Annotated in this window: 235 protein-coding genes, 4 tRNA genes, 1 other RNA gene and 1 pseudogene (2 of these 241 only partly in view); 126 read left to right on the top strand and 115 right to left on the bottom strand. The window is 65.1% G+C overall.

The window, feature by feature from the left end; all coding sequences use genetic code 11:
• The 9 genes from OZN62_RS05890 to tatC all read left to right on the top strand — a co-directional run.
• Positions 1–232, top strand: partial view of a hypothetical protein gene (locus OZN62_RS05890; RefSeq protein WP_269101852.1) — the 3' end only. The gene continues 419 nt to the left of window position 1, outside the view; 232 of the gene's 651 nt are visible here — the last part of the coding sequence; its start codon lies off the left edge, out of view; it ends in the stop codon at positions 230–232.
• An 86-nt stretch (positions 233–318) separates the two neighbouring features.
• Entirely contained in the window at positions 319–2058 is a 1740-nt protein-coding gene (argS, locus tag OZN62_RS05885; RefSeq protein WP_269101851.1) for an arginine--tRNA ligase, read from the top strand.
• A 3-nt stretch (positions 2059–2061) separates the two neighbouring features.
• On the top strand, positions 2062–2754 hold the full coding sequence (locus OZN62_RS05880) for an SPOR domain-containing protein (RefSeq protein WP_269101849.1): 693 nt from the start codon (positions 2062–2064) through the stop codon (positions 2752–2754).
• Positions 2755–2827: 73 nt separating this feature from the next.
• A complete protein-coding gene (gene nagZ, locus OZN62_RS05875) occupies positions 2828–3847 on the top strand; it encodes a beta-N-acetylhexosaminidase (RefSeq protein WP_269101847.1) in 1020 nt (339 codons plus the stop codon).
• On the top strand, positions 3844–4710 hold the full coding sequence (locus OZN62_RS05870; RefSeq protein WP_269101846.1) for a segregation and condensation protein A: 867 nt from the start codon (positions 3844–3846) through the stop codon (positions 4708–4710). The genes nagZ and OZN62_RS05870 overlap by 4 nt, the downstream gene beginning before the upstream one ends.
• Positions 4703–5407 (top strand): SMC-Scp complex subunit ScpB, encoded by a 705-nt coding sequence (gene scpB / locus OZN62_RS05865; RefSeq protein WP_269101845.1) that lies wholly within the window; start codon positions 4703–4705, stop codon positions 5405–5407. The genes OZN62_RS05870 and scpB overlap by 8 nt, the downstream gene beginning before the upstream one ends.
• Before the next feature lie 30 nt (positions 5408–5437).
• A complete protein-coding gene (tatA, locus tag OZN62_RS05860) occupies positions 5438–5692 on the top strand; it encodes a twin-arginine translocase TatA/TatE family subunit (RefSeq protein WP_269101844.1) in 255 nt (84 codons plus the stop codon).
• A gap of 22 nt (positions 5693–5714) precedes the next feature.
• Entirely contained in the window at positions 5715–6161 is a 447-nt protein-coding gene (gene tatB, locus OZN62_RS05855; RefSeq protein WP_269101843.1) for a Sec-independent protein translocase protein TatB, read from the top strand.
• A gap of 3 nt (positions 6162–6164) precedes the next feature.
• Positions 6165–6980, top strand: coding sequence for a twin-arginine translocase subunit TatC (tatC, locus tag OZN62_RS05850; protein ID WP_269101842.1), 816 nt, complete (start codon positions 6165–6167; stop codon positions 6978–6980).
• A 78-nt stretch (positions 6981–7058) separates the two neighbouring features.
• On the opposite strand, the gene OZN62_RS05845 is transcribed toward tatC, so the two are convergent.
• From OZN62_RS05845 to OZN62_RS05835, 3 genes are all read right to left on the bottom strand, one after another.
• Positions 7059–7292 carry a hypothetical protein gene (locus OZN62_RS05845; protein WP_269101841.1) on the bottom strand — a complete coding sequence of 78 codons (234 nt, stop codon included), beginning with the start codon at positions 7290–7292 and terminating at the stop codon, positions 7059–7061.
• 109 nt (positions 7293–7401) lie between these two features.
• Entirely contained in the window at positions 7402–9072 is a 1671-nt protein-coding gene (locus OZN62_RS05840) for an amidohydrolase (protein ID WP_269101840.1), read from the bottom strand.
• A 1-nt stretch (position 9073) separates the two neighbouring features.
• The gene (locus OZN62_RS05835) at positions 9074–9961 is read right to left on the bottom strand and encodes an NAD(P)-dependent oxidoreductase (RefSeq protein ID WP_269101839.1); all 888 of its coding nucleotides are present in this window, start codon (positions 9959–9961) and stop codon (positions 9074–9076) included.
• A gap of 114 nt (positions 9962–10075) precedes the next feature.
• On the opposite strand from OZN62_RS05835, the gene OZN62_RS05830 reads away from it, so the two are divergent.
• The 4 genes from OZN62_RS05830 (at position 10076) to OZN62_RS05815 (ending at position 18673) form a co-directional block, all read left to right on the top strand.
• Entirely contained in the window at positions 10076–11314 is a 1239-nt protein-coding gene (locus OZN62_RS05830) for a threonine ammonia-lyase (RefSeq protein ID WP_269101838.1), read from the top strand.
• A gap of 171 nt (positions 11315–11485) precedes the next feature.
• Positions 11486–12337, top strand: coding sequence for an arginyltransferase (locus OZN62_RS05825; protein ID WP_269101837.1), 852 nt, complete (start codon positions 11486–11488; stop codon positions 12335–12337).
• A 100-nt stretch (positions 12338–12437) separates the two neighbouring features.
• Positions 12438–14480 carry an autotransporter assembly complex protein TamA gene (locus tag OZN62_RS05820; protein WP_269101836.1) on the top strand — a complete coding sequence of 681 codons (2043 nt, stop codon included), beginning with the start codon at positions 12438–12440 and terminating at the stop codon, positions 14478–14480.
• The gene (locus OZN62_RS05815; protein WP_269101835.1) at positions 14480–18673 is read left to right on the top strand and encodes a translocation/assembly module TamB domain-containing protein; all 4194 of its coding nucleotides are present in this window, start codon (positions 14480–14482) and stop codon (positions 18671–18673) included. The genes OZN62_RS05820 and OZN62_RS05815 overlap by 1 nt, the downstream gene beginning before the upstream one ends.
• Here OZN62_RS05815 and OZN62_RS05810 read toward each other — a convergent pair.
• From OZN62_RS05810 to OZN62_RS05800, 3 genes are all read right to left on the bottom strand, one after another.
• On the bottom strand, positions 18667–19221 hold the full coding sequence (locus tag OZN62_RS05810; protein ID WP_269101834.1) for a fasciclin domain-containing protein: 555 nt from the start codon (positions 19219–19221) through the stop codon (positions 18667–18669). The two genes, OZN62_RS05815 and OZN62_RS05810, sit on opposite strands and share 7 nt — an antisense overlap.
• An 11-nt stretch (positions 19222–19232) precedes the next feature.
• Positions 19233–20234 (bottom strand): hypothetical protein, encoded by a 1002-nt coding sequence (locus OZN62_RS05805; protein WP_269101833.1) that lies wholly within the window; start codon positions 20232–20234, stop codon positions 19233–19235.
• 70 nt (positions 20235–20304) lie between these two features.
• On the bottom strand, positions 20305–20907 hold the full coding sequence (locus OZN62_RS05800; RefSeq protein ID WP_269101832.1) for a lysozyme: 603 nt from the start codon (positions 20905–20907) through the stop codon (positions 20305–20307).
• A 139-nt stretch (positions 20908–21046) separates the two neighbouring features.
• Here OZN62_RS05800 and OZN62_RS05795 point away from each other — a divergent pair, with 139 nt between their 5' ends.
• Positions 21047–21256: a helix-turn-helix transcriptional regulator gene (locus OZN62_RS05795; protein WP_269101831.1), complete on the top strand. Its 210-nt coding sequence runs from the start codon at positions 21047–21049 to the stop codon at positions 21254–21256.
• Positions 21257–21261: 5 nt separating this feature from the next.
• Positions 21262–21903, top strand: a complete 642-nt coding sequence (locus OZN62_RS05790; protein ID WP_269101829.1) for a hypothetical protein — start codon at positions 21262–21264, stop codon at positions 21901–21903.
• An 87-nt stretch (positions 21904–21990) separates the two neighbouring features.
• On the opposite strand, the gene glnA is transcribed toward OZN62_RS05790, so the two are convergent.
• The 5 genes from glnA to OZN62_RS05765 form a co-directional block, all read right to left on the bottom strand.
• A complete protein-coding gene (glnA, locus tag OZN62_RS05785) occupies positions 21991–23400 on the bottom strand; it encodes a type I glutamate--ammonia ligase (protein WP_269101828.1) in 1410 nt (469 codons plus the stop codon).
• Between the two features lie 71 nt (positions 23401–23471).
• Positions 23472–23810: a P-II family nitrogen regulator gene (locus OZN62_RS05780; protein ID WP_269101827.1), complete on the bottom strand. Its 339-nt coding sequence runs from the start codon at positions 23808–23810 to the stop codon at positions 23472–23474.
• 251 nt (positions 23811–24061) lie between these two features.
• Positions 24062–24991 (bottom strand): N-acetyl-gamma-glutamyl-phosphate reductase, encoded by a 930-nt coding sequence (argC, locus tag OZN62_RS05775; protein ID WP_269101826.1) that lies wholly within the window; start codon positions 24989–24991, stop codon positions 24062–24064.
• Positions 24992–24994: 3 nt separating this feature from the next.
• A complete protein-coding gene (locus tag OZN62_RS05770) occupies positions 24995–25333 on the bottom strand; it encodes a hypothetical protein (RefSeq protein WP_269101825.1) in 339 nt (112 codons plus the stop codon).
• A gap of 109 nt (positions 25334–25442) precedes the next feature.
• Positions 25443–26825: a leucyl aminopeptidase family protein gene (locus OZN62_RS05765; RefSeq protein ID WP_269101824.1), complete on the bottom strand. Its 1383-nt coding sequence runs from the start codon at positions 26823–26825 to the stop codon at positions 25443–25445.
• A gap of 48 nt (positions 26826–26873) precedes the next feature.
• Between OZN62_RS05765 and OZN62_RS05760 the strand changes: the two genes are divergently transcribed.
• From OZN62_RS05760 to OZN62_RS05750, 3 genes are read left to right on the top strand one after another with little or no spacing between them, the layout of a single operon-like run.
• Positions 26874–27695: a DUF4163 domain-containing protein gene (locus OZN62_RS05760; protein WP_269101822.1), complete on the top strand. Its 822-nt coding sequence runs from the start codon at positions 26874–26876 to the stop codon at positions 27693–27695.
• Between the two features lie 42 nt (positions 27696–27737).
• Complete coding sequence (gene map / locus OZN62_RS05755; RefSeq protein ID WP_269101821.1) at positions 27738–28574, top strand: type I methionyl aminopeptidase; 837 nt, start codon at positions 27738–27740, stop codon at positions 28572–28574.
• Positions 28571–28918, top strand: a complete 348-nt coding sequence (locus tag OZN62_RS05750) for a c-type cytochrome (RefSeq protein ID WP_269101820.1) — start codon at positions 28571–28573, stop codon at positions 28916–28918. The genes map and OZN62_RS05750 overlap by 4 nt, the downstream gene beginning before the upstream one ends.
• Here the strand turns inward: OZN62_RS05750 and OZN62_RS05745 are convergent.
• The 4 genes from OZN62_RS05745 to ccmA form a co-directional block, all read right to left on the bottom strand.
• Entirely contained in the window at positions 28881–29324 is a 444-nt protein-coding gene (locus OZN62_RS05745) for a GIY-YIG nuclease family protein (protein ID WP_269101819.1), read from the bottom strand. The two genes, OZN62_RS05750 and OZN62_RS05745, sit on opposite strands and share 38 nt — an antisense overlap.
• Positions 29321–30334, bottom strand: a complete 1014-nt coding sequence (locus OZN62_RS05740; RefSeq protein WP_269101817.1) for a hypothetical protein — start codon at positions 30332–30334, stop codon at positions 29321–29323. The genes OZN62_RS05745 and OZN62_RS05740 overlap by 4 nt, the downstream gene beginning before the upstream one ends.
• 140 nt (positions 30335–30474) lie before the next feature.
• Positions 30475–31137, bottom strand: a complete 663-nt coding sequence (locus OZN62_RS05735; RefSeq protein WP_269101816.1) for a heme exporter protein CcmB — start codon at positions 31135–31137, stop codon at positions 30475–30477.
• Complete coding sequence (ccmA, locus tag OZN62_RS05730) at positions 31134–31727, bottom strand: heme ABC exporter ATP-binding protein CcmA (RefSeq protein WP_269101814.1); 594 nt, start codon at positions 31725–31727, stop codon at positions 31134–31136. Before ccmA ends, OZN62_RS05735 begins: the two co-directional genes overlap by 4 nt.
• A 53-nt stretch (positions 31728–31780) precedes the next feature.
• Here ccmA and OZN62_RS05725 point away from each other — a divergent pair, with 53 nt between their 5' ends.
• Together OZN62_RS05725 and OZN62_RS05720 are read left to right on the top strand one after the other, a co-directional pair.
• Positions 31781–32068: a 4a-hydroxytetrahydrobiopterin dehydratase gene (locus tag OZN62_RS05725; protein WP_269101813.1), complete on the top strand. Its 288-nt coding sequence runs from the start codon at positions 31781–31783 to the stop codon at positions 32066–32068.
• Entirely contained in the window at positions 32065–32571 is a 507-nt protein-coding gene (locus OZN62_RS05720; protein WP_269101812.1) for a DUF1697 domain-containing protein, read from the top strand. Before OZN62_RS05725 ends, OZN62_RS05720 begins: the two co-directional genes overlap by 4 nt.
• Here the strand turns inward: OZN62_RS05720 and OZN62_RS05715 are convergent.
• The 5 genes from OZN62_RS05715 to OZN62_RS05695 all read right to left on the bottom strand — a co-directional run bounded on the left by OZN62_RS05715 (position 32568) and on the right by OZN62_RS05695 (position 37286).
• Positions 32568–33392: an SDR family oxidoreductase gene (locus OZN62_RS05715; RefSeq protein WP_269101810.1), complete on the bottom strand. Its 825-nt coding sequence runs from the start codon at positions 33390–33392 to the stop codon at positions 32568–32570. The genes OZN62_RS05720 and OZN62_RS05715 overlap by 4 nt on opposite strands.
• Positions 33393–33447: 55 nt before the next feature.
• Positions 33448–34263: an SDR family oxidoreductase gene (locus OZN62_RS05710; protein ID WP_269101809.1), complete on the bottom strand. Its 816-nt coding sequence runs from the start codon at positions 34261–34263 to the stop codon at positions 33448–33450.
• Between the two features lie 63 nt (positions 34264–34326).
• Positions 34327–36294, bottom strand: a complete 1968-nt coding sequence (locus OZN62_RS05705; protein ID WP_269101808.1) for a S9 family peptidase — start codon at positions 36292–36294, stop codon at positions 34327–34329.
• Positions 36295–36392: 98 nt separating this feature from the next.
• Positions 36393–36659, bottom strand: coding sequence for a hypothetical protein (locus OZN62_RS05700; protein WP_269101807.1), 267 nt, complete (start codon positions 36657–36659; stop codon positions 36393–36395).
• 9 nt (positions 36660–36668) lie between these two features.
• Positions 36669–37286, bottom strand: a complete 618-nt coding sequence (locus tag OZN62_RS05695) for a DNA-3-methyladenine glycosylase family protein (protein ID WP_269101806.1) — start codon at positions 37284–37286, stop codon at positions 36669–36671.
• Positions 37287–37362: 76 nt separating this feature from the next.
• Here OZN62_RS05695 and OZN62_RS05690 point away from each other — a divergent pair, with 76 nt between their 5' ends.
• The 31 genes from OZN62_RS05690 (at position 37363) to OZN62_RS05540 (ending at position 69548) form a co-directional block, all read left to right on the top strand.
• Positions 37363–37680 (top strand): 2Fe-2S iron-sulfur cluster-binding protein, encoded by a 318-nt coding sequence (locus OZN62_RS05690; RefSeq protein ID WP_269101804.1) that lies wholly within the window; start codon positions 37363–37365, stop codon positions 37678–37680.
• A gap of 62 nt (positions 37681–37742) precedes the next feature.
• Positions 37743–38765, top strand: coding sequence for a cysteine synthase A (locus OZN62_RS05685; RefSeq protein ID WP_269101802.1), 1023 nt, complete (start codon positions 37743–37745; stop codon positions 38763–38765).
• A gap of 10 nt (positions 38766–38775) precedes the next feature.
• Positions 38776–39144: a hypothetical protein gene (locus OZN62_RS05680; RefSeq protein ID WP_269101801.1), complete on the top strand. Its 369-nt coding sequence runs from the start codon at positions 38776–38778 to the stop codon at positions 39142–39144.
• Positions 39128–39970: an ABC transporter gene (locus tag OZN62_RS05675; protein WP_269101800.1), complete on the top strand. Its 843-nt coding sequence runs from the start codon at positions 39128–39130 to the stop codon at positions 39968–39970. The genes OZN62_RS05680 and OZN62_RS05675 overlap by 17 nt, the downstream gene beginning before the upstream one ends.
• Before the next feature lie 216 nt (positions 39971–40186).
• A complete protein-coding gene (locus tag OZN62_RS05670; RefSeq protein ID WP_269101799.1) occupies positions 40187–40696 on the top strand; it encodes a division/cell wall cluster transcriptional repressor MraZ in 510 nt (169 codons plus the stop codon).
• Positions 40693–41643 (top strand): 16S rRNA (cytosine(1402)-N(4))-methyltransferase RsmH, encoded by a 951-nt coding sequence (gene rsmH / locus OZN62_RS05665; RefSeq protein ID WP_269101798.1) that lies wholly within the window; start codon positions 40693–40695, stop codon positions 41641–41643. Before OZN62_RS05670 ends, rsmH begins: the two co-directional genes overlap by 4 nt.
• Entirely contained in the window at positions 41640–42167 is a 528-nt protein-coding gene (locus tag OZN62_RS05660) for a hypothetical protein (protein ID WP_269101796.1), read from the top strand. Before rsmH ends, OZN62_RS05660 begins: the two co-directional genes overlap by 4 nt.
• Positions 42164–43927: a peptidoglycan D,D-transpeptidase FtsI family protein gene (locus OZN62_RS05655; protein ID WP_269101793.1), complete on the top strand. Its 1764-nt coding sequence runs from the start codon at positions 42164–42166 to the stop codon at positions 43925–43927. The genes OZN62_RS05660 and OZN62_RS05655 overlap by 4 nt, the downstream gene beginning before the upstream one ends.
• Positions 43927–45402 (top strand): UDP-N-acetylmuramoyl-L-alanyl-D-glutamate--2,6-diaminopimelate ligase, encoded by a 1476-nt coding sequence (locus OZN62_RS05650; RefSeq protein WP_269101792.1) that lies wholly within the window; start codon positions 43927–43929, stop codon positions 45400–45402. Before OZN62_RS05655 ends, OZN62_RS05650 begins: the two co-directional genes overlap by 1 nt.
• A 17-nt stretch (positions 45403–45419) precedes the next feature.
• Positions 45420–46856 carry a UDP-N-acetylmuramoyl-tripeptide--D-alanyl-D-alanine ligase gene (locus tag OZN62_RS05645; protein WP_269102115.1) on the top strand — a complete coding sequence of 479 codons (1437 nt, stop codon included), beginning with the start codon at positions 45420–45422 and terminating at the stop codon, positions 46854–46856.
• 11 nt (positions 46857–46867) lie between these two features.
• Complete coding sequence (gene mraY, locus OZN62_RS05640; protein WP_269101791.1) at positions 46868–47941, top strand: phospho-N-acetylmuramoyl-pentapeptide-transferase; 1074 nt, start codon at positions 46868–46870, stop codon at positions 47939–47941.
• On the top strand, positions 47938–49299 hold the full coding sequence (gene murD, locus OZN62_RS05635) for a UDP-N-acetylmuramoyl-L-alanine--D-glutamate ligase (RefSeq protein WP_269101790.1): 1362 nt from the start codon (positions 47938–47940) through the stop codon (positions 49297–49299). Before mraY ends, murD begins: the two co-directional genes overlap by 4 nt.
• Entirely contained in the window at positions 49296–50519 is a 1224-nt protein-coding gene (locus tag OZN62_RS05630; RefSeq protein WP_269101789.1) for an FtsW/RodA/SpoVE family cell cycle protein, read from the top strand. Before murD ends, OZN62_RS05630 begins: the two co-directional genes overlap by 4 nt.
• Complete coding sequence (murG, locus tag OZN62_RS05625) at positions 50516–51715, top strand: undecaprenyldiphospho-muramoylpentapeptide beta-N-acetylglucosaminyltransferase (protein ID WP_269101788.1); 1200 nt, start codon at positions 50516–50518, stop codon at positions 51713–51715. Before OZN62_RS05630 ends, murG begins: the two co-directional genes overlap by 4 nt.
• Entirely contained in the window at positions 51712–53133 is a 1422-nt protein-coding gene (gene murC / locus OZN62_RS05620) for a UDP-N-acetylmuramate--L-alanine ligase (protein ID WP_269101787.1), read from the top strand. The genes murG and murC overlap by 4 nt, the downstream gene beginning before the upstream one ends.
• A gap of 125 nt (positions 53134–53258) precedes the next feature.
• Positions 53259–54089, top strand: coding sequence for a UDP-N-acetylmuramate dehydrogenase (gene murB, locus OZN62_RS05615; protein ID WP_269102114.1), 831 nt, complete (start codon positions 53259–53261; stop codon positions 54087–54089).
• 3 nt (positions 54090–54092) lie between these two features.
• On the top strand, positions 54093–55052 hold the full coding sequence (locus OZN62_RS05610; RefSeq protein ID WP_269101785.1) for a D-alanine--D-alanine ligase: 960 nt from the start codon (positions 54093–54095) through the stop codon (positions 55050–55052).
• The gene (locus OZN62_RS05605; RefSeq protein WP_269101783.1) at positions 55052–56017 is read left to right on the top strand and encodes a cell division protein FtsQ/DivIB; all 966 of its coding nucleotides are present in this window, start codon (positions 55052–55054) and stop codon (positions 56015–56017) included. Before OZN62_RS05610 ends, OZN62_RS05605 begins: the two co-directional genes overlap by 1 nt.
• Positions 56017–57303: a cell division protein FtsA gene (ftsA, locus tag OZN62_RS05600; RefSeq protein WP_269101781.1), complete on the top strand. Its 1287-nt coding sequence runs from the start codon at positions 56017–56019 to the stop codon at positions 57301–57303. Before OZN62_RS05605 ends, ftsA begins: the two co-directional genes overlap by 1 nt.
• A gap of 95 nt (positions 57304–57398) precedes the next feature.
• Positions 57399–59141: a cell division protein FtsZ gene (gene ftsZ, locus OZN62_RS05595; RefSeq protein WP_269101780.1), complete on the top strand. Its 1743-nt coding sequence runs from the start codon at positions 57399–57401 to the stop codon at positions 59139–59141.
• Positions 59142–59204: 63 nt separating this feature from the next.
• Positions 59205–60767: a tetratricopeptide repeat protein gene (locus OZN62_RS05590; protein WP_269101779.1), complete on the top strand. Its 1563-nt coding sequence runs from the start codon at positions 59205–59207 to the stop codon at positions 60765–60767.
• Between the two features lie 161 nt (positions 60768–60928).
• Positions 60929–61435: a YbjN domain-containing protein gene (locus OZN62_RS05585; protein WP_269101778.1), complete on the top strand. Its 507-nt coding sequence runs from the start codon at positions 60929–60931 to the stop codon at positions 61433–61435.
• Positions 61436–61466: 31 nt separating this feature from the next.
• Entirely contained in the window at positions 61467–62267 is an 801-nt protein-coding gene (gene proC, locus OZN62_RS05580; RefSeq protein ID WP_269101777.1) for a pyrroline-5-carboxylate reductase, read from the top strand.
• Positions 62268–62396: 129 nt separating this feature from the next.
• Positions 62397–63173: a Bax inhibitor-1/YccA family protein gene (locus OZN62_RS05575; protein ID WP_269101776.1), complete on the top strand. Its 777-nt coding sequence runs from the start codon at positions 62397–62399 to the stop codon at positions 63171–63173.
• A 149-nt stretch (positions 63174–63322) separates the two neighbouring features.
• Positions 63323–64252, top strand: a complete 930-nt coding sequence (locus tag OZN62_RS05570) for a hypothetical protein (protein ID WP_269101775.1) — start codon at positions 63323–63325, stop codon at positions 64250–64252.
• Positions 64253–64351: 99 nt separating this feature from the next.
• Positions 64352–64427 (top strand) — tRNA-Ala (locus tag OZN62_RS05565).
• Between the two features lie 156 nt (positions 64428–64583).
• Entirely contained in the window at positions 64584–65654 is a 1071-nt protein-coding gene (obgE, locus tag OZN62_RS05560; RefSeq protein WP_269101774.1) for a GTPase ObgE, read from the top strand.
• Positions 65655–65693: 39 nt separating this feature from the next.
• Entirely contained in the window at positions 65694–66827 is a 1134-nt protein-coding gene (gene proB / locus OZN62_RS05555) for a glutamate 5-kinase (protein ID WP_269101773.1), read from the top strand.
• Positions 66824–67732, top strand: a complete 909-nt coding sequence (locus OZN62_RS05550; RefSeq protein ID WP_269101772.1) for an NAD-dependent epimerase/dehydratase family protein — start codon at positions 66824–66826, stop codon at positions 67730–67732. The genes proB and OZN62_RS05550 overlap by 4 nt, the downstream gene beginning before the upstream one ends.
• A 108-nt stretch (positions 67733–67840) precedes the next feature.
• Positions 67841–68284 carry a hypothetical protein gene (locus tag OZN62_RS05545; RefSeq protein ID WP_269101771.1) on the top strand — a complete coding sequence of 148 codons (444 nt, stop codon included), beginning with the start codon at positions 67841–67843 and terminating at the stop codon, positions 68282–68284.
• A gap of 67 nt (positions 68285–68351) precedes the next feature.
• Positions 68352–69548 (top strand): cupin domain-containing protein, encoded by a 1197-nt coding sequence (locus OZN62_RS05540; protein ID WP_269101770.1) that lies wholly within the window; start codon positions 68352–68354, stop codon positions 69546–69548.
• A 9-nt stretch (positions 69549–69557) separates the two neighbouring features.
• On the opposite strand, the gene OZN62_RS05535 is transcribed toward OZN62_RS05540, so the two are convergent.
• The 9 genes from OZN62_RS05535 to OZN62_RS05495 all read right to left on the bottom strand — a co-directional run bounded on the left by OZN62_RS05535 (position 69558) and on the right by OZN62_RS05495 (position 77515).
• Positions 69558–70346: a phosphoadenylyl-sulfate reductase gene (locus OZN62_RS05535; RefSeq protein WP_269101769.1), complete on the bottom strand. Its 789-nt coding sequence runs from the start codon at positions 70344–70346 to the stop codon at positions 69558–69560.
• Positions 70339–70803 carry a DUF934 domain-containing protein gene (locus OZN62_RS05530; protein ID WP_269101767.1) on the bottom strand — a complete coding sequence of 155 codons (465 nt, stop codon included), beginning with the start codon at positions 70801–70803 and terminating at the stop codon, positions 70339–70341. The genes OZN62_RS05535 and OZN62_RS05530 overlap by 8 nt, the downstream gene beginning before the upstream one ends.
• Positions 70796–72430 (bottom strand): nitrite/sulfite reductase, encoded by a 1635-nt coding sequence (locus OZN62_RS05525; protein WP_269101765.1) that lies wholly within the window; start codon positions 72428–72430, stop codon positions 70796–70798. Before OZN62_RS05525 ends, OZN62_RS05530 begins: the two co-directional genes overlap by 8 nt.
• A gap of 1 nt (position 72431) precedes the next feature.
• Positions 72432–72728, bottom strand: coding sequence for a DUF2849 domain-containing protein (locus OZN62_RS05520; protein WP_269101764.1), 297 nt, complete (start codon positions 72726–72728; stop codon positions 72432–72434).
• A complete protein-coding gene (cobA, locus tag OZN62_RS05515; RefSeq protein ID WP_269101763.1) occupies positions 72725–73480 on the bottom strand; it encodes a uroporphyrinogen-III C-methyltransferase in 756 nt (251 codons plus the stop codon). The genes OZN62_RS05520 and cobA overlap by 4 nt, the downstream gene beginning before the upstream one ends.
• 81 nt (positions 73481–73561) lie before the next feature.
• The gene (locus OZN62_RS05510) at positions 73562–74293 is read right to left on the bottom strand and encodes a hypothetical protein (RefSeq protein ID WP_269101762.1); all 732 of its coding nucleotides are present in this window, start codon (positions 74291–74293) and stop codon (positions 73562–73564) included.
• Between the two features lie 68 nt (positions 74294–74361).
• Complete coding sequence (locus tag OZN62_RS05505) at positions 74362–75465, bottom strand: mechanosensitive ion channel family protein (protein WP_269101760.1); 1104 nt, start codon at positions 75463–75465, stop codon at positions 74362–74364.
• Positions 75462–76679, bottom strand: a complete 1218-nt coding sequence (metC, locus tag OZN62_RS05500) for a cystathionine beta-lyase (protein WP_269101759.1) — start codon at positions 76677–76679, stop codon at positions 75462–75464. Before metC ends, OZN62_RS05505 begins: the two co-directional genes overlap by 4 nt.
• A complete protein-coding gene (locus OZN62_RS05495) occupies positions 76676–77515 on the bottom strand; it encodes a sulfurtransferase (protein WP_269101757.1) in 840 nt (279 codons plus the stop codon). The genes metC and OZN62_RS05495 overlap by 4 nt, the downstream gene beginning before the upstream one ends.
• Before the next feature lie 85 nt (positions 77516–77600).
• Here OZN62_RS05495 and queF point away from each other — a divergent pair, with 85 nt between their 5' ends.
• Both queF and OZN62_RS05485 read left to right on the top strand, forming a co-directional pair.
• Entirely contained in the window at positions 77601–78053 is a 453-nt protein-coding gene (gene queF / locus OZN62_RS05490) for a preQ(1) synthase (RefSeq protein WP_269101756.1), read from the top strand.
• Between the two features lie 94 nt (positions 78054–78147).
• Positions 78148–79452 carry a UDP-glucose dehydrogenase family protein gene (locus OZN62_RS05485; RefSeq protein ID WP_269101754.1) on the top strand — a complete coding sequence of 435 codons (1305 nt, stop codon included), beginning with the start codon at positions 78148–78150 and terminating at the stop codon, positions 79450–79452.
• 40 nt (positions 79453–79492) lie between these two features.
• On the opposite strand, the gene OZN62_RS05480 is transcribed toward OZN62_RS05485, so the two are convergent.
• A tRNA-Thr gene (locus tag OZN62_RS05480) sits at positions 79493–79568 on the bottom strand.
• 135 nt (positions 79569–79703) lie between these two features.
• Between OZN62_RS05480 and OZN62_RS05475 the strand changes: the two genes are divergently transcribed.
• Complete coding sequence (locus tag OZN62_RS05475) at positions 79704–80075, top strand: TM2 domain-containing protein (protein ID WP_269101751.1); 372 nt, start codon at positions 79704–79706, stop codon at positions 80073–80075.
• Here OZN62_RS05475 and OZN62_RS05470 read toward each other — a convergent pair.
• Both OZN62_RS05470 and OZN62_RS05465 read right to left on the bottom strand, forming a co-directional pair.
• Entirely contained in the window at positions 80072–80953 is an 882-nt protein-coding gene (locus tag OZN62_RS05470; protein WP_269101749.1) for a hypothetical protein, read from the bottom strand. The genes OZN62_RS05475 and OZN62_RS05470 overlap by 4 nt on opposite strands.
• Positions 80946–82262 (bottom strand): replication-associated recombination protein A, encoded by a 1317-nt coding sequence (locus tag OZN62_RS05465; RefSeq protein ID WP_269101748.1) that lies wholly within the window; start codon positions 82260–82262, stop codon positions 80946–80948. The genes OZN62_RS05470 and OZN62_RS05465 overlap by 8 nt, the downstream gene beginning before the upstream one ends.
• 104 nt (positions 82263–82366) lie before the next feature.
• Here OZN62_RS05465 and OZN62_RS05460 point away from each other — a divergent pair, with 104 nt between their 5' ends.
• Together OZN62_RS05460 and OZN62_RS05455 are read left to right on the top strand one after the other, a co-directional pair.
• Entirely contained in the window at positions 82367–83236 is an 870-nt protein-coding gene (locus OZN62_RS05460; RefSeq protein ID WP_269101747.1) for a PadR family transcriptional regulator, read from the top strand.
• 75 nt (positions 83237–83311) lie between these two features.
• The gene (locus tag OZN62_RS05455; RefSeq protein WP_269101745.1) at positions 83312–83761 is read left to right on the top strand and encodes a hypothetical protein; all 450 of its coding nucleotides are present in this window, start codon (positions 83312–83314) and stop codon (positions 83759–83761) included.
• Here OZN62_RS05455 and OZN62_RS05450 read toward each other — a convergent pair.
• Complete coding sequence (locus OZN62_RS05450) at positions 83753–84919, bottom strand: glycosyltransferase family 4 protein (RefSeq protein WP_269101744.1); 1167 nt, start codon at positions 84917–84919, stop codon at positions 83753–83755. The genes OZN62_RS05455 and OZN62_RS05450 overlap by 9 nt on opposite strands.
• A gap of 186 nt (positions 84920–85105) precedes the next feature.
• Here OZN62_RS05450 and OZN62_RS05445 point away from each other — a divergent pair, with 186 nt between their 5' ends.
• Positions 85106–85492 carry a hypothetical protein gene (locus tag OZN62_RS05445; protein ID WP_269101743.1) on the top strand — a complete coding sequence of 129 codons (387 nt, stop codon included), beginning with the start codon at positions 85106–85108 and terminating at the stop codon, positions 85490–85492.
• Positions 85493–85512: 20 nt separating this feature from the next.
• Here OZN62_RS05445 and typA read toward each other — a convergent pair whose 3' ends face one another.
• A complete protein-coding gene (typA, locus tag OZN62_RS05440) occupies positions 85513–87357 on the bottom strand; it encodes a translational GTPase TypA (protein ID WP_269101742.1) in 1845 nt (614 codons plus the stop codon).
• Between the two features lie 304 nt (positions 87358–87661).
• On the opposite strand from typA, the gene OZN62_RS05435 reads away from it, so the two are divergent.
• Positions 87662–90361 (top strand): TonB-dependent receptor, encoded by a 2700-nt coding sequence (locus tag OZN62_RS05435; RefSeq protein WP_269101741.1) that lies wholly within the window; start codon positions 87662–87664, stop codon positions 90359–90361.
• A gap of 115 nt (positions 90362–90476) precedes the next feature.
• On the top strand, positions 90477–90956 hold the full coding sequence (locus OZN62_RS05430; RefSeq protein ID WP_269101739.1) for an RDD family protein: 480 nt from the start codon (positions 90477–90479) through the stop codon (positions 90954–90956).
• Positions 90957–90978: 22 nt separating this feature from the next.
• Here OZN62_RS05430 and OZN62_RS05425 read toward each other — a convergent pair whose 3' ends face one another.
• Both OZN62_RS05425 and OZN62_RS05420 read right to left on the bottom strand, forming a co-directional pair.
• The gene (locus tag OZN62_RS05425; protein WP_269101738.1) at positions 90979–93489 is read right to left on the bottom strand and encodes an ABC transporter permease; all 2511 of its coding nucleotides are present in this window, start codon (positions 93487–93489) and stop codon (positions 90979–90981) included.
• A gap of 3 nt (positions 93490–93492) precedes the next feature.
• Complete coding sequence (locus tag OZN62_RS05420; protein WP_269101737.1) at positions 93493–94206, bottom strand: ABC transporter ATP-binding protein; 714 nt, start codon at positions 94204–94206, stop codon at positions 93493–93495.
• 27 nt (positions 94207–94233) lie between these two features.
• On the opposite strand from OZN62_RS05420, the gene OZN62_RS05415 reads away from it, so the two are divergent.
• Positions 94234–94974 carry an arylesterase gene (locus OZN62_RS05415; RefSeq protein WP_269101736.1) on the top strand — a complete coding sequence of 247 codons (741 nt, stop codon included), beginning with the start codon at positions 94234–94236 and terminating at the stop codon, positions 94972–94974.
• Here the strand turns inward: OZN62_RS05415 and recF are convergent.
• Positions 94971–96056 (bottom strand): DNA replication/repair protein RecF, encoded by a 1086-nt coding sequence (gene recF, locus OZN62_RS05410; protein ID WP_269102113.1) that lies wholly within the window; start codon positions 96054–96056, stop codon positions 94971–94973. The two genes, OZN62_RS05415 and recF, sit on opposite strands and share 4 nt — an antisense overlap.
• A gap of 224 nt (positions 96057–96280) precedes the next feature.
• On the opposite strand from recF, the gene OZN62_RS05405 reads away from it, so the two are divergent.
• The 3 genes from OZN62_RS05405 to OZN62_RS05395 are packed head-to-tail and all read left to right on the top strand — an operon-like array spanning position 96281 to position 96787.
• Entirely contained in the window at positions 96281–96409 is a 129-nt protein-coding gene (locus tag OZN62_RS05405; RefSeq protein WP_269101734.1) for a hypothetical protein, read from the top strand.
• A 31-nt stretch (positions 96410–96440) separates the two neighbouring features.
• Positions 96441–96569 carry a hypothetical protein gene (locus tag OZN62_RS05400; protein ID WP_269101733.1) on the top strand — a complete coding sequence of 43 codons (129 nt, stop codon included), beginning with the start codon at positions 96441–96443 and terminating at the stop codon, positions 96567–96569.
• Positions 96566–96787, top strand: a complete 222-nt coding sequence (locus tag OZN62_RS05395; protein ID WP_269101732.1) for a PspC domain-containing protein — start codon at positions 96566–96568, stop codon at positions 96785–96787. Before OZN62_RS05400 ends, OZN62_RS05395 begins: the two co-directional genes overlap by 4 nt.
• Before the next feature lie 22 nt (positions 96788–96809).
• Here OZN62_RS05395 and OZN62_RS05390 read toward each other — a convergent pair whose 3' ends face one another.
• Positions 96810–97532 carry a queuosine precursor transporter gene (locus tag OZN62_RS05390; protein ID WP_269101731.1) on the bottom strand — a complete coding sequence of 241 codons (723 nt, stop codon included), beginning with the start codon at positions 97530–97532 and terminating at the stop codon, positions 96810–96812.
• A gap of 57 nt (positions 97533–97589) precedes the next feature.
• On the opposite strand from OZN62_RS05390, the gene OZN62_RS05385 reads away from it, so the two are divergent.
• Positions 97590–97666: transfer RNA gene (locus OZN62_RS05385), tRNA-Arg, on the top strand.
• Between the two features lie 582 nt (positions 97667–98248).
• Here the strand turns inward: OZN62_RS05385 and OZN62_RS05380 are convergent.
• The 9 genes from OZN62_RS05380 to leuC form a co-directional block, all read right to left on the bottom strand.
• Positions 98249–98866, bottom strand: a complete 618-nt coding sequence (locus OZN62_RS05380) for an SOS response-associated peptidase (RefSeq protein ID WP_269101729.1) — start codon at positions 98864–98866, stop codon at positions 98249–98251.
• 13 nt (positions 98867–98879) lie between these two features.
• Positions 98880–99758, bottom strand: coding sequence for a hypothetical protein (locus OZN62_RS05375; RefSeq protein WP_269101727.1), 879 nt, complete (start codon positions 99756–99758; stop codon positions 98880–98882).
• A 105-nt stretch (positions 99759–99863) separates the two neighbouring features.
• Complete coding sequence (gene grxD, locus OZN62_RS05370) at positions 99864–100193, bottom strand: Grx4 family monothiol glutaredoxin (protein WP_269101726.1); 330 nt, start codon at positions 100191–100193, stop codon at positions 99864–99866.
• A gap of 32 nt (positions 100194–100225) precedes the next feature.
• Positions 100226–100459, bottom strand: a complete 234-nt coding sequence (locus tag OZN62_RS05365; protein WP_269101725.1) for a BolA/IbaG family iron-sulfur metabolism protein — start codon at positions 100457–100459, stop codon at positions 100226–100228.
• 5 nt (positions 100460–100464) lie between these two features.
• The gene (locus tag OZN62_RS05360; protein ID WP_269101723.1) at positions 100465–100788 is read right to left on the bottom strand and encodes a DUF1476 domain-containing protein; all 324 of its coding nucleotides are present in this window, start codon (positions 100786–100788) and stop codon (positions 100465–100467) included.
• 51 nt (positions 100789–100839) lie between these two features.
• Positions 100840–101457, bottom strand: a complete 618-nt coding sequence (gene leuD / locus OZN62_RS05355) for a 3-isopropylmalate dehydratase small subunit (RefSeq protein ID WP_442864392.1) — start codon at positions 101455–101457, stop codon at positions 100840–100842.
• Positions 101457–101615, bottom strand: coding sequence for an isopropylmalate isomerase (locus OZN62_RS05350; protein ID WP_269101722.1), 159 nt, complete (start codon positions 101613–101615; stop codon positions 101457–101459). Before OZN62_RS05350 ends, leuD begins: the two co-directional genes overlap by 1 nt.
• Positions 101616–101621: 6 nt before the next feature.
• A complete protein-coding gene (locus tag OZN62_RS05345) occupies positions 101622–102137 on the bottom strand; it encodes a DNA-deoxyinosine glycosylase (protein WP_269101719.1) in 516 nt (171 codons plus the stop codon).
• Positions 102124–103566 carry a 3-isopropylmalate dehydratase large subunit gene (gene leuC / locus OZN62_RS05340; RefSeq protein ID WP_269101718.1) on the bottom strand — a complete coding sequence of 481 codons (1443 nt, stop codon included), beginning with the start codon at positions 103564–103566 and terminating at the stop codon, positions 102124–102126. The genes OZN62_RS05345 and leuC overlap by 14 nt, the downstream gene beginning before the upstream one ends.
• Before the next feature lie 99 nt (positions 103567–103665).
• On the opposite strand from leuC, the gene OZN62_RS05335 reads away from it, so the two are divergent.
• The gene (locus tag OZN62_RS05335; protein WP_269101716.1) at positions 103666–104091 is read left to right on the top strand and encodes an acyl-CoA thioesterase; all 426 of its coding nucleotides are present in this window, start codon (positions 103666–103668) and stop codon (positions 104089–104091) included.
• Positions 104092–104131: 40 nt separating this feature from the next.
• Entirely contained in the window at positions 104132–104653 is a 522-nt protein-coding gene (locus OZN62_RS05330; protein ID WP_269101715.1) for a sterol desaturase family protein, read from the top strand.
• A 69-nt stretch (positions 104654–104722) separates the two neighbouring features.
• Here OZN62_RS05330 and OZN62_RS05325 read toward each other — a convergent pair whose 3' ends face one another.
• The 14 genes from OZN62_RS05325 to OZN62_RS05260 form a co-directional block, all read right to left on the bottom strand.
• A complete protein-coding gene (locus OZN62_RS05325) occupies positions 104723–104881 on the bottom strand; it encodes a YqaE/Pmp3 family membrane protein (protein WP_269101714.1) in 159 nt (52 codons plus the stop codon).
• A gap of 86 nt (positions 104882–104967) precedes the next feature.
• A complete protein-coding gene (locus tag OZN62_RS05320; protein WP_269101712.1) occupies positions 104968–105318 on the bottom strand; it encodes a YbaN family protein in 351 nt (116 codons plus the stop codon).
• 3 nt (positions 105319–105321) lie between these two features.
• Complete coding sequence (locus OZN62_RS05315; RefSeq protein ID WP_269101710.1) at positions 105322–105729, bottom strand: SufE family protein; 408 nt, start codon at positions 105727–105729, stop codon at positions 105322–105324.
• A gap of 23 nt (positions 105730–105752) precedes the next feature.
• Positions 105753–105992: a hypothetical protein gene (locus OZN62_RS05310; RefSeq protein WP_269101709.1), complete on the bottom strand. Its 240-nt coding sequence runs from the start codon at positions 105990–105992 to the stop codon at positions 105753–105755.
• Between the two features lie 37 nt (positions 105993–106029).
• Positions 106030–106293: a hypothetical protein gene (locus OZN62_RS05305; protein ID WP_269101707.1), complete on the bottom strand. Its 264-nt coding sequence runs from the start codon at positions 106291–106293 to the stop codon at positions 106030–106032.
• On the bottom strand, positions 106290–106571 hold the full coding sequence (locus OZN62_RS05300; protein WP_269101706.1) for a hypothetical protein: 282 nt from the start codon (positions 106569–106571) through the stop codon (positions 106290–106292). The genes OZN62_RS05305 and OZN62_RS05300 overlap by 4 nt, the downstream gene beginning before the upstream one ends.
• Positions 106571–106888: a hypothetical protein gene (locus OZN62_RS05295; RefSeq protein WP_269101705.1), complete on the bottom strand. Its 318-nt coding sequence runs from the start codon at positions 106886–106888 to the stop codon at positions 106571–106573. The genes OZN62_RS05300 and OZN62_RS05295 overlap by 1 nt, the downstream gene beginning before the upstream one ends.
• Positions 106888–107244, bottom strand: coding sequence for a hypothetical protein (locus tag OZN62_RS05290; protein WP_269101703.1), 357 nt, complete (start codon positions 107242–107244; stop codon positions 106888–106890). The genes OZN62_RS05295 and OZN62_RS05290 overlap by 1 nt, the downstream gene beginning before the upstream one ends.
• Entirely contained in the window at positions 107245–107556 is a 312-nt protein-coding gene (locus tag OZN62_RS05285) for a hypothetical protein (RefSeq protein ID WP_269101702.1), read from the bottom strand.
• A gap of 34 nt (positions 107557–107590) precedes the next feature.
• Positions 107591–107968: an envelope stress response membrane protein PspC gene (gene pspC / locus OZN62_RS05280; RefSeq protein ID WP_269101701.1), complete on the bottom strand. Its 378-nt coding sequence runs from the start codon at positions 107966–107968 to the stop codon at positions 107591–107593.
• Positions 107965–108261 carry an envelope stress response membrane protein PspB gene (gene pspB / locus OZN62_RS05275; protein WP_269101700.1) on the bottom strand — a complete coding sequence of 99 codons (297 nt, stop codon included), beginning with the start codon at positions 108259–108261 and terminating at the stop codon, positions 107965–107967. The genes pspC and pspB overlap by 4 nt, the downstream gene beginning before the upstream one ends.
• Before the next feature lie 3 nt (positions 108262–108264).
• Positions 108265–109023, bottom strand: a complete 759-nt coding sequence (gene pspA / locus OZN62_RS05270) for a phage shock protein PspA (RefSeq protein WP_442864397.1) — start codon at positions 109021–109023, stop codon at positions 108265–108267.
• Between the two features lie 74 nt (positions 109024–109097).
• On the bottom strand, positions 109098–109250 hold the full coding sequence (locus tag OZN62_RS05265; RefSeq protein ID WP_269101699.1) for a hypothetical protein: 153 nt from the start codon (positions 109248–109250) through the stop codon (positions 109098–109100).
• Positions 109251–109394: 144 nt separating this feature from the next.
• Positions 109395–110231 carry a sterol desaturase family protein gene (locus OZN62_RS05260; RefSeq protein WP_269101697.1) on the bottom strand — a complete coding sequence of 279 codons (837 nt, stop codon included), beginning with the start codon at positions 110229–110231 and terminating at the stop codon, positions 109395–109397.
• A gap of 90 nt (positions 110232–110321) precedes the next feature.
• Between OZN62_RS05260 and OZN62_RS05255 the strand changes: the two genes are divergently transcribed.
• From OZN62_RS05255 to OZN62_RS05200, 12 genes are all read left to right on the top strand, one after another.
• Positions 110322–110489, top strand: a complete 168-nt coding sequence (locus OZN62_RS05255) for a hypothetical protein (protein WP_269101696.1) — start codon at positions 110322–110324, stop codon at positions 110487–110489.
• Positions 110490–110549: 60 nt separating this feature from the next.
• The gene (locus OZN62_RS05250) at positions 110550–111377 is read left to right on the top strand and encodes a hypothetical protein (protein WP_269101695.1); all 828 of its coding nucleotides are present in this window, start codon (positions 110550–110552) and stop codon (positions 111375–111377) included.
• A complete protein-coding gene (locus OZN62_RS05245) occupies positions 111367–111840 on the top strand; it encodes a hypothetical protein (RefSeq protein ID WP_269101693.1) in 474 nt (157 codons plus the stop codon). Before OZN62_RS05250 ends, OZN62_RS05245 begins: the two co-directional genes overlap by 11 nt.
• A gap of 50 nt (positions 111841–111890) precedes the next feature.
• Positions 111891–112913: a phage shock protein operon transcriptional activator gene (gene pspF, locus OZN62_RS05240; protein ID WP_269101692.1), complete on the top strand. Its 1023-nt coding sequence runs from the start codon at positions 111891–111893 to the stop codon at positions 112911–112913.
• 198 nt (positions 112914–113111) lie between these two features.
• Positions 113112–113483, top strand: a complete 372-nt coding sequence (locus tag OZN62_RS05235; protein WP_269101690.1) for a hypothetical protein — start codon at positions 113112–113114, stop codon at positions 113481–113483.
• 213 nt (positions 113484–113696) lie between these two features.
• Positions 113697–114257 (top strand): ribosome maturation protein RimP, encoded by a 561-nt coding sequence (gene rimP, locus OZN62_RS05230; RefSeq protein WP_269101689.1) that lies wholly within the window; start codon positions 113697–113699, stop codon positions 114255–114257.
• Positions 114257–115915, top strand: coding sequence for a transcription termination factor NusA (gene nusA, locus OZN62_RS05225; RefSeq protein WP_269101687.1), 1659 nt, complete (start codon positions 114257–114259; stop codon positions 115913–115915). The genes rimP and nusA overlap by 1 nt, the downstream gene beginning before the upstream one ends.
• Positions 115896–116618 (top strand): DUF448 domain-containing protein, encoded by a 723-nt coding sequence (locus OZN62_RS05220; protein ID WP_269101686.1) that lies wholly within the window; start codon positions 115896–115898, stop codon positions 116616–116618. The genes nusA and OZN62_RS05220 overlap by 20 nt, the downstream gene beginning before the upstream one ends.
• A 55-nt stretch (positions 116619–116673) precedes the next feature.
• Entirely contained in the window at positions 116674–119184 is a 2511-nt protein-coding gene (infB, locus tag OZN62_RS05215; RefSeq protein ID WP_269101685.1) for a translation initiation factor IF-2, read from the top strand.
• A 138-nt stretch (positions 119185–119322) separates the two neighbouring features.
• On the top strand, positions 119323–119748 hold the full coding sequence (locus tag OZN62_RS05210) for a PaaI family thioesterase (RefSeq protein WP_269101684.1): 426 nt from the start codon (positions 119323–119325) through the stop codon (positions 119746–119748).
• A complete protein-coding gene (gene rbfA / locus OZN62_RS05205; protein WP_269101683.1) occupies positions 119748–120140 on the top strand; it encodes a 30S ribosome-binding factor RbfA in 393 nt (130 codons plus the stop codon). The genes OZN62_RS05210 and rbfA overlap by 1 nt, the downstream gene beginning before the upstream one ends.
• Positions 120141–120202: 62 nt before the next feature.
• Positions 120203–120784 (top strand): thymidine kinase, encoded by a 582-nt coding sequence (locus tag OZN62_RS05200; RefSeq protein WP_269101682.1) that lies wholly within the window; start codon positions 120203–120205, stop codon positions 120782–120784.
• Between the two features lie 4 nt (positions 120785–120788).
• On the opposite strand, the gene OZN62_RS05195 is transcribed toward OZN62_RS05200, so the two are convergent.
• Both OZN62_RS05195 and OZN62_RS05190 read right to left on the bottom strand, forming a co-directional pair.
• Complete coding sequence (locus OZN62_RS05195) at positions 120789–121280, bottom strand: flavodoxin family protein (protein ID WP_269101681.1); 492 nt, start codon at positions 121278–121280, stop codon at positions 120789–120791.
• Positions 121277–122857, bottom strand: a complete 1581-nt coding sequence (locus tag OZN62_RS05190; RefSeq protein ID WP_269101680.1) for an AbgT family transporter — start codon at positions 122855–122857, stop codon at positions 121277–121279. The genes OZN62_RS05195 and OZN62_RS05190 overlap by 4 nt, the downstream gene beginning before the upstream one ends.
• An 86-nt stretch (positions 122858–122943) precedes the next feature.
• On the opposite strand from OZN62_RS05190, the gene truB reads away from it, so the two are divergent.
• The 4 genes from truB (at position 122944) to OZN62_RS05170 (ending at position 127899) form a co-directional block, all read left to right on the top strand.
• Positions 122944–123924, top strand: a complete 981-nt coding sequence (truB, locus tag OZN62_RS05185) for a tRNA pseudouridine(55) synthase TruB (protein WP_269101679.1) — start codon at positions 122944–122946, stop codon at positions 123922–123924.
• Between the two features lie 25 nt (positions 123925–123949).
• The gene (gene rpsO / locus OZN62_RS05180; RefSeq protein WP_269101678.1) at positions 123950–124219 is read left to right on the top strand and encodes a 30S ribosomal protein S15; all 270 of its coding nucleotides are present in this window, start codon (positions 123950–123952) and stop codon (positions 124217–124219) included.
• 202 nt (positions 124220–124421) lie between these two features.
• The gene (gene pnp, locus OZN62_RS05175) at positions 124422–126710 is read left to right on the top strand and encodes a polyribonucleotide nucleotidyltransferase (protein ID WP_269101677.1); all 2289 of its coding nucleotides are present in this window, start codon (positions 124422–124424) and stop codon (positions 126708–126710) included.
• Between the two features lie 124 nt (positions 126711–126834).
• On the top strand, positions 126835–127899 hold the full coding sequence (locus OZN62_RS05170; protein ID WP_269101676.1) for a methyltransferase domain-containing protein: 1065 nt from the start codon (positions 126835–126837) through the stop codon (positions 127897–127899).
• Positions 127900–127987: 88 nt separating this feature from the next.
• On the opposite strand, the gene OZN62_RS05165 is transcribed toward OZN62_RS05170, so the two are convergent.
• Positions 127988–128506 (bottom strand): DUF1993 domain-containing protein, encoded by a 519-nt coding sequence (locus OZN62_RS05165; RefSeq protein WP_269101675.1) that lies wholly within the window; start codon positions 128504–128506, stop codon positions 127988–127990.
• A gap of 148 nt (positions 128507–128654) precedes the next feature.
• Here OZN62_RS05165 and OZN62_RS05160 point away from each other — a divergent pair, with 148 nt between their 5' ends.
• Positions 128655–129548 carry an SDR family oxidoreductase gene (locus tag OZN62_RS05160; RefSeq protein ID WP_269101674.1) on the top strand — a complete coding sequence of 298 codons (894 nt, stop codon included), beginning with the start codon at positions 128655–128657 and terminating at the stop codon, positions 129546–129548.
• Positions 129545–130891 (top strand): MFS transporter, encoded by a 1347-nt coding sequence (locus OZN62_RS05155; protein WP_269101673.1) that lies wholly within the window; start codon positions 129545–129547, stop codon positions 130889–130891. The genes OZN62_RS05160 and OZN62_RS05155 overlap by 4 nt, the downstream gene beginning before the upstream one ends.
• A 63-nt stretch (positions 130892–130954) precedes the next feature.
• Here the strand turns inward: OZN62_RS05155 and OZN62_RS05150 are convergent, their stop codons facing one another.
• Entirely contained in the window at positions 130955–131638 is a 684-nt protein-coding gene (locus OZN62_RS05150; RefSeq protein WP_269101672.1) for a GcrA family cell cycle regulator, read from the bottom strand.
• Between the two features lie 81 nt (positions 131639–131719).
• Between OZN62_RS05150 and OZN62_RS05145 the strand changes: the two genes are divergently transcribed.
• Complete coding sequence (locus tag OZN62_RS05145) at positions 131720–132610, top strand: ABC transporter permease (protein ID WP_269101671.1); 891 nt, start codon at positions 131720–131722, stop codon at positions 132608–132610.
• A 33-nt stretch (positions 132611–132643) separates the two neighbouring features.
• On the opposite strand, the gene hspQ is transcribed toward OZN62_RS05145, so the two are convergent.
• A complete protein-coding gene (hspQ, locus tag OZN62_RS05140) occupies positions 132644–133024 on the bottom strand; it encodes a heat shock protein HspQ (protein ID WP_269101670.1) in 381 nt (126 codons plus the stop codon).
• A gap of 161 nt (positions 133025–133185) precedes the next feature.
• Here hspQ and OZN62_RS05135 point away from each other — a divergent pair.
• Positions 133186–133275 (top strand) — tRNA-Ser (locus OZN62_RS05135).
• 42 nt (positions 133276–133317) lie between these two features.
• On the opposite strand, the gene bktB is transcribed toward OZN62_RS05135, so the two are convergent.
• Together bktB and OZN62_RS05125 are read right to left on the bottom strand one after the other, a co-directional pair.
• Positions 133318–134499: a beta-ketothiolase BktB gene (gene bktB, locus OZN62_RS05130; RefSeq protein ID WP_442864391.1), complete on the bottom strand. Its 1182-nt coding sequence runs from the start codon at positions 134497–134499 to the stop codon at positions 133318–133320.
• A gap of 224 nt (positions 134500–134723) precedes the next feature.
• Positions 134724–134924 carry a hypothetical protein gene (locus OZN62_RS05125; RefSeq protein ID WP_269102222.1) on the bottom strand — a complete coding sequence of 67 codons (201 nt, stop codon included), beginning with the start codon at positions 134922–134924 and terminating at the stop codon, positions 134724–134726.
• On the opposite strand from OZN62_RS05125, the gene OZN62_RS05120 reads away from it, so the two are divergent.
• From OZN62_RS05120 to OZN62_RS05090, 7 genes are all read left to right on the top strand, one after another.
• Entirely contained in the window at positions 134878–135627 is a 750-nt protein-coding gene (locus tag OZN62_RS05120) for an SDR family NAD(P)-dependent oxidoreductase (protein WP_330848768.1), read from the top strand. The two genes, OZN62_RS05125 and OZN62_RS05120, sit on opposite strands and share 47 nt — an antisense overlap.
• Entirely contained in the window at positions 135628–136857 is a 1230-nt protein-coding gene (locus tag OZN62_RS05115; RefSeq protein ID WP_269101669.1) for a Gfo/Idh/MocA family protein, read from the top strand.
• A gap of 62 nt (positions 136858–136919) precedes the next feature.
• Positions 136920–137786, top strand: a complete 867-nt coding sequence (locus tag OZN62_RS05110; RefSeq protein WP_269101668.1) for an SMP-30/gluconolactonase/LRE family protein — start codon at positions 136920–136922, stop codon at positions 137784–137786.
• 8 nt (positions 137787–137794) lie between these two features.
• Positions 137795–138652, top strand: a complete 858-nt coding sequence (locus OZN62_RS05105) for a sulfotransferase family protein (protein WP_269101667.1) — start codon at positions 137795–137797, stop codon at positions 138650–138652.
• 107 nt (positions 138653–138759) lie between these two features.
• The gene (locus OZN62_RS05100; protein ID WP_269101665.1) at positions 138760–139026 is read left to right on the top strand and encodes a phosphopantetheine-binding protein; all 267 of its coding nucleotides are present in this window, start codon (positions 138760–138762) and stop codon (positions 139024–139026) included.
• 1 nt (position 139027) lies between these two features.
• Positions 139028–140275 carry an NAD(P)/FAD-dependent oxidoreductase gene (locus OZN62_RS05095; RefSeq protein WP_269101664.1) on the top strand — a complete coding sequence of 416 codons (1248 nt, stop codon included), beginning with the start codon at positions 139028–139030 and terminating at the stop codon, positions 140273–140275.
• Complete coding sequence (locus OZN62_RS05090; RefSeq protein ID WP_269101662.1) at positions 140272–141267, top strand: hypothetical protein; 996 nt, start codon at positions 140272–140274, stop codon at positions 141265–141267. The genes OZN62_RS05095 and OZN62_RS05090 overlap by 4 nt, the downstream gene beginning before the upstream one ends.
• A 2-nt stretch (positions 141268–141269) precedes the next feature.
• Here the strand turns inward: OZN62_RS05090 and OZN62_RS05085 are convergent, their stop codons facing one another.
• Together OZN62_RS05085 and OZN62_RS05080 are read right to left on the bottom strand one after the other, a co-directional pair.
• Positions 141270–142217, bottom strand: a complete 948-nt coding sequence (locus OZN62_RS05085; protein WP_269101661.1) for a sulfotransferase — start codon at positions 142215–142217, stop codon at positions 141270–141272.
• Positions 142214–143350 (bottom strand): glycosyltransferase family 4 protein, encoded by a 1137-nt coding sequence (locus tag OZN62_RS05080; protein WP_269102108.1) that lies wholly within the window; start codon positions 143348–143350, stop codon positions 142214–142216. Before OZN62_RS05080 ends, OZN62_RS05085 begins: the two co-directional genes overlap by 4 nt.
• A 124-nt stretch (positions 143351–143474) precedes the next feature.
• Here OZN62_RS05080 and OZN62_RS05075 point away from each other — a divergent pair, with 124 nt between their 5' ends.
• The 14 genes from OZN62_RS05075 to OZN62_RS05010 all read left to right on the top strand — a co-directional run bounded on the left by OZN62_RS05075 (position 143475) and on the right by OZN62_RS05010 (position 155041).
• Positions 143475–144338, top strand: a complete 864-nt coding sequence (locus OZN62_RS05075; protein WP_269101660.1) for a sulfotransferase family protein — start codon at positions 143475–143477, stop codon at positions 144336–144338.
• 39 nt (positions 144339–144377) lie between these two features.
• Positions 144378–144788, top strand: a complete 411-nt coding sequence (locus OZN62_RS05070) for a PqqD family peptide modification chaperone (RefSeq protein WP_269101659.1) — start codon at positions 144378–144380, stop codon at positions 144786–144788.
• Entirely contained in the window at positions 144772–145539 is a 768-nt protein-coding gene (locus tag OZN62_RS05065) for a hypothetical protein (RefSeq protein ID WP_269101658.1), read from the top strand. The genes OZN62_RS05070 and OZN62_RS05065 overlap by 17 nt, the downstream gene beginning before the upstream one ends.
• Complete coding sequence (locus OZN62_RS05060; protein ID WP_269101657.1) at positions 145512–145814, top strand: hypothetical protein; 303 nt, start codon at positions 145512–145514, stop codon at positions 145812–145814. Before OZN62_RS05065 ends, OZN62_RS05060 begins: the two co-directional genes overlap by 28 nt.
• Positions 145811–146503 (top strand): glycosyltransferase family 2 protein, encoded by a 693-nt coding sequence (locus OZN62_RS05055; RefSeq protein WP_330848767.1) that lies wholly within the window; start codon positions 145811–145813, stop codon positions 146501–146503. The genes OZN62_RS05060 and OZN62_RS05055 overlap by 4 nt, the downstream gene beginning before the upstream one ends.
• 5 nt (positions 146504–146508) lie before the next feature.
• Positions 146509–147627, top strand: coding sequence for a glycosyltransferase family 4 protein (locus tag OZN62_RS05050; protein WP_269101656.1), 1119 nt, complete (start codon positions 146509–146511; stop codon positions 147625–147627).
• Positions 147627–148298, top strand: coding sequence for a glycosyltransferase family A protein (locus OZN62_RS05045; RefSeq protein ID WP_269101655.1), 672 nt, complete (start codon positions 147627–147629; stop codon positions 148296–148298). The genes OZN62_RS05050 and OZN62_RS05045 overlap by 1 nt, the downstream gene beginning before the upstream one ends.
• A complete protein-coding gene (locus OZN62_RS05040) occupies positions 148291–149079 on the top strand; it encodes a hypothetical protein (protein WP_269101654.1) in 789 nt (262 codons plus the stop codon). Before OZN62_RS05045 ends, OZN62_RS05040 begins: the two co-directional genes overlap by 8 nt.
• A 4-nt stretch (positions 149080–149083) precedes the next feature.
• The gene (locus tag OZN62_RS05035) at positions 149084–149965 is read left to right on the top strand and encodes a hypothetical protein (RefSeq protein ID WP_269101653.1); all 882 of its coding nucleotides are present in this window, start codon (positions 149084–149086) and stop codon (positions 149963–149965) included.
• A 1-nt stretch (position 149966) separates the two neighbouring features.
• Entirely contained in the window at positions 149967–151112 is a 1146-nt protein-coding gene (locus OZN62_RS05030; protein WP_269101652.1) for an acyl-CoA dehydrogenase family protein, read from the top strand.
• A gap of 52 nt (positions 151113–151164) precedes the next feature.
• Positions 151165–151812: a class I SAM-dependent methyltransferase gene (locus OZN62_RS05025; RefSeq protein WP_269101651.1), complete on the top strand. Its 648-nt coding sequence runs from the start codon at positions 151165–151167 to the stop codon at positions 151810–151812.
• A 143-nt stretch (positions 151813–151955) separates the two neighbouring features.
• Entirely contained in the window at positions 151956–153476 is a 1521-nt protein-coding gene (locus OZN62_RS05020; protein WP_269101650.1) for an amino acid adenylation domain-containing protein, read from the top strand.
• Positions 153476–154696, top strand: coding sequence for a nucleotidyltransferase domain-containing protein (locus OZN62_RS05015; protein ID WP_269101649.1), 1221 nt, complete (start codon positions 153476–153478; stop codon positions 154694–154696). Before OZN62_RS05020 ends, OZN62_RS05015 begins: the two co-directional genes overlap by 1 nt.
• Positions 154697–154819: 123 nt before the next feature.
• The gene (locus OZN62_RS05010) at positions 154820–155041 is read left to right on the top strand and encodes a hypothetical protein (RefSeq protein ID WP_269101648.1); all 222 of its coding nucleotides are present in this window, start codon (positions 154820–154822) and stop codon (positions 155039–155041) included.
• A gap of 28 nt (positions 155042–155069) precedes the next feature.
• Here OZN62_RS05010 and OZN62_RS05005 read toward each other — a convergent pair whose 3' ends face one another.
• Both OZN62_RS05005 and OZN62_RS05000 read right to left on the bottom strand, forming a co-directional pair.
• Positions 155070–155510, bottom strand: coding sequence for a host attachment family protein (locus OZN62_RS05005; protein ID WP_269101647.1), 441 nt, complete (start codon positions 155508–155510; stop codon positions 155070–155072).
• 90 nt (positions 155511–155600) lie between these two features.
• On the bottom strand, positions 155601–156653 hold the full coding sequence (locus tag OZN62_RS05000; RefSeq protein WP_442864390.1) for a L,D-transpeptidase family protein: 1053 nt from the start codon (positions 156651–156653) through the stop codon (positions 155601–155603).
• 224 nt (positions 156654–156877) lie between these two features.
• On the opposite strand from OZN62_RS05000, the gene OZN62_RS04995 reads away from it, so the two are divergent.
• A complete protein-coding gene (locus tag OZN62_RS04995; RefSeq protein ID WP_269101645.1) occupies positions 156878–157537 on the top strand; it encodes a murein L,D-transpeptidase catalytic domain family protein in 660 nt (219 codons plus the stop codon).
• Positions 157538–157565: 28 nt separating this feature from the next.
• Here OZN62_RS04995 and OZN62_RS04990 read toward each other — a convergent pair whose 3' ends face one another.
• Positions 157566–158555: a zinc-dependent alcohol dehydrogenase family protein gene (locus tag OZN62_RS04990; RefSeq protein WP_269101644.1), complete on the bottom strand. Its 990-nt coding sequence runs from the start codon at positions 158553–158555 to the stop codon at positions 157566–157568.
• Positions 158556–158761: 206 nt separating this feature from the next.
• Here OZN62_RS04990 and OZN62_RS04985 point away from each other — a divergent pair, with 206 nt between their 5' ends.
• Positions 158762–160303: an MBL fold metallo-hydrolase gene (locus OZN62_RS04985; RefSeq protein ID WP_269101643.1), complete on the top strand. Its 1542-nt coding sequence runs from the start codon at positions 158762–158764 to the stop codon at positions 160301–160303.
• Positions 160304–160312: 9 nt separating this feature from the next.
• On the opposite strand, the gene OZN62_RS04980 is transcribed toward OZN62_RS04985, so the two are convergent.
• From OZN62_RS04980 to OZN62_RS04965, 4 genes are read right to left on the bottom strand one after another with little or no spacing between them, the layout of a single operon-like run.
• On the bottom strand, positions 160313–161251 hold the full coding sequence (locus OZN62_RS04980; RefSeq protein WP_269101642.1) for an endonuclease/exonuclease/phosphatase family protein: 939 nt from the start codon (positions 161249–161251) through the stop codon (positions 160313–160315).
• A 12-nt stretch (positions 161252–161263) separates the two neighbouring features.
• Positions 161264–162064: a formate/nitrite transporter family protein gene (locus OZN62_RS04975; RefSeq protein WP_269101641.1), complete on the bottom strand. Its 801-nt coding sequence runs from the start codon at positions 162062–162064 to the stop codon at positions 161264–161266.
• 27 nt (positions 162065–162091) lie between these two features.
• Positions 162092–163102 carry a sodium:calcium antiporter gene (locus OZN62_RS04970; protein WP_269101640.1) on the bottom strand — a complete coding sequence of 337 codons (1011 nt, stop codon included), beginning with the start codon at positions 163100–163102 and terminating at the stop codon, positions 162092–162094.
• Complete coding sequence (locus OZN62_RS04965) at positions 163099–165756, bottom strand: cation-translocating P-type ATPase (RefSeq protein WP_269101639.1); 2658 nt, start codon at positions 165754–165756, stop codon at positions 163099–163101. The genes OZN62_RS04970 and OZN62_RS04965 overlap by 4 nt, the downstream gene beginning before the upstream one ends.
• A gap of 207 nt (positions 165757–165963) precedes the next feature.
• Between OZN62_RS04965 and OZN62_RS04960 the strand changes: the two genes are divergently transcribed.
• Positions 165964–166371 (top strand): potassium channel family protein, encoded by a 408-nt coding sequence (locus OZN62_RS04960; RefSeq protein ID WP_269101638.1) that lies wholly within the window; start codon positions 165964–165966, stop codon positions 166369–166371.
• A gap of 7 nt (positions 166372–166378) precedes the next feature.
• Here the strand turns inward: OZN62_RS04960 and OZN62_RS04955 are convergent, their stop codons facing one another.
• Complete coding sequence (locus tag OZN62_RS04955) at positions 166379–167980, bottom strand: phytoene desaturase family protein (RefSeq protein ID WP_269101637.1); 1602 nt, start codon at positions 167978–167980, stop codon at positions 166379–166381.
• Complete coding sequence (locus tag OZN62_RS04950; RefSeq protein WP_269101635.1) at positions 167977–169152, bottom strand: aromatic ring-hydroxylating oxygenase subunit alpha; 1176 nt, start codon at positions 169150–169152, stop codon at positions 167977–167979. Before OZN62_RS04950 ends, OZN62_RS04955 begins: the two co-directional genes overlap by 4 nt.
• A 60-nt stretch (positions 169153–169212) precedes the next feature.
• On the opposite strand from OZN62_RS04950, the gene OZN62_RS04945 reads away from it, so the two are divergent.
• Positions 169213–171507, top strand: a complete 2295-nt coding sequence (locus tag OZN62_RS04945; RefSeq protein ID WP_269101634.1) for a CHASE2 domain-containing protein — start codon at positions 169213–169215, stop codon at positions 171505–171507.
• Positions 171508–171517: 10 nt separating this feature from the next.
• Here the strand turns inward: OZN62_RS04945 and OZN62_RS04940 are convergent, their stop codons facing one another.
• Together OZN62_RS04940 and OZN62_RS04935 are read right to left on the bottom strand one after the other, a co-directional pair.
• Positions 171518–172450 carry a FecR family protein gene (locus tag OZN62_RS04940; protein WP_269101632.1) on the bottom strand — a complete coding sequence of 311 codons (933 nt, stop codon included), beginning with the start codon at positions 172448–172450 and terminating at the stop codon, positions 171518–171520.
• A gap of 4 nt (positions 172451–172454) precedes the next feature.
• The gene (locus tag OZN62_RS04935) at positions 172455–172964 is read right to left on the bottom strand and encodes a hypothetical protein (RefSeq protein ID WP_269101631.1); all 510 of its coding nucleotides are present in this window, start codon (positions 172962–172964) and stop codon (positions 172455–172457) included.
• A gap of 657 nt (positions 172965–173621) precedes the next feature.
• Between OZN62_RS04935 and OZN62_RS04930 the strand changes: the two genes are divergently transcribed.
• From OZN62_RS04930 to OZN62_RS13950, 3 genes and pseudogenes are all read left to right on the top strand, one after another.
• On the top strand, positions 173622–175412 hold the full coding sequence (locus tag OZN62_RS04930; RefSeq protein WP_269101630.1) for an ATP-binding cassette domain-containing protein: 1791 nt from the start codon (positions 173622–173624) through the stop codon (positions 175410–175412).
• Positions 175413–175458: 46 nt separating this feature from the next.
• Positions 175459–175758 (top strand): annotated as a pseudogene (locus OZN62_RS13955) (PAS domain-containing protein); the annotation flags it as partial.
• Positions 175759–175818: 60 nt separating this feature from the next.
• A complete protein-coding gene (locus OZN62_RS13950; protein ID WP_442864396.1) occupies positions 175819–176073 on the top strand; it encodes a response regulator transcription factor in 255 nt (84 codons plus the stop codon).
• 178 nt (positions 176074–176251) lie between these two features.
• Here OZN62_RS13950 and OZN62_RS04920 read toward each other — a convergent pair whose 3' ends face one another.
• The 4 genes from OZN62_RS04920 to OZN62_RS04905 all read right to left on the bottom strand — a co-directional run bounded on the left by OZN62_RS04920 (position 176252) and on the right by OZN62_RS04905 (position 180923).
• Positions 176252–177439 (bottom strand): esterase, encoded by a 1188-nt coding sequence (locus tag OZN62_RS04920; protein ID WP_269101628.1) that lies wholly within the window; start codon positions 177437–177439, stop codon positions 176252–176254.
• Positions 177440–177588: 149 nt separating this feature from the next.
• A complete protein-coding gene (locus OZN62_RS04915; protein ID WP_269101627.1) occupies positions 177589–178014 on the bottom strand; it encodes a DUF6152 family protein in 426 nt (141 codons plus the stop codon).
• Positions 178015–178101: 87 nt separating this feature from the next.
• A complete protein-coding gene (locus OZN62_RS04910; protein ID WP_269101626.1) occupies positions 178102–178917 on the bottom strand; it encodes a hypothetical protein in 816 nt (271 codons plus the stop codon).
• 68 nt (positions 178918–178985) lie between these two features.
• The gene (locus OZN62_RS04905; RefSeq protein ID WP_269101625.1) at positions 178986–180923 is read right to left on the bottom strand and encodes an outer membrane protein assembly factor BamB family protein; all 1938 of its coding nucleotides are present in this window, start codon (positions 180921–180923) and stop codon (positions 178986–178988) included.
• Between the two features lie 372 nt (positions 180924–181295).
• Between OZN62_RS04905 and OZN62_RS04900 the strand changes: the two genes are divergently transcribed.
• Entirely contained in the window at positions 181296–181832 is a 537-nt protein-coding gene (locus OZN62_RS04900) for a DUF6644 family protein (protein WP_269101624.1), read from the top strand.
• A gap of 13 nt (positions 181833–181845) precedes the next feature.
• Positions 181846–182436 carry a DUF6644 family protein gene (locus OZN62_RS04895; RefSeq protein ID WP_269101623.1) on the top strand — a complete coding sequence of 197 codons (591 nt, stop codon included), beginning with the start codon at positions 181846–181848 and terminating at the stop codon, positions 182434–182436.
• 60 nt (positions 182437–182496) lie between these two features.
• Here OZN62_RS04895 and OZN62_RS04890 read toward each other — a convergent pair whose 3' ends face one another.
• The 10 genes from OZN62_RS04890 to OZN62_RS04845 all read right to left on the bottom strand — a co-directional run bounded on the left by OZN62_RS04890 (position 182497) and on the right by OZN62_RS04845 (position 193900).
• Positions 182497–184578 carry a pyrroloquinoline quinone-dependent dehydrogenase gene (locus tag OZN62_RS04890; protein WP_269101622.1) on the bottom strand — a complete coding sequence of 694 codons (2082 nt, stop codon included), beginning with the start codon at positions 184576–184578 and terminating at the stop codon, positions 182497–182499.
• A gap of 39 nt (positions 184579–184617) precedes the next feature.
• Positions 184618–186285 carry a carboxylesterase/lipase family protein gene (locus OZN62_RS04885; protein ID WP_269101621.1) on the bottom strand — a complete coding sequence of 556 codons (1668 nt, stop codon included), beginning with the start codon at positions 186283–186285 and terminating at the stop codon, positions 184618–184620.
• Between the two features lie 3 nt (positions 186286–186288).
• On the bottom strand, positions 186289–187404 hold the full coding sequence (locus tag OZN62_RS04880; protein ID WP_269101620.1) for a hypothetical protein: 1116 nt from the start codon (positions 187402–187404) through the stop codon (positions 186289–186291).
• On the bottom strand, positions 187401–188519 hold the full coding sequence (locus OZN62_RS04875) for a hypothetical protein (protein WP_269101619.1): 1119 nt from the start codon (positions 188517–188519) through the stop codon (positions 187401–187403). The genes OZN62_RS04880 and OZN62_RS04875 overlap by 4 nt, the downstream gene beginning before the upstream one ends.
• Complete coding sequence (locus tag OZN62_RS04870) at positions 188519–189544, bottom strand: hypothetical protein (RefSeq protein WP_269101618.1); 1026 nt, start codon at positions 189542–189544, stop codon at positions 188519–188521. The genes OZN62_RS04875 and OZN62_RS04870 overlap by 1 nt, the downstream gene beginning before the upstream one ends.
• Entirely contained in the window at positions 189544–191526 is a 1983-nt protein-coding gene (locus tag OZN62_RS04865; RefSeq protein ID WP_269101617.1) for an outer membrane protein assembly factor BamB family protein, read from the bottom strand. The genes OZN62_RS04870 and OZN62_RS04865 overlap by 1 nt, the downstream gene beginning before the upstream one ends.
• Positions 191527–191665: 139 nt before the next feature.
• The gene (locus OZN62_RS04860; protein WP_269101616.1) at positions 191666–192319 is read right to left on the bottom strand and encodes a hypothetical protein; all 654 of its coding nucleotides are present in this window, start codon (positions 192317–192319) and stop codon (positions 191666–191668) included.
• Positions 192316–193005, bottom strand: a complete 690-nt coding sequence (locus tag OZN62_RS04855) for a HupE/UreJ family protein (protein WP_269101615.1) — start codon at positions 193003–193005, stop codon at positions 192316–192318. Before OZN62_RS04855 ends, OZN62_RS04860 begins: the two co-directional genes overlap by 4 nt.
• A complete protein-coding gene (locus OZN62_RS04850; protein ID WP_269101614.1) occupies positions 193002–193352 on the bottom strand; it encodes a DUF3147 family protein in 351 nt (116 codons plus the stop codon). Before OZN62_RS04850 ends, OZN62_RS04855 begins: the two co-directional genes overlap by 4 nt.
• The gene (locus OZN62_RS04845; protein WP_269101613.1) at positions 193352–193900 is read right to left on the bottom strand and encodes a hypothetical protein; all 549 of its coding nucleotides are present in this window, start codon (positions 193898–193900) and stop codon (positions 193352–193354) included. The genes OZN62_RS04850 and OZN62_RS04845 overlap by 1 nt, the downstream gene beginning before the upstream one ends.
• A 276-nt stretch (positions 193901–194176) precedes the next feature.
• Between OZN62_RS04845 and OZN62_RS04840 the strand changes: the two genes are divergently transcribed.
• Positions 194177–194521: a c-type cytochrome gene (locus OZN62_RS04840; RefSeq protein WP_269101612.1), complete on the top strand. Its 345-nt coding sequence runs from the start codon at positions 194177–194179 to the stop codon at positions 194519–194521.
• A 60-nt stretch (positions 194522–194581) separates the two neighbouring features.
• Here OZN62_RS04840 and OZN62_RS04835 read toward each other — a convergent pair whose 3' ends face one another.
• Genes OZN62_RS04835 through OZN62_RS04785 form a run of 11 tightly spaced genes read right to left on the bottom strand, consistent with a single transcriptional unit; the run spans position 194582 to position 206004 of the window.
• Positions 194582–195571, bottom strand: coding sequence for a VOC family protein (locus OZN62_RS04835; RefSeq protein WP_269101611.1), 990 nt, complete (start codon positions 195569–195571; stop codon positions 194582–194584).
• A gap of 5 nt (positions 195572–195576) precedes the next feature.
• Entirely contained in the window at positions 195577–197505 is a 1929-nt protein-coding gene (locus tag OZN62_RS04830) for an outer membrane protein assembly factor BamB family protein (RefSeq protein ID WP_269101610.1), read from the bottom strand.
• Entirely contained in the window at positions 197502–199619 is a 2118-nt protein-coding gene (locus tag OZN62_RS04825; RefSeq protein WP_269101609.1) for a PQQ-dependent dehydrogenase, methanol/ethanol family, read from the bottom strand. The genes OZN62_RS04830 and OZN62_RS04825 overlap by 4 nt, the downstream gene beginning before the upstream one ends.
• Before the next feature lie 60 nt (positions 199620–199679).
• Complete coding sequence (locus OZN62_RS04820; protein ID WP_269101608.1) at positions 199680–200528, bottom strand: P-loop NTPase fold protein; 849 nt, start codon at positions 200526–200528, stop codon at positions 199680–199682.
• Positions 200525–201487: a 2-hydroxyacid dehydrogenase gene (locus tag OZN62_RS04815; RefSeq protein WP_269101607.1), complete on the bottom strand. Its 963-nt coding sequence runs from the start codon at positions 201485–201487 to the stop codon at positions 200525–200527. Before OZN62_RS04815 ends, OZN62_RS04820 begins: the two co-directional genes overlap by 4 nt.
• Positions 201487–202320, bottom strand: a complete 834-nt coding sequence (locus OZN62_RS04810; RefSeq protein WP_269101606.1) for a beta-etherase — start codon at positions 202318–202320, stop codon at positions 201487–201489. Before OZN62_RS04810 ends, OZN62_RS04815 begins: the two co-directional genes overlap by 1 nt.
• A gap of 51 nt (positions 202321–202371) precedes the next feature.
• Complete coding sequence (locus OZN62_RS04805) at positions 202372–203301, bottom strand: ketopantoate reductase family protein (RefSeq protein ID WP_269101605.1); 930 nt, start codon at positions 203299–203301, stop codon at positions 202372–202374.
• Positions 203298–203843, bottom strand: coding sequence for an NUDIX hydrolase (locus OZN62_RS04800; RefSeq protein ID WP_269101604.1), 546 nt, complete (start codon positions 203841–203843; stop codon positions 203298–203300). The genes OZN62_RS04805 and OZN62_RS04800 overlap by 4 nt, the downstream gene beginning before the upstream one ends.
• A 22-nt stretch (positions 203844–203865) precedes the next feature.
• On the bottom strand, positions 203866–204543 hold the full coding sequence (locus OZN62_RS04795) for a TPM domain-containing protein (RefSeq protein WP_269101603.1): 678 nt from the start codon (positions 204541–204543) through the stop codon (positions 203866–203868).
• 1 nt (position 204544) lies between these two features.
• Positions 204545–205402, bottom strand: coding sequence for a TPM domain-containing protein (locus tag OZN62_RS04790; protein WP_269101602.1), 858 nt, complete (start codon positions 205400–205402; stop codon positions 204545–204547).
• Entirely contained in the window at positions 205399–206004 is a 606-nt protein-coding gene (locus OZN62_RS04785) for a LemA family protein (protein WP_269101601.1), read from the bottom strand. The genes OZN62_RS04790 and OZN62_RS04785 overlap by 4 nt, the downstream gene beginning before the upstream one ends.
• Before the next feature lie 161 nt (positions 206005–206165).
• Between OZN62_RS04785 and mscL the strand changes: the two genes are divergently transcribed.
• Together mscL and ssrA are read left to right on the top strand one after the other, a co-directional pair.
• A complete protein-coding gene (gene mscL / locus OZN62_RS04780; RefSeq protein ID WP_269101600.1) occupies positions 206166–206594 on the top strand; it encodes a large conductance mechanosensitive channel protein MscL in 429 nt (142 codons plus the stop codon).
• Between the two features lie 20 nt (positions 206595–206614).
• Positions 206615–206960: a transfer-messenger RNA gene (gene ssrA / locus OZN62_RS04775) on the top strand.
• Between the two features lie 49 nt (positions 206961–207009).
• Here the strand turns inward: ssrA and OZN62_RS04770 are convergent.
• From OZN62_RS04770 to OZN62_RS04755, 4 genes are all read right to left on the bottom strand, one after another.
• The gene (locus OZN62_RS04770; protein WP_269101599.1) at positions 207010–207261 is read right to left on the bottom strand and encodes a hypothetical protein; all 252 of its coding nucleotides are present in this window, start codon (positions 207259–207261) and stop codon (positions 207010–207012) included.
• 127 nt (positions 207262–207388) lie between these two features.
• A complete protein-coding gene (locus OZN62_RS04765; protein ID WP_269101598.1) occupies positions 207389–208642 on the bottom strand; it encodes an N-succinylarginine dihydrolase in 1254 nt (417 codons plus the stop codon).
• Positions 208639–209652, bottom strand: coding sequence for an arginine N-succinyltransferase (locus OZN62_RS04760; protein ID WP_269101597.1), 1014 nt, complete (start codon positions 209650–209652; stop codon positions 208639–208641). Before OZN62_RS04760 ends, OZN62_RS04765 begins: the two co-directional genes overlap by 4 nt.
• Entirely contained in the window at positions 209649–210860 is a 1212-nt protein-coding gene (locus tag OZN62_RS04755; RefSeq protein ID WP_269101596.1) for a hydrolase, read from the bottom strand. The genes OZN62_RS04760 and OZN62_RS04755 overlap by 4 nt, the downstream gene beginning before the upstream one ends.
• Positions 210861–210985: 125 nt before the next feature.
• On the opposite strand from OZN62_RS04755, the gene OZN62_RS04750 reads away from it, so the two are divergent.
• On the top strand, positions 210986–211396 hold the full coding sequence (locus OZN62_RS04750) for a PilZ domain-containing protein (RefSeq protein ID WP_269101595.1): 411 nt from the start codon (positions 210986–210988) through the stop codon (positions 211394–211396).
• Here OZN62_RS04750 and rsmA read toward each other — a convergent pair.
• The 4 genes from rsmA to OZN62_RS04730 form a co-directional block, all read right to left on the bottom strand.
• Positions 211393–212211 (bottom strand): 16S rRNA (adenine(1518)-N(6)/adenine(1519)-N(6))-dimethyltransferase RsmA, encoded by an 819-nt coding sequence (gene rsmA / locus OZN62_RS04745; RefSeq protein WP_269101594.1) that lies wholly within the window; start codon positions 212209–212211, stop codon positions 211393–211395. The genes OZN62_RS04750 and rsmA overlap by 4 nt on opposite strands.
• Positions 212208–213101: a 4-hydroxythreonine-4-phosphate dehydrogenase PdxA gene (gene pdxA, locus OZN62_RS04740; protein ID WP_269101593.1), complete on the bottom strand. Its 894-nt coding sequence runs from the start codon at positions 213099–213101 to the stop codon at positions 212208–212210. The genes rsmA and pdxA overlap by 4 nt, the downstream gene beginning before the upstream one ends.
• Before the next feature lie 4 nt (positions 213102–213105).
• A complete protein-coding gene (locus tag OZN62_RS04735; protein WP_442864395.1) occupies positions 213106–214461 on the bottom strand; it encodes a peptidylprolyl isomerase in 1356 nt (451 codons plus the stop codon).
• A gap of 151 nt (positions 214462–214612) precedes the next feature.
• Positions 214613–216877, bottom strand: coding sequence for an LPS-assembly protein LptD (locus tag OZN62_RS04730; protein WP_442864389.1), 2265 nt, complete (start codon positions 216875–216877; stop codon positions 214613–214615).
• 100 nt (positions 216878–216977) lie between these two features.
• Here OZN62_RS04730 and OZN62_RS04725 point away from each other — a divergent pair, with 100 nt between their 5' ends.
• The 6 genes from OZN62_RS04725 to OZN62_RS04700 all read left to right on the top strand — a co-directional run bounded on the left by OZN62_RS04725 (position 216978) and on the right by OZN62_RS04700 (position 220683).
• A complete protein-coding gene (locus tag OZN62_RS04725) occupies positions 216978–218441 on the top strand; it encodes a leucyl aminopeptidase (protein ID WP_269101590.1) in 1464 nt (487 codons plus the stop codon).
• An 18-nt stretch (positions 218442–218459) separates the two neighbouring features.
• On the top strand, positions 218460–218597 hold the full coding sequence (locus OZN62_RS04720) for a DUF2256 domain-containing protein (protein WP_269101589.1): 138 nt from the start codon (positions 218460–218462) through the stop codon (positions 218595–218597).
• Between the two features lie 37 nt (positions 218598–218634).
• Positions 218635–219072 (top strand): DNA polymerase III subunit chi, encoded by a 438-nt coding sequence (locus OZN62_RS04715; RefSeq protein WP_269101588.1) that lies wholly within the window; start codon positions 218635–218637, stop codon positions 219070–219072.
• 59 nt (positions 219073–219131) lie between these two features.
• A complete protein-coding gene (locus OZN62_RS04710) occupies positions 219132–219626 on the top strand; it encodes a hypothetical protein (protein ID WP_269101587.1) in 495 nt (164 codons plus the stop codon).
• Between the two features lie 101 nt (positions 219627–219727).
• On the top strand, positions 219728–220150 hold the full coding sequence (gene ndk, locus OZN62_RS04705; protein WP_269101586.1) for a nucleoside-diphosphate kinase: 423 nt from the start codon (positions 219728–219730) through the stop codon (positions 220148–220150).
• Between the two features lie 146 nt (positions 220151–220296).
• Complete coding sequence (locus OZN62_RS04700; protein ID WP_269101585.1) at positions 220297–220683, top strand: nuclear transport factor 2 family protein; 387 nt, start codon at positions 220297–220299, stop codon at positions 220681–220683.
• 17 nt (positions 220684–220700) lie between these two features.
• Here OZN62_RS04700 and OZN62_RS04695 read toward each other — a convergent pair whose 3' ends face one another.
• A protein-coding gene (locus OZN62_RS04695) for a sulfotransferase family protein (RefSeq protein ID WP_269101584.1) crosses the window boundary here: on the bottom strand, positions 220701–220970 show its 3' end. Its footprint extends 879 nt past the window's final position; only the last 270 of its 1149 coding nucleotides appear in the window; its start codon lies off the right edge, out of view; the stop codon is at positions 220701–220703.

Here is a 220970-nt window from a genome sequence, read left to right as displayed (position 1 = left end):
GCGCGCGCAGGCCAGCGGCACTGCGGGTGCCTATGTCGACCGCGCCGAAGCGACGCTGCCGCCCGAGATTCGCGAACGGATCACGCGACGACGCCGCGCGGGTGACCAGTCGGCCGCCATCGACCCGCTCACCGAGCCCGATGTTCGCGCCGCCATCGCCCGCGCCACTTTCGAGCTGCTGGTCGGCTTCCAGCTGACCGAGGACCAGCTCGCCTACAACGCCACGCGCTGATTGCGCCCTTGAAAAATTGCTGAGTCCCCGCAAAGGCGGGGCCCTGTTGCAGGGAGGCTCCCGCCTGTTCGGGGGCTGATAGTTATATGACCGATACGCTGTACGCCGCCTATGCGGCCAAGATCGATGCCGTGCTCGCCGCGATGGAGGCGGAAGGCAAGCTGCCGCCCGGAACCAGCCGCGCCAATGTGAGCGTGGAGCCGCCGCGCGACCCTTCGCACGGTGATCTGGCGACCAATGCCGCCATGGTGCTGGCGAAGGCCGCCAAGACCAACCCGCGCGCGCTGGCCGAAGCCATCGTGGAGCACCTGCAGCGCGATCCCGCCATCACCTCGGCAGAGATTGCCGGGCCAGGCTTCATCAACCTGCGGCTCGCCCCGCAGAGCTGGACGGACGAGCTTTCCGCCATCGCCGCCATGGGCGACGACTATGGCAAGTCCAGCATGGGCGCTGGCACGCGGGTGAACGTGGAATATGTTTCCGCCAACCCCACCGGGCCGATGCACATGGGCCACTGCCGCGGCGCGGTCGTGGGCGACGCGCTGTCCAGCCTGCTGGAACATGCCGGCCACAAGGTCATCCGCGAATACTACGTCAACGACGCTGGTGGGCAGGTGGATACGCTCGCCCGGTCGGCGCACCTGCGCTATTGCGAGGCGCTGGGTGAGGACATCGGCGAGATTCCCGAAGGCTTCTACCCCGGCGACTACCTCGTTCCGGTAGGCAAGGCTGCCGCCGAGGAATTCGGCGACCGGTTCCAGAACGAGCCGGAACAGGAATGGCTGCCGCTGTTCCGCGCCTTCGCGGTCGAGCGGATGATGGAAGTCATCAAGTCCGACCTCGCGCTGCTGGGCATCGAGCATGACGTCTTCGCTTCCGAGGCGGCCCTGCAGGCGGCGAAGAAGCCCGAAGCCGCCGAAGCCTGGCTGCGTGAGCACGACCTCGTCTACGATGGCGTGCTGGAAAAGCCCAAGGGCAAGACCATCGACGACTGGGAGCCGGTCGAGCTGCCGCTGTTTCGCAGCACGAAGTTTGGCGACGATCAGGATCGCCCGATCAAGAAGTCTGACGGCAAGTGGACCTATTTCGGTGCCGACCTCGCCTATCACATGCAGAAGGCCGAGAACGCCGATGCGCTGATCGATATCTGGGGCGCGGACCATGCCGGTACGGTGAAGCGCATCAAGGCTGCCGTGGCCGCGCTTTCGGAAGGGCAGGGCAAGCCGATCCCCTTCGACGTGAAGCTGGTGCAGATGGTGCAGCTGCTGCGCGATGGCGAACCGGCCAAGATGTCCAAGCGGAGCGGCAACTTCGTCACCATCGCCGACATGGTGGAGGAAGTGGGCAAGGACGTGGTGCGGTTCACCATGCTCACCCGCAAGCCCGAAGCGCAGATGGATTTTGACTTCGCCAAGGTGGTCGAGGCGTCGAAGGACAATCCAGTTTTCTACGTCCAGTATGCCCATGCCCGGATCTGCTCGATCCTGCGCAAGGCGAAGGACGAGGGGCTGGCCCCGGCCGCCGACAAGCTGGACCTGCTGGGCGAGGACGAACTGACCCTGATCAAGGCCGCCGCGCAGTTCCCGCGCGAGGTGGAAGCCGCCGCGCGCGCCCGCGAACCGCACCGCATCGCCTTCTACCTGTATGATCTGGCCGCCGCCTTCCACGCCTTCTGGAACCTCGGCAACGACGACCCGGAAAAGCGCATCATCGTGGCACAGCAGCCTGAACTCTCCGCTGCCCGGCTTTTCCTCGCCACGCAAATAGGGCAGGTAATCCGCAACGGGCTCGGCATATTGGGTGTCGAGGCAGTGGAGGAACTGTAGGCCATGACCTATCCGGCTGGGGATCCGGAGGACGAGAACGGCGAGGCTTTCGAGGCTGCTGAACAGCTTGCGCTGGACGATGGCGACGACGACCTGCCGTGGCTCGAGGACGATGGCTATTACGAAGACGAAGGCGGTTTCGACGCGCGGCTGATCTGGATCGCGCTGATCGGCCTGCTGGTGATCGCGGCGGTCCTGTTCGCGGGCTGGTGGCTGAGCCAGGAAAGTGACGATCCCGAACTGGTTGCCGATGGCAGCACCATCGAAGCGCCCGACGGTCCCTACAAGCAGCGTCCGGAAGATCCCGGCGGCCGCGAGGTCGAGGGGACCGGCGACACCGCTTACCAGGTGGCCGAAGGCGAATCGCAGCGCGGCCGCCTGGCGGATGCCGGCGAGGAAGACCCGCAGCCGAGCATCGACCGCAGTCAGGGCGAAGCGGCCACCCCGGCGGCCCCTGCGGGCACGACCTATGTCCAGATCGGGGCCTTCACCAGCCGCGGCGATGCCAATGCCGCCTGGGTGAGCGCCAGCAACCGCTATGCGGATGCGCTTGCGCGCATGGACTACCGCGTGCTGGAGGCGCAGGTGAACGGCGCGACCGTCTACCGTTTGCAGGCGGTGGCACCCAACCAGGCAGCTGGCGAAGCGGCCTGCCGCGCCATCCGTAACGCAGGCGGGGACTGCTACATCCGCTAAGGCGGGCGTTTTCCCCGATGGGTAGCGCCATCGCACTTGCACCTTGGCAAGCTTTTCGGCCTATTCTGAGCGGATGACGCCCGCGATCTTCAGCCTCTCCGGCCCGGTTCTGACGGCGGACGAGCGCGCCCTGTTCAAACAGGCGCAACCGGCGGGCTACATCCTGTTCGGGCGCAACGTCGAAAACCGCGAGCAACTGCGCGCGCTGACCGATTCCCTGCGCGACCTGCATGGCAGCGAGAACCTGCTGATCAGCATCGACCAGGAAGGCGGTCGCGTCGCGCGGATGAAGCCGCCCGAGTGGGACGCCTATCCCGCACCCGGCCTCTTCGCCAAGCTGTACGACCTCGCGCCGGCCAGCGCGATCCAGGCTATCCGCGCCAATGCGCAACTGCTGGCGGCGGACCTTGCCGAGGTCGGTATCACGGTGGACTACCATCCGGTGCTCGATATCCCGGTGGAGGGCGCGCACGACGTGATCGGCGACCGCGCGCTGGGGCGTGAGCCGATGCAGGTGGCGGCGCTGGGTCGCGCCACGCTGGACGGGCTAGCGCGCGGCGGCGTGGTGGGGTGCATCAAGCACATGCCGGGCCATGGCCGCGCCATGGTCGACAGCCACAAGGACCTGCCCACCGTCACCGCCAGCGAGGAAGAGCTGGCCACCGACATCGCGCCGTTCCGCAAGCTGGCCGACGCACCGATGGCGATGACCGCGCATATCCGCTTCACCGCCTGGGATGCGCAGAACCCCGCGACCCAGTCAGAATTCGTGATCTCCGAGATCATCCGCAAGCGGATCGGTTTTGCCGGACTGCTGTTGTCCGACGATATCGACATGGAGGCACTCGAGGGCAGCATTCCGGAACGCTCCGAACGTGCCATCGCGGCGGGCTGCGATCTGGTGCTCAATTGCTGGGGCAAGCTGGACGACATGGCAGCCACGGCGGAGCGCCTGCCCGATGCTTCCGAAGATACCTTGCAGCGGCTGGAGCGCGCCATGGCCGGTGCCGGCACGGTCAGCGACGACACGCCGCGTGCCGAACTGCTCGCCGCGCGTGACAGCCTGCTCGAACTGATGGCGGAGCGGGCATGACCGAAGACGGCAACAACCTCGTCCCGCACAACGAAACGGGTGACCTGCTGGAAGGCGGCACCCTGCCCAGGGATAATGCGCCAGAGCAGCACGAGGACGAATGGCAGGGCATCGCCGCGCCCGGCACGTCGGACAAGAACGCGCTCTACCTGGAACTGGACGGCTGGGAAGGCCCGCTCGACATGCTGCTGGACCTGGCGCGGCGGCAGAAGGTCGATCTCAAGTCGATCTCCATCCTTGCGCTGGTCGACCAGTACATCGCCTATATCGAGCGCGCCGAGGCGCTGAAGCTGGAAATTGCAGCCGATTACCTGGTGATGGCGGCGTGGCTGGCTTACCTGAAGTCCGCCCTGCTGCTGCCCAAGGACGAGCAGGAAGATCCCTCGCCGGAAGAACTGGCACTCAAGCTGCAGCTACGGCTGCAACGGCTGGGCGCGATGCGCGAGGCTGGCGCCCGGCTGATGGCGCGCGACCGGCTGGGCCGCGACGTCTTTGCGCGCGGCGCGCCGGAAGGGCTGAAGATCCTCAAGAAGAACCACTGGCAGTGCGACTGGTACAGCCTGGTGCATGCCTATGGGCAGGTGAAGCTGCGCAGCGAGCCGGTGGTGCACATGGTTGCCAATCGCCCGGTGATGACGCTCGAATCGGCGCTGGACCGGGTCTCGGCCATGCTCGGCGTTTCGCTCGACTGGATGGAGATCCGCACCTTCCTGCCGGGCGATGCCGGACCGCGCCTGAAGCGTTCGGCGCTCGCCTCCAGCTTTGTTGCCGCGCTGGAACTGGCGCGGCTGGGCAAGGCGGAAATCCGGCAGGAAGAAACCTTCGGGCCGCTGCACCTGCGGCGGGTGAAAGCCAATGCCTGAAGCCGAGACCGAGGCGATGTCCGATGAACAGCGGGTCGAGGCGGACGATCTGGTCCGGGCGGTGGAGGCCTGCCTCTTCGCCTCGGAAGAGCCGCTGACGCGCGAGCAGATCAGCGCGCACCTTGGCGGAGCGGAGGTGAAGGACGCGCTGGCCACCCTGGCAGAGCACTATTCGGAGCGCGGCATCCACCTCGTCGAGCGTGGCAAGCGCTGGCATTTCGAGACCGCGCCCGACCTGGCGCACCTGCTGCGGCGGGAAAAGGAACAGCTGCGCCGCCTGAGTCGCGCCGCGACCGAGGTCCTGGCGATCATCGCCTATCACGAGCCGGTCAGCCGCGCCGAGATCGAGGCGATCCGCGGCGTGCAGACCAGCGGTGGCACGCTGGACGTGCTGATGGAGGCGGGCTGGGTGCGGATTGCCGGACGGCGCGAGGTGCCCGGTCGCCCGGTGATTTACGCGACGACTCCCGAATTCCTCACCCACTTCGGGCTTTCCAGCCGCAAGGACCTGCCCGGATTGGCAGAACTCAAGGCATCCGGCCTGCTCGACCCGGTCGAGGATGCCTACGACGACATGATGGCCGAGCGTTCCGAGGAGCAGGATTCCGGAGACGACGAGCCGGAAGAGGCCGAATATGCGCCCGAAGACGAGGGCGATCCTGAGGATACGCTGGAAAACCCCGGCGAAAGCGCCTAACTTGGTCTCCAACACATTCGGAGATAATTCGTGGGTAGCATTGGACCAGTACAGCTTCTGATCATCGCGCTGGTGATCCTCGTGCTCTTCGGGCGCGGTCGGATCAGCGAGATGATGGGTGATTTCGGCAAGGGCGTGAAGAGCTTCCGCCAGGGCATGAGCGACGAGGCCAAGGGCGAATCCGAAGCCAAGCCTGCTGCCAAGATCGAAGGCCCGGCGCAGGAAGCTGCGCCGGCTGCCGAAACGGCCGAGAATGCCCCGGCGGGCGACAAGACCGCTTCCTGACAACTCCTGACGGGCGCCATTGATGTTCGATATCGGCGCGACCGAATTGCTGCTTATCGTTGTGGTGGCGATCCTGGTGATCGGCCCCAAGGATATGCCGCTGGCCATGCGCACTGCTGGCCGGTGGATCGGCAAGGTACGCAAGATGTCCGGCCACTTCCGCGCCGGTCTCGACGCCATGGTGCGCGAGGCCGAGCTGGAGGACATGGAGAAGAAGTGGAAAGCGCAGAACGAGAAGATCATGCGCGAACATCCCGAAGGGGCGCCGGCAGAAATGGAACCGACCGGTGCCTATCCGCCGGAAAAGGCCGCCGAGCTGAAGCGGCTGGCCAAGGAACAGGCCGCCGCCAACGAGGCGCTGGCGAAGGCGCAGGCAGAGGCGGACGCCGAAGTGGCGGCCAAGGGCAGTTCGGCCGAGGCAGCCGCTCCCAAGGCAGAGCCGTCCGCGCCCAAGCAGGCGGATAGCTGAGCCATGGCCTTCAAGATCAAGGATCTCGACGACACCCAGGCCCCGCTGATGGATCACCTGATCGAGCTGCGCGGGCGGTTGGTGAGGGCGGTCATGGCCCTCGTGGTGGCCTTCGTCGTCTGCTTCTACTTCGCTGACGAGATTTTCGGCCTGCTGGTGCGCCCGCTTACCGCCGCCTTCCCGGAGGGCGAGGGGCGGCTGGTCTACACCCAGCTCTACGGTGCCTTTTTCGTGGAGATCAAGGTGGCGCTGTTCGCCGCTTTCCTGCTGGCCTTCCCGATTATCGCCAACCAGATCTGGGCCTTCATTGCGCCCGGCCTCTACGCGCGCGAAAAGCGGGCTTTCCTGCCGTTCCTGATCGCCACGCCGCTGCTCTTCGCGGCAGGTGCAAGCCTGGCCTATTTCGTGGTGATGCCGCTGGCCTTCCCGTGGTTCCTTGGTTTCCAGGGCGAGCTGGGCGGCCTGCCGGCGGAAGCCTTGCCCGAGATGGGGCAATACCTCGACCTGGTGATGCGCTTCATCCTGGCCTTCGGTGCCAGCTTCCTGCTGCCGGTATTGCTGATGCTGCTGAACCGCGCAGGCCTGGTCTCGCGCAGCCAGCTGGTGTCGGCGCGAAAGTACGTGATCGTGCTGGTCTTCGCACTTGCCGCGATCATCACCCCGCCGGACGTGATCTCGCAGCTGGTGCTGGCTGCGCCGCTGATCCTGCTGTTCGAAGGCTCGCTGATGCTGATGCTGATGACCGAGCGCCGCGATGCCAAGCTGGCTGCGAATGGCGAGGATGCTTCAGCCGAACCGGAAACGGAAAAGCCCGACTAGGGCGATCCCGGAGAATTACCGCAGATATGAAAACGGGGCCACGCGGGCCCCGTCTTGCGATCAGTCTGTAAGGCTAGCTTACGGGCTGGTCGGCAGCGTGTCGTCGTCACCACCCAGGGCAACGGCAATGCCGGCTGCAATCGCGATAGCGGCGAGGATCGCCAGGATCGTACCTTCATCGGTACCGCCACCGCCCTGTTCAGCCTGTTCGACCGGCGCGGCGTCACGCTCTGCAGCAGCACCCTGCGCGAGGACCGGCGTCGCGATCAGAGCGACGGACGCAGCAACGGTGGTGAAAAGCTTCTTCGTCATGAACTCAGTACCCTTTTGCATTCCAACCTTGATAATGCCTCTAAACCATCCTTGTTGCAATGGCGAGACACAAAAATATGGCAATTGCACTTAATATTGGTGTGTAGCCTTAACGACGCTCTAATTCAAAATCGTAAACACGTTGTCCGGCAATCCACGTCTCCAGCACCTGGATATTCCTTAACTCTTGCGGATTTGCCATCAGCGGATCGGCGCTGAGCATCACGAAATCGGCGCGTTCCCCTTCGGCAAGGCGGCCGAATCGCCCTTCGGCAAAGCCGGCGAAAGCGGCGCCGGCGGTATAGGCGGCCAGCGCCTGTTCGCGGCTGATCGTCTCTTCCGCTCGCCAGCCACCGAACGGTTCACCCTCGGCATTGGTGCGGCTGATGGCGACGGCCAGCCCGGCCAGCGGGTCGACCGGCTCGACCGGGGCATCGGTACCGAAGGCCAGCGCGCCGCCGGTTTCCAGAATCGAACGCCAGGCATAGGCGCCGCCCAGCCGATCCGGGCCGAGGCGGGATTCGGCCATGAACATGTCGCTGGTCTGGTGGACCGGCTGCATCGAGGCGATGATGCCGTGCTGGCCGAACCGCGCCAGGTCTGCCGGATCGACGATCTGCGCATGTTCGATGCGCCAGCGCCGATCACCGCCGTAATCCTGCGACAGCTCCTCGATGGCGTAGAGCGCCTCGCGATTGGCGGCATCGCCGATGGCGTGCACGGCCACCTGGAAATTATCGAGTGCGGCGCGGCTCATCAGGTTGCGCAGCTGGGTGCCCGAGAGCAGCGGCAAGCCGCGATTCCCGTGATCGTCCTCGTAATCGGCGTTGAGCAGCGCGCCGCGCGAGCCGAGCGCGCCGTCGAGATAGAGCTTCACCCCGTTGAGGCGCAGCCGGTCATCGTACAACCATTGCGTCGGCGCAGGGCCGCCGATCAGCAGCATGGTGTCCACGCTGTCGGCATAGGACATGACGCGCAGTTGCAGCCTGCCTGCATCGCCGGCGCGGCGGAAGGTCATCCAGTCCTCGATGCTGGTGCCCATGTCGGCAATGGCAGTGATGCCGTTGCTCAGCAGCAGGCGCTGGGCATTGTGCAGGGCCAGGTCGCGGTCTTCGGGCAGCGGCGGCGGGACCGCCGCGTTGACCAGCGCGGCCGCCGCATCGACCAGCACGCCCGCAGGCTGGCGTGACCCGGCGATGCGTTCAATCCGCCCGCCTGCGGGATCGGGCGTGGCGGCGGTGACATTGCCTGCCTGCAGGGCAAGCGAGTTGCCCCAGCTGGCATGACCGTCGACACGCTCCAGCCACACGGGACGATCCGATACCACGGCGTCCAGCTCGGCGGCGGTGGGGAAGCGGCCGAGGCCCCAGCGTTCCTGGTTCCAGCCGCGACCGATAATCCACGGCCGGTCCGGATAGGCAGCGGCATAGGCGGCGATGCGCGACAGCGCTTCGTCCAGCGAGTTGGTCATCGACAGGTCCAGCACCAGCGTGCCGAGACCGATGCCCATCAGGTGCAGGTGTCCGTCGACGAAGCCGGGAACGACCACGCGACCTTCGCCATCGACGCGATACTCGATTTCGCGCGTGGGTCGGTCGCCGAAGTCGAGCAGTTCGGAAATGCGGCCATCCTCGTCGATCACCATGCCGGTGAAGCGGTCGATGGTGCCGTCGCGGCCGACCGAGATGCCGTCGATGTTGTCGACCAGCGTGTCGGCCAGCGCAGGGGCGGGCAGGGCGAGCGAAAGGGCTGCGGCAGAAGCCGCGATACGCAGGTTCATCTTACTTCGTCTCCGGCAAATGGCGGATCAGCGCGCTGGTGTCCTGCCGCGCGCCGCCTTGCGATTGGACCTGGGCATAGAACTGGTCGACCAGTGCGGTGACCGGCAGCGACAGGCCGGCGTCCTTCGCCTCGGAAAGGGCAATGGCCAGGTCCTTGCGCATCCAGTCGATGGCGAAACCGAAATCGAATTCGCCCTTCACCATGGTCTGCCAGCGGTTTTCCATCTGCCAGCTTTGCGCCGCGCCGCCGCTGATGGCTTCGAGCACCTTGTCGGTATCCACCCCGGTCGCCTGCGCCAGCCGCACGCCTTCGGAAAGGCCCGCCAGCACGCCCGCGATGCAGACCTGGTTCACCGCCTTGCACGCCTGTCCGGCACCGGCCTTGCCGATATGGACGATGCGCGCGGCATAGGCCTGCATGATCGGGGTCGCCAGCTCCATCGCCTGCGCGGTGCCGCCGCACATGATGGCCAGCTTGCCGTTCTCGGCCCCGGCCTGTCCGCCGGATACCGGCGCGTCGACGAAATCGATGTTCCGTTGCAGTGCCGCGTCGGCCAGTTCCTCTGCCAACGCCGGGGAAACCGTGGTGTGATCGATGAACAGGGCCGGTTCGTCCATGGCCGCCAGAGCGCCGTCATCGCCCAGCATCACGCCGGCCACATCGGCGTCGTTGCCGAGGCAGGCGAGCACGACATCGCAGCCGGTCACGGCCTCGGCCGCCGTGGGCGCCGTGGCGACCTTCACGCCTTCGTCGGCCAGCCGCGCCTGCCATTCGGCGGCCCGGCTGGCGGTGCGGTTGTAGCCGGTGACGTCATGCCCGGCGCGGGCGAGGTGTCCGGCCATCGGTCCGCCCATCACGCCCAGGCCCAGAAATGCAATTTTGCTCATGGCGCGTGCGATGCCCAATCTGGTGCGGCATTACAATCACCACGGGCAATCTTTGTGCAGCGAAAGCGCGCTGCCTATTTGCACGGGCGCGCAGTTGCTCTAGGCGCACCATCCATGATGGGAACCGAGACCAGCCTGAGCCCCACGCTGACCGTGGATGACGTGCGTGCTGCCGCCGAGCGCATCAAGGGCGCCGTCGTGCGCACGCCGACCATGCATTCGCAGACGCTGTCGAAGATTACCGGGGCGGAAATCTGGCTGAAGTTCGAGAACCTGCAGTTCACCGCCGCCTACAAGGAACGCGGCGCGCTCAACGCGCTGCTGCAGCTGACCGACGAGCAGCGCCAGCGCGGCGTGATCGCGGCTTCGGCGGGCAACCACTCGCAGGGTCTGTCCTACCATGGCACCCGGCTGGGCGTACCCGTCACCATCGTGATGCCGCGCACCACGCCCACGGTGAAGGTGATGCAGACCGAGGCGGTCGGCGGCAAGGTGGTGCTGGAGGGCGAGACTTTCGACGAGGCCTATGCCCATGCCCGCAAGCTGGAGCAGGAACTGGGCCTCACCTTCGTCCATCCCTTCGACGATCCGCAGGTGGCTGCGGGGCAGGGCACCGTGGCGCTGGAATTGTTCGAGGATGCGCCCGAACTCGATTGCATCGTCGTGCCGATCGGCGGCGGCGGCCTGATCTCGGGCATGGCGACCGTGGCCAAGGCGCAGGAACCGCCGGTTACCGTGATCGGGGCCGAGGCGCGGCTCTATCCCTCGTCCTACAATGCCTGGCACGGCACGCACATGCCCTGCGGCGGCGATACGCTGGCCGAAGGCATCGCGGTGAAGGAGCCGGGCAAGTTTACCCAGGGCATCATCGAGGAACTGGTCGACGACATCCTGCTGGTGGACGAGCCGCACCTGGAAGAAGCGGTTTCGCTGCTGTTGCAGATCGAGAAGACCGTGGTCGAGGGTGCCGGTGCGGCCGGCCTCGCCGCCGTGCTGGCGCATCGTGACCGCTTCGCCGGCAAGAAGGTCGGCCTGGTGCTGTGCGGCGGCAATATCGACACCCGCCTGCTGGCCAACGTGCTGCTGCGCGACCTAGCCCGTTCGGGCCGCCTGGCGCGCCTGCAGATCACCCTGCAGGATCGCCCCGGGGCGCTGTTCAAGGTGATGCGCGAGTTCGACAAGCACAACGTCAACATCATCGAGATTTACCACCAGCGCATCTTCACCAACCTGCCGGCCAAGGGCCTGGTGACCGATATCGAGTGCGAAGCGCGCGATCGCGAGCAGTTGGAGGCGCTGGTCAAGTCGCTCACCAACAAGGGCTATCACGTTACGCAGGTGGAATTGAACTGACCCCTTTTGGGCCGTTAACCGAGCCACAAAAGCAATTTGTGGAAATTAATGGTCAGTTGCGCGCCTTTTATGGTTAATATGGTTCAACGTCGCGAATCCCTGTGGTCATAAGGCTGCACGGTAAAGCGGCGATATGCGTCGCAACCGAGCCATAAGGACCTGTACAGCCCCGTGACGGCCCCCGTTCGCTTTCCCCGCTTTTTCGTGACCAGCCCCGCGCCGTGTCCGTATCTGCCGGGCAGGACGGAACGCAAGGTGTTCACGGAACTGAAGGGCCCGCATGCCGAACAGCTGAACGATGCGCTGGGCCGGATCGGCTTCCGCCGTAGCCAGACCGTGGCCTATCGTCCCAGCTGCGAGGGTTGCCGTGCCTGCGTTTCGGTGCGGGTGGCGGCCCTGGATTTCAAGCCGTCCAAGGCGCAGCGCCGGACGCTCAATCGCAACGCCGATCTGATCGTCACCGAATGTCGTCCGTGGGCGACCAGCGAGCAGTTCGCCCTGCTGCAACGCTATCTCGAACATCGCCACCCCGGCGGCGGCATGGCTGCCATGGACGAGGTGGATTATGCCGACATGGTGGAACACACCAGCGTTTCCAGCTTTGTAATCGAGTACAGAGAACCTTCTGCCGATGGCGGGCCGGGACGACTTGTCGCCGCGTGCCTGACAGACCGGCAGGGGGACGGGTTGTCGATGATCTACAGCTTCTACGACCCGGAGCTTGAGGACCGTAGCGGGCTTGGCAACTTCGTCATTCTCGATCACATCAGCCGTGCGGCGGAGGCAGGCCTGCCTTTCGTTTACCTCGGCTATTGGGTCGAAGGATCGCAGCGCATGCAGTACAAGGTGCGCTTCCGCCCGCTCGAAGTACTTGGTCCCGAAGGCTGGCGCAGGCTTGGCGATGATGAGCAGAAACGCCTTATCGAGAACGTGGCGCAGTCTGCTGGCAGTTGCGAACCGGCCGCCGATGGCGGTGGCAAGGACAACACCCCTGGCCTGCAGCGCGAATTCAAGCTGGCCTGAGCCTATCCGAAATTCCCGTGTCTCTTCCACCGCGCTGGCCGCGGCGCTTGCGGTTCTGGCCCAGCCGGTCGCCGCGCAGAACCTGCAGGATTCGCAGCAGGTGGAAGACCTGATCCCCGACGAGGCCGTGCTCAATCCGGAGGACTGGGCCGCCGAGGGCGTGCCGCCGCAGGACGAGGCCGGGGCAGAAGCACAACCGCAGCTCGACGTGGATTCGCCGCTGGCGGAAATGCCGCTGGTCACGGTGCCCTGGCCCGAGGCCGTCGAACTGCCGCAACTCGCGCCGCTGGAAAGCGATGGTGAGGAGATCGAGTTCGCCACGTTCGAGGACCAGATCGCGCCGCTTCCGCTCGGCAGCGAGGAGAAACTCTCGGACGAGCTGGTGCTGGTCTTCCCCAGCGACCGCGCGCTGTTCCCGGAACGCGACGAATTCCTCGACCGGTTCAGGAGCCTTTCGACCGTCGAGGAATACGACGATGACGGAAACATCGCCCGCCTCGCCGCGCAGGCGCGGGTGGACGAGGAACTGCTGAACCGGCTGCTCAACGTCTACGGCTATTTCGATGCGCAGGTGATCCGCACCGTGGGCGCGGTCGATGCCAGCACCGAGTCCGACCTGAACGGTGCTGCCGTTCGCTTCGATATCATTCCCGGCCGGCGCTATGCCGTAGGCGCCATCGATCTTGGCAACCTTGCCGCGACCGGCCCCAATTACGACAAGCTGCGCGCGGAATACCAGATCTGGCCGGGCTACCCGATTTCGCTCGACGCGATCGAAACCGAGCAGTTCGATCTCGACACCGCGCTCGGCGAGCAGGGCTATCCCTTTGCGGCCGTCGATGCGCCCAGCCTGCTGGTCGACCACGATCGCAGCGAAGGCGACATTACGATGCCGGTGGAGCCGGGCGGGCGCTACACACTCCGCGGGGTCACGTCCAACCTGCCGGACTACCTCTCCAGCCGCCACCTCACCCGCATCGCGCGCTGGGACGAGGGCGACATCTATCGCCGCTCCGACCAGTTCGACTTGCGCCGCGCGATCCTGGCGACCGGCCTGGTGGGCTCGGTCGACCTGACCCCGGTGGTGGTGCAGGAACCACAGGGCGATACGCCCGGCGTCGTCGATATCCAGGCCGAACTGACCGAAGCGCCGCAACGCACGATCGCGGCCAATATCGGCTACGGTACCGAGGAAGGCGTGCGGGTGGAGGCGAGCTGGGAGCACCGCAACCTGTTCCCGCCCGAGGGCATGTTGCGGGTGCGCGGCATCGCCGGTACGCAGGAGCAGCTGGCCGGTATCACCTTCCGCAAGAACAACTTCTACGGTCGCGACCGCATCCTGACGGTGGATGCCTATGCCAGCACGGTCGACTACGACGCCTACGACGCACGCAGCATTGCGATTGTCGGCGGTTACGAGCGCGTTTCGACCCTGCTGTTCCAGAAGGACTTCAGCTGGTCGGCCGGGATCGAACTGGTCGCCACGGAGGAAAGCGAACGCGCGGCGGACGGTACCCTGCTGGCGCGCGAGACGTTCTACGTCGCCGCCCTGCCGTTGTTCGCGCAGCTCGATTCATCCGACGACCTGCTCGATCCCTCCAAGGGCTGGCGCCTGTCCGGCCGCCTCTCGCCCGAAGCATCCGAAAACGACGGGGTGCAGAGCTTCTACCTGCGCAGCCAGCTGGATGCGTCGTATTACCAGAGCGTGGGCGAAAACACCGTGCTGGCGGGCCGCGTGCGGGTGGCGAGCATTCCGGGCGCGCCGCTGGCGGCCATCGCCCCGTCGCGGCGGCTCTATGCCGGCGGCGGCGGTTCGGTGCGCGGTTACGGCTATCGCGAAATCGGACCGCTCAACGACACGGGCGATCCGCTGGGTGGCCGCAGCCTGGTCGAAGCTTCGGTTGAGGCGCGTATCCGCACGGGGCTGATGGACGGCCTGATCAGCGTGGTGCCGTTCTTCGATGCGGGTACGGTGGGGCTGGACCCGACCCCGGATTTCGAGACGATCAAGTACGGCGCAGGCCTTGGTGTGCGTTACGACACCGGTTTCGGCCCGCTGCGGCTGGACGTCGCCTTCCCGCTCAATCCAGGCCCCAATGACAACTGGATCGCGGTCTATGTCGCGCTGGGGCAGGCGTTCTGATGGTCGCGGTGGAGGAACAGCACGTGGACCAGCCGCGCCGCAGCCTGCCGCTGCGGATCCTGCGCTGGATCGGCCTCGCCATTGGCGCGGTGTTCCTGCTGCTGCTGCTTGTTATCGCTTTCCTGCACACGCCGCCGGGGCGCCAGTTCATCGTCGACCAGATCGCCAAGGTCGCGCCCGCCTCCGGCCTGCAAATCGAGGTGGGCAGCATCGATGGTTCGGTACTCTGGAGCTCCACGCTCAACGACGTGAAGTTCTATGATGCCAACGACACGCTGTTCCTTGAGGTGCCGACGGTCGATCTCAACTGGCGGCCCTATCGCTGGTTCACCAGCGGGCTCGACGTCCGCCATCTCGTCCTCACCGACGGCACGCTCTACGCTGCACCTGAACTGTTGCCCGGCGACCCCGACGCGCCGATCCTGCCCGATTTCGATATCCGGGTGGACCGTTTCGTCATCGACAACCTGACCGTGGCCGAGGGGCTGCTGGGCGAGCAGCGCACGATCGACTTCGCCGCCGTGGCTAACATCCGCGACGGGCTGGTACATCTCGATGTCGACGGAGAGTTCGGGGGCGGCGACGAATTCGCGGCCCTGATCGACGTGCAGCCGGATGGCGACCGCTTCGACCTCGATCTCGACTGGCGCGCGCCGGCGGGCGGGTTTCTCGCCACCATGGTGGGCGCGGAGGAAGACCTCTCGGTCAGCCTCGCAGGCGACGGCAGCTGGACCTATTGGGAAGGCGACCTGCTGGCCACGCAGGGGGGTGACGAACTGCTCGATTTCGACATCTACAACGAGGCTGGCCAGTATCGCATCGTCGGCCGGGCGCGGCCCGAAGGCTATTTCACCGGTATTCCCGGCCGGGCGCTGGGCGACCTCGTCACGCTGACCGCATCGGGCACGCTGGAGGATAGCGTGCTGGAAGGCGATTTCGTGCTGCGCGGGCGCGGCGTGAATGCCGATGGCGAAGGCGCGGTGGATCTCGCGAACAACGCTTTCGACAGCCTGGCGCTCAACGTGCAGCTGCTCGACGCCACGCTGCTATCTTCTGACGTGACGCTGGATGGCGCGGTGCTTGAAGGCACGCTGGATGGTGCCTTCCGCGACCTGACCATGCCGCACACGCTGCGTGTTGCGCAGATCAATGCCGGCGGCATCCTCGTCAACGGGTTGCAGCAGGAGGGGACGCTCGTCTTCGACGGTACGCGGGTCACCGTGCCGCTGTCGGCCAGCATCGCCCGGATCATCAGCAACGTCGAACTGTTCGATCCGCGCCTTCGCAACGGCGTGCTGGAAGGCACGCTGGTCTATGCCGGTGACGAGATCCTCTCCGAAGACCTCGAACTGCGCTTCCCGGGCATGAGTGCCCGGTTGGGGCTGAACGCCAATCTTGCCAGCGGACTGACGCAGGTGAACGGTCCCGTCCGCGTGGCCGATCTCGAATTCTTCGAGCTTGGCCGCCTTGATGCGGCGGCGGATATCCGCTTCCGCATCGGTGGCGGATCGCCATGGGCTCTGCGCACCGAAGTGCGGGGGCGGATGGACGAGGTGACCAATCCCCTGCTCGCCAACATTGCCGGGCCGCAGATCGGTTTCGACGGCGGGGTAGTCCTCGGTTCGGGCGTGCCGCTGGTGTTCCAGTCGTTCGACCTGGATGCCGAGAATCTGACCGCCACCCTCGACGGCCAGGTCGACGAAGCGGGCACCAGCATCGCCGGTGCCGGCCAGCATGTCGACTACGGGCCGTTCACGGTGGAAGCGCTGTTGGCCGAAGACGGCCCCTACGCGACCCTGATGCTTCCCGATCCGCTACCCGCCGCAGGCCTTACCGATGTGCGCGTGGTGCTGGCGCCGACCGAAGAGGGCTTCATGATCGAAACCGAGGGCGGCTCCATGCTGGGTGCGTTCGACGGCTCGCTCAACCTGGTCACCGCCGAGAATGGCGATACCGCGATCCGCGTAAACCGCCTCGACGTGGCCGAGACGCGTGTTGCGGGCACGCTCAACCTGGTCGAGGGCGGCGTGGCGGGCGCGCTCGGCGTCAACCGGGGCGGGATGAACGGCACGATCGACCTTGCGGTTCGCGATGGTGGCCAAGGGTTCGATGTCGATCTGGAAGCGCGCAATGCCCGCTTCGACGGCCCCGTCTCGCTCGCCATCAATCGCGGTACGATCAATGCCGGCGGCCTGATTGCCGAAGGCAACACTACGGTGACGGGCAATGCCAACCTGCAGGGAGTCAGCTTCGGCACGCTGTTCATCGGTCGCCTCGCCGCTGAAGCCGAAGTGCACAATGGTGCGGGCCATTTCGATGCTGCGATGACCGGGCGGCGCGGCAGCCGGTTCGAACTGCTGGTGAATGGCGATGTCGCCCCGGACCGGATCGCGGTGGCAGTCGACGGTTCCTATGCCGAGAACGAGATCGGCATGCCGCGCCGCGCGGTCGTGCTGCGGACCGAAGATGGCGGCTGGGAACTGCAGCGCTCGCAGGTCAGCTATGGCGACGGCTTCGTGATCGCCAGCGGCCGTTTCGGCGGCGAGGCGCCGGTGGAAGCACGGCTGGCCATGAACGATCTCTCGCTCGACTGGCTCGGCGCGATCAGCGGCGACCTGGGGCTGGGTGGCAAGGTATCCGGGGTGCTGGAACTGGGCGCAGGCGAGAATGACCGGCCCGTGGGCGAGGCCCGCGTGATGGTGGAGGGGCTGACCCGTTCCAGCCTGCTGCTCACTTCGTCACCGCTCGATATCGCGCTCGTGGCGGACCTTTCGGAAACGCTGCTGCAGGCGCGCGCGGTCATGTCCGACGGGACGGGAGCGGAGGGCCGCCTGCAGGCCCGTGTAAGCAATCTCGCGCAGTCCGGCAGCCTGCCCGAACGGCTCTATGCGGGCGACCTCTCCGGCCAGTTCCGCTTTACCGGTTCCGCCGCCGCGCTGTGGCGTCTGGCCGCAATCGACCTGCTCGACGTGACCGGCGATATCGGTATTGCCGCCAACGTGGACGGGACCCTGCTGGAGCCGCAGGTGCGCGGATCGCTGTCGGGTGACGACCTGCGCGTGCGCAGCGCGCTGACCGGTACCGACATCAGCGGCGTTTCGGCACGCGGGCGGTTTACCGGTTCGCGCCTCGCGCTCACCAGCTTCTCCGGTACGGCGCCCAATGGCGGGCGCATCTCCGGCAGCGGCATCGTCGACCTGTCGAACATCTCTGGCGGGCGCGGTCCGCAGATCGACTTGCGGATGGCGGCGCGCAATGCCGAGGTCCTCGACCTCGAGAACATGGGCGCGACCGTCACCGGGCCGATGCGCATCGTCTCCAACGGTGTGGGCGGTACCATCGCGGGCCGCCTGACCGTCAGCAGCGCCAACTGGCGACTGGGGCAGGCGGAAGCCATTGCCGAGTTGCCCAATGTCGCGGTGACCGAGATCAACCTGCCCGCCGATGCCGCGCCGATTGCCGCACGCAGCCAGCCATGGCGCTACCTGATCGATGTCAGCGCGCCGGGCGGGATCGAGGTCGACGGCATGGGACTCGACAGCGAATGGCGCACCGACAACCTGCTGCTGCGCGGCACCACCGACGATCCGCGCCTTGGCGGTTCGGTCTCCATCGTGCCGCGGCAGGGCTTCTATTCCTTCGCCGGGACGCGTTTCGAAATCACCCGCGGCGAGATCGACTTCGACCGGAGCGTGCCCATCGATCCGCGGATCGACCTGCTGGCCGAGACCGAGGTCAACGACCTGTCCGTCCAGGTGACCGTGCGCGGCAATGCCAGCCAGCCGGATATCGCCTTCTCCAGCGTGCCCGCCCTGCCGGAAGAGGAACTGCTTGCGCGGCTGCTGTTCGGCGGTTCGATCACCGACCTGTCCGCCACCGATGCGCTGCAACTGGGCGCGGCGGTGGCCAGCCTGCGCGGCGGGGGCGGGGTTGATCCGATCAACCGCCTGCGCACCGCCGTGGGGCTGGACCGCCTGCGGATCGTGCCGGCCGACCCGGCGCTGGATCGCGGTACGGCGGTCGCGCTGGGCAAGAATTTCGGACGGCGCTTCTACGTGGAAATCGTGACCGACGGGGCGGGCTACAATGCCACCGACCTGGAGTTCCGCATCACCAGCTGGCTCAACCTGCTGGCAACGGTCAGCACCGTGGGACGGCACCAGGCCGCGGCGGAATACCGCCGCGATTACTGATCGACCGGTTCAAGATCTTTCAGCAGCGCATCGATCGGGAAGATCGTACCGTTGACGCCGCTTTCCGCGGGGCCGACCAGGTGGGCTTCGGCCCCATCGGAAGAGGTCACCAGCAGGCCATCGACTTCGCGGCGGATGGTCAGCGTGTTGGTACCCATGGTCTGCAGCTCGACCGAGCCTTCCGCGCCATCGATGGCAGTCTCGATGTCTTGCAAGGTCAGGAAGCCGGGCACGATATGCTCGCGGATCATCGCCACGCGCGCGGCGCGCATCTCGTCGCCGTCCAATTGCAGGTCCAGCGCCGCGAACACCTCGTCGGTCGGGGCGAAGATCGTGTAGGGGGCATTGCCATCGAACACGCTTTGCAGGCCGACATCGCCCAGCACATCGGACACCTGCGACAGGTTCTCCGCCTCGCCCAGCAGCGAGGCGACCGTCGCCGAGCTTACCTCGCCCTCCGACGACTGTTCTTCGTTTCCACCCGTCCCGCATCCTGTCAGCAGCAGGGCGAGGGCGGCCATGGCGGCAAGCCTGTTATCGAATGTCATCGCGATTCCCGTCAGATCAGCAGTTCGATGGCCGCGACCACGAGCATGGTCTCGGGGTCGATCTCGTAAACGTAGCCATTGTTGTAGCGATAGCGTGCGCCCGGCCGGTCGTAATACCGGTCACGATAGCTATAGGGCACGTTGTAGATGTCGTAGCCGTCCGGCGCGCGCTGGCCGACGACGAACTCGTCGCCCGTCAGCATGGCGGCGATGGAGGTGATGGCGGCGGTTTCGGGGTCCAGCCGGTACACGACGTTGTCGGCGTAGCGGTAATATTCGGGCCGACCGAGGCCGTAGTAGCTCTCGTAATACGACGGCAGCCGGGCATAGCGGTAGTCGGCCGGCCAAGGATTGCCGATCGACAGCGCGCCGCCCAGAAGCGGGATGTAGCCCGATATTTGCCCGTCGAGGCCAAGGCGGAGCAGGTAGCCATCGTCGTAGAAGTAGCTGCCGCGCACGTCGCGCAGCAGGCTGCCCAGACCCCACCAGTCGGGAGCGTAGCGACGATAGCGGTCGCCGTCCTGTTGCCGGGCGAGGCCGGGCGGACGGCAGCCATTGTACTTGCGCGCAAGGCCGGGCGGACAACCATCTGCCACGCCATTGGCGCGGAGGCGGAACTCGATTGTCGGGGCCGGGGCGTAGGTGATCCTTGCGATGTCGGAAGCGCCATTGCCCCCACGATTGCCCCCGGCATTGCCTGCGCCATTGCCGCGTGCTGGTTGCGCTTCGCGGCCCCCGCCGTTGCCCCGGACGGTATCGGGTCCGCGACCCGCGTTGCTTTCCGGAGCTGGTCCGGCGCGATTGCCGCGCGCCTCCGCCGGACCGTTCCCGCGTGCGCCGCGATCGGCATTGGCGCTGGCACCGCGGTTGTCATTAGCCTGGCCGTTCCCGCGTTCCGCCGCAGCGGAAGGTCCGACATTGCCACCTTGCCCGTTGCCCCTGCCATTACCCTGCGCCAGCGCGGGCACCACGGCCAGGGCGACGGCGGAAATTCCTGCAACCCAGAGTTTCATTGCATGCTCCTCTGCAACCCGAACGGGGCAATGACCCAACCGGTTCCAGACTGGTGTCGAATTGCGCCACTCAGGAACCTAGACGGTAGAGCCTGGCCTCGGCTTCGCGGCGGCGGGCGAGGCCTTTCAGTTTCCGGCCACCGGCATAACACCAGCGCGCGAACTCGCTGGCCGCGCCGTCATGGTCGCCCGCCTTGTGCAGCCGGGTGAGGGTGGCCGTGGCGATGGCGCCGGTGTTGTAGTGGAAGCTGACCAACGCATCGAACTGCTGCTGGCTGGTCGCGGCACCGTCCAGCTCGTCGGCGACTTCTGCGGCATAGCGCGCCAGGTCCGCCTCCAGCCGGGCGTCGCAGGCCTCTCTGGTCCAGACGGTGCCGCGAGCGATTCCGGGGCCGGTAGCGCCCCAGCCGATGGTCCACGGCTCTGCCCCGGTGCCGGGATCGGGATAGGCTTCCACCATGCCGTCGGCGCGGATTTTCGCGCAGCCTTCGAACCGCTTGATCAGGGCAATGCCATCAGGGCCGACGGCGCGCGGCGAGGGGTAATGTGGAACACAGGGAACACTGTCCTGGGACAGATAGTCGGCAGCCCTGTCGAGCTCTTCCACCTCGGCCCGGGTGAAGCCCCGGCCAAGCATGCGGCGGAGCGTGTCGAAGAGAGGTTTGCGGTTCATTGGCGGTGCCTTTCCTGCAGCGATTCGGGCCTGTCCGCTAGGCGCGTGGCAATCAGGTAGGAAAGCGGATTGTAAAGAGCTCTTGACTGACAAGAACTCTTTACAGTAAAGAGCTCTTTACAGGCAGGAGATCGATTCGGTGCAGAACCGCTTGAAGGAATTTCGCGAAGCGAAGGGCTGGAGCCAGGGCGAACTGGCGCGCCGGCTGGGCGTCTCGCGCCAGACCATCAATGCGGTCGAGACCGACAAGTACGATCCCTCGCTGCCACTGGCACTGCGCATGGCGAAGCTGTTCGCGGTGAGCGTGCCGGACCTGTTTATCGACGATTGGGAACCGGAGGCGGAGTAATGGACATGGCGGAACAGGCGAAGCTGAACAGCAAATGGCGCAAGGCCGCCATCGCGACCGGGGCGGGGGCCGTATTCGGCTTTGTCGCGGCCAGCGCGTTCATGCGGATGGCAGACCTGCCGTCCGTCGATCTCGGGTCTTCGGCGGAAGTGGCCGGACTGGTCGGCATCATCTACCTGCTGACGGCGCTGATGGTGGCCGTGGGCGTGGTGCACCCCGGCTTCGGTGCGCGGTTCCTCAATGTCGAGGATGCCCTCGAACTGCAGGAGCAGCGTCGTCTGCTCGCCTTCAGCGCCTCGTCGATCACCTGCATGGGCGCGGCCCTGCTGCTGGCCGCGCTGTCTGGCCCTGCGGGTCCGATCACGCCGTATGTCGGCCTCATCGCCCTGCCGTTGATCCTGCTCGGGATCGTCCTCGGCCTTGCCCAATGGCGCTATGCGGACGAGCTGATGAAGATGGTCTCGCGCGAAAGCGCGACTGCCGCCTTCTACTTGCTGTTCGCCTTTGGCGGCGGCTGGGCCCTGCTGGCACAGCTGGGGTACGCGGCGGCTCCGGCACCGCTCGACTGGTTGTCGATGATCTATGCGGCGGGGCTCGTCGGCTCGTTCATCGCGAGCGGCCGCCGGGGCATGCTGAACCCGCGCTAGCTCGGGCAACCACCCAGACCGTCGGAAAGCAAAAGGGCCGCCCGGTCTCCCGGGCGGCCCTTCCTGTTTCGGTATCCCGAACCCGTCTTACGACGAGTAGTACATGTCGAATTCGACCGGCGACGGGGTGGTTTCGAAGCGCAGCACTTCTTCCCACTTGAGGTCGCAGTAGGCTTCGATCTGGTCGGTGGTGAACACGCCGCCCTTGAGCAGGAAGTCATGGTCGTCGCGCAGCGCCAGCAGGGCTTCACGCAGCGAACCGCAGACGGTCGGCACGTCGGCCAGTTCGGCCGGCGGCAGATCGTACAGGTTCTTGTCCATGGCATCGCCCGGGTGGATCTTGTTCTCGATCCCGTCGAGGCCGGCCATCAGCAGCGCCGAGAAGGCGAGGTACGGGTTGGCCAGGGCATCGGGGAAGCGGAATTCCACGCGCTTGGCCTTTTCGCCCGAGCCGTAGGGAATACGGCAGGAGGCCGAACGGTTGCGCGCCGAGTAGGCCAGCAGCACCGGAGCCTCGAAGCCCGGCACCAGACGCTTGTACGAGTTGGTCGTGGCGTTGGTGAAGGCGTTGATGGCCTTGGCGTGCTTGATCACACCGCCGATGTAGTGGAGGCAGGTTTCCGACAGGCCGGCATATTCGTTGCCCGCGAAGGTCGGCTTGCCATCCTTCCAGATCGACATGTGGGTGTGCATGCCGCTGCCGTTATCTTCCTTGATCGGCTTGGGCATGAAGGTCGCGGTCTTGCCATAGGCGTGGGCGACCTGCTGCACGACGTACTTGTACACCTGCACGCGGTCGGCGGTTTCGGTCAGCGTGCCGAAGGTGATGCCGAGCTCGTGCTGGGCAGCCGCCACTTCGTGGTGGTGCTTGTCCATCGGCAGGCCCATTTCCATCATCGTGCTGACCATTTCGGCACGGATGTCCATGGCGCTGTCGACCGGCGCGACGGGGAAGTAGCCGCCCTTGGCGCGCGGACGGTGGCCCATGTTGCCCATTTCCATGTCGGCGCCGGTGTTGGTCGGCAGCTCGACATCGTCGATCTGGTAGCCCGAGCCGGCATAGCCGTCTTCGAAGCGAACGTCGTCGAACATGAAGAATTCGGGTTCCGGACCGACGAACACGGTGTCGCCGATGCCGGTGCTCTTCAGGTAGGCTTCGGCGCGCTTGGCGGTCGAACGCGGATCACGCTCGTAGAGTTCGCCGTTGGACGGCTCCACGATGTCGCAGTTGATGGCGAGCATCGGCGTGGCGCTGAACGGATCGACCCAGCTGGCCGAGCAGTCCGGCTTCAGGATCATGTCGGATTCGTTGATGGTCTTCCAGCCTTCGATCGACGAACCGTCGAACATCAGGCCTTCTTCGAGGGCGTCTTCATCGATGACGCTGGCGCACATCGAGAGGTGCTGCCACTTGCCCTTCGGGTCAGTGAAGCGAAGGTCGACCCATTCGATCTCCTCTTCCTTGATGCGCTTCACGATATCCTTTGCACTGGCCATGTCGGTATTTCCTTGTCTTTGAACGTATGAGTGTTTGTTCTGGCGGGAATGCCTGGAATGCGATCCCTGGTTTAGAGGGCAGCTTCGTCCTGTTCTCCGGTACGGATCCGGATGGCCGTTCCGATATCGGAGACGAAGATCTTGCCGTCGCCGATGCGCCCTGTCTTGGCGGCACCGGCGATCGCTTCGACCACTTGCTCTGCCATGGAGTCGGCAACGATTACCTCGAGCTTCACCTTGGGCAGGAAGTCGACGACATATTCTGCGCCGCGGTAGAGTTCGGTGTGGCCCTTCTGGCGGCCGAAGCCCTTGGCTTCGGTGACGGTGATGCCGGACACGCCCACTTCGTGCAGTGCGTCCTTCACCTCGTCGAGCTTGAAGGGTTTGATGATGGCTTCGATCTTTTTCACGTTGTCCCTGTTCGGTTACCCGTTTTGGCGGGCCTTTCTCCCAATGAGCAGTTCCCGCTCGCGTGGTTTACAAGAATCATGCCAGAGCGGCTGCACGCGTGGGTAGACAATCGCACGGCCTAGCGAAAGGGCGGATTCGCAACATTTGCGCCGCAGTTCGCGTAACCGAAGCAATCAAATTGCGTTGGGGGTGTGCCGCGCTTGACGAATTTGCATGCAGGTGTGCCCAAATTATGGGCAGCGTGTGCCGCTCAGAGACGCAGTCCGGCCAGCGGATCGATTCCCGCCATCAGGTTCAGCGATTGTACCGCCGCGCCGCTGGCGCCCTTGCCGAGGTTGTCGAGCACCGCCACCAGCCGGGCGGTCTCGCCCTTGCTGTCGGCGAACACGTGCAGGTCCACCCGGTCGGAGGGCGCGGCATCCGTGTGCAGCAGCACTTCGCTCACCGGCTCCTGGTGCACGGTGATCAGCGGAGCGTCCTCGTAGTAGCGGGTGAGTTCGGCGCGCAGCTCGTCGGGCGGGGAGGCGCTGCGCATCGCCCGGATCGGCAGCGGCACTTCCACCACCATGCCCCGGAAGCCCGGCACCACGGCCGGTGCGAAGACCGGCGGATTGGCGAGGCCGGACTTCTGCTGCATTTCCGGCAGGTGCTTGTGATCCAGCGTCAGGCCATAGTCCATGAAGGCGATGTTGCTGCCATCGCCCCGGAAGCGTTCGATCAGGCTCTTGCCGCCGCCCGAATAGCCGGAGACGGCGTTGACGGTGTAGGGCCAGTCGCGCGGCAGCAGCTTGGCGCGCACCAGCGGCGCCATCAGCGCCAGGAAACCGGTAGGATAGCAGCCGGGATTGGACACCCGGTCCGCCCCGGCAACCACGCTGGGGCCGACCAGTTCGGGGAAGCCGTAGATCCAGCCGGGCGCGGTGCGGTGCGCGGTGGAAGCGTCGATCACCCGCGTGCCTGACGCCTTGTCGAGCATGGCCACGGCATCGCGCGCGGCGTCGTCGGGCAGGCAGAGGATGACGAAATCGGCGAAGTTGAGCGCGGTGCGACGGCAGTCGGGATCCTTGCGCTCGTCATCGTTGAGCTTGATCAGCTCGAATTCCTTGCGGCCCTTCAGCCGGTCGGCGATCTCCAGCCCGGTCGTGCCGGCGCCGCCGTCGATGAAGACGGTGTGAGCCATGGCTCAGGCGCTGACCGGTTCGAGCCGGTCGAGGTGGACATAGCCCACCGGCCCTTCCAGCGAGAGGCAGCCCCAGGCCCATTCCCGCGTGACGTCGAGCACTTCGAAGCTGTCGCCTTCGATCAGCACGCACAGCTCTTCCGCGCCTTCCTCGGGCGCAGCCAGCAGCGGTGCGCCGCCGGGCAGCACGCCGCGCGGCTGGGGCACGGCATAGTGCGGCACGAAGTGCTTCCCCGCGAGACCGATATGCGCAAGGTCGCCGCGGATCGGTTCGACCCGCGGATCGGGACGCGCCACGGGGCCGGACAGGGCGAAAGGCCCCTGGGTCCCCTTGTCGGTCATGCTGTTCTGGTCCTGGCTCAAGCGCCGTTTACCCGTATCTTCGTTGTGCAGGATGCCCCTGTGTGCAGGCGCGCTTAGACGCGTGCGGGCGCTGCTGCAACCTCGCCCGTCAGCCGTATCGCCCGCGCAGCGCGTGGAAGGCGGCGCGCAGGCCCAGCGCGGCGCCGCCCTTCGGGCGACCGGGCTTGGCGGCAGGACGCCAGGCGAAGGTGTCGAAATGCGCCCAGTCGATATCCTCGCCCACGAACTTGTCGAGGAAGCTCGCCGCCACGCTCGCCCCGGCGAAGCCGTTGTTGTGCGTGTTGTTCGTGTCGGCAATGTCGGACTTCAGCCATTCGGCATAGGGATCGTGCAGGGGCAGGCGCCAGGGCGCGTCGTCGTGCGCCTTGCCGGCCTCGAGCAACTGCTCGGCGGTCTGGTCGCGGCGGGTGAACAGCGCGGGCAGGTCCGGCCCCACGGCAACGCGCGCCGCGCCGGTCAGGGTGGCAAAATCGATGATCAGCTCCGGCTCGTGCTCGCTCGCCAGGGTCAGCGCATCGCCCAGGATCAGCCGACCCTCGGCATCGGTATTGCCGATTTCCACGGTCAGCCCCTTGCGGCTGGAAAGCACGTCGCCGGGGCGGAAGGAATTGGAACTGATGGCGTTCTCCACCGCCGGCACCACGCAGTGCAGCCGCACCTTGAGGTTCGCCTTCATCACCAGTTCGGCCAGCGCCAGCGCATGCGCCGCGCCGCCCATGTCCTTCTTCATCAACAGCATGCCGCGCGCATTCTTGATGTCGAGGCCGCCCGAATCGAAGCACACGCCCTTGCCGATGATGGCGACGCGCGGGTGATCGTCCTTGCCCCAGTTGAGCTGGATCAGGCGCGGTGCATGCTTGCGCTCCGCCGCCCGGCCCACGGCGTGAACCATGGGGAAGCCCTTTTCCAGCGCATCGCCGCGGGTGATTTCGATCGAGGCGTCGCATTCCTTGGAAATGCGCTCCGCCTCCGCCTCCAGCGCGGCGGGGCCCATGTCCTCCGCCGGGGTGTTGACCAGATCAGCCACCAGCGAAGCCGCCTGCGCTTCCAGCGCGACGAGGTCGATCTTGGCGACGTCCTCGGTCAGCAGCACGCGCGGCCCTTCAGCCTTCTCGTCCTTGGTGTAGCGTTCGAAGCGGTATTGCGCGGTCTGCCAGCCGAACAGCGCCGGGCCGGGCTTGTGCTCGGCAAGGCGATAGGTCCCCTCCGGCAGGACCTCGGCCAGCTTGGCCAGGCACCAGCTGGAAAGCTCTTCCGGATCGGCGACGCCGCCAACCGCGAACCAGCTTTCACCATCGGGCACGATGCCCACCTGGTAGCCGCCGCCGGTGAACTTCTGCGCCGCCAGCGCGGCACGCTGCGGGCCGCTCAACCCGCTGGCGAAACCGTCGAACGTTTCGCTGTTGACGAGGTGGATCGCGATGGCCTCTTGCCCGCGGTCCGGCTGGATCAGGTCTGCTGTGATAGTCATGCAATTCCGCTTGCCGTTTTCATCGCCATTTGGAAAGGCTGGAGAGTGATGTTCCGACGAATCTCCTGTGTCTTTGGTCCCTTGCTGCTGGCGGCATGCGTTCCGGCAGACGAGATCGACGACCCGTCGGCTACTGCTTCGCAGACTCCGGAGGCACCCCTGCCGCCCGGTGCCACCAGCGAATCGCTGCCGGTGGGCGGGGCCAGGCAGGTGTCGGAAGAGACCGACCTGTTCATCTTCGAGTATTCCTATCCGCAGGCCGCCGGCGAGATCGTGCCGCTGGCGCGCTGGCTGGACGTGCGGCTGGACCGCGAACGCAACGCGCTGGCCACGCGGGCGACTCAGGGCCAGGAGGAAGCGCGCGACAACGGCTTCCCGTTCAACACCTACTCGGACAGCACCAGGTGGGAAGTGGTGGCCAACCTGCCCGACTGGCTGAGCCTGTCGGCGGACCTGTCCAGCTATACCGGGGGTGCGCATCCCAATTACGGCTTCGACACCATCGTGTGGGACAAGCAGCGCAATATCGCGCTTGAACCGATCGCCTTCTTCACCTCGCCCGCTGCGCTGGACCGCGCGCTGGGAGAACAGCTGTGCGAAGCGCTCAACCGGGAGAGGGAACGTCGCCGGGGCCGCCCGGTGGAGGAGCATTCGAACGATCCTTTCGATTCCTGCGTGAAGCCGGACGAGACGAACCTGCTGCTCGGCTCGACCGACGGGGCGCTATTCAACCGCATCGGCATCCAGATCGCGCCATACCTGGCGGGGCCTTATGCGGAAGGCAGCTACGAGTTCACCTTCCCGGTGACGGCAGAACTGTTGCAGACCGTGCGCGAGGAATATCGCGGTGCCTTTGCCGCGCGGAACTAAGCGCATCTCGCAATTTGGTGCGAATGTGCCTACATGCGGCGCATGACCGAATACCAGCACGTAACCGAAGACATGTCCGTCTATCGCGACGGCACCATCAAGCTGCACGGGCCGGAAGGCTACGAAGGGATGCGCAAGGCCGGCCGCCTGGCCGCCGAGATCCTCGACGAGCTGACCGAGCGCGTGGTGCCGGGTGTCACCACGGCAGAGCTTGACCGTGTGGTGCGCGAGATGACGCTGGACGCCGGCGCTGTGCCGGCGACCATGGGCTATCGCGGTTTCGCCCATTCGTGCTGCACCAGCATCAACCATGTGGTCTGCCACGGCATCCCGGCGGACAAGCGGCTGAAGGACGGCGACATCGTCAATATCGACGTCACCCCGCTGCTCGACGGCTGGCACGGCGACACCAGCCGCATGTTCATGGTCGGCGACGTGCCGCTGAAGGCGAAGAAGCTGGTCGAGGTGACCTACGAATGCCTGATGATCGGCATTGCCGAGGCGCGCCCCGGTGCGCGGCTGGGCGATATCGGCGCGGCCATCCAGCAGCATGCCGAACGCCAGCGTTACGGCGTGGTGCGGGAATTCTGCGGCCACGGCCTTGGCCGCCTGTTCCACGATGCGCCCGAAGTGGTCCACGCTGCCCGCGCCGGAACGGGTCCGGTGCTGAAGCCGGGCATGTTCATGACCATCGAACCGATGATCAACCTTGGCCGCCCGCACGTGAAGCTGCTCAACGACGGCTGGACCGCGGTGACCCGCGACAAGAGCCTGTCGGCGCAGTTCGAGCACTCGATCGGCATTACCGAGGACGGCTGCGAGATCTTCACCAAGAGCCCGAAGGGGCTGGACAAACCACCTTACGGAGCCGCCGCATGATGCGCATCGCCGCCGGTGTTGGAGCCATGGCCCTGCTGGCGGCCTGCCAGACCGCGCAGCCCGGGGTCGCCGAAGTCGATCCCGAGGGCCACGCGCTGGCTCAGGCGGCCTGCGCCGGATGCCATTCGGTGGAGCCTTACGGCCTCTCGCCCAACCCGGACGCGCCCGAATGGCCGGTCATTGCCAATACGCCCGGCCTCACGCGCGAAACGCTGACCACCTGGCTGGTGGAAGCGCACAATTATCCGGAGCAGATGGATTTCTACCTCGAGGAAGACGAGGTGGAGCTGCTGGTGAACTACATGCTCACCCTGCGGCGTGAGGATTTCCACCCGCCGTACTGACCAGCCGCGCGAGGTGCGCCTCGCACGACCGGCAATCGCTGCTACCGAAGCCCTTGATGGCTATTTGCGCGAGGCCGCTCTCCAGCAGCCGTTGCATCAGCTCGCATTCGCTGCCGCCGGGAAAGGCGAGCGCGGTGACCTTGGAGGCCGTCACGGTCAGCGCATCGACGTGCCAGTGCGGCTGCTTGTCGCGCCGCATGTGCCGCGCCACCCGTGCCGCGATGCCACCGGGGCCATTGGCGCTGCCGGCATAGAGATATTCGCCAGCCTCCAGTCCGTAGGGCGTGCCGCGCAATGTACCCGACACCGGTGCGTCGAGCGTTATCGACAGCAGGTAGGCACCGCTGACGCGCGGCATTTCGCCGTCGTGGCCGTCCGGAAGGATCGCCTTGAGGCTAGCGTTCACCCACCTGAACCCGTGTCCTCGGGAGCAGGCGCCGCAGCAGCGGCTTCGGCATCCAGTCGCCGTTGCGCCCGCGACGAATTGATCATGTCGCGCACCTGCACGTTACCCTCGTGGCAAGCGAATTCGTAGAATTCGTAGTCGTCGTCGCGGGTCCAGTCGTACCGCGCCGTCCAGGGGGCCGTGTAGACCAGCGGATCGCTATAGGTGATCTCGTAGATGATGCGCTCCGGACTCACCATGGTCAGGCGCTCCACGACGCGAGCTTCCGGACTGGTGGGATAGGTCGTATCCCAGGCGTTTGGCGAAGCCGCCCGTCGATGGATTTCCGGGTCGGCGGCGTCGCCATGGATGATGTTGGTGGTCTCGATCACCAGCGTGTTGCCATCCCAATGGCCGATCGGCTGACCCATGTAGGTCCGGACATCGTCCGACCATCGCTCGGTTGCACCCAGCGGCACGATCCGCGTCGACATCATCTCGTGATGGATCACCACCAAGCCCGGCGCCTGGAAGATGCGAATGCCGTTGTTGTAGGGAAAGGGGAACATGCTGGCGGGAAAGCCGCGGGTCACGCAGCGATCGTAGATGTCGAGATCGGTGATCCAGTCGCGCGCCTGCCCGCTAACCCAGCTTGAGCGTCCGGCGGCCTGAAGCGGTTGCGCTTCCTCCGTAAGCGGAGGGAAGCGACCGTTCGGCGGATCGATCAGCATCGAATTGCGACGTCCGAAATCGGTCGACTCGAGCCAGTCGGCCAAGCCCTGCGTCCCGCCGCTCCTCAACTCGTTCACGAAGCTGTCGTCGCTCGCGCGCGCCTCCGCCAGCCGCTCTGCATATTCCTCGTCCGTCAGCCAGGCGCGATTCCCGAATTCTTCGGGCCGCTCGATGCGCATGCCCATCTGGTCAAGATTCTCGATCGGCCAGGTGCCGCGCAGGTCGGGGTCGCCCCACGGGGTTCGCGGCGGCTCGTAGTCCGTGGTGATAGGCGGGATTGTGGTCAGGTCGTCAGGCACGCTTTGCCCGATTGCGGGCGTGGCCAAGGCAAGCAGCGCCAGTGCTGCGACAGTGCAATTTCGCATCGAGTTCCCCCCAGAACATGCTGCGACCGGGGGTGAGAATACAGGAAAACCAGCCGTGAACCAGTGCTGCGTGCTCAGGCCTCGCGGCTGGCGCGGATGGCCGCACCGCCGGCGAAGGGAGCCATGGCGACTAGCACCAGGCTGATGGCGGCAGTGAGCGCGATGCCGCTCTCGCCGCCGGTCGACAGGCTGCCCGCGCCGAAGATCAGCAGCGGCACCGCCAGCGGGATGACCAGCAGGCCCGACAGCGCCGCTCCGCCGCCGCGCAGGCCCACGGTGACGGCGGCAATGATGATACCGATGGCAGCAAGGCCGGGCGTCCCCGCCAGCAGCCCCAGTTCGACCGTGTGCAGCGTCTGTGCATCTATTCCCAGCAGCGCGCTGGCGGGCAGGGCGGCGAGCATCAGGAACGGTCCGAAGCTGAGCCAGTGCGCGAGTAGGCGAACGGCCACGACCGTTTCCTCCGATATGCCGCGCAGCGCCCACTGGTCGAAGAAGCCGTTCTCCAGGTCGGGTGCCAGCAGGCGGTCGAGCGGAAGGATGGCGGCGAGCAGCGCTGCCATCCAGATAACCCCGCCGCCGGTCGCGGCCAGCAGGTTGGGATTGGGGCCGATTGCGAAGGGATAGAGCATGGCCACGGCGAGGAAGAACAGCAGCGGCAGCAGCGTGTTGCCGCGCTGCGCGCCGGGCAGCAGCATGGCGAGATCGCGCCGCAGCAGGGGGCCGAGCGCGCTCATGCCGGTTCCTCGGCGGGGATGAAGTCGGGCAGGTGCAGAACGGTCATGTCCGGCACCGCAATCGGCTGGTGGCTGGCGACCAGCGCAATGCCTCCGCCAGCGCAGTGTTCGGCCACCAGCGCCTCGACCAGGCTCACCGCCTCGCGGTCCAGCCCGTTGAGCGGCTCGTCGAGCAGCCACACCTGCGCCTGCTGGCCCAGCAGCCGGGCGAGGGCGGCGCGCTTGCGCTGGCCGGTCGAGAGATAGCGCACCGGCACGTCGAGCAGGTCGGCAAGGCCAAGGCGGTCGGTGACGTCCGACGCCGGCGCGTCGAGCTTGCCCCAGAAGCCCAGCGCGCGGCCCAGTGGCAGGTGTTCGTCAAGCGCCAGCGTCTGGTCGAGCAGGGCGGTGCTGCCATGGCGCTCCAGCGTCCCGTGATAGGGACGCAGCAGTCCGGCGAGGATGCGGATCAGGCTGGACTTGCCCGTGCCGTTCGGCCCGGTGACGTGGCAGGCCTCGCCGCTCGCCAGCTCCAGCCCGAGGCCGACGAACAGCAGCCGCTCGCCGCGGCGGCAGGCAAGATCACTCGCGGCAAGGCGTGGCACTTCCATCGGCGCAAGCGTTAGGGCAGGGAGGCCACAACACGCAAGCGAGGGAGCACCACATGGCGGTCGAGAAACTGACACAGAGCGCGGCAGAAGAGGCACTGAAGGGCCTCGACGGCTGGGAATTCGACCGCGACGGGGACGCTATCCGCAAGCTTTTCACCTTTGCCGACTTCAGCGAGGCATGGGGCTTCATGAACCGCGTGGCGCTGATCGCGGAAAAGGCCGACCACCATCCCGAATGGTCCAACGTCTACAACCGCGTCGACATCACGCTGACCACGCATGACGCCGATGGCCTGTCCGAACGCGACCTAAGGATGGCGCACGCGATCGAGGCGCTGTGACGGCCTGGATCGCCCTGCTGCGGGCGGTGAATGTCGGCGGCACAGGCAAGATCGAGATGGCGCGGCTGCGCGCTGCTGCCGAAGGGGCCGGGCTGGGCGGGGTGCGCAGCTATATCGCCAGCGGCAATCTCGTCTTCTCCGGTCCGGATGACGTGGAGCAGGTGCGGGCCCTGCTGACCAAGGCAATCGCGCAGGAATTCGGCGCCAGTCCGGAGATCATCCTGCGCACGGGTGCACAAATGGCAGCAGTCGCAGCGCGCAACCCCTTTCCCGCTGCGCCGGGCAACAAGGTGATCGTGATCTTCACCGGCGGCGAGGTTTCGACAGCTGGCCTGCGTCACCAGGCGGACGAGGAAGTCCGCGCCGGCGAGGACGAGCTCTTCGTCCACTACCCGTCGGGGCAGGGGCAGTCGAAGCTGGTCGTCCCCGCCGCGAAGGAGGGGACGGGGCGCAACATGAACACGGTGGCTAAGTTGGCCGCGATGGCCGCCGAAATCGCCTAGCCCTTGGCCGGGCGACCCTCGGCGCGCTCGTGTGCCTCGGCCAGCGCGATGGCGCGGCGGCGCAGGTAGCCGGGGAACCACTTCGCGGCGCGCTTCATCTTCTTCGCGGTCTTGCCGATTATCTTGTGCGTGTCGTTTCCGTGGACGGCGTTCCACGCTTCCCGGGCAACCTCTTCCACCGGAGTGAATTCGAAGCCGGCCTTCACCACCGCCTCGCGGATGGTGGTGTTGCGGCTGCGGTTGGGCGGGTTCTGCAGCAGCGGGGTGTCGATGAAGCTGGGCATGATCGAGCGCACCTTGATGCCGTGCACGGCCCACTCGGCCTCGAGGCTTTCGGTCATCGAGCGCACGCCCGCCTTGGTCGCGCCGTAGACGCTCTGGTTGGCGACGCCGTAGATCGCGGCCGCGCTGGCGGTGTTGAGCAGGCAGGCGTCGGGCGCGGCGGCCTTCAGGTGCTCGAACGCGGCCTTGGCGCCGTAGAATACCGCGCGCAGGTTCACGTCGAGCAGCAGGTCCAGCTCTTCGTGGGTAATCTCGGTCAGCGGGCCGCCGCTGGGCAGCCCGGCATTGTTGGCCAGCACGTTGATCCTGCCGCCTGCCTTGCCCGCGAAATCGCCCAGCGCCGCTTCCCAGCCGGCGCGGTCGGTCACGTCGAAGGTGTAGGTGTGGCACTGGCCCTCGGGCAGCAGGCCCTTGGTCTCTTCCAGCCCTTGCGCATTGCGGTCGGCAATGCCCACCAGCCAGCCTTCGCGGGCGAAGTGCTGCGCGATGGCGCGGCCGATGCCCGAGGCGCCGCCGGTGATGAAAATGCTTTTCTGCATGGGCTTGTTCTCTCCTCTCCCAAGGGGGTGCCTATCCGGCGGTTATCCGGCCCCGTCAACCCATCGGCCGGAGGCCGGCGGCCAGCATCTTGCGCGCGCGGTAACGGATGTAGGACGGTGTCCAGCGCGAGGCGCGGGCCAGCGTATGCGCGATCTTGCCGACGGGGTTGTGCATCTTCCCGCCGTGAACCGCGCGCCAGAAGGTTTCGGCGACTTCCTCCACCGGCGTGAATTCCAGCCCGGTCGCCACCACGCGCTCGCGCACCGAGACATTGCTGGCAGCATGGCTGGTGTGGGCCAGCAGCGGCGTGTCGATGAAGCCGGGCATCACGTCGCAGACGCGGATGCCGTCGCGCGACCATTCGATGTCGAGGCTTTCGGTAATCGCCCGCACGCCGAACTTGCTGGCGCAGTAGATCGTCATGCCCGCCTGTCCGTGGAAGGCGGCGGAGCTGCTCGTGTTGATCAGGCAGGCATCGGGCGCGGCGGCCTTGAGGTAGGGATAGGCGGCCCGCGCACCGTAGATCACGCCATTGAGGTTGATCGCCAGCGTGCGGTCGATTTCCTCGCGGGTGAGATCGTGCAGCGAACCGCCCAGCGGCACGCCGGCATTGTTGGCGAGAACGTTGATCCGCCCCCCGGCAGCCTCGGCAAAGGCGGCTAGCGCGGTATCCCAGCCTTCGGGTTCGCGCACGTCGAAGCGGTGGATGAAACTGGCGCCTTCGGGCAGCAAGGATGCGGTTTCCTCCATCCCCGCCTGGTCGATGTCGCCCAGGCCAACGAACCAGCCCTCGCGGGCAAAGCGCTGCGCCACGGCGCGGCCGATGCCGCTGCCGCCGCCGGTTATGAAGATGCTCTTGCGCAAGGTCATGCGATCGCTCTCCCGGATGGATCGAGCGACAGTTCTACTGACATGCGTGTCAATGGCAATCGCCTAGAGCGCGGAGAGCCCCTTCACGTGCTCGCGGCCGGTGGGGATCTGCGCGGTCGAGGCGTTGAGCACGTCGTGCACCGGCTCCGCCCGGCCGCCGATACATTCCGCCAGGAAATTCTCGGCGATGGCGTTGAAGGCGATGTTGTTCTCCGGGCGGTGGAAGCCGTGGCCCTCGTCGGGGAAGAGCACATAGGTGACCGGTACGTCGTGCCGCTCCATCGCCTCCACGATCTGGTCGCTTTCCGCCTGCTTCACGCGCGGATCGTTGGCGCCCTGGCCGATCAGCAGCGGCTTGGTGATGTCCTTCGCCTTGTACAGCGGGCTGATCGACTGGAGGAATTCCTTGCCTTCCGGCATGGAGGGATCGCCCATGCGTTCGTGGAACTGCTTCACCATCGGCTCCCAGTAGGGCGGAATGGTTTCCAGCAGCGTCTCGAGGTTGGACGGGCCGACGATGTCGACGCCGCAGGCAAAGACCTCCGGCGTGAAGGTGAGGCCCACCAGCGTGGCATAGCCGCCATAGCTGCCGCCCATGATGGCCACCTTGTCGCGTTCGGCGATACCTTCGGAAATGGCCCATTCGACTGCGTCGATCAGGTCGTCATGCATCTTGCCCGCCCACTGCTTGTCGCCGGCGCTGATGAAGTTCTTGCCGAAGCCGGTCGAGCCACGGAAGTTGACCGACAACACGGCATAGCCGCGATTGGCCAGCCACTGGTGGGTGCGGTTGTAGCCATAGGCATCGCGCGCCCAGGGGCCGCCGTGGACCACCAGCACCATCGGCACCGGGGCATCGGGCACGCCGTCGCTATCAGGATCGCTCTGCGGCGGCAGGGTGAGGTAGCTGGGCAGTGTCAGGCCGTCGCGCGAGGTGATCTCGCGCGGGTGCATCGGTTGCAGCGGCGCGCCTTCGAGCTGCGGCCAGGTGGTGTAGAATTTCGTCAGCGACATCGCGTCGCGATCGAACAGGTAACAGGCTGTGGGCGTGGTTAGCGGGTCGTTCCACACCAGCCAGCGGCGATCGTCATCGGTGCGCGACATGACGCCGAAATCGCCGTCCAGCCGCTCGCGCAGCCAGTCCAGCGCGGCGCCGATATCCGGGTCGATGGCATGGTGCTCGGTGCGCAGGTAAGTCGCGGTCCAGGCCTGCACCACGCCGGTGTCGCGGTGCATCAGCGTGCCGCCGATGTCCGCCTTGTCGTGCTCTGCAATCAGCGTGCGCTCGCCGGTCTTGGTGTCCTCGGCAAACAGCGCGCCGGTGTTCCGCCCGCGGCTGTCGATCCAGTAGAGGATCGAGCCATCAGTGGTGTAGCCGCCGATGCCGGTGGTCAGCGCATCGTCCAGCCCGGTGCGCTCGCGCGGTTCTTCGGCCACCTTGCCGTCGACGATCTCGTGCATGTCGGTGCCGCCTTCGGCATTCTGCCGCACGGCCCACCGCAAGGTCAGGCTGTCGTCCGCCTCGAACCCGGCCCATTCGTTGTTCTCGAACACCAGCTCCAACTCGCCCGTGGCCAGGTGCAGCAGGTAGATATCGTGGAAGCGCGCATCACGGTTGTTGATGCCCAGCAGCAGCTTGTCCTTGATGGTGCGCGAAAAGCCGACGACCTGCGCGCGGGTTTCCTCGAACGGCGTGAGGCACTTTTCCTCTGCTCCCTCGGCCACGCCGACCTGGTAGAGCAGGTAGTTCTCGTCGCCTTCCTTGTCGCGTACGTAGAGCAGGCTCTGGCTGTCGGGCGCCCAGCTGTAGCCGGGGATCGGGCGATCCTTGGCGCTGGTCATGCGGCGCGGGTTGTCGGGATCGTCGGCCGGGGCCATCCACACGTTCATCACGCCTTCCCACGGCGCCATCCAGCTGACCCACTTGCCATCCGGGCTGACCTTGCCCTGCGAGCGGGCGGGATTGCCGAACAGGTGATCGCGCGGGATCAGCGGGGTGTCGGCTACGCGGGTGGCGGCGGTATCGGTCATGGTGTCTCCCTGGTCTGAGGGTGACAGCTAGGAAGCTGTAGGCGTGTTGCCAACCTAAAGCGCCCGAATATTCCGGCTGGCGCACGAATGGCGCGCTGTCACGTCGAAAGCATGGACATGAGGGAGAAGAGGAACACGGCAAGGGCGATTGGCGCTAGGGCAAGCAGCGCCGCGATGACGGGCGTCCAGCGGCCGGGCAGGATGGCAAGGACAAGCGCCGCCGCCGCCATTGCCATCAGTTCCCATACGAAGAGATCGATTTCCGGGGGCCAGGCGGAGCCCTCGCCCTCGTCCGCGAGAATGGCAGCCAGCACGATCATCTCCACCACCGCGACAGCACCGATACCCAGGCGAACGAACGACACCGATACTCCCTAGAGCGCCGGATTGTTGTAGCAATGCCAGGTGAAGATCGCTGTCGCGCCGCGGTGCGGGCGCCAGTCTTCGGCGAGGGCGCGGGTGGCCTTTTCGTCGGGGCGTTCTTCCATGCCGAGGATCTTGCCGATGCCGGCCATTACGGCGAGGTCGCCTGCCGGCCAGATGTCGGGGCGACCCTCGGCGAACAGCAGGTAGATTTCGGCTGACCAGCGGCCGATGCCCTTGATCTTGGTCAGCTCGGAGATGGCTTCTTCGTCGTCTTCGGGCAGGTTGTCGAAGTCCACTTCGCCCGCCGCCACCAGCTCGCACAGGGACCGGGCATAGCCCTGCTTCTGGCGCGAAAGGCCGCAGGCGCGCAGCGTGTCGAAATCGCGTTCGAGCAGGCAGGTCGGCTTGAAATCCGCGCCCAGCTCGGCCTCCAGCTTGTTCCACATGCTGCTGGCTGCCGCCACGCTTACCTGCTGGCCGACGATGGTGCGCAGCAGGGTCTTGTATCCGGTCGGGCGGATGCGCGGTTCCGGGTAGCCCGCCTTCTCCAGCGCGGCGGCGATCTTCGCCTCGCGGCTGGCCACCGCATCAAGGCTGTATTGTATCTGCTGCGCGCTAAGGCCCATGTGCCCAATCCTTGCCATCCATGCCGCGATTGCCTAGCAGCCGCGCTTCAAGTCACCAGAGGAAATCTGCAAAGCCATGCCCAAGCTGACCGTCGTCACCCGCTCCGGCGAGGAATCCACCATCGAGGTCGACAACGGCCTGACCGTGATGGAAGCCATCCGCGACAACGGCTTTGACGAGCTGCTGGCGCTGTGTGGCGGCTGCTGTTCCTGCGCCACCTGCCACGTGCACGTGGACCCGGCCTTCAAGGACAAGCTGCCGGAAATGAGCGTGGACGAAGACGACCTGCTCGATTCCAGCGACCACCGCGACGAGAACTCGCGCCTGTCGTGCCAGATCCCCTTCACGCCCGAGCTCGACGGCATGAAGGTGACCATCGCCGAAGAAGATTGAGTTTTTAGGGGCCAAGCCCATTCGCGTTGCGCGATGGGCCGTGTGCCCCTAATTCAGCAGGCATGACCCAGTTGCCTGTTCGCCAAACGACGCTCGACCTTATCGGCAAGACCCCGCTCGTGCTGCTCAAGGGGCCCAGCGAGGCCGCCGGCTGCGAGATCTGGGGCAAGTGCGAGTTCGCCAATCCCGGCGCGTCCGTAAAGGATCGCGCGGCCCTGTGGATCATCCGCGATGCCGAGGCGCGCGGAGAGCTGAAGCCGGGCGGCACGGTGGTCGAGGGCACGGCCGGCAACACCGGCATCGGCATCGCGCTGGTGGCCAATGCGCTTGGCTACAAGTGCGTGATCGTGATGCCGGACAACCAGTCCAAGGAAAAGATGGACACGTTGCGCGCGCTAGGCGCGGAGCTGGTGACGGTGCCGCCGACCAAGTTCGCCGATCCCAACCACTTCGTCCACACCAGCCGCCGCATCGCCGAGGAAACCGAGAACGCGGTCTGGGCCAACCAGTTCGACAATATCGCCAACCGCCGCGCCCATATCGAGGGCACCGCGCCGGAAATCTGGGAGCAGATGGACGGCCGGGTGGATGGCTTTACCTGCGCCGTGGGCACCGGCGGCACGCTGGCCGGCGTCGCCATGGGGCTGAAGGAAAAGGACGAGAACGTTCGTATCGCGCTGACCGATCCCTACGGTGCGGCGCTGTTCAACTACTATGCCTGTGGCGAGCTGAAGGCCGAAGGCTCCTCGGTGGCCGAGGGCATCGGGCAAGGGCGCATCACCGCCAACCTGGAGGGCGCGCCGATCGATACCCAGTTCCGCATGTCGGACGAGGAAGGCATGGAATGGGTCGCCCGGCTGCTGCGCGAGGAAGGGCTGTGCCTGGGCCTGTCCAGCGGCATCAACGTGGCCGGTGCCGTGGCGCTGGGCCGCCAGCTGGTGGCCGAAGGCGTGGAGAACCCGCGCATTGCCACCATCCTGTGCGACACCGGCTTCCGTTACCTATCCACGCTCTACAACGCCGATTGGCTGCGCGAGAAGGGCCTGCCGGTGTTCGACTGGTTAGGTTCAGATTCGCAGGACTAGAACGGTCCGCATGGCTTTCGATCCACGAGACATGCTGCGCCCACGGGCTCCCGAAGGGGAGCCGGCCCCGCTGGCCGGAACGCGGGCGGAGCGCGTGCAGCGCCTGCAGATCGGCGTATCGCTGATCGCCGGCCTCGCCTTGCTGGTGGGGCTGGCCGACGCGATTACCAGCCGCGCCCAGCGCACCGAGGCGAATGCCGTGCCCGAAGCTGCCCCCACCGTCGTTGCCAGCGAGACCTCTGCCCCGCGTGACCCGCTGGCCGATGCGGGCGTGGTGCCGGAACTGCCGGCGGCCTCCAACCCCACGCCGACACCCACGCCCACCGCGACCGGTGCCCGTGACGATGTGCCGCCGCCGAGCAATGCCCCGCGCCAGTAAGCTGCCGCGCCTGCTGGCAGGGCTGGCGGCAATGCTGCTCGCCGCCACGTCAGCCCATGCCGACGATGTCGCCGAAGCGCCTGCGCGCGACAGCCTGGCGCTGATGGGCACCGTGCCGATCTACTGGGGCGAAGCCGGTGGCCTCGATGAACTGATTTCCGGCGACGGGCAGACGCACTGGGCGCGCGAGGTAATCGCGCAGCATGGCGAGCCAGTACCGCTGGACTACCTCTCGCAAGAGGCGCTCGCGCAGCATCGCAACCTGCTGATGGCGCAGCCGCGCGGCCTTTCGCCCGAAGAGAACGTCGCGCTCGACGCCTGGGTGCGAGGCGGCGGCCGGCTGCTGCTGTTCGCGGACCCGATGATGACCGGCGAATCCCGCTTCCATATCGGCGATCGTCGCCGTCCGCAGGACGTGGCGCTGCTGTCGCCGATCCTCGCCCATTGGGGCCTGGAGCTCAGCTTTGACCCGGCGCAGGCCGCGGGGCTGCAGCTGGCGGACCATTTCGGCGACCCGCTGCCGGTGAACATGCGCGGCGAATGGCGCTATGTCGAAGCCGAGGCCGACCAGCCGTGCAACATCCCCGGCGATGGCCTGCTGGCGCATTGCCGCCTCGGGGCAGGGCAGGCGTTGCTGGTGGCCGATGCCGCCATGCTGGATATCGCCGGTCCCTACGACCACGCGGAAAACGCGCTCGCCTGGCTGATCGGGCACGCATTGGGGATGGCGCGGGAAAATCCGCGTGCAATTGGCGATTCCATGCGGGATAGGCCGGGAAATGAGACAATTAGCAGCGAAATGTCGCAAGAAAGCGCGAGGGACTAGGCAGATTCAGACATAATAAAATCAACGGTTTATACCGTTCTCCCACAATTTCCCGTAATTTCCCCTTTCATCCCGCGTTCGCCCGCGTTATTCCCTGATTCCATCGGACACAAAGCCCGTGTTGCACCTCGCCTGGCGAGGTGAGCCGGCTGCGCCTGCGCGCGGCACGGTGCGGGGAGGGCGCGTCCGTAAGGGAAGGCAATCGAGGGACGGTTCGTGGCGCAGCGGCCAACAGGATACAGGGGGCAGGGCTTTTCGCTTCGCGGCGAAAAGGATCGCTTCGTCCTGCCGCCGCTGTTCCGCAAGGTCTTCGCCGAGCTGGGTGACGATGGCGTGCTGTGCGTTGCCAAGCACCACAAGTATCCCTGCCTAAACGCCTTCGGCCTTTCGCGCACCGACAGTTTCGAGGACATCCTCGACAAGGAAGAGGAAAACGCGGTGCGCCGCGACCTCGATTTCGACCGCGACCTGCGCTCCACCCAGATGTGGACCTTCACCGAAGTCCCCTTCGACAAGAGCGGCCGCTTCATCCTTCCGGAGCGGTTCTGCAAGGTCGGCAACATCACCGACAACATCTGTTTCCTCGGCGGCGGCCAGTTCATCACCATGTGGGACCTCGACCACCTCGGCCAGATGGGCGGCGGCTGGGACGACCAGTACCAGCTGTGTCTCGCCAATGCCGAGGAAGTGCGCGCCAAGGCTGCATCGAAGGGGAAGGGCAAGTGACCGCTTCCGCCCCGCATGTTCCCGTCCTGCTGGATGAAGTGATCGAGGCGCTCGATCCGCAGCCGGGCGACGTCATCATCGACGCCACCTTCGGTGCCGGCGGCTATACCCGCGCCATCCTGGAGCGCGGGGCGACCGTGCACGCCTTCGACCGCGATCCCGATGCCATTGCTGCCGGGCGCGAGTGGAGCGAGACCCGCGAAGACCCGCCACGGCTGGTGCTGCACCAGCGCCGCTTCTCGGAAATGGTCGACGCCATGGCCGAGGCCGGCGTGGCGCAGGTGGACGGCATTGCCATGGATATCGGCGTGTCCTCGATGCAGCTCGACCAGGCCGAGCGCGGCTTTGCCTTTTCCGCCGACGGCCCGCTCGACATGACCATGAGCCAGTCCGGCCCGACCGCTGCCGACTTCGTGAACGAGGCAGCTGAAAAGGACATTGCCGACGTGCTCTACAAGTATGGCGAGGAGCGCCAGTCGCGCCGCGTCGCTCGCGCCATCGTGGCGGCACGCCCGCTGACGACCACCGGCGAACTCGCCGCTGTGGTGCGCAAGGCGCTGGGCTATCGCGCCGGCGCGCCGAAGGATCCTGCCACCCGCAGCTTCCAGGCCATCCGTATCCACGTGAATGGCGAGCTGGACGAGCTCGAAGCGGGCCTTGCCGCCGCGGAGGAGCTGCTCAAGGAAGGCGGTCGACTGGCGGTGGTCAGCTTCCACTCGCTGGAAGACCGCATCGTCAAGAAATTCCTGCGTGATGCCGCGAATGCGAACCCCCGTGGCTCACGCTACCTGCCCGAAGCGCAAACCCTTCCCCCCGCGCGCTTCGGGCAATTGTCCAAGGCGATCCGGCCGTCTGCTGCCGAGATCGACCGCAACCCGCGCGCGCGTTCCGCCACGCTGCGCGCCGCCATCCGCACTGCCGCACCTGCCCGAAAGGACGCCGCATGACCCCGCACGCCCGGATCCGCCGCATTGGCTGGCTCGCCGCCCTTGGCACCTGCATCGCGCTCTACGCGTTGCTGCATGTGAAGGTGAACGCCGTCCATGCGGATGTCGTGCGGGCCGAACGCGAAATCGTGCGGCTGGAGAACCAGAACCTGCTGCTGGAAACCGAATTCCTGACGCGCTCCAACCAGGTGCAACTGGCAGCATGGAACCGGGTCGACTTCGGCTTCGAGGCGCCGCGCGCCGAACAGTTCCTCGACAGCCCGCTGCAGTTGGCCAGCTTCGGCAGCCCGCGCAGCGCCGATGCGCCGCAGCCGATCATGCTGGCCGGGATGACCGGCGAGCAGGACGTCCCCGAATTCCCCGAGCTGGTCTCTCCGCTGACGGGCCGGCCGGTGGACGAGAAGGTGCTGGCGGGTGACCGTCCGAACGGCGGACACCTGGCCGTGGCCATGGCGCCCGGGCCGCTGCGCGTGCCCATCGCCAACGTTACCGTCTCTGCCGGAATGGGGTCTGCCACCCGGTGACCGCCTACGCCGCCCCGCGCACGATCATTACTGGCCCGAAGGGGCTTGTCGACCATCGGCGCCGGACGTTGCTGGTCGCTCGCCTGCGCTTGCTGCTGATCGCCGCGGTATTTGTGCTGGTGGCGGCGGCGGCGCTGGTGCGCATCGCCTGGATCGGCACGGTCGAACCTGCGCCCACCACGCGCAGCATGGCCGCGGCCCTGCTGCCTCCGCGCGGGGAGATTACCGACCGCAACGGGGTGCCGCTGGCGCGCGCTTTCCCGGCCTATGCCCTGTGGTTCAACCCCAGTGCCATGACCGAGGGCGGCGACGGTGGCCCGCCGCTGGTGAAGTCGCCCGAGCAGGTGGCGGCCGAACTGAAAGAGATCTTCCCCGACCTCGATGTCTACGAGGTCACCCAGAAGCTGCGCTCCGGACGGCCGGGTTACCTGCGCCGCCGGATTCTGCCCGAGGACGCCAATCGCGTGATCGCCATCGGCGAACTGGCGCTGGAACTGCCGCGCGAGACCGACCGCCACTATCCGCAAGGATCGCTGGCCGCTCACGTGCTCGGCTATGTGGCTGCCGATGGGCACGGCCGCGTCGGCATGGAAGCCGTGCTGGACGAGCAGCTGCTCGACCCCAACCGGCGCGGCGAAAGCGTGGCATTGTCCATCGACATGCGTGTCCAGGGCGCGCTGGAAGACGAATTGCGCAGCGGCATGCGCGCGGTGAATGCCGTGGGCGCGGCGGGCATCGTGCTCGATGTCGACACCGGCGAGGTGCTGGCAATGGCCTCGCTTCCTGAATTCGATCCCAACGACGTGCAGACCTCCGATGTGCGGGTGACGCAGGAACAGCACGATCGCGGCATCACCGCCCCGGCCTTCAATCGCGTCACCAACCAGGTCTACGAGCTGGGCAGCACCTTCAAGCCGCTGGCGGTGGCCGCAGCCATCGATAGCGGTTCGATTACCGATCTCTCGCGTCGCTACGGGGCGACCCCCTATGAAGCGCAAGGGCGCATGATCCGCGACTCCCACCCGTTGGGCGAAACGCTGAACACGCCCGAGATGCTGATCCATTCGTCCAACATCGTGACCGGCCATATCGTCGACGAAATGGGCGCGGCGACGCTGCGCAACTACATGGTCGAGCTGGGCATGAACGAGCGGCCCTATATCGAACTGCCCGCGCGCGGTTTCCCGATCTGGCAATCGGGCGAGTGGTCCCGTATCCGCGCGATTACAGTGGGTTATGGCCACGGTATCGCCGTCACGCCGCTGCACCTCGCATCCGCCTATGCCGCCATGGTGAACGGCGGCATCTGGCGTCCGGCCACGCTGCAGCGGGTCGAGCCGGGGCAGGCCCCGCGCGGTCGCCGCGTGTTCAAGGCCAGCACCAGCGCCCGCATGAACCAGCTGCTGCGCATGATCGCCGTCTACGGTACGGGCCGCAACGCCAACGCGCCCGGCTTCCGTGTCGGCGGCAAGACCGGCAGCGCCGAAAAGCCCGGTGCGGGCGGCTATCGCCGGTCCTCGCTGGTCTCCACCTTCGCCGCGGCCTTCCCGATGGACCGTCCGCGTTACGTGGTCATCGCCATGCTTGACGAGCCGCAGGGCACGATCGCCAGTTCCTACCAGCGTACCGCCGCCTGGAACGCCGCGCCGATCGTGGGCCGCCTGGTGCCGCGCATCGGCCCGCAGCTGGGCGTGCTGCCCGATGCCGACCGCGATATCGACCTGACCGACCTGCGCCCGCTTGTGGGGGATGTGGACTGATGCGCCTTGCCGATCTTGCAGCAACTTTCGGCGTCGATGCCGGCGACGCGGGGGAAACCCGGATCACCGGCTTCGCCATCGACCATCGCAAGGTGGCGCCGGGCAACGTCTTCGGCGCCTTCCAGGGCACGGCGGTGAATGGCGAGGACTTCATTCCCGATGCCGTGGCCAATGGTGCCGTGGCGGTTGTCGCGCGAGCCGAAGCCGCGGTGGAGGGCGCGCTGCACCTGGCCGATGCCACACCGCGCAAGGCCTTCGCCGAGGCGGCCGCGAAATTCTATCGTCCGACGCCGGAGACCGTGGTCGCGGTCACCGGCACCAACGGCAAGACGTCCACGGTCGAGATGACTCGCCAGATCTGGCGCATGTGCGGCGAGCGCGCGGCCAGCATCGGCACGCTGGGCGTCACCACGCCGGACGAAAGCGTCTCCACTGGGTTGACCACGCCCGACATCGTCACCTTCCTGTCCAACATGACCGGCCTCGCCCGCGAGGGCGTGACCCATGTGGCCTACGAGGCCTCCAGCCATGGCCTGTCGCAGTTCCGCAACGAGGGGCTGGCGGTGCACGCCGGGGCCTTCACCAACCTCAGCCGCGACCACCTCGACTATCACAAGGACATGGAGGACTATTTCGCCGCCAAGATGCGCCTGTTTTCCGAAGTGGTGCAGGATGGCGGCACGGCGGTTATCTGGGCCGACGACGAGTGGTCCGACCGCGCGATTGCCGTCGCCAGGGAACGCGGCCTGAACCTCTTTACCGTCGGTGAGAAGGGCAAGGGCATCAACTTGATCGCCCGCACGCCGAGCCCGCTGGGACAAGAGCTGAAATTCGTCCATGGCGGCAAGGCCTATTCGATCCGCCTGCCGCTGATCGGGGCCTACCAGGTCGCCAACGCGCTGACCGCCGCCGGACTGGCGCTGGCGACGGGGTCTGACGCGGCGCAGGTGTTCGACGCGGTTGCCCGCTTGCAGCCAGTGCGCGGTCGCCTGGAGCGTGCCGTCATCACCAAGAGCGGCGCGCCTGTCTATATCGACTACGCCCACACGCCCGACGCGCTGACTGCCGCCATCGCCGCGCTGCGTCCGCACGTGCAGGGTCGCCTGATCACCGTGTTCGGCGCCGGTGGGGACCGCGACACGGGCAAGCGCGCGCCGATGGGGGCAGCCGCCACCAAGGGTAGCGATCTCGTCATCGTTACCGACGACAATCCGCGCGGCGAGGATGCCGCCAAAATCCGCGATGCGGTGCTGGCCGGGGCCGGCGCTGCTGCTCGCAACATCGGCGGACGGCGGCAGGCGATCGCTGCCGCCATCGCCGAGGCCAAGGCCGACGACATCGTACTGGTCGCGGGCAAGGGTCACGAACAGGGTCAGATCGTGGGATCGGGAGAAAACATGCAGGTCTTGCCATTCGACGACGTTACCGTCGCCAGGGAATGCGCCGCGGAATTCGCTGCCGGAGGTGGCCGGTGAGCGCGCTGCTCAAGACCATGCGCTGGCCGCGCACCGCCGGCGACGCGCCGCGCCTCGCCCTGTGGACCTCTGCCGAAATCGCCGCCGCTACAGGCGGGACCGCTTATGGTGAATTTCAGGTTAGCGGCGTCGAAATGGACAGCCGCGACGTTGTCGGCGGAGACCTGTTCGTCGCGCTGAAGGGCGAGGCGATGGACGGGCATCGTTTCATCGACAAGGCCTTCGCCAACGGCGCTGCCGCTGCTCTGGTGGACCGCGAGGTCGATTACCCGCACGTCCGTGTCGCCGACACGACCGAGGCGCTGAAGGCGCTGGCCCGCGTCGCGCGCGAGCGCGTGAATGCGAAGATCGTCGGCGTCACCGGCTCGGTCGGCAAGACCGGGGTCAAGGAAGCCATCTTCACCGCGCTCGAACGCTCCAGCCGCGGCGCCGCGCACCGCAGCGTGCGCAGCTACAACAACCACGTCGGCGTGCCGCTGAGCCTGTCGCGCATGCCTGCGCGCAGCCGTTTCGGCGTGTTCGAAATGGGCATGAACCATGCGAACGAGATTACCGGGCTGACCACGCAGGTGCGTCCGCACGTCGCCGTCATCACCACCATCGCCCCGGCGCATATCGAGAACCTCGGCAGCATGGAGGCGATTGCCGACGCCAAGGCCGAGATCTTCGACGGACTGGTGGAGGGCGGCACGGCCGTGATCCCTGCCGACAGCGACTGGGCCGACCAGCTGCGCAGCGCTGCGGAGAAGCAGGGCGCGAAGGTCGTCTCCTTCGGCCGCTCGCCCGATGCCGACATGCGCCTGCTCGATGCCGTGCCCGATGGCACCGGCGGCTCGCTGGTGACGGCGGCGATGGGCGACATGCGGCTGTGCTTCACCGTGGCGGAGCCGGGCGAACACTGGATCGACAATGCATTGTGCGTGATGGCCGCTGTCCATGCCGTGGGCGGCGACATCGGCGCTGCCGGGCTGGCGCTGGCGGAAATGGGCGGCCTGAAGGGTCGCGGTGCCCGACTGCGTGCCAAGGTGCCCGGCGGCCACGCGCTGATCATCGACGAAAGCTACAACGCCAATCCCGCTTCCATGCGCGCCACGCTGGCGCAGCTGGGGCAGACGCCTGCCACGCGCCGCATCGCGGTGCTCGGCAGCATGAAGGAACTGGGCGATTTCGCCGAGCGCTTCCACGCGCAGCTGCTTGGTCCGATCACCGATGCCGGTATCGACCACGCGGTGCTGGTGGGCGACGAGATGTCCGCCCTCGCGCGGGAAATGGGGAAATTTGCCGCCGGACCGCTTGGCAAGGCCCCCTCCTTTGCCCATTGCAGCAATGCGGGCGAGGCAATTGCAGCTTTGCAGGAGTTCGGGCTGGCAGGCGGTGACGCCGTGCTGGTGAAGGGTTCCAATTCGGTAGGACTGGCCCGCGTGGTGGATCATTTCACGGCCAGGGAAGGCTGACGCGCGCGCCCATGTTCTATTTTCTCGCAGAATGGCTTGAATTCGAAGGAATTTTCAACCTCGTCAGGTACCAGACATTCCGCGCCGGCGCGGCCATGATGACCGCGCTGCTGATCGGCCTGATCATCGGCCCGCGCTTCATCAGCATGCTGCGCGTGCGGCAAGGCAAGGGCCAGCCGATCCGCGCCGACGGTCCGGAGTCGCACCAGAAGAAGGTTGGCACCCCCACCATGGGCGGGCTGATGATCCTTACGGCGCTGACCGTGTCGATGCTGCTGTGGATGGACCTTTCCAACCCGTTCCTGTGGGCCTGTCTCGCCGTGACGTTGGGCTTTGGCGCGATCGGCTTCCTCGACGATTTCGACAAGGTCACCAAGCGCAGCCACAAGGGCGTGCCGGGCAAGGTGCGCCTGCTGGGCGAATTCATCGTCGCCGGTATCGCCACCTGGATCATCGTGCAGGAAGTGGGTTCGACCGAGCTGTACCTGCCCTTCGTCTTCGGCGGCGGGGTGGAACTGGGCTGGGCCTTCTACCCGTTTGCCGCGATCGTGATCGTGGGCGCGGGCAATGCCGTGAACCTGACCGACGGGCTGGATGGCCTTGCCACCATGCCGGTGGTGATCGCCGCCGGTGCCTTCGCGCTGATCTGCTACCTCGTCGGCCGCGCCGACTTCTCCGAATACCTCGGCATCCCGCACGTGCTCAGCGCGGGCGAGATGGCCATCATGTGCACCGCCATCATGGGCGCCGGCCTTGCCTTCCTGTGGTACAACGCCCCGCCGGCCGCGGTCTTCATGGGCGACACCGGCTCGCTGGCCCTTGGTGGCGCGCTGGGCGCCATCGCCGTGGCCAGCCATCACGAGATCGTGCTCGCCATCATTGGCGGCCTGTTCGTGCTGGAGGCGGTCAGCGTGATCGTGCAGGTCTTCTGGTTCAAGCGCACCGGCCGGCGGATCTTCCGCATGGCTCCCATCCACCACCATTTCGAACAGCTCGGCTGGAGCGAAAGCAAGGTGGTGATCCGCTTCTGGATCATTGCCATCGTGCTCGCCGTGATCGGGCTCGCCACGTTGAAGCTCAGGTGATCACGGCAAAGGTCTTTTCCGGCAAGAAATACTGCGTGCTCGGGCTCGCCCGTTCCGGGATGGCCACGGTGGAAACGCTGCTGGCCAGCGGCGCCGAGGTGACGGCCTGGGACCGGCGCGAGGAACCGCGCGAGGAACTGGCAGGTCGCGCTGAGTTGGCGGACCCGCTGGAGATCAAACTGGTCGGGTTCGACGGGATTGTCGTCTCGCCCGGAGTGCCGCTCAACACCCATCCGATTGCCGCGCGCGCCGCCGCTGCCGGCGTGCCCGTGATCGGCGACATCGAGCTGTTCGCGCTTGCCCGGCCGGAACTGCCCGCGCACCGGGTGATCGGCATCACCGGCACCAACGGCAAGTCGACCACCACCGCCTTGACGCATCACCTGCTGGATCAGGCGGGCGTGCCTGCGCGCCTGGGCGGCAACATCGGCCTGCCCGTGCTGGGGCAGCAGCCGCTGGAAGCGGGCGGCGTCTACGTGTTCGAGCTGTCCAGCTACCAGATCGACCTCACGCGCTCGCTGGCCTGCGACGCGGCGGCGCTGATCAACATCACCCCCGACCACCTCGATCGCTATGACGATTTTGCCGCCTATGCTTTTGCCAAGGGGCGGCTGTTCGCGATGCAGGGTGTCGACCAGTTCGCCGTGTTCGGCTGCGAGGACGCGCCGACCAGCGCGGTGCAACAGGCCGAGGCGGCCCGGCGTCCGGAAGGCAATGCCGTCTGCGTCGATGCCTGGGCATGGGAGCCCCACCAGCAGGACTGGCCGAGCCTGCAAGGCCCGCACAACCTGCAGAACGCCGCCATCGCCGCCGCGCTGGCGCAGCGCATGGGCCTCACCCGCGAACAGGTGCTCCAGGGCCTCGCCAGCTTTGGCGGCCTGCCGCACCGGATGGAGCGGATGGGTAGCTGCAACGGCGTCCTCTTCGTCAACGACAGCAAGGCGACCAACCCGGCCTCCACCGCCCCGGCGCTGGCGGCCTATCCGCCCGAAGGCGCGGGGCCGCGCATCCACTGGATCTGCGGCGGACTGGCGAAAGAGCCGACACTGAACGACTGCAAGCCGCATTTCGGCAATGTCGCCTGCGCCTACACCATCGGCGAGGCCGGTCCGATGTTCGCCGACCTGCTGGAGCCGCACGTGCGGGTCGAACGCTGCGAGCTGATGGCCGAGGCGGTTCGCCGCGCAGTGGCCGCGGCCGACTGCGGGGACGTCATCCTGCTCAGCCCGGCTTGCGCCAGCTTCGACCAGTTCCGCGACTACGAGGCGCGCGGCGAGACCTTCCGCGAACTGGCCGCGCAGATCGGCTGCAACGCGACCCCCGTCGAATGCGGCTTCGATGCGAGGTCGGCGGCATGAGCACTTCGCAGCTCTATATCCCGCGCGCCGGAGACAAGCCCAAGCGCCCGCCGAACCTGCCGCAGGATCGCAAGCGCGAACTGCGCATCTGGTGGCGCGAGATCGACCGCTGGCTGCTGTTCTTCGTGCTGCTGCTGATGGCGGTCGGCACGCTGTCCGTGGCGGCGGCCTCGCCGGCCAGTGCGCATCGCCTGTCGACGGCGGAGGAAACGCTGCCCGACCTGTATTTCTTCTGGGCGCATATCCGCTGGCAGGCTCTCGGCCTGCTGGTGCTGGTCGGCACCTCGCTGGTGCCGCGCGAACTGCTGCGGCGGGGCACGATCGTTTTCGCCGGGGCGATGCTGGTGCTGCTGATGCTGGTGCCCTTCATCGGCTACGAGGTGAACGGCGCGAAACGCTGGATCCGCTTCGGCCTGGGCGTGCAGCCGAGCGAGTTCCTGAAGCCCGCCTTCGCCGTGACCATGGCCTGGATCCTGTCGTGGAAACTGCGCGACCCCAAGCTGCCGGTGATCGGCATTTCCGCCGGGCTGGTGGGCTTCATCACCGTGCTGATGCTGGCGCAGCCCAACCTGGGCGGGGCGATCCTGTTCATCGGCGCATGGCTGGTGATGGTGATGCTGGCGGGCCTGCCGTTGCAGCGCATCGGCATGCTGATGGGCGCGGGGATAGCCGGCATGCTGCTGGCCTATCTCACCTACGACAACGCCCGGAACCGCATCGATTCCTTCTTCGGCGGACCCTCTGCCTACGATCACGTCGACCTTGCCAACCGCACGCTGACCGGCGGCGGCTGGACCGGCAGCGGCTTCTGGCTGGGCGAGAACAAGATGCGCCTGCCCGAAGCGCACACCGACTACATCTTCTCCGTCATCGGGGAAGAGCTGGGCCTGATCGTCTGCGCCATCGTGGTGATGCTCTACCTCGCGATCATCCTGCGCGTACTGATCCGGCTGGTGGACGAGGACCGGCTGTTCATCATCCTGGCCGCCAGCGGGCTGATCGCGCTGTTCGGCGGGCAGGCGTTCATCAATATTCTCGTCAACCTGCAGCTTTTCCCCAGCAAGGGCATGACTCTGCCGCTGGTGAGCTATGGTGGCTCCTCGACAATTGCGCAGTGTTTCACCATGGGGCTGCTGCTCGCGGTAACGCGGCGCAACCCCTTCCTCGCGCGCGAACCGTTCGACGTGCGCGATGCGCTGGAAAAGGAGGACGGGCAATGACGGCGGCATCGTCTCGCCATTTCGTGCTGGCTGCCGGAGGCACCGGTGGTCACCTGACCCCTGCGTTCGCGCTGGCGCATGAGTTGGAGCGGCGTGGCCACCACGTCGCGCTGATCACCGACGAGCGCGGGGCGGCCATTCCCGGCAAGCCCGATTTCCTCCCCGCCCATGTCCTGCCCGCAGGGCGCTTCGGCAAGAACCCGCTGCGCTGGCCGGGCGCGATCAAGTCGGTGATGGAAGGCCGGCGCATGTCGCGCCAGCTGTACGAGAGCTTCGAGCCGAGCGCGGTGGTTGGTTTCGGCGGCTATCCCGCGCTGCCCGCGCTGCTAGGCGCGAAGGCGATGGATATTCCCACCGTCATCCACGAACAGAACGCCGTGCTGGGCCGGGTGAACCGCCTGCTGGCGGGCCGCGTCAACGCGATCGCCACGTCCTACCCCGATGTCGATCGGCTGAAGCCCAAGCACCTCGCGAAGACGCACTTGGTCGGCAACCCGGTGCGCCCCGGCGTGCTGAGCCTGCGCGACGAACCGTTCCCGGCTTTTACCGAGGATGGCCTGTTCCGCGTGCTGGTGACCGGTGGCAGCCAGGGTGCGCGGGTGCTTTCCGAAGTGGTGCCCGATGGCCTCTCGATGCTCGCGCCTGCCCTGCGTGCGCGCCTGCAGGTAACGCAGCAGTGCCGCCCGGAAGACCTTGACGCCGTGCGCGCGCGCTACGCCAATCACGACATTCCCGCCGAACTGGCCACCTATTTCGAGGACATGGCCGCGCGGCTCGCCGATGCGCACCTGTTCATCGGCCGTGCGGGAGCCTCGACCATTGCCGAACTGACGGCGGTCGGCCGTCCGGCGATCCTCGTACCGCTGCCGATTGCCACCGACGATCACCAGGCGGCTAATGTTCGCGAAGTGGTGAAGGCCGGCGGTGCGCGCTCGATCCGCCAACATGGCTTCACGGCCAAGGAACTGGCCAAGCAGATCAACGCCATGGCGCAGCGCCCGGAAACGCTGGCCAATGCGGCCCACGCGGCATGGAATTGCGGCCGCCCCGATGCGGCGAAGGACCTTGCCGACCTGGTCGAGAGCTTTGGCGGGGCGGACATGATGGACGTCATCCGCGTCGGCTCGAACAATGCCCGCGGTGCGACGCAGGACGTCGAAGCGGGGCAGGGCGCCGCGCGGGAGCGTTCCGAATGAAGGCCATCGGTACCGATATCGGCACCATCCATTTCGTCGGCATCGGCGGCATCGGCATGTCCGGCATTGCCGAAGTCATGGCCAACCTCGGCTACACGGTGCAGGGCAGCGACATGGCCGAGAACGCGCGTGTTCAGGCCTTGCGCGACAGCGGCATCAAGGTGACCATCGGCCACGACGCGGCCAACCTTGGTGATGCCGCCGTGGTTGTTACCTCGACAGCGGTGAAGCGGAGCAATCCCGAAGTCGCCGCCGCACTAGAAGCGCGCATCCCCGTGGTGCGCCGCGCGGAAATGCTGGCCGAACTCATGCGCCTGAAGCGCACGGTTGCCGTCGCCGGCACCCATGGCAAGACGACCACCACCAGCATGGTCGCCGCGCTGCTGGACGCGGGCGGGGTGGACCCGACCGTGATCAACGGCGGCATCATCGAAAGCTATGGTTCCAACGCGCGGCTGGGTGACAGCGAGTGGATGGTGGTGGAGGCCGACGAAAGCGACGGCTCCTTCCTCCGGCTCGACGGCACCATCGCGGTGGTCACCAATATCGATCCCGAACACCTCGATCACTACGGCGATTTCGAAGCGGTGAAGGACGCCTTCGTTCAGTTCATCGAAAACGTGCCTTTCTATGGTGCGGCGGTGCTGTGCATCGACCACCCGGAAGTCCAGAATGTCATCGCCAAGGTCCGCGACCGGCGCGTGATCACCTATGGCTTCAGCCCCCATGCCGACGTGCGGGCGGAAAACATCGCGCCTGACGGCGGCACCACGCGCTTCGACGCGGTGCAGACCAATCGCGACGGCAGCGAGCTGCGCATCGAGAATATCGCCCTGCCCATGCCCGGCCGCCACAACGTGCAGAATGCCTGCGCGGCAATTGCCGTGGCGCTGGAGATGGGTTGCGAACCCGACACGATCCGCGAGGGTTTCTCGCGCTTCGGCGGAGTGCGGCGGCGATTCACCCACGTCGGCACGATCGAGCCGGACATTCGCGTGATCGACGATTACGCGCACCACCCGGTCGAAATCCGCGCCGTGCTGTCCGCTGCGCGCGACGCCGCCAAGGGGCGCGTGATCGCCGTCGTGCAGCCGCACCGCTTCACCCGCCTTCGCGACCTGCTGGAGGAGTTTCAGGGCGCTTTCAGTGACGCTGACCTGGTTTACGCCGCCCCGGTCTATACTGCCGGTGAAGACCCGATCGAGGGCGTGGACGAACACGCGCTGGTCGCCGGACTGAAGGCACGCGGCCATCGCCATGCCATGCCGGTAACCGGCCCGGACGACCTTGCGCAGCGGCTAGCCGAGGAATTGGCACCCGGCGATATCGTCGTCTGCCTTGGTGCAGGCGATATCACCAAGTGGGCCGCGGGACTGGCCGACGAAGTTGCCAAATACCGTGCGGGAGACAGCGCATGACGCGGCAGCCCGGTGAAAACCTGTGGGTCAGTGGCGCGCCCGGTTCGGCCGAGGGCGCCGGCGGCAGCGGCTTCGTGCCGCGCGACGTGCGCGGCACGCTGACGGCGGACGCCTCGCTGGCCAAGATGGTCTGGTTCAAGAGCGGCGGCAAGGCCGACTGGCTGTTCGAACCTGCCGACCTCGACGATCTCGTTTCCTTCATGTCGAAGCTGGAGCCCGGCACGCCGGTGATGGCGCTGGGTCTCGGCTCCAACCTCATCATCCGCGATGGCGGGGTTCCCGGCGTGGTCGTGCGGCTGGGCAAGCCGTTCTCCTGCGTCGAGGTGAAGCGCGATTGCGTGCTCGAATGCGGTGGCGGTGCGCCCGGCATCCTCGTCGCCTCGCAAGCGCGCGATGCGGGGATCGCGGGGATGGAATTCCTGCGCGGCATTCCCGGCACGGTCGGCGGCTTCGTGCGCATGAACGGCGGGGCCTATGGCCGCGAGGTGGCCGACATCCTGGTCGATTGCGACGTGGTCCTGCCCGGCGGCAACCTTGTTACCCTGCCGGTGGAAGACCTCGAATATTCCTATCGCCACTCGCGCCTGCCCGATGGCGCCATCGTGGTCGCCGCACGCTTCAAGGGCGTGCCCGGCGACCCGGCGGCAATCGGCGCGGAAATGGACCGGATCGCCGAAGAGCGCGAGAAATCGCAGCCGCTGCGTACCAAGACGGGCGGCTCCACGTTCAAGAATCCCGAAGGCGCAAAGGCCTGGCAACTGGTCGACGAGGCTGGGTGCCGCGGCCTGAAGATGGGCGGTGCGCAAGTGAGCGAGAAGCACACCAATTTCCTGATCAACACCGGCGATGCCACCAGCGCCGATATCGAGGGGCTGGGCGAAGAAGTTCGCCGCCGCGTGGCGGAGAAGACCGGTGTGACGCTGGAATGGGAAATCCAGCGCGTGGGGAGGCCGTAAGTCATGCCGCGTCTGGGATCCCCCCACATCCTCGTCCTGATGGGCGGCTGGGCCAATGAGCGCGAAGTCTCGCTCATGTCGGGCAAGGGCGTGGCCGATGCGCTGGAAAGCCTTGGCTACCGCGTGACGCGGCTCGACATGGACCGCGACGTGGCCGCGAAGATCCGCGAGGCCGCGCCGGACGTCGTGTTCAACGCGCTGCATGGCGCGCCGGGTGAGGATGGCACGGTGCAGGGCATGCTCGACCTGATGGGCATTCCCTATACCCACGCCGGGCTCGCCACCTCGGTCATCGCCATCGACAAGGAACTGACCAAGCACGCGCTGGTGCCGCACGGCATCCCTATGCCCGGTGGCCGCGTAGTGAAGTCGGAAGAACTCTACGAAGGCGATCCGGTCGCGCGGCCCTATGTGCTCAAGCCCGTGAACGAGGGCAGCAGCGTGGGCGTGGCCATCGTCACCGATGACAGCGATTGCGGCAATCCTATCAGCCGCGATGCCAAGGGGCCGTGGCAGGACTTCAAGCAGTTGCTCGCCGAACCCTTCATTCGCGGGCGTGAACTGACCACGGCGGTGATCGACACCGGTGAGGGGCCGCGCGCGCTCGGGGTGACCGAGCTGATCGTCGCCAGCGGGTTCTACGATTACGAGAACAAGTACACCGAGGGCCGGACGCAGCACATCTTCCCGGCGGACCTGCCGCCGGAGATCGAGCGGTTGTGCCTCGAATATGCCTTGCAGGCGCACCAGCGGCTGGGCTGCGAGGGCGTTTCGCGGTCGGACTATCGCTGGGATGACGAACGCGGCGAAGCAGGCCTGTTCCTGCTCGAAACCAACACCCAGCCGGGCATGACCCCGCTCAGCCTGGTGCCCGAACAGGCCAAGGCCTGCGGCATCGAATACCCGCAGCTGTGCGAGCTGATCGTCGAGGACGCGCTACGGCGCGCGGGGAAGCTGGGCTGATGGCCAGGAAGAACACCCGCAAGACGCAGGGCGTACGGCGGCAGGCGCGCAAGGCCGGCACCACGCGGAAGGTCCGCTCGGCGCGCAACAAGGGCCAGTCGCTGCTGGGCCGTGCGTTGGCGCTGCTACCGTTTACCACCGAGCAGGTGCAGCGAGCCTTCACCGTGCTGATCCTGGGCGGGGCCGTGGCGCTGGCGGTATTCGTCGCGCAGGTTTCCGGCGCGACGACGGTCGCGGCCAATCAGGTGGCGCACATGGCCAGCAATGCCGGCTTCAAGCTACGCCACGTCGAACCGCAGGGCGTCGAGCGGATGAACGTCAACACCATCTACGAGATGGCGTTCGGCCAGCAGAATCTCGCCATGACGCGCGTCGATACCGAAGGACTGCGTGAAGACCTGCTGACCCTGCCGTGGGTGAAGGATGCCCGCGTCTCACGCCAGCTGCCCGACGTGCTGGTGGTCAACATCATCGAGCGCGAACCGCACGCCGTGCTGCGCCGCGCCGACCGGCTGGTGCTGATCGATCCTTCGGGCGTGGAGCTGGAACCGATCTCGACCAGCGATGCCGCCGAGTACCTGCTGATCGAGGGGCCGGGCGCACAATCGCAGGTGGAGGCACTGGAGCGCCTGCTCGACGCCGCGCCTGCCCTGAAGGGCCGCGTTACCGGCGCCGAATGGGTCGGCAACCGGCGCTGGAACCTGACCTTCGAGACGGACCAGCGGCTGGCGCTGCCCGAAGGGTCGGACCGGGCCGCCGCCGCGCTGATCAGTTTCGCTCAGGCCGATGGCGTGCACCGCCTGATCGGCGGCGAGGTGGTCAGCTTCGACATGCGCAACCCGCCGCGCATGTACATGCGCGTGCCGGGACGGGCCGAACAACAGGAGCTGCAGCTGCAACAACAGGATGAACCGGCGGAAGAGGCTGAAGAAGCCGAAGAAGCCGAAGAGGAAGGGGAAGCCTGATGGCGACGGGACAACAGCGCATCGCCCGCGTATTCGGCGCGGTGAACATCGGTTCCTTCCGCGTGTCCGCGATCATCGCCGCGCTGACCGAAGGTGGCGAGATGCAGGTGCTGGGCAGTGGTCATCGCGCCAGCCAGGGCATCAAGCGCGGCTATGTGGTCGACATGGCCGCCGCCACCTATGCCGTGCGCGACGCGCTGGAGCGGGCCGAGAAGCTGGCCGGCACCAGTGTCGATTCCGTGTGGATCGGCTGTTCGGGCGCGGGCCTCGCCAGCGAAATCCGCCCGGTCGAGATCGGCATCGGCGGTCGCCGGATCGAGGAAGAGGACATCGAGGCGCTGCTGGTCGCCGCGCGCGAAAGCCTGGAGCCGGATGGCCGCACGGTGCTGCACGCGCAGCCGGCCTGTTATTTCCTCGATGGCGCGCACGGCGTCTCCAACCCCAAGGGCCTGCACGCGGACCGGCTGGGCGTGGACGTGCACGTGATGCTCGCCGACGGCGCACCGGTGCGAAACCTCACCGAGGCGGTGCAGAATGCCCACCTCGACGTCGAAGGCGTCGTCGCCTCTCCGCTCGCCACCGGGTATGCCTGCCTCACGGTCGAAGAACGCGATCTTGGTGTGGCGCTGGTGGAACTGGGCGGCGAAGTCACCAATGTTTCGGTCTATGCCGGTGGTATGCTGGTAGGGCTGACTGCCATCCCGCGCGGTTCGGGCGACATCACCGATGCCATCGCCTCGGCCTTTTCCGTCCGGCGCTTCCAGGCCGAGCGGCTGAAATGCGTTTCCGGATCGGCCATCGCCAGCCCGACGGACCATCGCGAGATGATTCCGGTCGCCAACCCCAGCGAGGACGGCGCCGCGCCTACGGGTACGCCGCGTCAGGTGCCGCGGGCCGAGCTGATCAGTGTCATCACCGGCGAGCTCGACATGCTGATGAGCGACGTTGCCAAGGCCCTGGATGCAATGGGCTTTACCGGCAGCGCACCGGGCTCCAGCGCGCGGCAGGTGGTCATTACCGGCGGCGGCGCGGAACTGGCGGGCCTGGCCGACTATGCGCAAGGCGTGCTCGGCGTGCCTGCCCGCATCGGCAAGCCGGCGGCGCTGCGCGGCTTGCCCGAAGCGCACACGACGCCCGGTTTCGCCACCCTGACGGGCCTCGTGCTTTATGCCGCCGAGGACCCGATCGACATCCGCGCCATCGGATCCCGGTTCACGCGTACGTCCAGCTATGGGCCGTTAACCACGCTGGTCCGTATCTGGGGCGCGATGCGCGAGTATTTCTAGCTGTGGATAGTGAGATACCTCTTATCCTTTACTTTCAGCCTTTATGGCAAAGATACGATTGGCAGAATTCCTAGGCCTGCCGAGGAGAAGACGAGATGAGCATCAATATTGGCCCGCCTTCGGTGGAGGAGCTGCGCCCGCGGATTACCGTGATCGGCGTGGGCGGTGCCGGTGGCAACGCCATTGCCAACATGATCGAGGCCGAGATCGAGGGTGTCGACTTCATCGTCGCCAATACCGATGCGCAGGCGCTCAACAGCTCGGCCGCCGAACATCGCATCCAGCTGGGCCCGGATATCACCCAGGGCCTCGGTGCCGGCTCGCGCCCCGAAGTCGGCCGCGCCGCGGCTGAGGAAACGGTCGAGGATATCGAGCGCGCGCTGGAAGGCGTGAACATGGTATTCATCGCCGCCGGCATGGGCGGCGGCACCGGCACGGGCGCCGCGCCCGTCATCGCCAAGATCGCCCGCGACAAGGGCATCCTGACGGTCGGCGTGGTGACCAAGCCGTTCCTGTTCGAAGGCACGCGACGCATGCGCTCTGCCGAAAGCGGCATCGAGGAGCTGCAGAAGCACGTCGATACGCTGATCGTCATCCCCAACCAGAACCTGTTCCTGGTGGCGAAGGCGGAAACCACCTTCAAGGAAGCCTTCATGCTGGCAGACGAAGTGCTGCAGCAGGGCGTCCGCTCGATCACCGACCTGATGGTGATGCCGGGCCTGATCAACCTCGACTTTGCCGACGTACGTTCGGTGATGGGCGAGATGGGCAAGGCCATGATGGGCACCGGCGAGGGCGAAGGCGACAATCGCGCGCTGGAAGCCGCCGAGCATGCCATCGCCAACCCGCTGCTCGATGGCGTTTCGATGCAGGGCGCCAAGGGCGTGATCATCTCGATCATCGGCGGCGAGGACATGAAGCTGCTGGAAGTCGACGAAGCCGCCAACCACATTCGCGAGCTGGTCGATCCCGAAGCCAACATCATCTGGGGTTCGGCCTTCAATCCCGAACTGGACGGCAAGATCCGCGTCAGCGTGGTTGCCACCGGTATCGAGCAGACCGGCCAGCTGCCGCAGGAAGAATCCCGCCCGCTGGACCTGTCGGCCTCGCGCGGGCCGCGTACGCCAGGCCTCGCCATTCCGGTGGACGACACCGCCGTCGAGGATGACGGACAGGATGATTTCTCCGCCACCGATGACGACGATACGCTGGACCTCGGTTCGGTCGAGGAAGCGGTCGAAGAGGAAGCTGCACCTGCTCCCGTACCCGAAGCTTTCGGCGACGAGGGCGACGCTGAGGAGCTGGTCGAGCCGGCTGACGACAGCCACTACGGCAGCGACGAGAGCGATGGCTACGGCGAACCGGAAGAGGCTCCGGAAGAGCCGACCGGTTATGGTGCCGAACCGGAGGAGGCACCGGATTCGACCTTCGAACTGACCGACGAGGCCGCTTACGAGGAGCCTGTCGAAGAGGCCCCGGCAGAGGAACCCGTTGCCGAGGATACGCCCGACCAGGACGAACTGCTGCTGGATGCCAGCCGCCTTGCCGAGGCGGACGAGCCGGTCCAGCCGCAGGGCGGTCGCCGTGCGCGCATGCTGGGTGCGGCAGGCGTCTCGGAAGACCAGGGCGCTGGCGAAGAGGCTCCGGCAAGTGGCGGTGGTGCTCCGGCTGGCGGTTCGGGCGGCGGTGGCGGTGCCCCGCCAAGCGGCAGCACACTGTTCGAACGGATGGCCAACCTGTCACGTCAGGCACCTGCCGCTGACGACGACGAGGACGACGACGATGATGGCGGTTCGGTGCGCATCCCGCGTTTCCTCGGACGACAGAACAACCAGTAGCCGCGACAAGTTGCAGCAAAGCATTCTCGCCTCGTTCAGCGAGGCCGGTATAGTGCGCGAAAGATGAATCGATCGCGTCTGCAATTCCTTGCCCTGCTTGCCAGCGGTGTCGCGGCAGGCCTGCTGCCTGTCGGGTCGGTGCCTGCCGGTGCGCAGGAAATCGTCCAGCAATTGCCTGATCCGGCGACGGAAACGCTGAACGACGCCCTGCGCCGCCTCTCGCGCAATCCGGAAAGCGTTCCCGCGCTGGTGGCGGCTGGCCGGGCATCGCTGGACCTCGACGATGTGGAGGCCGCGCGGGGATTCTTCACCAGGGCGCAGAATGTCGCCCCGGAGGACGGCCGCGTCCTCGTGGGGCTGGCGCTGGTCGCCGTGCGTCGCGGGGAGCCGGTGACGGCGCTCCAGCTGTTCGAGAATGCCGACGCGGCGGGAGAGCCGATGGCGCCCTATGCTGCCGAGCGTGGCCTCGCCTACGATCTGGTGGGGCGCAACGACCGCGCGCAGCGGCTCTATCGCCTGGCCCTATCCCAGCGGGAAACGCCCGAGGTGCTGCGGCGGCTGGCGCTGTCCTATGCCATCGGCGGCAATGCCGACGCGGCCGAGGCCACGTTGCTGCCGCTGCTGCAGCGGCAGGATCGCGCTGCCTATCGCACCCGTGCCTTCGCGCTCGCCATCCAGGGGCGCGAGGAGGAGGCCATTGCGATCACCGAGACGATGCTGCCGCAGCGCCTTGCCATGCGGCTTGCTCCCTACCTGCGATACATGCCCAACCTCACCCGCGCGCAGCAGGCCGCGGCCGCCAACCTCGGCCGCTTTCCCGCTGCCAACGAAGTTGGCCGCGACACGCCGGCGATTGCCGCGCTGGCACAGAGCACCGAACAGACCGCACCGGCGCCGCAACGGCGCAGCGCCGTCGAACGCCTGCGCCCAAGCGGGGAGCCTTTGGGACCGGCTGCCGGTTCTGGCGAATTGCCGCCGCTGAACCAGCCAGCCACGTCCGTGGCCCAGGTCCCTGCGCCGCAGCCCGTGGCCGAACCAGAGATGCAATCCACGACGCAACCGGAAGAAGTTGCCGCGGCACCTGCCGGAGAAGGTGAACTGCCACCAGTGGCAGCCGCGGAGCCGTCGTTCTCGCTGCTCGACCTCCCCAATTCGCAGGTCAGTTCCGCGCCCGCCGAAGCGGAGATCGTGCAGCCCGCGCCGGAGCCGGAACCCGAAGTTGTCGATCTGGCCGAGGCCTTTGCCGACTTCTCGCTGGACAATGCGCAGATACCCTCGGCTGCCGGGGCCGTGGACATCACCACGATCGAGCCGCCGCGCGAATCGCCCGCGCCCGCCGAACCGCCGCCTCCGGCACATCCGGCGCGCCATTGGGTGCAGGTGGCGACCGGGCAGGACACTTCCGCTTTCCGGTTCGACTGGCGCCGCATCGTGCGCAATGCGGACGGGTTGCTCGACGGAGCGGAGCCCTTTGTGGCCCGCTGGGGGCAGACCAACCGCTTGCTCACCGGTCCCTATGCCAGCGCCCGCGAAGCGCAGGAAAAGGTCAGCGCGCTGGCCGCCGCCGGCGTCGATACCTTCCGCTTCAGCAGTCAGGAAGGCGAGGAAGTTCAATCGCTTGATTGATTTTTCCGCAGGCTTGCCCCCAAGCTATCCAGAGGCTTGTTCACATCTTGCCAACAGGCAAAATCACTTTTGCCCGACCAATTGGGGGTAGGCGATTGCACGGATCATGGTTGCCAACGCATTAAGTGCGACATGACAAATGCCCCTGGTCAGCAGCAATCATGAACACCGGACGCGATACCATCGAGGCGACCGAGGATGCCGCCCCGGTCGAGATGCTCACTGCCATGTTCGAAGCCCATGGCTGGGCCTGCGAACAGGTTGGCGACGACGAGGTGACGGGCGAGGTTCCGGGCAGCTGGACGACATACCAGGTGCGCGGCATCTGGCGGTCGGAGGACAAGGTCCTGCAACTGCTCTGCCTCCCCGAAATCCGCGTTCCCGACGCCAAGAAGCGCGTGGCCTATGAATTGTTGGCACTGGTCAACGAACAGCTCTGGCTGGGCCATTTCGACATCTGGTCGCAGGGCGGGGTCATGCTTTACCGCCACGGCCTGATGCTGGGCGACGATGGCTTGCTGAGCCTCGACATGGCCTCCATGGCCATCGAATCGGCGATATCGGAGTGCGACCGCTTCTATCCCGCCTTCCAGTTCGTGCTGTGGGGCGACAAGTCCCCGCGCGAGGCGCTGGACGCGGCATTGGTGGACGCCGCCGGAGAAGCTTGATTTCGCGCACAGGCGTGCCAAGTCCTGCTGCATGACATTCGCAAAGATCCTGATCGTCGGCTGCGGCAACATGACCGGAGCCATGCTCGAAGGCTGGCTTGCGGCCGGCACGCCGCGCGAGGCCTTCACCGTCGTTACCCCGTCACGTGAAAGCGTGCCGGGGGATGTGGAACTGCTGCGCGAAGTGCCGGAAGGGCGGCAATTCGATGCCGTCCTGCTGGGATTCAAGCCGTACATGCTGGCGGATATCGCCCCGACGCTGCAGGGCGTAGCCGGAGCGGGTGCGACGGTGCTGTCCGTCCTCGCCGGGGTCGAGCTCGAATCGCTGCGCCGCCACTTTCCCGCTGCCGGGGCGGTGGTGCGGGTGATGCCGAACCTCGCGTGCGCCATGGGCAAGTCGCCGGTGGCGCTGGCCGAAACCGGGCTGGACGAAACGCAGCGCGAAGCGCTGTTCGGCCTCATGCAGCAGCTCGGCACGCCCGAATGGGTGGGGGAGGACCGCTACGACCTCGTTACCGCGCTGGCAGGCAGCGGACCGGCCTTCGTCTACCGCTTCATCGATGCGCTGGGCACGGCCGCCGTGCGCCTCGGCCTGCCGGAAGAGCAGGCGCGCACGCTGGCGGTTGCCATGACCGAAGGCGCCGCGACGCTGGCGCAGCAATCCGAACATTCGCCGGGCAAGCTGGCCGACATGGTCGCCTCGCCGGGCGGCGTGACCCGCAAGGGCATGGACGTGCTGGACGACGGCGAAGCGCTGACCCAGCTGATGACGAAATGCTTGCGCGCGGCACGCGATCGCAGCGCCGAAATGGCCCGCGAAGCGCGGGATTAGGGGCTTTTTTCGGTTAACGCCAAGAGCCTGCAAAGGGCTCCGGTTTCGCTTGAAATTGACTGGCTAAATGCCAATATTGTGCGCAATCCGGTCCGCTTTGTGAGGCCGGGCAATGGAGTTTTGGAAAACATGGCAAATTGGAACGACAACCAGCAGACCCGGCAGGGTTTCGGGGTGTCGCCGAGCCAGACGGGTGATGTCGCTGGCCGCACGACTTTCGACGCGGGGCTGCGTAAACACATGCTCTCGATTTACAACTACATGGCCTCGGGCGTGTTGCTGACGGGCATTGTCGCCCTGCTGACCGCGCGCTCCGGCCTGGCGATCCAGTTCGCCCAGGGCCCGCTGATGTGGCTCGTGGCGCTGTCGCCGCTGGCCATCGTCTTCGCGATGAGCTTCGGCCGCGATCGTTTCTCCACCACCACGCTGCAGGCGATGTTCTGGGGCTTCGCGGTGCTGATGGGCCTGTCGCTGTCGACGATCTTCCTCGTCTACACGGGCGCTTCAATCGCCGCGACTTTCTTCGCCACGGCGGGTGCCTTCGCGGGCCTCAGCCTGTGGGGCTACACCACCAAGAAGGACATCTCGAGCTGGGGTAGCTTCCTGATCATGGGCGTGATCGGCCTGATCATCGCTTCGGTGATCAACATCTTCCTGCAGTCGGCTGCCCTGATGTGGGCCGTCAGCTTCATCGGTGTGCTGATTTTCGCGGGCCTCACCGCCTACGACACCCAGCGCCTGAAGCAGGAATACCTGTACGTGCAGCAGATCAAGATGAGCAATCCGACCGCTGCGGCCGCCTTCCCGATGGGCAAGATGGTCGTGATGGGCGCGCTCAGCCTCTATCTCGACTTCATCAACATGTTCCTGTTCCTGCTGCGTTTCATGGGCGCTGCCCGCGAATAACGCCGGATCGAATCGGAAATGCGATGCCCGGAGTGCAAATATGCGCTCCGGGCATTTTCTTTGTCTTTTCGGACCGCTATCCCGCTTTCGTGTTAACCATCGGTCAGGCGTGATACATGATCGGTGTGACAAGGACTTGAGCGGAAGCCATGACGAAACCACCACTGATCATCCGCGCAATCACGGCGGCCATAGGTGTCGCCATGCTGGCGGCATGCGCCACGCCTCCGCCGCCGCCGCCGCCACCACCTCCACCGCCACCCCCGCCGCCGCCGGCGGTGGTCGAGGCGATCCCCTATCGGCCGGTCCCGCCGCCGCAGGCCGCCTACCAGATGAACATCCCGCGCAAGAACGCCATGGGCGTGCGCGAAACGATCAACACCGCCCTGGGTGAGAGCGAGGCAATCTGGCATTTCCGCTCGGGCTGGAACGTCGCCGCGCTCAACTGCATGCGGCCGGAGCACGAGCCGATCCTGAACGGCTATGCCCAGATGCTGCAGTTGGAGAACGATACGCTGTCAGCGGCCAACAACTCGCTGGAGAGCCGCTTCCGCGAGGTCGCCCGTGACGAGTTGGCAAACGACGGCTTGCCGACCACGCGCAACGACGTGCGCCGCGCCGCCATCGTGCTGCGCGAGGCGCATTCGACCAGCATCTACAACTATTTCGCGACGCCACCGGCGCGGCGCCATTTCTGCAATGCCGCGTTGGCCGTGGCGACCGAGTACCTCACGGCGCCGCCGACGAACTTCACCAACTTCGCCGTCAGCGGGCTGCAACGCTACGAACAGGCGTTCGAGCAGTTTTTCTCCACCTATGAGGAATACGAGGTTGCCTCCAGCGAGTGGGATGCCCGCTATGGCTCGCGTTATGGCGCTTCGCAGCCGGGCTGGGTGGCGCTCTACGGCACCCAGGACCAACAACGGTCGATGGGCGTGCTGGTAAGCCAGGTCATCCCTGACGATCCCGTGGCGGTGCCGGACGAAACCGGTGTCCTGGTGCCGGTCATCCCGGTGGACGAGACGACCGCCAGCACACCTGTGGTGCAGCCCGTGCCCACCAATGTGACCGAACGCTAGCAGCGGCAATTTCCCTCTTTGCAAGCCTGCCGGAGTCCCGCTAAAGGGCCTCTCCCTGCCGTGCCGACGCTGTCCGGCAGGGCGAAAACAGACTGGAACGGGGCCGTAGCTCAGTTGGGAGAGCGCGTCGTTCGCAATGACGAGGTCAGCGGTTCGATCCCGCTCGGCTCCACCAGTTTTCTTCCTGTTTGAGACCCTCAAACGCCGGGCGGGTCGCATTCGCGGCTGCAGCGGGCACAGCTTGCTGAGCATCTAGGGAGGACGCACCTGCGGATGCAGGTGCGAAAAACAAAAGATGATTCCCACCCTGAAAAACGTCTAAGGCACTTCCATGCATTTTCTCGACCAGGCCAAGATCTTTCTGAAATCCGGCGCGGGCGGACCGGGCGCGGTTTCGTTCCGGCGCGAGAAGTACATCGAGTTCGGTGGCCCGGACGGCGGCAACGGCGGCAAGGGCGGCGACATCGTTCTGCGCGCGGTGCCCGGCCTCAATACCCTGATCGACTTCCGCTATGCGCAGCACTTCAAGGCCAAGCGCGGCGGCCATGGCATGGGCCGGGACCGCACCGGAGCCGGCGCGGACGACCTGGTGATCGAGGTGCCGGTGGGCACGCAGGTGCTGGACGAGGATCGCGAGACGGTGCTCGCCGACTTCACCCAGGAAGGGCAGGAAATCGTGCTGCTGAAGGGCGGCATGGGCGGTCGCGGCAATGCCAGTTACAAGACCGCCACCAACCGCGCCCCGCGCCAGCACCAGCCGGGCGAACCGGGCGAGGAAATGTGGGTGTGGCTGCGGCTGAAGCTGCTGGCCGACGTGGGCCTGGTCGGCCTGCCGAATGCCGGCAAGTCGACCTTCATCAACGCGGTTTCCAATGCCCGCGCCAAGGTGGGCGACTATGCCTTCACCACGCTGATCCCGAAGCTGGGCGTGGTGCGCCACAAGGGTCGCGAATTCGTGCTGGCGGACATTCCGGGCCTGATCGAGGGCGCGGCGGACGGCGCGGGCATCGGCGATCGTTTCCTCGGCCATATCGAGCGCTGCCGCGTGCTGATCCACCTGATCGACATTTCCGGCGAGGATCCGGTGGCGGCCATGCGCATCGTCGAGGGCGAGCTGGAAGCCTATGGCGCGGGTCTGGAAGAGAAGCCGCGACTGGTGGCGCTCAACAAGGTCGACCTGGCCGATGCCGAACTGGCCGCAGGCTTTGCCGACGAACTGATCGAGGCGGGCGCAACCGAAGTCTTCCCGATTTCGGGCGCCACCGGCGAGGGCATAAACGAGCTTCTGGATGCGGTGCTCGGCTACCTGCCGGACCGCACGATGACCGAGAATCCCGGCCAGGCTCTCGTGGAGGATGGCGATGGCGAGGAGTCCGAAGAAAAGCCGTGGTCGCCAATCTAACCTAGCATCGGCTGCGGCACTCACTATCTGGCACGCGCAATGATTATAGAAAAACTCGACGACTTTCGCGATCCCGAGAAATGCAAGCGGCTGGTCATCAAGATCGGCAGCGCCCTGCTGGTCGACAGTTCCGGCCAGGTCCGGGTCGAATGGCTACGCACCATCGTCAACGAAATCCGCACTGCGCGCGACCGCGGGCAGGAAGTGGTGGTTGTCAGCTCCGGTGCGATCGCCATCGGCGCGAAGCTGCTTGAATTCTCGCACGGTGGCCGGCGGACGCTGGCGGAAGCACAGGCTTCGGCTTCGGTCGGGCAGATTGCGCTGGCATCGACCTGGTCGACCTTGCTGGCCGAACGCGACCTGGTGGCCGCGCAGATGCTGCTGACGCTCGACGATTTCGAGCACCGCCGCCGCTACCTCAACATTTCCGCCACCCTGGGCCGCCTGCTGAAATCGGGCGTGGTGCCGGTGGTGAACGAAAACGACACCATCGCCACCGGCGAAATCCGCTTCGGCGACAACGACCGGCTGGCTGCCCGCGTCGCGCAGGCCTGCGATGCCGACGGCGTGATGCTGCTGACCGATGTCGACGGCCTGTACGACAAGCATCCCAGCCACCCCGACGCCAACCGGCTGGACGAGGTGCGCGGCGTGACCGAGGAAATTCACGCCATGGCCGATGGCGGCTCCGGCTCCGGACTTGGCTCGGGCGGTATGACCGCAAAGCTGCTGGCGGCGGAGATCGCCGAACGCGCGGGCATCGCGCTGGCGATTATCGACGGGCAGAAGGACATGCCGATGGCCCGCGCGCTGGCCGGCCAGACCGGCACGCTGTTCCTGCCCAAGCGCGACGACAGCGGTCGCCGGGCCTGGATCGGCGGACGCATGCGCTTCAACGGCTCGATCACGATCGACGACGGCTGCGTGGAAGCGCTGGGGAAGGGCAAGAGCCTGCTTGCCGCCGGTATCACCAAGGTCGACGGCGACTTCGAACGCGGCGATATCATCCCGGTGTTCGACGAGACCAAGCGCATGATCGCGAAGGGGCTCGTCGAATATGACTGGTCCGATGTCGAGGCGATCAAGGGCCATCCCAGCGAGGAGCAGGAGGACATCCTCGGCCATACGCCGCGCTCGGCGGTGATCCATCGGGATCACCTGGTCCTGCTGTGACCATCGCCATCACCGGCGGCACCGGCTTTGTTGGCCAGGCGGTGCTCGACGAGGCGTTGCGGCAGGGCGTGCAGGTGCGCGCGCTGACGCGCCGCGAGCAGCCCGAACGCGAAGGCGTGACCTGGGTGCGCGGCGACCTGCATGCGGAAACCGCACTGGAGGAACTGGCCGCCGGCGCCAAGGCCATGCTGCACATAGCCGGCGTGGTGAATGCTCCAGATGCGGAGGGCTTTCGCGCGGGCAATATCGTGGGCACCGAGAACGTCGTGAGTGCGGCGAGGAGCGCGGGTGCCGCGCGGTTCATCCACGTCTCCTCGCTTGCCGCGCGCGAGCCGGGGCTGTCGCAATATGGCCATTCGAAGCGCCTTTCCGAAGAGGCGGTGCAGACCAGCGGCCTCGACTGGACCATCGTCCGTCCCCCGGCGATCTATGGTCCGCGGGACACCGAGATTTTCGAACTGTTCAAGTCGGCGCGCTGGGGCATGGTGCCGATGCCGCCCGCCGGACGCGCCTCGATCATCCACGTCACTGACCTGGCGAGGCTGCTGCTGAAACTGTCGCAGCCGCTGTCCGAAACCAGCAATCGCATCTTCGAGCCGGATGACGGGCAGGAAGGTGGCTGGACCCATGGCGAGCTGGCGCAGGCCATTGGTGAAGCGGTGGGCAGGAAGGTCTGGGCACCGCACGTGCCGCGCGGCCTGCTGTTCTCGGCGGCGCGTCTCGACCGTCTCCTGCGCGGCGACAAGGCGAAATTGACGCCGGATCGGGCCAGCTACATGGCCCATCCCGACTGGACCAGCGCGCCTGGCCAGCAAGTGCCGGCAGACTTGTGGCAGCCAGAAATCCCAACGAAACAGGGGCTTGCAGCCACTGCGCAATGGTATCGCCAGCAAGGCTGGCTGTGATCGCGTAATTTCTTAACAGCCTCCCTTGCCATTACTGGCACTATTGTTAGTCTTTTCCCCTCAATGTGGACGTCTCCGAGGGGTCGGAGGCGGTGTGGGGGAAATATCATGGCAAAAAGGGTGAAACCGGTATCGCGGCGTTCCTTCGTGGCGCTGGTGAGTGGCGGTGTGGCAGCGACGATGATCAGCTCGCCGGCACAGGCCCAGCGCACGGGGCGCACGGACAGCGACCCCAATGACGCCGTCGGCTATGGCCGTACCGGCTATTCGGACAGCGACCCGAACGATCGCGCCGGGCACGGCCGCACCGGGGTTACCGATGCCGATGCCAATGACCGCGCCCAGTACGGCCGCGGCGGTGGCAGCCGCAATTCCGGCATTACCGATTCCGATGGCGGCCTCAATTCCGACGCTGCCGGTCGTGGCCGTGGGAGCGGCACGGGCTATACCGACAGCGATCCCAACGACCGCGCCGGCTATGGCCGTAGCGGCCTGACCGACTCCGACGATTCCGACCGGGCCGGCTATGGTCGCGGTCGCGGCACGGGCTAGGCCAAGCCGAAAATTTCGTGATTGAGTGGGGCCGGGCAATCCGGCCCCCTTGCATTGGGCAGGACAGATGCAGACGAATTCCCCTTCCGCCAGCGAAACGATGCAGATGCTGACGGCCCCGCTTTCGCCGGAAGAATTCTTCCGCGACTATTACGAGCGCAAGTATTTCCACGGGACGGTACAGCACGCTGCGATTGGCGAATTGCTGAGCATCGACCGCATCGACGAGATCATTGCCGACAGCGAATTGCCGCCCACCTCCATCAGCATGGCCAAGTCCGGCCAGTCCATCGACCCCGCCGAATTCACCTTTGCCAATGGCGTGGTTGATCGCGGCGCGGTGCTCGACGGATTTCGCGACGGCGCCACCATCATCCTGCCGCAGCTGCACTTCGCCGATGGCAAGCTCTACGAATTCTGCCTGTCGCTGGAACGCGCATTCGGGGCCCGCACCCAGACCAACATCTACATGACGCCGCCGGGCGAGCACGGCTTCGGCGTGCACTACGACGATCACGATGTCTTCGTGCTGCAAGTGGCCGGCGCGAAGGACTGGGAAATCTACGGCGACCGGGAAAGCCTGCCTTATCGCGGCGAGGGCTTCCGCAAGGACCGCGACGACGTGGGTCAGCTGAAGGATCAGTTCGTGCTGGAGCCGGGGCAGTGCCTCTACGTGCCGCGCGGCACCGCGCACCGTGCCCTGACGCATGGCGACGAGCCGAGCCTGCACATCACCGTCGGGATCCTGGTGCAGACCTGGGCGGACTTCATGCTGGAGGCCGTGGCCGAAGCCAGCTTGCGCATCCCCGAACTGCGCCATTCGCTGCCGCGCGACCTGTTCTTCGACGAAGGCAACCGCGCGGCGCACAAGGCCGAATTCGAGCGGCTGGCACAGGCAATCGCCGACAAGGCGAGCTTCGATGCGACCCTGGCGGTGTTCTCGGGCAATTTCGTCCGCCAGCAGGGCTCTCGCGTGCGCGGCGGACTGAACGCCCTGTGCAGCCCCATCGGGCCGGACGACCGCTTCAGTGTGCGCAAGCACATCCTCTATTCCTTCGAGGATGCGACCGAGGATGGCGAGGACGGCAAGCAAGTGGTGCTGGCGGGAGCCAGTCTGCCGTTGTCAGACGCGTTGGCGGCGCAACTGCAGGCGCGTATTGCCGCCGGTTCGGTCGCCAAGTCCGACTTCTCCGTGGAGGACGAAGAGGAACTGGACGACGTGATCGGATCGCTGGTCGCTTACGGCCTGCTGGTCCGCGACTAGTTCGCCAAGCTAGAAAACCGGTTCGTAGCCCGGCGGCAGGTCGCCGTCCTTGTTGTCCGGGTTGTTGGGCGAGTGGATGCCGCACTCGGTCTTGTCCCAGCCGCGCCAGCGTCCCGCACGCGGATCTTCACCCGGCAGCACGGTGCTGGTGCAGGGCGAGCAGCCGACCGACGGGTAGCCCTTGGCCTCCAGCGGGTGGCGCGGCAGGTCGTGCTCCTCGAAATAGGCTTCGAGGTCGTCCTTGGTCCAGTCGCCCAGCGGGTTGAGCTTCATCCGTCCTTCCTCGATTTCGAAGCGGGGCAGGTTCTGCCGGGTATGCGACTGGAACGCCTTGCGGCCCGAAATCCAGCTGTCCAGCCCTGCCTTGGCGCGCTGCATCGGCTCGACCTTGCGGATTTCGCAGCAGCCGTCGGGATCGTAGGACCAGCGCATGCCGGTCTCGTCCTTCTGCACCAGCAGGTCCGGGTTCGGCTGGACGACGCTGGCATTGGTGAAGCCGAGCAGTTCGATCACCTCCTCGCGATAGGCGAGGGTTTCCTCGAACATCTTCAGCGTATCGACAAAGATGATCGGCACGCTCTTGTCCGCCCGGGCGACCAGGTGCAGCAGCACGACCGCTTCGGTGCCGAAGCTGGAGACCACGCCCACGCGGCCGAGGGTCTCCTCCGCGAACAGTGTGCGCAGCATTTCGGGCACCGGAACCCCGGCGAAACGCGCGTTCAGGGCATCGGCGTCGGCCTGGGTGAAGGCCGGTCCGCTATCGATCCTGTCCACCTTGCGGGCAGCGGATTCAGCCATGCCTGAGATTCCAGATCGGTGATTTCGCATCTGCGGCAGATTGATAAACTTCCGGGAAAATTTCCAGTGCAGCGGCGGCGCTGGCCTCGTTGAGCGGGCGTTCCGGCGCAAAGGCATCGAAACCGCAACGGCGCATATAGGCCAACTGGTCGACCAGCACATCGCCGACAGCACGTAGTTCGCCGGTATAGCCGTGTTCACGCAGCAAGCGCGCCGCCGAGTATCCGCGGCCATCGGTGAAGCTGGGGAAGTTCACTTCCACCAGGTGCAGGCGAGCGAGATGCGGCAGCAGGTCGCGCGCGTCGTCGCCGGGCTCGATCCGCACGGCGTCGGCATCGGCCTGATCGAGGAAGGAATCCACGGTCACCGCTGCAACGTCGGCCTGCTCGTCATCGCGGAAACGGAACTGCACGCCATCGCTGCCGGTGCCGAGGTCGTGGGTCTGCGTATCAGCCATAGAGCGCCTCCTTGAAGGCATCCATGCCAAGCCGGCGGTAGGTATCGAGGAAGCGTTCGCCGTCCTCGCGCTTGGCGAGATAGAGGTCGGCCACGGTTTCCACTGCATCGACGATGCCGGCCTCGTCGAAGCCGGGGCCGGTGATCTTGGCCAGCGAGACGTCCTCCGCCTCGCTGCCGCCGAGCAGCAGCTGGTAGTTCTCGACTCCCTTACGGTCGACGCCGAGGATGCCGATGTGGCCGGCGTGGTGATGCCCGCAGGCATTGATGCAGCCGGATATCTTCAGCTTCAGCTCGCCCAGTGCATCACCCTTGCCATTAGCGGCGAAGCGTTCGGAAATCTTCTGCGCCACGGGGATCGAGCGGGCATTGGCGAGGCTGCAATAGTCGAGGCCGGGGCAGGCGATGATGTCGCCCACCTGGTCCAGGTTCGGGGTGCCGAGGCCGGCTTCGTCCAGCTTCTGCCACAGCTCGTACAGGCGGCCGATCTCGACATGCGGCAGGATGATGTTCTGCGTGTGGGTGACGCGGCATTCGTCGAAGCTGTATTCCTTCGCCAGCTCCGCCATCAGGTGCATCTGCGCCGCGGTGGCATCGCCGGGGATGCCGCCCACCGGCTTCAGGCTGATGGCGACGGAGGTATAGCCGGGCACCTTGTGGGCCACGCAGTTGCGGTCCATCCAGACGGCGAAATCGGGGTCGGACCGGTCGGCTTCATCGGGCAGGCCGTATCCGAATTCAGGCGGCTGGAAGAAGCTGCGGATGCGTTCCAGCTCGGCCATGGGCGGCTCGATGCCCTGCTGCAGCAGGTGCGCGAATTCCTCTTCCACCTGCCGGGTGAATTCCTCCACGCCGGTCTCGTGCACCAGGATCTTGATGCGCGCCTTGTACTTGTTGTCGCGGCGACCGTGGCGGTTGTAGACGCGCAGGATCGCCTCCGAATAGGTCACCAGCTGGTCCAGCGGCACGAAGTCGCGGATCAGCGGGGCGATCATCGGAGTGCGGCCCATGCCGCCACCGACGTAGAAGGCCGCGCCCAGGTGGCCGTCGGCGTCCTTGACGATGTTGATGCCGATATCGTGCAGCCGCATCGCCGCGCGATCCTTCTCCGACGCAATCACGGCGATCTTGAACTTGCGCGGCAGGAAGGCAAATTCCGGGTGGAAGCTGGACCACTGGCGCAGCAGCTCGGCATAGGGGCGGGGGTCCACCACCTCGTCTGCCGCGGCACCCGCATAGTGATCCGAGCTGATGTTGCGGATGCAGTTGCCGCTGGTCTGGATGGCGTGCATCTCCACCTTGGCGAGGTCCGCCAGCAGGTCTGCCGCCTCTTCCAGCTTGATCCAGTTGTACTGGATGTTCTGGCGGGTGGTGAAGTGGCCGTAGCCGCGATCGTACTTGTCGGCGATGTCCGCCAGCGCGTGCATCTGCGTGCTGTTGAGCGTGCCATAGGGAATGGCGACGCGCAGCATGTAGGCGTGCAATTGCAGGTAGAGGCCGTTCTGCAGCCGGTGCGGGCGGAACTGTTCCTCGCTCATCTTGCCTTCGAGGCGGCGGCGGGCCTGGTCGCGGAACTGTTCCACGCGCGCGTCGACCATGGCCTGGTCGTATTGGTCGTACTTGTACATGTCAGATCACCCAGTCCCAGCCGAGCGTCTCGGCTGTCGGTACGGCAAGGTCGGGTCGCACGGTCGGGCCAAGGGCGCGCACGCGGTCCTTGATATGGGCCGGGCGCGGGCCGTCGGCGGTCTGCTCCGCCTCGATGGCATAGGCCGAATTCACGCGCCGTGCGGCGCTTTCGGTGGCGATGATGTCTTCCGCGTCGTCGCCCGCGTCCACGGCCTCGCCGATATGGATCGACCAGCGTTCGCCGGTCCACCAGACCACTGCGCCGGTCCGCAGGTCGTTGCCGGTCAGGATCCTCATGCTGCGGCCTCCTCCACGATGCGGGCGAGTGCGACATCCTCGCGTGCCGTCACATCGCCGATCACGATCAGGGCAGGGCTTTTCACTTGCTCCAGTTCGACCAGGTCGGGCAGGCTGGCGAGCGGACCACGCAGCACGCGCATATCCGCGCGGCAGGCGTTCTCGATCACTGCCAAAGGCATGTCTGGGGCAAGGCCGTCGGTCATCAGCTTCTCGGCAATCTGCGGTGCAGTCTTGACGCCCATGTAGATGACCAGCGTGCGACCCTTGCCCGCCAGACCCGCCCAATCCTGGTCGGAAAGTCCCTTGCACTGACCCGCCACGAAAGAGACGATGCTGGCGTCCTCGCGGTGGGTCAGGGCGATACCGGATGCGGCGGCCGCGCCATTGGCGGCGGTAATGCCGGGGACGACTTCCACCGGCACGCCGGCGGCCCGGGCGGCTTCCATTTCCTCGCCACCGCGTCCGAAAATGAACGGGTCGCCACCCTTCAGGCGGACGACGTCGCGGCCCGCGCGCGCCTCACGCACCAGCAGCGCGTTGATGTCATCCTGCGGCAGCGTGTGCTTGGAGCGGCTCTTGGCCACCGAGACCAGTCGCGCGTCGGGGCGGGCCATCGCCAGAATGGCGGGATCGACCAGGCCATCGTGCACGATCAGCATCGCGCGCTCCAGCAGCCGCGCGGCGCGCAGCGTGAGCAAGTCGGGATCGCCGGGGCCAGCGCCCACGAGATAGATCGTGCCAGTTTTCATGGCGGCTAAAATGCAGGTGGCACCGAAAACCCGCCAGCGAGAATGCTTTGCCGGGGCCCTAGATCAACTTTAGGCCGGTTTTCAGGACGGAGTGAGGGGAGCGAGCGCCAGCACGAGGTGCGGCGGCAAGAACCACAGCACATTGCGCGTCACCAGCACCGCCGACACGGTGCCCGCCACTACGGCGGTATTGGCCAATGCCGCGAGGATGCCGCCCATGTCCACGCCATCGGCGAACATGATGGGCAGGTGGATGACCGCAAAGACCGCGATCGCCGCGACGAGAGCCGTCCGGCGCGACCAGCCATCGGCGATCAGCGCGAGCAGGGCGGCAATGGTCAGGTCCTGCAAGCCGAGCGCCAATGCCGGCGCGACAGTTTCGGTGGTGAACAGCGCATCCACGGCATGGGGCAGCTCGCCCCAGTCGTTGCGCACCGAGAAATAGGCAAGTGCGGCCACCACGGCGAGCACGACCCCGGTCGCCAGCGAGGGCAGTGCTCCCTTGGCCGGGACGAAGGCCGCCGCAAGGCTGCGTTGCACGGCGAGGTAGGCGATGATCGGCAGGTATTGCAGCACCTGGTTGAAGGTGGCGGACAGCACGCCGGTTTCCGGGAGCAACCAGCCCCGGTCGTGCAACATGCGCAGCGCCACGACAGCGAGGATCGCGAGCGCGAACTGGCCTGCGGCAAGCCATCGCCGATCGAGCGCCCGGGCTGCCGCGGGGGGAATGAAAGCGGGCTGGAGCAAGGCTGCCAGCCAAGCCAGCACCGCCACGGCCGAATAGGCTGTAATGATTGCAAGATAATGCGTCATTGACCCTCAGTTCGCCTGAGGATTAACACGTGTGTGTTACCAATGTAAAACGGCCTCGTCGGACGAGATCAGCCTTTGGTGGATTTGTCTTCCAGCCTTTGGCCGATCGCCGCGACCAGTTGGGCGAACTCTTCGTTGCTGCGCAGGTTGATGTCGCGCTGCGGGAACGGGATTTCGATATCGTTCTCGTGGAACAGGTCCCACAGCTTCTTCAGGACTTCCGACCGGACATTGCCGACGCCGTCCTCCGGATCGACGATCCAGCAGTGGATGACGAAGTTCACCGAGCTGTCGCCATATTCGGCGAGCCATACCGAGGGGGACGGGTTGTCCAGCACCCGCTTGCTGGCCTTGGCGGCCTCCAGCATCAGCCGTTCGGCCACTTTCAGGTCGCAATGGTAGGAAACGCCCACCGGCACCTGCATGCGCACCTGGCGGCTGGAATAGGACCAGTTCTCCACCTGGTTGATCATCAGGTTCTCGTTCGGGATCAGGTATTCCTTCTCGTCGCGCGTCACGATGGAAACTGCGCGTACGCCGATCTTGCGGATCTGTCCGAAGGTCTCGTTCCCGGCGGTATCCGCCACCGCGATCACGTCGCCCGGCTTGATGGAGCGATCCATCAGCAGGATGATCCCGGCGATCAGGTTACCGAAGGTCTTCTGCAGGCCGAAACCGATGGCGAGGCCGAAAGCGCCGGAAAACACCGCGAGTGCAGTCAGGTCGATATTGAGCAGGTCGATGCCGATGAAGAAGGCCAGTGCCCAGACCGCGATCGTCGCCAGCTTTTCGGCCAGCAGGCGCTGCGCCATGTCGAGGCTGGTAAAGCGCCGGAAGCCGGACTTGGCCAGCGCGGTGCCGATACGGGCGAAGATGATCACCCCGATGATCACCATCAGCACCACCAGGGCCGACCACAGCGAGAAGCGCGTATCGGCGATGGTGAAGCCCCAGGCGTCGAGCTTCTCCACCAGTCCGGCCACGGTCGGGGTGGTGTCGGCCATCACTTCCTTCAGCGCGTCGGCACTGGCGACGGCATCGGCCGTGGCCGACGCATCGGTAGCCGGTGAACTGTCGGTCACCGCGCCGGCATCGGCGGTATCGACGACGTCGGCAGTGTCGACGGCATCGGCAGTTGCGTCATCGGTCGGCAGTTCGGCAGTGGCGGTCATACAGCTCCCATCGCATCGAGCCCTTTGGCGAGGTCTTCCTTGAGGTCGGTCACATCCTCTAACCCGATAGACAGCCGCACTCCAAGCCCGCTGCCGCTGTCTATGCCCGGAGGCCAGGGGCGCAGCGTGTGGACGGGGGCCGGATCGAAGGGAATTGCCAGGCTCTCGTAACCGCCCCAGCTGAACCCGATGCCGAACAATTCCAGGGTATCGAGCAGGCGGGCGCGGGCATCGGCATCATAGCCCTTTGCCAGGATGAAACTGAACAGGCCGCAGCCACCGGTGAAGTCGCGTTGCCACAGCTCGTGGTCACGCGTGCCGGGCAGCATCGGGCAGAGCACCGCTGCCACCTCATCGCGCGTGGCCAGCCACTCGGCGATTTCCAGCGCGCTGCGGGCCGAGCGTTCCAGCCGCAGGGCCATCGTCCGCAACCCGCGCAGGGCGAGGGCGGCATCGTCGGGCGAAACCACCTGGCCCATGAACTGCGCCTGCCGCCGGATGCGATTGATGACCGGCTTGGCCGCGCTTGCGCTGCCCATCATCACGTCCGAGTGGCCGCCGACATGCTTGGTGAGGCTCATCACGGAAATATCGCAGCCGCGTTCGAGCGCCGGGAAACCGAGCGGCGTCGCCCAGGTATTGTCGATGATCGACAGCACCCCGCGCTCGCGGGCGATTTCCGCGATGGCGGGCACGTCGCTGATCTCCATCGTGAGGCTGCCGGGGTTCTCCACCAGCACGGCCTTGGTCTTCTCGCCGATCATCGCGGCCAAGCCATCCAGATCGAGCGGGTCGAAGGGGCGCGCAGTGATGTCGAACTGCTTGAGCATGGCCAGCGCGATGCTGCGCGTCGGCTCATAGGCGTTGTCGGTCACGAGCAATTCGTCGCCCGGACGCAGCACGGCGAGCAGCGTGCAAGCGATGGCGGCGACGCCGCTAGGGAACAGTTCGGTGCCGTCGGCTCCCGGTTCCAGCTCGGTCAGTGCCTCGGCCAGTGCCCACTGGGTCGGCCCGCCGCGGCGCCCGTAGTAGAAATGCCCGTCGGCATTGGGACGGCCGCCGGCCAGGTCCTCCGCATCGTCGTAAAGGTGCGTGCTGGCGCGCCAGACCGGCGGGTTGACCACGCCGCCCGGCTGGCCGGGAATGCCGGTCCATTCCGGCTTGCGCCCGGCTTCGACCACGTGGGTCGCCGGCTTGCGCTTCCTGTCGCTCACGCGCCCAGTTCCTTCGGCGTCGATGGGTCGGCGCCCCAGTCGCTCCAGCTGCCGTCGTAGAGCGCGCCGTGGCCGTGCCCCAGCAGGTAATGGGCGAACAGCACGACCGAGGCGGTCACCCCGCTGCCGCAGCTGGCGACCAGCGGTTGGGCCGGGTCGATGCCTGCCTTTTCGAAAGCGGCGAGCAATTCCTCGCGCGGGCGGAAAGTGGTGTCCTCGCGCAGCAGGTCGCCGAAGAACAGGTTCCTCGCGCCGGGGATATGGCCACCCGGCAGGCCGTGGACGGTATCTTCCACTGCGCCGGTAAATCGGCCCGCGTCGCGGGCATCGGCCACCTGCTCGGCGCGGCTGTCGACGTTGGCGAGCATTTCCGCCTTGCAGCGCACTTCGCCATTGCCCCCTTCGGAGGTGAACTTGGTGGCTTCGAACTGCTCCGCACCGGTAGCAGTATCGCGCCCTTCGGCCTGCCACTTCTGCAATCCGCCGTCGAGCACGGCGACATCGTCCATCCCGTAGAGCCGGAAGATGAACCAGGCCCGCGCCGAGGTGCGCATGGGGCTGTTGTCGTAGAGCACCACGAAGCTGTCGTTGCCGACGCCCAGCGCTCCCAGCCGCGCCTCGAACTGCGCGCGGGTCGGCAGGCAGGCGGACACCGATCCCTCCGGGTCGATCAGCGTCTTCAGGTCGAGGAAGCGTGCGCCGGGGATGTGCGCCTCGGCATATTCCGCCGCCGCATCGCGCCCGGCATTGGGCAGGTGAGCGGAGGCATCGAGCACGACGAGATCGGCGGAGCCAAGCTCCCCGGCCAGCCAGTCGGTAGTCACAAGTGGTGTCATGCGACGGAGGCGTAACCGCTGCGCTGGCGCTCGTAAATGCCGCTCGCGCTTGCGCTTGTAACGAAGGCAGGCCATTTGGGCCGCCATGAGCGATACTCCCCTGCACCTGGGCCAGCAGAGCGCCCTGCCGGCATCCCCCGAAGAGGCGGTGCTCGACTACGTGCCCAATCCACGTCCCGGCCAGCTGTACCTGGTGCGCTTTGCCGCGCCCGAGTTCACCTCGCTGTGCCCGGTTACCGGAGCGCCCGATTTCGCGCACCTCGTGATCGACTATGCCCCCGGCGAGACGATCGTCGAGAGCAAGAGCCTGAAGCTGTTTCTCGGCTCGTTCCGCAATCACAACGGTTTCCACGAAGACGTGACCGTCGGTATCGGCCAGCGCCTGTTCGAGGAAATGCGCCCCAAGTGGCTGCGGATCGGCGGCTACTGGTACCCGCGCGGCGGCATTCCCATCGACGTGTTCTGGCAGAGCGGCGCCCCGCCCGAAGGCCTGTGGCTGCCCGACCAGGGAGTCGCATCCTATCGCGGTCGGGGTTGACCCTTGCCTGTGACGAGCAGGTTCGACTAGGACGCCGCAAAGTTTCTTCGCGGTTGCAGCATTTGCCATCCGCCCGGTTCAAGGAATTGCTCCAATGCGTATCGTAATGATCGGCACCGGCTACGTGGGCCTCGTTTCCGGCGCCTGCTTTGCCGATTTCGGCCATGACGTGGTGTGTGTCGACAAGGACCAGTCCAAGATCGATGCGCTGCTGAATGGGGAAATCCCGATCTTCGAGCCGGGACTGGACGAATTGGTGGCGCGCAACGTGGAAGCGGGCCGGCTGTCGTTCACGCTGGACCTTGCCGAGGCGCTGCCGGGCACCGACGCGGTGTTCATCGCCGTGGGCACGCCCAGCCGCCGTGGCGATGGCCATGCGGACCTGTCCTACGTCTATGCCGCCGCCAAGGAGATGGCCCCGCTGCTGCCCGAAGGCGTGGTTGTGGTCGACAAGTCGACCGTGCCGGTGGGTACGGGCGACGAGGTGGAGCGGATCATCCGCGAAACCGCACCCGAGCTGGAGTTCTCGGTCGCTTCCAACCCGGAATTCCTGCGCGAAGGCGCTGCCATCGACGACTTCAAGCGGCCTGATCGCGTGGTGATCGGCGTGAACGACGAACATGCCGAGAAGGTGCTGGCGGAAATCTACCGCCCGCTGACCCGCAACGAGAGCCCGCTGATCTGCATGAGCCGACGCGGTGCGGAACTGACGAAATATGCCGCCAACGCCTTCCTCGCCACCAAGATCGGCTTCATCAACGAGATCGCCGACCTGTGCGAAAAGGTGGGCGCCGACGTGCGCGACGTGGCCAAGGGCATCGGCCTCGACAGCCGTATCGGCAACCGCTTCCTGATGCCGGGTCCGGGCTATGGCGGCAGCTGTTTCCCCAAGGATACGCTGGCCCTGCTGAAGACCGGGCAGGACTACGAAGCCCCGCTGCGCATTGTCGAAAGCGTGGTGGCCAGCAACGACCAGCGCAAGCGTTCGATGGGCCGCAAGGTGATCCAGGCGCTGGGCGGCGGCGAGCAGCATGGCAAGACGGTCGCGGTGCTGGGGCTTACCTTCAAGGCGAATACCGACGACATGCGCGACAGCCCCGCGATCAGCATCGTGCAGGCGCTGCAGGATGCCGGGATCAAGGTGAAGGCCTACGATCCCGAAGGCATGGAGCAAGCCGCCAAGGTGTTGAGCAATGTCGCCTATTGTGGCGATGCCTATGAGGCGCTGGATGGCGCCGACGCCGCTGTGATCGTCACTGAATGGGACGCCTTCCGCGCGCTCGACCTCGACCGCATGAAGGGCCTGCTCAAGTCACCTGTGCTGGTGGACCTGCGCAACCTCTACAGCCGCCACGACGTGGAAGACCACGGCTTCACCTACGTCGCCGTAGGCAGGTAAAAGGAGGACGTTCACGCAGAGCCGTGAACGAAAAGAAAAATGGTGCCGGTTAGAGGATTCGAACCCCTGGCCTGATGATTACAAATCAACTGCTCTACCAACTGAGCTAAACCGGCCCATGCGCTGTCGCGGGTTGCCCCTTTGGTCGAAAGTCCCGGTGAAGACAAGTGGGCGAAAATCGAGAGGCAAACGCGGTAGGAATCTGGTGCCTGATGTGCTTCAATGCAATCGGGACGCAAGGGAAGGGTGACATGGATCCCAGCACACGCGATCAACTTATCTACGAAGCCCACCGCAAGTCGACGGGCGTGGCTTACCTGCTGTGGTTCTTCCTGGGCTTCTTCGGCGCACACCGATTCTACATCGGCCGCACCGGTTCGGGCGTGGCGCAACTGCTGATGTGCCTGTCGGTGATCGGCATCATCCCGCTGGCGTTCTGGTGGCTCATCGACGCCTTCCGCATTCCCGACATGGTGCGGGAAGAGAATCTCGACACGATCCGTCAGCTGGGCGGACACATGCCGCAGAACGACAACGCGCGACTCGGCCCTCCCGATCCGGAGGCGCCGCGCCGTTCGCTCGACCCGCGCGTCGAGGAAATCCGCGAGATGCGCCGCCGCTAGGGCACGCCGAAAGTCCACCCCTCCGTCCGCGCGATGTCGCGTGTCATTCCGGCTGGCTGCCACAGTTCCGCCCGCCGTGCGTTGCCGCGCATCCAGGCAGCGGTGATCAGCGCATCGGAGGAGTGATCGTCGATCGGCCCGGACCCGCCGACTGGTGGGCTGCCGAGCGCAACCAGCGCTGCGTCCAGCTCCTCGCGCGACTTGATCTTGGCCTTGGCAGCGGTGCGGCCGGCCGCGAGCGCGGCAATAGAGGTGTAGATTTCCGCGATGACCGAGCCGGTATGCGGCAGCGGATCGATCGGCCAGACGGCCAGCCTGTCTTGCAGCGCATGCAGCACGCGCATGCCGGTGAGGCTGGACTTGCCCACCTGCGACGCGCCGACCAGCTTGAAATTGCTCGTCGGGCGCAGGCCTACGGCGGCTTGCGCATGCTCGGCCACGCGCAGCCGGCCGTTCTTGTGCGCGGCGCCATCGCAGCCGAAGTGTTCGCCCTTGCGATGACCGTGGTGGAAATATTCGCCGAGCTCGGGGTGGGAGACGAAGCTGCCCGCGGAGAGATGCTCGTCCGCCGCGCAAATCCGGTCGATCAAGGCCCAGAGCTCGCGCGCATCGCTTGGGCTGTTGGCGTAGCCGGGGAAGAAGTCGCCGCAATCGCAGAAGGGGAGGGACACGCCGAGGTCGACCCCGACGAAGCTGTCGTCGGGCAGTTCGTCGCGCAGCACGGCCAGGATTTCCTCGCGCGACCAGCCGCGTTCGCGTTCGACCAGCACGGGCGGTCCGCCATCGGCATGGGCAATGGCCATGGCGATGGACTTGTGATGCGATCCCTTGGCGCCGGACCAGTCGATGCTGATGTAATGCGAGAACTGCCTAGGCATTTCGCTCCCGGCGCAGCTTGTCCCAATAGTCCAGCCGCTTGGCGATCTCGCGCTCGAACCCGCGTTCGACCGGCTCGTAGAAGCTTTGCGGCTGCATCTCGTCGGGCCAGTAATTGTCGCCGGAGAAACCCTCTTCCGCATCATGATCGTAGGCATAGCCCGCGCCGTAGCCGGCATCTTTCATCAGCTTGGTGGGCGCGTTGACGATGTTCATCGGCGGCATCAGGCTGCCGGTTTCCTGCGCGCTGGCAAAGGCGGCCTTCTGCGCCTTGTAGGCGGCGTTCGACTTGGGCGCGGTGGCGAGATAGATGCAGGCCTGCACCAGTGCCAGTTCGCCTTCGGGAGAACCGAGGAACTGGTAGGCCTCCTTGGCGGCGATGCACTGCTGCAGCGCCTGCGGATCGGCGAGGCCGATATCCTCCACTGCCATGCGCACCAGCCGCCGGGCCACGAACAGCGGCTCTTCGCCCGCCACCAGCATCCGCGCCATGTAATAGAGCGCCGCCTGCGGGTCCGACCCGCGCACGGCCTTATGCAGCGCGGAGATGAGGTTGTAGTGCCCTTCGCGGTCCTTGTCGTAGACTGCCAACCGGCGCTGCAGGAACTTGCCGAGCGCGGCGGGATCGAGCTGCTCGGTGATGCCTGCCGCATAGAGCGTTTCGGCCTGGTTGAGCAGGAAGCGCCCGTCACCGTCGGCGCTGGCGATCAGCGCGTCGCGTGCCGCTTCGGTCAGGGGCAAGGGGCCTTCCAACTCCTCCGCGCGGTCCAGCAGCTTGCCCAGTGCCTCGGCATCCAGCCGGTGCAGGATCAGTACCTGTGCGCGGCTGAGCAGGGCGGCGTTGAGTTCGAACGAGGGGTTTTCCGTGGTCGCGCCGACCAGCGTGACGAGGCCGCGTTCGACGAAGGGCAGGAAGCCGTCCTGCTGCGCGCGGTTGAAGCGGTGGATCTCGTCCACGAACAGCAGCGTGCGCTGGCCCGCCTTCTGCGCCTGCTCGGCGGCGGCGAAAGCCTTCTTGAGGTCGGCAACGCCGCTGAACACGGCGCTGACGGCCTCGTAGCGCATGCCCACCTCGTCGGCGAGCAGGCGGGCGATGCTGGTCTTGCCGGTGCCCGGCGGCCCCCACAGCACCATGCTGGAGAGCTTGCCCGCAGCGACCATGCGCCCGATCGCGCCGTCCGGCCCGGTCAGGTGTTCCTGTCCGATCACCTCCGCCAGCGAGCGTGGGCGCAGCCGATCCGCCAGCGGGGCATCCTCGCTGGGTTCGTCGGGCGCACGTTGCACGGGATCGTCGGCGAAGAGATCGGCCATGGCCCGCTATGTAGCGCGGCAAGGCGAAATTGCATCAGGAGTCTTGCAACGGCATTCTCAAGATATATCTTAGCAATATCGTGGGACGCAATTGGAGCTATGCAATGAGCAAGCGAAACGACAAGAAGCCGGGCGGGGCTAAGCCGTCCAAGCCCTCCAAACCGCGCAAGCCGCGCAAGGCCGCGAAGCCAGCCAACAACGACGAGGACATCGAGGAAGCCGAAGTCGAGGAATTGCCCGAGGGCGACGACCGTCCCGAGAGCGAGGACATCCATGTCGAGGTCGAAATCGACGTCGATGTCGATGACGAGACTTCCGACCGCGATGGTCCCTTCGGCAAGGACGGCCCCTTCGGCCCGGACGGTCCGTTCGGTCCGGGTGGCCCCTTTGGCGCCGGTGGCCCGTTCGGTCCCGACGGCATTTTCGGTCCGCAGGGCCTGTTCGGCCAGGGCGGCAAGCGCCGTCACCGCCATCGTCACCGCCACCATGGCGGACCGCGGGGCGCGCGTCGGCGCGGCCGGATGTTCGGTCCCGGCGAACTGCGGCTGGTGCTGCTGGCGCTGATCGCGGAAGAGCCGCGCCACGGCTATGACTGCATCAAGGCGCTGGAAGAGGCGACCGGCGGTGCCTACGCCCCCAGCCCGGGGGTGGTCTATCCGACGCTGCAGCTGCTGCTGGATGAAGGCCTGATCGTCGAGCAGGAGAGCGAGGACAGCCGCAAGGTCTACGAAGCGACCGATGCCGGCCGTGCAGCGCTGGAAGAGAGCAAGGACGAGATCGAGGAACTGCTCGAACGCCTTGGCCGCCGCGCCAAGCGCGCCAGTGCGGCCCGCTCGTCCGACATGATGCGCGCCATGGGCAATCTTGCCTCGGTGCTCGCCAATGCGGCTGCGCAAGGCAAGCTGGCCGGCGAGAACAAGCACAGGATTGTCGACCTGATCGACGAACTGGCGCGCAAGATCGAAAGGCTCTGATTTCCCGTCGCTTCCCTAGTTGCCGCGGGATATGCTATTCTCGTGGCGACAGGGGAGGGACAGCATATGGGAATCATGGAACGGCCAGCCACGCCTTGGCACTTGTGGCTCATCGCCATCCTGGCGGTGCTGTTCACGCTGTTCGGCTGTTACGACTATTACATGTCCCAGATCGGCGACCGCGAATATATCGAGGCTGCCGTGGGCGGGATGGGCATCGATGTCGATGCCGCGGTCGTCTATTTCGCCAATTTCCCCCTGTGGATGGACCTCGTCTGGGCCATCGGCGTCTGGGGCGGCCTGGCCGGTGCCGCGCTGTTGCTGCTACGCAGCCGCTTCGCCTACCCGGTCTGGGCCGTGTCGCTACTCGCCCTAATCGTGTCGAACATCTACGGCTTCATCGAGCCGATCCCCGGCATTACCGATCCGCGCCCGACCTACATGGCAATTGCCATGGTTTTCATCATCATGCTGCTGCTGACGCTCTATGCCCGCGCAATGGCGAAGAAGGGCGTGCTACGCTGAGGGCTTGGCGCCCCCGCGCCGCGCTTCGATGATCCGCAGGTAGGTGTCGGCCACCGCGCCGTTGATCGTATCCCAGTCGAACGCATCGGCGCGCCTTGCGCCGGCCTTGCCATGCGCGCGGCGCAGGTCCGGATCTTCGGCATAGGCGGTCAGCCGGTCGGCATAGGCGGCAACGTCGCGCGGCGGGACGAGGTGTCCGGTCTCGCCTTCCATCACCAGACTGGAAGCGCCCGTCGCATTGGCGGCCACTACCGGCACGCCGCAGGCCATCGCCTCCAGCGTGACATTGCCGAAAGTCTCGGTGACGGAGGGATTGAGCAGCACGTCCATGCTCGCCACCGCGCGGCCCAGGTCGGCACCCTGCTGGAAGCCGACGAAGCTGGCTTCGGGAACCTTGTCGGCGAAGAAAGCCTTGGCCGGACCGTCGCCGATCACCAGCACCTTGTGCGGCACCCCGCGGCGGCGCAGTTCGACCATGGTCTCGGCGAAGATGTCGATGCCCTTCTCCAACACTAGCCGGCCGAGGAAACCGATCGCCATCTCGTCGTCCGCGATGCCGTGCGAGCGACGCCATGCAAGGTCACGTTTCTCCGGACTGAAGATCGAACGGTCCACCCCGCGCGACCAGGTGCCGATATCGTGGTGCATGCCCTGTTCGCGCAGCTCCTCGATCATGCTGGCCGACGGCGCGACGATGGCGTCGCAGCGCTGGTAGAACCGCCGCAGGATGGCGACGAAGGCAGGTTCCACGAAGCCTAGCCCGTAGTAGCGGGGATAGGTTTCAAACCGGGTGTGCACGCTGGCGAGCACCGGGATGTCATGCTTGCGCGCCCAGGTCAGTGCCCGGTGCCCGGCCACGTCGGGGCTGGAGATGTGCACCACGTGCGGGTCGAACTCGGCCAGGTTGGCCTTGATCGCGGACCCGAGGTGGGTGGAGAACTGGTACTCGCCGCGACCCGGGATGGGCACGGAAGGCAGGCTGATCAGCTCACCCGCAGGCTCGAAGGCGGGGGTGTCGGTGGTGGGCGAATAGACGCGCACCTGCGCACCCTGCCGCAGCAGGTAATCGACCAGGCGGTTCAGCGCCTGGTTAGCGCCATCGCGGACATAGTTGTAGTTACCGCTAAACAGCGCAACGCGAAGATCGGTCACATCCATTACCAAGGCCCTTAGGCGAGCCTTCGACGCTTGGCGAGGGGGTGCCGTGCCGCGGGCTGGACATCGCGGCCCGTCCGACTATTAGGCACCACCGCACAACCGGTGCACCAAATCCAATTTCGTCAACTCCGCTGTCGCTCGCTGAGCGGTCACGAACCTGCAGAGCTTTCCTAGCAATCGGCCGAAATGATTCGTCACTCCGCCATTGGATATGTAGCCGTCCTCGCCGTCGCCCTGTTCAGTGGCAGCGCGATGCAGAACCAAGTCGACGCGGCATCGCCGGATGTACGCAGCAGCCACGTGATTCCCGTCAACTTTCGCGGCATCTGGGCGGAAAGCCCGGCCGCCTGCCTGTCGCACAACGATCGGCGCTACGAGATCAGCGCGATCCATTTCGGCTCGGCCAGTATCGACGCGAAGGTCCGCTCGGTACAGATTGAGGGCGACACGGCCCTGGCCAAGGCGCAGATGGAGGCCGGCGACTTCACGCTGGCGATGACGCTGGTGGACGGCAACGAGATGCGCGCCCGCATCGGCGAGCGCGACCCCGTAGACCTGATGATGTGCCGGTGACGCGCTGAGGCGCGCCGGCCTTACGCCGCCTCGTTCGCGCGGCGCTTGGCCTTCTTGCGCTCGTGCGGGTCGAGGATGGCCTTGCGCAGGCGGATCGACTGCGGGGTGACCTCCACGATCTCGTCATCGCCGATATAGGCAATCGCCTGTTCCAGCGTCATCTTGCGCGGCGGGGTGAGGCGGATGCCTTCGTCCTTGCCGCTGGCGCGGAAGTTGGTGAGCTGCTTCGACTTGAGCGGGTTCACCTCGAGGTCTTCCGGCTTGGCGTTCTCGCCGATGATCATGCCTTCGTACAGCTTGTCGCCCGGCTTGATGAACAGCTCGCCGCGATCTTCCAGAGCGTTCAGCGCATAGGCCACGGCCTCACCCTGTTCCATCGAGATCAGCACGCCGTTCTGGCGACCGGCGATCGGGCCCTTGTAGGGGCCGTAGCTGTCGAACAGGCGGTTCATGATGCCCGTGCCGCGCGTATCGGACAGGAATTCGCCGTGATAGCCGATCAGGCCGCGGCTGGGTGCGGTGAAGGTCAGGCGCGTCTTGCCGCCGCCGCTCGGGCGCATATCGGTCATCTCGGCCTTGCGCATGGCCATCTTTTCGACAACCGTGCCGGAGAATTCGTCGTCCACGTCGACGACGACGGTCTCGTACGGCTCCAGCCGCTGGCCGTTCTCTTCGCGATAGAGCACGCGCGGACGGCTGATCGACAGTTCGAAGCCTTCGCGGCGCATGGTCTCGATCAGCACGCCCAACTGCAATTCGCCGCGACCGGCGACTTCGAAGGCGTCCTTACCGGCGGCTTCGGTGATGCGGATGGCGACATTGCCTTCGGCTTCACGCTCCAGCCGGTCGCGGATCACGCGGCTCTGCACCTTGTCGCCTTCGCGCCCGGCATAGGGGCTGTCGTTGACGGCGAAGGTCATCGATAGGGTCGGCGGGTCGATCGGGCGGGCGTGCAGCGGCGCGGAAACGGCCGGGTCGCATAGCGTGTTCGACACGGTGGCCTCGGTCAGGCCGGCGATGGCGACGATATCGCCCGCCTTGGCATGCAGCACCGGCTCGCGGTCGAGGCCATTGTAGGCGAAGACCTTGGTGGCGCGGCCGCTCTCGACCACCTTGCCGTTCACGTCCAGCGCCTTGATCGGCATGCCCACTTCCAGGCGGCCGCTCTCGATACGACCGGTCAGGATACGGCCGAGGAAGGCGTCGCGGTCCAGCAGGGTCGCCAGCATGGCGAAATCGCCATCAGGATCGAGATCGGGTTCGGGAACGTGGTTCACGATCATCTCGAACAGCGGCAGCAGGTCGCCTTCGCGCGCTTCCGGATCGGCGCTGGCATAGCCCGAACGGCCCGAGGCGTAGAGCACGGGGAAATCGAGCTGGTCGTCGTTCGCGTCGAGGTTGACGAACAGGTCGAACACCTCGTCGAGCACTTCGGATGCGCGGGCGTCGCTGCGGTCGATCTTGTTGACCACCACGATCGGGCGCAGGCCCAGGCCCAGCGCCTTGCCGGTGACGAACTTGGTCTGCGGCATCGGCCCTTCGGCGGCGTCGACCAGCAGGATCACGCCGTCGACCATGCTCAGGATGCGTTCCACCTCGGCACCGAAGTCGGCGTGGCCGGGCGTGTCGACGATGTTGATGCGATAGGGCTGGCTGCCGCCCGGCGGCTGCCACTCGATGCTGGTCGGCTTGGCGAGAATGGTGATCCCGCGTTCCTTCTCCAACTCGTTCGAGTCCATCGCCCGCTCCTCGACGCGCTGGTTTTCGCGGAAGGTGCCGGACTGGCGGAAGAGCTGGTCGACCAGCGTGGTCTTGCCGTGGTCGACGTGGGCGATGATCGCCACGTTGCGAAGGGGGGCGGACATGTCGTTTGGTTCCTGAATACGGGCAGGGCGCTTCATGCTGCACCTGCGAATTGGCGCGCCGATAGCCTAAGCGCAGGTATGCCGCAAGCCAATGCGAGCATGGGGGCCTTACCTATACGTAAGGTACCTCTCTGTTGCGCCAATGTAACACAGGCCGTTTCTTCCGTAATCATTCGCCAACAGTGCGATTGTGCTAACCTTCTCAGCCGAGTATCTGGAAAGGCCCTAACAAGGTCGCTTGCGGCCCGCATAAGCAGTCAAAAATAGACGCCGGGCGGTTCGCGAGGGAGAGATGGAGAAATCAATGACCAGCAAATTTGCCGGCACTGCCGGTATTTCGCGCAAGTTCCTGTGCGGCGCAGCCGCCATTGCGCTTCTCGCTCCGGCTGCCGCCTTTGCGCAGGACGCCGATACCGCTGACGATTCCGCGGTCGAAGAGGAAAGCAACCAGGGCAACAACATCGTTGTTACCGCCACCAAGCGCGAACAGACGCTGCAGGAAGTTCCTGTCGCCGTCTCCGTGACCAGCGCCGAAACGCTCGAGCGCGACCAGATCCGCGACATCCGCGACCTGCAGACGGTGGTTCCCTCGCTGACCGTCGGCCAGCGCCAGTCCTCCGCCAACACCGGCTTCTTCATTCGCGGTTTCGGCAACGGCGCGAACAACGCCGGCATCGAACCTTCGGTCGGCGTGTTCATCGACGGCGTCTACCGCAGCCGCACCGCTTCCTCGATCTCCGACCTGCCCAACGTGCAGCGCATCGAAGTGCTGCGCGGCCCGCAGTCGACCCTGTTCGGCAAGAACGCTTCGGCCGGTGTGATCTCGGTCACCACGGAAGAACCGCAGTTCGACTTCGGCGGCACTGCCGAGCTGACCTATGGCAACTACGACGCGCTCGTCGCACGCGGCTACGTCACCGGCCCGCTGTCGGACATGGTCGCCGTCAGCGTCGGCGCCGGCATCAACAGCCGTGACGGTTTCTTCGACGATCTCGGCACCGGCAGCGAAGTCAGCAACCGCGACCGCTGGTACACTCGCGGCCAGGTGCTGATCGACAACGGCACGGACATCAAGTTCCGCGTTATCGCCGACTACGACAGCATCGACGAAATCTGCTGCGGCGTGGTCAACGTCCAGAACGGCCCGTCGACCGGTGCGATCCTCGCCGTTGGTGGCGCTGTCACCGACCCGAACGATCCCTTCGCCGACGTTGTCATCAACAACTTCGATTCCACCAACCAGATCGAGAACTGGGGTATCTCTGGCCAGCTGGACTGGGACATCGGTGACTTCACCTTCACCTCGATCACGGCCAGCCGCACCACCAACGCGGTGACCTTCCAGGATTCGGACTTCTCCAGCGCCGACCTGATCTACCCGAACGCTCAGGACCTCGAGATCGATACCTTCACCCAGGAATTCCGCATCGCGGGTTCGATCGGTGACCGTCTCGATGTGCTGCTGGGCCTGTTCTACATCAACGAAGATGTGGACCAGACGAACCAGCTGCTGTGGGGCTCCGATGCGCGCAACTACGCCAACGTGATCGTCCAGGCGCGTTCGGGCGGTGTGTTCACCATCCCGCTGCTCGAGCAGATCTTCAGCCAGGCTTTCAGCACCAACTACATCAACACCTTCTTCATCCAGGGCCAGGGCTTCAACGAAGCCTACACGCTGGATTCGGAAGCCTTCTCGATCTTCGGTCAGCTCGACTACGAGATCGTCGATGGCCTGGTGCTGACGCTGGGCGGTAACTACACCGACGACAGCAAGACCTTCACCCAGTCGGCCATTTCGAGCGACGTGTTCTCGTCGATCGACTTCGACGCTCCGCAGCTTGCGCCGTTCCGCGGCCAGCTGCTGACGCAGGGCGCCGTTGCCACGGCAGTGGGTGATGCGCTGGGCCTGGGTCGCCTGGCGACCGAAGCCGAAATCATCGGTTTCGCTACCAACCCGGCAACCGCTGCCTTCTACCCGACCATTCTGGCCGGTGCGCAGCAGTTTGCCGCAGCCAACGTCAACAACCCGCTGGCGAACCCGCTGAACCCGCTGCGCGCGCTGCAGTTCCTGCCGCCGTTCCTGGCGGTGCCGAACGCGGTCGAGCCGGGCCAGACCAACGACGACAACTTCAGCTACTCGGTCCGTCTCGCCTATGACGTCTCGCCGGATGTGAACATCTATGCGAGCTACGCGACCGGCTTCAAGGCAAGCTCGATCAACCTGTCGCGCGACGCCCGTCCGCCGCTGGCCGATCGTGCCGCGATCCTCGCTGCCGGGCTGGACCTGCCGAACCTGACCTTCGGTTCGCGCTTTGCCGGTCCGGAAGAGTCGACCGTCATGGAAGTGGGCATCAAGGCCAACTTCGATGCGTTCTCGGCCAACCTGACCGTGTTCGACCAGGAGATCGAGGGCTTCCAGTCCAACATCTTCACCGGTTCGGGCTTCGTGCTCGCCAACGCCGGTAGCCAGTCGACCTGGGGCGTCGAATTCGAAGGCAGCCTGTTCCCGACCGACGGCCTGACGCTGAGCGGTGCGGTGACCTATCTCGATCCGAAGTTCGACAGCTTCCTGCAGTCGGCCCAGGGCGACATTTCCGGCACCACGCCTTCGGGTATCCCCGAATGGACCGTCATCCTCGGCGCACAGTATGAAGCCGACATGGGCAACGGCATGCTGATCCCGCGCGTGAACTACCTGTTCACCAGCGAATTCCAGCTGGTCGAAGGCCTGCCGGCCTTCGCCGTACGCGGCCCGGACGGTTCGATCGTCGACGGTGGCCCGGCCATCGCCGCCGGCCTGCCGTTCACCGGCGAGCAGAGCGACCTGACCGCTTCGCTGACCTACGAGCACGACAGCGGCATTTCGGTCTCGATCTGGGGCCGCAACCTGCTGGATCACCGTACCCTGGGCACCGTCTTCGACAGCCCGGCCCAGCCGCTGAGCGTTTCGGGCTATCCGAACGATCCGCGCACCTACGGCATCACCGGTCGCTTCCGCTGGTAAGCGTCGGCGACAACCAATCAGAGAAGGGGGCCCTCGCGGCCCCCTTTTTTATGGTTGTGGCCGAGGCCGGAATATGGTGCCCTAGAGGCCTTCATTCACGGAAGAGGGGGAAATCATGCAGTTCGGGGGCTTCTGGATCCGCGTCGGTGCCTATCTCATCGACATCATCATCCTGCTTGTTGCCGCGTCGATCATCCAGGGCGTGACCGGCATCAACATGGGCGCCAACTGGAGCGCGGCGGTCAACGATGCGGCCTTTTCCGGCGGCACGGACGAATCCAGTCCGCTTGGCAACCTGGTCGGCCTGATCGTCGGCATCGCCTACTTTGCCGGACTGGAGAGCTCTTCGTGGCAGGCCACGGTGGGCAAGAAGGCCGTCGGTCTCGTGGTGACCGACCTCAGCGGCAACCGCATCAGTTTCCTGCGAGCGCTGGGCCGCTATTTCGCCAAGATCCTGTCCGGTATCATCCTGCTGATCGGCTACATCATGGTGGCCTTCACCGAGAAGAAGCAGGGCCTGCACGACATGCTGGCCAGCACGCTGGTGGTGAAGGGCAAGCCCGGCGAGCACGGCACGACGGGCGTCTTCGACTGATCCTGTTCGCGGGTGCGACCGGTTAGAGCGACCGCAAGGTCTGCGCCGGCCGTGCCCGCAGCAGCGGGAGCGAGGCTCCCAGCGCGAAGGCCAGCACCAGCACCAGTCCGCCGCCCAGCACGGCGAGGATCTCGGTCCAGTCGGGCAGCCAGTCGAATTCGAACAGCTGCACGATCACCAGCCAGGCGACACCGCTGCCCATGGCCAGCGCCACGGTCGCCAGCACGGCGGCGAGCAGCCCGAATTCGGCGAATTGCAGCGCCAGCAACTGCCCGCGGCTGGCGCCCAGCACGCGCAGGATGACGGTGTCGTAGATGCGCGCTGCGCGGGCTGCGGCGATGGCACCCAGCAGCACGGCAATGCCCGCCAGCACGGCCACGGAGGCGGCGGCAAGGATGGCCAGCGACACCTGGTCGAGGATGGTTCGCGCCTCGGTCAGGATCGGGCCGACCTCGATCACGCTGGACGAGGGGAAGGCGTTCACCAGCGTGCGCAGCAGGCCGCTGGTGTCGGTGCCTTCAGGCATCTCGATCGTCGCTGCCAGGTTGTGCGGGGCCGTCTCGAAGGTATTGGCCGAGAACACCCAGACGTTGTTGAAGCCAAGGCTCTCCCAGTCGATGCGGCGGGTGTTGGCGACCCGTGCGGTGAAATCCACGCCCAGCACGTTGACGGTGACAAGATCGCCGATGGCGATTCCGGCCGCTGCGGCCAGTTCCTCGTCCACCGAAACCAGCGCCTCGCCGGCGTGGCCGTCTTCCCACCACTCGCCGGAAGTGACGACATTGCCGCTCGGAATGACATCGGAATAGGTCAGGCCGCGCTCACCGCGCAGGCCCCAGGTGCCTTCGCGGCCCTCTTCCATCTCGGAAACGCGGGTCATGTTGCCCTCGGGACCGAAGGCGACGATGGAGCCGCGCAGCGTGGGCACAGTCTCGATCACCGCGTCTTCGGAGACGTCGGTAATGACACCGCGGAATTCCTCCACCCGGTCACGCGGGATATCGAGCACGAAGTAGTCGGGCGCCCGTTCGGGCACCGAGCGCTGGATATTGCCGTCGAGGCTGCTCTGCACCCCGGCCAGCAGGACGAATGCTGACAGTCCGAAGCCGAGCGCCGTCACCAGCGATCCGGTCGCCGCGCCGGGGCGGTGCAGGTTGGCCAGCGCCGCACGCACGATGGGATCGGCCGGACGCGGTGCGCGGGTCGCTGCCCAGCGGATCGCCCGGCCCAGCAAGGCAAGGAAGCCGAGGATGGCGGCGGCCCCGCCAAGGAACAGCGCTGAAAGTTCGGGATTATTCGAGCCGACGATGGCCAGCGCCACGATACCCGCAATGCCGAGGCCCACGGGCAGCGCGGCACCGCGCCAGGCCTGCGCCAGCGGCGAGACGCGGGCGCGCATCAGCGCCATGGCCGGGAACTGCTTGGCTCGCGCCAGCGGCGGTGCGGCGAAGACCAGCGCGACCAGCAAGCCGAAGGCGAGCGCGCGGCCCAGCGCCCAGGGATCGATGACGAAGTCGGTCGTCACCGGCAGCAACGAGCCCAGTGCATTGGCCAGCAACGGTGTCACCAGCACGCCCGCCAGCAGGCCGGCTCCGGCACCCACCAGCGCGGCCATGCCGATTTCCAGGGCGTAGATGCGCACGATGTCGGCAGAGGTCGCGCCGAGGATCTTGAGTGTCGCAATCGAATTGCGCCGGGCCTCGAGATAGGAGTTCACCCCGCCACCGATGCCGATGCCGGCGATGACCAGCGCGGCGAGGCCGACCAGCGTCAGGAACTCGCCCATGCGGCTGACGAAGCGGTCGGCGCCGGGCGAGGCGCGGTTGCGGGTGCGGGTGTCGAACGAGACTTCGGGGAAGCGCTCTTCCAGCGCCTCGACCACGGTGTCGGGATCGTCGTCGCCGGCGAAGGCCACGCGGGTCTTGGTCTGGAACATGGAGCCGGGGGCGACGAGGCCCGCCTGCTCAGGCAGGTCCAGCGGCACGATCACCGTCTGGCCCAGCGCGAATCCCTCGGAGAGCCGGTCCGGCTCTTCCTCGATAATGCCTGCCACGGTGACCTGCTGCGTGCCCAGTGTGATGACGTCGCCCGGCTGCGCGTCCAGCCGCTCCGCCGCGCCTTCGGCAAGGTAAGCCTCGCCTGCGGAGGGCGCCTCGGCACTTACGCCGCCCTGCAGCAGCAGGGTGCCATACATCGGGTAGTTGGCAGCAACCGCCTTCAGCTCCACGGGTACGGCCGCATCGGGCGTGCTTGCCATGGCCTGCAGGCGATATCCGGGGGAGGTGGTGCCATATTCCTCGAGGAAGGCGAGTTCCTCCTCGTTCAGCATGCGTTGCCACAGCTCGACTTCGATATCGCCGCCCAGGATGGCCTGGCCCTGGCTGTCGAGCTCGCCCTGGATGGCGGAGGTCAGGCTGCCGATGGCCGCCAATGCGCCGACGCCCAGGAACAGACAGACGAGCAGCAGCCGCAGTCCGCGGAAACCGCTCGACAGGTCGCGCTTGGCGATGGTCCAGGCCCGGCCCCAGCTCATGCGTCAGGCAGCCTTGGTGGCCTTGCCGGTATCGCTGGCGATCTGGCCGTCGGCCAGCGTCACCACGCGGTCGCAGCGTTCGGCCAGCGTCTTGTCATGGGTGATGATCACCAGCGTCGCGCCGGTGTTGGCGCGCCGGCGGAACAGCACTTCAACCACGCTTTCGCCGGTGCTGGCATCGAGATTGCCGGTCGGCTCGTCCGCGAAGATCAGCGGCGGGCGCGAGCCGATGGCGCGGGCAATCGCAACGCGTTGCTGCTCGCCGCCGGAAAGCTGTGCCGGATAGTGCGTAAGCCGGTGGCCGAGGCCCACGGCTTCCAGTTCTTCCGCCGCGCGTTCGCTGGCGCCCTTGACGCCGGCCAGTTCCAGCGGCGTGGCGACGTTCTCCAGCGCGGTCATGGTCGGCAGCAGGTGGAAGGCCTGCAGCACGATGCCGATCCGGCCGCGGCGGGCGAGGGCGAGGGCGTCTTCATCGAGCGCGGTGAAGTCCTCTCCGGCAACCTCAAGCGAACCTGAGCTTGCTCTTTCAAGGCCGGAGAGCACCGACATCAGCGAGCTCTTGCCGCTGCCGGAAGGGCCGAGCAGGGCGAGCGTCTCGCCTGGCGTCACCTCCAGGTCGATGCCGCGCAGGATTTCGACTGCCGCAGCGCCTTCTCCAAGGGTAAGGCGCAGGTCACGGGCAGCAATAACGGGTTTTGCAGTGTCAGGACTTGTCACAAGAGCGCGATGGCATAGCTATGGGGTATGAGCAAGTTAGTCCAAAGTCGGTGGCCTAAGGCTATTCGCACTTCGTCGATCATCGCGCCGCTGGCGCTCGCCCTTGCCGCTTGCGGAGCGGAAGCACCAGTGGCCGAGGCCGACGAGGCCGAGAGCGCGGGAACGATGTTCGAGGAGCCGCTGCCGGTCATGGGGCCGGAGCGGGTGGTGCTCGGCTTCGGTGACAGCCTGATGGCGGGCTACAATGTCGAGGAAGACCAGGGCTATCCGGAGGTGCTGGGGCGCGCATTGCGCGGTCGCGGCATCAATGCCCGGGTCATCGATGCCGGCGTATCGGGCGACACCACGGCTGCCGGCTTGCAGCGGATCGGCTTCGTGCTCGACAATGCCGACGCCGAAATCGACCTCGCCATCGTGGAACTTGGCGGCAACGACCTGCTGCGCGGCATCACCCCGGACCAGAGCCGCGCGAACCTGGAAGGCATTCTCGACGAATTGCAGGCACGCGACATTCCCATCCTGTTGCTGGGTATGCGCGCCCCGCCGAACATGGGTGTGGAATACCAGCAGCAGTTCGACGGCATGTATGCCGAACTGGCCGAAGAATATGACGCCGCGCTGGTGCCCTTCTTCATGAAGCCGGTCTACGACCAGCCGCGCTTGATGCAGGCCGATCGCATCCATCCGACTGCCGAAGGGCTGGAGGAAATGGTCGCGGCCTCGCTCGACACGGTGATCGCCGCCTTGCCGCAGGACGGCGCGGACTAGATCCGCTCCACCGCGCCATCGGCCACCCGCCAGGTGGCTGCCTCTGCCAGGATAGCTTCGAAGGGGGCCGGTTCGGTGCCCGTCAGCCACACTTGTGTGCCGCTTGCGCGCAGGCGGTCGAACAGCGCCTCGCGCCGCACGGGGTCGAGGTGGGCCGCGACCTCGTCCAGCAGCAAGACGCCCGGTCTGCCCCGCGCCGCGAGTTCGGCATGGGCGAGGGTGATGGCGACCAGCATGGCTTTCTGCTCCCCAGTAGAACATTCGGCAGCGGGCATGTGCTTGCCGGCCATGGTCACGCCCAGCTCGTCGCGATGCGGACCGGACAGCGTGCGCTGCGCGGCACGATCGCGGCGGCGCTCACTGCGCCAGCGGTCGGCCAGTTCCTCTTCGGTCAGCGCGCCGCCAGGCTGGTAGGCGAGCACCGGGCGCGCGAACGGCGCTTCGGGCAGTTCCGCCAGTCTCGCGCCCAAGGTTCCGATCAATCGCGCCCGGCCCTGCGCCAATGCGCTCCCAACCGTGGCCATCTGCGCTTCGATCGAATCGAGCCAGGCGGGATCGGGGTCCGGTTCCCCGGAGAGCAGGCGGTTACGTTCGCGCAGCGCGGCCTCGTAGCGGCTGGCGTAGCGGGCATGGCCCGGCTCCAGCGCCACTGCCAGCCGGTCGAGATAACGGCGGCGTGTGCCGGCGCTGTCGGCGAACAGGCGATCCATGGCCGGGGTGAGCCAGCCCATGGCCAGCCATTCGCCCAGGCTGATGGCACTCGCCTCTGCGCCATTGACCTGCACGATGCGGCGACCGCTCCGCTCTGCCACCATGCCTGTGCCCAGCTTGACCGGTTCGCCGCCATCGCCGGTGTCGAGCAGGGCGCTGACACCGAAGCCGCCATCTCCGGAATGGCCGGCCATCTCCGCCAGTGCCGCGCGACGCATTCCGCGTCCGGGGGCAAACAGCGAGATGGCTTCGAGGATATTGGTCTTACCCGCCCCGTTCTCGCCCACCAGCAGGTTCAACTGGCACGTGTCTTCAAGCCGCGTGGCGGCGTGGTTGCGGAAGCTGGAAAGGGTGATGCGATCGAGCGCCATGACGGGTCGCATACCCTTATGTCAGCGTGCGGCGTGACACCACTCGAAAAGGTGATCCCATCAGTTGGTGAAAATTCCCAAGTCTTAGTTTTCAGGAATCGCTAACCTTGCTGGTGCCTGAACAAAAACGGCAGAATTCTGCGGTTTTTCAAAACTGGCACACCTCCTGCAATGTTGGGGGCATGGGACGAAAGAGTTTAATTCAAACAATAGAGGGAAACAAAATGACTTTCACGAATGACATCACCGCCCGCGTTTCGGCCGCTTTCGCCGCCGTCGCTGTCACCATCACGCTCCTGGTCTCGAGCTTCTCGACCCCGGAAGCCAGCATCATCGCCGGCGTTCTCGCCTGATCGATAACCACCAAGAAGGGACAAGAAGGACATGACCATGACCAATGAACTGCAGAACAAGCTGATGGCCGCTTTCGCCGCCGTCGCCGTAACCGCAACGCTGCTCGTCAGCAGCTTCGCCAACCCCAACGCCACCTCGATCGTGGGCCTGCTGGCATGACCCAGCTGGACCGTAGAAACGATGCCGTCCGCCCGGCAGGTTCGAAGAAATTCCGCCTCGACCGTGCGGACGCGAAGGTGGCCGGTGTTTGCGGCGGTATCGCCAAGTACTTCGGGATCAACCCGCTGGTTGTGCGGGGCATCTTCCTGGCAGGTACGCTGTTCGGTTTCGGCAGCTTCCTGATCATCTATCTCGCGATCTGGCTGCTGGCCGACTGAGGTCGGCGGCCATTTCGTCCTGTCAGCGGCTGTCGCGTGCCGCGAAGGGAGAGAAATCGGTGTCGGTATCGAAGATCTCGACGCCCTCGCGCTTCTTCAGGAAGCCGACAACGCGATAGGTGACCGGCGTCAGCGCGGCTTCCCAGCCGACCTTTAACGCCCAGTTCGTCACCATCACCAGCAACACATCGCTAGTCTCCCAGACGCCGAGGAAGGCAATGGGATAGAACAGCAGGCTGTCGACGCCCTGGCCGACCACGGTCGAGCCGATGGTACGGCTCCACAGAGCCTTGCCCTGTGTCCAGACCTTCATCTTCGCCATCACGTAGGAATTGACGAATTCGCCTGCCCAGAAGGCGGTGACCGAGGCGAGCACGATCCGCGGCACCTGGCCGAATACCGACTCGTAGGCCTCCTGCCCGGTCCAGCTGGCCGCCGGGGGCAGTTCGACCACCACGAAGCTCATCACGGCCATGAAGACGAGGGCGGCAAAGCCGGTCCAGATTACCCGGCGCGCGCGGGCATAGCCGTAAACCTCGGTCAGCACGTCGCCGATCACGTAGGAGAGCGGGAAGAATAGGATGCCCGCCCCGAAAGTGAAACCCGCGACGGTGGAGAGCTTTGCCGCCCCGATCACGTTGGACAGCACCAGCACCACCACGAAGGCGGCCATCACGAGATCGAAATATCGGAACCGCGCGTGTTCCGGCATCGGATCGACGGGTTTCAGGGGATCACTGTCCATGTCGCGGTGCTAGCGGCATTTGCGCGAGCCGCAAAGATCGCTATCTGCCCTCCCGACGCGCCCATAGCTCAGCTGGATAGAGCACGGGACTTCTAATCCTGAGGTCGCAGGTTCGACTCCTGCTGGGCGCGCCAAAGGGGAGGGCATGCTGCAAGCGTGTCCTCCCCTTTGGTGTATGCCCTTGTAGAGGCGATCCTTCAGGTTCGGAGTCGGAGCGAAGCGGAGACGTGCGAAGCACACTCCTGCTGGGCGCGCCATTCTTGTTTTCCGAAGCCGCATCCGCGGCTTCGTCCTCGCTAGATGCGCAGCAAGCTGCGCCCGCTGCGGGGCGGGCGCGTGCCCTTGCGGTCCCTTGGGGACCGTATCGAACATTCCAACAGTGCTGAGTTCGGTCGTGCCAACGACCGCAAGGCCAAGTGGCCGCCCGCAGGTGCCGCGCAGCGAAGCGGAGCGAATGGCACCGAGGACGCTGGCGCGGATGCGCGAGCGAAAAGCCAGAAGAGTCGGGAATTTTTACACGCCCGCCCCCCGTTAACTTTTCGCGAACCATCGTCTTCCGCAGGAATCCTTTGTTCGGCAAAACTGGCACGGCGCGTGCAATATATTCGGCGTACCCAACGAGGTCTTCGAAACGAGGCGGGGCCGATCCCCTGGTCCCCAACCAAGTCTCCCGGCTCCGCCTCCCCGAAGACCCCTCTCCGAAAAATCGATAGAGACTAGCGCCGGCCCGCCCAGGGCTCGTCCGTGCGATCGATCTGCATCGCGCCGGCATAGGGCCGGCAAAGCTGGAAGGCTTCTTGCGGGGTGCCGTGCAGCCATTGCTGCCACGCGTCCGGGGGCAGGATTACCGGCATGCGATCGTGCACGCTGCGCACCTGCTCGTTGGGTTCGGTGATCACCATGGTATATGCCGCGCCCCATTCGGCAGTATCGCGCCACAGGCCCGCCATCGCCATCAGGTCGCAGTCCGGCAAGGATAGCCACGTGCGGGTTTTGCCGCCCCTAGGCCCCTCGGCTTCGGCAAAGGCGGAGACCGGGATCAGGCAGCGCCGTTCGCGGAAGCTGGCGGACCAGAAGGGGCTGGAAAGCTTGTCCGACCGGGCATTGTTGACCGGCTTCGGCTTCAGCGGCTGGCCCTTGGCGCCCTTGCGCTGGAGCGGGAAGCCCCAGGTCATCTGCCCCAGCTTGCCGTCGGTCAGCACCATGCCGGGATATCCGGGATAGACCATTTCGGGCGCATTGCCCGCCGGGCCGACCGACAGGTCCTGCGCGATGGCATCGAAGAAATGCGCCACCTCGTCCTGCGACTTGGACATCTTGTAGAGGTTGCACATCGCCCGCGGTCCCTTAGTAGCCGGCTTCGGCGGCGGGGACGGGCGGGGCGATCATCCCGCCGGCCATGGGCCAGATGATGTCGCCGGTCACCACCCCCATGCTCATCGGCAACTGTGCCGAGATGAAGGCATGGATCTCGTTGGGCCACTGGCCGGCGTCGAATTCGGTCACGTAGACGCTCATCGCCAGTTCGGGGTCGTCCTCTGCCCAGCGCACGATCTCGCAGGTGTCGGTGAGCAGTTCCGGCGATCCGATCACGCCGAATTCGTCGAAATCGACCCGATAGTGCTTGCCCAGCGGCATGGCCGAGCCTTCGAACGGGCCGTTGAGCACATAGGCTTCGAACGAGCCGTCCTCGCGTGGGGGCATGGCGAGGGTGAGATAGGTGACCGAGGTGCGGTCGCTTTCCCCGGCATCTTCGCCATCGTGGCAGAAGCTGGCTTCGGGCGCGGCGATCACGGCGCGGGGCGCGACGATCTGCGCCCGGGCCATGGCGACCCTGTCGCCGTCGAGCACGGGAGCCTGTCCGGCGGGGAAGATGGTCTCGGCCAGGATTTCGCCCTGGGCGATCTCGTATTCCGCGAGGGCTACCAGCGGCGCGTCCTCGCCGCCCGGCTGGCCGACGATGGTCGTCAGCCATACGCCGAGGTCTTCTCCGGGGAGCGACAGCGCGCCGCGATAACCGCCGCCAAGGTCGCCCGCGACCATCCCGGCATACTGGCGCTGGGCGATGGCGTTGGCCTGCAAGACCTCGCCCATCTGGCGCGCTGTTGCCTCGGCAGAGCGGGCTCCGGCCATGCGCTCGGCAAGGTTGTCCGGCAGGGTCTCCTGCGCGGCAAGCGAGGCAGGCGCGGCGAACAACAGGCTGGCGGCAAGCAGGTGGCGGATCATGCAAACTCCCGGGACAAGGCAGACGCCTCTAGCGCTGCCTAGCTGAACGCAAACGGACCGCCAATGGCGGTCCGTGCAAGTGTCCGGAATGCAGGAGGACAGGCCTCAGGACGCCTTGGCGACCTGCTTCTCGTCCAGCAGCTGCTGCAGTTCGCCGGCTTCGAACATCTCCATCATGATGTCGCTGCCGCCGACGAATTCGCCCTTCACGTAGAGCTGCGGAATGGTGGGCCAGTCCGAATAGGCCTTGATGCCCTGGCGGATTTCCATGTCCTGCAGCACATCGACGCTCTCGAACTGCACGTTGCAGTGATCGAGGATCGAGACGGCGCGGTTGGAAAAGCCGCATTGCGGGAAGAGCGGAGTGCCCTTCATGAACAGGACGACGTCATTTTCGCCGACCAGCTTGGAGATGCGTTCGTTGGTATCCGACATTGGTTCCACCAGTGTTCTTGTGTGCGTAGGCCTCAGTTGGGCACGCTGGTGTGCAGTTGCAAGGCGTGGAGTTCACCGCCGAGCCTTCCGCCCAGTGCCGCGTGGACCATCTTGTGCTGCTGCACGCGGCTTTTCCCGGCGAACTCTGCCGAGGTAACGCGAGCCAGCCAATGGTCGTTATCATCGACCAGCGCCTCGATCTCGACCGTCGCATCGGGGATGGCGGCCTTGATCAGCGCCTCGATCTGGGCGGCGGGCATTGGCATCTGGCTTAGGACTCGCTCATCAGCTGGCGCTTGGCCTCGATGGCCTTTTCTTCCAGCTGCGCGCGCACCTGCGCCTCGTCGACGTCGCAGCCGGCCCCGGTCAGGTCGCCCAGCAGCTTGCGGATCACGTCTTCGTCGCCGGCTTCCTCGAAGTCGGCCTGCACCACGGCCTTCTTGTAGGCCTCGGTCTCTTCCGGAGTGAGGTTCATCACGCCAGCGGCCCATTCGCCCAGCAGGCGGTTGCGGCGCGCGGCCACGCGGAAGGCGGTTTCCTCGTCCATGGCGAACTTGGCTTCTTCGGCGCGTTCGCGATCCTTGAAATCGGTCATTGTATTTCCGTCCTCGTCAAAATGTTGGCTGCCCGATAGCGCCAAGCGCCCTCAGGCTGCAATCCCGGTGCCGCGTACCAGCCAGGGCTTATCCGCGGCCAGTCGCTGTTCGTAGTCTGCAATCGCTTCGTTGCGGGTCAAAGTCAGGCCGACTTCGTCCAGCCCTTCCAGCAGGCAGTACTTGCGGAAGGGGTCGATGTCGAAGGCGAAGCGATCCTGGAACGGCGTGGTCACCGTCTGCGATTCGAGATCGATGGTGATCGGATCGGTCGCCGCGACTTCCAGCAGACGGTCCACCTGGTCCTGCGGCAAGGCCACGGTCAGGATGCCGTTTTTGAACGCGTTGCCGGCGAAGATGTCGGAGAAGCTGGGCGCGATCACGGCGCGCACGCCCATGTCGAGCAGCGCCCAGGCGGCATGTTCACGGCTGGAGCCACAGCCAAAATTGTCGCCCGCGATCAGGATCGGCGCATTGGCGAATTCAGGCTGGTCGAATATGTTGTCGGGGTTATCGGCGCGCACGGCTTCGAACGCACCCTGGCCCAGGCCTTCGCGGCTGACGGTCTTCAGCCAGCGGGCAGGGATGATCAGGTCGGTGTCGACGTTCTTGCGCCCGAACGGAATCGCCCGCCCTTCAACCTGGTCCACCTTCGACACGGCCTTGGCCATCAGTCGGTTTCCGGCTTTTCGCCGCTGGGGATGGGCGGGAGCTGATCCGGCTCGTTGCCCTTCTTCTTGCGGCGGTTCACGTACAGCAGGGCAGCGGCAACGGCCGCCGAACCGATGGCGCCGGCGATGGCGGCCTTCTTGGGAAAACTGTCTGTCATATCTACTCAATGGCCCTCGGCGCGCGGTGTTTCAAGAAAATCGCGCAATGCCAGCCAATGCTTTTGCTTTTCCTCCCGGCGCATCGCCGCATAGGCCGGGCTGGAGGAGGGCAGGCGCAGCAGTTCCGGCGCGCGTTCGGCCAGCAATCGTTGCCCTAAAGTGGCGGCCTTCTGGCCGTTGAAGGCGACGGCGCGCAGTTGCGGCAGGCCCTCGACCAACTCGCCGAGCGGGTTGGCCTTCACCTCCCGGATGGCGCTGTCGAGACTGCCCTGTCTGCGGCCGCTGCCGACCACGTCCCACAGACCGATGCCTGACCGGAGAAGCCGGGACAGGCGATCCTCGTAGCCCATTGCCGCCAGATCCTGCCCGATTACTTCGCCGACAAGCTGCCAGAACAGGTTGCGCGGATGGGCATAGTAGCGCTGCTCGGCCAGCGAGCGTTCGCCGGGCAGGCTGCCGAGGATCAGGACCCGCGTGTGTTCGTCGACGACGGGTGCGAAGCTGCTCTTACGCTGGCTCACGCACCAGGTCGCGCACGTCGGTGAGGCGGCCGGTCACTGCCGCAGCCGCGGCCATCGCCGGGCTGACGAGGTGGGTGCGCGCACCCGGCCCCTGGCGACCGACGAAATTGCGGTTGCTGGTGGATGCGCTGCGTTCACCGGCAGGCACCTTGTCAGGGTTCATGCCGAGGCAGGCCGAGCAGCCCGGTTCGCGCCATTCGAGGCCGGCGTCGATGAACACCTTGTCCAGCCCTTCGGCTTCGGCCTGCATCTTCACCAGGCCCGAGCCTGGGACGACGATGCCCCACTTGATGTTGGGGTGCTTCTTGCGACCGCGCAGCACTTCGGCGGCGGCGCGCAGGTCTTCTATGCGGCTGTTGGTGCAACTGCCGATGAAGATGTTCTGTACCTCCACCTCGCGCATCGGGGTGCCGGGCTCCAGGCCCATGTAGTCGAGGCTCGCCTGCGCGGCGGCCTGCTTCGACGGGTCGGCAAAGCTGTCGGGCGAGGGAACCACGCCGCCGATCGGCACCACGTCTTCCGGGCTGGTGCCCCAGGTCACGCTCGGCTCGATCTCGGAGGCGTCGATCACCACCGACTTGTCGAACTCGGCGTCGGGATCAGTGTAGAGCGTCTTCCAGTAGGCGACAGCGGCATCCCATTCCTCGCCCTTGGGGGCGAGCGGGCGGCCCTTGAGATATTCGAAGGTCTTTTCGTCCGGCGCGATCATGCCTCCACGCGCGCCGCCCTCGATGCTCATGTTGCAGACCGTCAGGCGGCCTTCGATGCTCATGTCCTCGAACACCTTGCCGCGATATTCGATCACGTGCCCGGTGCCGCCCGCCGTGCCGATCGTGCCGATGATGTGCATGATCAGGTCCTTGGCGGTGACGCCGGCACCAAGTTCGCCCTCGACGCGCACTTCCATCGTCTTCGACGGGCGCAGCAGCAGCGTCTGCGTGGCGAGCACGTGCTCCACCTCGCTGGTGCCGATACCAAAGGCCCAGGCGCCCAGGCCGCCATGGCACGCCGTGTGGCTGTCGCCGCAGACGATGGTGGTGCCCGGCAGCGAGAAGCCCTGTTCGGGGCCGACAACGTGGACGATGCCCTGCTGCTTGGCGGTCGCATCGAAATAGCGCACGCCGAATTCGGGCGCGTTGCGCTCCAGCGCGGCGAGCTGTTCGCGGCTTTCCTTGTCGGCGATGGGAATGCGCTTGCCTTCCGCATCGACGCGCGCCGTGGTGGGCAGGTTGTGGTCCGGCACCGCCAGCGTCAGTTCGGGATGGCGGACCGTGCGGTCCTTCATCCGCAGCGCTTCGAACGCCTGCGGGCTGGTGACTTCGTGCACCAGGTGCCGGTCGATGAAGACCAGGCAGGTGCCATCGTCGCGCCGTTCGATAACGTGGGCGTCGAAGATCTTCTCGTACAGGGTGCGCGGTTTGCTGGCCATGCGGTGCCCCTTAGCGTGCGGCGGCCCCTTCGCCAAGAAGTGCGAAAAAAGGCTTTTTGGTGTCTTGGAAATTTAAGATTTCCCGCCTAACTTACACGTATGTCAGCCAAGCCTTTCGCAATTCCGATCAAGATCCTCCCCGATGACATCGATTTCATGGGGCACGTGAACAATTCCAGGTACCTGAACTGGGTGCAGGACGTGGTGCTGCAGCACTGGCAGAAGCTGGCCCCTGCTGAAGAGGTGGCGAGCAAGGCCTGGGTCGCGATCAAGCATGAGATCACCTATCGCCGTCCGGCCTTTCTCGATGATGACGTGATCGCCGAAACGGTGCTGGAAAAAATCGCCGGGGCGCGCAGCGTCTACAACACGGTGATCAAGCGCGGCGAGGAAGTGCTGGCGGAAGTGCAGTCGATGTGGTGCTGCCTCGACAGCGAGACGCTGCGCCCGGCGCGCATCAGCCGCGACGTGGCCGAGCGATTCTTCGGCCTGCCGCGCAAGCAGACGCCGCACCTGCCCGAATAACCGCCTTTCGGGGCTGCCCGAGAAGGCCTATATTGTCGACATGAGCGAAATCGTCGTCCCTGTCCTGATCGTGTTGGCCACCATCGTCGCGATGGAGTGGGTCGCTTGGGCGAGCCACAAGTACATCATGCACGGCTTCGGCTGGGGCTGGCACCGCGACCATCACGAACCGCACGACAACGTGCTGGAGAAGAACGATCTCTACGCCGTGGTCGGCGCGGCGATGAGCATTTCCATGTTCGCGCTGGGCAGCCCCATGGTGATGGGGGCGAATGCCTGGTGGCCCGCCACCTGGATCGGCCTCGGTATCCTGGGTTACGGCATCATCTATACGCTGGTGCACGACGGGCTGGTTCACCAGCGCTATTTCCGCTGGGTGCCCAAGAAGGGCTACGCCAAGCGGCTGGTGCAGGCACACAAGCTGCACCACGCCACCATCGGCAAGGAGGGCGGGGTGAGCTTCGGCTTCGTCTTCGCCCGCGATCCGGCCAAGTTGAAGGCCGAGCTGAAGCGCCAGCGTGAAGCCGGCATCGCCGTGGTGCGCGACAGCGCCGGCGCCTGATCTGCCGAAACCACAAACGGAAGCGCCGGAGCCCTTGCGGATCCCGGCGCTTTTGCAGGGCGGTTCAGCTTACTTCGCGTAGTTCACATAGAGCCCGTGGATCACGCCAGGGATGTAGCCCAGCAGCGTCAGCACGAGGTTCAGCAGTGTCGTCCCCGTGAAACCGTGCTTGGCGGCAACGCCCAGCGGCGGGATGAGGACGGTGGCGATAAGGATCAGAATTGCCATGGGGTAATCTCCTGAAAGAATTGCCCCCTCCGGTTGCCTTTTCAACGGCCTGCACGGGGCCGCGTTCCGAGAAAAGGTGCGCGCGGCTACTCTGGCCGGGTCCAGATCCAGCCCGCCACCAGCGTCATGATGGCAATCGGCACGATCGCCACCGGGAAGCCTGCGAACACGCCTGACAGCACCCCGGCCAGCACCATGACGGAGAGAGCGGCCACCTTGCTCTTTCGGGCAATGCGGCGATGGTCGCGCCAGTTGCGCAGGGCGGGGCCGTAGGTGGGATGCTCCAGCATCCATTTCTCCAACGCGGGATTACCGCGGGCGAAGCAGTAAAGCGCACCCAGCAGGAAGACGAAGCCGGGCATCATCGGCATCACCATGCCGATCCACCCCAGCGCAAACAGCACGAAACCAGCCGCTACCCATAACGGCCGCGTCATGGCTCAGCCGCCTGCGATGCGCGCGGCGTGTTCCTGCACCAGCGCGATCATGTTGGGCACGCCCTGCGTGCGGTTGGAGGATAGCTGGTTCTTCAGGTCGAAGGGCTCCAGCGCGCCCATGACGTCCATGCCGGCGACTTCCTGTGCGGGCCTGTCCTGCACGGCGGAAATCACCAGTGCGACGATGCCCTTGGTGATCGCGGCGTTGCTGTCCGCCAGGAAATGCAGCTTGTCGGCCTCACCGGTGGGATAGACCCAGACCTGCGCCGAGCAGCCGCGCACCAGCGTGGCGTCGGTCTTGAGCGCGGCGGGCATCGGGTCCAGCTCGCGGCCCAGCTCGATCAGCAGGCGATAGCGCTCGTCGCCGTCGAGGAAGTCGTATTCTTCGTGAATGTCCTGGAGTGATCGCATGAGGCGCATCTAGTGGCTGCGCGTCAGAGGTCCACCCCGTTTGCGATGGCTTCCAGCTTGCGGATGCGTTCCTTGAGGTCGGCGATCTCGATTCGCGCCATGCCCTCGCGCGATCCGCCATCCATCTCGCGGGGCAGCTTGTGCATCTCCAGCTCGCGGTTCTTGAGTGCGAGCCAGCCCTGCCAGCCCATCAGCGCACCGGCGGTCAGCATGCCAATTGCAAGGAGGCTGCTGGCGGCGATCAACAGGTCGATTTGCGTCATATGATCCTCCCTTCGCGGGTATCCCTGCGCGCGACGACTACTCGTCGCGCAATTTCTCGATTTCTTCCGCCGTCCGGCGAGCCGGATCGGTGGCGATGCGTTCCAGTACCTTCACCCGTTCGCGCAGTTCTTCGACTTCGCTCTCGAGCATCTTCTTCTCGATGTCTTCCTGTGGACCCTCGCGGGACTCGTTCCCCATCCAGTCGCGGGTGATCCCGTGCTTGCGACGGTCGCGTTCGACCATGACCCAGCCGGCCGTGACGATGGCGGCGACCAGAATGATGACGAGCCAGGAACTCACTGCACCTTCTCCTTGCGCAGGTCCTCGATCTCGGCGGCGAGGGCGGGCGAGCGGTCGGTGGCAATGCGTTCCAGCACGCGCACCCGGTCTTCCAGCAGGTCGTCCACCTGGCGGTTATCGCGCAGCTGGGCGGCCTTGGCCTCCTCGATGCGGGCCTTCAGTTCCAGCTTGCGTTCCTCGTGCTCGGCCACCTTCTTGTTGATCAGGTAGGCAAACGGCAGGATGATCATCAGCAACGTCAGGATGAAGGCGAAGATCAGGGTCAGGTCCGGATCCATCAGTTGGCCTCCTTCGTGTCGCGCAGATTCTCGATTTCATGCGTCAGGCGGTAGCCGCTGTCGGTGACGATGCGTTCCACGTTCGAAAGCCGGTCCTTCATCGAGCCGAGTTCGGCGCGCAGGGCAGCATTTTCCTGCGTCAGCAGTTTCACGCGCTCGTCCGCCTCGTTGGAGGTGCGCGGATAAACCGCCTTGCCCCAGCTCGATTCCAGCGGGTAGCCGTGCTTCACGCGGATCCAGGTGTTGATGACCCAGCCGATCGAGATCGATACGACCCCGAGTCCCATGACAGCGGGAGTGATGACTCCGAAATCCATCAGACCTGCTCCCTGTCCTTGATGTTGAGCGGAACACCTGCGTCGTCAGCCCGGCGCGCCGGTTTGTCGCGCAACGCCTCGATCTCCTCGGCGACGGTGTAGCCCTTGTCGGTGACGATGCGTTCCAGCACGACCATGCGGTCTTCCATCCGCTCCACGATGTTGCGGAGCTGCTGGTTCTGGTCGCGCAGGCGCTCAGTTTCCGCCGTGTCGACCTTCTCGGACTTCTCCGTCATGCCGAACCACTCGTCTTCCAGCGGATAGCCATGGCGCGCGCGGATCCAGGTGTTCACGACCCAGCCGGCCATGCTCAGCGCGATGATGGCGATGACGAATTCGGGGCCTCCCCAGCTCATTTATGCTTCCTCCTTCTTGGCGAAGTCGAGCTGGACCCCGCTGCCTGCTTCATCGACCCGGCGCTGGTCGCGCAAGGCCTCGATCTGGGTGGCCACGTCGTAGCCCTTGTCGGTGACGATGCGTTCGAGCACCCGCACCCGGTCTTCCAGTTCCTGCACGTGGCTGGCGTACTGCGCTGCGCGCTCTGCCGTGTTGGCGGCCGTGGCATCGACCTGCATCTCGGCGATCTTCCGCTTGTGGTTGGCCCAGATCGCGGTGATCGGGATGCCGCAGCCCATGATGATGGCGACGATCGGGATCAGTTCGCCCATGTTGCAAGTCCCCCCTTCGGTGTTGGTGCGCCGCTCAGCGCAGCTGTTCGATTTCCTGCGACAGGCGCGGGTTGGCGGACACGTAGTAGGTTTCCACTTCGGCCAGGCGCCGGTCGACGTCCTTCATCTGCGCGCGGATTTCGCGAGCGGTGCGACGCGGGCTCTGGCGAACGCGCTGCCAGTACTGGTTCTCTTCCGGCGCGCCGTAGAGATGCGCGGGCTTCTTGTTCAGCAGCAGGCCGGCGATGAGATATGCCGGGATGACACCGCCGCTGGTGGCGAACATCAGGAAGATGGCGGCCAGGCGAACCCACAGGACATGCACGCCGGTGTAGTCGGCGATGCCTGCGCACACGCCCATCAGCTTGGCATTCACCTTGTCCCGGTAAAGCGTGGTGCGGGGGCTGTTCATGCGCGTTCTCCTTTCTTTTCGGCGAGCATTTCCTCCAGCTCGCGCAGCGGTACGTTGTCGATGGCCTTGTTGTGGGTGATGCGGGCGGGCTGGAAGTCGGGGTTATCCGAAGCGACCAGGCGCTCGACCGTGTCCATCCGTTCGTCCAGGCGCTTGGCGAGCTGGTAGAGTTCTTCCAGCAGCGCCTCGTCATCGGTGGTGATGGTGGCAGCGGTCTTCCACTTGGTGATGTAGTGCATCACGATCCACGGCAGGCCGATAAAGATGGCCGGAATGATGATGAGTTCTTCCACGAGTTATTCCCCTTCGTCCTTCTTGGCGTCGCTGCCTTTTCCAAGCGCGCGCTTCATTTCCTCCAGTTCGTCGTCGACCTTCTCGCTGCCTTCGAGGGCCGCGAATTCGTCGGCGAGTGTCTTCTGCCCTTCCTGGGCGATGCCCAGGGCCTCGGCGCGGCCTTCGGCGTAGTCGACGCGGCGTTCCAGCTGGTCGAAGCGGGTATGCGCCTCTTCCACCCGGTCGCTGGTCATCAGGCTGCGCAGCTTCACGCGGTTTTCCGCGCTTTCGAGGCGGGCGGCGATCTGCGCCTGCCGGCTACGGGCTTCGCGCAGGCGGTTCTGCAGCTTGGCGATGTCCTGCTCGTAGGCGCGCAGCGCGTCGTCGAGCACCTTGATCTCCTGCTTCAGCTGCTCGGCCATGTCGGCGGCCTTGCGCTTTTCCATAAGCGCGGCGCGGGCCAGGTCCTCGCGGTCCTTCGACAGCGCCAGCTGCGCCTTTTCGGTCCAGTCGGCCTGCAGCCGGTCCAGCTTGACCGTGTGGCGATGCATTTCCTTCTGGTCGGCAATCGTGCGCGCGGCGCTGGCCCGGACTTCCACCAGCGTTTCCTCCATTTCGAGGATGATCATGCGGATCATCTTCGACGGGTCGTCAGCCTGGTCGAGAAGTTCGTTGAAATTGGCGGCGATAATATCGCGTGTACGAGAGAAAATGCCCATCAAGGGACCTCCGATATTGAGCGAATTGGCCGTGGGAGTGGGGCTGGTGCGCAGCCGCTCGATCTCGCGATCGAGGCGATTGCCATTCCCGGCCTGTCCGCGTCCCAACGGAGCCAAAGGGTTGCGATTAGCGTCGGTCACGCCAGTTCCACCATCGGCGAGCCGATCAGCATCGACTGCGCTTCGGCGGCGGGCAGCACACCGGCAAAAATCGTGAAGGCGACCATCGCGGCAATGCTTACCAGCGCGGCGTGGCCGAGCTTGCTGGAGAAGAAGCGTTGATCGAACATTGGAATTTCCTCCTAAACCCTTTCTGCCCCATTAATAGCAAGCAGCGTGCCAATTTTGGAAAGTGACGCAATTTCAGGGGTTTCAGAGCATTTTCGCCATTAACCTATGGCGAAGAATACCCGAATGTGGTGAAAAATCCCAACCTATGGGAATTTTCTCGGAGGGTCCTGCAATGGCAACCGCAATTGCCATCCCAACCGGTCGGCCACGCCGTCGTGCTCGGTGCCCAGGCCGATCCGCGCCGGACCTTGCGGTTGCGGGGCGTGATAGGTGCCGAACAGCCTGTCCCATATGATCACGAGATTGCCGAAATTGGAGTCGGTTTCCGCCACCTTCTCGGAATGATGGTAGCGGTGCAGCGCCGGAGTGGCGAAGATGGTGCCGAGCGCCCGCTCAAGTCGGCGCGGCAAGGCGATATCGAGGTGCTTGAACAGCGATCCCGCGAACATCAGGAAGTCCGTCAGCAGCGCAGCCCAGACGGGCAGGCCGAGGGCGATGACCACGGCGTAGTGGAACGGGGCAGTCAGCAGCACCTCCACCGGGTGGTGGCGCAGGCCGGTCGACAGGTCGAGCGTGGTGTCGGCATGGTGTACGCGGTGGATTCTCCACAGCGGCCTGAATGCATGGGTGGCGCGGTGAATCCAGTAGAGCACGAAGGTCTGCGTCGCGATCGCCGCCAGCAGCACCAGCACCGGATGGGCGTCAACGTGGTTGAACAGGCCCCACTGCTCCTCGCGTGCGAGCAGGGCCGATGCCAGCGTGCCCACGGGGAAAAGGCCCAGCAATCCCATGCCGATAAGGCCGAGTGCGAAGTTCACCACATTGCGCTTGCCCGCGACCGCCCGGCCGCGCTGGCGATCCGGCAAGGCCAATTCGACCATGGCGAAGGCGACCACCAGGACACAATAGATCAGCAGGGCCTGGGCGCTCAGAAAGTCGCCGAACCGCTCGAGTGCCAGATTGTCGGCAAAACCGTCCATGTGAGCGACCATTGCGGAAACTCTTTATTCGTGGCAAGTTTGCGTCTGCCAATGGGGTCGGAATGACCAGTTGTTTACAGGGGGTAGAACATGCGTGGACGTCTTTTCTTCATCGCTGCCGCAATTACCGTGCCGACGGCACCGGCACTGGCCGGCGTGGTTGCCGCACCGGGTCCGGAAGCAGGCATCGGCCTTGGTGCCCTGGCGGCGCTCGGCGCAGGCTACACCTGGATGCGGGCCCGCGCGCGGCGCAAGTAAGCGTCGGCAGGTGCGCGTCGCGCACAGTCGCGCGACCGGATAAATCGCGGAGCAATTGTGGTGGGCGATAGCATCGGCCGACACATTCCCTGTCGGACCGAACTGTTCGCGGTGGTGCTTGCCGTCGCTGTCCTCAACGCCGCGTCGCATCGCATCATCGGTTCGCTGGAGGACGGCCTTGCCGCCGCCGTCATCGGGCTGTTCGGTATCAGCGCGATCGTGTGGTTCGCGCTCTACGCCATCGTCAAGCTGGGGCTGGACAGCGAGGACGGCCTGCGAGCCTCTTCGCGCGATCTGGTGGTGGTGGGTCTAGTGGTGCTGGCCTGCCTGCTGCCTACCCGTGCACCGGCAGTGGGGGCGATGCTGGGCGGAGCTGCCTACCTCTTCATCACCGCCGCGCGCGGCAGCCAGGCGCGCTGGATCGGCGCCATCACCCTGTCGCTGGGCGGGCCGCTGCTGCTGGGACCGCTGGCGCTCAACCTGTTCGGCACCGAACTGCTGCCGCTCGATGCCTGGCTGGGGGCGACGCTGGCAGGAAACCCCGTGTCCGGTAATGTCATCCAGACGTCAGAGGGGCAGCTCGACCTGCTGATCATGCCGGGCTGCTCTGCCTTCAACAACCTGACCATGGTGATCGTGCTGGCGCTTTCGCTGGCCGGTCTGATGGGGGCGAAGTTCGGCCCCTGGCTGAAGGGCGGCATGCTGGTGGCCGGCTTGGCGGTGGTGCTGGTCAATGGCGCTCGGCTGGCCGCGATGGCACATTATCCCGAGCACTTCGAATGGCTACACAAGGGCGGCGGGGCCACGCTGTTCGGTTATGCCACTTTGCTGGTGATGGCGCCGATCGTCGGCTTCGCCGTCATGCGGAGCCAGCCGGATGCGCGCTAGCCTCGTCCTCTTCGCGACGCTGGCCATGGCAACGCTGGGCTTGCGGCTGGCGAGCGGCGACCAGGCACCGCGCCCCGACCTCGACCGGTTTCAGGCCGAACTGGCGACGCATCTGCAGGCTGCCGGCTATTCCACCCGGCCCGTGCGCGTGGGAACGCTGCGCGCCGTCGAAGCGCAGCGATCGGACTGCCACCTGTCTGCCGCTGCCGAGGTCTTCCACGGGGCGAAAACGGATGCCTTCTTTCGCCTCCAGCCGGACGGACGGGGCGCCTTTGTCCACTACGGCGGCTTCATCGAGGACTACCCGCGGCTGGAGCCGCTCGTAGGCCAGTACGTTCACCGCTACCTGACATCCTTCGGCATCGAGTCTCCGTTCACGCCGGTCATCCTGGTCGCGGCTGAGCCCGGTTGTGAAGTAGGCACCCTGGACTTTGGCGACCTGCGGATGACTTTTACCCGTTAATTCGCCCAAGTGGCTTGCCAATTGTTGGCGATAATTCCTATATCTTGGCGATGGAGCGGGATAATCAATTTATCGGCCAGTCCGGCGCTTTCCTCGATGCTGTCGAGCGCGCCAGCCGTGCGGCACCTATGCGCCGCCCCGTGCTCGTCATCGGCGAACGCGGTACCGGCAAGGAACTGATCGCCGAACGCCTCCATCGCCTGTCCGACCGCTGGGAAGAGCCGCTGGTCGTGATGAATTGTGCGGCGCTGCCCGAAACGCTGATCGAGGCCGAACTGTTCGGCCACGAACAGGGTGCCTTCACCGGTGCTACCAGAGCGCGCGCGGGCAGGTTCGAGGAAGCCGACCGGGGTACGTTGTTTCTCGACGAACTGGGTACGCTGTCGATGGGCGCGCAGGAACGGTTGCTGCGCGCCGTCGAATATGGCGAGGTGACCCGCATCGGCGCTTCGCGCGCCACCCGGGTCGACGTGCGGATCGTGGCGGCCACCAACGAAGACCTGCCCAAGCGTGCGGAGGAAGGCACTTTCCGCGCCGACCTGCTCGACCGGCTCAGCTTCGAGGTGATCACCCTGCCGCCGCTGCGTGTGCGCGAGGGCGATATTCCCGTGCTGGCAGACTATTTCGGTCGCCGCATGGCCGCTGAACTTGGCTGGGAAGAATGGCCGGGCTTCGCCGACCATGTATCCGAAGCTCTCGAGAACCATCCGTGGCCGGGCAACGTGCGCGAACTGCGCAACGTGGTGGAGCGCGCCATCTATCGCTGGGACAGCTGGGAACAGCCGATCGGCGAAGTGGTGTTCGACCCCTTCGATTCGCCCTGGAAGCCGCTTCCCGGCGCCAACCCGCAGGCGAGCCAGGCGCAGGCGGCACAGTCGGGCAATTCCGCTCCGGCGCAGCCGCGCCTCGACAAGATCGACGATCTGCGATCCGCGGTCGATGCGCACGAACGCGCCATTGTCGAACATGCATTGGGTGCAAACCGCTGGAACCAAAGGCAGACTGCCAAGGCGCTGGGGCTGACCTACGACCAGCTGCGGCATTGCATCAAGAAGCACGGCCTCAGCCAGTAGCCGCACCACCGCTTGCCGGCGGCCGTGAGTTAATCGCGGCTTAGGAAATCCCTTCTAGGAAGAATTCACCAAAACAACGGCCAAAAGGTCTCCCCGCGCGGCCATGACCGGCAATCGCGGGCAAGATGAAATCTTACTGGGAAGCCCATGTCGATAGCTCGGTCCAACAGCAATCCCTCCCAAATCGGCAGCAAGCGCATGCGCAGTCGCAACGAGAAGCTGGGCATCGCCATCAGCGTGACCGCCTTCTTCGGTGCCATTGCCGTCATCGGCTGGTTCGGGCTGTCAGGCTATGACGACAGCGATGACCGCGGCAGCGCCATTTCCATTGTCTTCTCGGGCGGGTCACCCGTGGATACGTCCACCTCGACGACTGGCGATGCCGGCTCCACGGAAACGCTTGGCGAGGACGAGTACGTCGTCGGGGACTTCGGAGATCCTGTCACCGAGCTCTACGAGGAAGAAGCCGGGGGCTGGGGTGCCGGCACGACGTCCGGCGGCGACCTGGCGGAAGATTCCGAACCGCGCCGCGCGGGGCGTATTGTCCGGGGCACCGGCGGCAACAACTAGGCCCGCCCGATTGCCACGGCTCCCGCCGATCCTGTCGGGCGGGCGATACGGCATTCACATTTTGCAGCTGGCATTTCGCATATTGCTTTTACCCTTGGCGCGCCCTACATAGCCGCCATCCCGACATTGTCGTGACAATCTCTGGATGCTGGCGCCGCAAGGGGCCGGCACCAAGGCTCTTGTCCGTAATGCGGCGTAAGCAACGGAGACCGAATGGCCGATATCGCGCGCCTGACACAAGTGATCGAACCCGAAGCCGAGAAGCTCGGATTCGAACTCGTGCGCGTGAAGATGACCGGGTCGGGCGACGAGCGCACGCTGCAGATCATGGCGGAGGATCCTGCCACCGGGCAGCTGGTGGTGGAACAATGCGCCGCCCTTTCGCGCGCCATTTCCGAGCAGATCGACCTGATCGAGGAAGCCGGCGAGGAACTGGTCGAGGGCGCATACAACCTCGAAGTCAGCAGCCCCGGGATCGAACGGCCGCTGACCCGGCCGAAGGACTTTGCCAACTGGGCAGGTCACGAAGCCAAGATCGCGCTGGCCGAGAAGATCGACGGCCACCGCAACCTGACCGGCGAACTGGTCGGGATTGAAGGCGACGTGGTATCCATCGAGGATGCCAAGGCGGGCCGCATCGCGGTGCCGCTCAACAAGATTCACTCGGCGCAGCTTGTCTATACGGACAAGCTGGTCGCCGCGACCCAGCCGCTCGACATGTCGGGCGTCGAAGACATTGAAGAACTCAACGAGGAAGAAGAGGCTAACGACTGATGGCCAGTCCCATTTCCGCCAACAAGGCCGAGCTGCTCGCGATCGCCAACTCCGTCGCATCGGAGAAGATGATCGACAAAGGCATCGTCATCGAAGCGATGGAAGAAGCGATCCAGAAGGCCGCGCGTGCGCGTTTCGGCCAGGAGAACGACATCCGCGCGAAGCTCGACCCGGTCACCGGTGACCTGCGCCTGTGGCGTGTGGTCGAGGTGGTCGAGGAAGTCGACGACTACTTCAAGCAGGTCGACGTCGAGCAGGCCCAGAAGCTGGAGCCGGGCAGCAAGGTGGGTGACTTCATCGTCGATCCGCTGCCGGCCATGGACGACCTCGGCCGTATCGACGCGCAGAGCGCCAAGCAGGTGATCTTCCAGAAGGTTCGCGATGCCGAGCGCGAGCGCCAGTACGAAGAATTCAAGGACCGCGCCGGCGAAGTCATCACCGGCGTGATCAAGTCGGTCGAATTCGGCCACGTGATCGTCAACCTCGGCCGGGCCGAGGGCGTGATCCGCCGCGACCAGCAGATCCCCCGCGAAGCCGCCCGTGTGGGCGAGCGCGTGCGGGCGCTGATCATGAAGGTGGAACGCAACAACCGCGGCCCGCAGATCTTCCTGTCCCGCGCGCATCCGGAATTCATGAAGAAGCTGTTCGCGCAGGAAGTGCCGGAAATCTACGACGGCATTATCGAAATCAAGGCCGCCGCCCGCGATCCGGGCAGCCGCGCCAAGATCGGCGTGATCAGCCACGATTCCTCCATCGACCCGGTCGGCGCCTGCGTCGGCATGAAGGGTAGCCGCGTGCAGGCCGTGGTGCAGGAACTGCAGGGCGAGAAGATCGACATCATCCCGTGGTCGGAAGACACCGCCACCTTCGTCGTGAACGCCCTCCAGCCCGCCACCGTTTCGCGCGTGGTGCTGGACGAGGACGAGAGCCGCATCGAAGTGGTGGTCCCGGACGACCAGCTGTCGCTGGCCATCGGCCGTCGCGGCCAGAACGTGCGTCTGGCCAGCCAGCTGACCGACAGCCAGATCGACATCATGACCGAGGAAGAAGCCTCGGAGAAGCGTAGCAAGGAATTTGCCGAGCGTTCGAAGATGTTCGAGGACGAGCTCGACGTCGACGAAACCCTGTCGCAGCTGCTGGTGGCCGAAGGCTTCGCCGAGCTGGAGGAAGTGGCCTACGTCTCGCTGGAGGAACTGGCCACGATCGAGGGTTTCGACGAGGAGCTGGCCGAGGAATTGCAGAGCCGCGCCAAGGAAGCGCTTGAGCGCCAGGAAGCCGCGCACCGCGAAGCGCGCCGCGAACTGGGCGTCGACGATGCGCTGGCCGAAATCCCGCACCTGACCGAGGAAATGCTGGTCGTGCTGGGCAAGGCCGGGATCAAGGATCTCGACGACCTGGCCGATCTCGCCACCGACGAACTGATCGCCAAGCGTCGCGAGGCACCGCGTCGTCGCCAGTCGGCTGACGGCCCGCCGACGCGTCGGCCGCAGCGCGAGCAGGACAAGGGCGGCGTGCTCGGCGCCTTCGGCCTGACCGAAGAGCAGGGCAACGAGATCATCATGGCCGCCCGCGCGCACTGGTTCGAAGACGAAGAAGACGCAGCCCCGGCTGCCGATTCCGCAGCAGAGGAGGCCGCCGATGCGGAATCCTCGCAATGACACATTAGGCTCGCCTGAAACCGAAGCCGCCACCTCCCCCCAGGGCAAGCATGCCAAGGCGGGGAGCGAGCGGCGCTGCGTGCTCACCGGAGACAGCTCGGCGCGCGACGACCTCGTGCGCCTGGCGCTTTCGCCCGACGGTGACGTCCTGCCCGATGCGCTGGCCAAGGCTCCCGGCCGCGGGGCCTGGGTGGGCGTCACGAAAGCGGAGCTTGCCGAGGCGATTGCCAGCGGCAAGTTGAAAGGCGCGCTGTCCCGCGCGTTCAAGACCGGCGACATCTCGATCCCCGAGGACTTGCCTACAAGGACGGAAACGGCACTGAAACGCGCCGTGCTCGACAGGCTGGGTCTCGAAATGCGCGCCGGACGCCTTATCTTGGGGTCCGACCGGATCGCCAACGAGGCGCGGATGGGGGCGGTGGCCGCCCTCTACCACGCCAGCGATGCGCAAGAGGACGGGCGCCGCAAGCTGGACCAGGCCTGGCGCGTCGGCCTCGACGAGGAAGGTTCGGGGCGGCGCGGAGAAACCCTGCCTCTGGACCGCGAGGCCCTGTCTGTGGCATTGGGCCGCCAAAATGTTGTCCACCTGGCGCTTGCCGATGCGAAATCGGCGCAGCGGGTCGCACAGCCGCTGGCGCGTCTACAGACCTTTCTGGGGGTCGCGACTGCGGCCTCGACCATGAACTCGCCGGGTGGCGGATGACGCTACCCGCAAGGGCCAGCGTGACTGTTTGAATTTGAAGGATTAGTACGAGCATATGAGCGAAGAAAACGACACTCCGAAGCGCACCCGCAAACCCTTGGGGCTGAAGCGCTCGGTCGATGCTGGGGAGGTCAAGCAGACCTTCAGCCACGGTCGCACCAACAAGGTTGCGGTCGAGGTAAAGCGTCGTCGCAAGCTCGTGAAGCCGGGCGAGGAGCCCGCGGCAGCGCCGCCGCCTCCGCCGCCGCCACCGCCGCCTCCGCCTCCGGCGGCCAAGAAGGCTGCGCCCAAGAAGGCCCCGGCTGGCGAAACGCCGCAGGAAAAGGTGAAGCGCCTGCAGCGCGAGGCCGAGGAAGAGCGGCTGCGCCTGGCCGAGGAAGCGCGCAAGCGCGAGGAAGAGCAGGCCAAGAAGGCTGCCGAAGAGGAAAAGAAGCGCGCCGAGGAAAACCGCAAGGCCGAGGAAGAGGCCGAGAAGCAGCGCAAGGCCGAGGAAGAGGCTGCCGCCAAGGCCGCCAAGGAAGCCCCGGCAGAGCCGGCCGAGGAAGCTGACGACGGCTCGAAGAAGCCGGCAGCGCGCAAGTTCACGCCCGTGGCGCGTCCGGAGCCCAAGCGTCCGGAAAAGAAGAAGGAAGAGAAGAAGGGCGGCCGCGCCGATCGTGGCGGCGGTGCTGCCGACAAGCGTCGTTCGGGCAAGCTGACCGTCAATCGCGCGCTGAACGAGGACGAGGGCCGCCGTGCCCGCTCGCTCGCCGCGCTGAAGCGTGCGCGTGAGAAGGAACGCCGCGCCCAGGGCGGTGGCTCGAGCCAGCCGCGAGAGAAGCAGGTTCGCGACGTGGTGGTGCCGGAAGTCATCACCGTGGCCGAACTCGCCAAGCGCATGGGCGAGAAGGGTGCCGACCTGGTGAAGGAACTCTTCAACCTCGACATGATGGTGACGGTCAACCAGACCATCGACCAGGACACCGCGGAGCTGCTGGTCGAACAGTTCGGCCACAACATCCAGAAGGTGTCCGAGGCCGATGTCGACATCGACACCAGCGAGGACGAGGATCCGGAAGAAACCAAGCAGCCGCGTCCGCCGGTCGTGGCCGTCATGGGCCACGTCGACCACGGCAAGACCAGCCTGCTGGACGCCCTGCGCAAGACCAATGTGACCAAGGGCGAGGCCGGTGGCATCACCCAGCACATCGGCGCCTACCAGGTGAAGACGAAGGACGGCTCGAAGATCACCTTCCTCGATACGCCGGGCCACGCCGCCTTTACCGAAATGCGCGCACGCGGTGCCAACGTTACCGACATCGTGGTGCTGGTGGTGGCTGCCGACGATGGCATCATGCCGCAGACGATCGAGGCCATCAATCACGCCAAGTCGGCCAACGTCCCGCTGATCGTGGCGATCAACAAGTGCGACAAGCCCGAGGCCGATCCCAACCAGGTGCGCACGCGCCTGCTGGAGCACGAGGTCATCGTCGAAGAGATGTCGGGCGACGTGCTCGATGCCGAGGTGTCGGCCAAGACCGGCGCGGGCCTCGACGAGCTGATCGAGAAGATCCACCTGCAGGCCGAACTGCTCGAGCTCAAGGCGCGTCCGGATCGCGATGCCGAAGCCACCGTGATCGAGGCGCAGCTGGACAAGGGCCGCGGCCCGGTCGCCACCGTGCTCGTCAATCGCGGCACGCTGAAGCGTGGCGACACCTTCGTGGTCGGCACCGAAAGTGGCCGCGTGCGTGCGCTGGTCAACGATCAGGGCAAGCAGGTGAAGGAAGCCGGCCCGTCGGTTCCGGTCGAAGTGCTGGGCCTGAGCGGCGTGCCGTCTGCCGGCGACAAGCTGACCGTGGTCGAGAACGAGCAGCGCGCCCGTGAGGTTTCCCAGTACCGCAAGGAAAAGGAAACCGAGAAGCGCACCGCACTGGCACCGACCAGCTTCGATACGATGTTCAACAAGTCGAACGTCATTGAATGGCCGGTGGTGGTGAAGGCGGACGTGCAGGGTTCGGTCGAGGCAATCACCTCGGCGCTGCACAACCTCTCGAATGACGACATCAAGGTGCGCGTGCTGCACGCGGGCGTTGGCGCCATCACCGAGACCGACGTGACCCTCGCGAGCGCTTCCAAGGCGCCGATCATCGGCTTCAACGTGCGTCCGAACGCCAAGGCGCGCGAACTGGTGAAGCGCGATGGCGTGCGCATGATGTATCACGACGTGATCTATCACCTGACCGACGAGATCACCAAGGAGCTGCTGGGCGAACTCGGCCCGCTCAAGGTCGAAAACGTGGTCGGCCGTGCCGCCGTCAAGCAGGTCTTCCCTGCCGGCAAGCGCGACAAGGCCGCTGGCCTGCTGGTGGAAGAAGGCGTCATCCGCAAGGGTCTGCACGCCCGTCTTACCCGCGACGATGTCATCGTCTCGGCCACGACCATCGCCAGCCTGCGTCGCTTCAAGGACGACGTGGACGAAGTCCGCGCGGGTCTCGAATGCGGTGTGGTTCTGGAAGACACGAACGACATCCAGGCGGGCGACCAGCTTGAAGTCTTCGAGGTGAAGGAAGAAGAGCGCACGCTTTGAGCGAAGCGAGGGCGGGCGCGAAGGGCGCTAGAAGGATCGCTGCCGGCACCATGTCTCTGACAGGCGCCATGGCTGCTCTTTCAAGCTCTTCGCCCCTGCCGTTGCCTTTCTCGGCGCGCCGCCGTGGTGGATAGCCCGATGACCAATGAACACCTTGCTCCCGCCTGGCCCTCGGCCAAGCTGATGGGCGCCGAATTCGTTTCCTTCGACAAGGAGACGCTGACGGTGGAGATGGCCTTCATGCCGCCGCCGGAATTCGCCACCATGCGCGGCAAGGTGCAGGGCGGACTGCTGGCCGGTCCGATCGACGAGGCGCTCGGCGCGGCGGTCTACCTGGCCACCGACGGCAAGTTGCAGCTGACGCTGGACATCAACATGTCGCTGTTGCGCCCCGTCGCGATGGAGCGCATCATTGTGAAGGCGCGGGCGGTGAAGGCCGGGCGGCGGATCTGCTTCCTCGAAGCCGAACTGTTCGACCATGAAGGCAAGCTCAGCGCGCGTGCCACGGCGACCTCGATGGTCACCGAATGGCCGGGGCAGGGCAAAGTCGAAGGAGACGGCTGATGGCGCGTCATTCCAAGCCTGAAGACCAGTCCGTCCGCCTGCTGAAGGTGGGCGAACGGGTGCGGCACATCCTCTCCGAACTGCTGGCGCGCGGCGAGGCGCACGACGACGTGCTCTCCGCCCACAACATCTCCGTCACCGAGGTGCGCATGTCGCCCGATCTGCGCAACGCCAAGGTCTATGTGAAGCCGCTGCTGGGCGAGGACGAGGCCGTGGTGGTGAAGGCGCTGCGCACCAACACCGCCTTCTTCCAGCGCGAGGTGGCCCAGCGTCTGGGCCTGAAATTCGCCCCCAAGCTGCAATTCCGCGCCGACGAGAGCTTCGACGAGGCCAGCCGGATCGACAGCCTGCTGGACGATCCGCGCGTCCGCCGCGACCTCGACGAGGAATAATCACCGGACAGGGCGATCCGCCTGCTTGTCGGAATCGCGCGAATGGCATTAGCCATGGGCGCATGGCCAAGCTCTATTTCTACTACGCCAGCATGAATGCGGGGAAATCGACCACACTGCTGCAGGCCGATTTCAACTACCGCGAACGCGGCATGGCGACGATGCTGTGGACCGCCGCGATCGACAACCGTTCCGACCATCCCATCGCCAGCCGTATCGGCCTGACCGCCGATGCCAGCCGCTTCACCCCCGGCACAAACCTGTGGCGCGACGTGATGGATCGGCACGGGCAGGAATCGCTCGCCTGCGTGCTGATCGACGAGGCACAGTTCCTCACCGCCACGCAGGTGTGGCAATGCGCCCGGCTGGCAGACGAGGGCAATATCCCGGTGCTGTGCTACGGCCTGCGCACCGATTTCCGGGGTGACCTGTTCCCCGGCTCGGCCATATTGCTGGGCATCGCCGATGCGTTGGTGGAGCTGAAGGCCGTCTGCCATTGCGGCCGCAAGGCGACGATGAACCTGCGCGTCGATGCCGCGGGAGATGCCGTGGATGAGGGCTCGCAGACCGAAATCGGCGGAAACGAACGTTATGTCGCGCTGTGCCGCCAGCATTTCGCCGAGCAGCTCAGGATGTACGGCTAGGCGGTCAGAACACGCCCATTTCCAGCCCGGCAGCCAGCGTCGCGCCGGTCTCGCGCGCCTTTGCAAGTTCCGCTTCGGCGATCACCTTCCGGCTGAGGATCTCTTCCTTGGTCTGCGCGCCCACGTTGGTGATCCGGGTGTCGGCCACGCGCTTGAGCCGCCAGCCGGTGCAGATGCGTTCCAGCTGCCTTTGCGCGTTTTCCCCGTCCGAACCGGCGCAAATCAGCGCGGCGTAGGGGCGGCCCTCGATGCGGCCAAGCACCTCGTAATAGCTGCGGTCGAAGAAGGCTTTCATCTCGCCCGCCATGGCGGCGAGGTTTTCCGGGCAAGCGAAGATGTAGCCATCGGCGCTGAGCAGGTCGTCCGGCCCAGCGTCCTCGGCGCGGAGGAAGCTGGTCTCCACCTCACCGGTGTCCTCGGCCCCGTCACGCGCAGCCTCGGCCAATTGCCGGCTGCCGCCGGTGCGCGAGAACCAGACGATCAGGAGCTGCTTCACTCGCTCGCCGTGGCGGCGGGAATGTCCATGAACACGCCCACGCCCGGCCCCAGCGGGATGTCGAAGACCACCCAGGTGATGGTGATGGCAATGCCCGCCGCCATGATGCCGAAGAAATATGGCATCATCAGCGCGGTCAGACTACCGAGGCCGAAGTGCTTGTTCCAGCGCTGGCAGAAGATCAGGATCAGCGGGAAATAGACCATCAGCGGAGTGATGATGTTGGTGGCGCTGTCGCCCACGCGATAGGCCGCGGTGGTCATCTCGGGCGAGATGCCGACCAGCATCAGCATCGGCACCAGCACCGGGGCAAGCACGCTCCACTTGGCGCTGGCGGAACCGATCAGCAGGTTGAGCGCGGCCCCGAACATCAGGATGGCGATCAGCATGGCCCACATCGGCAAGCCGCTGGCTTTCAGCGCGTCGGCGCCGGTGACGGCGAGCACGATGCCCATGTTCGACCAGGCAAACATGGCGACGAAATGCGCCGCCACGAAGCTGAGGACGAGGTAATATGCCATGTCCTTCATCGCCTCGGCCATCATGGCGATCAGGTCGCGGTGGTTGTCGATGGTGCCGGCCGCTCGGCCGTAGGCGTAACCGGGCAGCAGGAAGATCAGCAGGAAGAACGGCAGCAGGCTGCGGTAGAGCGGGTTGAGGCGTGCCTCCGGGGCGGCGGTTTCGTCCACCAGCGGAGCGACCGGGCCGACGGCGAGGAAGACCCACAGGGCGACAAGCCCCAGGGCGACGAGACCGGCATTGCGCATCCCGCGCTTCTGTTCGGGCGTGATATCGTCCAGCGCTTCCTCCGCCGGAGCCTCTCCCCGCAGCGCCTTGTCGTAGGTGCCAAGCCGCGGCTCGATCACGCGGTCGGTCACGTACCAGATCACCGGCAGGTAGGCGAAAGTCATGGCGGCGATGAAATACCAGTTGCCAGCGATGTTGATTACGTAGTCGCCGAACACGGTCTGCACCGCCGCTTCGGTAATGCCGAGCAGCAGCGCATCGAGCTGGCCGGGCATGAGATTGGCCGAGAAGGCACCCGAAACGGCGGCAAAGCTCACCGCAATGCCCACCAGCGGATGGCGTCCTGCCGCGTGGTAGATGATGGCCGCCAGCGGGATCATCACCACGAAGGCGGCGTCGGCGGCGTGGTTGGCCATCATGCAGGCGAAGGCCACCGCCGGAGTCAGCCAGAAGCGCGGCACGTTGGCGACGCTGGCATGCATTGCCGTGGTGAACAGGCCGGAACGTTCGGCCACGCCCGCGCCCAGCATCACTACCAGCACGAAGCCCAAAGGCGGGAAGCTGGTGAAGGTTTCGGGAACCTCGGTCAGCAGGCGGCGCAGGTTCTCTGTCGACAGCAGGCTTTCGACGAACACGATGCGATTGGTGCCGGTGTCGGGATCGATCTCCGCCGGGTGCGGGGCAGACCAGCCAGCCAGCCCGGCAACCACCGAAATGGCGACGAGGATGGCGATGAAATAGACGAACAGCAGCACCGGATCCGGCAGCCGGTTGCCGGTGCGTTCGACCCATCCCAGGAAACCGCTCTGCGTCGCTGTAGTCGTGGCCATTTTTCCCCCTGTCACGAGCTTTTGCGGCAACATGCCGAGAAGCGGCGCACTTTACCAGCGGGCTTGCAGTCGCCATTGGGCACAGCATGGATAGCAAGGCAGCCCCCCACGGATGGATCGTCCTCGACAAGCCGCGCGGCCTCGGCTCGACGCAGGCGGTGGCCGCGGTGAAGCGCAACCTGCGCGAGGCGGGCTATGGCAAGGTGAAGGTGGGGCACGGCGGCACGCTGGACCCGCTGGCCGAGGGCGTGCTGCCGATCGCGCTGGGCGAGGCGACCAAGCTCTCGGGCAGGATGCTCGACAGCGACAAGACCTACGAATTCACGCTCCAGTTCGGCGAGGAGACCGACACGCTGGATGCCGAGGGCGAAGTGGTAGAGCGTTCCGACCGCCGCCCGCCGCGTGCGGCGGTGGCGGCAATCTGCGAGCATTTCACCGGCCCCATCGAGCAGGTGCCGCCGAAATATTCGGCCCTGAAGGTGGACGGCAAGCGCGCCTATGACCTCGCCCGCGCGGGCGAGGAGGTGGAACTGGAGAAGCGCGCGGTCACCGTGCATTCGCTGGAAGTGTTAGGCGGGGCAGGGCCGGCAGGTCTCGAATCCGCCTTCGCCACCACCCGTGGCCGGCCTGACCCCTACGACCCGCAGGCGCCGCTGGAACTGGCCGACAGCGTCACCCTGGTCGCCCATGTCAGCAAGGGGACCTATATCCGCAGTCTTGCACGGGATATCGCACACGCCCTTGGAACCGTGGGGCACGTCACCTATCTACGTCGCATCAAGGCTGGCCCTTTCAGCGAGAATCAGGCGATTTCGCTGGACAAACTGAACGAAATCGGTAAGGGCGCGCCACTTCAAGACCACCTCCTGCCATTGGAGGCGGGGCTGGACGGTATCCCGGCCCTCGCTCTCGATCCGGATAGTGCGCAGGCGGCCAGACAAGGCCGGGTCGTTTCCGGATTGCCCCATCCCGACGGGCTCTACTTTGCCAAGCTGGGCGATGTCCCGGTGGCTCTGGTGGAACTCGAAGGGGGCGCGATGAAAGTCGTGCGGGGTTTCAACGTTTGAAGATACCGCGAAAGGTAAGAGTACTATGTCGGTTACTGCCGAGAAGAAGACCGAGATCATCAAGGACAACGCGACTGCCAAGGGCGACACCGGTTCGCCGGAAGTCCAGGTCGCTATCCTGACCGAGCGCATCCGCAACCTGACGGAGCACTTCAAGGACCACCACAAGGATAACCATTCCCGTCGTGGCCTGCTGAAGATGGTCAACAAGCGTCGTTCGCTGCTGGCCTATCTGAAAAAGAAGGATCTTGGCCGCTACAACGCCCTGATCCAGAAGCTGGGTCTTCGTAAGTAAGAATTACCCGGAGCGGCCCCGATGCGGGCCGCTTCGTCTATCTGCGAACCGTCACATACGGATCGCATACCAATCAGCATCCTTCACAATTCGGTGGAGGGGCTATGGGGCGCGAAAGGCCCCACACCGGACCGGGACGGTTCCCCCGGAAACTGTAGGCCCCGCGCGGCAATATGGCCGGGCGGGTTCAGAAGGAAAATCAATGTTCGACACGAAAACCGTATCGCTGGAGTGGGGCGGAAAAACCCTCACTCTGGAAACCGGCCGTATTGCCCGTCAGGCTGACGGTGCCGTTCTGGCCACCTATGGCGAAACCGTGGTGCTGTGCGCCGTGACTGCCGCCAAGTCCGTTCGCGAGGGGCAGGACTTCTTCCCGCTCACCGTGCACTACCAGGAAAAGTTCTCCGCTGCGGGCCGTATCCCGGGCGGCTTCTTCAAGCGCGAAGGTCGCGCCACAGAGAAGGAAACGCTGGTCTCCCGCCTGATCGACCGCCCGGTGCGGCCGCTCTTCCCGGAAGGCTTCTACAACGAAATCAACGTGATCTGCCAGGTCCTGTCGTATGACGGCGAGACCGAGCCGGATATCGTCGCCATGATCGCCGCTTCGGCTGCGCTCACCATCAGCGGCGTTCCCTTCATGGGTCCGATCGGCGCTGCCCGCGTCGGCTTCCGCAATGGCGAATACGAGCTCAACCCCTCGCTCTCGACCGCGCTCGACGAAGAAGGTCGCCTCGACTTGGTCGTCGCGGCCACGCAGAACGCCGTGATGATGGTCGAATCCGAAGCCAAGGAACTGACCGAAGACGAAATGCTCGGCGCCGTCATGTTCGCGCACGAGGAATCCAAGAAGGTCATCGGCGCGATCATCGAGCTGGCCGAGCAGGCCGCCAAGGATCCGTGGGAAATCGACACTTCGGACGATACCGCCGCGATCAAGGAAAAGCTGCGTGGCATCGTCGGTGACGACATCGCCGCTGCCTACAAGCTGACCGACAAGTCGGCCCGTTCCAACGCGCTCAACGCGGCGCGTGAAAAGGCCAAGGAGGCCTTCGCCGAGGAAGAGCCGCAGACGCAGATGGTCGCCAACAAGGCGGTCAAGAAGCTGGAAGCGGAAATCGTGCGCGGCGCCATCCTGAAGGACGGCCAGCGCATCGACGGCCGCAAGCTGGACCAGGTTCGCCCGATCGAGGCGATGGTCGGCATGCTGCCGCGCACTCACGGTTCGGCGCTGTTCACGCGCGGTGAAACGCAGGCGATCTGCACCACCACGCTGGGCACCAAGGATGCCGAGCAGATGATCGATGGTCTGGAGGGTCTCTCCTACAACCACTTCATGCTGCACTATAACTTCCCGCCCTATTCGGTCGGCGAAGTTGGCCGCTTCGGCTTCACCGGCCGTCGCGAGACCGGCCACGGCAAGCTGGCATGGCGTGCGCTGCACCCGGTGCTGCCCGACCATGAGGACTTCCCCTACACCATCCGCGTGCTGTCCGACATCACCGAGTCCAACGGCTCGAGCTCGATGGCGACCGTCTGCGGCGGCTGTCTGTCGATGATGGACGCCGGCGTTCCGATCGAACGTCCGGTTTCCGGCATCGCCATGGGCCTGATCCTCGAAGGCGAAGACTTCGCCGTGCTGTCCGACATCCTGGGTGACGAAGATCACCTGGGCGACATGGACTTCAAGGTGGCCGGTTCGGAGAAGGGCATCACCTCGCTCCAGATGGACATCAAGGTTGCCGGCATCACCAAGGAAATCATGGAAAAGGCGCTGGAGCAGGCCAAGGCCGGCCGGTCGCACATCCTGGGTGAAATGAACAAGGCCCTGTCGGGTTCGCGCGGTGAAGTGTCCAAGCACGCTCCGCGTATCGAGACGATGCAGATCGACAAGTCGAAGATCCGCGACGTCATCGGCACCGGCGGCAAGGTGATCCGCGAGATCGTGGCCGAAACCGGTGCGAAGGTGGACATCGACGACGAAGGCGTGATCAAGATCTCGTCCTCGAATGCTGACGAAATCGCGGCTGCAAAGGCGTGGATCGAAGGCATCGTGGAAGAAGCCGAAGTCGGCAAGATCTACACCGGCAAGGTCGTCAACATCGTCGACTTCGGCGCCTTCGTGAACTTCATGGGTGGCAAGGACGGCCTCGTCCACGTGTCCGAAATGAAGAACGAGCGCGTCGAAAAGCCGACCGACGTCGTGTCGGAAGGCCAGGAAGTGAAGGTCAAGGTCCTCGAGATCGACAACCGCGGCAAGGTCCGCCTGTCGATGCGCGTGGTCGACCAGGAAACCGGCGAAGAGCTGGAAGACACCCGTCCGCCGCGCGAACCGCGTGGTGACAAGCCGCGTGGCGACCGTCGTGGTCCGCGTGGTGGCGGTCGTGACCGTGGCGGTCGCGGTGGCGATCGCGGTGGCCGTGGCGGTCGTGACCGTGACGGTGGCAAGGACAACGGTCCCGACCACATGCCGGCCTTCCTGAAGGACGACTAAGCCTTTCCCGCAAGGGAACTGAAACGGGCCGCGGGAGCAATACGCTTCCGCGGCCCTTTTCGTATCCGTAACGGGTGTTAAGGTGGCCGCGGATGGGATCGCGGACAATCTTGGGAGAGGACAAGTGAGCGAAGAACAGATCGATATGGCCAAGGTCGAACAGATGGCCGGCCATGTGATCGGCCATGTGGCCGGCGCAGTCAGCCTGATGATGGCCTACCTGGGCGACCAGGCCGGCGTGTTCGAGGCGATGGACGGCGAAGGCCCGATGACGCTGGACCAGCTGGTCGAGAAGACCGGCATGGAGCGCAAGTACCTGCGCGAATGGCTGGGGTCGATCTCGGCCGCTGGCTACGTCGATTTCGACTCCGACAACATGACCTGGGAACTGACGCCGGAACAGGCGCTGATCTTCGCCCGCGAAGGCCAGCCAGCCTGCATGCAGGGCTTCATCCAGTCGATCGTCGCGCAGTACGAGATGCACGAGAAGGCGGTGGAGGTCTTCAAGACCGGCAAGGGCCGTCCGTGGTCGGAGCATTCGCAGTGCATGTTCTGCGGCGTCGACCGCTTCTTCCGACCCGGCTATGCCGCGCACCTGATCCCCGAGTGGCTGCCCGCGCTGAAAGGCGTTACCGAGCGGCTGGAGAAGGGCGCCAAGGTGGCGGACATCGGCTGCGGTTATGGCACCTCGACCATCCTGATGGCGAAGGAATATCCGAACTCCACTTTCGTCGGCTACGACTTCCACGAACCTTCCATCGAGAAGGCCCGCGAACGCGCGGCGGAAGAGGGCGTCACCAACGTCAGCTTCGAAGTGGCGCGGGCGCAGGACTACGAGGGCGACGGGTTCGACTTCGCCTGCATCTTCGACGCACTGCACGACATGGGCGATCCCGTGGGCGCCGCTCGCCATGTGAAGGAATCGCTCAAGCCCGATGGCACCTTCATGATCGTCGAGCCGAACGCCGGCGACACCATGGCGGAGAACATGCACCCGATGGGGCAGATCTTCTACGGCTTCTCCTGCATGGCCTGCGTGCCGGCATCGCTGGCGCAGGAAGTGGGCCTGGGCCTGGGTGCACAGGCTGGCCAGAAGCGCCTGACCGAGGTGCTGAACGAGGCCGGCTTCAGCAATGTCCGCCGCGCCACCGAAACGCCCTCCAACATGGTGCTGGAAGCCACCGTCTAGACCGCTGCGGATTACGCGGCACCTGCGTGCGTCCGGTCGGCCTGAGGGCCGGCCGGTTCACGCGGAGGGTTGAGGGCAAAGCCGGATGCTAGCCCTGCTTCATCGGTATCGGCCCGAGATAGTCCAGCTTGCCCAGTTCCACGCCCTTGTGCCGCAGGATGGCGTAGGCCGTGGTGGCGTGGAAGTAGAAGTTGGGCTGCGCGAAGCCGAGCAGGAAGTTCTCCGCCGTAAAGGGCAGGTCCACGCCGTGCGGTTCGTAGACGAAGCGCATTTCCTTGCCGATGAAGCTCTCCACCTCGGCTGGTGAAAGCGCCCGCAGCTGGTTCTCTGCGGCGCCGATATTCAGGCGCATCTGCTCCAGCTCTTGCGGCGGTTCTTCCAGATCGGGGTTCATCACGCCCTTGCGCACGGCCTCGATGCCACGGTGCGCGTAGGCGAGCATCCAGTTGATCTGCTTGGGAAATGGCGCCATGTCCTCGCGCAGGCAGGCACCGGCAATCTCCTCCTCGGAAAGGTCGCTGGCCTTGGCCTTCTCGATCCACCCCTGCGCCGACTGCAGCATCTGGATCATCGTGGGTACGGTGGCTTGGTAGAGGGAAAACGACATCGGCGGCTCCTGTCAGCTCTTTGCGGCCGGCAGGCTGCCAGCCATGCGCACCGCTGACAAGACAACGCCGCCGCTGTGCAATCCATGTCGATTAGGTAGTGACCCGCGCGCCGTCCTTGCGCATGATGCGTTTCGGGAGAGCACATTCATGCAGGAACTGGCGGGCAAGGTCGCCTTCATCACCGGCGGGGCGAGCGGCATCGGGCTGGGCATGGCCCGCGCCTTCCTGGAAGAGGGGATGAAGGTCGCGCTGGTCGACTTCAGCGACGAACACATTGCCGCCGCGAAACAGACGCTGGCCGGCAACAACGCTGCCTATTTCGTGAAGGCCGACGTGGCCGACCGCGAGAGCCTGCGTTCGGCAGCGCAGGAAGTGCTCGACCATTTCGGCGCGATCCATGTTCTGTGCAACAATGCGGGCGTGAACGGCGGTGGCAAGGCGGCGGACCCCGACTTCGAGGCCTGGGACCGGGCGATGGCGATCAATCTTGGCGGCGTGGTCAACGGCACCAAAATCGTGGTGCCGATCATGCGCGCACAGGGCGAAGGCGGGCACGTGGTCAACACCAGCTCCATGGCGGGCATGGTGCCGCTGCCAAACCTCGGCGCCTATTCCACCTCGAAATACGCCATCCGCGGCTTTTCGGAGAGCTTGCGCCTGCAACTCGCGCGCGACGGAATCGGCGTCTCCTGCCTGTTCCCCGGCGCCACGCGCACGGCCATCGTGCCGCTACCCGAAGACGATCCCTCCATCGACGAGGAAAACGCCCCGCAATTCCTGAAGGACCTGTGGGACGCCATGCGCGGCGCCATCGACCCGCTCGATACCGGGCGCGCGGTGGTGGAGGCGATCAAGGAGAACCGCTTCTACATCTTCACCAACCGCGAATTCCTGCCCGAGGTCGAGCAGCGCCACCGCGAGATCGAAGCGTCCTTCCCCGATGACGAACCGACCCCTGCGCGGGAGAAATTCGAGCAGAACCGTGCCGAGATGGTCCGCCGCCTGATGGCGCCCGGCCACCGAACTGGAGAACGTAAATGACCGAAGTCCGGAAGACCTCCTTCGTCGCCGCGCTCAACGCGCAACCGGTGCGGCCGGTGCAATGGGTGATGGTCGCCACCTGCATGCTGGTGCTGATCGCTGACGGGATGGACCTGCAATTGCTGGGCATCGTCGCCCCGCTGGTGATCGATGCTTTCGATACCGACCGCGCCACCTTCGGCTATGCCATGGGCGCGGCACTGATCGGCTTCGGCCTGGGTTCCTGGGCTGGCGGCGCACTTGGCGACAAGATCGGCAGGCGTTGGACACTGGTGATCGCGGCGCTGGTGTTCTCGTTGGCGACGGTTGGTGCGGGCAGTGCGACGGGTGTCTGGTCCATGGCCGGATGGCGCGTGATCGGCGGCCTCGGCTTCGGCGCGGCCTATGCCAATGCGCTGGCCATGGCGGGCGAGTGGCTGCCTGATCGTTGGCGCCCAATCGCCATCAGTACGCTGTCGGTCGGTACGCCCATCGGCGGGTCCATCGTCGGCTGGTTCGGGCCGGACCTGGCTGCGGCCTATGGCTGGGAAGGCACCTTCGTCACCATTGGCCTCGGCACTTCCGTCATGGCAGTGGTCATCCTGCTGCTGCTGCGCGACAGTCCCAGCTTCCTGATGGCGCTGGGCAAGCGCGAGGCGGCGCAGAAGAACGCCCGCATCGTGCTGGATGAAGAGGTGGAGCTGATCCCCGATCCGCACGCTACCGATACGGCGGAGGGCGTGCAGATCGGCGTGTTCCACCCGTCCAACAAGCGGCTCAATATCGGCGTGGGGCTGGCCTTCGCCGCCTCCGCCCTGGTCGCCTATTCGATCCTTTCTTGGAGCACGGTGCTGCTGACCGAGCGCGGCTTCACGCTGGAAACGGCGGGCAATGTCGTTGGCATCGTCGGCATCACCTCGATGATCGGCTCGATCATCGTCGGCGAGGCCATGCGGCGACTGGGATCAAAGCGGGTCATGCTGTTCATCAGCGTGGCGTTGGTAGCGGTGCTGCTGGGGCTGGGCTGGGCGGTGGAGCACCTGCCCGAAGACGCCGGCGCCACAGAGCGCATGGCCGTCACCTGGCTGGCCGGCGGTGCCGGTGCCCTGTTCAGCGCCGGAATCGCCGGCATCTACGTGCTGATGGCATACGGCTATCCGCAAAGCTGCCGCTCGGCCGGGATCGGCTTCGGCATCTTCATGAGCCGCGCGGGCGCCATCGGCGGCTCCATGTTTGGCGGCGCGCTGCTGGCGCTGGGCGGCACCAGCTCGGTGCCCTTCTTCGCGGTACAAGTTGTTGCAGCCGTGCTGATCGGTGTCGCTGCCTTCGTGGTGGACCGCCACGTCCCGCCGCTACGCGGATAATCCCACGAAAAAGGCCCGCGTCCCTTGCGGGAGCGGGCCTCTCTGTTCGTTGTTGGCTGAGCCTTAGCGCACGCGCGGGCCGCCGAACGGCAGCGGCGGCGGGGGACGGCGGGCGCCACGCGGCAGCTGTGCCTGGTAGGCCCGGCCGCAATGTTCGACGCAGTAGGGGAAACCGGGGTTCACCTTCTCGCCGCAGAAGTGGAAATCGGGCTCGCCCGGATGACCCATCGGCCAGCGGCAGACGCGGTCGTTCAGGTCCAGCAGGCTGGTCTTGTCGGCGATCTCCGGGCTCGGCTTGGCCGGCACCAGGCGGCGCGGCGGAGCCGGCGGGATCGGGGCCTGCTGGTCACCCGGACCCTGGCGCAGGAAGCCGCCAGGGCCATAGGAAACGATCTTGGGCAGGTCTTCCTGCTTGTTGGGCAGAGGCTGGCTGTTCTGCGGCGGCGTGGCGGCCTTGGCGGGCGCGGGCTTGGCCGGAGCTTCTTCCTTGGCCTTCTTGGCCGGCGCCGGCTTTGCCTTGGCCTTCGCTGGCGCGGCCTTTGTCGCTGCTGCCTTCTTCTTGGGCGCGGCCTTCTTCTTATCCTTCGCCTTTACCGGGCTCGGACGGGCCTTCAGGCCCAGGCGGTGCGCCTTGCCGATCACCGCGTTGCGGGAGACGCCGCCCAGCTCGGTGGCAATCTCGCTCGCGGTCGCGCCGCCCTCCCACATCTTGGTGAGGGTAGCGATGCGTTCTTCGGTCCAACTCATATGATCAGCAATTCCGTATCTTCATGTTCTGGCCAGCCCGACACCTTGCCAGCGAGGCACTGGCGAGATAGGCGCCCCCCTATGGCCGATCAAGCACCTGCTGCCGCCTCTGTGCAAGGCGAATTCGTCGACACCAGCAACGGTGCCGGGCGCAAGTTCCCGCCCAAGGGAGAGCCGCAGATCACCGGGATCAACCGGATCGGGCTGTGGAGCCTCTATATTAAGGAATGCCGCCGTTTTCTCAAGGTGCAGACGCAGACCGTCTGGGCACCTGCGATAACGACGCTGCTGTTCCTCGTCATCTTTACCGTCGCGCTGGGTCGCGAGGGGCGCGAAGTGCTGGGCGTGCCCTTCGGCACATTCGTTGCGCCGGGCCTGATCATGATGGGCATGATGCAGAATGCCTTTGCCAATTCCAGCTTCAGCCTGCTGGCGGGCAAGCTGCAGGGTACGATCATCGACCTGCTGATGCCGCCATTGTCGGAAGCCGAATTGATGATCGGCATCGTCATGGCCGCCATCACTCGCGCGGTGATGGTGGGCGGTACGGTGGCGTTGGCGATGTGGCTCTATCCCGGGGTGGAGATGCAGGCAGCGCATCCCTGGGCGATCGTCTGGTTCGGGCTGATGGGTTCTGCCATGCTGGCGCTGATGGGCCTGCTGACCAGCATCTGGGCCGAGAAGTTCGACCACAGTGCCGCCATCACCAACTTCATCGTCGCGCCGCTCAGCCTGCTGTCGGGTACGTTCTACGTCATCTCCAACCTCTCGCCCTTCTTCCAGGCGATCAGCAAGGCGAACCCGTTCTTCTACATGATCTCGGGCTTCCGCTTCGGCTTCCTGGGCGAGAGCGATATCGGCAACAGCAACGCCGACGTGGTCAGCGCCGCCATCGGTGTCGGGGTGCTCAACCTCGTGCTGGGGTTCATCACCTACCGCGTCCTGAAGAGCGGCTGGAAGATCAAGAGCTGAGGGCCGTGGCCGCCGGGCAGTTCGCCTGCCCGCTTAATGCGTCAGGCTGCGCCGCAGCCAGTAACGGCCGGCGCGGAAAGCCTCGAACAGCTGGTTGACCTGCGGATGGTCGATGGGTTCGCCATCGGTATCCGGCAGCAGGTTCTGCTGGCTGACATAGGCGACGTAGGAACTGTCCTCGTTCTCGGCCAGCAGGTGGTAGAATGGCTGGTCCCTACGGGGGCGCTGGTCCTCCGGGATCTGCTCGTACCATTCTTCCGAATTGGCGTAGACCGGATCGATATCGAAAATGACGCCGCGGAAGTCGTAAAGGCGGTGTTTCACGATGTCGCCGATGGCGAAGCGGGCCATGCTGCGGCGGGGGGCATCAATCCGACGTCCGGCCTGCGACAGGTAGAATTCCGAGCGTTCCATGGTGCAGAGATATATGCCGGCCTGAGTCGGTAACAAGGTCGCCAGCGCGACAGTCCCCCGATTTTGCGCGCCGGGGCAAAGAAGGGTCTTGGCAAGCTAGCGGCACTCCGCTAACCGCCGCGCTCCCAATCGACTGCGGGTTATCGAAGTCACCCATCTGCGGAGAGGTGCCGGAGTGGTCGAACGGGGCGGTCTCGAAAACCGTTGTGCCCTTACGGGTACCGAGGGTTCGAATCCCTCCCTCTCCGCCATACTTCCCACATCGCCGCTTGATGGCTCCGCCAGGACGCCGGTCAGATCCGTTCGATGACCAGGGCGATTCCCTGCCCGCCGCCAATGCACATGGTCGCAAGGCCGAAGCGGCCCCCGGTCCGCTCCAGTTCGTGAAGCAGCTTCACCGTCATGATGGCGCCGGTCGCGCCGACCGGGTGGCCGAGCGAAATGCCCGAGCCGTTCACATTCGTCCTGGTCGGATCGAAGTTCAGCTCTTTCGCCACGGCGCAGGCCTGGGCGGCAAAGGCCTCGTTCGATTCGATGACATCGATGTCGGCCAGCGACACCCCGGCCATTTCCAGAGCCCTGGGAACGGCAAAGACCGGGCCGATGCCCATCACTTCCGGCGCCACGCCGGAATGTCCCCACCCCAGTATTCGCGCTCTCGGTATCAGTCCGTGCCTCTCCGCCGCGTCGGTGCGTGCCAGGATGAGCGCGGCCGCACCGTCGTTGATGCCCGAAGCATTGCCGGCGGTGACGGTGCCGTCCTTGCGGAAGATGGGCTTGAGCTGGGCGAGTGCCTCCACCGTGGTCTCGGCACGGGGATGCTCATCGACAGCGAATTGCCGGGCTCCACGGCGAGAGCGGATTTCAACCGGAACGATCTGCTCGGTAAAGCGCCCTTCCTCGATTGCCGCTGCGGCGCGGCGGTGGCTTTCCGCCGCCAGCGCATCCTGCGCGGCTCGATCGATGCCATGGCGCTCGGCGACATTCTCGGCCGTGACGCCCATGTGCACGTCGTTGAATGGATCTGTCAGCGTGCCGGTCAATCCGTCGAGCATCTCGATCGGACCCAGCTTCTGTCCGAACCTCGCCTGAGTAACGAAGTGCGGCGCTCTCGACATCGATTCGGCGCCGCCCGCAACCGCCAAATCGCACTCGCCCAGGGTGAGCATCTGGGCCGCCGAGACGATGGCCTGCACGCCCGAACCGCATAGGCGGTTGAGGGTCATCGCCGGCACCTCCACCGGAACTCCCGCGTTCACGGCGGCGACGCGCGCCAGGTAGGCATCGTGCGGACAGGTCGGCATGACCTGGCCCATCACGACATGGCCGATATCGCCGGCAGAGACCTTGGCCCGCTCGATGGCAGACGCGATCACGGTGCGGCCCAGTTCGGCCGGAGCCACGTCCTTCAGACTGCCGCCGAAACTGCCGATCGCGGTGCGGACCGCCGAGACGATCACGACGTTCTCGATCATTGCCTTCCTCCTGAATCCCGAGCGCGACCAGGTACTTGTCCGGCATGCTCAATCCCCATTGCCGGTAAGGTAAATCCTGTTGTCAGCACAGGGCAATCTTTCTTACATCGCCGGCAATCTCCTACACCCGCATGGCAGAAGGCACGCGCACCAGAGATTCACCGGTTTTCATTCTTGTGTTTGCGGCTAACATCGCGCGGCTGCTTGGCCAGGGCGATGTTCCTTCATGGCGCGTTCGCCTCGTCTCGGCGGTGATCGCCCGGCTCTGCGAAGACCATTGCCATGGTGCGAAAAGACGGGGTGAAGATGAGGGGCAGGGGCAGAATGGCGCGGTGGCTCCGATTGTTGAGAGAACGCGCTGGCAGCAGGAACCAACCAATGATGTCCCACTCCCACGGCAAGCCAATATCAGGCTGCAGCGCCATCGTGGTGGGAGCCGGTGCCATCGGTACTAGCATTGCAGAAGCTCTGCTGGATCGCGGGGCGAGCGTCATGCTGCTCGACCGCGACGAAGCCAGATTGTCGGCTTGTTCAAGCAGCATCTCGAACGAAGGGCTGACGGTAAACCGTATCGACGTGGGTGATGCCGACGCGGTCGAAGGGCTGTCCGTGGCTAGCTGCGACATCCTGGTGTTCGCTTTCGGGGTTCAATCCGAAGTGAACGGCATGGCCGAGACTGAAGACCATTGGCGCCAGGCGCTGGAAACCAACGTGGCAGGTCCGGCCAGACTTGCCCGAAAGATCGTGCCGGTCATGGCTGCGGGCGGGGGCGGTTCGATCACCTTCGTCTCTTCGATTCACGCTCACCTGCCGTCTCGGTGGGCGAGCTATTCTGCGTCCAAGGCCGCGCAGGAAGCACAGATGCGTGAATGGGCCGTCGACCTCGCGCAGCACGCGATCAGGGTGAATGCAGTGGCTCCCGGGTGGGTTTCGGCGGAAGAGCGCAAGTCACGGCTGGCGCTGCTGCATCAGCGGACAATCCCGCCGGAATACATAGCGAATGCCGTCTGTTTCCTTGCCGATGAAACGCAATCGGCTTTTACCACGGGGAGCGTCCTTACGATCGACGCAGGAGCATCCCTCTACAGCGGTCGTGTGCCATTCGATCCCCCGGATACGGCCCGCTGAATGGTTCGTTTCGGGATGATCGGCTGCGGGAACGTGGGGCAGCTGCACCTGCTGTGGGCGCAGCGGTGCCCGGACATGCAGGTTGTGGCGGTCTGCGATATCGATCCCGAAGCTTCACAACGCGCAGGGGAGGAATTCCAGGCGCCGCACTGGTCGGATCACCGCAGAATGCTCGCAGAGGCGCGATGTGATCTCGTGTCCATCGCCGTACCCCATGCACAGCTCGCGCCGATCGCGAACGATTGCCTCGAAGCCGGTTGTCACGTCCTGCTGGAAAAGCCCATGGCGCGTCACGTTGTCGAGGCAGCGCAGCTCTTGCTCCGCGCGGAAGAACTGGGTCTCCTTGTCGGCTGCGCATATCAGTATCGCGGCTTCCACACTCCCCGAGCGATCAAGTCGCTGATCGACGAGGGGCGGATCGGGCAAATTCGTCAGATCATCTGGAACTGGCACGAGATGCGTTCGCAGGCATATTATCAGCGCGAGCCATGGAAGGCTGAGTGGTCGCTCGCAGGTGGCGGGCTCGTGATGAGCCAGTTGAGCCACGACATCGATCTCTTGCGGGACCTAGCCGGAGACGTGGTCAGCGTTCAGGCGCAATTCGCCAATCACGCGCATGACACCGACATGGAGGATACGCTTGTCGCCACCATGCGGTTCAGGAACGGTGCGCTCGCGACCATCAATGCCAGCATGAACCAGCCATTCGCCGGAAACTTCAGGACGATCGTCGGGACGAAGGGTATGATCCGTATCCCCGAGGCCCGAAGTCTTTCTGGCAATCCGGGTGACCTGATCGAGCTGGGAACGTTCGAGACGGCAACGGACGCCGCCATCGCGTCATTTGAAGATCATCACCGACAGCCGAAGATTGGCTGGACGAGACTGAATACCAATCCGGAGGCAAGACGGCGGATCCTGCCAAGTCGATTGCGCAAGACATTGAAGCATGTGCTTGGCCGCGTGGGGGTAAGACGCAGCTGGTCTGGCAATCCGCCTCGGGCGGGGCATGGCAACCTGCTCTGGCGCTTTGCGGAGGCCATCAAGGCCGGATCGCCGCTTGATCCAGAGCTTGATTGTCGCGGGGCGCTGGCAACGCTGGAAGTCATGAATGCGCTCTACCTGGCAGGAATGGAACAGCGGCAGGTATCGCTTCCGATCGATGGTCATGGCTATCTCGCCATGTTGGATCGGCTGTCCTCGGGCGAAACGAAGTTACCCAATTGCTGAGAAGGTCCGTAAATTACCTGCGCCGGGTGAAGCGCAAATTGTGGCACCCCCCAAGCCAGCCCATGCGCATCGTGGTGGATGATCCTGCCATGCTGGACCTTGTCGCCGGCAACGCCTCGATTGAACGGCTGGCCAGCGGCATGGAATTCACGGAGGGGCCAGTCTGGCGCGCGTCGACCCAATCGCTGGTCTTCAGCGACATTCCCGCCAACAGGCTGATGGAATGGCGGAACGGCTCCGTCGTTACGCTGCGTCATCCCTGCGGGCATCCCAATGGCAACACGCTGGACCGTGAAGGTCGGCTGATCAGCTGTGCTCACAGCGCGCGATGTGTCTATCGCGAACTGGATAATGGCGAGCGGGTTGTCATTGCGCAGGAATTCGCGGGACTGCGACTCAACAGCCCGAACGATGTCGTGGTGAAAAGCGATGGCAGCATCTATTTTACCGACCCTCCCTTCGGCATCGCCAAGCACCAGCGAGAACTCGGCTTCTCGGGCATCTACCGGCTTGCGCCATCGGGAGAACTGGAGCTCCTTCACAAGGAGATGGAGGCGCCCAACGGGCTTGCCTTCTCGCCCGACGAGCGCACGCTCTATGTCGACGATTCCAGCAGCCATAGGCTGCATGCCTTTCGCGTCCTCGACGACGGTCGGCTCGGCGATCAACTGCAGGTTCTGGACATGCGGCGCGATTTGGCGGGAACGCCCGACGGCATGAAGGTCGACAAGCGCGGGAACCTGTTCGTTACCGGACCGGGCGGCGTATGGGTCATCTCGCCAGACTTCGTTCCCCTGGGCAGGATCGAGCTTCCCGAACCGCCTGCAAACTGTGCATGGGGGGATGATGGGCACAGTCTCTACGTCACGGCACGCCAGTCGCTTTACCGCGTGCGTTGCCTGACTTCCGGTCATATCTTGCCGGGGTAGAGATGCCTTTGCCGGATTTCCTCGTTATCGGTGCCCAGAAAGCCGGGACAACCTGGCTGCATCATCATTTGCAGCAGCACGATGACGTATGGCTGCCGCCGATAAAGGAGCTGCACTATTTCGACCGCAGCCCTAGGCCCCTGTTCCTGGATGCGTTTCACGGCAAGTATGACCGTTTCATGTTGCGGCGCTGGTTGCGGGTCGGATTGGACGATGTGGTCCAGCACCCGGCGAACCTCATGTGGCACGCGCGCTTCTTCCTCACGCCAAGGGACGATCGCTGGTATGCCCGCTGCTTTTCGAACAGTGGCAGGGCCATCGCCGGGGAGGTCTGCCCCGCCTATGCCCGGCTGGACGATGCCGGGGTGGATCGCGTGGCCAAGCTGCTGCCCGACGCCAAGATCGTCTACATTCTGCGTAATCCCGTCGAGCGCATGTGGTCGCAGGCAGCGATGTACTTCTCACGGTACGGCCATTCCGGCCTCGCAAACGCCAGCATTGAGCAAATCGAGCGCTTTCTTGCCTGGGACAAGGCGCAGGCGAACAATCGCTATGACACGGTAATTTCCCGCTGGTCTCGACATTTCCCAGATACGCAATTGCACGTAGCGTTCTACGATCAACTCGAGGAAGACCCGGCCGATTTCTTCTCGGGGATCTGCCGGTTCCTCGGCATAGAGCCGCGGTGCGGCGAGGGTCTTTCGGAAAAAATCCATGCCGGCGAAAAGGTGCCGATGCCGCCGCAGATTCGGAGGCAACTGAGCGCCGAATATCTGCCCGAGGTCACGCGGCTAGATCGCAGGTTTGCCAATCGATACACAGCTGACTGGGTCGGCGCACTACGGTCTAAGATTGGTACTTGCTAGGTATCTGATCTGGTATAGTCTTGTGAACACGCTAAGGTTTATCGCTTAGGGTTCGCAAATCTTGCACGGTGTTCGGGTCGCAACCGTGCCGCTGGGGCCAGGGTTTTATGGTAACTTCCGTTGCAGATGCGCATCTCGCGCAACTGAAGGGATTCTTCGAGCAACTGCCAAGTGCGACAGGGCAGGAAATCACGGTTGAGGGCGACACCGAACTGCTCTCGTCCGGGCTGCTGGATTCACTGCAGCTGTTCATGCTCGTCTCGTATATCGAGGACGAGATGGGGATCGCAGTCGATCCCGACGACATTACGCCTGGCAACTTCGAAACCCTGAACGACCTTGGCCGCCTGTTGAGCCGGTACGAGGAGCGCTAGGATGGCTATTCCCGCGCAAGCAGATGTTGTGGTCGTTGGTTCCGGGCCCAGCGGAAGCATGGCCGCCGGGCTGTTGGCCAAGGCTGGGGTGAATGTCGTAATTCTCGACAAGGAGGCTCACCCCAGGCTTCGTGTTGGCGAGAACCTGATCCCGCATATCTGGAAGTATGCCGATATGCTCGGCGTGACCGATGACATCGTCGCGGCCAATTTCGTCTCGAAGCAAGGCGGACGAGTTTGCTGGGCCGGCGACGTCAGCAAGATCGCCTTCAAGGAATTCGGATACGAACGGCTTGGCTTGCACGTGGAGCGCGATGAGTTTGACCAGATACTGGTACGCGGCGCACAGCGGCATGGCGCCAAGCTGTTCGAGAAGGTGGTCGCGCGAAGGCTGAACTACGACGGCTCGCAGAACGAACTGCACTATGATGGGCCGGATGGCGCTGGCGTGATCGTGGCGCCATACGTTATCGATGCCTCGGGTCAGTCGGGCTTCCTGGCGCGACAGTTGGGATCGCGCATCACGAATCCTGACTTCCGCTTCCGAAGCGTTTGGGGCTATTTTCGCAATTCGCGATATTATGATGCGCAAGGCATCGTTCGCGAGCATGCCGATATCCGCAAGCACAAGCCAGTTACCTACCAGCATTCATTGGCGCTCGACGGCAATTCCGGGTGGTGCTGGCACATCCCGCTTCGCGAATACACCAGCATCGGCTTTGTCCTGACCAAGGAAACCGTCTCGGCACTCAAACGGGACTTCCCAGACTGGGAAACACGCTTCAACCATATCGTGCAATCGGAGCCTGAACTTGCCCACCTGATGGAGCACGCAACGCTTCGCGAAGACGGCTATCATTTCATCAATGACTTTGCCGGTCATTCGGAATGCGTTGCCGGGCCCGGCTATTTCATGATCGGCGATGCCAGTGGTTTCTTCGATCCGATCTACTCCGTCGGCGTCAGCCTGGGGATGTATGGCGGTGCACTGGCAGCATGGGCAACGGGTGAGTGCCTGAAGAAGCCTGCCCACGAAGCGCGTTATCGCAAGATGTTTCAAGATCAGCTGGTCGCGCGGCTTGAAATCGCTCGCGGATTGGCCTTGCCGCATTATGCAAGCGCTCCGATGGATGAAGATCGTGCGAAGGCCGTCCTTGCTGCCAGTTCGCGAACCGAGCTGGCGCTGATCGAGGCGGCTTCGAAAACGAATAAGCGCGGGCATAATCTAGAGCGCCTGATCAACGCATGATCCGTCAGGTCCTGCGATACGTCTGGCGCCTGGGGTTACTGCAAACCGTCTTCACGATGTGCTTGAAGGTAGCGCGACGTTTGTCGCCTGCGGCGCTCGTGGCCTTCCGGCGGACATACCAGAAGCATCACCGCGTCGTCTTCCGGCTCTCGGAATTATCCATTCGCCGACGGCAGGAGAATCGGCTGTTCCGTGATTTCCTGATGGTAACGCGGCAGGGTGAGCCGGCCGACACCTGGCGGCTGTCGCGTTTCAACCTCGCTCACCTCGAAGTAAATGCTGCCAAGCGGCCACCATTCCATGTCGGAGTGCGGAAGGCCTTGGTCGAACTGGCGGCCGCCGGCCGGGAGGCCGAGATCCAGTTTCCGGACGGGCCCGCAATCATCACTTTTGCCCATCAGAGCGCGACCAGATCAGCCACAGACTGGTACTTTCGGCGCGTCGGTCGTCCCGTGATTGGCGCCATGCTGACTTCCAGGCGCGGCTTGCCGCGCGACCAGGCCATGGCCACCGCCAATGCGGCTATGGGCCGCCATCTGATACAGGCAAGACGAGAGCTGGCCGCAGGCGGGCTGGTGGCAATCCTGGGAGATGGCCAGAAGGGGCGCTTCGGTACCCCGGCAGATATCTGTGGCCGCCGGATCTTCCTGCAGCCGGGCTTCGCAACGCTTGCGATCATGCAAGACGTTCCAGTCTATTTCTGTCGTGCCGATATTCGAGAAGATGGTCAGCTCGATCTGGTTTTCTCGGACGGGTTCCATCCCAAGGCTGAAGGCAGGGATAATGCCACGATGGTGAACCTGTATCTTGATTGGTACGCCGAGCATTTGCGTGCGATCTATCTGCAGCATCCCGAGACCTTGCTGCGGAGCAGGATCGAAAAATTCATGGCAGCCCCTCAGACGCGGCCTGCGCCTGAAGACGTGGAGCATCCGGTTTCAAGATCTCAACTTGGCAGCGCAAAAGTCGCCGAGTGGTTGGAAGGCGTCTAGCCTCAACAGTCGTAGCCCAGCGCCGCCAGATCGATGCCGATCAGTTCCGATGTCCGGCGATTGCTGTCGCGATAGTGATCACCGATCTCGCTCAATACCGTCGATCGAAAGCGTTCCTGCAGACGCGAGTTCCACGAAGCGGGGGCCAACTCGCCAATCCTTCGTGTGTAGCGCTTGATCCGGTTGTTGGTCTTGCGCGTGATGGTGAAGGGCACCGGGCCGTGAATGCCTGCGCGTTCCGGCAGGCGGGCGAGAAAGTTCGTCCAGCGTTTGATGGCATTGCCGACGGGCGGAATCGATGGATTGACCGTTCCAAGGCCGGCAACGCGCTTCTGGCCGTCATCGTCCAGGTCCAACTGGCAGAATTTCATTATCCTCGTCACGAAGTCGACCTGATCCCGTTTCAGCATTTCGTAGGGCAGCGCCAGGACGCGATCGGGGCCGAAGGCTTGTTGATAGGCGCCGATCAGATTGTGATACGACAGGTGATCGCGGTGGAAATGCAACTGTCCGCCGCCTGGATGGCGCAGGAAGTCCTGAAAGTGTTCCCTCCCGCCGGACCGCACATACTGATTGTAGAGCGAAATGAGCATGCCCGTCTGCTCCCTGATCACGATCAGGATGCGCGCATTCGGCTCAACCTCGTTCAGCCGCCTCATGATGCCCAGGCTATCGAAACCGCCGCAGAAGATCTGGCCGGATAGGCCTTCGTGCGAAAGCACGGGATAACGACCCTTCTCGCGTTGCTCGGCACACTGCGCACGCAACTTGTGGCGGGCCACGTCAGGCCTGAAGCGATAGGGATGTTCATGCCGGATTGCCTCGGCGACTTCGGGGTCCTTGCGCCTGACCAGGCCGAAACCCAGTTGGTCGTCGGCAAAGACCTGATGCTGCAGGAAAGACGAGCCGGTCTTGTGGAAGCCGATATGGATCAGCATGTCGTCAGTCATGGCGCGCTGCTCCGTGATTGGCTGATAAGTCGGCGATACAAGGCGAAATGGGCCTTTGCGGAGCGCTCCCAGCTGAACTCCGCTGCGCGTTTTAGTCCTTCCTGACTGATCGAACCGGCCATGTCCTGATCAGTCAGCACTTTGCCTATGGCGTCGGCAAGCGCGTCCAGATCGTCAGGTGTGGGTATCGTCAGGGCAGCATTGCCGGCAATCTCTCCCGTCGCAGTTGTCGCGCATGTCACGACGGGCGTGCCGCAAGCCATCGCTTCCAATATCGGCAGGCCGAACCCCTCGTAGCGCGAAGCGAAAAGGAAGGCGGAGGCTGCATTGTACAAGCCGACCAGATCGGCCGGAGCAACGGGCCCCTGGAAGTGGACGAAGTCGGCCAGCCCTTCTTCTTTGACGAGCGCCTCAAGTCTTTGCTGGTGCGCGTGTCGTCTGCCGGCAAGCAGAAGGTGATGGTCAAAACCGAAACGTTCGCGAGCCAGCGCAAACGCTCGGATTGTCGTCTCGACGTTCTTTCGCGGCGCGCACGGCCCTAAGTACAGCGCAAAGGGAGCCTTGAGGCCTGTGCGCTCACGAAAAGCCGTGCGTTCGGCTGCACTCTGCGGTCGGAATTGGGAATGATCGACGCCGTGAGGGATCACGTCGATACGTTCCGCGTCAATGCCGTAGTGATCGATAATCTCCTGCCGGGCAAAGCGGGAAAAGGTCACGAAATGCGTATTCGTTTCGCAGGCTGTGGCCACAGTGCGGCGCAGCTTCAGGAATCTCTCGGGATCGGTATCCCATTCCGGGGCAACCTGAGCCGCAGCCCCATGCAGTGAAATCAGGTTCGGTTTGCCGGTTTGCAGCCATTCGGGCGGAATGCCGTGAGCGGGAAAGTGCAACAGCGCGGCTCCGCTGCGCCGGACACCGAAAGGGAAGAGCTTCTGCTTGTTGAACTCCACCAGCCTTCGCGGAAGTCTCATTCCCGGGCGGCTCATTCGCAGCCAGGTTCTGGGAGATATGCACCGGCCCCAGTGCAGGACTGCAAGGTCGAGGTCTGGCGGAGTGTCGGCAGCGCGAGCAGCCAGCTCTCGCATGTACCGCGTGACACCGTTGAAGGCCGGATGTGGTACGCGATCGACCATCAGGACATGTTCGATCATCAAGTGAAAATCCGTACGCACACCAAGGTAATCATGGGTACTTGCGTCGATTCTGGCGGGAAGAAAAGCCTTTCATCGCGGAAACCCATGCAACTATAGCCCATGCATGGTTCACAGGCCTCCGGATTTTGTCTGCATCGGCGAACAGCGATGTGGCACGACCTGGCTTTATCAGGCTTTGCGGCGCCATCCCGACGTCCGGCTTCCTCCGGTCAAATCGATAGGCTTCTTCACACGGCAGAGTGATCTGCCTGCGGTTGCGCACATGCTTGCTGGAGAGGCGCCTGGGGAAGCGCGCAAGATGCGCCGTGTGTTGCGCACGAAGATCCGCAGTTTCGATCAGCTGTCGTGGTTTGCGCGCTACTACTTCGATCACCGTGGCGACGATTGGTATCGCGGGTTGTTCGCGAAGGCCGGCGATCGCCTGACCGGCGAATTCTGCCATCGATATGCACAGGCGACGCCTGCTCAACTGGCTGCGATGCGCAGCAGCTTCCCCGATCTCAAGCTGGTTTTCCTCATACGTGACCCGATAGACCGGGCCTGGTCGGGACTGTGCCGTTACCTCGCGCGAACGGGCCGGGTGATCGGAACCGACTGGGAATTGTCCGACTTTCGCAGCGCACTGACTGCGGCCTCCGCCATTCAGAAATCGAAGTACGCTTCGACCATTCGCGCGTTAAGGTCCGAGTTCCCCGAGGAGCAGATCCAAATTGGCTACCTGGAGGAGCTGAAGGACGATGCCGCGCAGTTCCTGGCGGGCATATCGCATTGGCTGGGCATCCCTCCGCTCGCAGAAGAGCTGCTGCCTCCACCCACACAGAGCCGGACATCAAGTTACAGCATGCCGGAAGCTGTCGAGAAGTGGTTGGCGCAAGAGCTTGTGACCGACATTAGCGACGCCTGCCAATTGCTTGGATCGCCGATTTCGGCCAAGTGGGTAGAGCGTGCCGAACGCCTCGGCGTATAGAATGAAACAGGGTTCTTTTTGATGTTTTCTAATGATGTGTTGCTGAAGATAAAATCCGAAGATTTGATCCATGAGAATGTAAACGGAGAGGCAATTGTCCTGAGCATCAAGACTGGTACCTATTACAATCTTGAGGGATCGGCTGCCGACATTTGGGCTGCTCTCGAAAAGGGGGCGTCGATTTCACAGCTCGTGGAGCTGATGCAGAGACGATATGATCCTGTCGCCGAAATGCAGCAAGACATCACGGATTTCTTGGATAGGCTAATAAAGGAAAACCTTGTCCAGGAGGTCGCGGATGCTTTGCCGCCCGAAGACCTCGGCCAAAAGGCCTCGAGCGCCTGGCAGAAGCCCGAACTCGTAATCTATGAAGACCTCCAGGAACTGCTGACGATTGATCCCATACACGATGTCACGGACAGTGGATGGCCCAATGCAAAGGGCACCTGACAAGACCCTGGAGCTGTTGCGTGAGGTTCGTCAGACTTACGACAGGATAGTTGATGACGGCTGTGAGATTCATGACCGCCTGATACGTCTGAACGATCAATTGATCCGCCTGCGATTTGCGGGCGCGGCCCTGGTCGATCTTGTCCTGCCGGCTCTCGAACATTTGCTGGTCGAAGGCGAAACCGCCCCCCAGCCTGACCTTACAGTGTGCTTGTGGGATGAAGCTACGACCGGTGTGGGCATGCCGGCTTCTCCTTGGAGCACTGATGATTTTACCTCCCGCAGAGAGATCCATGGCGCCAATGGACCCGGGGTGAAAGTCGCGTACGACATGTATTGCGGCATTTTTTCCGTCGTTTCGCTGGACGATGGCTGCGCTTACTGGTGGATTTCCAGCCCGGAGAGGCTGCCAGCCTACGAGCGCGCGGCGCCCTTGCGAGAAATCCTGCAGGCATGGTCCGAACACAAGCGTGGCGTCTTCGTGCATGCGGCGGCTGTGGGCGACACCAGCGGTGCGATCTTGCTGGTGGGCAAGGGGGGCTCGGGAAAATCGACGACCGCGATGGCTGCGGCATCAGCCGGTTTGCGGCTCGTAGGCGAGGACTACTGCCTGCTCAGCTATCGTGACCGCACACCCATGGTCCACAGCCTTTTTGCGAGTGCAAAGCTGACCGACCACAGTCTCTCGATGTTCCCCGACTGGAGACAGCTGCAGTCAATCCGATGCGCTATGACCGCGACAAGGCTGTGATTCTGGGGACGGGGCACCTTCCCATGCTGCCGGCTGCACCCGTGCGGGCAATCGTCCTGCCATCGGTCGACCCGGACTGCGCAACCGGTCTTGAACCCGTCTCGGCTGCCAAGGCGCTCTTCGCAATTGCCCCCAGTTCGATCTTCCAGCTGTCAGGAACGGGCGGGGAGGCGATGGACGCATTCAGGGCCTTGGTCGACACGGTTCCGGCCTACAAGCTTGGCATCAGCGGCCATCCGAATGCTGCTGCCGCACTTCTGAAAGACCTGCTGTGACGGACTGGCGCACCAGCGTGATCATGCCGGTTTTTTGCGGGGAGAAGTTCATCGAAGAAGCCATCGGCAGCGTGCTCGCGCAACCATCCGATTGGATCGAAGAGATCATCGTCGTCGATGACGGTTCGACGGATGCTACGGCCGCCATCGTAAAGGCGTGCCGCGGACCGATCAGGTATGTGTACCAGGACAATTCAGGCCCCCAGCATGCTCGTAATACCGGGCTTGCGCTGGCTAAGGGTAATGCTGTCGCCTTCCTCGATGCAGATGACATCTGGACCCCTGACAAGCTGGCCCTGCAGCTTCCCTTGCTGGAAGAGGCAGACGTGGTCCTTGGTCAGACCAAGATCCTGGATGATCCGGATTCGGCACCCTTTATCCTGCCCAGCCTGTGCTGCGCCTTGATGCGCAAATCCGCATTTGACCGGATCGGCAATTTCGACACCGAACTTGAGTATTCGGACGACCTCGACTGGTATCTCAGGGCGAAAGAGGAGGAACTCGTCTTTCGGGTGCACAAGGACACGGTCCTGAAGCATCGGCGGCATGAGAACAACCTGACCAAAAACAAATCGAAAACAGAGCATTACCATCTCCTCATGTTGCTCAAGTCAGTGAAGCGACGGAAAGGGAAGGGCATCACGGAAATGCCAGGCTTCTCCGATCTCACGTTCTTGGATAGGCCCTGACGCCGATGAGGGTTCTCTATCTGGCAGAGCGGTTCTTCCCCTTCGTCGGGGGTATCGAAAGCATGAGCGAGCACCTGCTGCGCGCTCTGCAAAGTCGTGGCTACGAGGTCCTGATAGTTACCTCTCATTGCGATCAGAAAATGCCTGACAGGGACGAATGGCGCGGCATGCCTGTGCACCGGCTGGAGATGCTCACATCATTGTCCAGACGCGATATCCGCGCGATCCTGGAAACGCGCGCACGAATGCGGGAGATCAAGGCCGGCTTCCGGCCCGAGATCGCCCATCTGCAATTCAGCGGTCCATCGCCGATCTTCCATTTCGACACGCAGTCACCCGCCCCTGTCCCGACAGTCCTGACGTTGCATTCGGTTGCAGCCAGCGCGACCTCGAACCGCTCGCTGTTCCTTGACGTAGTGGGCAAAGCCGACTGGATCGCACCTGTTTCTGCACACATGCGCGACTGGACCTTGGGCCACGCGCCCGACGCAAGCGGCAAGACCAGCGTGGTCTACAATGGAATACCGGACGGCCAGGTGCTCGAAGACTTGCCCGATCGGGCAGGCCAGCCTGCCAGCATTCTCTGGGTTGGCCGGATGGTCGAATGGAAGCGGGTGGACAGGCTTGTCGATGCCTTTGCCATCCTTCGCACACAAGGACACGAAGTGCAGCTTGTGCTGGCTGGCGATGGGCCGGAGCGCTCCAGCCTCGAACAGCGTGTCGCTGACGCCGGGCTTGAAGACCATGTGACCTTTACCGGCTGGGTCGATTCCGATCAGCGTTCCGCACTCATGAAGACGGCCAGCGTGTTCGCCATTCCATCCGAGGCAAACGAAAACCTCCCGATGGCTGCCTTGGAGGCATCGGGTCATGCTTTGCCCATCGTCGGGTCTGCGGTTTCCGGCCTGCCGGAGATCGTCGAGCATGACGGCTCGGGGTTGCTGATCGAGAACATCGACCCTGCCAGCCTGGCTGACGCACTGAAGACAATCCTGACCCGACCGGACTTGGCCGAGGCCATGGGGATTCGCGCGCGAGAAATCGTCCGCCAGCGCTTCTCGATGAACGCAATGGTGGAAGGCTACATCGGGATCTACGAGAAGCTTCGCGAGGCTGCTTCGTAATGAATGCGGTGAGCGTGATAATTCCTGTTCACAATGGTGAGCGGTTTGTCGGTGAGGCGATCGAGAGTGCCTTGTGCCAGAGTCTCGGCCCGATGGAGGTTGTCGTCGTCGACGACGGATCGACCGACAACAGCGCAGACATTGCTCGATCCTTCGGCGACAAGGTGCGCTGCTTCGTCCAAGCCTGCAAAGGTCCGGCGGCCGCACGCAACCACGGAATTGCGCAAGCCCGCGGCCAGATCCTGGCTTTCCTCGATGCCGACGACCTGTGGCTGGAAGACAAGCTGGCAGCGCAGGTTCCGATGATCGGGGAATATGACCTCGCGTTTACGCTGATAGAGAAATTCCGAGATCCGGATTGCCCGGACGGTGTTGGAGAAGCGGCAACCGAGACGGCTCAACCCGGTCTTCTGCCAACGACAATGGTCTGCCGCGCCAGCGCATTCGAACAGATCGGCGGTTTCGACGAAGACTTGCGTGGCGGCGAATTGATCGATTGGCTCGATCGCGGCCGCGAGGCGGGGCTGAAGGAGCTGATGGTGCCGCGCGTGCTGGCGCGCAGACGCATTCATGCCGATAACCTGACGTGGCAAAGCACGTCCAGAGAGGCCTATTTGCAGGTCATTGCGAAGAAGCTTCAGCGGGCACGAAAGGGTGCCGATCGTGGATAAGGCGGCGGCGAACCGGTCGTTCCAGGAGCAATACCCGGCACCTGGCGGCTTGCTGCTGCGCAAGTCACGGGAATTGGCACGATACGCGAGGTCGCTGGCGCCAGCTCGCCGAGCCTGCGTCATTCTTGCGCAGGGCAGAACCGGCACCTGGTTGTTGCATTCGCTGCTGAACGATCATCCGGAAACGCATTTCGACAAGGAGATCCTGCAGCAGCGCGTCTGGTTGCCCGTTCCATATGTTCTTGGTTGCAGTAGTGCCGCAGGCGACCGGGTCTATGGCTGCCACGTTCAACCCAACCAGTTGGAAAGCGTGCAGAATTTCGCCACCGCCCGTTTTGTCGACGCTCTCGCGCAGCGCGGCTGGTCGATCATCCATGTAACGCGGCGCGATATCGTGCGGCAGAGTATCTCGGCGATAGTCGCGCTGCAGCGTCGGCTTTGGGTCAGCGACCCGTCTGAAGCCGTGCCCCAGCAGATGCTGACCATCGATGTGGATCAGGTCATCGCCCGCATTCACCGTCGCAAGGAACACCTGGCGATCGAACGCAGCGCGCTATCCGCGCACCCGCACCTGTCATTGGTCTACGAAGACGACCTTGAAGACGCCGCCAGGCATCAAGCCACGGCAGACCGGATCTTTGATTTCCTCGGATTGGAGAGGCGTAAAGTGAGCGCGGGAACGCAGCGCCTGTTGTCTCGGGACTTGCGAGAGGTCATCATCAATTACGACGACATGATCGCGCAACTGCGAGACGTGTTTCCGCAAGACTTTGACAGGTAGCCGAGTGATATTCAGGAAATCCCTGGCCGCGCAATTGCGGGCGATTGACGCGCAGGATCTGCTTCTGCTGCAGGTGGCCCTGGGGGAGCCTGACCGGAGCGAGCGTGCCTGGTCTCGATGGTGTGCCGAAGCGGATTTCGATGCGCTGGCAGCCGGGTGCCTGCTGATTCCGCTCTGCTATCATCTGCAGGCAAGGCGCGATGGACACGATGGCGTGATCCAGCGGATGCGTGGTGCGCATTCGAAGAACTGGATCATCACGCAGATGCTGGAGGCGGAAAGCCGGCCGCTCATGGCCGCATTGGCTTCCTCCTCCGTACCGTGGGCGCTCGGCGATGACCTGGCGCTGGCGAACCATTTCTATCCGCACCGCGCCACGCGACCGATCTACGAAATCGCACTGTACACGGCCAGCGAAGGGGTTGAGCCGCTTTCGCAGCTCGTAGCCGGCTGTGGCCTGGCATCGGCTGGCAAGCTGCGGTGTCGTATCGGTGAACAGGCGATCGTCCGCGTCAGGCACTTGCCAGCTGCGCCGTGGGATCAGGTGCTTCCGGCGACGGAAGAAAATCCGGTGCCGATCCTTTCGCCGACCCAGCAGTTCTGGACGAGCTTTACGGCAAACCGACCGCAGTTGCTGTTGCGCCTGCTCGACCTTGGGATTCTGCTGCAAAGACACTACGACTCTCTGGACGTCACGGCGATCCAGGAGCGCGCAAAGTCCGTCGGCTTGGCAGCCGAGCTCGCTGAGACGCTGCAGTACCTCCACACTGTGGTCGGTCTGGATAATGCACGGCGGGCGGCTTCAGGTGCATTCAGCTCTGGACAGGCGGCCGGCAATGGAAAGATTATGAACCTAGTGCGTACTTTCGCTTTTCGGGGACGCTGAATTGCCGCTGACACCGTCTCAAAAAGAGCTTCACGATCGCGTGGTTCAAGGTTTGGCCGAAGCGGGGGCTGACGATCTGGCCCGGCGAGACGGCGCCTTCGAGTTTGATCGAGCCTTGTGGAATACCTGTGCCGGGCTTGGCTTGGCAGGTCCGATGGTTCCGGAGAAGCTGGGCGGCCAGGGCATGTCCGCAAGCGATGCCGTCGTGGCGATGGAGGCCCTTGGCTATGCCTGCAAGGATAACGGCCTCGCCCTTGCACTTGGTGCCCATGGCTGGGGCTGCCTGTCGGCGCTGCTTGCAGGAAACGGCACCAAGCATGCGGATCTGATCCGTCAGCTTGCTCGCGGCGAATTGATTGGGGCTCTGGCGGTAACCGAACCTGATGCGGGGTCCGACATCGGTGCAATCGAGACGACTGCCGTTCGGACCGAGAATGGCTACCGGCTTTCGGGCCGCAAGGTATTCATCACCAATGCCCCGATTGCCGATGTGTTTGTCATCCTCGCGCGCACCGGTGACATTGGCGCCGCATTCGGATTGAGCGCCTTTTGCGTGAGACGCGAGATCGACGGCCTGCAGACATCGCAGAATGTCCCGAAAATGGGCTTGCGAACCGCCCAGATGGGCGATGTCGTCCTGAACGATTGCCATGTGCCCGAAAGTGCAAGGATCGGCGCGGAAGGCGGCGGACTCAGACTCTTTCTCAAGGTCATGGAGTTTGAGCGTGGCTTCATCCTCGCCCCAGCGATCGGCGCGATGCAGCGGCTCTACGAGCAGGCAGCGGATTACGCCCGCAGCCGCCGGCAGTTCGGTCGGCCGATCGCGGATTTCCAGAGCGTCTCGAAACGGTTGGTCGATATGTATCGATTGATCGAAGCCGCTCGTCTTGTCGTGCGTGAAACGGCACTGCAGATGGATGCTGGACAGTCCATCGCCAAGTATAGCGCCCTGGCGAAGCTGACCGTATCGGAAAACTGGGTGCAGGTGGCGCAGGAAGCGATGCACGTTTTCGGAGGGGCGGGTTTCCTGATGGAAAGCGAGATTGAGCGCGAGTTGCGCGATGCGCAGGGCAGTCTTTCGTACTCGGGAACTTCGGAGATCCAGTATCGAACCCTGGCCCATTTGCTGAAGCTGACCGCCGAATGAGCTTGCCAGCGGGCCCGTCGGGAAACTCCAGTGTAGCGGAAGGTGGGGCGTCATGATCGGTTTCCTGAAAGGACTGCGTCGGAGGCTCACCACTGATGTCCGGAGCAATTGGTCACGGCAGTGGGCGAAGGACGATTACAGACCGCATTGGATGATAGACGCTATCCCGCAGCCCGTTGAGGCTGCGGTGTCCGACGGCTTCTTCGCCCCTGGTTGTTCCATCATCGAATTCGGTTGCGGCCAGGGCGAGATTGCCGCTTTCTTCGCTGACAAAGGGCACCGCGTCGTCGCGCTCGATATCGCGCCACCGGCCATCGAGCGCGCTAGACGGCGGTACGGTGACGCACCGGCTTCTCCTCACTTCCTGGCAGGGGACGTCTGCAGAAAGCTACCGATCGACGATGCGTTCGACTGCGCGTTTGATCGTGGCTGCTATCATACGCTTCGCAGCGCCACGGAACGCTCGGCCTATCTTCGCAACCTGCTTTCCATACTGAAGCCGAGCGGGCGCTTCTTGCTCCTGCACAAGACCGCATTTCGCGAAGAATGCACTCCGGAGGTCGAAGCGCGGGTCAGGGACGAGCTGATGGAGGACCTCGAACGGCATTTCTCACTGATCGCTTGGGAAGGCGTGCAGATGAGTCCGCACGGTGAGCGCGTCATGATGGGTATTGCGATGCGGCTGCAGCGCTCAGCGTAATGGTTGGATGCCTTCAGCTTGGCCTGCAGAACGTCGATCGTGCTCGATCCGTATCGCCGAAGATAAAGCGCAACACCTATCGCGTCGGGCTCGTAACCGGTCTACTGTCGCCAACAGCCTGAGACTGGGATTCCTTCACAGACATGCGAACACTTCCGCAATTGCTGGAGAATGCCGTGCGAAGATGGCCCGGCAATCCTGCGGTCTTCCACGAGGAAGAGGTGCTGGATTACGCCGCGCTGGATGATCTCAGCAACAGGCTTGCCGGGCACTTGAGCAGCATGGGAATTGTTCGCGGCGATCGGGTGGGCATTCACTTGCCCAAGTCCCTGGCTGCCGTCGTTGCGATCTTTGCGATCCTCAAGGCCGGGGCTGCCTATGTGCCCATCTATCCCGGCAGCCCTCCAAAGCGCGTGGCCCTGATAGCGAATGACTGCTCCCCCAAGGTCATTCTGACCGACAGGCAGGCGCCGAAGGAAGATCGGGACACCGCGGCGACGGATTACCGGGAATTGCCGGTCGATCTCGCCATGCTGCGCGAGCTTGAGGGATGCGCGTTTGCAGGCGCCGGCGAGCCATCGGACATTGCCTATATCCTGTATACCTCCGGTTCGACCGGTCGCCCCAAGGGTGTGATGGTTTCGCACCGGGCCTCACTCAACTTCGTCGATTGGGCGGTCCGCACTTTCGATATGTCTCCGGAAGACAGGTTGGCAAACCTGGCCCCCTTGTCGTTCGACCTGTCGATCCTTGATATCTTCGCTGCAGTCAGTGCCGGCGCTTGTGTGCACCTTGTGTCGGCGCAACGCGCTGTTTTTCCGTCCGAATTGAGCAAGTATGTCGCCGCGCAGGGGATTACGATCTGGTACTCGGTGCCAAGCTTGCTTTCCCGCCTGCCGCGGTTCGGGCAACTGGACAGGCATGATCTCGGCCGGCTGCGGCACATCCTCTTTGCGGGTGAGCCGTTTCCGCGCTCCGAATTGAATGCCTTGATGGAAGCGTTTCCATCCGCAAGGTTCCATAACCTTTACGGACCGACGGAAACCAATGTGGTCTCGCATTACGAAGTGACGCAAACTGATGATACAGCCGTGCCCCTAGGGCAGCCTTGCGCCGGTCACGAGTTCGCGTTGCTCGACGAAACAGGCGGGTTCGTCGAAGGAGAAGGCGTCGGCGAATTGTTGGTTTCGGGGCCATCACTCATGGCGGGATACTGCGGCGACAGTGAGCTGACCGACAAGAGGATGGCGCCGTTACCTGTGGGTGATGCCGGTGGAGTCTTAGCCTATCGGACCGGGGACAGGGTGAGACGAGATGCGCATGGCGCCTATCATTTCCTCGGTCGTCTTGATGACATGGTCAAGAGCCGGGGGTTCAGGATTGAACTTGGCGAGATCGACCATGCGATATCCAGTCACCCCCGCATTCGGGAGGCGGTGGCGGTGGCTATCGCCGATCCGGCAATCTCCAACCGGATCGAGGCGCTGGTCGTGACGGATAGTCCCGGAAGCCTTGGCGACCTTCGCAGCCATTGTGCGACAATGCTGCCCGAATACATGATCCCCGCGCGCTTTCATGAGCGATCGGAGCCGCTTCCTCGCAACGACAACGGCAAGCTCGATCGGGCTCGGGCGGCGGCAATCCTGAGTTCGGCTGGCTCCTGATGCATTCCGGCCCAGATCCACTCCCCAAGGCACTGATCCTGGATATCCTGTTGAGGCCGGAATGCGTCGATCAGGACCGGATAGACCAGGTCTCCGCAGAACAGTGGTCCATGGTCGTCGAACGGCTCAAGGAACACCGTGCCCTGCCATACTTCCAGCATGCCCTTGCCGAGTGCGACAACATCAAGCTGCCGGCGAAACCTGCGGCCGAGATTGCCGCGATCGTGCAGCTTTGGGCAACGAGACAGCTGTTGCTGGGGCGCGAGTGTATCCTGATCAACCGGGCCTTGGCGGACCAGGGCATCGAACACCTGTTCCTGAAAGGTGTGCCACTGGCATTTCAGGTCTACCCGTCCCCGATCATGCGCCCCGCACAGGATATCGATCTTCTGGTCAGGCCAGACGATGCGCAGCGGGCCTGGCAATGCATCAGGGACCTGTGCGGCGAAGATCAATCGGCGCTACCCGGACTGCCCACCGATCCCAGCGCGAAAGCCAAGCACCTGACGCCGATCTGGTCGCCAAATCGCGTTGTTCCCGTAGAGGTCCATTCGCGAATCTGTTCAGGCTCGGCCGATCATGCCTCCAAGTTGCTGGACAGGTTCACCGAAGGCTTCTGGGACCGCTCGTCCTCGTTCGAGATTTCCGGCCAATCTCTGCCGTGCCCAGGTCCGCAGGACATGGCGCTGCACCTGATCCTGCACAGCGTCTATGACGATGCCTTCGCCAATGGCCCGAATTTTCTCGTGGACCTGCGACGATTGATGGATTGGTCACGCCTGGACACGGACGCGCTGCTGCAGCAAGCGAGGCAGCTCGGCATCGAGCGTGGGACGGAATTGGCGCTGGCCATGATCGGTGAAGAGCGACCGGACAGCAGCGTCAGCGAGGAGCAGCTTCGGGATGCCGAGCACCTCATCTTCAAGAGCAACCTCGATGGCGGAAAGATGGCTCTGAACCTGGTTCGGCTGTTCCACCGGGAAGGCTGGGCGCTGGCGTCGAACTTGTTGCGCAGATCATTCCACAGCCGGGAGGAACTGCTCGCAAGGCGCAGGTTTGCGAACCTGAAGGAGCAGGCGGGCTGGAGCTATCCGATGCTGTGGCTGGACTTTGTGGTCAGGCGACTTGGCCTTTCCTTGCGATATCTCATGACCGGCAAAGGTCGCGACGCGGCGCGAAACCTTACTCGTTTTCGAAACTGGCTGCATACGAGGCAATAGCAAGGGACTACCCGCCCCAGATGCGCACCCCGACTGCCGTCCAGCGGCCGCCAGGCGGTTAGCTTTGCATCGGCGTGAGGGGCAGGGTATCTTGCGACTCGCGAACGAAGGATCGATTACGCCATGGCCCAGGAAGACTTCACTCCCGAACTGCCCCCGCATCTGGTTCTGTGCGAAGAACTGATGGCGGCATGGTTCGAAACGATGCTCGCGGCAACAGACCAGTGCTTCAAGTTCTGGATGTCTCCCTTCGCTCCCCCGCTGGAGGACGAAGTGGAGCAGGCCGGGGATCTGGATATCCCCGGCCCGCTGGAACGCGACTTGGAGCACAATCTCTTCGCCTGAGGCGAAGCGAGCGAGCCCCGCAGCATGACTATTGCGCGGCGATCACTTCCGCGATGTGATCGGTCGTGTGATTGGCGAGGTCCTTGTCGATCTCGCAGATGACCGCTTTCTTGGTCGCTCCACCATACTGCTTGCGCAGTTCGCCCAGCGTGCGCGGGGCAGAGATTACCACGATACCGGCATCGCCGTGCTGTTCGGCCGCGCTTTCGAGAATGCCTGCTGCGGTCCGCGCGAATTCGTCTTCCGACTGCTGGTGCCAATCGGTTTCGTCGTAGGAACTGCGGCCGCTGCCGACGCGCGACTGTACCCTTCCAGGTGTGTCGGTGCCCTGGTCGCTCGACTTGGGATTGGCGTCGACCTCGTGCTCCAGCGTCTCAAGGACGATAAACTTCTCGTCGCCCTCGTTGCGGAACAGCAGCATCTTGGTTCCGTCGGCGACCATCACCAGCGTGCCGTGCTTGATCTGCATTATGTCTTCCTTCCTGCGTCAGTAACGAATGGATATTAGCGCCGGAAATGCCCCCGCGGTCTGACTTCGGTCAAATTCGCCGGGCGATTATCAATTTCTGCAATCCATCAGTGAACGCCGCTGCCCGCCTTGCGGAGCGGCGGGCGCCGCGGCCTTTGTCTCGCCGCCTTTGGTGATCGCGCGGATAGTTCGGTCCCGGCCATAGAGGTCGTCCAGCAGCGCCACGCTTCCATCGGCGTTGGCGACGGCGGTGAAATAGGTGACGTAGACCGGCGTCGGCTGCGCGATCGAGAGCGTCGTCGTGCGCCCGGTCTCGAGGATGGCGTCGACATCCTCGCGCGTGGCCACGCCTTCCAGCAGGGTGGTGGCGAAGCCGATCGCATCGCCCGTGCGGATGCAGCCGTGGCTGAAGCTGCGCACGTCCTGTTCGAACAGTTGCCGGTTGGGCGTGTCGTGCATGTAGACCGAATAGGGATTGGGCATCACCAGTTTCATCTGGCCCAGCGCGTTGTTCGGTCCCGGTCGCTGGCGATAACGCCCGTTCTGCACCACGTAGCCGCGCGAGCGGGCGAGCGAGGGATTGTTGCGCACCAGGGCCCCCACGCTTTCGCGCACGATACTGGTGGGGATTTCCCACCAGGGATTGAGGATGACGCCTTCGATCGTCGCGCGAAACACCGGTGTCGGGGTGCGCTGCGTGCCGACGATGACCCGCCAGGTGCCGACATGGCTGCCGTCGCGCCACAGGTCGGCCTCGAACTTCGCGGCGTTGACGAGCACGTAGTCCTCGCCCAGCGAGCGTGGCATCCAGCGCCAGCGCTCCATGTTGCGGGCGATGGTGGCCTGGTGCTCCGGGTCTTCCTCCAGCTCATAGGCTGCCATCAGCGCCGAGTATTGCGGGTGGGCCGGGCGCATCAGCGCAAAGAATGTGTCCAGCGTATCGTTGGCAACCGCCGTCCGGAGCATCTCGTCGAGCGGCAGGTCGCGGTCGGTATCACGGATGTTCCAGCCCCGGCGTTCACCCGATGTGGCATTGCCCAGCAGGTGCATGCGCGCCAGCCGCAGCGCCAGATCGGTTGCGGCACTGTTTATCGCCTCTGCATCGCCGGATTCGCGTGCTGCCGTCAGGTTATTGGCAGACAAGAGAGGTAAGGCTTCAAGGGGAGCGGACGAAACCCAGCGTTCCAACGTCGTGATATCCGCAGACGACCACTGCGGTTCATCCTGTGCAATTGCCGGTTGGCCGCAAATCGCCAGGAAAAATGCAATAATTACAGAGGCTCGTTTCACAGGCGTCCGTTTCTCATATTGTCCGGAGGGCTAATAACCCCCATTTGTTCTACATAAGATACATGGGATCGCGAAAAATGAAATTGAATCGACGCGCCTTCGTCGGCGCTTCGCTGGCCGTGGGCAGTGCGGCCATGTTTACCCCCGCATCGTTGGCTAAGCCTGCCGCCGGTTTGTCGCCGGCCAGCCCGCTCGCGCCGCCACCCGCCGCTCCTGCGGCGCAGCCTACCGGCGTGCTTGGCGAGGCGCTGGCCGCGCTCGAGCAGCACGGGTCGAGCATCGTCAATCGCGATCGCCTGGGCATTGCCGACTACACCGCGCATTCGGGTGAGTTCCGCTTCCACATCGCCGATATCGAAGGCGGTGAGATCACCAAGTCGTTCCTCGTTTCCCATGGCCGCGGTTCCGATCCGCGCAACAGCGGATTTGTCGAACGGTTCTCGAACGTACCCGGCTCCAACGCCTCTTCGCGCGGCAGCTATGTCACCGGAGAGCTTTACGTCGGCAAGCACGGCCGTTCGCGCCGCCTGCATGGGCTGGAGCCGGAGAACGACCGCGCCTTCGAGCGCGCCATCGTGATTCACGGCGCCGACTACGTCGACATCGCCATGGCCGAAAACCAGGGCCGCGTCGGTCGCAGCCTCGGCTGCTTTGCCTTCGAACGCAGCGAGATCGAGAACATTCTCGAACTGCTGGGGCCCGGCCGCCTGCTCTACGTCGCCGGCGAGAACGCCTGACCCGGTGAGCCGGGCTTGATGGGGCTGGTCACGGGACAAGGACGATGGCCCCTTCGACATTGCCGGACCGCAGCAGGTCCAGCGCCTCGTTGGCATCCTCCAGCGCAAACCGCGTGACGTGTGTCGTCACGCCGGCTGCTGCCGCCAATGGCAGGAATTCGAGGCCATCGGCGCGCGTCAGGTTGGCGACCGAAAGGATGGAGCGCTCCTCCCACAGATCGGCATAGGGAAAGGTCGGGATATCCGACATGTGGATTCCCGCGCAGACCACCCGTCCACCCTTGCGCACGGCCTTCAGCGCCAGTGGCACCAGTGCGCCGACCGGGGCGAAGATGATCGCGGCATCCAGCTCCTCGGGCGGAGGCTCGGTCGAGGCGGCGGCGGATGCACAGCCCAGCCGCAAGGCGAATTGTTGCCCGGCATCGTCACCCTCCCGCGTGAAGGCATGAACCCGTTTCCCCTGTGCAATGGCCAGCTGCGCCAGGATGTGCGCGGCACCGCCGAATCCGTAGAGACCGAGTGTCTCGACCTCCCCGGCAAGGCGATAGGCGCGGTAACCGATCAGTCCCGCGCACAGCAGCGGTGCCGCGTGAATGTCGTCGAAGCTATCCGGTAGCGGGAAGCAGTATCGGGCATCGGCGATGCAGTGGCTGGCAAACCCGTCATCGCGGGTGAAGCCGGTGAACAGCGGTTCATCGCACAGGTTCTCCCTGTCAGACCGGCAATAGCGGCAATGGCCGCAGGTATGCCCCAGCCAGGGCACGCCCACGCGGTCGCCCCGTTTGTAGCCCGTCACGCCTTCGCCCAGTTCCTCCACCCGGCCGACAATCTCGTGGCCCGGCACGATGGGCAGCTTCCCGTGAATATCGCCGTCGGCGACATGCAGGTCCGTACGGCAGACGCCGCAGGCCGCGATGGAAATCAGGATTTCACCCGCAGCCGGCCTCGGCATGGGCCGCTCGACCAGGCGCAGCGGCTCGCCAGTCGCGTCGAGCTGCATGGCCCGCATCTGCTGCATCCGCTGTCCTCCTTCCGCCAGGATACAGCACCGCATAGCCCGCCAGCAACGCGCGGGATTTGATATGCGACAAGGCGGCGCGCTTCTGGCAGGCTCATCAATGGTCCGGGCAGGAACTTCGCCCGGTGTCAGCGGGAGGGCAGATGACCAGCAATAGGCTTAGCCTGGCGTTTCATGGCGCAGCGGGGACCGTAACCGGCTCTTGCATGGAATTCGTCCTCGGCAGCAGCCGCATTCTCGTCGACTGCGGCCTGTTCCAGGGGTCCCGCACGCTGGAACTGCTCAACCTCGAGGATTTCGCCTTCGACCCCCAGCAGGTCGATGCCGTCGTGCTGACCCACGCACATATCGATCACAGCGGCCTGCTGCCGCGGCTGGTGGCCAGGGGCTTCGACGGGCCGATCTGGTGTACGCAGCCGACTTGCGACCTGCTGGAGCACATGCTGGCCGATGCCGGGCGCATCCAGGAATACGACGCACAGCGGCGCAATCGCCGGCGTGACCGCGCCGGAGAGGAGCAGTTTGAGCCGCTCTATACCTCCGCCGACGCCTATGACGCATGGCAACTCTGTCGCCCGGTGGAGCTGGAGGAGCTGTTCGAACCGGCGCCGCACATGCAGGCGCGGTTGTGGAATGCGGGGCACATCCTCGGCGCCGCCTCGGTGGAGCTGCTGGCGGGCGGGACGCGGGTCATCTGCTCTGGCGATCTCGGCCCTGACAACAAGGCCTTCCAGCTCGATCCCAAGGGCCCCTCGGGCGTCGACCATGTGATCTGCGAAAGCACCTACGGCGATCGCCAGCGCGATAAGGTCACGCAGGAAGAGCGGCGGCTGCTGTTGCAGTCCGAAGCCGAGGCGACGCTACGTCGCGGCGGCAACCTGATCATCCCGGTCTTTGCGCTGGAGCGAACGCAGGAACTGCTGCTGGACCTGCACCACCTGATCTGCGCCGGGGCGCTGCCCAATGCCTCGGTCTTCGTCGATTCCCCGCTGGCGAACCGCACTACCGAGGTGTTCGAACGCTATGCTCCGGAACTGGAGGATACCGACGGGAAGAACATCTTCGACCATCCGCAACTGCACTACGTCACTGACGTCGAACAATCGATGCGGCTGAACTCGATTTCGGGAGCGATCATCCTCGCGGCATCCGGCATGTGCGAGGGTGGGCGTATCCGGCACCACCTGATCCACAATCTCCACCGCCGCGATTCGACCGTGCTGTTCGTCGGCTACCAGGCCGAGGGAACGCTGGGCCGGGTAATCCTGGAGGGCGCGCAGCGGGTGCGTATCAGCGGGCAGGACGTGCGGGTGAGGGCGCAGATCCGCTCGATCCAGAGCTATTCCGCCCATGCCGACCAGGGCGAACTGCTCGACTGGATAGAGGAACGCTGTCCCATCGCCGGCAGCCTGTTCCTCGACCACGGCGAACCTTCGGCGCTGGAAGCACTCCGGCGCGAATTGCAGCGGCGGTTGCCAGGCCTGGAGGTGCGCATTCCCGAAATTGGCGAACGCTACGCGCTGCCCGCCGGAGAACCGGCCAAGCGGCTGGAGACTGGGCGGACCGACCTAGCCGAGGTGCTCGGTACCGACTGGCAGAATGCCTATGCCGCCTTCGCAACTTCGCTGAAGGAACAGTTGCTGGAGATCAGCGACAACCGGCGGCGGGAAGAGGCGCTGGAGAGGATGCGCGAGGTGCTGGAATCCTACAATTCGCACCGCCAGCGAAAGTCCAAGGGGCGCGGATAGCTCTCGCGCTCACAAACCTGCGAAATCGACGGCAAGCGCGGCGTGATCGCTCGCGTGGGGCCGAGTCTGGCCCACGCCGGCAAGGTGCGGGCCGCTATAGCGCGTGACGTCCAGTTCCATGCCGCCGCGTAAGAGGGTGGGGACGGCATCGGGGAATGTCGCTGCCAGGGCGGGCGACGCCAGCAGCGCATCGGGATGCGAATAGGTGCCGCTCGCCGGATCGCGGAACGACCAGCGCTCGCTATCGGGAATGCGATGGACAAGGTCGACGGCAAAGCCGGGAGCCAGCAACGGAGCGATCGCCGGCTCGCCGTTGTCGTGAACCTCAAGCGGTTCATTGAGGTCGCCGGCGATCAGCCACAGGGCATCGTCTCGCCCCGCCATATCCCGCTCCACCAGCATGCGCACGGCTTCCGCCTCGCGTCGGCGGAGGAAGTAGGAGCGGTCCTTGTCCGGGTAGGGCGCCTTGAAATGGCAGACGTAGAACGTGAGCGGGCCGACTCTCGCGCGCAGGCAGTCGCGGCGGAATATGCGCTCGTCCGGCCCGTGCCCGGCCAGTGGTTCGAGACCGAGGTCGGCACAGGTCACATCGGCATGGCTGCGCACATCCGACAGCGGCAGGCGGCTCATCAGCGCGACGTCGAACCCGCGCCCGTCATTGCCCGGCAGGCAGACACGGTGCGGCCATGGCTCGACACCGGCATCTTGCAGGAAATCCTCGTGGAAGCGGTCCAGTGTCCGCTGGTCGAATACTTCCTGCAGTGCGATCACGTCGGCATCGAGCTGCCTGATGACGGCGGCGGTGAGTTCCCGGTCCATGCGGTCCAGCGCCGGGGTTTCGGTCGCTGCCCTTCGCGGGTTGTCGCCATCGTTCGCGCCGTCGAACCGCGCGGTGTCACCATGCTGGCGCAGGCGCAGTCGCTGGACGTTGAAGGTGGCGATCCGCATGCCAGGCCGCCGCTAGACCTTCGCGGCGCCGTGCGGGCTGAGGTAGATCAACCAGTAAGTCAGCGCGACCAGCACACCCCCACCGACCACATTGCCGGCCGTCACGACCAGCAGGTTCCTGACTGCTCCGCTCAGGTCGAACACGCCCGATTCCAGCATGCCCATCGGCAGCAGGAACATGTTCGCGACCGAGTGCTCGAACCCCAGCGCGACAAAGGCCGCGATCGGGAAGGCGATCACCAGCACCTTGCCCGACACGCTATGCGCGGCGAAGCACATCCACACGGCGAGGCAGACCAGCACGTTGCACAGGATGCCGCGGAAGAAGGTTTCTCCAGCGGGCAGGGCCAGCTTGGTTTCGGCAATGCCGACGACGGTTGCGGCAAGTGCCTCGGTGGACAGCGCACCGGACAGGTGCACCAGCATGGCGGTACCCAGGGCGCCAGTAAGGTTGCCAACGTAGACGATGGCCCAGTTGCGCAGCAACTGGCCGGTCGTCACCTTTTGGTCCGCGCGGGCCAGCACGATCAGGCTGTTGCCGGTGAACAGTTCCGCCCCGCCGACGATCACCAGGATCAGTCCGAGCGAGAAGGCAAAGCCACCCAGCAATCGCGTCGGCCCGAAGCCAAGGTCGCTGCCGGTTACGGTGACGATGTAGAAGGCCGCGCCCAGCGCGATGAAGGCCCCGGCCAGCACGGCAAGCGCGAAGACCGGCACCAGTCCGAGGTGCACCTTGCGAATGGCCACGTCGTCAACCAGCTCCGCAATGCGGGCCGGGGAGACGACATCGAGCGGGTGTGGTCCTGTGGTCATGCGGTAAGGCCATCCTTAGGCTGCGGGTCAGAAATCATAGAGATAGATGAAGTAGGAGCTGAGGAAGTAGATTGAGAGCAGCGACAGGCTGGTCCAGCTGATGCTCCCGAAAAAGCGGTTTCGCGGGCGATAGAGCAGCGCGACGATGAAGATGCCGCTCATGATCACGCCGGCAAAGGCAGAGGCGGCATGGGCCGCCGAGACGTGGGCGTAGATGCTGCCCTTCAAATAGGCGAGGTCATCGATGGCCAGCACCAGCACGTCGAACAGGTTGCTGCCGAGCAAGGCGGCGATGGCCATGTCGGCGGCGTTGCGGCGCAGGGCGCTGACGATCACCACGAATTCGGGCAGCGATGTCGCCACGGCGATCAGCAGCGTGCCGACGAAGCTCTGGTGCCACCCGGTCGCCTCGGCGATCTGCATGCCGAAATGGGGAAGCAGGCCACCCGCGACGCCCACCACTGCCGCCGCCGCGCCATAGCGCAGCACCGCCTGCCGCAGGGTGATACCCTCGGGCGCGTCCACGGGCGGGGCCGTGATCGCCAGCCGCCGCTCGTGCACGAAGGTGGCGCGGATCGCGACGATGTAGAGCAGGATAACGAAGGGCGTGTAGGCGCTGACATGGAACACGGTCAGGTCGATCCCGCTGCGCGTGGTCATGATCGTCAGCCCGGCAAGGCCGATCAGGATAATCCCGAAGCCGGCGGTCAGTACGTGGCGATGGTCGACGCGGCAGAACACGGATTCGTCCCGGCTGAGAGCATCGAGCGCGACGAGCAGGCCGAGGTTGAGCACGCAGCTGCCCAGCGCGTCGCCAAAGGCGATGTCGGGTGCATCGAAGACGGTGACCGAGCTGACGCCGGTGAAGAGCTCGGGCAGCGATGTGGCGGCAGACAGCAGGATCAGCCCGACCCATGAGGCCGGCAGTCCGGTCTGCTCGGATATCACTGCCGCGTACTTGGTCAGCGCCTGGCCCGCGTACCCGATCAGCAGGGCGCAGACGAGGAACTCGAGCCAGGGGGTGAAGGCCTCGATCAAGCGCGTGCTCCCTTCCGATACCACTCCAGCAGCAGCCTGCTGCTCTGCAACAGGACCAAGGGTGCCAGGCTAACGCCCAGGATCGTTGCCCACATCTCCACCGTCGGCGGGACAAGCCCGAGGATGCCCGCCAGCGTCGGCTGGTAGGCGGCGATCAGCAGCAGCACCGTGCACAGGCCTACTGCGCCCCACACCCACGGGCTGCGCACCACGTCATTGCGGAGCAGCGATGCGCCGGTGGGGCGCATGTTGAAGACATGGAACAGCTGCGAGAAGGCCAGCGTCATGAAAGTCACGGTCACCAGCGCGCTGCCATCCAGTCCGAGAACATCCGTGCCGATGGCCATGGAAGCGAAGGTCGCGCCGGTCAGGGCGAAGCCGTGGAGGATGATCCTGCGCCACTGCGGGGTGCCGAGAAGGTTCTCTCCGGAGGGGCGGGGCGGGCGCTTCATGATGCCGTCGTCACCCTTGGCTGTCGCCAGGGCAAAGGCCGGGAAGACATCGGTCACGAGGTTCAGGAACAGGATCTGCAATGGCAGGATCGGCAACGGCAGGGCGAACAGCACGGCCATCCCCACCACCAGCACTTCGCTGAGGTTGCACGACAGCAGGTAGGCCGCGAACCGCCGGATGTTCTCGAAGATGATGCGCCCCTCGCGGATCGCGGTGACGATGGTGGGGAAGGCATCGTCCAGCAGCACCATGGCGGCCGCCTGCCGTGCTACGTCCGTGCCGCGCTTGCCCATGGCGACACCGATGTCCGCCTGCCGCAAGGCGGGGGCATCGTTCACGCCGTCGCCGGTCATGGCGACGACCTCGCCGGCTTCCTGGAAGGCGCGCACCAGCTTCAGCTTCTCGTCCGGATTGACGCGGGCAAAGATGCTGGTCGAGCGCAATTGCGGCCCTTCGAAGTCCATACGGGCGAGGCTGTGGCCTTCCAGTGCCTTGCTGGCATCGACAGGCAGGCCGACCTGCCTGCCGATGCTGACCGCGGTGACGGCGTGGTCGCCGGTGACGATGGCCACCTTGATGCCTGCCTGGTGACAGTCCGCGATGGCCTCCGCCACGTTGGCGCGGGCCGGGTCGCGCAGGCCGATGATCCCGAGCAGGACGAGGCCTTCGAATGGCTTTTCATCGCATGAGGCATTGGCCTTGGTGGCGATGGCGATGACGCGCAGTCCTTCGCTGGCGAGCCGGTCGACCAGTTCGCGCCATTCGCCGACCTCCTGCGCGTCCAGGTCCTGATCGCCGCTGACATGGCGGACGTGCGAGCAACGGGCCAGCACCTCTTCAGGGGCGCCCTTGACCGCATAGAGGCACCCTTCGGCCTGCTGGTGCACCGTCGCCATCATGCGGATTGCGCTGTCGAAGGGATGCTCGCGCAGGAGAGGCGTTTCGGCCAGCAGCGGCTCGCGCTGCAATCCGGCCCGCGCGGCTGCGCGCAGCAGGGCGACCTCCATCGGATCGCCCACGCCCTTGTCAGAGCCGACGTCCAGTTCCCCGGCGTTGCACAGGGCGCCGATCCGCAGAAGGTTTTCCAGCAGCGGCGATTGCTCCCGCTTGCCATCGAACTGGGCGGGGCGCAGCTGCGGGGCGGGCAGGCAGACGGTCTGTACCGTCATGCGGTTCTCGGTCAGCGTACCGGTCTTGTCGGTCAGGATCAGCGTGGTGGAGCCGAAAGTCTCGACGGCGGAGAGCCGCTCGATCAGCGCGTTCTTGCGCGCCATGCGCCACATGCCCTGCGCCAGCGAAAGTGTCGCCACGACCGGCAGGCCCTCGGGGATAGCCGCCACGGCCAGCGCGATCCCGGTGGTCACCATCAGCATGGGGTCGACATCGCGCAGCAGGCCGATGCCTACGATCAGCGCCGTCAGGATGATGGTGAGCCAGACCAGCTGCCCGGCGATCTGCGACAATCGCTTTTCCAGCGGCGAGCGCTCTGGCCGGGCTTCCTCGACCAGTTGCGAGATCCGCCCGAGTTCGGTCTGCAAGCCGGTCGCCACCACCACTCCTGTCGCGTTGCCGCGCGTGATGGAGGTGCCCTTGAACAGCATGTTGGCGCGCTCGGCGAGGCGGGTATCTTCGGGCTTGGTGTCGACCGCTTTTTCGACCGGGACGGACTCGCCCGTCAGCGTCGATTCGTTGGCGGCGAGATTGGCTGCGGCGACGATCCGCATATCGGCGGAGATGATGTCGCCGCCTTCGACCAGCACGATGTCACCGGGCACCAGCTGCTCTGCCGGGATGACTTCCATCCGGCCTTCGCGCCGGACGCGGGCCGAACGGGTGCCCAGCGTCCGCAGGGCCTCCATCGAACGGGTCGCCTTGATCTCGGTGAAATAGCCGATCAGCGTGTTGATGATCAGCACGACGAGTACCGCCGATCCCTCCAGCCGCTGCCCGAAGACAAGGGCGAGCACCGCGGCTGCCGCCAGCAGGTAGACCACCGGGTTCGCTAGCTGGTGCAGCAGGATGGCAAGCGCGCTGGCCTTGCCACGCGTCTCGATCTGGTTGGGGCCGAATTGGGCAAGCCTGTGCCGCGCTTCAGTCTCGCTCAGTCCATTCTCAGCCGTCACCTGCAGCCGCCCAAGAATCGCTTCCGGCTCCTGGCTGAAGGCGTCTCCCGCCTGCAAGTTGTCGAGCGTTTCGGCCAATCCCTCCGCCTCACCTCCGCAGTGACGTTGTGACGGACATAGATGACGTTTTCAAATCCGCCGTTGTTCGAGATCAATTCACTGCCGCGCGCCGCGGTGGACCTTGTCCGCGCAGGCGGTTAAGCCTCGCGCAGCAATTGGCTTGAGGACGGGAGGTAACTGGTGGGACAAGTCGTGGCGGTGAGCCTGATCACGGCAGTCCTGGTAATGACCAGTTTCTATATGCATTACACGGCGATGCGATGGTGCGCCCATGCCGTGGCGACCGGACGGCTGGCGACACGCCGACCCTTGCTCATCGTGCTGGGGATCGTCTTTGCCGTCCACCTTGCCGAAGTGCTGCTGTTCGCAATCGCCTTCTTCGCCATGCACGGCAGCCCGTGGCTGGGCAGGCTGGAAGGCGCCGTCCCGCCGGATGCCGGTTTCCTGACCTATTTCTATTTCTCGATCTCGAACTACACGACGCTGGGCGTGGGCGACATCGTTCCCGAAGGCCCGGCCCGGATCATGGCCGGGATCGAGGCGCTGATGGGCCTCGTGCTGATCGCCTGGAGCGCGTCCTTCAGCTACCTGATGATGGAAAAGCTGTGGCTGGCGGAACGCGAGGACCTGTGATCTTCGCCTAGCGGAAGCGTCCGAACTTGCCGCCGTCGGCAATCACCTCGCGCGCGCAGTTGTGGCCGGGCGCCCCGGTCACGCCGCCGCCCGGATGGGTGCCTGACCCGCACATGTAGAGCCCCTTCACCGGACCGCGATGGGAGCCGTGTCCCAGCACGGGCCGGGCCGACCATAACTGGTCGAGGCTCATGTGCCCGTGGAAGATGTCGCCGCCGACCAGGCCGAACTTGCGATAGAGGCCCTTGGGGCTGAGCACCTGCTTGCCGAGGATCGAGGCGCGGAAGCCCGGCGCATGGGCCTCCACCGTGTCGATGATGGTATCGACGGCCGCGTCTTCCTCGTCGTCCCAGTCGCGGCCATCGGGCAATTCTGGCGCGAATTGCTGGCAGAACAGGCTGGCGACGTGCTGTCCCTCGGGCGCGAGGCTGTCGTCCACCGTGCTGGGGATCAGCATTTCGACGATCGGTGCCTTCGACCAGCCGTGCTGCTTCGCGTCGAGGAAGGCGCGGTCCATGTAGTCCAGCGTCGGGGCGATGATGATGCCGGAACTGTGGTGCTCGCCCGGTTCGGGATGCGCGGTGAAGCACGGCAATTCGCTGAGCGCGACGTTCATGCGGAAGGTGCCGCCGCCTGCCTTGAAACCCTTCATGGCGCGGCGGAAATCTTCCGGCTGGTGCGCTGCGTCCAGCATCTTCCCGTACAGCAGCTTCGGACCGACATTGGCGATGACGCGCCTGGCGGCGATCTCCTCGCCGCTGGCCAGTCTTACACCGGCCACCGTGTCGCCATCGACCAGCACCTCGTCCACCGGGCTTTCGAGACTGATCTCGACGCCTGCCTCCCGCGCCACCTTGGCCATGATCTGGGTGATCGTGCCCATGCCGCCGACGCTGTGGCCCCAGGCGCCCTTCTTGCCGTTCACCTCGCCGAAGACGTGGTGCAGCAGCACATAGGCGCTGCCCGGCGTATCCGGGCTGGCATAGTTGCCGACCACCGCGTCGAAACCGAAGGCGGCCTTCACCGGCTCGCTTTCGAACCATTGTTCGAGGAAGCTGGTGGCGGACTTGGTGAACAGGTCCAGCACGTTGCGCTTGGCTTCCAGGTCCAGCCGCGACAGCCCCCAGCCTTGCGCCGCGCCCGCCAGCAGCGTGCGCAGCCCGTCGCCGACATTGGGCGGGGTTTTCAGGGCGAGGTCGCGCAGCACCTCGGCCACGCCTTCCAGCGCGTCGTAATAGGCGGGCAGCGCCGCTGCGTCTTTCTCGGAGAACCTGCGGAATTCCGCCTGCGTGCGCTCCATCCCGCCGCCCAGTTTCAGGTAGCCGCCGTCGGGCTGCGGCAGGAAGTTGGAGATTGGCCGCTCGATCACGCGGTAGCCGTGGTCGTGCAGCCGCATGTCGGCGATCACCTTGGGCTGCAGCAGACTGACCGTGTAGCTGGCGACCGAGTTGCGGAAGCCGGGGTGGAATTCCTCGGTCACGGCGGCTCCGCCCACCACGTCGCGGCGTTCCACGATGCGGACCTTCAGCCCCGCCCGGGCAAGGTAGAAGCCGCACACCAGCCCGTTGTGTCCTGCGCCGATGATCACGGCGTCGTATCGTTGTGTCATCTATGGCTCCAACCGGAGGGCGGCTGCTGTTCCAGCCGTGCTTCGGGAATGATTGCACGCATTCGGCGGCAGAAGTTCTTCAGGCAGACTTCCCTATCGCTGAGCGGCCCCATGCTGAACGTGCGCGAGGCCATGCCTGCCTGCACCCGGGTGATCAGTTCGGTATCCTCGGCGTTCACCTGCCGGTTGATCCGCCAGTTGAGATAGCGCGCGGCGCGCATTTCTCGCCGATCGTCGGGCAGCACGTAGCTGATTTCGCGGATCAGGCAGGTGGTGGGGCCGGTGGGCAGCCACTGCATGAAATCGACCTGGTCGGGATAGATGTCGAAGGCGACACTGGGCCACAGCTTGAAATAGAGCCAGCGGCGCTGCGCGTCGTCCGGCAGGTGCGGCACTGTCGGTAGCAGGCGCTGGTACAGCCGCTCCGACCAGTTGGCGCTCTCGCGCTCCACCATTGCTCCCCACATGCGGTCGACATGCGGTTCGGCCTCGACGCCGTAGCTCTTGCCAAACAAGCGGGTGAGGCCGGGGTGGGCGACGGGGATGTGCAGGCCGTCCGAGTAATTGTCGCCGACGTTCTTCCAGTTCACCTCGCGCGGGCGCAGGGTGACGCGGCCCAGGGCCTGCAAGTCCTCGAAGCGGTAGGGCGCGATCATGGCTTCGTAAGGCGCCAGCATCTGCGCTACCGAAGGCCCGCCGTCATCCTCCAGCCGCACGAACAGGAAGCCACGCCAGCGTTCCAGTTCTACCGTCACCAGTCCGGCGCGGTCCTTGTCCAGCGCGGGGTAAGAGGCGGAATCCGGCACGCCCGTCAGCCGCCCGTCGAGATCGTAGGTCCAGGCGTGATAGGGGCAGACGAGGCGTTTGGAGCAGCCCATTGCCCCGTCCACCAGCCGCGATCCGCGGTGGCGGCAGACATTGGTGAAGGCGCGCAGCTGGTCATCTCGTCCGCGCACCACGATCACGCTTTCGCCGCAGTAGTCGAGCGTATGCCAGTCGCCGGGCGAGGGCAGGTCGCTTTCGTGGCAGACCACCTGCCAGCTGGGGCGAAAGACCCGCTCCAGCTCCAGCGCGTGGAATTCGGGGTCGTGATAGGTCCAGGCAGGCAGGCTCCAGCCGTCGAGCGGGTCTGCTGCGGGTTCGCTCCCGGAAATGCCTTGGGCCTCTGTCACGCCGGGCAGGGGAACAGCCTTTTGCGGCCGAAGTCCAGTCCCGCGTCGACATTGCCAACCGTGCGGGTGCGCCATACGGTGGCGGACCTGCCGGAGGGGAAGGTGATGGCGGCACTATTGGCACGACTGTCGCGGATCGGACCGCAGCTGGCCGGCGCCCTCGTCGTGCTGCTGGTGCTGCTGCTGTGGACGATCGGTCCCACTTCGCTCGAGCAACTCCGCTTGCAGGTGTTCGACAGTTACCAGCGCATGGCCCCGCGCGGCGACGCGAACGGCGATATCGTCGCCGTGGTCGACATCGACGAGGCTTCGATCGAGGAACTTGGGCAGTGGCCGTGGCCGCGCACCGATATCGCCACGCTCACGACCTTGCTGGGCAAGGCTGGCGCGTCGGTGGTGGTGTTCGACATCGCCTTTGCCGAGCCGGATCGCACCTCGCCTGCACAGATTGCTGCCCGCTACGAAGCGCAGAAGCGGGCAGACGTGCTTGGCGAAGGCTTTGCCGACCTGCCCAGCCACGACGCGCTGCTGGCCGATAGCTTTGGTGATGTGCCGGTCGTCACCGGTTATTTCCTCGACCCGCGGGACATCGGCGGCAGCGTCGAGCCGAAGATGCCGTTCACCACCAGCGGCCGCGTCGAGAGTCCTCCCGTCGCCGAATATGCCGGGGTGATCGCCACCTTGCCGGAGCTCGAGGCCGCGGCAGCGGGTAATGGGTTCGTCCAGCGCGGCAATGACAGCGACGAGATCGTTCGCCGCGTCCCACTGCTGGCGATGTTCGAAGACACACCAGTCCCCAGCCTCTCGCTGGAGGCGGTGCGGGTCGCGCTTGGCGCGGGTAACCCGATGCTGGTGGCCAGCGACGGCAGCGGCCAGCTCGACGGCGCCGGGTCGGCCGTCGCGGTGCGCCTGACGGATATCGACCGGCCCATCGAGATTCCCGTAACCGACAGCGGGGAGATGTGGGTGCATTTTCCGGATGAGTCGACACGCGAACTTTGGTCCGCCGCCGATATCATCACGGGCAGGATGAGCGCCGAGGACTTGGCCGAAAAGGTCGATGGCCGGATCGTGCTGGTCGGCAGCTCCGCCAATGCGCTGAGCGACGTGGTGGCGACACCGCTATCCGGCCTCAATGCCGGGGTCGTCGTCCAGGCCGCCGCAGTCGAACAGATGATGACCGGCGATTTCCTCGAACGACCCGACTGGGCCCCGGCGGTCGAACTGCTGTTGCTGCTCGTGCTCGGCCTTGGCCTGGCGCTGGTCTTGCCGCGCATCGGGGCGGTCTTCGGCGCGGTACTGGCGCTTTCAGCCATGGCACTGGTGAGCGCGGCCAGCTGGTTCTCCTTCACCCGGCTCAGCTACCTGCTGGACCCGGTCTATCCGCTGCTGGCGATCCTCATCGTCTACCTCGTCCAGACAGCTTACGTGTTCTTCCGCGAGGAGCGGCAGCGGCAGTACATCCGCTCCGCCTTCGACCGGTACCTGTCACCCGAACTGGTGAAGCAGATTGCCGCCAGCCCGGAGAAACTGGAGCTGGGCGGGGTGGAGCGCGACATGAGCGTGCTGATGTGCGACGTGCGCGGTTTCAGCCGGATTTCCGAGCAATATGCCCCGAACGAGGTGATCGACTTCCTGATCGAATTCCTCACCCCGATGAGCGACATCCTGCTTGCTCGCAAGGCGACCATCGACAAGTACATCGGCGATGCCATCCTCGCGTTCTGGAACGCCCCGCTCGACGATCCCGACCACCATCGCAATGCCGCGCGCGCCGCGCTGGAGATGATCGCCGCGACGGACCGGCTGAACCGCGAAATGCCGAGCCGTGACGGGGTGGTCTGGCCGGGCGAGGTGAAGGTCGGCATCGGCCTCAATTCCGGCCTGTGCTGCGTGGGCAACATGGGCTCGCGCCAGCGGCTCAACTACTCGCTGATTGGCGACACGGTGAACCTCGCCGCCCGACTGGAGGGGCAGACCAAGCAATATGGCGTGCCGATCATCGTCGGCGCCGCCCTTGCCGAGCAGTTGGACGACTTCGCCCTGCTGGAAATCGACCGCCTGCGCGTGGTCGGGCGCGAACGGCCGGAGACGATCTTCGCCCTGCTGGGCGACGAGAGCATGTCAGCCACCGACGCCTTCCGCCGACTGGCAGAGGCGCATGGGCGAGTGCTTGCCGCCTATCGCCAGCAGGATTGGGATGCTGCGCGCGCGGCGCTTGGGTCAGCCAGGGCAGACTACAGCCGTTTCGGCATCGCAGGCCTGCACGACCTGCTGGCGGCGCGCATTGAAGACCTGACCCGTACCCCGCCGCCGGCCGACTGGGACGGAGTGTTCCAGGCCACGCAGAAATAGCCCGGCGCGATCAGTCGATCGTCGGCCCCTGGTTGTTGTCATCCTGTCCGCTCGGGGGGCGATCTGCGGTATTGTTATCGTTCGGATAGTCTGCCGTGGCCCCGGTATCGTCCTCGCCGTCTCCGCTCAGCAGCACACCCAAGGCGACTGCGCCGATGGCGATGGGGATCAGCGCCTCCAGGAAACCGCCGCCGCTGTTGGCGCGGGCGACTTCGGGGGCGAGTTCCTCCTGGATATTGGCGAGGCCGGAATTGGAGATGCGGAACGGCCCGATGGGCGGTACGCCCGCACGCGGCACGTAGGCGGCCAGCCCCGGCTCATCGAGCACGACCGTGACACCGGCGGACTCGACTTCCGCCAGCCCCACCGTCAGCCCGCCTGCCGTTTGCGCGCCCGGACCGCGCAGGATCACCAGCGTCGCATCGTCATCGTCGCTGCGCACGCTGCCGACGAAGTCCTCGTCCTCGGCGATGTCTTCCGCATTGTCGCCCACCAGCATGTCGATGGCGGTGCCGCGAATGCCGATGCGCGCGGCGGGGGAGTTCACCTCGGCGCTGTTGTTCCCTTCGTCGCTGCCGGAGAAGAACCGCAGCGCGCCGCGCAGGAAGGATACGATCACGTTCCGCCCCTCGTCAGGATCGTAGACGTATTCGTCGATGCGTACGCGGCTCCGCTCGCCGACGCCGAAGCTGGAGCGGTCGAGCAGCAGGATCTGCAACTGCGAGTTGTTCTCGGTCTCGATCAGGTCGCCCCAGGCGATGCGATCGCGGCGCTGCACCTGCCGCGGGCGGCGCTGCTGGTCGTTGCTCAGCTCGACATTCCCGACGACGACGGCAGCATTGCCGACCTCGGTCCGTTGGGCGGCGGCGGGCAGGGCGGCAAAATTGCTGGCGAGGATGCTGGTTGCGGCCAGTGCGGCGAGAATGCGGTTGGGCTTGTGCATGGCCTTAGTCCTTCTCCCCGCCGTCTGCTTCCGGATCGGGACGGGGCGGCAGGCTGGCGCCGCTGCTGACGCTGTTGCTGCCGGAAATGGCATTGTCTCCGCCCTCGGCCGCAGGAGTCTCCGCGACCGGCTCCGGCTTGCCGGCAGCAGGAGTTGCCGGCGCTTCGAGAGCAGGTGCCGGTTGCGGCTCAACATAGGGGCGGGAGCATTGCTCGCGCGCCTCGGTAAGGTTTTCTTCGCCGAAGTCGTCCTCGTCCATCGCGTCGATTTCCACGAGGCCGCCCTGCCGGTCGTCGATGCGGCACAGGTAGACGGCGTGGAGCAGCCGAGCGCCGAGAGAACGAGGGTGGGCGGCCATGACCCGTTCCAGCGTGGCCAGCGCCTCCAGGTATTCGCCACGGCCGGCCTGGTCGCGAGCGGCGTCGATACCGGATTCCTCGTCGGCGGAGAGGTCGGACAGCCGATCAAGCTCTTCCATCGACTGCGCGCTGGCGGGCTGGGCTGCGAAGGCCAAGGCGGCGGCAGCCAAACATGCGATTTTAAACGGAATTGCGGGCATCCACCTCTCCCTCGTGAAGGGGGTTATGTCACAGGCCGGCGCAGGCAGGCAAGCGATCCGCACCGGATGCGAATGCATGGCACTGCCACGAGGTTGCGTTTGGCATGCGGGGTGTCAGGTGCTTGTTGCAGACCAGCCGCAGCAATGGCTAGGTGCAGCGATGATATCGCCATCCCCATCGGTCCAGCGGCTAGCCGACGCGTTGCGTCCGGCACTCCGGTTGGGGGGCGGTGGGGAGGACGACGCAGAACTGCTTGCCGCTTCGATCGAGCGACACCGCGTGGCGCCCCTGCTGCACGAGTCGATGGTTCTCGCCGGAAAGCAGCCACCGAAGGAGCTTCGCACCCAGCGCGAAGGGCGGAATTGGTGCGCGGAGTGCCACTCTTCGGTGCGGCACATCCGCCGCGACTGCCAGCGATCCTCGCGCGTAGCGCCTTGTGGTGGCTTCGGAAGGTTTGATAGGGCGATCCGCAACATGACCGTTATCCAGCCCAGCCACGATCCGGCACTTCCGCCGGAGGCCAAAATCGAGCTTGCTTGCACGAGGTCGCAGCCGTGGTCACGGGGCAGCCTGCCGCGCCCCTTGGTCTCACGCTGGATAGTGGACCGCGCATGAGCGAGCCGGTGGACAACAACAGCCAGGTGGCACCGACGGCGGGTGTTCGCGAGCTTACCTCCTCAATCCTCGAATTCGCCCGGCCGCAGCTGCTGTCGACCGTGCTGATCGTGACGCTTGCTGCCGTGCTGGAAGGGGCGGGCATCGTGCTGATTCTGCCCGTCGCCGAGACCGTCTTCGCGCAGTCAGAAGGCGAGGTGAACACCGGCATTTCCGCCTCGATCACCCAATGGCTGACCAGCGTCGGTTTCGACACCGTGCTGGAGCAGCTGGCAGTGATGGGTGCCGGCTTCCTGCTGCTGGTGACGATCAGGGGCGCCGTGATGCTGCAGCGGGACGTGCTGCTGAGCGAGCTGTCGTTCGGATATGTCGATCACGAGCGGCAGAAGTTCTTCCTCATGCTGGCGCAGGCCGAGTGGCCGATCATCAAGCGTTATCGCAAGGCACAGCTGCTGAACACGATGACGACCAATATCGCTCGCCTGGCGCAGACCATGCACTTTCTCACCCGGGGACTGATTACCGCGACCCTCGGGGCGGCTGCCATCGGGGCTGCCTTCCTGGTCTCGACCTCGCTCGGCCTGCTGCTGCTATTGCTCACCGTTGCGGGCCTGCTGTTTGCCCTGGTCTGGAGCCGCCGCAGCTATCGGGCCGGTGAACGGCTCAACAAGGCCAACCGCTGGGTGATGCACGAGACCACGCGCTTCCTCGATGGACTGAAGGCGGCCAAGGCGGCGCGGGCAGAGGACGTGCTTGCCGAAGGCTATAAGCGCCAAATCACCGACACCCGCGAGCTGTCCATCACCTTCGTCCGCCAGCAGGCGCGCCTGCGCAACGGGATCCAGTTTGTCGCAGCGCTCGCTGCCCTGCTGGTGCTGTTGCTGGGCTTCGGATGGCTTGGGCTGTCAGGCGGCGAATTGCTGGTGATGGCGGCCATCATCCTGCGGCTTGCTCCGGCCTTGCTGAGTACCTTCAGCGGCGTGCAGTCGCTGGCCCATGCCTTGCCTGCATTTGCTTCCATCCGGTCGCTCGAAGCCGAGCTGGCCGAGGCGCATGCGGGTCTGCGCGTGCCTCCGCAGGAAGGCCTGGACGATGAACTGGAGCAAGCCGCGACCGCGCCGCTCGAGCTGCGCGGTTGCAGCGTCTCGGCCGTCGATGAAGACGGCAATCGCGTGACCCTGGTCGAAGCCGGGCGAATAACGATAGCGCCGGGCACGCTGGTGCATATCGGCGGGCCATCGGGAGCGGGAAAGTCGAGCCTGGCCGAACTGGTTGCGGGCCTGCACCTGCCGGCAAGCGGCGAAGTGAGGCGCGGCTCCTTGCACCTGGCGCCAGACACCTGCCGCGCCTGGCAGTCGCAGGTCTCCTTTGCGCCGCAGGAGCCGTTCCTGTTCGACGGCTCCATCCGCGAGAACCTGTCGTGGCCAAACCTTTCGCCCGACGACGACGCCATCTGGCAGGCGCTTGCCGATGCGCAGGCCGCGGAACTGGTCCGGTCCTTGCCCCAAGGTCTCGACGAGCAGCTGCTCGACGGCGGGGCGCGGCTTTCCGGCGGGGAACGCCAGCGCCTGTGTATTGCCAGGGCATTGCTACGCCCGGCGAGCCTGCTGATCTTCGACGAAGCGACCTCGGCTATGGACCCCGAGCTGGAGCGGGCGATCGTTTCCCGGCTGCGAGAAACCATCGGGCAACGGATCGTCCTTATGGTTTCCCATTCGCGCAACACGCTCGATCTTGCCGACATGCGCATCGATGTTGCGGCGGGCGTTGCACGGGTGGTCAGCTAATCAGGACTTTGCCTTGGCAATATCTTGGCGCTAAGAGCGGAATACTGTGGGAAAGACGCAATCATCCGATCCCGAGGTCCTCGACCTGATCGCCAGCAACCCGGTGGCTTCCGTGGTGAGCGATCCGCGCTTGCCGGACAATCCGATTATCGCCTGTAATCAGGCTTTTATGGACCTTACCGGTTATGGCGAGGAAGAGATCATCGGGCGCAATTGCCGGTTCCTGGCAGGGCCGGGGACGGAGCCGTGGCTGACCGAAACCATCCGCGAGGGCGTGCGTGAACGCCGGCCGGTGATGGTGGAAATCCTCAATTACAAGAAGGATGGCACCCCCTTCCGCAATGCTGTGGTGGTGGCGCCGGTCTTCGGTGACGATGGTGAACTGACCTATTTCTTCGGCTCGCAGGTGGAGCTGGACGAGGATGCGCAAGGCCCCAGCCTGACGCGACGCGCTCGCGCTACCGAGAAGATCAAGGAACTCTCGAAGCGGCAGCTGGAAGTGCTGCAGATGGTCGCCAGCGGGCTGCGCAACAAGCAGATCGCCTGGGAACTGGGCCTGTCCGAGAAGACGGTGAAGATGCACCGTGGTATCGCCATGGACAAGCTTGGCGCCCGCAGCTCTGCCGAAATGATCCGCCTGGCCGTGGAAGCCGGCATATAGGGCCAAAAGGGCAGGCTGGCCCAAAGCCCGTATTTCGTTTGCCCACCGATCGGCTAGAGCGCGAATGCATCGTAGCCGGACGCGCGCGGGACCTATCCCTTCCCTCCCCCCTTCGGTTCCGCTCCCCTCCTACCCACCTCCCCGGCTACGATGCCCCTCGGGGAAATTCTCCAGAGCTTCAGCGAAACAGGCGCGGCAGGAAGTCGTGCAGGTAGCGACGCCAGTTGATCCAGGTGTGGCCGCCGTCGCTCTCGTTGTAATGATGGGCGATGCCGTGACGCTCGAACAGCTCGCGGGTGGGGGCGACCGTGCCGTATAGGAAATCGTCGACACCCATGGCGAGGTAGACCGGTTCTGCACTGGCGGCACGCGCGGCCAGGCCATCGGCATTGGCTTCCTCGAACGCGCTGACCTGTTCAGGTCCGCCCATTCCCAGGCCCATCGAGAAGATGCCGACTTCGCCGAACAGGTCGGGGCGGGGGAGGCCGAAGTTGAGCGTATGCGCGCCGCCCATGGAGAGGCCTGCCATCGCCCGGTGCTCGGCATTGGCAATGGTGCGGAAATTGGCATCGATATGCGGGATCAGGTCGTCGATCAGGTCGCTGCCGAAATCGGTATTGGCCAGCATGTTGGCACCGGGACGATCCGGCGTATGGCCGAAGGGCATGACGATGATCATCTCCTCCGCCGTGCCTTCGGCCAACAGGTTGTCGAGGATGTAGTGCGCCCGGCCTACGCTGGTCCAGCTATGGGCGGAATCGCCCGCGCCATGGACGAGATAGAGCACCGGGTAGCTCTCGCTGCCGTTCATGTAGCCGGGCGGGGTGTAGACATATGCTTCGCGCATGGCGCCCAGCGTGGATGAGACATACTGGACGATGCTCACCGTGCCGTGCGGCACGTCTTCGTGGAAGGTCTGGAAGGCACCGGCCTCGCCGAGCATCTCGAAGGTCGAATTGATGCCGCTGCGCTCTCGGCTGAAGGTGACCGCCATCGGATCGGGCACGCGCGCCCCGTTGACTTCGAAGTTGTAGCGATAGGTGTCCGCCGGGATCGGCAGCTCGGTTGTCCCGCTCCACAGGCCGGAGGCATCGTGGGTGAGGGCGAGGCCACGCTCCCCGCCGCCGAAGCCGCCGGGAATCCAGGGATCGAGATCGTTGCTGGTGACACGCACGTTGTCCGCATCGGGGGCGCAGAGACGGAAGGTTACGCGGCCGTCGGGCAGGGGCTCGACGGAGGTGTAGTCCGGACGGGCGAAAATGCCTTGCGGAAGGCAGGATTCAGCCTGCTGCTCCTGTGCTGACGCTGGCAATACCCATGCTGCGGCGATCAACGCGCCGGTCAGCGCGACTTGGCGTCCGAACATTCCAACCCCTCCCATCGTTCATTATAACGAACGTTACGATTTTCGTGGAAAGCAGGGGGAATTGCAAGGCAAAGGAAGGGGCTGGCCCCAAACGGAAACGGCGGCCCCGAAGGACCGCCGTCTCGTTGTTCCGCGATTGCGGAAGGTGCTTAGTTGCCAGCGCGACGGCGGGCAGCGGCCACGGCTTCCGTGGTCGGGTTGCCGAGCGACAGTTCGCGACCGTTCGGGAAGCGGATTTCTGCAGCCGAGGCGCGGGTGTCGCCATCGCGAGCCTGGAAGGCGTCGACGATGATGTCGGTGCCGGCCGGCAGCGAGTTCCGGTTCCAGCCACGACGCAGCAGGGCCGACGGGGCACCGCCTTCGATGCGCCAGCGCTCGGTACGACCGTTGCGCTCCACATCGATGTGGATCCAGGAGTGGGGGTTGACCCACTCGAACATCACGACCTTGCCTTCCAGGCGAACCGGACGGTTGCGGTCGAACTCAGTGGCGAACGAGTGGTGCGCGTACGCCCCCACGCCCGTCACAGCGAGCACGGCGCCGATTGCGGCAGCGCTGAGCTTCTTCATCTGCATGGTTGAACTCCTCAATTTGAATCACTTGCCAGGTTTGTCAGACGGACGAGAGTTTACGTTGACTTTGTCCAGATAGCAAACCCAACATTACTCCTCGATTAAGTCTCCGTAGAGCAAGTGCTCAGAAAACGGCACGCACTTGAACTCGAGCAGCTGGGCATCGGCGCCCACGCGACGATAGAGCGTCATGTTCATGGACCACGGTTCGGAATAGATCGAGGGGTCCTCGATCGTCACCGAGTAATCGATGTGGTCGCCGCTTTCGTCCAGCGTGAAACGCTCGACCACGGTGGCGTGGTTGGTCAGGTAGTTGCCGGCACGGTCGAGCCAGGTCACGCCGTCGATCATCAGACCTTCGGGCAGCTTCACCAGGCCGGGACCCTGCGCCAGCGTGGTGACGACCAGCGTGTCGCCTTCCCACTGGCCGTAGCTGGTGCCCATCCAGGTATCGATCGGCGGGATGCCGACTTCCTGCATGTGGATCACGCGGTTTGCCGAGGCATATTCGTAGACCATCAGGATGTCGTCGCCGTCACCCTGCACGATCTGGAACGGGTAGGGCATGTAGGTCGCCCGCGGGATGCCCGGCAGGTAGCAGGCGGCTTCCGGATCGTAGTTGATCACGTTCTCGCGGTTGTAGGCGAGGCGTTCCTGCGCGACTTCATTGTAGGGGATCGAACCGCCTTCAACGACACCCAGGCCAGCCGGAATGGCGCCGATGGCGCCCAAGATGCGATCACCCTGCGGCAGCGGGTTCGGGCCGGCACTGTGCGGCTCCACGTTCCAGTTGGCGGTGTTGAGCACCTGCCAGACACCGTTGAGGTTGGGATGGTCGCCAATGCGCTCCATTTCCGCTTCCCCGTGGCCGTCGGCCAGTGCCGGCGTGGTGGTGACAGTTGCCATAGCCACGGCCGCCGCTGCGACAGTCGCGAATTTTGTAAGGCCCCGCATAAACTCTCCTCAAGTCCTTGCTATTGTTCCAAGGCAAAGGCCACGATCTGCCCGGAGGCATTGATCGCGACATATTGCCTGCCGTCGCTTCCCCGATAACTAAACGGGTTGGCGTTGGCATTTCCCTGTAATTGCACTTCCCATAGCTGCTCACCGCTATCCGCGTCAAAGGCACGGAAGCGGCGATCATTGGTAGCGCCCACGAAAACCAGTCCGCCGGCAGTCACGGTCGGACCCGCACTGCCGGCATTGCCCAGCACGCGGCGGCCCTCGGGCAGCTCGTCGTACTGGCCCAGCGGAACCGCCCAGGCGATTTCACCGGTATTGGCGTCGACCGCCGTCAGCCGCGCCCACGGCGGCTTGTAGCACGGCAGGCTTGGACCCACCGGACGGCCATTGTCGTCATATTCGCCCGAAAGCGGCGCGGAAAAGCTGAAGAACGGGCCTTTGCCGTTCACGCTCGCGCGGTCGTATTCCGGGGCTTGCGTCGCATCGAAGGAATAGGGCTGGTCGCCTTCCACCTTCTCCACCCAGCCGACCAGCGAGGTGTCGAGCGCGTTGACATATACCATGCCGGTGGTCGGATCGGCTGCCGGGCCACCCCAGTTCACCCCGCCGATCCCGCCGGGAAGCTGGATGGTCGAGCGCGGCGGCTGGCCTTCGGCGCGGTACATGAAGGGGGTGTAAGGACCCAAGTTGAGGAAGCCGCCTGCGGCATCCCACATCTCGTAACAGGCCTCCGAATGCTCCGGCGTGGTGTCTTCCGGCCCGACGATGTCCTGATAGGTCATCTCCACGCGGCTGAGCGGCGGGGTGACGACCGGGAAGGGCTGCGTCGGATGGTAATATTCGCCCGGCACGTCTCCGGGAGGAACGCGGCGTTCCTCTACCGGGTGCACCGGTTCGCCGTCCTCGGCATCCAGCACGAAGAACATGCTCGACTTGCCGACGTTGGCGAGGACCTGGTGAGTTTGGCCATCGGGCGTGGTGACCGGCAGCAGCGGGCCGGCGTGGCTCATGTCGATGTCCCACAGGTCGTGGTGCACCGTCTGGAAGTGCCACTTGTACTCACCCGTGCGGGCATCCACCGCGACCACGGAGTTGCCGTAGACATTGGTGCCGGGGCGATCGCCGCCATAGTAATTGTGCGCCGGTCCAGCGATCGGCAGGTAGGCCGTGCCGGTGCTTTCATCGACCGTCGCCGCGAAGCCCCACATGTTGGTGCCGCCGCGATCCACCCAGCCGTCGCCCCAGGTCTCGTTGTAGGGCTGGCCGGCGTCGGGCGTGGTGTCGAATTCCCACAGCTTTTCGCCGGTAATGACGTCGAAGCCGCGCGGATTGCCTTCCGCACCCTGCGGATTTTCCAGGCTGGCGGCGCCGATGATGGCGGTGTTGCCGGTAATCGTCGGTGTGCCGCTGTATCCGGGATCGATGGCGACAGCGCCGTTGTCCCCAAAGGAAGCGATCGGTTCGCCCGTGGCCATGTCGAAGGCCATCAGCATGGAGCCGGCGGTTACCAGCAGACGCGCGCCGTGCGTGCCATCGCCGGGCCAGTAGCCAAGGCCGCGACCGGCAAAGCTGGGCGGCGGGCCGGGCGTGTCGCTGGCCGGGAACTCGTGGGTGTGGACCCACACTTCCTCACCCGTCGCGGCATCCAGCGCGACGATGCGATTCTGCGCGGGGAAATACATGATGCCGTCGATGACGAGCGGTACGGCATTGTTGAACGCACGATAAGGATAGGCCCAGGCCTGCTGCAGGCTGCCCACGTTGGCGCGGTTGATGTCTGCCAGCGGCGAGAATCGGGTGGAGGCCAGGTCGCGGTGGATCGTCTGCCAATCGCCATCGGGCATCGCACCGCCTTGTTCCTGCGCCGCAAGCGGCGACAGCGAGGCAGTGGTGCAGGCGGTTGTACAGGCGAGCAAGGTAGCCAGTGTGGTGACCGTGCCTGCGCGCATTCTCCCGTCTCCCGAATCACGTTCATTGTGACGCATCCGGATCGCCCGGACCGCTCTTGTTGATTCTGTCCTAAACATCCTCTCCAGCTTTTACAATGCCCGGCTGACCGGAGTTTTCTTCAGGGGCGTTTGGACCTAGCCTTTGGTCTACCTAAGTGGATGAAAACACAAGGCCTTGCTGGGCAAAAACGTCGATAAAACAGCAGGAAAATCCTGCCTTTAAGGTGTAGCGAAATTGCACAAATTCCGCCTGGAGCCTTGGCTTGTGTCCAATAGAACGCTAGCGCGTTTGCGCGAAATCAAGGCAAAAAGTCGCCGGACAGGATCAATCTGGCCGGCAACTGGGGTCAAAAACTATGGGGATGAGCGCCGATGGGTGACTTACTTTTCGAGATAACCGACTGGATGAGGGGGACTTTCCTTCTCGACTGGGCATTCTGGATGCAGGAAACAGGCTTCAGCCTGTGGATGGTCGAGAATTTCTGGAACGTGCCGATCGCCCAGGCGATCCACATCATGTCCATCGCCGCGGCCTTCGCTGCCACGCTAATGGTCGTGCTGCGGGTAAACGGTCGCGCCGGCGCCGGCGTGTCGGTCGAGCAATGGGGCGCACGTTTCGAACCGTGGATCCGCTGGGGCCTGCTGGTGATCGTGCTGAGCGGCCTGGCGATGATCTTTGCCGAGCCGGTCCGCAACATGATCAACTCGGTGTTCTGGATCAAGATGATCGTGCTGCTGGTGATGGTGGCGGTTTCGCTGGCCTACATCCGCGGCGTGCGCGCCAAGGCGGTCGCCGCCGGAACCGACTTCGTGGCAGCAGCCGGGACCAAGACCACTGGCTGGGCCATCATCGTGATGTGGTGTCTTATCATGGTGTGCGGTCGCTGGATCGCATACGTGCCGGTTTGAGGGGAACTGACTGATGGCTTCTTACTATCCTGAACCGACGACGATCTGGGAATCGATCCAGTATTCCTCGCTTGGCACCTCGATTGCCGAGAGTCTGTGGGCATTCCCCACGCTGGAAACGATCCACGTCATCGCCCTCGTCACCGTGTTCGGCACGATTCTGATCATGGACCTGCGACTGCTCGGCCTAGCTTCGAAGAGCTACCCGGTTACCGCCATGTCGCGCGATACGCTGAAATGGACCTGGGCCGGCTTTATCGTCGCGGCGATCACCGGCACGCTGCTCTATGTCAGCAAGGCGTCGAGCTACATGATCAACCCGTTCTTCATGGGCAAGATGATGCTGCTGGCGATTGCCGGCCTCAACATGGCCTACTTCCACGCGGTGACCTGGAAGACCGTGAACAACTGGGACACTTCGCCGCAGATCCCGACCAGTGCCAAGGTCGCGGGTATCACCTCGCTGCTGTTCTGGATGACCATCGTGTTCTTCGGCCGCGCTATCGGCTTCACGCTGGGCATCTACGACTGCGCCATGGTCGATCCGACGCAGGACAGCTGGTTCGTCCAGATGCTTGCGGGCATTGCCTGCAACGGCGGATAACCGTCTGCCACCAATGGAAAAGAAGGGGAGGGCGCTGCCACGGCAGCGCCCTCCCTTTTCTTATTCGGTGTCGAGCGCGAAGACGTAGACTGCCGAGCTGTTCACTTCGGGTACCGGCAGTTCGGGCGTGAAGTTGGGCAGGCCGAAGGCGAGCGGGTTGCCCATGCCGGTGACCACGGCGACATACTGCTTCCCGTCCACCGAATAGGTGATCGGGCTGGCATTGGGCACGCCGGTGAGGCCGGTGCGCCACAGCTGTTCGCCCGTCGCCTGGTCGTAGGCGAGGAATTCGCGGTCCATCGCCCCAGTGAACAGCAGGCCGCTGGCGGTCGCCAGGATGCCCGCGTCATAGGGCGCTCGGCGGCGATGCTCCCAGCGCACTTCGCCGCTCTCCATGTCGATGCCTTGCAGGATGCCGAAATTGCCATCGCTGTCGGCCGGCGCGGAATAGTAGATGTCCACGCCGCTGGAGAGGAAGCCGCCCTCGGTCGGGCGCATTTCCATGCAGGTATCGCGAGCATTCACGAACAGCATGGCGTTCTGCTCGACCCATGCCGTCGGGCTCCAGTTTCGGCCGCCGCCGGCGTGCGGGCACATGAACACGGGCGGGCGATCGCGCCCCGGCAGCAGCGCCGGGTCGGGCGTCTTGCGGCCCGTCTCCGGATCGATAGCGATGATGAAGTCCTGGAAGCCCATGTCGACCGTGTCGAGATATTCGCCGGTCGCGGCGTCGATCGTGTCGAACAGGCCTTCCTTGCCGCCGGTGATGACCACGCGGCGGCGCTCGCCGTCCACGTCCATCTCGCCGATCACGCGTTCGAACACCCAGTCGAGATCGTACTGGTCGTTTGCCATGTGCTGGAAGTACCAGACCAGCTCCCCCGTGCGTGGTTCGAAGGCGAGGGTGGAGTTGGTGAACAGCCCGTCATTGTTGCTGCCCGGCACCAGGTCGCGCACCGGGCCGGTGTCGTAAGTCTGGGCTACGCCCCATAGCGCCAGCCCGGTTTCCGGATCGTAGGAGCCACTGGTCCACACCGAGCCGCCGTGACGCTCGTCATCGGGCAGCTCGTTCCAGGTGTCTCCACCGAGCGTGCCGGTCTTGGCGACGGTGTCGAAATTCCACAGGTGTTCGCCGGTTTCGGCATCGAAGGCCGCGATCAGGCCACCGCCCGCGCGCTGCGTGGCAAGGCCGATCATCACCACGCCGTCTGCCACCAGCGGGCCGCCGTTGGAGCGGGTTTCCGCCGCATCGGGGATGCGAACGTCCCAGATCGGGCGACCCGTGCGCGCATCGAGCGCCAGCATGTGCAGGTCCGACGTCGCGAGGATGAGCATGTCGTCCCACAGCGCGATGGTCTTCTTGCCCTGCATCAGCGTGCCCTCGGGCATTTGCCGGCGATAGCGCCAGAGCTGGCGGCCGGTCGCGGCGTCGAAGGCGAACACCTCCTCGCCATAGGCGTGAACGTACATCACCCCGTCGCGCACCAGCGGCTCGGCCATGGTCGGGCCGACGGGCAGGGCCTGCGACCAGGCGACGTTGAGGTCGGAGACGTTTTCCGGCGTCACCTGGTCCAGCGGCGAGTAGCCATGGCCCAGCTGGCCGCGGCGCCAGGCGATCCAGTCTTCCGGATCCGGCGCGACAAGTTCTTCCTGCGTCACCGGCGTGAAATCGGCGAACAGGTCCGGCAGCGGCTCGCTGGCGGGGAAGGGGTAGCGGTTGGTGATGCCGGGCAGGCCTAGCTCGTTGCCCTGCTCATCGTCGCCTTCGGGCGCAGCAGGAACGGTAAGGTCTGCCAGCCGCACGCCTGCCGCGCCGCCGTTCTCAGCCACGATCAGCGCGGTCAGCGCCTCGTAGGTCGATCGATCCAGCCTGCCGCCGCCACCCGGAGGCATCGAGGTGGAGATGTAGTCGAGCAGCTCGGTGGCCGGCTGGTCACCCCAGCGCGAGAGGAAATCCGCGCCGGTCAGCGAGCCGGCGAACTGGCCGCCGCTGAGGTCTGCCCCATGGCAGGCCGCGCAATTGGCGGCATAGGCGGCGCGGCCGGGATCCAGCGGGTCCGCGGCCTGGTTCGCCATTCCGGCACTGGCCAGCCCGGCAAGCGACACGCCCGCCAAAGCGAGCAGCCTGGTGGCAATCTTCATCGGCTTCCTCTCCCCCAAAAAGCCCGCCGGACCTGTGCGCTATTCGATACCCAGCGGGCCTCCCACACGATCCTGATACATGGCAGCATAGAGTTCTGCCTTGAGCGGGCCAATCCATTCAGCAACGCCGGTATTGCCGGCATCCAGCACGAAGACTTCGTTCGGTCCAAGGGCACCGATGGCCGGCCAGTTCGGCAGGCCGGCGCCATTGGGATTGCCGTTGCGCGCGAAGTTCACCCAGTATTGCGAGACGAGGTCGGCGAAGGCTTCCTCTTCCGGGTTCTCGCACATCAGTTCCACCGAGGAACCGCCGGGGAAGGTGCGCGGGGCGCACAGGTTGTCGAACACATAGGGGATTTCGCCCGTGTGTGCGGCACCCAGGTCCCCGCGATCCGGGTCGTAGGGCGGATCGTGGCGGAAGTAGTAGTGGTAGGAATTGACGCCCAGCGCGGCCTGCTGTTCCGCATACTGGCGCATCAGCCAGGTCATGTTGTCGCCGAACGGCTGGGTGGCGGTGACGCGAGCTTCCTCGTCGGTGGTGACGGGATAGGCGGCGCGGCCCAGCTCCACCTGGTTGCCCCAGCGGAAGCCTTCGCCCTGCTGCCAGCTTTCCAGCGTGGCGGGCGGACCGAACACGGCGGTAAAGCTGCCTTCGTCCTCGTTCGAGCCGACCAGCACGTCGACCGGCAACTGGCGCCCCTCAGCGAAGACCTTGGCAAGGTCTTCGGGAATGATGTGCCCGTCGATGATCATGCCCTGGCCGGGAATGTTGGCGTGGATTTCCTCGGCGGGAAGGGCCCGCAGTTCAGCGAGGCTGGTGGTGCCGAAATTCTGCTCGGCCGCGCCCAGCGTGCGCTGCTGTGCGGTTTCGCGCGGCACCATGGTGCCGATGTTGAGGCCCTGGAAGGTGCCGCTCTGCGCGATGGCGCGGGCGAACAGGCCCTCTGCCGGCGGAGCGCCCACCAGTGCGGCGTTCATCGCCGATCCGGCGCTTTCGCCGAAGATGGTGACGCGCGAGGGATCGCCGCCGAAGGCCGCTATATTGTCTTGCACCCATTGCAGCGCCGCGATGGAATCGCCCAGTGCCTGGTTGCCGCTGGCGCCGTGCTCGGCGGTCAGCTCGGGATGGGCGAAGAAGCCCAGCGACCCGACCCGATAGTTGAAGGTGACGACGACCACGCCCTTCTGCGCCAGGTAATCGCCGTGGCTGAAGGGGGAGGAACCACCGCCCTCGTTATAGGCCCCGCCATAGAGCCACACCATCACCGGGGCGTTGGCATTGGCCGTGCTCGCCGGGGTCCAGACGTTCAGATAGAGGCAGTCCTCCGAAATGCCGGGGCTATCCGGCATGTCGGTGGCGGAATTGACGGGAAAGCGCTGCGGTGCAGGGTTCTGCACGCAGGAATCGCCCCAGCTGTTCGCTTCCAGCACACCGTCCCAATTGGCGGCGGGCTGCGGCATTTCCCAGCGCAGGTCGCCCACCGGGGCGGCTGCGAAGGGGATACCCTTGAACACGGTGACGCCCGGGATCTTGTCCGACGGCACGCCGCGAACGAAGCCGTTCTGCGTGCGCACCGGACCTTGGGCGATGTAGGGCGAGGGCATGACGCTGGCGACATTCGCCGGCGGCGGCGGGGCGGAACACCCCGCGACACCGGCAATCGTCAGCGCCGCCAGGGCGGACTTGAACAGCTTTCCCGTCAGCATGTCTTAGTGACCGCCGCCTTCACCGCCGGCAGCACCGCCTTCGGTGTTCTCGACACCGGCAGCAGCCGCGGTGATGTAGTTGCGGATCTGCACGTTGCCTTCGTGGCAGGCGTATTCGAAGAATTCGTATTCCTCGTTACGCGTCCAGTCGAGGCGGGCGGTCCAGGAGTCGGTGAAGACTTCCGGATCGCTGTAGGTCAGCTCGTAGACGATGGAGTCCGGACCGGTCATGGTCAGGCGCTCGAGGACCGTGGCCTGCTCGCTGGTGGGGATGGTGTTGAAGGGCGGGACGCCCATCGTCGCCATGTTCAGCGGGCTCGGTCCGCGTTCGATGTTGTCTTCCGAAACGCTGTCGCCGTCCTCGATGTTGGTAGTTTCGATGACCAGCGTGTTGCCTTCCCACCAGCCGATCGACTGGCCCATCCAGGCGTGCACGTCATCCGGCCAGCGCATGGCGGCGGCCGCTTCCGGACCGTCGACGATCGGGATCACGCGGGCATCGTGGATCATCTCCAGCGAGATGATGACATAGCCCGGCGCCTGCATGACGCGGATGCCGTTATTGTAGCGGAAGGGGAACATCGAGGCCGGGAAGCCGCGGGTGACGCAGCGATCCCAGGTGTCGAAATCGTCCACCCAGTCAAAGTGCGTGTTGGGCGTCCAGCTGGAACGACCGCTCTGGTAACGCTCCTGCGCCCATTCGGTCATCGGCGGAAGCTGGCCGTTGGCGGGCGAGACGAGCAGCGAAGTGCGGCGGCCCGAAGCGTCGGATTCCACCCAGTGGCCGAAACCGATGGTGCCGGCTTCGTCCTCGGCTTCGTAGCGTTCGTCGGACGCGTTGTACTGGTCCTGACGGCGAGCATATTCCTCGTCGGTGAGGTAGAAGCGATCGCCGAACTGGGCCGGGCGCTGCATCGGAATGCTGGCGATATTGTCGATCGGGAAGGTGCCGCGCAGGTCCGGATCACCCCAGCTGGTGCGGGGCGGGTCGAAGTCGGTCGGAACCGGCTGCAGCACGGTGGGATCGAAATCGCTGTCCTGCGCGGCGACGGGCGCGGCGAGCGCCATCGCAGACGCGGTAGCAAACGCGATAGTCTTCATCATGAAACGGGCCATCATTCAGTCTCCTCGGTATTCCTGTTCTGCGCACCACGGCTGGCCGGGTCCATCGCCGGCGGCGGACCGGCGTCGGGATCGATCGGCTCGACCATCTGGCCGCGAGCATATTCCTGTTCGCGCTGGGCGCGATTGGCGGTGATGTAGTTGCGCACCTGCACGTTGCCTTCGTGGCAGGCGTATTCGTAGAACTCGTAGTCGTCGTCGCGCGACCAGTTCACCCGCGTGGTGAAGTCATCCTGCCAGATCACCGGGTCCGAGTAATGCATCTCGTAGGTGATCGTGTCGGGCCCGATCAGGTGGAACCGTTCGGTCACCACGGTGCGGTCGCTCATCGGGATGGTGTTGTTGGGCGGTACGCCGCGCGTGGCCATGTTGAAGGTGGAAGCGCCCGGCTGGATGTGGTCGGTCACCACTTCCAGCGTGTTGTGATCCACCCAGCGGCCGCGGCTGTTGCCGAACCAGCCCTGCAGGCCATCCGGCCATTCTTCGTCCTGTCCGGCCACCGGGATCACCCGCGTGCCGAGCATTTCCAGCGCGATCACGACATAGCCGGGCGACTGGAAGATGCGCACGCCGTTGTTGTAGCGGAACGGAAACATCGAGGCGGGGAAGCCGCGCGTGACGCAGCGATCCCAGCTGTCGAAATCGGTAACCCAGTCGAACGTCTGGCCGCCGATCCAGCTCGCCCGCATCAGCGAGGAGCGGTTGATCCCTTCCTGGGTGAAGGCGGGCAGTCGGCCCTCCTGCGACGACACGATCATCGAGGTGCGACGGCTACCGGCCTGGTATTCGATCCAGTGGCCGAGGCCGATGGTGCCTTCTTCGTCCTCGCTCTCGTAGGCTTCCTCGAGCTGTTCGACGCGGCCCTGTTCCTGCGCGATCTCGGCCTCGGTCTTCCAGAAACGGTCGCCATACTGCGGCGGACGGTTCACCGGCAGTTCGGCGAAGTCGTTGAGCGGCCAGGTGCCGCGGAAGTCCGGGTCTCCCCACGAGGTGGTGGAGGGCTGATAATCGTCCGGAATGTCCGGCATGGTGGTCAGGTCGTCAGGCACGCCCTGCGCGAAGGCGGGCGCGGTCAGCATGGTGGCGGCAAGGGCGGCCAGTGTTCTGCGCATTATTGTCCTCCCGCAGCCGCAGCGGCATCGGCGCGGCTGGTGGTGATGTAGTTGCGGATCTGCACGTTGCCTTCGTGGCAAGCGTATTCGTACATGCCGTAGTCGTCGTCACGCTGCCATTCGAGGCGCGCGGACCACGGCGCGGTGAAGATCACCGGGTCGGTCCAGGTGAATTCGTAGATGATCTCGTTCTCGCCGACCATGTGGAAGCGCTCCACCATGTGCGCCTCGGCGCTGACCGGCGTATCGTTCTCGCGCGGCGAACCTGTGGTGCCGATATTGGTGGCGCTGGGGCCGGGACGGAAATTGGTGGTCTCGACCCGCAAGGTGTTGTGATCTTCCCAGGTGCCGCGGCTGTCGCCCAGCCACTGGCCGATCTGGCGCGGCAGGTGCGCGCTGCCGTCGGTCGGGATCATGCGCACTTCGTGCACCATCTCCATCTGCAGGGCGACGAGGCCCGGCGCCTGGAAGATGCGCATGCCGTTGTTGTACATGAAGGGGAACATGCTGGCGGGCAGGCCGCGCGTGATGCAGCGGTCCCAGCTGTCGAAATCGTCCACCCATTCGAACACCTGCCCGGCAGCCCAGGTGGAATTCATCGCTTCGGACCGGCGCGCGCCTTCCTCGGTGTAGGCGGGCAATTGCCCGTCGGCTGGCGCGGTGATCCAGCTGGTGCGGCGGTTGGCGGGCGAGACCTCGGCCCAGTGGCCGATGCCCATGGTGCCGCTGCTGTCCTCGTTCTGGTAGCGCTGTTCGAGCTGCTCGACCATCTCGGCGCGCTCGGCATATTCGGCTTCGGTCAGCAGCTGGCGGTCGCCATATTCGGCGGCGCGCTGCAGCGGCGTGCGGCCGTTGAGATGGTCGATCGGCCAGCCGCCGCGGAAGTCCGGCTCTCCCCAACTGGTGAGGGCAGGGCGATAGTCGTCCGAAGGCGCGGGCAGCTGGGTAAGGTCCTCTTCCTGCGCCAGGGCGCCGCTCGATCCGAGCAGCGCCGCCGATGCCAGCAGGAGGACACTACCCCGCATTATTCGGTACCTTCCGGCAGGGCGAAGGTGACATAGCGGCTTGGGCCCGGCTCGGGCAGGCCAAGGCCGCCCAGGAAGTGGCCCACGCCGCCCACCGGCAGGGTGATGTACTGGCGGCCATCCACTTCGTAGACCGCAGGCACGCCTTCGGTCCCGGCGTCGAAGCGATGCTCCCACAGGATTTCGCCGGTCGCCGCGTCACGGGCGCGGAAGGCGCGGTCGGACGCGGTGTTGACGAACAGCAGGCCGCCGGCGGTCACGACCGGGCCGGAGCGCGGCGTCTGTGCGCCGACACCGGTGATGCCCTGTTCCTCCAGCGTCAGGATCTCGCCATTGGGAATGGAGAAGATCTGCTCGCCGGTGTTCATGTCGTAGGCGGTCAGGTTCGAGAACGGCGGCTTGATCGCCACCATGCCGTTGGACTGCAGCATGAAGTTGACCGGCCAGCGGTAGGGGACGTTATCCTCTTCCGCGTTCGGCATGGCTTCCAGCGCGCTGGCGCGCGGATCGGCCTGGATGCGCAGCATCAGCGGCAGTTCGCGGCTGACGATGTAGAGACGCTGGTTCTCCGGATCGACCGAGACCGTGCCCCAGTTGGCGCCGCCGTTGTGACCGGGGAAGCCGATGGTCCCCTCGATGCTGGGCGGCACGAACGGGCCCTGGCCGGAATCCGGACGCGAACTGGCGAACAGCTCGCGCAGCGCTTCCTGGTCGCTCTCCGGCAGGTAGGGATTGATGTCGTCGACGGTGAATTCCATCCGCATGTAGGGCTGCGGCCAGGTCGGGACGGGCTGCGTCGGCGAGGCATGTTCGCCCGGCACGTTAGAGGCCGGAACCGGAACTTCCTCGATCGGCCAGATCGGCGTGCCGTCGCGGCGGTCGAAGGCGAAGACGTAGCCGTGCTTGGTCACCTGCACGACGATCGGCACCTGCTCGCCGTCGCGAGTAATGGTCATCAGCTTGGGCGCGACCGGCAGGTCGAAGTCCCACAGATCGTGATGGACGATCTGGAAGTGCCAGATGCGCTCACCCGTTTCGGCGTCGAGCGCGATCAGCGAGTTGCCGAACAGGTTGTCGCCCTCGCGGTTGCCGCCGTAGAAGTCGTAGCGCGGCGTGCCGGTGGGGATGAAGACGATGCCCATCTCCGTATCGACCGTGCTTTCCGACCAGTTGTGGACGCCGCCGAACTGGTTGCGGTCTTCCACGTCGGGCCAGGTGTCGTAGCCGAACTCGCCTTCGCGCGGGATGGTGTTGAAGGTCCACTTCAGCGCGCCGGTGCGCACGTCGTAAGCGTGGATGTTGGCCGGCGAACCCGCGTAGTCGTACGCGCCCGCGGGCAGGCTCATGATCACGGTATCTTTGTAGATGCGGCCGGGATTGCTGGTCTGCAGCGGGCCGGGCTGCACCACGTCGTCGGGCAAGGCATCGCGAAGGTCGACACCGCCATCGGTGCCGAAGCTGGCAATCACTTCGCCGGTGGCTGCGTTGATTGCGCGCAGCAGGCCGTTGTTGAGCACCATCAGGCGCTCGTCACCCGCACCATCGGTCCAGTAGTTCACCCCGCGCACGCCGATGCGGCCTTCGAGGCTGCTTTCCCAGATCTGCTCACCCGTTGCCGGGTTGAGCGCCACCAGCTGGCCGGAACCGTTGATGACGTACATCCGTCCGCCGGCGACCACCGGGTTGAACAGCGGCGGGGCGCCTTCGCCGGTGGGGAATTCCCAGGCCACTTCCAGCTGGCTGACGTTGCTGCGGTTGATCTGGTCGAGCGAGGAGTACTGCGAGCTGTCGCCGCCGCCGAGGTAGCCGTCCCAGCCTTCGAAATCGAAGCTGGAGCCGGGTGCGGTCGAGGCCGCGACTTCGGGCGACGAACCATAGCCCGTGGTAGTGCAGGCGGCGAGGGCCAGGCCCAGCGAGGCAGCCAGCGCAAAGCGCAGTCCGGCTTTGCGGGCGGAGTGGTGGCGGCGGTCAGAATTGCTCAAGCGCTTGCTCCCAATTTCGCGCGCGGCCTTAACGGCCGTCAATTGAACCTGTGTCCTAGCCGGACTCGTCCCCGTTCAACAAGGGCTAAACGGCATCGAAATTGATAAAATCCGAAATTTCGGACTCGTGAAATTTCCCCTAGATTTCGCCGTCATCGGCGTCCGGGGACTGCATGCTGTGACCTTCCACCGTGCCCTCCGGTGCCTCGGCAGCGCCTTCCAGCGGACGGTCGAATTCGCCGGCCGAAGTGAACACGGCAGAGCTGCTCATCCCGCCGCTCGCCTCCAGCCGCAGGGTGACATTGTCCAGCGAGCGGTTCTCCCAGAACCAGCCGTGAATTCCGCTGAAGGCCGGCGTGTAGAGGCCGTTCATCGCCTGGGCCTCGTCGATGCCATAGCTTTCGGTCAGCTCCACGCCGCCTTCGAAGGGGTGGGCGTGCATGTCATAGGCCAGCGTGCCGCTGCCTTCCCAGCGGAAGGTGACCGGCTGGCCTTCGCCGATGGTGTACTTGAACTCCACCGATTCAAACGGTGCCAGCTCGTATTCCCAGACATCGGTGATGCCTTCGGATGCCGGCAGCGGGGTGTCCGACAATGTCAGCACTTCCTGCTCGGCCATGCGCGCCATGCCGCGCTCCAGTTCCATGTTGGTCGGCTCGGCAATCTCGGTCAGGCCCAGCATCCCGCCGACCCCGGTCGGGTCCCAGCCGGTTTCGGCGGGCAGGATCACGAAGACGGCCAGCGCTGCGCCCGCAGCGGCGACACCGGCGGCGACATAGGGGGTCTTGGTCATGACGATAGATATCCTTGTACCTGGTAAGCCGTCAGCGCGAGGCCGACGAGGATGAGCGCCACATTGGCGGCGAAAGCGTAGCGAGTGAAGCTGGGTCGCTTGCGCCACACGGCGAACAGCGAAACGACCAGCGCCAGCACGATCACCTGCCCCAGTTCCACGCCGACGTTGAAGGCGATGAGGTTGGCGAGCAGGCCGTTGGAGGAGACTTCGAGGTCCATCACCTTGGTGGCGAGGCCGAGCCCGTGGAACAGGCCGAACACCAGCACGGCGAGCCGCGTGTCGAACTTCCAGCCGATCTTCTCGAAGCCGCCGATATTCTCAACGCCCTTGTAGATCACCGAGACACCGATGATGGCGTCGATGATGTAGGCATTGGCGCCGGTGCCCAGCAGGACGCCGCTGATGAGCGTGATCGAGTGGCCGATGGCGAACATCGAGGCGTAGATCACGACGTCCTTCATCCGGCTGAGGAAGAACACAACGCCGACGAGGAAGGCGATGTGATCGTAGCCTGTCACCATGTGCTTGGCGCCAAGGTACATGAAGGGAATGATCGCCGGCCCGTCGATCGACTGGACGAAGGCCTTGTCGCCTTCCGCCACGTCATGCGCATAAGCCGCCAGCGGCGTCAGCAGCAGGGCGACGCCGATCACGGCGAAAACGATGGAGACAGCGCGGTTCACAGCTGCACTCCGAACCGTGGCGCGATGAAGACCATGGCCAGGTAGAGCACCGCCGTGAGGGCGCACCCCAGACCAAGTGCAGGCCAGAACCCGGTGCCCTGCCGCAGCAGGAACGGAACCGCCAGGAACATCGGCAGCGAGGGCAGGACGTAGAAGAAGGTCGCCGTCGAGTGGTCCGCCAGTCGCTGCACGTCGGCGGTGTCACGCCAGAGCCAGATCATCGCCAGGATCGACACAAGCGGCAGCGACACGATCAGCGCCCCCGCGCCCGGCCAGCGCCGGGCGACTTCAGAGGCGATCGCAATGATCACGCCGGAAAGCGCCGCCTTGATCAGAAGGTAGGCCATTACTGACCGCCGTCTTCCTCCATATACTCTTCAAGCGACAACTCGTCGCTGGGGCGTGGTGCGGAGATGTCGTCCACCGTGACGCCCTCGGGCAGTTCCTCCGGCGGATACATCCGGTGGCAGGCGCTGCACACGCTGTAAACCACGCCGCCGGCTTCGAACACGGCTTCGGGATCCTTGGCGGCGGCTGCCTCGCCGGCGCGGGCGGCTGCATCGACCAGACCCTGCGAATAGGCATTCCAGTCATCGCCGCGCCCCTCGGCATAGGCGGGGGTCATCATCACCTGCCCCAGTTCGCCAAGGCGTGCGGCAGCGTCTGCGACTTCCTGCCATTCCTCGTCGGTCTCCGGCTGCCATTCGCGGAAGACCGGTTCACCATCCACCAGCTCGCTGACGGCACCCACGGAATTCCAGTAGATTTCGGCGGTCGGCTGCATTTCCTGCGCCATCATCTGCTGCGCTGTTCCCAGCGGCGGGGCTTCCTCCGCGGTCTCGCCGCAACCGGCCAGCAGCACGGCCATGGCAGCCGCGCCCGTCTTGATGATCATGTCTGCTCGCATCGCCTCTCCTATCGGTCCAAAGACCAGTCTTGCAGCACTCAATATCAGGTGATAATGCCTGCCCTCGTTGACAATGTCCAACTTTTTGCGGGGTCAGGCACCACCATAAATCTGCGGTAAAGCTTGACTTTGGTATACCACTTATTGACTAGGGCCAAGTTTTCGGGCGGGCCCGCCCTGAATTTTCCAAGAGGTTTAAGACAGATGGCTGTGAAGGCGAAGAATTTTGGCAAACTGGCGCTGGTCGCGCTCGGCGCTGCGGGCATGGCGTTCCCGCTTTACAGTGTTGCGCAGGAACATGACCATTCCGCACATGCCGGCCACGACGAAGCTGCCGCTGCCGAGGTCGCTCCGCTGACCGAAGCCGAAATCGAATCCAGCCGCGCGCTCTTCAGCCAGTACAGCTGCGGCGCCTGCCACGTCCTGGGCGATGCCGGCGGCAACGGCCACATCGGCCCGGCGCTGGACGGCAATGCTGCCCTGAGCGTGGAATATGTCACCCAGATCATCTCCAACGGCCAGGGCGCGATGCCCAGCTTTGGCGGCATGGTGAGCGAGGAAGAGATCGAGACGCTCTCCCGCTACATCGTCGAGAAGAAGGCCGACTAAGGCTTTTGCCGATAACCGGAACACGGGAAGGGGGCGTCGCGGCCCCCTTTTTCGTGCCCGCTATTCGCCTGCGCGTTCCTGCGCGGTGCGCGAATTGGGGCCGACCTGCGCGAAGTAGTTGGTCACCCCGTCGGGATCGTTGAGCCACACGGTCGTCAGGTCGAACCCGCGCAGGCGGTTGAGCGGCGTCTCCACCGTCACGTCCCGATGCTCGGCGCGGGCGGCGACCATGGCCGCATCGCTGACGACGTACTGGATGCCCGAGCTGCCGGTATCGGCGGGCAGGCCCTCGTCCACCTCGTAGAGCATCAGGATCGTCTCTTCGTGGCGGTAGGGATAGAAGATCAGCCCCATTATCGGGGCGGGGACGGGGTCCAGTTCCTCCAGCCCCACGAAATCGCGGTAGAAGGCGCGGCTGGCCTCCAGGTCGGATACGCCGATGCCTACGCCAACGCCATCGTCGGCATTGTCGCGCGCGCCCCGGGCGACGAGGATGACGATGTCGAGCCCCGCCGGGTCCTGCACCAGCGCCTGCCGGATGCCGTCGTCACGCACCACGAATTCGGGTTCGGCGAAACCCGCTTCGCGGAACCGTCGCGCGACCATGCCTGCGTCGGGGTAACGGAACAGCAGGAAGCGGATGCCCGTGCCGCCGCGATAGCCGCCGTCGAGATTGTACTCGCGGTCGCCCTGCTGGCCCGCCGACAGCTTCACCTGCCCGCTGCCAACGCCGGTCAGGATCATCTGCTGCGTGCTGGTCAGCTGGATCGGGCTGAGCGAGCGCAGCGCTAGCGCCTCGGTGTAGAAGCGCACCATGTCCCCGGTCAGCTCGCGCGGGAAGCGGCGGAAGACGTTCATCGAATCCTGGATGAACAGCGCGCCGTTGTCGTCTTCCAGCTGTGCCTGCGTCAGTTCGCCGGGGGCGTAGTGCAGGTCGCCCGAGGTATCGAGCAGCGCGCCTTCGGGCGTGCGGACCTGTCCGGCTTCCTGCGCGGTGGCGGCGCAGGCGGCCAGCGCGGTCGCGGCGATGGTGGTGAGGAGGATACGCATGATGCTTACTCCGGCAGTGCCCAGGTGATCAGGCTTTCATTGTTGAGCGGGCCGTTCGGTCCCACCACCGGCGGTCCGAAGCCCGAGCCGGCGGCAACCACGGCGATGTATTGCCGCCCGTCGGCCCCGCGGTAGCTCATGGGAACGGTGTGCGCGGCGTAGTCGAGCCGCTCTTCCCAGACGATCTCTCCGGTCGCGGCATCGAAGGCCCGGAACACGCCGTCATCGGTCGCGCCGATAAATACGAGGCCGCCGGCGGTCACCATCGGTCCGCCGAAGGTGTTGTTGGAGCCGGTGTCCTGCTTGTCCTCGCCGAGCGCGGGCGTCGTGCCGAGGTGGGTGGCCCAGGCCACCTCGCCGGTATTGGCGTCGACTGCCACCAGCCGTCCCCAGGGCGGGCGGATGCAGGGCAGGGTGACCAGGCTGCCGTCCTCGGCCGTGAAGCTGGCGGAGAAACTCGAATAGGCGCCGGGGCCGCTCAGCGAACCGCGGTCGTAAAGCTGCGTCGAAGCCGCCGTGCCGCGGCCGTAGTTCCCCTCCGGATCGCGCTCCTCGATCCAGCCGATAGAGCCGCTTTCCGTCGTGTTGACGTAGACGTAGCCGGTAGCCGGATCGACCGCGCTGCCGCCCCAGTTGGAGCCTCCGTTGTGCGGCAGGTTGATGCTGGCGCGCGGTTCGTCGCCGTCCTCGTGCAGGAAGAAGGGCGTGAATGGCCCGGCGTTGAAGAAGGTGCCACCATAGCTGTCGAGCAGCGCATGGCAGGCGGCGACATGCTCGGCATTGGTGTCGTCCTCGGTCACCACGTCAGTCGGATCCCACCACATGCGGCTGAGCGGTTCGGGCGCGACCGGGATGGGCTGTGTCGGCGAATACCATTCGCCCGGCACATCGGCTGCGGCGACCAGCATCTCGTTCACGCCGTGCACCGGCTCGCCGGTACGGCGATCGAGGATGTACATGAGGCCGGGCTTGCCGGTCTGGGCGAGGGCAGGGACGGTCTCGCCATCCACCTCGACGTCCACCAGCACCGGCGGGGCGGGCAGGTCCCAGTCCCACAGGTCATGGTGGATGGTCTGGAAGTGCCAGCGATATTCGCCGGTGCGCGCATCCACCGCCAGGATGGAATTGCCGAACAGGTTGTCGCCCGGACGGTCCCCGCCGTAATAGTTCGGCGCGGGCGAGCCGAGCGTCATGTAGATCATGCCGGTGTCGATATCGCCGGTCATGTACCATACCCACATGTTGTTGCCGGGGCGATCGCGCCAGCCGTCGTCCAGCCAGGTCTCGTGACCGACCTCGCCCGGCTGGGGCACGGTGTTGAAATCCCACAGCAATTCTCCCGTTCGCGCGTCGTAACCCTTGGAATTGCCGAGCGGGCCGGTGGGCAGTTCAGGGGTGGAGGCCCCGATCACCAGCACGTCGCCGAAAATGCTGGGCGGATAGGAATAGCGCACCTCGAACCCGACGCGCCCCTGTTCGCCGAAGCTGTCGACGATCTCGCCCGTCTCGGCGCTGATGGCGACGATCTCGTTGCCGCCGTTATAATAGAGCCGCGCGCCGGTATCGCCGTCGCCGGCCCAGTAGGTGACGCGCCGGCGAACGGTCGTTCCCTCGATTTCGTGCCGCCAGATCTCGCGGCCGGTATGTGCCTCCAGCGCCACCACCGCATTGCCCAGCGGCAGGTACATCACCCCGTCGACCACGCTCGGCACGGTGCCGGCGAGGATCAGACCGCCCCCATCGGGGCGCAGGCGATACTCCCAGGCGCGCTCGATCCGGTCGATGTTGTCGCGATTGATGTCGGCCAGCGGCGCATAGCGCTGGCCCGCATGGTTGCGCGCGTAGTGCGGCCAGTCGCCGTCGGCGGGTTCTTCCTGCGCGGCGACGGGAACGGTGAGCAGGGCGCCTGCCAGCAGGGTAGCGGCCAGCCTCATTCGTTGTCCTCCTCGGCGGCGCGGCGAGCGGCTTCGGACAGCACATAGGCGCGGATGGCCTCGGACTGCTCGGCGCTGATCCAGGGCGCGAAGCTGACCATGCCGTTATCCGACAGGCTGCCTTCCATCACCACAGCGTTCCAGGCCTCGGCATTGGTGGCATAGACGCTGCGCATCAGGTTCGGGTTGACCGGGCCGTTATGGCAGATGGTGCAGAAGCCGAGGTAGGCCTGCTGCCCCATGGCCACGGTCGCTGCATCGAAGGTCTCGTCGGTCGCGACATAGGGCGCGGGCACATGCGGCGGCAGCGGCGTGTAGGGCGCGTCGCCATCCAGCTTGAACACGAACAGCATGCCGTTGGGCGGCGGGCGGCGCATCCAGTCGGTCTGGCTGGCCATGCCCATGGAGCCGCCATAGCCGGCGACGATGGCGACATACTGTGTCCCGTCCACGGCGTAGGAAATCGCACCCGCGACGATGCCGCGTTCGCCGTTGAAGCTCCACAGCGGGGTGCCGTCCTCGGCGTTGTAGGCGTTGAAGGTGCCATCCGGCAGGCCCTGGAATACAAGGTTGCCCGCCGTTGCCAGCGTGCCGCCGTTCCAAGGCCAGTCACGCTCGATCGACCAGCGTTCCTCCTGCGCCACCGGATCCCACGCCAACAGCTTGCCTCGGGTATTGGCGGTGACATAGGCGCGGCGCGCCTCCGGTGTGTCGCCGGGCACCAGTCCTTCCGGCGGGGTCAGGAACACGACGCCGGTGTTCCAGCGGCCGATATTGCGGGTGTAATTGACGTCGTCGAGATAGGCCGAGGGCGTCTCCATCGCGGGGATGTAGACGAGGCCGGTCTGCGGCGAATAGCTCATCGGGTGATAGGCGTGTGCGCCCAGCCCGCTGGGGTAGATGTAGTAGGGCGCATCGGCATAGCGCGCTTCGGGGATTTCGACCGGGCGGCCGGTCTCCAGATCGATCCGCTCGGCCCAGTTCTGCGGCACGTAGGGTTCCGCGCTGACCAGCGATCCGTCGCGGCGGTCGATCACGTAGAAGAAGGCGTTCTTGGGCGCCTGCATCACCACCGGCACATCCTCGCCGTCCACCTCCATGGTGGTCAGCGTCATCTGCTGGGTGGCGGTATAGTCCCAGGTTTCGCCGGGGTTCTGCTGATAGTGCCAGTTGTATTCCCCGGTGTCGGGATCGAGCGAGAGGATCGAGGTGAGGAAGAGGTTGTCCCCTTCGCCATTGCTGCGCGCGCGGTGGTTCCAGGGGGAGCCGTTGCCGACACCCACCAGCAGTTGGTCCAGCTCCGCGTCGTAGACGATGGAGTCCCACACGGTGCCGCCACCGCCCATTTCCCACCATTCGCCGGCCCAGGTCTCGGTGGCGAACTGCTCGAACACGGCATCCGAAGCCGCGCCGTCAGGTCCGTCGGCCGGGTTGCCAGGCACGGTGTAGAAACGCCAGACCAGCTCGCCGCTGTCGGTGTCGTAGGCGGAGACATAGCCGCGCACGCCGAACTCGCCGCCGGAATTGCCGATGATTACCTTGTCCTTCACCACGCGCGGGGCGCTGGTGATGGTGTAGGGCTGCTCCTGGTTGACGGTGACGATGTCCCAGATTTCCTCGCCGGTGGCCGCATCCAGCGCCACCAGTCGCCCGTCGATGGTACCGACGTAGACCTTGCCTTCCCACACCGCGACGCCGCGGTTCACCACGTCGCAGCAGGCATGCGCGCCCTTCGCGCCGTCGACTTCGGGATCGTAGAACCACAGCTGTTCGCCGGTGGCCGCATCCAGCGCCATCACCTTCGACCAGGCGGTGGAGACATACATCACCCCGTCGACGACGATGGGCGTCGCTTCCTGCCCGCGATTGGTGTCGAACTCGACCGCAAAGGCGAGGCCGAGCCGATCGACGTTGTCGGCGTTGATCTGGCTGAGCGGACTGAAGCGATCCTCGTTCCAGGTGCGCCCGTGGCTGAGCCAGTTGTCGGCATCGCTGTCAGCGGCGAGCAGGCGTTCCTGCGTGACATCGCCGGCATCGCGCGCGGCGTCCGAGCACCCGCCAATCGCCAGTGCACCGGCCAGTGCCGCCAAGCCCAGAATCTGCCGTGAAATCATTCGTCCTTCTCCCCGCGCGGGAGATTAGGGCCGGTGTTCGCGGCTGTCTATCGGGCAAAGTCAATCTTTTGGGCGTTGGTCCGCGCCGATGGGGATGACGACATCCGCGCGCCCCGGCATTTCTTCCAGCATGTGCCGGGTCAGCCGCTCGTAATGCGCGCAGAAGCGGGCGAGGGCGGCTTCGTCCATCAGGCCGGGCGCCTCGGGATTGGCCTTGGCCAACTTCTCTTCCTGCAAGGTGCGATTGCGCAGCACGTCGTCGAAGCTGTCGACCTTCAGCATCACCAGCAGGTCGATCTGGTCGAACAGTTTGGCATAGTCCTCGGACAGCCAGTGGTTGACGAGGCCGCGCCACAAGCCGTCGGGGTCTTCTTCCGCCTCGAGGTCGTTCACCGGTTCCGCCAGCGCCTCGGCATCCTGCGGCTTGGCCCCGACACACCAGCCTTCCAGCAACAGCACGTCGACCGGGCCGGTGATGCGCTCGCCGTGTTCGGCGCGGTCGTCCGTGGCCTTGTCGAAGCGCGGCAGGTCGAAGGGGCGTCCGGCAAGGATTTCCTCCAGGACGGCTAGGCCCAAGCCCACGGCATGGGTGCCCGGCACGCCGCGCGTGGCGAACAGCGGGTGCACCTCGTCGGCCAGTTGCTGGCGTTCCGCCTTGGTCAGGTAGAGATCGTCGAGCGAGAGCGTGACGGCGCGGATCTGCCGCTTCGCCAGCAACACCTCCAGGAACTTGCACAGCGTGGACTTGCCCGAACCCTGCGCCCCGTTGATGCCGATCACCAGCGGCGCGCGAGCAGCGGGCATGCGGGCAATGCGGGTGGCCAGCGGCTTCCAGTGCTGCTCGACGATGTCGGCATAATCGGCTGGCAGGTTTTCGGACGCGATCAGCGCGGCAACGGGGTCACTCATGCCACGCGGTCTGGCAAATCCTCACCGGCGGCGAAAGCCTCGATATTGGCCAATGCCCGCATTCCCATCGCCTCGCGCGTTTCCGCATTGGCGCTGCCGAGGTGCGGGAGCAGGACGACATTTTCCAGCTCGAGCAGGGCTTCGGGCACCTGTGGTTCCTGCGGGTAGACGTCCAGCCCGGCGCCGGCGAGATGACCGGACTTCAGCGCCGCGGCCAGGGCATCGTGGTCCACCACGCCACCGCGCGCGGTGTTGATCAGGTAGCTGCCCGGCTTCATCGCCGCGATGGCCTTGGCGTCGATCAGGTTCGCCGTCTCGCCGCCGCCGGGCACATGCAGGGAGACGAAGTCCGACTTGGTCAGCAGGACTTCGAGGTCCGGGCAGAATTCCGCATCCAGTGCTTCCGCTGCCGCGCTCGGGCGACGCGCGAAATAGGCGATTGTCATGCCGAAACCGTGATGCGCGCGCTCTGCCGTTGCCTGCCCGATCCGACCGAAGCCGACCACGCCCAGTACCTTGCCCTTCAGCGCGCTGCCGATCAGGTGCGTCGGTCGCCAGCCGCTCCACTTGCCGGCACGTAATTCGCGCTCGCCTTCGCCCGCGCGGCGTGCCGCCATCAGGATCAGCGTCAGGGCGAGGTCAGCGGTGGCATCGGTCAGCACGCCGGGCGTGTTGGATACGGCAATGCCTTTCGCCTTGGCCGCCGCGAGGTCGATGTGATCGAAGCCAACGCCGTAGTTGGCGATCAGCTTGCAGCGATCACCACCGTTGATGACAGCGGCATCGATGCGGTCCGACACGGTAGGTGCCAGAACGTCGAACTCGGCCATGGCTGTAGCCAGTTCGGACTGGCTCAGCGGCTTGTCAGTGCCGTTCAGCACCACCTCGAAACGCTCGCCCAGCGCACGTTCGACAGCCTCCGGCCAGCGGCGGGTAACGAGGACCTTGAGGCGCTCCATCAGTTGGGCTTGCCGATCATCTTGGTTTCCGCCTGGGTCGAAGCCGGGCCGGTGTTGCGCTTGAAGATGCCGCCCTTGCCGGCTTCACGAATGAACAGGTCCGGGTCGCCCCCGCGCTGTTCCAAACCGAAGATCGGGAACAGGCCGGGGTGGTTGCCCAGGCCGCCGTAGAGGTCGCACACGCGCTCGTACCAGCCGCGCAGCGGATCGTCCGACGCCAATGCCGGGGTCTGCGCCAGCGAGGCCAGCCACAGGAAGCCGCCGATGATGCGATAGTCGGCATAGTTCGGCGAGGAACCGCCGAGGAAATCGGACTCGCGCAGAGCCAGTCGCAGCGGCTCCAGCGCGGCGGAAATGGCAGGCAGGCGATCCTCGCGCCCGGCCTGCACGTCCTCCAGCTTGCCGCCCAGCATCACCGCGCGCGATGTGGTGACGTAGTCCTTGTCGTGCTCGTAGCAGATATCGCGGTAGTCGGCACAGAAGCAGCGCATCCACGGACCCACGGCCGCGCCCCAGAACCACGCGTCGAGCGCCTTCAGCATGGTTGCCACGCTTTCGTGCGGGATCAGGGTCGGGCGGTCCGGATAGGTTTCGTCGAGGTATTCGACGATGCCCCAGCTATCGAGCACCCACTTGCCATCGTCGACGATGGCGGGGAGGCGTTCGGTCTTGCCGCCGGTGCGCTCCATGATGCCGGTGAAGCCGCCTTCGACAACGTCGATATCGAAGCCCTTGTGCTTCAGTGCGAACTTGGTGGCCCAGACGAACGGGCTGATCGTCGCGCCGGTGGAGACCTGCAGGTCGTAAAAGGTGATGGTGTTGTTGTTCGCCATGTCAGCGCCTCTCCTCTTCGGGAGAGGGTGCTAAAGACAATCCGGGCAAAGTCAACGAGCGGCGTCGGCGAGCTTGGCTTCTTCCAGTTTCACCAGGTTGCCGAGCGTTTCCAGCACCGGTGCGGCCACGCCTTTCGCCTTCGCCGCCGCCACGATTGCGCCGTTGAGCGCATCGACCTCTGTCCGGCGCCCGGCGTGCAGGTCCTGCAGCATCGAAGGCTCATGGTCGGCATGATCGGTCATGCTGACTTCGGTCAGGTCGTAGATCGGCTGGCCATCCAGCATCACGCCATTGGCATGCGCTGTCGCAATGCCCTCTGCCACGGCAGCGCGAATGGTGGCGCGCGATTCCGGATTGGCGCCCAGGAAACCGGGCGTGCGGCGGGTTAGCGCGCACAGCGGGTTCATGGTCGCGTTGAAGATTGCCTTGGACCAGATCACCTCGTGGATTTTCGGGTCGAGCACCGTTTCCAGTCCGCCGCTGGTCAACGTTTCGCATACCTCAAGTGCAAATGAGGTGTCCTTGCCGAAAGCCGGATAGAGCTTGGAATAGCCCTCGCCATGGCTGCGGATGCGTCCCGGTCCGACCATGTCGCTCGGCAGCATGCTGGCCCCCACCAGCACGCGCTCGTCGCTGACGAACCCGGCCAGTCGCTTGTCGTTGCCGAGGCCGTTCTGCAGGCTGAGCAGGTGCGTGTGCTCGCCGATGACGGCGGAGATGCCTTCGAGCGCGGCCTGCGTGTGAAAGGTCTTGGTGAAGACCACCACCAGGTCGACCTTGTCGGTCAGCGCGTTGGGCAGGGCGGCCGCAATCGGCAGGCGTTCGACGCCGCTGCGCAGGTCCACTTCCAGCCCGTCGGCATTGATCGCGTCGATGTGCCCGCGGTTGACGTCGACCAGGGTCACCTGTGCCCCTGCGCGATGGAAGGCAGCGCCGAACAGGCAGCCCATCGCGCCCGCTCCAAGTACGGCAACCTTCATGCAATATCTCCCAGTATGTGCGGACCGAGCGCCAGCAGCATCCGCGTGTCGATGCCGACGCCGCCCTTGCGGAATTCGGACAGGACTTGCGGAAATTCGGCCAGTTTCACGCGGTGGACGGTGATGTTCTCTCCATCGGTGCCGCCACCCTCGGACACCTTGGTGAGGCCGGTTGCCTTGAGCAGGGTGAAACTCTCGCTGATCATGCCGGGGGAGGAGTAGAATTCACCCAGGTCCTGCCATTCGGCAGCCTGGTAGCCGGTCTCTTCCTCCAGCTCGCGCTTGGCGGCGCTCAGCGGATCGTCGTCCTCGCCGCCGTCGTCGTCACCGATCAGGCCGGCAGGCAGTTCGAGGCACGGCTGGCCCAGCGGTACGCGATATTGCTCGACCAGCAGGATCTCGCCGTCTTCCACCGCCAGGATCACGGCGGCGCGGATGTTGCGGGCGCGGCTAGCATATTCCCAGCGGCCGCGCTTCTTGGCGGTGATCCACTTGCCCTGCCAGGTGATTTCCTCGGGCGCGTCAGCGTCAGGCGTTGTCATGGCGCGCTGCGCTATCGAAGGCTTACAGCTCGATCAAGCGATCCGGCAGCTCGTTGGTGTCGTGATCGTTGCGCGGGAAGTGTTCGGACAGCACCTTGCCCACGTCGCGCACGCCCGCCGCGATGCCCTCGGCGATGCAGCCCTTGCGGATTTCGTCGAGCATGTCGGCCATGGCCTCGCCCCAGACTTCGGGATCGACCTTCTCGTGAATCGGCTCGTCCGCGACGATCTCCGCACGGTGTTCGCGCATCGAGAGATAGAGCAGCACACCTGTTCGGCCATGGGTGCGGCCATCGGCGCCGACCTTGAAATGCCGCACGGCCCCGGCGCGCACGCGCTGCCGTTTCACCGGGCCGGGGACGAGGGCGAAGCGGATCGCAGGGATCAGCAGGAACAGCCATACGCCGACGAACTTTACGAGGCCGAAGCCGACCACCAGCGTAGCGAATTCGGCCAGCGTCCAGTCGCCTTCCCAGCCGGCGCCGAACAGCCAGTCCCACTTGGCCGTGGTCAGTTCGGGGAAGGCGATCAGCAGGCTCATCGCCGTGAAAGAGGCGACCGCGGCCCAGAAGAAGGCGATGTCGGAATACCCGTCGGACGCCTCGGCCAGGACGGGCACGATTTCGCCGCTGGTGGTGAGTTCTGCCTCGCCCACCGCATCGGAAACGATCTTGTGCTGTGCTTCGTCGAGAATGGGCATGTCACCAGCCTCCCGAGGCGCCGCCGCCCCCGAATGATCCGCCGCCGCCGGAGAAGCCTCCGCCACCGCCGAAGCCGCCTCCGCCGCCCCAGCCGCCGCCACCCCAGCCGCTGCTGCGACCTCCGGAGGCGCCGCGGGCGATGGCCTTGCCGGCTTCCCACAGGATGATGTCGCCCACCACGCCGCCGACGCCGCTGCGGCGATAGCGCCGACCACGGCCACCGATCATCGGCAGGACGAAGAAGAAGAAGACGAAGCCCAGCCAGATGAGCGTGCCGATGGGGAAGCCACCTTCGCTCTGTCGCTGCTGACCGGCTGCCTGGGCGATGGCTGCCGCCTCTTCGGGCGGGAGTTCCAGCTGGGTGATAATCTCGTTCGCGGCCCACTCGATGCCGCCGGAGAAATCGCCGTTGCGGAAATAGGACCGCATCCCCTCTATATATTCGAATGCCAGGCCGTCGGGGATGATTGGTTCGAGGCCGTAACCCACTTCCACCCGCATGCGCTTCTCGTTGGGCGCGACCAGCAGGATGATGCCGTCGTTGTTCTCGGCATCGCCGAGTGCCCAGTGCCGGCCCAGTTGGTAGCCGTAGTCGGCAATGTCATAGCCATCGAGGCTGTTGACCGTGGCGATCACGAACTGGCGCTGGTTGCGCTCCTCGAACTCGTCGAGCTGCTGCGTCAGTCGTGCTTCGGTTACGTCATCGATGATGTTCGCCTGGTCCACCACGGGCGCGGTGCCGCGCTCGGGGAAGTTCGGCTGGGCAGCGGCAAGGCTCGCCCAGCTCAACGCCACCAGGGCGCTGAGCAGGACGATGATGTGCCGCAGCAGCGGGTTATGTCGCTTAACCAGCCTCACTCGCTGCGCATGTCGAGTTCTTCGGCGACTTCGGCGCCTTCGGTGACGGCTTCGTAGGACACCATCGGTTCCGCACCGTGGATGATGTTCGCGCCGATGATGTCGGGGAAGGTGCGGATCGTGGTGTTATACTGGCGAACCGCCTCGTTGTAGTCGCGGATGGCGATACGGATGCGGTTTTCGATGCCTTCGACCTGGATCATCATGCGGCCGAAGTTCTGCTGGCTCTGCAGCTCGGGGTACTGTTCCTGCACCACCATCAGGCGCGAGAGGGCGCCGCCGAAGCTGTTCTGTGCCTGCTGGTACTGCGCCATTTTTGCCGGGTCGGTCAGGTCGTCGGCATCAAGACGGATCTCCGGGCGGGTGGCGGAGGCGCGCGCTTCGATCACGCTTTCCAGCGTCTCGCGCTCTTCCTCGGAGCCGGCCATGGTGATTTCCTGCAGGTTCCCCAGCAGGTTCGCGCGTTCCTGGAAGGCGGCTTCCACGTCAGCCCACTTAGCCTTGGCGTTTTCCTCTGCGCGGGGCACCGAGTTGATGCCGCAGGCGGCAAGGGCAAGACTGCCGAAGACGACAGTCAGCAGCGTGGCAAGACGTTTGAACATCGCGCGTAATCCTCCAAAATCCCTGAGAAACCCTGTGGGTGTGTTGCCTATATAGCACGGTTCGGTCCGGTTACAAGGAGTGGCCCGTGCCCTTGTGCGATGTTTCTCCGTTTGGCAGACCGTTGCGACAGGTTCAAAACACAAGGTAAGGGGACCGCCTGATGCTGAAGGATTTCAAGGAGTTTATTGCCAAGGGCAACGTGATGGAACTCGCCGTCGCGGTGATCATCGCTGGCGCATTCGCCACGATCGTCGCCTCGATGACCAGCGACCTGATCATGCCGTTGGTGGGCGCCGTGTTCGGCGAAGTGGATTTCAGCGACAAGTACATCGTGCTGAGCGGAGAAGTCGAAGCCGGCATGTCACTGGAAGCCGCGCGTGAAGCCGGGGCCAACGTGCTCGCCTGGGGCGCCTTCGTCTCGACGGTGATCAACTTCCTGATTCTGGCCTTCGTCATCTTCATGCTGGTTCGCTACGCCAAGAAGGTGCAGGAGCGCTTCGAGAAGGAAGAGGAAGCCGCACCGGAAGCGCCGGCCGGCCCGACCGAGATCGAGCTGCTGACGGAAATCCGTGACGCGCTGAAGAAGTAGGCTTCTTCAGCCAACACCATACACTTCACATTAAGCGGGCAGGGCCTATATGGATCCTGCCCGTTTTTGCGGGCTATGGCGATAAATTGCGCCGTGTAATAGGTACAACGGACCCGGGGGCAGTACCCGGCGGCTCCACCAAAACGTGCTGTGAAAACAGCATCTTCTGACGGGGCCGAACCAGGATCGACGTGTGCTGAAAGACGGTGTTTTTGCTCGGGCTGAGTATCCCGTAAAACTGTTCAAAACACACAAGTGCCAACGATAACGAAGCACTCGCTATCGCTGCGTAATTTTACGTCCTAACGGACTGAATTTACAAAGCTTAAGCGCCGTTGGACCCACGGGGCAACAGAAGCGGATTCCGGGGGCCCGGAGGAGCCTAGCAACAGAATCCTCCACCCTTCCCAGATGGTCAGATTTTTTCCGGGATGGCCTTGGCGGCCTCTTTCGCGGCGCGTTCGTGCTCCAGGCAATCAAGGATCTTCGCGCCGCCCAGGAATACTGCGCCGCTGCAAGCGGCCATCAGCAGGTAGCCGCCCCAGCCCGGGAACTGCGCGAGGTAATGCGTGCCGCGATCCATCGCGCCGAGCGCGAGGGCATAGATGATCAGGAACGCCTCGAAGCGGGTCTTGATTACAAACAGCCTGCCGATCTTCCTGAACATCTCTCGCCTTTCTTAACACTTGCAATCGCAAACCCCGTGCCAATGGCGGAATTCCGCCATTTTCATGGTTAAGAGTCAAGCGAGTGTAAGGCAGACCGACAGGTGTAAGCCTTGCCGACAGGCGGGGTCAGGCGAGTTCGGTGATGCCCAGCACGTCCAGCAGCTTGCCACGCGCCCTGCGGATATCGGCGGCGAGGCTGTCCTTGCCGACGTCGGCAGTGTCGATGCTCTCCGGCCAGTATTGCGAGACCACTTCTTCCAGACGTGAAGCCTTGTCGGCATCCAGCATGAACCGCGGATCGACCCTTGCCGGATCGGCCACGACGCGCAGGCGCAGGCAGGCGGGGCCGCCGCCGTTGGCCATGGACTGCCGCACGTCGACCACGTCGACATGGCGGATCGGCCCATTGCCCGCGAGCATGTCCTGCAACCAGGACCATACCGGCGCACTTTCGCGGCATTCCTCCGGCACCACCAGCGTCATCTCGCCAGAGGGCGGGGTCAGCAGTTGCGCGTTGAACAGGTAGGACGAAACCGCTTCGGCCAGCGAGACGCGGTCGGCCGGCACTTCCACCACCTGCACGCCGGGACAGCGGGCAGTGATCGCGTCGTAGGTTCCCTGCGGATCGGCGAAGGCCTGCGCATGGGCGAACAGCACGTTCTCGTTGGCCACGGCCACCACGTCATTGTGGAAGGCACCGGCGGCGATGGCATCGGGGTTCTGCTCGACGAACAGGCACTGCGCCGGATCGAGGCCGTGCTTGCGCGCGACGATGCGGCTCGCCTCCTCGTGCTGGCGCGCGGGGAAGCGTCCGCCGCGCTTGCCATAGACGAAGACCTCGAGGCCTTGCTCGCCATGGCTGGGCGCGAACCGCATGTGGTTGGCCGCTCCCTCGTCACCGAAACAGGGCGGCACCGGGTCGTGCACGGTGAAATGTGCTGTGTCGGCGAAGGCAAGGCGCAATTGCGCCAGCGTGTCCGGCCACTCATGCGCACGGTGCGGCATGGTGACGAGGTTGGCCACGGTCAGGTGGCACGTGCCATCGGGGGTGTCGGGAGCCGGGCTGACGGTGGCGGCATTGGCCGTCCACATCGAGCTCGCGGACCATGCCCCGGCCACCAGCGCCGGATCGGTCGACTCGTCGGCAGCGAGCGCCTCCAGCCAGCCGGTGTCGGGACGCGGCAGCGGCAGGAAGAAGCCCTGCGCCAGCCCGCGCTCCATGTTGCGGCGCATCTTGGCGATGCCCTGCAGGGCGGCCGCGCGCGGATAGCTGGTGGCACCGGCGTTCTTCGTCGCAGCAAGATTGCCGAGGCTGAGACCGGCGTAGTTGTGGCTGGGGCCGACCAGCCCGTCGAAATTGATCTCGACCAGCTGGCTCATCGCGCGATGCTCCAGACCATGTCGCCCGTGCCGATGCGCAGCAGTTCGGCGGCCTGCGAGTCGATGGCGATGCCGTCGCCGCGCAATTCACGCGCGCCGTAACAGCAGCGGAAGTCCTTGAGCTTGCCGGCGGCGATCAGTGCCTTTTCGCCTTTCTCCAGCTCGTCATCCACCACTTCGCCATGATGGGCGTCGGCGATGCTCTTCACCTTGTCGGTATCGGCCAGCATGGTCGGGCCACCGTCGAAGATGTCGACATAGCCCTGGTAGGAGAAGCCCTCGTTCTCCAGCATGCGCATGGCCGCGCGGCCGCTGGGGTGGGGCAGGCCGATCACCTTCTTCGCCTCGTCGTCCAGCATGGCGATGTAGACCGGGTGCTTGGGCATCAGGTCGGCGATGAACTGGTTGCCGTTGATGGCGTTGAACTCGTCGGCTTCCTGAAAGTTCATGCCGAAGAACTTGCCGCCGATGGCATCCCAGAAGGGCGAGCCGCCGCGCTCGTCGATGATGCCGCGCAGCTCGGCCAGGATCCGGTCGCCAAAGCGTTCGCGGTGGGCGGCGATGAACAGGTAACGGCTGCGCGCCAGCAACAGCCCGAGGCCGCCTGCACGTTCACCCGGATGCAGGAACAGCCCGCCTACCTCGCTGGTGCCGCCAAGGTCGTTGACGAGGCTCAGCAGCTCCGCCGTCACCGTGCGGTCCAGTTCCTGCGAGTACTGCGTCAGCGTGCTGATGCGGTAGGAATAGAACGGATACTGCTGCCCCACGGCGGTGAAGACCTGGCAGGTCCCGCGCACGTCATGCGTCTGCGTGTTTTCCAGCACCAGCACGAAGGTCTCTGCGACGATATCGTCACCTTCACGCGAAAAGGCTGCTTCGGAGCCTTCCAGCTTGTCGGTCAGCGAGTTGCGATCGGGCGGCAGGTTGGTGAAGCCGCCGCCGGTCAGCTTGGCCATCTCGTAGAGGTGCTGCAAATCGCCCGTCACGGCGGGGCGGATCACGAAACTCACAACACATCTCCGGTAGCAAGGCGGTGGAGGACAATGGCCGACAGCTGCGCGCGCTCGGTCAGCGAGGGCACGATCATGAATTCGTCGGGCGAATGGATCTTGCCGCCGCGCACGCCCATGGTGTCGACCACGGGCACGTGATTGGCGGCGATATTGTTGCCATCGCAAACGCCGCCGCTGCTCTGCCAGCCAATGGTCTGGCCCAAGGCGGCGCCGGTATCGCGGACAAGGTCGAACAGCTTCTGCGCTTTTTCGTCGACCGGCTTGGGCGGGCGGGAGATGCCGCCGTGCAGAGCGATCTTGAGATCGTGCTCGGCTGCCAGCGTCTCGATGAGCGCTTCGAGGTTCCGGGCGAAGTCGTCGGCGGCCTCGGTCGTCTTGGGGCGGATGTTGAAGCGCAGGACGGCGTGATCGGGCACCACGTTGTTGGCCGCGCCGCCTTCAATCTTGGCTGGATTGATCGGCAGGTCGGCGTGCTGCATCTGCTTCAGCCGTACCGCGCAATCGGCGGCCGCCACGATGGCGTTACGGCCATCCTGCGGATTGCGACCGGCATGGGCGCTCTTGCCGGTAAAGGTGAGCGTGAAGTTGCCGCTGCCGCCGCGGGCATGGGCCAGCGTGCCGTCGGGCAGGGCGCTCGGTTCATAGGTGAGGGCGGCGAACTTGCCACGCGCCAGCTCGTCGATCAGCGCGGCGGAAGAGAGCGAGCCGGTCTCCTCGTCCGAGTTGATCATCACGTCATAGCCGATGTTGGCGGCAGCCTCGCTGGTTTCCAGCGCGGCAAGTGCCTCGGCGATTATGGCGAGGCCGGCCTTCATGTCCGCCGTGCCCGGCCCGTTGAGCACGTCGTCATCGAGCCATGTCAGCTCCTGGAACGGGTGGTCGGCGGGGAAGACGGTGTCCATGTGGCCGGTCAGCAGGAACCGCCGCTCGGCCTCCGGGCGAACCGACAGCACCAGGTGGCGGCCATGCGGTTTCTCGACTTCGTGTCCCTCAGCGTCGACCACCGTCACCGGCGCAGGGTCGCGCAGGGTCACTTCGCCGGGCAGGGCCGAAAAGCACTCGGCCAGCGCATCCGCCACCTTGGCGAGGCCTTCGAGATTGGCGGTTCCCGAATTGATTGCTGCCCATTCCATCGTGCGCGACAGCATGCGTTGCTGGTCGATCCCTTCGATCAGGGCCTGTTCGGTTTGCAAAAGTGGTTGCATCGAAAACCGCCTTACGCGGCGTGCGTGGCGAGTCAAATCGGCGCCCGTTTCGAGCGCGCGGCTTTACCAATCGCTAGGAGCTTTACGCCTAGGATCGTCCGATTGCTGGCAAGGAAGCAGCGCCGATGAAGACCCAACGCGCACGCGGGGAGGATCGTGAGAACGTCATGCTGACGGCCTCGGTCGTCGACTCGCGCGGATCGCGGCCAGCGCGCATTTCCGACATCTCCTCGCGCGGGATGCTGGGGCACATGGAAATGCCCCCGCAACGCGGTGAATTCATCGACCTGCGCTTTCCAGCGCGCGAAGTGGCAGGACAGGTGCGCTGGGTGAACGGCCGCAAGTTCGGCATTAGCCTGCGGGAGCGGGTGGACGTGGACAGCCTGCTTTCGGGATCGCGCAGGAAACCCGCCAAGACTGTCCCGCACCTGCCGGAGCAGGACATGTCACTGAAGGGCATTATCGTGGCCTATTCGGTGATGGGACTTGCCGCCCTTTCGGCCGCCTACCTTATCGTCACCTACATCATTTTCTAGGCTGTCATCGCGCGCGCCACGGCCACGAATTCGTCGACCGAGAGCGTTTCGGCGCGGCGCGTAGGGTCGATCCCGCAGGCTTCAAGCGCGTCGAGTGCGCCTGGCAGGCCCTTCAGGCTTTGCCGCAGCATCTTGCGGCGCTGGCCGAAGGCGGCCTCGGTCAGCTTTTCCAGCGTCCTGGCGGAGACACCTTCCGGCGCCTCCTTCGGCACGACATGCACGATCGCGCTCATCACCTTGGGGGGCGGGGTGAAGGCGCTGCGGTGCACCTTCATCGCCAGCTTCGGCAGGGCCCGCCACTGGGCGAGCACGGCAAGGCGGCCATAGGCCGAGGTGCCGGGCCTGGCGACGATGCGCTGGGCCACCTCCTGCTGGAACATCAGCGTCAGGCTGGTCCAGCGCGGCGGCCATTGCTCGCCGCCCATCCAGCGCGTGAACAACAGCGTACCGATGTTGTAGGGCAGGTTGGCGGCGACGGCGAACGGCTCGCCCATCAGTTCTGCGTGATCGATGGCGAGGGCGTCGTCCTCCAGCACGCGCAGCTTGCCGGGGAAGGCCTGCTCCACCTCTGCCAGCGCGGGGATGCAGCGGCTGTCGCGTTCGATGGCGGTGACGCGCGCGCCGGCGCGAAGGAGGGCGCGGGTCAGGCCACCGGGACCGGGGCCGATTTCGAGCACGGCCTTGTCCGTCAGGTCGCCGGGGATGGCCACGATACGGTCGAGCAACTGCTCGTCGAACAGGAAGTTCTGCCCCAGCGCCTTGCTGGCGGAGAGGCCATGTGCGGCGATAACTTCGCGCAGGGGAGGCAGGCTCACGCCAGCGCCGCCCGCCTTGCGGCAATCTCGCCCGCCATGCGGATGGCGGCGATCATGGCGTCGGGCCTGGCGATGCCCTTGCCGGCAATGTCGAAAGCGGTGCCGTGATCGGGTGAGGTCCGCACGATCGGCAACCCCAGTGTGACGTTCACGCCCTCGTCGAAATCCAGCGTCTTGAGGGGGACCAGTGCCTGGTCGTGATACATGGCGATGGCGACATCGTAGGTGCTGCGCTTGTGCGGGGCGAATAGCGTGTCCGCCGGATGCGGGCCGGTGGCGTCGATCCCCTCGGCGCGCAGCGTGACGATGGCGGGGGCGATGATGTCGATTTCCTCACGCCCCATGCGGCCGTCTTCCCCGGCGTGCGGGTTGAGCCCGGCAATGGCGATGCGCGGGTTCGCTATCCCGAAATCGGTGTGCATGGCCCGCGCGACGATCCGTGTGCGGTGGACGATCAGGTCGTGGCTCAGGCGCGACGGCACCTCCGACAAGGAGCAGTGCACGGTCATCGGCACGGTGCGGAGCGAGGGCCCGGCCAGCATCATCACCGCCGCATCGCGCTCGACACCGCAGGCATCGGCGCAGAACTCTGTCTGGCCGACGAAGCCTGCATCGATGGCGGCGATCCCCGACTTGGATACCGGTCCGGTAACTACACCGCGGCATTCCCCGTCGAGGACCATGGCCAGCGCCTGTTCCAGCGACTGCCGGGCGAATTGGGCAGAGGCGCGGTCCGGCGCACCGGGGGTGAACCCCTGCGCGCCGTCGCCCACCACTACGAAGGGCGGCAGGCCCAGTTCCTCGCTGCGGGACCGGATTTCCGCGACCAGTTCCGGACCGACCCCCGCCGGGTCACCCAGGGTAACGGCGAGCGGGAGCGGCCGGGTCACCGGATCAGTTGTATTCGAGCACGGCGTCGCGACGCAGGTCGCGCAGGTAGCGCTGGGCGCGGCGGTTGATGCGCTCGTCTTCCAGCTGCGCCATGATCTGGTCGGTCGACGGACCCTGCGTTTCGCGCGGATCGTCGCGGCCGCACAGCATCAGCACGCGCAGGCTGCCACCCGGCGTCAGTTCGCCGAACGGCGGGGTGCTCTGGCCGACATTCATCTGCAGCAGGATGCCCTGGATCGGGTTCGGCAGCTGGCGGGCCAGGATCTGGTCGTTGTCCACCGTCTGCGCGCCGATGGCGGCGGCGCGCAGGTTGGCATCGCCGCAACCGGTCATCGAACCGACGGTTTCCACGAAGGTCTCACCGCGCTCTTCGATCTCCGCTTGCGAAATGCCTTCGGGGAAGGTGATCGAAATCTGCTTCAGGCTGAGGATGGAATCGCGCGCGTCGGGCATGCCGATCTGGCGCTGATCGATCATCATCAGGATGGAGAAACCACCCGGAATCTCGACCGGACCTTCGACCAGCCCCGGGGTCATGCCGGCGGCAACGGCTTCCAGCGTGGGGTTCTGCAACTGCTCCAGGCGGATCCAGCCAAGGTCACCGCCGACGATGGCGCTCGATGCCTGCGAGAACTGGCGAGCATAGGCGGCGAAGCTGGCGCCTTCGCGCAGCTGGGCGATGATCTGCTGGGCATTGGCCAGCACCTGCTGGCGGTTTGCCGGCGTGGCGGCGAGGTAGATTTCGCCAAGGCGATATTCGGTGGTGCCGCGCGATTCCTGCAGGCGTTCGAACAGGTCCTGCACCTCGCCTTCGGATACGTTCACGAAGGGGGCCACGTTACGGCGCAGCAGGCGGTCCCAAGCCAGTTCGCCCATGATCTGGCGCTTGATCGAGCGCGCCGAAGAGCCGATCGAACGCAGGTAGGCGTCCATTTCTTCGACGCTGCGGCCCTGGGCTTCCACGGCGAACCGTTCGTAGGCCTGTTCGACCTCTTCCTGCGACACCGGCATTTCGAGCGCGGCAGCTTCCTGGATCTGCAGCGTCTCGTCGATCAGGTTGCGAACGACCTGCAGGCGCAGGCGCTGGATTTCCTCCTCCGGCAAGGCCGTTTCCTGCGCCGACAGGATCAGCGCGACGCGGTGGTCGACATCGGTGCCGGTGATGATGCTGCCGTTCACGCGGGCGGTGGGCCGGCGAACATTCGGGTCCGAAGGCTCGACGATGAAGGTCACGTCCTCCGGCAGGTTGAATGCATCGGAACCGGCAACCTGGATGCCCTGTGCATGGGCGGTGCCGGCAAGCACGGTGGCGCCGAGTGCGGCAGCGGAAAACTTGATAAGTCTGGTCGCGAACGAGATCACTTCAATACCTTGTCTTACTTGCGGCGCGGGAACCCGCGCCTTCTGCGTGGGGCGCCAATGCAAAACCACGGCTTAACCCTAGCTGAGCCGGCACGTCCTAGCCAAATGTCCCGGTGCTGCCAATGGACTGCGCAAATGTGTCCCGAACCTAGTTGAAGCCGATATTGCGCAGGGCGAAATAGAGGCGGAAGCTGTTGCCGCTCTGGGCGTCGGCAAGCTGGATGTAGTCGCGCCGCCAGGTGAAGCCGAATTCCAGGCAGTCGTCGGCATAGGCGATGCCGAGGCGCGTGCGGAGCGGTTCGAAGCCGTCGGCGTTGAAAGTGGGGTCCTCGTTACGGTCCGTCAGGTTGACCACGGCGGAGCCGAAAATCGACCAGTGGCGGGCGAAGGCCAGGCGGCCCGCGACGCGTAGTTCCTCGCGGTCCTGCAAGTCCTCCAGCGTGAAATCGATGTCGCGGTCCAGGCGCAGGTAACCGGCTTCCAGATAGGTGCGGTCGCTGCCGATGGTGGCATCCACCTCGTTCCGGCGCACGGCCAGGTTGTCCTTGTCGAGACGGAAGCGGTGCGTGAACTTGAGGAAATCGTTGTAGCGCACCTCGGTCCGCCCGACGAAGTCCGACCACTGTTCGTTGAGGCCTGTGCCATCGGGGAAGAGCGCGGGCTCGTCCGTCAGGCGGTAGGACTGGCCGATGGTGGTGTGGATACGCCAGCCGGGAAAGGTTGCCTGCCAGTCCGCGCCGTAGGTGAGGCGCACGCCGTCCTCCACTCGGTCGTAGCCGGGGAAGCGGCTGAGCGCGAAGAGGTTGGAATCCTCCAGGTCGATGGCGCGGGCGTCTTCGTTGGGAATGTCGAGGTTGCGGATGCTGGGCGAGGCGACCAGCTGCACGCGCGGCGTGAGGATCTGCGAGCCGCCGAGGAATTCCCCGATGAAGGGCCATTTCACCTCTACTGCGGCCGTCGCGACGCCGCGCGTCTGCCAGCCTGGATCGCCGCGATAGGCGGCCACGCTGGTGAGATCGTTTTCGTCGGAATGATAGATGTCGCCGCGTACCAGCGCCGTCAGCGTGACTTCCTGGCCCATTGGGGTAATGCGGCGCAGGTCCCACCGGGCGCGGGCAAAGGCGCGCTGCGAATCCTGGCCTTCGCTGCGGGTGACGGCGTAGGAATTGGCTTGCAGTTCCACCGTGCCGCCGACCACCGGGTCTTCCAGCCGATAGCGCGCGTCGATCAGCGGCAGGGCCAGCGGCACTTCCCCCTGCGGCGTGCTGACCAGCAGCGCCTGGGTCGCCCAGCCGGCGATGGAGACGAATGAATTGTCGTCCGCCCGCTGCAATTCGACCAGCGAGCGGATGCGGTCTTCGCGGGTGATGTCGTAACGGCGCAGGAAGGTGCGGTCGCTGGCGAGGCGGATGGAGCCTTGTGCGGTCCAGTTCTCGTCAAGCTGGAAACGGCCGTTGGCGGCGAGGTAACCGCGCAGGTCCTCCTCGCTGGTGGCCACCGTGGAATTGAGCGGGATGCGGCTGCCGTAGGTAGCATAGCCGGTGACCTGGAAGGCGCCATTGCCGGTCAGCTGGCGATATTCGGCAGAGACCATCGGCGCGGCTTCGGTGAACACATAGCCGGTCAGCGTCAGGTCGCGATCGTCGGCGATGCGCCAGTAGTAGCTGTCGCTGATCTCGATGCCGTTCGATGCGGTCAGTCCGATGTCGGGTACGAAGAAGCCGCTGTCGGCGCTGCCGTCGGCCCGCACGGTCAGGCCGGGCAAGGGCAGCACACGGGCACCGAACAGCTCCAGATATGCGCCCCGAAAGCGGATGCGGGAGGTCTCGCTATCGTAGTAGACGCGCTCCGCCGTCACCCGCCAGCTGGGGCTGCGGTCGCAGCCATCGGCATCGAGCACCGAGCACGATGAATAGACCGCGCGGTCTAGTTCGATATCGCCGCCCTCGGCGCGGGTCGCCTCCATCGCCGCCAGCCTGCCGCCCTGGCGGAAGGCCAGCAGCAGGTTGGTCATCGCGCCGGCTTCCAGCTCGTCGGTCAGCACCAGGCTGTCGGTAAAGAGCTGGTTGCCGTTTTCGTCCACCAGCCGGACGGAGCCGGTGGCGGTGATCTCGCCGCTCAGGCGGTTCCAGGTGACGGCATCGGCGCGCAGCGACTGGTCGCCGGAACGCAGGACGACATTGCCTGCCGCGGTGATCGTGTCGGTGTTCTCGTCATAACGCAGCTCGTTCGCCTCGAACCCGATCTGGCGGGGCGCCTCTTCCTGTTCGTCCAGGGTGGCGACGACGACCGGCTCCTCGGCATCCTGGGCCAGTGCAGCCTTGGCCGGGGCCAGCAAGGCGACAGTAATCGCGCCTGCGGCGAGCAAGCGGGACAACGAGGCTTGCGGGACGGAATGCAGGCCGGGGAGCATGGCTTGCCTATTGCACCGCGCGCTCGTAATCGCAACGCCAGCTTTTTCGCGGGCCATCACATTCTGCCCGATCAACAAGATGACAACTTCTGGAGCCTCCATGGATATCGAATTTCGCGACTCTCTTCCCGCCGAAGCACCGCGCCTCGTGGCGCGCTTTGTCGACCAGGGAAAATTGCCCGACGACTTGCCGCGCGCGGTCAAGGAAGGGGCCGAGGCATCGCGCTTCGCCGGCAAGGCCGGGCAGGTCTTCGAAACCTTCGTCGAGCAGGGCGACAAGGTGTCGCGCCTGGCACTGGTGGGTACCGGCAAGAAGAAGGACGCCGGACGCCATGCCGCGCTGGAACGCGCGGGCGCGGCGCTGACCGCCAAGTACCTGACCAGCGGTGAGAGCAAGCTGGCGATCGATATCCCCGCCTCCGGCCTCGATGCCGAGGAAACCGCCGCCGTGCTGATGGGCGCGCGCCTGCGGGCCTGGCGCTGGGACGAATATCGCACCAAGCTGAAGGCCGAGCAGAAGCGTTCGCTGAAGACCATCATCGTCGCCGCTGCGCCCGATGGGACCGAGGCCGCGTGGGAAGACGCCGCCGCCGTCGCCAAGGGCGTGGAGTTCACCCGCGAACTGGTCGCCGAACCGGCCAACGTCATCTACCCGCAGAGCTTCGTCGAGCGTTGCCAGAAGCGCTTCGAAGGCACCGGCGTCGAAATCCAGGTGCTGGACGAGGACGAGATGCGCACGCTGGGCATGGGCGCGCTGCTGGGCGTCGGCCAGGGTTCGCGCCGCGACAGCAAGCTGCTGGTGATCAAGTGGACCGGCGGCAAGCCCGCCGACAAGCCGACCGTCTTCGTCGGCAAGGGCGTGACCTTCGATACCGGCGGCATCTCGATCAAGCCGGCTGCCGGCATGGAAGACATGAAGTGGGACATGGGCGGTGCCGGTGCCGTGGCCGGTGCCATGCTGGCGCTCGCCTCGCGCAAGGCCAAGGCCAATGTCGTGGGCGTCTGCGGGCTGGTGGAGAACATGCCCGACGGCAATGCACAGCGGCCGGGCGACGTGGTGAAGACCATGAGCGGACAGACCGTGGAAGTCATCAACACCGACGCCGAAGGCCGGCTGGTGCTGGGTGACGCGATGACCTGGGCCCAGCGCGAGTTCAAGCCGGAGACGCTGGTCGATCTCGCCACGCTGACCGGGGCGATGATCGTTGCCCTTGGCCACGAGCATGGCGGCCTGTTCTCCAACGACGACAAGCTGGCCGACAACCTGCTCGACGCAGGCAAGGCAAGTGGCGACAAACTGTGGCGGATGCCGCTGGGCCCGGCCTACGACAAGCTGATCGACAGCCCGATTGCCGACATGAAGAACGTCGGTGGCCGTTGGGCTGGTTCGATCACCGCCGCGCAGTACCTTCAGCGCTTCGTCGAGAAGGGCGTGAACTGGGCGCACCTCGACATCGCCGGCATGGTCTGGGCGGACAAGCCCGGTGCTACCTGGGACAAGGGCGCGACGGGTTACGGCGTGCGCCTGCTCGATCGCTTCATCCGCGACACGGCCGAGGGCTGAGGCAGTCCCGTGGGCAGGATGCGGAAGAAGTCCGACCTGCCCACCAAGACCTGTGCCGCCTGCGGCCTGCCGTTCACCTGGCGCAAGAAGTGGGAGCGCGACTGGGACAACGTCCGCTATTGTTCCGAGCGCTGTCGCCGCAACAAGGGAAGTTAGCTCATGGCCTCAAGCAGCGAAGCGCTCGACCGAAAACATGCGGATTGATTTCTATCTCCTTTCGCAAGACCCGGCGCCCGCAACGGCGGCGCTGCTGGCAAGTAAGGTGCGGCAGGCGGGCAAGCGGCTGCTGGTGGTGGCGGACGACCTCGAACTGCTTGAAGCCACCAGCCAGGCCATGTGGGACAGCTCTCCCGAAGCCTTCCTTGCCAATGGCATCGCCGGGGACGAGCACGATGCCGGCCAGCCGATCCTGCTGTCGAACGAGGTCGATCCGGTGAACGGCGCGACCTTCCTGCTGGTGGCGGACGGGCTGTGGCGCGAGCCGGGCGAGGGCTTCGAGCGGGTGCTGTTCCTGTTCGATCAGGCGACCATCACCGGCGCGCGCCAGACCTGGAAGGCGCTGGAAGATCGCGAGGGAATGGAGCGCAAGTTCTGGAAACAGCAGGACGGGCGCTGGGTCGAGGGCCCTTGACCACGGCCCTTGCTCGCGAAAGACTCCGAAAGCTTTATCATGGTGAGAGGAGAGGGTTGATGCGCAAGGTTATTCTGATTGCGGGAATTGGGTTGCTGCTGGCGGGTTGCGGCAGCGAGTCCGGAACCATCGACACCGAAGATGGGGAAGTGACCTACGAAGTCGACCGCGATGGCGAGAACGCCGAATACCGGATGACCAATGAGGACGGCGACGAGGTCGTCATCAACAGCGGCAGTGACGTTGCGGTTAGCCTGCCCGATGGGTTCAGCCTCTATCCCGGTGCCCAGGTCATCACCAACACCACCGTGAACCAGGCCGATGGCTCCGGCTCGATGGTGGTGATGCGCAGCGACGATACGCCGGACGAGATGGCAGCCTACTACCGCCGGCAGGCGGAAGGAGCCGGGGTCGAGATCCAGATGGAGATGAGCAGCAACGGCAGCAAGCTGATCGGCGGGGAAGGCCCCGACGGCCTGACCTTCAGTTTCAATGCCACGCCGGACCCGGAGGGCACGACGGCGCAGCTGGTGGTCGGACGCGACAACAACTGATTGGCGGCAAATCGCAGCACACCGCTCTTGCCCCCCGGCGACGGGGGCGCTAGGGGCGCGCGCAAATTTGCCCTTTTTCAAATTTCGCAAAGGAATGTCCCATGGCGGTCACCCGCACCTTCTCGATCATCAAGCCCGATGCCACCCGCCGCAACCTGACCGGTGCGGTCACCAAGATGCTGGAAGACGCCGGCCTCCGCGTCGTCGCTTCGAAGCGCATTCTGATGACCCGCGAACAGGCCGAGGGTTTCTACGCGGTGCACAAGGAACGCCCCTTCTTCGGCGAACTGTGTGACTTCATGACCAGCGGCCCGGTCGTGGTGCAGGTGCTGGAAGGCGAGGACGCCGTGGCCCGCAACCGCAAGGTGATGGGTGCCACCAATCCGGCTGACGCCGAAGTAGGCACGATCCGCAAGACCTATGCCGAAAGCATCGAAGCCAACTCGGTGCACGGTTCGGACAGCGACGAAAACGCCAAGATCGAAATCGACTTCTTCTTCAACGAAGACGAAATCGTCGGCTGATTCCAGAAATTTAGGGTCGTTCCGGGTGCGGGCACTTCCCCGTATTCGGAACGACTCGCCCGCTGTGCTAACGTACAGGGTGTTCCGCGAGTTAACTCGGGAGTGCTCGCATGTTTGGACGGGGAAGGTCGGATACCCTTGGGGTAGTGCGTCGCTACGTCGACGCCGTGAACTCGCGCGATTTCGACGCGATGTCCGACATGCTGCACGATGATTTCAGCTTCATCGACAGTCGCGGATACCGGATCAGTGGCCGGGAAAACTGCATCGCTGCACACAAGGCGTTCTTCGAACTCGAAGACAGTTTCAGCTTCCACATCGACAATTATACCATGCGCGACGACCTGGTGCTGATGCGCGGCCACAGCAAAGCACGCGATCCGCGGCTGGCAAGTGCCCGCCTTTGGACAGCCAGGGTTCGTGACGGGAAGATGCTGTTCTGGCAGAACTTCGGTGACCAGAAGTCTCCGGCGCTGGCTCACCTGTTGATGCCCGAAGAGGCCAGCCGGGAACTGACCGAGCTATCGTTTTAGCCGTCAGATAGGAACGATCAGGCGGAGCTTCTGGCGAACCGCTGCATTTGCCGGGCGTGCTCGTGATGGGCCGAAGACTGCGCCTTGCGTTGCTCCTCGCGCATTGCCGCAAGCGAATGAGCGGAGAAAGGCAGGTCCAGGTCGCGGTAGATGCGCATGATTTCGCCTTCCCAATCCTCGTTCAGCCGATCGAAATCGACCACGGCCAGGGCCCCGTCGAATTGCGCCAGAGCGCTGTCCATGCGGGCATCGCGCAAGGCGATCTTGCGGGCGACCTCCTGCTCGAT

Origin of the sequence: Aurantiacibacter sp. MUD11, assembly GCF_026967575.1 — a bacterium.
In the GTDB taxonomy this organism is placed as follows: Bacteria; Pseudomonadota; Alphaproteobacteria; order Sphingomonadales; family Sphingomonadaceae; genus Alteraurantiacibacter.
This window is presented reverse-complemented; position numbering and strand designations above follow the sequence as displayed.

Bases quoted from the DNA above. Each gene is read 5' to 3' on its own strand.
- argS (WP_269101851.1), top strand. From the start codon at position 319: ATGACCGATACGCTGTACGCCGCCTATGCGGCCAAGATCGATGCCGTG.
- OZN62_RS05880 (WP_269101849.1), top strand. From the start codon at position 2,062: ATGACCTATCCGGCTGGGGATCCGGAGGACGAGAACGGCGAGGCTTTC.
- nagZ (WP_269101847.1), top strand. From the start codon at position 2,828: ATGACGCCCGCGATCTTCAGCCTCTCCGGCCCGGTTCTGACGGCGGAC.
- OZN62_RS05870 (WP_269101846.1), top strand. From the start codon at position 3,844: ATGACCGAAGACGGCAACAACCTCGTCCCGCACAACGAAACGGGTGAC.
- scpB (WP_269101845.1), top strand. From the start codon at position 4,703: ATGCCTGAAGCCGAGACCGAGGCGATGTCCGATGAACAGCGGGTCGAG.
- tatB (WP_269101843.1), top strand. From the start codon at position 5,715: ATGTTCGATATCGGCGCGACCGAATTGCTGCTTATCGTTGTGGTGGCG.
- tatC (WP_269101842.1), top strand. From the start codon at position 6,165: ATGGCCTTCAAGATCAAGGATCTCGACGACACCCAGGCCCCGCTGATG.
- OZN62_RS05845 (WP_269101841.1), bottom strand. From the start codon at position 7,292: ATGACGAAGAAGCTTTTCACCACCGTTGCTGCGTCCGTCGCTCTGATC.
- OZN62_RS05840 (WP_269101840.1), bottom strand. From the start codon at position 9,072: ATGAACCTGCGTATCGCGGCTTCTGCCGCAGCCCTTTCGCTCGCCCTG.
- OZN62_RS05835 (WP_269101839.1), bottom strand. From the start codon at position 9,961: ATGAGCAAAATTGCATTTCTGGGCCTGGGCGTGATGGGCGGACCGATG.
- OZN62_RS05830 (WP_269101838.1), top strand. From the start codon at position 10,076: ATGATGGGAACCGAGACCAGCCTGAGCCCCACGCTGACCGTGGATGAC.
- OZN62_RS05815 (WP_269101835.1), top strand. From the start codon at position 14,480: ATGGTCGCGGTGGAGGAACAGCACGTGGACCAGCCGCGCCGCAGCCTG.
- OZN62_RS05810 (WP_269101834.1), bottom strand. From the start codon at position 19,221: ATGACATTCGATAACAGGCTTGCCGCCATGGCCGCCCTCGCCCTGCTG.
- OZN62_RS05805 (WP_269101833.1), bottom strand. From the start codon at position 20,234: ATGAAACTCTGGGTTGCAGGAATTTCCGCCGTCGCCCTGGCCGTGGTG.
- OZN62_RS05800 (WP_269101832.1), bottom strand. From the start codon at position 20,907: ATGAACCGCAAACCTCTCTTCGACACGCTCCGCCGCATGCTTGGCCGG.
- OZN62_RS05790 (WP_269101829.1), top strand. From the start codon at position 21,262: ATGGCGGAACAGGCGAAGCTGAACAGCAAATGGCGCAAGGCCGCCATC.
- glnA (WP_269101828.1), bottom strand. From the start codon at position 23,400: ATGGCCAGTGCAAAGGATATCGTGAAGCGCATCAAGGAAGAGGAGATC.
- argC (WP_269101826.1), bottom strand. From the start codon at position 24,991: ATGGCTCACACCGTCTTCATCGACGGCGGCGCCGGCACGACCGGGCTG.
- OZN62_RS05770 (WP_269101825.1), bottom strand. From the start codon at position 25,333: ATGACCGACAAGGGGACCCAGGGGCCTTTCGCCCTGTCCGGCCCCGTG.
- OZN62_RS05765 (WP_269101824.1), bottom strand. From the start codon at position 26,825: ATGACTATCACAGCAGACCTGATCCAGCCGGACCGCGGGCAAGAGGCC.
- OZN62_RS05760 (WP_269101822.1), top strand. From the start codon at position 26,874: ATGTTCCGACGAATCTCCTGTGTCTTTGGTCCCTTGCTGCTGGCGGCA.
- map (WP_269101821.1), top strand. From the start codon at position 27,738: ATGACCGAATACCAGCACGTAACCGAAGACATGTCCGTCTATCGCGAC.
- OZN62_RS05750 (WP_269101820.1), top strand. From the start codon at position 28,571: ATGATGCGCATCGCCGCCGGTGTTGGAGCCATGGCCCTGCTGGCGGCC.
- OZN62_RS05735 (WP_269101816.1), bottom strand. From the start codon at position 31,137: ATGAGCGCGCTCGGCCCCCTGCTGCGGCGCGATCTCGCCATGCTGCTG.
- ccmA (WP_269101814.1), bottom strand. From the start codon at position 31,727: ATGGAAGTGCCACGCCTTGCCGCGAGTGATCTTGCCTGCCGCCGCGGC.
- OZN62_RS05725 (WP_269101813.1), top strand. From the start codon at position 31,781: ATGGCGGTCGAGAAACTGACACAGAGCGCGGCAGAAGAGGCACTGAAG.
- OZN62_RS05715 (WP_269101810.1), bottom strand. From the start codon at position 33,392: ATGCAGAAAAGCATTTTCATCACCGGCGGCGCCTCGGGCATCGGCCGC.
- OZN62_RS05710 (WP_269101809.1), bottom strand. From the start codon at position 34,263: ATGACCTTGCGCAAGAGCATCTTCATAACCGGCGGCGGCAGCGGCATC.
- OZN62_RS05705 (WP_269101808.1), bottom strand. From the start codon at position 36,294: ATGACCGATACCGCCGCCACCCGCGTAGCCGACACCCCGCTGATCCCG.
- OZN62_RS05695 (WP_269101806.1), bottom strand. From the start codon at position 37,286: ATGGGCCTTAGCGCGCAGCAGATACAATACAGCCTTGATGCGGTGGCC.
- OZN62_RS05690 (WP_269101804.1), top strand. From the start codon at position 37,363: ATGCCCAAGCTGACCGTCGTCACCCGCTCCGGCGAGGAATCCACCATC.
- OZN62_RS05685 (WP_269101802.1), top strand. From the start codon at position 37,743: ATGACCCAGTTGCCTGTTCGCCAAACGACGCTCGACCTTATCGGCAAG.
- OZN62_RS05680 (WP_269101801.1), top strand. From the start codon at position 38,776: ATGGCTTTCGATCCACGAGACATGCTGCGCCCACGGGCTCCCGAAGGG.
- OZN62_RS05675 (WP_269101800.1), top strand. From the start codon at position 39,128: ATGCCCCGCGCCAGTAAGCTGCCGCGCCTGCTGGCAGGGCTGGCGGCA.
- OZN62_RS05660 (WP_269101796.1), top strand. From the start codon at position 41,640: ATGACCCCGCACGCCCGGATCCGCCGCATTGGCTGGCTCGCCGCCCTT.
- OZN62_RS05650 (WP_269101792.1), top strand. From the start codon at position 43,927: ATGCGCCTTGCCGATCTTGCAGCAACTTTCGGCGTCGATGCCGGCGAC.
- OZN62_RS05645 (WP_269102115.1), top strand. From the start codon at position 45,420: ATGCGCTGGCCGCGCACCGCCGGCGACGCGCCGCGCCTCGCCCTGTGG.
- mraY (WP_269101791.1), top strand. From the start codon at position 46,868: ATGTTCTATTTTCTCGCAGAATGGCTTGAATTCGAAGGAATTTTCAAC.
- OZN62_RS05630 (WP_269101789.1), top strand. From the start codon at position 49,296: ATGAGCACTTCGCAGCTCTATATCCCGCGCGCCGGAGACAAGCCCAAG.
- murG (WP_269101788.1), top strand. From the start codon at position 50,516: ATGACGGCGGCATCGTCTCGCCATTTCGTGCTGGCTGCCGGAGGCACC.
- murC (WP_269101787.1), top strand. From the start codon at position 51,712: ATGAAGGCCATCGGTACCGATATCGGCACCATCCATTTCGTCGGCATC.
- murB (WP_269102114.1), top strand. From the start codon at position 53,259: ATGGTCTGGTTCAAGAGCGGCGGCAAGGCCGACTGGCTGTTCGAACCT.
- OZN62_RS05610 (WP_269101785.1), top strand. From the start codon at position 54,093: ATGCCGCGTCTGGGATCCCCCCACATCCTCGTCCTGATGGGCGGCTGG.
- OZN62_RS05605 (WP_269101783.1), top strand. From the start codon at position 55,052: ATGGCCAGGAAGAACACCCGCAAGACGCAGGGCGTACGGCGGCAGGCG.
- ftsA (WP_269101781.1), top strand. From the start codon at position 56,017: ATGGCGACGGGACAACAGCGCATCGCCCGCGTATTCGGCGCGGTGAAC.
- ftsZ (WP_269101780.1), top strand. From the start codon at position 57,399: ATGAGCATCAATATTGGCCCGCCTTCGGTGGAGGAGCTGCGCCCGCGG.
- OZN62_RS05590 (WP_269101779.1), top strand. From the start codon at position 59,205: ATGAATCGATCGCGTCTGCAATTCCTTGCCCTGCTTGCCAGCGGTGTC.
- OZN62_RS05585 (WP_269101778.1), top strand. From the start codon at position 60,929: ATGAACACCGGACGCGATACCATCGAGGCGACCGAGGATGCCGCCCCG.
- proC (WP_269101777.1), top strand. From the start codon at position 61,467: ATGACATTCGCAAAGATCCTGATCGTCGGCTGCGGCAACATGACCGGA.
- OZN62_RS05575 (WP_269101776.1), top strand. From the start codon at position 62,397: ATGGCAAATTGGAACGACAACCAGCAGACCCGGCAGGGTTTCGGGGTG.
- OZN62_RS05570 (WP_269101775.1), top strand. From the start codon at position 63,323: ATGACGAAACCACCACTGATCATCCGCGCAATCACGGCGGCCATAGGT.
- obgE (WP_269101774.1), top strand. From the start codon at position 64,584: ATGCATTTTCTCGACCAGGCCAAGATCTTTCTGAAATCCGGCGCGGGC.
- proB (WP_269101773.1), top strand. From the start codon at position 65,694: ATGATTATAGAAAAACTCGACGACTTTCGCGATCCCGAGAAATGCAAG.
- OZN62_RS05545 (WP_269101771.1), top strand. From the start codon at position 67,841: ATGGCAAAAAGGGTGAAACCGGTATCGCGGCGTTCCTTCGTGGCGCTG.
- OZN62_RS05540 (WP_269101770.1), top strand. From the start codon at position 68,352: ATGCAGACGAATTCCCCTTCCGCCAGCGAAACGATGCAGATGCTGACG.
- OZN62_RS05535 (WP_269101769.1), bottom strand. From the start codon at position 70,346: ATGGCTGAATCCGCTGCCCGCAAGGTGGACAGGATCGATAGCGGACCG.
- OZN62_RS05530 (WP_269101767.1), bottom strand. From the start codon at position 70,803: ATGGCTGATACGCAGACCCACGACCTCGGCACCGGCAGCGATGGCGTG.
- OZN62_RS05525 (WP_269101765.1), bottom strand. From the start codon at position 72,430: ATGTACAAGTACGACCAATACGACCAGGCCATGGTCGACGCGCGCGTG.
- OZN62_RS05520 (WP_269101764.1), bottom strand. From the start codon at position 72,728: ATGAGGATCCTGACCGGCAACGACCTGCGGACCGGCGCAGTGGTCTGG.
- cobA (WP_269101763.1), bottom strand. From the start codon at position 73,480: ATGAAAACTGGCACGATCTATCTCGTGGGCGCTGGCCCCGGCGATCCC.
- OZN62_RS05510 (WP_269101762.1), bottom strand. From the start codon at position 74,293: ATGACGCATTATCTTGCAATCATTACAGCCTATTCGGCCGTGGCGGTG.
- OZN62_RS05505 (WP_269101760.1), bottom strand. From the start codon at position 75,465: ATGACCGCCACTGCCGAACTGCCGACCGATGACGCAACTGCCGATGCC.
- OZN62_RS05495 (WP_269101757.1), bottom strand. From the start codon at position 77,515: ATGACACCACTTGTGACTACCGACTGGCTGGCCGGGGAGCTTGGCTCC.
- queF (WP_269101756.1), top strand. From the start codon at position 77,601: ATGAGCGATACTCCCCTGCACCTGGGCCAGCAGAGCGCCCTGCCGGCA.
- OZN62_RS05485 (WP_269101754.1), top strand. From the start codon at position 78,148: ATGCGTATCGTAATGATCGGCACCGGCTACGTGGGCCTCGTTTCCGGC.
- OZN62_RS05475 (WP_269101751.1), top strand. From the start codon at position 79,704: ATGGATCCCAGCACACGCGATCAACTTATCTACGAAGCCCACCGCAAG.
- OZN62_RS05470 (WP_269101749.1), bottom strand. From the start codon at position 80,953: ATGCCTAGGCAGTTCTCGCATTACATCAGCATCGACTGGTCCGGCGCC.
- OZN62_RS05465 (WP_269101748.1), bottom strand. From the start codon at position 82,262: ATGGCCGATCTCTTCGCCGACGATCCCGTGCAACGTGCGCCCGACGAA.
- OZN62_RS05460 (WP_269101747.1), top strand. From the start codon at position 82,367: ATGAGCAAGCGAAACGACAAGAAGCCGGGCGGGGCTAAGCCGTCCAAG.
- OZN62_RS05455 (WP_269101745.1), top strand. From the start codon at position 83,312: ATGGAACGGCCAGCCACGCCTTGGCACTTGTGGCTCATCGCCATCCTG.
- OZN62_RS05450 (WP_269101744.1), bottom strand. From the start codon at position 84,919: ATGGATGTGACCGATCTTCGCGTTGCGCTGTTTAGCGGTAACTACAAC.
- OZN62_RS05445 (WP_269101743.1), top strand. From the start codon at position 85,106: ATGATTCGTCACTCCGCCATTGGATATGTAGCCGTCCTCGCCGTCGCC.
- typA (WP_269101742.1), bottom strand. From the start codon at position 87,357: ATGTCCGCCCCCCTTCGCAACGTGGCGATCATCGCCCACGTCGACCAC.
- OZN62_RS05435 (WP_269101741.1), top strand. From the start codon at position 87,662: ATGACCAGCAAATTTGCCGGCACTGCCGGTATTTCGCGCAAGTTCCTG.
- OZN62_RS05430 (WP_269101739.1), top strand. From the start codon at position 90,477: ATGCAGTTCGGGGGCTTCTGGATCCGCGTCGGTGCCTATCTCATCGAC.
- OZN62_RS05425 (WP_269101738.1), bottom strand. From the start codon at position 93,489: ATGAGCTGGGGCCGGGCCTGGACCATCGCCAAGCGCGACCTGTCGAGC.
- OZN62_RS05415 (WP_269101736.1), top strand. From the start codon at position 94,234: ATGAGCAAGTTAGTCCAAAGTCGGTGGCCTAAGGCTATTCGCACTTCG.
- recF (WP_269102113.1), bottom strand. From the start codon at position 96,056: ATGGCGCTCGATCGCATCACCCTTTCCAGCTTCCGCAACCACGCCGCC.
- OZN62_RS05405 (WP_269101734.1), top strand. From the start codon at position 96,281: ATGACTTTCACGAATGACATCACCGCCCGCGTTTCGGCCGCTTTCGCC.
- OZN62_RS05400 (WP_269101733.1), top strand. From the start codon at position 96,441: ATGACCATGACCAATGAACTGCAGAACAAGCTGATGGCCGCTTTCGCC.
- OZN62_RS05395 (WP_269101732.1), top strand. From the start codon at position 96,566: ATGACCCAGCTGGACCGTAGAAACGATGCCGTCCGCCCGGCAGGTTCG.
- OZN62_RS05390 (WP_269101731.1), bottom strand. From the start codon at position 97,532: ATGGACAGTGATCCCCTGAAACCCGTCGATCCGATGCCGGAACACGCG.
- OZN62_RS05380 (WP_269101729.1), bottom strand. From the start codon at position 98,866: ATGTGCAACCTCTACAAGATGTCCAAGTCGCAGGACGAGGTGGCGCAT.
- OZN62_RS05375 (WP_269101727.1), bottom strand. From the start codon at position 99,758: ATGATCCGCCACCTGCTTGCCGCCAGCCTGTTGTTCGCCGCGCCTGCC.
- grxD (WP_269101726.1), bottom strand. From the start codon at position 100,193: ATGTCGGATACCAACGAACGCATCTCCAAGCTGGTCGGCGAAAATGAC.
- OZN62_RS05365 (WP_269101725.1), bottom strand. From the start codon at position 100,459: ATGCCAATGCCCGCCGCCCAGATCGAGGCGCTGATCAAGGCCGCCATC.
- OZN62_RS05360 (WP_269101723.1), bottom strand. From the start codon at position 100,788: ATGACCGATTTCAAGGATCGCGAACGCGCCGAAGAAGCCAAGTTCGCC.
- leuD (WP_442864392.1), bottom strand. From the start codon at position 101,457: ATGGCCAAGGCCGTGTCGAAGGTGGACCAGGTTGAAGGGCGGGCGATT.
- OZN62_RS05350 (WP_269101722.1), bottom strand. From the start codon at position 101,615: ATGACAGACAGTTTTCCCAAGAAGGCCGCCATCGCCGGCGCCATCGGT.
- leuC (WP_269101718.1), bottom strand. From the start codon at position 103,566: ATGGCCAGCAAACCGCGCACCCTGTACGAGAAGATCTTCGACGCCCAC.
- OZN62_RS05335 (WP_269101716.1), top strand. From the start codon at position 103,666: ATGTCAGCCAAGCCTTTCGCAATTCCGATCAAGATCCTCCCCGATGAC.
- OZN62_RS05330 (WP_269101715.1), top strand. From the start codon at position 104,132: ATGAGCGAAATCGTCGTCCCTGTCCTGATCGTGTTGGCCACCATCGTC.
- OZN62_RS05325 (WP_269101714.1), bottom strand. From the start codon at position 104,881: ATGGCAATTCTGATCCTTATCGCCACCGTCCTCATCCCGCCGCTGGGC.
- OZN62_RS05320 (WP_269101712.1), bottom strand. From the start codon at position 105,318: ATGACGCGGCCGTTATGGGTAGCGGCTGGTTTCGTGCTGTTTGCGCTG.
- OZN62_RS05315 (WP_269101710.1), bottom strand. From the start codon at position 105,729: ATGCGATCACTCCAGGACATTCACGAAGAATACGACTTCCTCGACGGC.
- OZN62_RS05310 (WP_269101709.1), bottom strand. From the start codon at position 105,992: ATGACGCAAATCGACCTGTTGATCGCCGCCAGCAGCCTCCTTGCAATT.
- OZN62_RS05300 (WP_269101706.1), bottom strand. From the start codon at position 106,571: ATGGATCCGGACCTGACCCTGATCTTCGCCTTCATCCTGACGTTGCTG.
- OZN62_RS05295 (WP_269101705.1), bottom strand. From the start codon at position 106,888: ATGGATTTCGGAGTCATCACTCCCGCTGTCATGGGACTCGGGGTCGTA.
- OZN62_RS05290 (WP_269101703.1), bottom strand. From the start codon at position 107,244: ATGAGCTGGGGAGGCCCCGAATTCGTCATCGCCATCATCGCGCTGAGC.
- OZN62_RS05285 (WP_269101702.1), bottom strand. From the start codon at position 107,556: ATGGGCGAACTGATCCCGATCGTCGCCATCATCATGGGCTGCGGCATC.
- pspC (WP_269101701.1), bottom strand. From the start codon at position 107,968: ATGAACAGCCCCCGCACCACGCTTTACCGGGACAAGGTGAATGCCAAG.
- OZN62_RS05265 (WP_269101699.1), bottom strand. From the start codon at position 109,250: ATGTTCGATCAACGCTTCTTCTCCAGCAAGCTCGGCCACGCCGCGCTG.
- OZN62_RS05260 (WP_269101697.1), bottom strand. From the start codon at position 110,231: ATGGACGGTTTTGCCGACAATCTGGCACTCGAGCGGTTCGGCGACTTT.
- OZN62_RS05255 (WP_269101696.1), top strand. From the start codon at position 110,322: ATGCGTGGACGTCTTTTCTTCATCGCTGCCGCAATTACCGTGCCGACG.
- OZN62_RS05245 (WP_269101693.1), top strand. From the start codon at position 111,367: ATGCGCGCTAGCCTCGTCCTCTTCGCGACGCTGGCCATGGCAACGCTG.
- pspF (WP_269101692.1), top strand. From the start codon at position 111,891: ATGGAGCGGGATAATCAATTTATCGGCCAGTCCGGCGCTTTCCTCGAT.
- OZN62_RS05235 (WP_269101690.1), top strand. From the start codon at position 113,112: ATGCGCAGTCGCAACGAGAAGCTGGGCATCGCCATCAGCGTGACCGCC.
- rimP (WP_269101689.1), top strand. From the start codon at position 113,697: ATGGCCGATATCGCGCGCCTGACACAAGTGATCGAACCCGAAGCCGAG.
- nusA (WP_269101687.1), top strand. From the start codon at position 114,257: ATGGCCAGTCCCATTTCCGCCAACAAGGCCGAGCTGCTCGCGATCGCC.
- OZN62_RS05220 (WP_269101686.1), top strand. From the start codon at position 115,896: ATGCGGAATCCTCGCAATGACACATTAGGCTCGCCTGAAACCGAAGCC.
- infB (WP_269101685.1), top strand. From the start codon at position 116,674: ATGAGCGAAGAAAACGACACTCCGAAGCGCACCCGCAAACCCTTGGGG.
- OZN62_RS05210 (WP_269101684.1), top strand. From the start codon at position 119,323: ATGACCAATGAACACCTTGCTCCCGCCTGGCCCTCGGCCAAGCTGATG.
- rbfA (WP_269101683.1), top strand. From the start codon at position 119,748: ATGGCGCGTCATTCCAAGCCTGAAGACCAGTCCGTCCGCCTGCTGAAG.
- OZN62_RS05200 (WP_269101682.1), top strand. From the start codon at position 120,203: ATGGCCAAGCTCTATTTCTACTACGCCAGCATGAATGCGGGGAAATCG.
- OZN62_RS05190 (WP_269101680.1), bottom strand. From the start codon at position 122,857: ATGGCCACGACTACAGCGACGCAGAGCGGTTTCCTGGGATGGGTCGAA.
- truB (WP_269101679.1), top strand. From the start codon at position 122,944: ATGGATAGCAAGGCAGCCCCCCACGGATGGATCGTCCTCGACAAGCCG.
- rpsO (WP_269101678.1), top strand. From the start codon at position 123,950: ATGTCGGTTACTGCCGAGAAGAAGACCGAGATCATCAAGGACAACGCG.
- pnp (WP_269101677.1), top strand. From the start codon at position 124,422: ATGTTCGACACGAAAACCGTATCGCTGGAGTGGGGCGGAAAAACCCTC.
- OZN62_RS05165 (WP_269101675.1), bottom strand. From the start codon at position 128,506: ATGTCGTTTTCCCTCTACCAAGCCACCGTACCCACGATGATCCAGATG.
- OZN62_RS05160 (WP_269101674.1), top strand. From the start codon at position 128,655: ATGCAGGAACTGGCGGGCAAGGTCGCCTTCATCACCGGCGGGGCGAGC.
- OZN62_RS05155 (WP_269101673.1), top strand. From the start codon at position 129,545: ATGACCGAAGTCCGGAAGACCTCCTTCGTCGCCGCGCTCAACGCGCAA.
- OZN62_RS05150 (WP_269101672.1), bottom strand. From the start codon at position 131,638: ATGAGTTGGACCGAAGAACGCATCGCTACCCTCACCAAGATGTGGGAG.
- OZN62_RS05145 (WP_269101671.1), top strand. From the start codon at position 131,720: ATGGCCGATCAAGCACCTGCTGCCGCCTCTGTGCAAGGCGAATTCGTC.
- hspQ (WP_269101670.1), bottom strand. From the start codon at position 133,024: ATGGAACGCTCGGAATTCTACCTGTCGCAGGCCGGACGTCGGATTGAT.
- bktB (WP_442864391.1), bottom strand. From the start codon at position 134,499: ATGATCGAGAACGTCGTGATCGTCTCGGCGGTCCGCACCGCGATCGGC.
- OZN62_RS05120 (WP_330848768.1), top strand. From the start codon at position 134,878: ATGATGTCCCACTCCCACGGCAAGCCAATATCAGGCTGCAGCGCCATC.
- OZN62_RS05125 (WP_269102222.1), bottom strand. From the start codon at position 134,924: ATGGCGCTGCAGCCTGATATTGGCTTGCCGTGGGAGTGGGACATCATT.
- OZN62_RS05115 (WP_269101669.1), top strand. From the start codon at position 135,628: ATGGTTCGTTTCGGGATGATCGGCTGCGGGAACGTGGGGCAGCTGCAC.
- OZN62_RS05110 (WP_269101668.1), top strand. From the start codon at position 136,920: ATGCGCATCGTGGTGGATGATCCTGCCATGCTGGACCTTGTCGCCGGC.
- OZN62_RS05100 (WP_269101665.1), top strand. From the start codon at position 138,760: ATGGTAACTTCCGTTGCAGATGCGCATCTCGCGCAACTGAAGGGATTC.
- OZN62_RS05095 (WP_269101664.1), top strand. From the start codon at position 139,028: ATGGCTATTCCCGCGCAAGCAGATGTTGTGGTCGTTGGTTCCGGGCCC.
- OZN62_RS05090 (WP_269101662.1), top strand. From the start codon at position 140,272: ATGATCCGTCAGGTCCTGCGATACGTCTGGCGCCTGGGGTTACTGCAA.
- OZN62_RS05085 (WP_269101661.1), bottom strand. From the start codon at position 142,217: ATGACTGACGACATGCTGATCCATATCGGCTTCCACAAGACCGGCTCG.
- OZN62_RS05080 (WP_269102108.1), bottom strand. From the start codon at position 143,350: ATGGTCGATCGCGTACCACATCCGGCCTTCAACGGTGTCACGCGGTAC.
- OZN62_RS05075 (WP_269101660.1), top strand. From the start codon at position 143,475: ATGGTTCACAGGCCTCCGGATTTTGTCTGCATCGGCGAACAGCGATGT.
- OZN62_RS05065 (WP_269101658.1), top strand. From the start codon at position 144,772: ATGCAAAGGGCACCTGACAAGACCCTGGAGCTGTTGCGTGAGGTTCGT.
- OZN62_RS05060 (WP_269101657.1), top strand. From the start codon at position 145,512: ATGCGCTATGACCGCGACAAGGCTGTGATTCTGGGGACGGGGCACCTT.
- OZN62_RS05050 (WP_269101656.1), top strand. From the start codon at position 146,509: ATGAGGGTTCTCTATCTGGCAGAGCGGTTCTTCCCCTTCGTCGGGGGT.
- OZN62_RS05045 (WP_269101655.1), top strand. From the start codon at position 147,627: ATGAATGCGGTGAGCGTGATAATTCCTGTTCACAATGGTGAGCGGTTT.
- OZN62_RS05025 (WP_269101651.1), top strand. From the start codon at position 151,165: ATGATCGGTTTCCTGAAAGGACTGCGTCGGAGGCTCACCACTGATGTC.
- OZN62_RS05020 (WP_269101650.1), top strand. From the start codon at position 151,956: ATGCGAACACTTCCGCAATTGCTGGAGAATGCCGTGCGAAGATGGCCC.
- OZN62_RS05015 (WP_269101649.1), top strand. From the start codon at position 153,476: ATGCATTCCGGCCCAGATCCACTCCCCAAGGCACTGATCCTGGATATC.
- OZN62_RS05010 (WP_269101648.1), top strand. From the start codon at position 154,820: ATGGCCCAGGAAGACTTCACTCCCGAACTGCCCCCGCATCTGGTTCTG.
- OZN62_RS05005 (WP_269101647.1), bottom strand. From the start codon at position 155,510: ATGCAGATCAAGCACGGCACGCTGGTGATGGTCGCCGACGGAACCAAG.
- OZN62_RS04995 (WP_269101645.1), top strand. From the start codon at position 156,878: ATGAAATTGAATCGACGCGCCTTCGTCGGCGCTTCGCTGGCCGTGGGC.
- OZN62_RS04990 (WP_269101644.1), bottom strand. From the start codon at position 158,555: ATGCAGCAGATGCGGGCCATGCAGCTCGACGCGACTGGCGAGCCGCTG.
- OZN62_RS04985 (WP_269101643.1), top strand. From the start codon at position 158,762: ATGGAATTCGTCCTCGGCAGCAGCCGCATTCTCGTCGACTGCGGCCTG.
- OZN62_RS04980 (WP_269101642.1), bottom strand. From the start codon at position 161,251: ATGCGGATCGCCACCTTCAACGTCCAGCGACTGCGCCTGCGCCAGCAT.
- OZN62_RS04975 (WP_269101641.1), bottom strand. From the start codon at position 162,064: ATGACCACAGGACCACACCCGCTCGATGTCGTCTCCCCGGCCCGCATT.
- OZN62_RS04960 (WP_269101638.1), top strand. From the start codon at position 165,964: ATGACCAGTTTCTATATGCATTACACGGCGATGCGATGGTGCGCCCAT.
- OZN62_RS04955 (WP_269101637.1), bottom strand. From the start codon at position 167,980: ATGACACAACGATACGACGCCGTGATCATCGGCGCAGGACACAACGGG.
- OZN62_RS04940 (WP_269101632.1), bottom strand. From the start codon at position 172,450: ATGCACAAGCCCAACCGCATTCTCGCCGCACTGGCCGCAACCAGCATC.
- OZN62_RS04930 (WP_269101630.1), top strand. From the start codon at position 173,622: ATGAGCGAGCCGGTGGACAACAACAGCCAGGTGGCACCGACGGCGGGT.
- OZN62_RS04920 (WP_269101628.1), bottom strand. From the start codon at position 177,439: ATGTTCGGACGCCAAGTCGCGCTGACCGGCGCGTTGATCGCCGCAGCA.
- OZN62_RS04915 (WP_269101627.1), bottom strand. From the start codon at position 178,014: ATGCAGATGAAGAAGCTCAGCGCTGCCGCAATCGGCGCCGTGCTCGCT.
- OZN62_RS04910 (WP_269101626.1), bottom strand. From the start codon at position 178,917: ATGGCAACTGTCACCACCACGCCGGCACTGGCCGACGGCCACGGGGAA.
- OZN62_RS04905 (WP_269101625.1), bottom strand. From the start codon at position 180,923: ATGCGCGCAGGCACGGTCACCACACTGGCTACCTTGCTCGCCTGTACA.
- OZN62_RS04900 (WP_269101624.1), top strand. From the start codon at position 181,296: ATGGGTGACTTACTTTTCGAGATAACCGACTGGATGAGGGGGACTTTC.
- OZN62_RS04895 (WP_269101623.1), top strand. From the start codon at position 181,846: ATGGCTTCTTACTATCCTGAACCGACGACGATCTGGGAATCGATCCAG.
- OZN62_RS04890 (WP_269101622.1), bottom strand. From the start codon at position 184,578: ATGAAGATTGCCACCAGGCTGCTCGCTTTGGCGGGCGTGTCGCTTGCC.
- OZN62_RS04885 (WP_269101621.1), bottom strand. From the start codon at position 186,285: ATGCTGACGGGAAAGCTGTTCAAGTCCGCCCTGGCGGCGCTGACGATT.
- OZN62_RS04880 (WP_269101620.1), bottom strand. From the start codon at position 187,404: ATGATGGCCCGTTTCATGATGAAGACTATCGCGTTTGCTACCGCGTCT.
- OZN62_RS04875 (WP_269101619.1), bottom strand. From the start codon at position 188,519: ATGCGCAGAACACTGGCCGCCCTTGCCGCCACCATGCTGACCGCGCCC.
- OZN62_RS04870 (WP_269101618.1), bottom strand. From the start codon at position 189,544: ATGCGGGGTAGTGTCCTCCTGCTGGCATCGGCGGCGCTGCTCGGATCG.
- OZN62_RS04860 (WP_269101616.1), bottom strand. From the start codon at position 192,319: ATGACCAAGACCCCCTATGTCGCCGCCGGTGTCGCCGCTGCGGGCGCA.
- OZN62_RS04850 (WP_269101614.1), bottom strand. From the start codon at position 193,352: ATGGCCTACCTTCTGATCAAGGCGGCGCTTTCCGGCGTGATCATTGCG.
- OZN62_RS04845 (WP_269101613.1), bottom strand. From the start codon at position 193,900: ATGATCATCAAGACGGGCGCGGCTGCCATGGCCGTGCTGCTGGCCGGT.
- OZN62_RS04840 (WP_269101612.1), top strand. From the start codon at position 194,177: ATGGCGTTCCCGCTTTACAGTGTTGCGCAGGAACATGACCATTCCGCA.
- OZN62_RS04835 (WP_269101611.1), bottom strand. From the start codon at position 195,571: ATGCGTATCCTCCTCACCACCATCGCCGCGACCGCGCTGGCCGCCTGC.
- OZN62_RS04830 (WP_269101610.1), bottom strand. From the start codon at position 197,505: ATGAGGCTGGCCGCTACCCTGCTGGCAGGCGCCCTGCTCACCGTTCCC.
- OZN62_RS04825 (WP_269101609.1), bottom strand. From the start codon at position 199,619: ATGATTTCACGGCAGATTCTGGGCTTGGCGGCACTGGCCGGTGCACTG.
- OZN62_RS04820 (WP_269101608.1), bottom strand. From the start codon at position 200,528: ATGAGTGACCCCGTTGCCGCGCTGATCGCGTCCGAAAACCTGCCAGCC.
- OZN62_RS04815 (WP_269101607.1), bottom strand. From the start codon at position 201,487: ATGGAGCGCCTCAAGGTCCTCGTTACCCGCCGCTGGCCGGAGGCTGTC.
- OZN62_RS04810 (WP_269101606.1), bottom strand. From the start codon at position 202,320: ATGGCGAACAACAACACCATCACCTTTTACGACCTGCAGGTCTCCACC.
- OZN62_RS04805 (WP_269101605.1), bottom strand. From the start codon at position 203,301: ATGAAGGTTGCCGTACTTGGAGCGGGCGCGATGGGCTGCCTGTTCGGC.
- OZN62_RS04800 (WP_269101604.1), bottom strand. From the start codon at position 203,843: ATGACAACGCCTGACGCTGACGCGCCCGAGGAAATCACCTGGCAGGGC.
- OZN62_RS04795 (WP_269101603.1), bottom strand. From the start codon at position 204,543: ATGCCCATTCTCGACGAAGCACAGCACAAGATCGTTTCCGATGCGGTG.
- OZN62_RS04785 (WP_269101601.1), bottom strand. From the start codon at position 206,004: ATGTTCAAACGTCTTGCCACGCTGCTGACTGTCGTCTTCGGCAGTCTT.
- mscL (WP_269101600.1), top strand. From the start codon at position 206,166: ATGCTGAAGGATTTCAAGGAGTTTATTGCCAAGGGCAACGTGATGGAA.
- OZN62_RS04770 (WP_269101599.1), bottom strand. From the start codon at position 207,261: ATGTTCAGGAAGATCGGCAGGCTGTTTGTAATCAAGACCCGCTTCGAG.
- OZN62_RS04765 (WP_269101598.1), bottom strand. From the start codon at position 208,642: ATGAGCCAGCTGGTCGAGATCAATTTCGACGGGCTGGTCGGCCCCAGC.
- OZN62_RS04755 (WP_269101596.1), bottom strand. From the start codon at position 210,860: ATGCAACCACTTTTGCAAACCGAACAGGCCCTGATCGAAGGGATCGAC.
- OZN62_RS04750 (WP_269101595.1), top strand. From the start codon at position 210,986: ATGAAGACCCAACGCGCACGCGGGGAGGATCGTGAGAACGTCATGCTG.
- OZN62_RS04730 (WP_442864389.1), bottom strand. From the start codon at position 216,877: ATGCTCCCCGGCCTGCATTCCGTCCCGCAAGCCTCGTTGTCCCGCTTG.
- OZN62_RS04725 (WP_269101590.1), top strand. From the start codon at position 216,978: ATGGATATCGAATTTCGCGACTCTCTTCCCGCCGAAGCACCGCGCCTC.
- OZN62_RS04720 (WP_269101589.1), top strand. From the start codon at position 218,460: ATGCGGAAGAAGTCCGACCTGCCCACCAAGACCTGTGCCGCCTGCGGC.
- OZN62_RS04715 (WP_269101588.1), top strand. From the start codon at position 218,635: ATGCGGATTGATTTCTATCTCCTTTCGCAAGACCCGGCGCCCGCAACG.
- OZN62_RS04710 (WP_269101587.1), top strand. From the start codon at position 219,132: ATGCGCAAGGTTATTCTGATTGCGGGAATTGGGTTGCTGCTGGCGGGT.
- ndk (WP_269101586.1), top strand. From the start codon at position 219,728: ATGGCGGTCACCCGCACCTTCTCGATCATCAAGCCCGATGCCACCCGC.